General features: G+C 65.9%; 231 protein-coding genes, 2 tRNA genes and 2 pseudogenes (2 of these 235 cut by a window edge). 154 read left to right on the top strand and 81 right to left on the bottom strand.

Annotated elements, in window-relative coordinates:
* Positions 1-196, top strand: the 3' portion of a protein-coding gene (locus G6N36_RS09410; protein ID WP_163690569.1) for a cupin domain-containing protein. The gene continues 149 nt to the left of window position 1, outside the view; 196 of the gene's 345 nt are visible here — the last part of the coding sequence; its start codon lies beyond the left edge, outside the window; it ends in the stop codon at positions 194-196.
* Here G6N36_RS09410 and G6N36_RS09405 read toward each other — a convergent pair.
* A complete protein-coding gene (locus G6N36_RS09405; RefSeq protein ID WP_163686276.1) occupies positions 186-1373 on the bottom strand; it encodes an NAD(P)/FAD-dependent oxidoreductase in 1188 nt (395 codons plus the stop codon). The genes G6N36_RS09410 and G6N36_RS09405 overlap by 11 nt on opposite strands.
* A gap of 151 nt (positions 1374-1524) precedes the next feature.
* Here G6N36_RS09405 and G6N36_RS09400 point away from each other — a divergent pair, with 151 nt between their 5' ends.
* The 4 genes from G6N36_RS09400 to nrdF all read left to right on the top strand — a co-directional run bounded on the left by G6N36_RS09400 (position 1525) and on the right by nrdF (position 5764).
* Positions 1525-2265 (top strand): TetR/AcrR family transcriptional regulator, encoded by a 741-nt coding sequence (locus tag G6N36_RS09400; protein ID WP_163686275.1) that lies wholly within the window; start codon positions 1525-1527, stop codon positions 2263-2265.
* A 53-nt stretch (positions 2266-2318) separates the two neighbouring features.
* Positions 2319-3065 carry a hypothetical protein gene (locus G6N36_RS09395; protein ID WP_163686274.1) on the top strand — a complete coding sequence of 249 codons (747 nt, stop codon included), beginning with the start codon at positions 2319-2321 and terminating at the stop codon, positions 3063-3065.
* Between the two features lie 80 nt (positions 3066-3145).
* Entirely contained in the window at positions 3146-4666 is a 1521-nt protein-coding gene (locus G6N36_RS09390; RefSeq protein ID WP_163686273.1) for a flavin-containing monooxygenase, read from the top strand.
* A 135-nt stretch (positions 4667-4801) separates the two neighbouring features.
* Positions 4802-5764: a class 1b ribonucleoside-diphosphate reductase subunit beta gene (gene nrdF, locus G6N36_RS09385; RefSeq protein ID WP_163690568.1), complete on the top strand. Its 963-nt coding sequence runs from the start codon at positions 4802-4804 to the stop codon at positions 5762-5764.
* Here the strand turns inward: nrdF and G6N36_RS09380 are convergent.
* The 4 genes from G6N36_RS09380 to G6N36_RS09365 all read right to left on the bottom strand — a co-directional run bounded on the left by G6N36_RS09380 (position 5761) and on the right by G6N36_RS09365 (position 9083).
* Entirely contained in the window at positions 5761-6396 is a 636-nt protein-coding gene (locus G6N36_RS09380; protein ID WP_163686272.1) for a cutinase family protein, read from the bottom strand. The two genes, nrdF and G6N36_RS09380, sit on opposite strands and share 4 nt — an antisense overlap.
* A gap of 129 nt (positions 6397-6525) precedes the next feature.
* Positions 6526-7575, bottom strand: coding sequence for an NAD(P)-dependent alcohol dehydrogenase (locus G6N36_RS09375; RefSeq protein ID WP_163686271.1), 1050 nt, complete (start codon positions 7573-7575; stop codon positions 6526-6528).
* Between the two features lie 118 nt (positions 7576-7693).
* Positions 7694-7969, bottom strand: coding sequence for a YciI family protein (locus G6N36_RS09370; protein WP_163686270.1), 276 nt, complete (start codon positions 7967-7969; stop codon positions 7694-7696).
* Between the two features lie 10 nt (positions 7970-7979).
* A complete protein-coding gene (locus tag G6N36_RS09365; protein ID WP_163686269.1) occupies positions 7980-9083 on the bottom strand; it encodes an iron-siderophore ABC transporter substrate-binding protein in 1104 nt (367 codons plus the stop codon).
* 160 nt (positions 9084-9243) lie between these two features.
* On the opposite strand from G6N36_RS09365, the gene ctaD reads away from it, so the two are divergent.
* Both ctaD and serB read left to right on the top strand, forming a co-directional pair.
* Positions 9244-10989, top strand: a complete 1746-nt coding sequence (gene ctaD / locus G6N36_RS09360; RefSeq protein WP_163690567.1) for an aa3-type cytochrome oxidase subunit I — start codon at positions 9244-9246, stop codon at positions 10987-10989.
* A 37-nt stretch (positions 10990-11026) separates the two neighbouring features.
* A complete protein-coding gene (serB, locus tag G6N36_RS09355) occupies positions 11027-12277 on the top strand; it encodes a phosphoserine phosphatase SerB (RefSeq protein ID WP_179964751.1) in 1251 nt (416 codons plus the stop codon).
* 78 nt (positions 12278-12355) lie between these two features.
* Here the strand turns inward: serB and yczR are convergent, their stop codons facing one another.
* A complete protein-coding gene (gene yczR / locus G6N36_RS09350; RefSeq protein ID WP_163686268.1) occupies positions 12356-13798 on the bottom strand; it encodes a MocR-like transcription factor YczR in 1443 nt (480 codons plus the stop codon).
* Positions 13799-13829: 31 nt separating this feature from the next.
* Here yczR and G6N36_RS09345 point away from each other — a divergent pair, with 31 nt between their 5' ends.
* The 8 genes from G6N36_RS09345 (at position 13830) to G6N36_RS09310 (ending at position 20013) form a co-directional block, all read left to right on the top strand.
* Positions 13830-14018 (top strand): hypothetical protein, encoded by a 189-nt coding sequence (locus G6N36_RS09345; RefSeq protein ID WP_235689995.1) that lies wholly within the window; start codon positions 13830-13832, stop codon positions 14016-14018.
* Between the two features lie 71 nt (positions 14019-14089).
* Positions 14090-14758 (top strand): membrane protein YczE, encoded by a 669-nt coding sequence (gene yczE / locus G6N36_RS09340; protein WP_276068200.1) that lies wholly within the window; start codon positions 14090-14092, stop codon positions 14756-14758.
* On the top strand, positions 14716-15558 hold the full coding sequence (locus G6N36_RS09335) for an ABC transporter ATP-binding protein (protein WP_163686266.1): 843 nt from the start codon (positions 14716-14718) through the stop codon (positions 15556-15558). The genes yczE and G6N36_RS09335 overlap by 43 nt, the downstream gene beginning before the upstream one ends.
* Positions 15555-16400 (top strand): NUDIX hydrolase, encoded by an 846-nt coding sequence (locus G6N36_RS09330; protein ID WP_163686265.1) that lies wholly within the window; start codon positions 15555-15557, stop codon positions 16398-16400. Before G6N36_RS09335 ends, G6N36_RS09330 begins: the two co-directional genes overlap by 4 nt.
* Entirely contained in the window at positions 16397-17044 is a 648-nt protein-coding gene (locus G6N36_RS09325) for an enoyl-CoA hydratase (RefSeq protein ID WP_163686264.1), read from the top strand. Before G6N36_RS09330 ends, G6N36_RS09325 begins: the two co-directional genes overlap by 4 nt.
* A gap of 11 nt (positions 17045-17055) precedes the next feature.
* A complete protein-coding gene (locus G6N36_RS09320) occupies positions 17056-18060 on the top strand; it encodes a class I SAM-dependent methyltransferase (RefSeq protein WP_163686263.1) in 1005 nt (334 codons plus the stop codon).
* On the top strand, positions 18018-19220 hold the full coding sequence (locus G6N36_RS09315) for a THUMP-like domain-containing protein (RefSeq protein ID WP_276068202.1): 1203 nt from the start codon (positions 18018-18020) through the stop codon (positions 19218-19220). Before G6N36_RS09320 ends, G6N36_RS09315 begins: the two co-directional genes overlap by 43 nt.
* Before the next feature lie 94 nt (positions 19221-19314).
* Positions 19315-20013: an esterase gene (locus G6N36_RS09310; RefSeq protein WP_163686261.1), complete on the top strand. Its 699-nt coding sequence runs from the start codon at positions 19315-19317 to the stop codon at positions 20011-20013.
* Positions 20014-20020: 7 nt separating this feature from the next.
* On the opposite strand, the gene G6N36_RS09305 is transcribed toward G6N36_RS09310, so the two are convergent.
* On the bottom strand, positions 20021-21568 hold the full coding sequence (locus G6N36_RS09305; RefSeq protein WP_163686260.1) for an alanine/glycine:cation symporter family protein: 1548 nt from the start codon (positions 21566-21568) through the stop codon (positions 20021-20023).
* A gap of 135 nt (positions 21569-21703) precedes the next feature.
* Positions 21704-23002, bottom strand: coding sequence for a BamB-related PQQ repeat family beta-propellar protein (locus G6N36_RS09300; RefSeq protein WP_163686259.1), 1299 nt, complete (start codon positions 23000-23002; stop codon positions 21704-21706).
* Positions 23003-23092: 90 nt separating this feature from the next.
* Between G6N36_RS09300 and G6N36_RS09295 the strand changes: the two genes are divergently transcribed.
* From G6N36_RS09295 to G6N36_RS09285, 3 genes are read left to right on the top strand one after another with little or no spacing between them, the layout of a single operon-like run.
* Positions 23093-23830: an acyltransferase gene (locus G6N36_RS09295; protein ID WP_083125997.1), complete on the top strand. Its 738-nt coding sequence runs from the start codon at positions 23093-23095 to the stop codon at positions 23828-23830.
* 17 nt (positions 23831-23847) lie between these two features.
* Positions 23848-25155 carry a carboxylesterase family protein gene (locus G6N36_RS09290; protein WP_407938920.1) on the top strand — a complete coding sequence of 436 codons (1308 nt, stop codon included), beginning with the start codon at positions 23848-23850 and terminating at the stop codon, positions 25153-25155.
* A gap of 45 nt (positions 25156-25200) precedes the next feature.
* Positions 25201-28398, top strand: a complete 3198-nt coding sequence (locus tag G6N36_RS09285; protein ID WP_328822792.1) for an ATP-binding protein — start codon at positions 25201-25203, stop codon at positions 28396-28398.
* On the opposite strand, the gene G6N36_RS09280 is transcribed toward G6N36_RS09285, so the two are convergent.
* The 3 genes from G6N36_RS09280 to G6N36_RS09270 are packed head-to-tail and all read right to left on the bottom strand — an operon-like array spanning position 28395 to position 31929.
* The gene (locus G6N36_RS09280; protein WP_163686257.1) at positions 28395-29636 is read right to left on the bottom strand and encodes a glycosyltransferase family 4 protein; all 1242 of its coding nucleotides are present in this window, start codon (positions 29634-29636) and stop codon (positions 28395-28397) included. The two genes, G6N36_RS09285 and G6N36_RS09280, sit on opposite strands and share 4 nt — an antisense overlap.
* Complete coding sequence (locus G6N36_RS09275) at positions 29633-31156, bottom strand: 1,4-alpha-glucan branching protein domain-containing protein (protein ID WP_163686256.1); 1524 nt, start codon at positions 31154-31156, stop codon at positions 29633-29635. The genes G6N36_RS09280 and G6N36_RS09275 overlap by 4 nt, the downstream gene beginning before the upstream one ends.
* On the bottom strand, positions 31153-31929 hold the full coding sequence (locus G6N36_RS09270; protein ID WP_163686255.1) for a class I SAM-dependent methyltransferase: 777 nt from the start codon (positions 31927-31929) through the stop codon (positions 31153-31155). The genes G6N36_RS09275 and G6N36_RS09270 overlap by 4 nt, the downstream gene beginning before the upstream one ends.
* A gap of 195 nt (positions 31930-32124) precedes the next feature.
* On the opposite strand from G6N36_RS09270, the gene G6N36_RS09265 reads away from it, so the two are divergent.
* The 7 genes from G6N36_RS09265 (at position 32125) to mnmA (ending at position 38869) form a co-directional block, all read left to right on the top strand.
* Positions 32125-32919 (top strand): electron transfer flavoprotein subunit beta/FixA family protein, encoded by a 795-nt coding sequence (locus G6N36_RS09265; RefSeq protein ID WP_163686254.1) that lies wholly within the window; start codon positions 32125-32127, stop codon positions 32917-32919.
* A 53-nt stretch (positions 32920-32972) separates the two neighbouring features.
* Positions 32973-33929, top strand: coding sequence for an electron transfer flavoprotein subunit alpha/FixB family protein (locus G6N36_RS09260; protein ID WP_163686253.1), 957 nt, complete (start codon positions 32973-32975; stop codon positions 33927-33929).
* A 116-nt stretch (positions 33930-34045) separates the two neighbouring features.
* Positions 34046-34711, top strand: coding sequence for a nitroreductase (locus G6N36_RS09255; RefSeq protein ID WP_264001868.1), 666 nt, complete (start codon positions 34046-34048; stop codon positions 34709-34711).
* A gap of 126 nt (positions 34712-34837) precedes the next feature.
* Positions 34838-35698, top strand: a complete 861-nt coding sequence (locus G6N36_RS09250; protein ID WP_163686252.1) for a GNAT family N-acetyltransferase — start codon at positions 34838-34840, stop codon at positions 35696-35698.
* A complete protein-coding gene (locus G6N36_RS09245; RefSeq protein ID WP_163686251.1) occupies positions 35695-36534 on the top strand; it encodes a lysophospholipid acyltransferase family protein in 840 nt (279 codons plus the stop codon). The genes G6N36_RS09250 and G6N36_RS09245 overlap by 4 nt, the downstream gene beginning before the upstream one ends.
* A gap of 47 nt (positions 36535-36581) precedes the next feature.
* Positions 36582-37802 carry a cysteine desulfurase family protein gene (locus G6N36_RS09240; RefSeq protein ID WP_163686250.1) on the top strand — a complete coding sequence of 407 codons (1221 nt, stop codon included), beginning with the start codon at positions 36582-36584 and terminating at the stop codon, positions 37800-37802.
* A complete protein-coding gene (gene mnmA / locus G6N36_RS09235) occupies positions 37802-38869 on the top strand; it encodes a tRNA 2-thiouridine(34) synthase MnmA (RefSeq protein ID WP_163686249.1) in 1068 nt (355 codons plus the stop codon). Before G6N36_RS09240 ends, mnmA begins: the two co-directional genes overlap by 1 nt.
* 6 nt (positions 38870-38875) lie before the next feature.
* Here the strand turns inward: mnmA and G6N36_RS09230 are convergent, their stop codons facing one another.
* Complete coding sequence (locus tag G6N36_RS09230; RefSeq protein ID WP_163686248.1) at positions 38876-39517, bottom strand: sensor domain-containing protein; 642 nt, start codon at positions 39515-39517, stop codon at positions 38876-38878.
* Between the two features lie 53 nt (positions 39518-39570).
* Between G6N36_RS09230 and G6N36_RS09225 the strand changes: the two genes are divergently transcribed.
* The 4 genes from G6N36_RS09225 to G6N36_RS09210 all read left to right on the top strand — a co-directional run bounded on the left by G6N36_RS09225 (position 39571) and on the right by G6N36_RS09210 (position 42364).
* Complete coding sequence (locus G6N36_RS09225) at positions 39571-40581, top strand: uroporphyrinogen decarboxylase/cobalamine-independent methonine synthase family protein (protein ID WP_163686247.1); 1011 nt, start codon at positions 39571-39573, stop codon at positions 40579-40581.
* 69 nt (positions 40582-40650) lie between these two features.
* Entirely contained in the window at positions 40651-41145 is a 495-nt protein-coding gene (locus G6N36_RS09220; protein WP_163686246.1) for an SRPBCC family protein, read from the top strand.
* A complete protein-coding gene (locus G6N36_RS09215; RefSeq protein WP_083125985.1) occupies positions 41142-41468 on the top strand; it encodes an ArsR/SmtB family transcription factor in 327 nt (108 codons plus the stop codon). The genes G6N36_RS09220 and G6N36_RS09215 overlap by 4 nt, the downstream gene beginning before the upstream one ends.
* Positions 41469-41662: 194 nt before the next feature.
* Entirely contained in the window at positions 41663-42364 is a 702-nt protein-coding gene (locus tag G6N36_RS09210; protein ID WP_163686245.1) for a hypothetical protein, read from the top strand.
* Here the strand turns inward: G6N36_RS09210 and G6N36_RS09205 are convergent.
* Positions 42350-43957 carry a 4-coumarate--CoA ligase family protein gene (locus tag G6N36_RS09205; protein ID WP_163686244.1) on the bottom strand — a complete coding sequence of 536 codons (1608 nt, stop codon included), beginning with the start codon at positions 43955-43957 and terminating at the stop codon, positions 42350-42352. The genes G6N36_RS09210 and G6N36_RS09205 overlap by 15 nt on opposite strands.
* Before the next feature lie 34 nt (positions 43958-43991).
* Entirely contained in the window at positions 43992-44399 is a 408-nt protein-coding gene (locus G6N36_RS09200) for an MmcQ/YjbR family DNA-binding protein (RefSeq protein WP_163686243.1), read from the bottom strand.
* Between the two features lie 67 nt (positions 44400-44466).
* Here G6N36_RS09200 and ligA point away from each other — a divergent pair, with 67 nt between their 5' ends.
* A complete protein-coding gene (ligA, locus tag G6N36_RS09195; RefSeq protein ID WP_163686242.1) occupies positions 44467-46575 on the top strand; it encodes an NAD-dependent DNA ligase LigA in 2109 nt (702 codons plus the stop codon).
* A gap of 62 nt (positions 46576-46637) precedes the next feature.
* Positions 46638-46892 carry a metallothionein gene (locus G6N36_RS09190; RefSeq protein WP_163686241.1) on the top strand — a complete coding sequence of 85 codons (255 nt, stop codon included), beginning with the start codon at positions 46638-46640 and terminating at the stop codon, positions 46890-46892.
* Position 46893: 1 nt separating this feature from the next.
* Here G6N36_RS09190 and G6N36_RS09185 read toward each other — a convergent pair whose 3' ends face one another.
* On the bottom strand, positions 46894-47559 hold the full coding sequence (locus G6N36_RS09185) for an ACT domain-containing protein (RefSeq protein ID WP_197746605.1): 666 nt from the start codon (positions 47557-47559) through the stop codon (positions 46894-46896).
* Positions 47560-47630: 71 nt separating this feature from the next.
* Here G6N36_RS09185 and gatC point away from each other — a divergent pair, with 71 nt between their 5' ends.
* From gatC to gatB, 4 genes are read left to right on the top strand one after another with little or no spacing between them, the layout of a single operon-like run.
* A complete protein-coding gene (gatC, locus tag G6N36_RS09180) occupies positions 47631-47930 on the top strand; it encodes an Asp-tRNA(Asn)/Glu-tRNA(Gln) amidotransferase subunit GatC (protein ID WP_163686239.1) in 300 nt (99 codons plus the stop codon).
* The gene (gatA, locus tag G6N36_RS09175; RefSeq protein ID WP_163686238.1) at positions 47927-49420 is read left to right on the top strand and encodes an Asp-tRNA(Asn)/Glu-tRNA(Gln) amidotransferase subunit GatA; all 1494 of its coding nucleotides are present in this window, start codon (positions 47927-47929) and stop codon (positions 49418-49420) included. The genes gatC and gatA overlap by 4 nt, the downstream gene beginning before the upstream one ends.
* Positions 49421-49437: 17 nt before the next feature.
* Positions 49438-50469 carry an ATP-dependent 6-phosphofructokinase gene (locus G6N36_RS09170; RefSeq protein WP_163686237.1) on the top strand — a complete coding sequence of 344 codons (1032 nt, stop codon included), beginning with the start codon at positions 49438-49440 and terminating at the stop codon, positions 50467-50469.
* Between the two features lie 23 nt (positions 50470-50492).
* The gene (gene gatB, locus G6N36_RS09165; RefSeq protein ID WP_163686236.1) at positions 50493-51995 is read left to right on the top strand and encodes an Asp-tRNA(Asn)/Glu-tRNA(Gln) amidotransferase subunit GatB; all 1503 of its coding nucleotides are present in this window, start codon (positions 50493-50495) and stop codon (positions 51993-51995) included.
* Here gatB and G6N36_RS09160 read toward each other — a convergent pair.
* Entirely contained in the window at positions 51992-52603 is a 612-nt protein-coding gene (locus tag G6N36_RS09160) for a TetR/AcrR family transcriptional regulator (RefSeq protein WP_163686235.1), read from the bottom strand. The genes gatB and G6N36_RS09160 overlap by 4 nt on opposite strands.
* A gap of 100 nt (positions 52604-52703) precedes the next feature.
* Between G6N36_RS09160 and G6N36_RS09155 the strand changes: the two genes are divergently transcribed.
* Together G6N36_RS09155 and G6N36_RS09150 are read left to right on the top strand one after the other, a co-directional pair.
* The gene (locus G6N36_RS09155) at positions 52704-53438 is read left to right on the top strand and encodes a 3-oxoacyl-ACP reductase family protein (RefSeq protein WP_163686234.1); all 735 of its coding nucleotides are present in this window, start codon (positions 52704-52706) and stop codon (positions 53436-53438) included.
* Positions 53439-53440: 2 nt separating this feature from the next.
* A complete protein-coding gene (locus G6N36_RS09150; protein WP_163686233.1) occupies positions 53441-53758 on the top strand; it encodes a DMT family transporter in 318 nt (105 codons plus the stop codon).
* Between the two features lie 55 nt (positions 53759-53813).
* Here G6N36_RS09150 and G6N36_RS09145 read toward each other — a convergent pair whose 3' ends face one another.
* Positions 53814-54935, bottom strand: a complete 1122-nt coding sequence (locus G6N36_RS09145; RefSeq protein ID WP_163686232.1) for a PQQ-dependent sugar dehydrogenase — start codon at positions 54933-54935, stop codon at positions 53814-53816.
* A 140-nt stretch (positions 54936-55075) separates the two neighbouring features.
* Between G6N36_RS09145 and G6N36_RS09140 the strand changes: the two genes are divergently transcribed.
* Positions 55076-55915: a DoxX family protein gene (locus tag G6N36_RS09140; RefSeq protein WP_170311111.1), complete on the top strand. Its 840-nt coding sequence runs from the start codon at positions 55076-55078 to the stop codon at positions 55913-55915.
* A 4-nt stretch (positions 55916-55919) separates the two neighbouring features.
* Here G6N36_RS09140 and G6N36_RS09135 read toward each other — a convergent pair whose 3' ends face one another.
* Positions 55920-56261, bottom strand: coding sequence for a PH domain-containing protein (locus G6N36_RS09135; protein ID WP_163690562.1), 342 nt, complete (start codon positions 56259-56261; stop codon positions 55920-55922).
* Between the two features lie 333 nt (positions 56262-56594).
* On the opposite strand from G6N36_RS09135, the gene G6N36_RS09130 reads away from it, so the two are divergent.
* From G6N36_RS09130 to ilvC, 3 genes are read left to right on the top strand one after another with little or no spacing between them, the layout of a single operon-like run.
* A complete protein-coding gene (locus G6N36_RS09130) occupies positions 56595-58448 on the top strand; it encodes an acetolactate synthase large subunit (RefSeq protein ID WP_163686231.1) in 1854 nt (617 codons plus the stop codon).
* A complete protein-coding gene (gene ilvN / locus G6N36_RS09125) occupies positions 58448-58954 on the top strand; it encodes an acetolactate synthase small subunit (protein WP_083125968.1) in 507 nt (168 codons plus the stop codon). Before G6N36_RS09130 ends, ilvN begins: the two co-directional genes overlap by 1 nt.
* Positions 58955-58993: 39 nt before the next feature.
* A complete protein-coding gene (gene ilvC / locus G6N36_RS09120; RefSeq protein ID WP_163686230.1) occupies positions 58994-60007 on the top strand; it encodes a ketol-acid reductoisomerase in 1014 nt (337 codons plus the stop codon).
* A 103-nt stretch (positions 60008-60110) separates the two neighbouring features.
* Here the strand turns inward: ilvC and G6N36_RS09115 are convergent, their stop codons facing one another.
* The 4 genes from G6N36_RS09115 to G6N36_RS09100 all read right to left on the bottom strand — a co-directional run bounded on the left by G6N36_RS09115 (position 60111) and on the right by G6N36_RS09100 (position 62708).
* A complete protein-coding gene (locus G6N36_RS09115) occupies positions 60111-60911 on the bottom strand; it encodes a transposase (RefSeq protein WP_163686229.1) in 801 nt (266 codons plus the stop codon).
* Positions 60866-61672, bottom strand: coding sequence for a transposase (locus G6N36_RS09110; protein ID WP_163686228.1), 807 nt, complete (start codon positions 61670-61672; stop codon positions 60866-60868). Before G6N36_RS09110 ends, G6N36_RS09115 begins: the two co-directional genes overlap by 46 nt.
* Positions 61673-61788: 116 nt before the next feature.
* A complete protein-coding gene (locus G6N36_RS09105; RefSeq protein WP_163686227.1) occupies positions 61789-62241 on the bottom strand; it encodes a phosphoribosyltransferase in 453 nt (150 codons plus the stop codon).
* Between the two features lie 44 nt (positions 62242-62285).
* Positions 62286-62708 (bottom strand): hypothetical protein, encoded by a 423-nt coding sequence (locus G6N36_RS09100; protein ID WP_163686226.1) that lies wholly within the window; start codon positions 62706-62708, stop codon positions 62286-62288.
* 110 nt (positions 62709-62818) lie between these two features.
* Here G6N36_RS09100 and G6N36_RS09095 point away from each other — a divergent pair, with 110 nt between their 5' ends.
* On the top strand, positions 62819-63679 hold the full coding sequence (locus G6N36_RS09095) for a MerR family transcriptional regulator (protein WP_235689993.1): 861 nt from the start codon (positions 62819-62821) through the stop codon (positions 63677-63679).
* 71 nt (positions 63680-63750) lie between these two features.
* On the opposite strand, the gene G6N36_RS09090 is transcribed toward G6N36_RS09095, so the two are convergent.
* Entirely contained in the window at positions 63751-63963 is a 213-nt protein-coding gene (locus G6N36_RS09090) for a hypervirulence associated TUDOR domain-containing protein (protein ID WP_163686224.1), read from the bottom strand.
* Positions 63964-64000: 37 nt separating this feature from the next.
* Complete coding sequence (locus G6N36_RS09085) at positions 64001-65431, bottom strand: phytoene desaturase family protein (RefSeq protein ID WP_179964749.1); 1431 nt, start codon at positions 65429-65431, stop codon at positions 64001-64003.
* A 30-nt stretch (positions 65432-65461) separates the two neighbouring features.
* Between G6N36_RS09085 and serA the strand changes: the two genes are divergently transcribed.
* From serA to G6N36_RS09070, 3 genes and pseudogenes are all read left to right on the top strand, one after another.
* A complete protein-coding gene (gene serA, locus G6N36_RS09080; protein ID WP_163686222.1) occupies positions 65462-67048 on the top strand; it encodes a phosphoglycerate dehydrogenase in 1587 nt (528 codons plus the stop codon).
* The gene (locus tag G6N36_RS09075; protein WP_163686221.1) at positions 67045-68055 is read left to right on the top strand and encodes a 3-isopropylmalate dehydrogenase; all 1011 of its coding nucleotides are present in this window, start codon (positions 67045-67047) and stop codon (positions 68053-68055) included. The genes serA and G6N36_RS09075 overlap by 4 nt, the downstream gene beginning before the upstream one ends.
* Positions 68048-68639 (top strand): annotated as a pseudogene (locus G6N36_RS09070) (hypothetical protein). The gene G6N36_RS09075 and the pseudogene G6N36_RS09070 overlap by 8 nt, the downstream one beginning before the upstream one ends.
* Positions 68640-68641: 2 nt before the next feature.
* Here the strand turns inward: G6N36_RS09070 and G6N36_RS09065 are convergent.
* Entirely contained in the window at positions 68642-69826 is a 1185-nt protein-coding gene (locus tag G6N36_RS09065) for an MFS transporter (RefSeq protein WP_163686220.1), read from the bottom strand.
* A 114-nt stretch (positions 69827-69940) separates the two neighbouring features.
* On the opposite strand from G6N36_RS09065, the gene G6N36_RS09060 reads away from it, so the two are divergent.
* The 4 genes from G6N36_RS09060 to G6N36_RS09045 all read left to right on the top strand — a co-directional run bounded on the left by G6N36_RS09060 (position 69941) and on the right by G6N36_RS09045 (position 72566).
* The gene (locus tag G6N36_RS09060; RefSeq protein WP_163686219.1) at positions 69941-70729 is read left to right on the top strand and encodes a fumarylacetoacetate hydrolase family protein; all 789 of its coding nucleotides are present in this window, start codon (positions 69941-69943) and stop codon (positions 70727-70729) included.
* Complete coding sequence (gltX, locus tag G6N36_RS09055) at positions 70726-72204, top strand: glutamate--tRNA ligase (RefSeq protein ID WP_163686218.1); 1479 nt, start codon at positions 70726-70728, stop codon at positions 72202-72204. The genes G6N36_RS09060 and gltX overlap by 4 nt, the downstream gene beginning before the upstream one ends.
* A gap of 117 nt (positions 72205-72321) precedes the next feature.
* A tRNA-Gln gene (locus G6N36_RS09050) sits at positions 72322-72396 on the top strand.
* A 94-nt stretch (positions 72397-72490) separates the two neighbouring features.
* A tRNA-Glu gene (locus tag G6N36_RS09045) sits at positions 72491-72566 on the top strand.
* A 71-nt stretch (positions 72567-72637) separates the two neighbouring features.
* Here G6N36_RS09045 and G6N36_RS09040 read toward each other — a convergent pair.
* Positions 72638-73339, bottom strand: a complete 702-nt coding sequence (locus G6N36_RS09040) for an IclR family transcriptional regulator (protein ID WP_163686217.1) — start codon at positions 73337-73339, stop codon at positions 72638-72640.
* Positions 73340-73377: 38 nt separating this feature from the next.
* On the opposite strand from G6N36_RS09040, the gene leuC reads away from it, so the two are divergent.
* The 3 genes from leuC to G6N36_RS09025 all read left to right on the top strand — a co-directional run bounded on the left by leuC (position 73378) and on the right by G6N36_RS09025 (position 76249).
* Positions 73378-74814: a 3-isopropylmalate dehydratase large subunit gene (leuC, locus tag G6N36_RS09035; RefSeq protein ID WP_163686216.1), complete on the top strand. Its 1437-nt coding sequence runs from the start codon at positions 73378-73380 to the stop codon at positions 74812-74814.
* Positions 74815-74824: 10 nt separating this feature from the next.
* Complete coding sequence (gene leuD / locus G6N36_RS09030) at positions 74825-75418, top strand: 3-isopropylmalate dehydratase small subunit (protein WP_163690561.1); 594 nt, start codon at positions 74825-74827, stop codon at positions 75416-75418.
* Positions 75419-75610: 192 nt separating this feature from the next.
* Entirely contained in the window at positions 75611-76249 is a 639-nt protein-coding gene (locus G6N36_RS09025; RefSeq protein WP_163686215.1) for an HU family DNA-binding protein, read from the top strand.
* A 105-nt stretch (positions 76250-76354) separates the two neighbouring features.
* Here G6N36_RS09025 and mutT1 read toward each other — a convergent pair whose 3' ends face one another.
* The 3 genes from mutT1 to cofC are packed head-to-tail and all read right to left on the bottom strand — an operon-like array spanning position 76355 to position 80250.
* A complete protein-coding gene (gene mutT1 / locus G6N36_RS09020; RefSeq protein ID WP_163686214.1) occupies positions 76355-77284 on the bottom strand; it encodes an 8-oxo-(d)GTP phosphatase MutT1 in 930 nt (309 codons plus the stop codon).
* 51 nt (positions 77285-77335) lie between these two features.
* Complete coding sequence (locus G6N36_RS09015; RefSeq protein ID WP_163686213.1) at positions 77336-79543, bottom strand: RNA degradosome polyphosphate kinase; 2208 nt, start codon at positions 79541-79543, stop codon at positions 77336-77338.
* 53 nt (positions 79544-79596) lie between these two features.
* A complete protein-coding gene (cofC, locus tag G6N36_RS09010; RefSeq protein ID WP_179964748.1) occupies positions 79597-80250 on the bottom strand; it encodes a 2-phospho-L-lactate guanylyltransferase in 654 nt (217 codons plus the stop codon).
* A 35-nt stretch (positions 80251-80285) separates the two neighbouring features.
* On the opposite strand from cofC, the gene G6N36_RS09005 reads away from it, so the two are divergent.
* From G6N36_RS09005 to G6N36_RS08995, 3 genes are all read left to right on the top strand, one after another.
* Entirely contained in the window at positions 80286-81284 is a 999-nt protein-coding gene (locus tag G6N36_RS09005; protein WP_163686211.1) for an NAD(P)H-dependent glycerol-3-phosphate dehydrogenase, read from the top strand.
* Between the two features lie 3 nt (positions 81285-81287).
* Positions 81288-82391 (top strand): cystathionine gamma-lyase, encoded by a 1104-nt coding sequence (locus tag G6N36_RS09000; RefSeq protein ID WP_163686210.1) that lies wholly within the window; start codon positions 81288-81290, stop codon positions 82389-82391.
* Positions 82392-82500: 109 nt separating this feature from the next.
* Entirely contained in the window at positions 82501-83610 is a 1110-nt protein-coding gene (locus tag G6N36_RS08995; protein WP_163690560.1) for a D-alanine--D-alanine ligase family protein, read from the top strand.
* Here the strand turns inward: G6N36_RS08995 and G6N36_RS08990 are convergent.
* A complete protein-coding gene (locus tag G6N36_RS08990) occupies positions 83607-84137 on the bottom strand; it encodes a DUF3515 domain-containing protein (RefSeq protein ID WP_163690559.1) in 531 nt (176 codons plus the stop codon). The genes G6N36_RS08995 and G6N36_RS08990 overlap by 4 nt on opposite strands.
* A 52-nt stretch (positions 84138-84189) precedes the next feature.
* Positions 84190-84432: an Lrp/AsnC ligand binding domain-containing protein gene (locus G6N36_RS08985; protein WP_163686209.1), complete on the bottom strand. Its 243-nt coding sequence runs from the start codon at positions 84430-84432 to the stop codon at positions 84190-84192.
* Between the two features lie 77 nt (positions 84433-84509).
* Between G6N36_RS08985 and G6N36_RS08980 the strand changes: the two genes are divergently transcribed.
* Both G6N36_RS08980 and G6N36_RS08975 read left to right on the top strand, forming a co-directional pair.
* On the top strand, positions 84510-85463 hold the full coding sequence (locus tag G6N36_RS08980; RefSeq protein ID WP_179964920.1) for a thiamine-phosphate kinase: 954 nt from the start codon (positions 84510-84512) through the stop codon (positions 85461-85463).
* A gap of 38 nt (positions 85464-85501) precedes the next feature.
* Positions 85502-86182: a uracil-DNA glycosylase gene (locus G6N36_RS08975; protein WP_163686207.1), complete on the top strand. Its 681-nt coding sequence runs from the start codon at positions 85502-85504 to the stop codon at positions 86180-86182.
* 56 nt (positions 86183-86238) lie between these two features.
* Here the strand turns inward: G6N36_RS08975 and rpmB are convergent, their stop codons facing one another.
* Positions 86239-86433, bottom strand: coding sequence for a 50S ribosomal protein L28 (gene rpmB / locus G6N36_RS08970; protein ID WP_083125945.1), 195 nt, complete (start codon positions 86431-86433; stop codon positions 86239-86241).
* Between the two features lie 225 nt (positions 86434-86658).
* Between rpmB and G6N36_RS08965 the strand changes: the two genes are divergently transcribed.
* Genes G6N36_RS08965 through G6N36_RS08955 form a run of 3 tightly spaced genes read left to right on the top strand, consistent with a single transcriptional unit; the run spans position 86659 to position 91264 of the window.
* Positions 86659-88293, top strand: a complete 1635-nt coding sequence (locus G6N36_RS08965) for a fatty acid kinase ATP-binding subunit FakA (protein WP_163686206.1) — start codon at positions 86659-86661, stop codon at positions 88291-88293.
* A 2-nt stretch (positions 88294-88295) separates the two neighbouring features.
* Positions 88296-90560, top strand: a complete 2265-nt coding sequence (gene recG, locus G6N36_RS08960; protein ID WP_163686205.1) for an ATP-dependent DNA helicase RecG — start codon at positions 88296-88298, stop codon at positions 90558-90560.
* Complete coding sequence (locus tag G6N36_RS08955; RefSeq protein WP_163686204.1) at positions 90557-91264, top strand: HNH endonuclease family protein; 708 nt, start codon at positions 90557-90559, stop codon at positions 91262-91264. Before recG ends, G6N36_RS08955 begins: the two co-directional genes overlap by 4 nt.
* On the opposite strand, the gene G6N36_RS08950 is transcribed toward G6N36_RS08955, so the two are convergent.
* Positions 91261-92103, bottom strand: a complete 843-nt coding sequence (locus tag G6N36_RS08950) for an aldo/keto reductase (protein ID WP_163686203.1) — start codon at positions 92101-92103, stop codon at positions 91261-91263. The two genes, G6N36_RS08955 and G6N36_RS08950, sit on opposite strands and share 4 nt — an antisense overlap.
* A gap of 5 nt (positions 92104-92108) precedes the next feature.
* Complete coding sequence (locus tag G6N36_RS08945; protein ID WP_163686202.1) at positions 92109-92939, bottom strand: aldo/keto reductase; 831 nt, start codon at positions 92937-92939, stop codon at positions 92109-92111.
* Between G6N36_RS08945 and G6N36_RS08940 the strand changes: the two genes are divergently transcribed.
* The 14 genes from G6N36_RS08940 to smc all read left to right on the top strand — a co-directional run bounded on the left by G6N36_RS08940 (position 92938) and on the right by smc (position 108139).
* Entirely contained in the window at positions 92938-94035 is a 1098-nt protein-coding gene (locus G6N36_RS08940; protein ID WP_163686201.1) for an alpha/beta hydrolase, read from the top strand. The two genes, G6N36_RS08945 and G6N36_RS08940, sit on opposite strands and share 2 nt — an antisense overlap.
* Positions 94036-94069: 34 nt before the next feature.
* Complete coding sequence (locus tag G6N36_RS08935; protein ID WP_163686200.1) at positions 94070-94864, top strand: DsbA family protein; 795 nt, start codon at positions 94070-94072, stop codon at positions 94862-94864.
* Complete coding sequence (locus G6N36_RS08930) at positions 94861-95493, top strand: vitamin K epoxide reductase family protein (protein ID WP_163686199.1); 633 nt, start codon at positions 94861-94863, stop codon at positions 95491-95493. Before G6N36_RS08935 ends, G6N36_RS08930 begins: the two co-directional genes overlap by 4 nt.
* Before the next feature lie 23 nt (positions 95494-95516).
* Positions 95517-98912, top strand: coding sequence for a pyruvate carboxylase (locus G6N36_RS08925; protein ID WP_163686198.1), 3396 nt, complete (start codon positions 95517-95519; stop codon positions 98910-98912).
* Positions 98909-99463, top strand: a complete 555-nt coding sequence (rsmD, locus tag G6N36_RS08920; RefSeq protein ID WP_163690558.1) for a 16S rRNA (guanine(966)-N(2))-methyltransferase RsmD — start codon at positions 98909-98911, stop codon at positions 99461-99463. Before G6N36_RS08925 ends, rsmD begins: the two co-directional genes overlap by 4 nt.
* Before the next feature lie 23 nt (positions 99464-99486).
* Positions 99487-99963, top strand: a complete 477-nt coding sequence (coaD, locus tag G6N36_RS08915) for a pantetheine-phosphate adenylyltransferase (RefSeq protein WP_163686197.1) — start codon at positions 99487-99489, stop codon at positions 99961-99963.
* An 82-nt stretch (positions 99964-100045) separates the two neighbouring features.
* Positions 100046-100612 carry a hemerythrin domain-containing protein gene (locus tag G6N36_RS08910; RefSeq protein WP_163686196.1) on the top strand — a complete coding sequence of 189 codons (567 nt, stop codon included), beginning with the start codon at positions 100046-100048 and terminating at the stop codon, positions 100610-100612.
* Between the two features lie 204 nt (positions 100613-100816).
* A complete protein-coding gene (gene sepIVA / locus G6N36_RS08905; protein ID WP_083125932.1) occupies positions 100817-101554 on the top strand; it encodes a cell division protein SepIVA in 738 nt (245 codons plus the stop codon).
* Positions 101555-101586: 32 nt separating this feature from the next.
* The gene (locus G6N36_RS08900) at positions 101587-102189 is read left to right on the top strand and encodes a YceD family protein (RefSeq protein WP_163686195.1); all 603 of its coding nucleotides are present in this window, start codon (positions 101587-101589) and stop codon (positions 102187-102189) included.
* A complete protein-coding gene (rnc, locus tag G6N36_RS08895; RefSeq protein ID WP_163686194.1) occupies positions 102182-102886 on the top strand; it encodes a ribonuclease III in 705 nt (234 codons plus the stop codon). Before G6N36_RS08900 ends, rnc begins: the two co-directional genes overlap by 8 nt.
* Positions 102879-103736: a DNA-formamidopyrimidine glycosylase gene (gene mutM / locus G6N36_RS08890; RefSeq protein WP_163686193.1), complete on the top strand. Its 858-nt coding sequence runs from the start codon at positions 102879-102881 to the stop codon at positions 103734-103736. The genes rnc and mutM overlap by 8 nt, the downstream gene beginning before the upstream one ends.
* A gap of 104 nt (positions 103737-103840) precedes the next feature.
* Positions 103841-104257, top strand: coding sequence for an OsmC family protein (locus G6N36_RS08885; protein ID WP_163686192.1), 417 nt, complete (start codon positions 103841-103843; stop codon positions 104255-104257).
* Entirely contained in the window at positions 104241-104525 is a 285-nt protein-coding gene (locus G6N36_RS08880) for an acylphosphatase (protein ID WP_083126154.1), read from the top strand. Before G6N36_RS08885 ends, G6N36_RS08880 begins: the two co-directional genes overlap by 17 nt.
* A 26-nt stretch (positions 104526-104551) precedes the next feature.
* Positions 104552-108139 carry a chromosome segregation protein SMC gene (gene smc / locus G6N36_RS08875; protein ID WP_170311110.1) on the top strand — a complete coding sequence of 1196 codons (3588 nt, stop codon included), beginning with the start codon at positions 104552-104554 and terminating at the stop codon, positions 108137-108139.
* 51 nt (positions 108140-108190) lie between these two features.
* On the opposite strand, the gene fni is transcribed toward smc, so the two are convergent.
* Positions 108191-109192, bottom strand: coding sequence for a type 2 isopentenyl-diphosphate Delta-isomerase (fni, locus tag G6N36_RS08870; protein WP_163690557.1), 1002 nt, complete (start codon positions 109190-109192; stop codon positions 108191-108193).
* A gap of 61 nt (positions 109193-109253) precedes the next feature.
* Here fni and ftsY point away from each other — a divergent pair, with 61 nt between their 5' ends.
* From ftsY to G6N36_RS08840, 6 genes are all read left to right on the top strand, one after another.
* Positions 109254-110609 (top strand): signal recognition particle-docking protein FtsY, encoded by a 1356-nt coding sequence (gene ftsY / locus G6N36_RS08865; protein ID WP_163686190.1) that lies wholly within the window; start codon positions 109254-109256, stop codon positions 110607-110609.
* Positions 110610-110792: 183 nt separating this feature from the next.
* Positions 110793-112157 carry an ammonium transporter gene (locus G6N36_RS08860; protein WP_163686189.1) on the top strand — a complete coding sequence of 455 codons (1365 nt, stop codon included), beginning with the start codon at positions 110793-110795 and terminating at the stop codon, positions 112155-112157.
* A 33-nt stretch (positions 112158-112190) separates the two neighbouring features.
* On the top strand, positions 112191-112529 hold the full coding sequence (locus tag G6N36_RS08855) for a P-II family nitrogen regulator (protein WP_006242172.1): 339 nt from the start codon (positions 112191-112193) through the stop codon (positions 112527-112529).
* Between the two features lie 79 nt (positions 112530-112608).
* Positions 112609-115086, top strand: a complete 2478-nt coding sequence (locus G6N36_RS08850; RefSeq protein ID WP_163686188.1) for a [protein-PII] uridylyltransferase — start codon at positions 112609-112611, stop codon at positions 115084-115086.
* A 125-nt stretch (positions 115087-115211) separates the two neighbouring features.
* Positions 115212-116771 (top strand): signal recognition particle protein, encoded by a 1560-nt coding sequence (gene ffh / locus G6N36_RS08845; protein WP_163686187.1) that lies wholly within the window; start codon positions 115212-115214, stop codon positions 116769-116771.
* A 2-nt stretch (positions 116772-116773) separates the two neighbouring features.
* Positions 116774-117868, top strand: a complete 1095-nt coding sequence (locus G6N36_RS08840; RefSeq protein WP_163686186.1) for a metal-dependent hydrolase family protein — start codon at positions 116774-116776, stop codon at positions 117866-117868.
* On the opposite strand, the gene G6N36_RS08835 is transcribed toward G6N36_RS08840, so the two are convergent.
* From G6N36_RS08835 to G6N36_RS08825, 3 genes are all read right to left on the bottom strand, one after another.
* Complete coding sequence (locus tag G6N36_RS08835) at positions 117865-119490, bottom strand: diflavin oxidoreductase (protein ID WP_163690556.1); 1626 nt, start codon at positions 119488-119490, stop codon at positions 117865-117867. The two genes, G6N36_RS08840 and G6N36_RS08835, sit on opposite strands and share 4 nt — an antisense overlap.
* 93 nt (positions 119491-119583) lie before the next feature.
* Positions 119584-120408: a D-alanyl-D-alanine carboxypeptidase family protein gene (locus G6N36_RS08830; protein ID WP_163686185.1), complete on the bottom strand. Its 825-nt coding sequence runs from the start codon at positions 120406-120408 to the stop codon at positions 119584-119586.
* A 72-nt stretch (positions 120409-120480) separates the two neighbouring features.
* The gene (locus tag G6N36_RS08825) at positions 120481-121359 is read right to left on the bottom strand and encodes a D-alanyl-D-alanine carboxypeptidase family protein (protein WP_163686184.1); all 879 of its coding nucleotides are present in this window, start codon (positions 121357-121359) and stop codon (positions 120481-120483) included.
* A 57-nt stretch (positions 121360-121416) separates the two neighbouring features.
* Between G6N36_RS08825 and G6N36_RS08820 the strand changes: the two genes are divergently transcribed.
* The gene (locus G6N36_RS08820) at positions 121417-121836 is read left to right on the top strand and encodes a nuclear transport factor 2 family protein (protein WP_163690555.1); all 420 of its coding nucleotides are present in this window, start codon (positions 121417-121419) and stop codon (positions 121834-121836) included.
* Between the two features lie 3 nt (positions 121837-121839).
* On the opposite strand, the gene G6N36_RS08815 is transcribed toward G6N36_RS08820, so the two are convergent.
* Positions 121840-122322, bottom strand: coding sequence for a nuclear transport factor 2 family protein (locus tag G6N36_RS08815; protein ID WP_163686183.1), 483 nt, complete (start codon positions 122320-122322; stop codon positions 121840-121842).
* 178 nt (positions 122323-122500) lie between these two features.
* On the opposite strand from G6N36_RS08815, the gene rpsP reads away from it, so the two are divergent.
* The 4 genes from rpsP to trmD are packed head-to-tail and all read left to right on the top strand — an operon-like array spanning position 122501 to position 124469.
* Positions 122501-123004 (top strand): 30S ribosomal protein S16, encoded by a 504-nt coding sequence (gene rpsP, locus G6N36_RS08810; protein ID WP_163686182.1) that lies wholly within the window; start codon positions 122501-122503, stop codon positions 123002-123004.
* An 8-nt stretch (positions 123005-123012) separates the two neighbouring features.
* Positions 123013-123255, top strand: coding sequence for an RNA-binding protein (locus G6N36_RS08805; protein ID WP_003881089.1), 243 nt, complete (start codon positions 123013-123015; stop codon positions 123253-123255).
* Positions 123256-123261: 6 nt separating this feature from the next.
* Positions 123262-123777 (top strand): ribosome maturation factor RimM, encoded by a 516-nt coding sequence (rimM, locus tag G6N36_RS08800; protein WP_163686181.1) that lies wholly within the window; start codon positions 123262-123264, stop codon positions 123775-123777.
* 14 nt (positions 123778-123791) lie between these two features.
* On the top strand, positions 123792-124469 hold the full coding sequence (gene trmD / locus G6N36_RS08795; RefSeq protein ID WP_179964919.1) for a tRNA (guanosine(37)-N1)-methyltransferase TrmD: 678 nt from the start codon (positions 123792-123794) through the stop codon (positions 124467-124469).
* A gap of 50 nt (positions 124470-124519) precedes the next feature.
* On the opposite strand, the gene G6N36_RS08790 is transcribed toward trmD, so the two are convergent.
* Positions 124520-125437 carry a serine hydrolase gene (locus tag G6N36_RS08790; protein WP_163686179.1) on the bottom strand — a complete coding sequence of 306 codons (918 nt, stop codon included), beginning with the start codon at positions 125435-125437 and terminating at the stop codon, positions 124520-124522.
* 306 nt (positions 125438-125743) lie between these two features.
* Between G6N36_RS08790 and rplS the strand changes: the two genes are divergently transcribed.
* The 4 genes from rplS (at position 125744) to G6N36_RS08770 (ending at position 128099) form a co-directional block, all read left to right on the top strand.
* Positions 125744-126085, top strand: coding sequence for a 50S ribosomal protein L19 (gene rplS / locus G6N36_RS08785; RefSeq protein WP_006242158.1), 342 nt, complete (start codon positions 125744-125746; stop codon positions 126083-126085).
* An 86-nt stretch (positions 126086-126171) separates the two neighbouring features.
* The gene (lepB, locus tag G6N36_RS08780; RefSeq protein ID WP_163686178.1) at positions 126172-126993 is read left to right on the top strand and encodes a signal peptidase I; all 822 of its coding nucleotides are present in this window, start codon (positions 126172-126174) and stop codon (positions 126991-126993) included.
* Positions 126994-127002: 9 nt separating this feature from the next.
* A complete protein-coding gene (locus G6N36_RS08775; protein ID WP_163686177.1) occupies positions 127003-127746 on the top strand; it encodes a ribonuclease HII in 744 nt (247 codons plus the stop codon).
* Positions 127747-127793: 47 nt separating this feature from the next.
* The gene (locus G6N36_RS08770; protein ID WP_083125914.1) at positions 127794-128099 is read left to right on the top strand and encodes a DUF2469 domain-containing protein; all 306 of its coding nucleotides are present in this window, start codon (positions 127794-127796) and stop codon (positions 128097-128099) included.
* Positions 128100-128105: 6 nt separating this feature from the next.
* Here the strand turns inward: G6N36_RS08770 and G6N36_RS08765 are convergent, their stop codons facing one another.
* Complete coding sequence (locus tag G6N36_RS08765; protein ID WP_163686176.1) at positions 128106-129212, bottom strand: NAD(P)H-dependent amine dehydrogenase family protein; 1107 nt, start codon at positions 129210-129212, stop codon at positions 128106-128108.
* Positions 129213-129502: 290 nt separating this feature from the next.
* On the opposite strand from G6N36_RS08765, the gene G6N36_RS08760 reads away from it, so the two are divergent.
* The 4 genes from G6N36_RS08760 to G6N36_RS08745 are packed head-to-tail and all read left to right on the top strand — an operon-like array spanning position 129503 to position 133842.
* Positions 129503-130570, top strand: a complete 1068-nt coding sequence (locus tag G6N36_RS08760) for an NAD(P)H-dependent amine dehydrogenase family protein (RefSeq protein ID WP_163686175.1) — start codon at positions 129503-129505, stop codon at positions 130568-130570.
* A gap of 43 nt (positions 130571-130613) precedes the next feature.
* The gene (locus tag G6N36_RS08755; RefSeq protein WP_163686174.1) at positions 130614-131810 is read left to right on the top strand and encodes a cytochrome P450; all 1197 of its coding nucleotides are present in this window, start codon (positions 130614-130616) and stop codon (positions 131808-131810) included.
* Positions 131811-131838: 28 nt separating this feature from the next.
* Positions 131839-132951 carry an ABC transporter substrate-binding protein gene (locus G6N36_RS08750; RefSeq protein WP_163686173.1) on the top strand — a complete coding sequence of 371 codons (1113 nt, stop codon included), beginning with the start codon at positions 131839-131841 and terminating at the stop codon, positions 132949-132951.
* A gap of 3 nt (positions 132952-132954) precedes the next feature.
* Positions 132955-133842 (top strand): SDR family oxidoreductase, encoded by an 888-nt coding sequence (locus G6N36_RS08745; RefSeq protein ID WP_163686172.1) that lies wholly within the window; start codon positions 132955-132957, stop codon positions 133840-133842.
* Positions 133843-133845: 3 nt separating this feature from the next.
* Here G6N36_RS08745 and G6N36_RS08740 read toward each other — a convergent pair whose 3' ends face one another.
* From G6N36_RS08740 to G6N36_RS08730, 3 genes are all read right to left on the bottom strand, one after another.
* Positions 133846-135189 carry a TetR/AcrR family transcriptional regulator gene (locus tag G6N36_RS08740; protein ID WP_163686171.1) on the bottom strand — a complete coding sequence of 448 codons (1344 nt, stop codon included), beginning with the start codon at positions 135187-135189 and terminating at the stop codon, positions 133846-133848.
* Between the two features lie 103 nt (positions 135190-135292).
* Positions 135293-135847, bottom strand: coding sequence for a nuclear transport factor 2 family protein (locus G6N36_RS08735; RefSeq protein WP_163686170.1), 555 nt, complete (start codon positions 135845-135847; stop codon positions 135293-135295).
* Between the two features lie 181 nt (positions 135848-136028).
* On the bottom strand, positions 136029-137003 hold the full coding sequence (locus G6N36_RS08730) for an SDR family NAD(P)-dependent oxidoreductase (protein WP_163686169.1): 975 nt from the start codon (positions 137001-137003) through the stop codon (positions 136029-136031).
* Between the two features lie 129 nt (positions 137004-137132).
* Between G6N36_RS08730 and G6N36_RS08725 the strand changes: the two genes are divergently transcribed.
* The 9 genes from G6N36_RS08725 (at position 137133) to G6N36_RS08685 (ending at position 147938) form a co-directional block, all read left to right on the top strand.
* Positions 137133-138773: a nitric oxide reductase activation protein NorD gene (locus G6N36_RS08725; protein ID WP_179964918.1), complete on the top strand. Its 1641-nt coding sequence runs from the start codon at positions 137133-137135 to the stop codon at positions 138771-138773.
* Positions 138774-138841: 68 nt separating this feature from the next.
* Positions 138842-139687, top strand: coding sequence for a CbbQ/NirQ/NorQ/GpvN family protein (locus G6N36_RS08720; RefSeq protein ID WP_163686167.1), 846 nt, complete (start codon positions 138842-138844; stop codon positions 139685-139687).
* Between the two features lie 61 nt (positions 139688-139748).
* Entirely contained in the window at positions 139749-140864 is a 1116-nt protein-coding gene (locus G6N36_RS08715) for an ABC transporter substrate-binding protein (RefSeq protein WP_163686166.1), read from the top strand.
* Between the two features lies 1 nt (position 140865).
* Positions 140866-141999 (top strand): spirocyclase AveC family protein, encoded by a 1134-nt coding sequence (locus G6N36_RS08710; protein ID WP_163686165.1) that lies wholly within the window; start codon positions 140866-140868, stop codon positions 141997-141999.
* Positions 142000-142023: 24 nt separating this feature from the next.
* Complete coding sequence (locus G6N36_RS08705; protein WP_163686164.1) at positions 142024-143034, top strand: SDR family oxidoreductase; 1011 nt, start codon at positions 142024-142026, stop codon at positions 143032-143034.
* Positions 143027-144511: an aldehyde dehydrogenase family protein gene (locus G6N36_RS08700; RefSeq protein ID WP_163686163.1), complete on the top strand. Its 1485-nt coding sequence runs from the start codon at positions 143027-143029 to the stop codon at positions 144509-144511. The genes G6N36_RS08705 and G6N36_RS08700 overlap by 8 nt, the downstream gene beginning before the upstream one ends.
* Positions 144512-144523: 12 nt before the next feature.
* Positions 144524-145765 carry a cytochrome P450 gene (locus tag G6N36_RS08695; RefSeq protein ID WP_163686162.1) on the top strand — a complete coding sequence of 414 codons (1242 nt, stop codon included), beginning with the start codon at positions 144524-144526 and terminating at the stop codon, positions 145763-145765.
* A complete protein-coding gene (locus G6N36_RS08690; RefSeq protein ID WP_163686161.1) occupies positions 145762-147033 on the top strand; it encodes a cytochrome P450 in 1272 nt (423 codons plus the stop codon). The genes G6N36_RS08695 and G6N36_RS08690 overlap by 4 nt, the downstream gene beginning before the upstream one ends.
* A 26-nt stretch (positions 147034-147059) precedes the next feature.
* Positions 147060-147938 carry a mycofactocin-coupled SDR family oxidoreductase gene (locus G6N36_RS08685; RefSeq protein ID WP_163686160.1) on the top strand — a complete coding sequence of 293 codons (879 nt, stop codon included), beginning with the start codon at positions 147060-147062 and terminating at the stop codon, positions 147936-147938.
* Between the two features lie 12 nt (positions 147939-147950).
* Here G6N36_RS08685 and G6N36_RS08680 read toward each other — a convergent pair whose 3' ends face one another.
* The gene (locus G6N36_RS08680) at positions 147951-148598 is read right to left on the bottom strand and encodes a TetR/AcrR family transcriptional regulator (RefSeq protein ID WP_163686159.1); all 648 of its coding nucleotides are present in this window, start codon (positions 148596-148598) and stop codon (positions 147951-147953) included.
* A gap of 119 nt (positions 148599-148717) precedes the next feature.
* Here G6N36_RS08680 and G6N36_RS30105 point away from each other — a divergent pair, with 119 nt between their 5' ends.
* The 3 genes from G6N36_RS30105 to G6N36_RS08670 are packed head-to-tail and all read left to right on the top strand — an operon-like array spanning position 148718 to position 150279.
* Positions 148718-148846: a hypothetical protein gene (locus tag G6N36_RS30105; protein WP_264001209.1), complete on the top strand. Its 129-nt coding sequence runs from the start codon at positions 148718-148720 to the stop codon at positions 148844-148846.
* Positions 148843-149628, top strand: a complete 786-nt coding sequence (locus G6N36_RS08675; protein ID WP_163686158.1) for a spirocyclase AveC family protein — start codon at positions 148843-148845, stop codon at positions 149626-149628. The genes G6N36_RS30105 and G6N36_RS08675 overlap by 4 nt, the downstream gene beginning before the upstream one ends.
* A gap of 27 nt (positions 149629-149655) precedes the next feature.
* The gene (locus tag G6N36_RS08670) at positions 149656-150279 is read left to right on the top strand and encodes a TetR/AcrR family transcriptional regulator (protein ID WP_163686157.1); all 624 of its coding nucleotides are present in this window, start codon (positions 149656-149658) and stop codon (positions 150277-150279) included.
* Between the two features lie 17 nt (positions 150280-150296).
* Here G6N36_RS08670 and G6N36_RS08665 read toward each other — a convergent pair whose 3' ends face one another.
* Positions 150297-151001, bottom strand: coding sequence for an SDR family NAD(P)-dependent oxidoreductase (locus tag G6N36_RS08665; protein WP_163686156.1), 705 nt, complete (start codon positions 150999-151001; stop codon positions 150297-150299).
* A 36-nt stretch (positions 151002-151037) separates the two neighbouring features.
* Between G6N36_RS08665 and G6N36_RS08660 the strand changes: the two genes are divergently transcribed.
* From G6N36_RS08660 to G6N36_RS08635, 6 genes are read left to right on the top strand one after another with little or no spacing between them, the layout of a single operon-like run.
* On the top strand, positions 151038-152051 hold the full coding sequence (locus G6N36_RS08660) for a TIGR03621 family F420-dependent LLM class oxidoreductase (RefSeq protein WP_235689992.1): 1014 nt from the start codon (positions 151038-151040) through the stop codon (positions 152049-152051).
* A gap of 10 nt (positions 152052-152061) precedes the next feature.
* Positions 152062-152949, top strand: coding sequence for an enoyl-CoA hydratase/isomerase family protein (locus G6N36_RS08655; protein WP_163686155.1), 888 nt, complete (start codon positions 152062-152064; stop codon positions 152947-152949).
* Positions 152946-154247, top strand: coding sequence for an aromatic ring-hydroxylating oxygenase subunit alpha (locus tag G6N36_RS08650; RefSeq protein ID WP_163686154.1), 1302 nt, complete (start codon positions 152946-152948; stop codon positions 154245-154247). The genes G6N36_RS08655 and G6N36_RS08650 overlap by 4 nt, the downstream gene beginning before the upstream one ends.
* Positions 154244-154579 (top strand): hypothetical protein, encoded by a 336-nt coding sequence (locus G6N36_RS08645; protein WP_163686153.1) that lies wholly within the window; start codon positions 154244-154246, stop codon positions 154577-154579. Before G6N36_RS08650 ends, G6N36_RS08645 begins: the two co-directional genes overlap by 4 nt.
* On the top strand, positions 154576-155784 hold the full coding sequence (locus G6N36_RS08640) for a CaiB/BaiF CoA transferase family protein (RefSeq protein ID WP_163686152.1): 1209 nt from the start codon (positions 154576-154578) through the stop codon (positions 155782-155784). The genes G6N36_RS08645 and G6N36_RS08640 overlap by 4 nt, the downstream gene beginning before the upstream one ends.
* Positions 155784-156677, top strand: a complete 894-nt coding sequence (locus tag G6N36_RS08635; RefSeq protein ID WP_163686151.1) for an HpcH/HpaI aldolase/citrate lyase family protein — start codon at positions 155784-155786, stop codon at positions 156675-156677. The genes G6N36_RS08640 and G6N36_RS08635 overlap by 1 nt, the downstream gene beginning before the upstream one ends.
* A gap of 16 nt (positions 156678-156693) precedes the next feature.
* On the opposite strand, the gene G6N36_RS08630 is transcribed toward G6N36_RS08635, so the two are convergent.
* The 3 genes from G6N36_RS08630 to G6N36_RS08620 are packed head-to-tail and all read right to left on the bottom strand — an operon-like array spanning position 156694 to position 159584.
* Positions 156694-157695, bottom strand: coding sequence for a hypothetical protein (locus G6N36_RS08630; RefSeq protein ID WP_163686150.1), 1002 nt, complete (start codon positions 157693-157695; stop codon positions 156694-156696).
* Between the two features lie 10 nt (positions 157696-157705).
* A complete protein-coding gene (locus tag G6N36_RS08625) occupies positions 157706-159025 on the bottom strand; it encodes a Dyp-type peroxidase (protein WP_163686149.1) in 1320 nt (439 codons plus the stop codon).
* Position 159026: 1 nt separating this feature from the next.
* Positions 159027-159584 (bottom strand): hypothetical protein, encoded by a 558-nt coding sequence (locus G6N36_RS08620; RefSeq protein ID WP_163686148.1) that lies wholly within the window; start codon positions 159582-159584, stop codon positions 159027-159029.
* 301 nt (positions 159585-159885) lie between these two features.
* Between G6N36_RS08620 and G6N36_RS30335 the strand changes: the two genes are divergently transcribed.
* The 7 genes from G6N36_RS30335 (at position 159886) to G6N36_RS08590 (ending at position 166657) form a co-directional block, all read left to right on the top strand.
* Positions 159886-160200 (top strand): hypothetical protein, encoded by a 315-nt coding sequence (locus tag G6N36_RS30335; protein WP_372512247.1) that lies wholly within the window; start codon positions 159886-159888, stop codon positions 160198-160200.
* A gap of 47 nt (positions 160201-160247) precedes the next feature.
* On the top strand, positions 160248-160592 hold the full coding sequence (locus G6N36_RS08615; RefSeq protein WP_163686147.1) for a heme-binding protein: 345 nt from the start codon (positions 160248-160250) through the stop codon (positions 160590-160592).
* A 44-nt stretch (positions 160593-160636) separates the two neighbouring features.
* On the top strand, positions 160637-161410 hold the full coding sequence (locus tag G6N36_RS08610) for an HAD-IIA family hydrolase (RefSeq protein ID WP_163686146.1): 774 nt from the start codon (positions 160637-160639) through the stop codon (positions 161408-161410).
* Positions 161411-161517: 107 nt separating this feature from the next.
* Positions 161518-162435, top strand: coding sequence for an arginase family protein (locus G6N36_RS08605; RefSeq protein ID WP_163686145.1), 918 nt, complete (start codon positions 161518-161520; stop codon positions 162433-162435).
* Between the two features lie 12 nt (positions 162436-162447).
* Positions 162448-164625 (top strand): thiamine pyrophosphate-dependent enzyme, encoded by a 2178-nt coding sequence (locus G6N36_RS08600; RefSeq protein ID WP_179964746.1) that lies wholly within the window; start codon positions 162448-162450, stop codon positions 164623-164625.
* Between the two features lie 32 nt (positions 164626-164657).
* Positions 164658-165857, top strand: a complete 1200-nt coding sequence (locus tag G6N36_RS08595; RefSeq protein ID WP_163686144.1) for a CoA transferase — start codon at positions 164658-164660, stop codon at positions 165855-165857.
* Positions 165854-166657 (top strand): acyl-CoA thioesterase, encoded by an 804-nt coding sequence (locus G6N36_RS08590; protein ID WP_163686143.1) that lies wholly within the window; start codon positions 165854-165856, stop codon positions 166655-166657. The genes G6N36_RS08595 and G6N36_RS08590 overlap by 4 nt, the downstream gene beginning before the upstream one ends.
* 3 nt (positions 166658-166660) lie before the next feature.
* Here G6N36_RS08590 and G6N36_RS08585 read toward each other — a convergent pair whose 3' ends face one another.
* The 5 genes from G6N36_RS08585 to G6N36_RS08565 are packed head-to-tail and all read right to left on the bottom strand — an operon-like array spanning position 166661 to position 174242.
* Entirely contained in the window at positions 166661-168067 is a 1407-nt protein-coding gene (locus G6N36_RS08585; RefSeq protein ID WP_163686142.1) for a 13E12 repeat family protein, read from the bottom strand.
* Positions 168068-168127: 60 nt separating this feature from the next.
* Positions 168128-170611, bottom strand: coding sequence for an AMP-binding protein (locus G6N36_RS08580; protein ID WP_163686141.1), 2484 nt, complete (start codon positions 170609-170611; stop codon positions 168128-168130).
* On the bottom strand, positions 170608-171639 hold the full coding sequence (locus G6N36_RS08575; protein ID WP_179964917.1) for an ABC transporter ATP-binding protein: 1032 nt from the start codon (positions 171637-171639) through the stop codon (positions 170608-170610). Before G6N36_RS08575 ends, G6N36_RS08580 begins: the two co-directional genes overlap by 4 nt.
* Before the next feature lie 8 nt (positions 171640-171647).
* On the bottom strand, positions 171648-173225 hold the full coding sequence (locus G6N36_RS08570; RefSeq protein WP_163686139.1) for an ABC transporter permease: 1578 nt from the start codon (positions 173223-173225) through the stop codon (positions 171648-171650).
* The gene (locus G6N36_RS08565; protein ID WP_163686138.1) at positions 173226-174242 is read right to left on the bottom strand and encodes an iron ABC transporter substrate-binding protein; all 1017 of its coding nucleotides are present in this window, start codon (positions 174240-174242) and stop codon (positions 173226-173228) included. It lies immediately after the preceding gene.
* A 187-nt stretch (positions 174243-174429) separates the two neighbouring features.
* Here G6N36_RS08565 and G6N36_RS08560 point away from each other — a divergent pair, with 187 nt between their 5' ends.
* Both G6N36_RS08560 and G6N36_RS08555 read left to right on the top strand, forming a co-directional pair.
* Positions 174430-174819, top strand: a complete 390-nt coding sequence (locus G6N36_RS08560; RefSeq protein WP_163686137.1) for a heme-binding protein — start codon at positions 174430-174432, stop codon at positions 174817-174819.
* A gap of 71 nt (positions 174820-174890) precedes the next feature.
* A complete protein-coding gene (locus G6N36_RS08555; RefSeq protein ID WP_163686136.1) occupies positions 174891-175592 on the top strand; it encodes a DUF899 domain-containing protein in 702 nt (233 codons plus the stop codon).
* A 4-nt stretch (positions 175593-175596) separates the two neighbouring features.
* Here G6N36_RS08555 and G6N36_RS08550 read toward each other — a convergent pair whose 3' ends face one another.
* Entirely contained in the window at positions 175597-176415 is an 819-nt protein-coding gene (locus G6N36_RS08550) for a DUF1206 domain-containing protein (protein WP_163686135.1), read from the bottom strand.
* Positions 176416-176537: 122 nt separating this feature from the next.
* On the opposite strand from G6N36_RS08550, the gene G6N36_RS08545 reads away from it, so the two are divergent.
* The 6 genes from G6N36_RS08545 to G6N36_RS08520 all read left to right on the top strand — a co-directional run bounded on the left by G6N36_RS08545 (position 176538) and on the right by G6N36_RS08520 (position 182597).
* The gene (locus G6N36_RS08545; RefSeq protein WP_163686134.1) at positions 176538-176918 is read left to right on the top strand and encodes a YraN family protein; all 381 of its coding nucleotides are present in this window, start codon (positions 176538-176540) and stop codon (positions 176916-176918) included.
* Entirely contained in the window at positions 176918-178429 is a 1512-nt protein-coding gene (locus tag G6N36_RS08540) for a YifB family Mg chelatase-like AAA ATPase (RefSeq protein WP_163686133.1), read from the top strand. Before G6N36_RS08545 ends, G6N36_RS08540 begins: the two co-directional genes overlap by 1 nt.
* Complete coding sequence (gene dprA, locus G6N36_RS08535) at positions 178426-179559, top strand: DNA-processing protein DprA (protein ID WP_163686132.1); 1134 nt, start codon at positions 178426-178428, stop codon at positions 179557-179559. Before G6N36_RS08540 ends, dprA begins: the two co-directional genes overlap by 4 nt.
* Positions 179560-179625: 66 nt before the next feature.
* Positions 179626-180477, top strand: coding sequence for a siderophore-interacting protein (locus G6N36_RS08530; protein ID WP_163686131.1), 852 nt, complete (start codon positions 179626-179628; stop codon positions 180475-180477).
* 24 nt (positions 180478-180501) lie between these two features.
* A complete protein-coding gene (locus G6N36_RS08525) occupies positions 180502-181662 on the top strand; it encodes a lactate 2-monooxygenase (protein WP_163686130.1) in 1161 nt (386 codons plus the stop codon).
* 32 nt (positions 181663-181694) lie between these two features.
* Positions 181695-182597, top strand: a complete 903-nt coding sequence (locus G6N36_RS08520; RefSeq protein WP_163686129.1) for a tyrosine recombinase XerC — start codon at positions 181695-181697, stop codon at positions 182595-182597.
* Positions 182598-182652: 55 nt separating this feature from the next.
* Here the strand turns inward: G6N36_RS08520 and G6N36_RS08515 are convergent, their stop codons facing one another.
* Entirely contained in the window at positions 182653-183138 is a 486-nt protein-coding gene (locus G6N36_RS08515; protein WP_163686128.1) for a M23 family metallopeptidase, read from the bottom strand.
* Positions 183139-183421: 283 nt separating this feature from the next.
* Here G6N36_RS08515 and rpsB point away from each other — a divergent pair, with 283 nt between their 5' ends.
* The 3 genes from rpsB (at position 183422) to G6N36_RS08500 (ending at position 186617) form a co-directional block, all read left to right on the top strand.
* Positions 183422-184258 (top strand): 30S ribosomal protein S2, encoded by an 837-nt coding sequence (rpsB, locus tag G6N36_RS08510; RefSeq protein ID WP_163686127.1) that lies wholly within the window; start codon positions 183422-183424, stop codon positions 184256-184258.
* A gap of 12 nt (positions 184259-184270) precedes the next feature.
* Positions 184271-185086 carry a translation elongation factor Ts gene (tsf, locus tag G6N36_RS08505; protein ID WP_163686126.1) on the top strand — a complete coding sequence of 272 codons (816 nt, stop codon included), beginning with the start codon at positions 184271-184273 and terminating at the stop codon, positions 185084-185086.
* 88 nt (positions 185087-185174) lie between these two features.
* Positions 185175-186617 (top strand): amidase, encoded by a 1443-nt coding sequence (locus G6N36_RS08500; protein ID WP_163686125.1) that lies wholly within the window; start codon positions 185175-185177, stop codon positions 186615-186617.
* Here G6N36_RS08500 and G6N36_RS08495 read toward each other — a convergent pair.
* Together G6N36_RS08495 and G6N36_RS08490 are read right to left on the bottom strand one after the other, a co-directional pair.
* Entirely contained in the window at positions 186612-187742 is a 1131-nt protein-coding gene (locus G6N36_RS08495) for a glycerate kinase (RefSeq protein ID WP_163686124.1), read from the bottom strand. The two genes, G6N36_RS08500 and G6N36_RS08495, sit on opposite strands and share 6 nt — an antisense overlap.
* Before the next feature lie 20 nt (positions 187743-187762).
* On the bottom strand, positions 187763-188197 hold the full coding sequence (locus G6N36_RS08490) for a MarR family winged helix-turn-helix transcriptional regulator (RefSeq protein WP_179964745.1): 435 nt from the start codon (positions 188195-188197) through the stop codon (positions 187763-187765).
* A gap of 37 nt (positions 188198-188234) precedes the next feature.
* On the opposite strand from G6N36_RS08490, the gene G6N36_RS08485 reads away from it, so the two are divergent.
* The 4 genes from G6N36_RS08485 to G6N36_RS08470 all read left to right on the top strand — a co-directional run bounded on the left by G6N36_RS08485 (position 188235) and on the right by G6N36_RS08470 (position 191258).
* Positions 188235-188912 carry a class I SAM-dependent methyltransferase gene (locus G6N36_RS08485; protein WP_163686123.1) on the top strand — a complete coding sequence of 226 codons (678 nt, stop codon included), beginning with the start codon at positions 188235-188237 and terminating at the stop codon, positions 188910-188912.
* 86 nt (positions 188913-188998) lie between these two features.
* Positions 188999-189778 (top strand): UMP kinase, encoded by a 780-nt coding sequence (pyrH, locus tag G6N36_RS08480; RefSeq protein WP_163686122.1) that lies wholly within the window; start codon positions 188999-189001, stop codon positions 189776-189778.
* Between the two features lie 44 nt (positions 189779-189822).
* Entirely contained in the window at positions 189823-190380 is a 558-nt protein-coding gene (frr, locus tag G6N36_RS08475; RefSeq protein WP_163686121.1) for a ribosome recycling factor, read from the top strand.
* A complete protein-coding gene (locus G6N36_RS08470; RefSeq protein WP_163686120.1) occupies positions 190380-191258 on the top strand; it encodes a phosphatidate cytidylyltransferase in 879 nt (292 codons plus the stop codon). The genes frr and G6N36_RS08470 overlap by 1 nt, the downstream gene beginning before the upstream one ends.
* Here the strand turns inward: G6N36_RS08470 and G6N36_RS08465 are convergent.
* Complete coding sequence (locus G6N36_RS08465; RefSeq protein WP_163690551.1) at positions 191166-192101, bottom strand: DMT family transporter; 936 nt, start codon at positions 192099-192101, stop codon at positions 191166-191168. The two genes, G6N36_RS08470 and G6N36_RS08465, sit on opposite strands and share 93 nt — an antisense overlap.
* Positions 192102-192194: 93 nt before the next feature.
* Here G6N36_RS08465 and rlmN point away from each other — a divergent pair, with 93 nt between their 5' ends.
* Positions 192195-193319 carry a dual-specificity RNA methyltransferase RlmN gene (gene rlmN, locus G6N36_RS08460; RefSeq protein ID WP_163690550.1) on the top strand — a complete coding sequence of 375 codons (1125 nt, stop codon included), beginning with the start codon at positions 192195-192197 and terminating at the stop codon, positions 193317-193319.
* 76 nt (positions 193320-193395) lie between these two features.
* Here the strand turns inward: rlmN and G6N36_RS08455 are convergent, their stop codons facing one another.
* Genes G6N36_RS08455 through G6N36_RS08440 form a run of 4 tightly spaced genes read right to left on the bottom strand, consistent with a single transcriptional unit; the run spans position 193396 to position 197056 of the window.
* Positions 193396-193821 carry a nuclear transport factor 2 family protein gene (locus G6N36_RS08455; protein WP_163686119.1) on the bottom strand — a complete coding sequence of 142 codons (426 nt, stop codon included), beginning with the start codon at positions 193819-193821 and terminating at the stop codon, positions 193396-193398.
* Positions 193818-195302 carry an aldehyde dehydrogenase family protein gene (locus tag G6N36_RS08450; protein WP_163686118.1) on the bottom strand — a complete coding sequence of 495 codons (1485 nt, stop codon included), beginning with the start codon at positions 195300-195302 and terminating at the stop codon, positions 193818-193820. The genes G6N36_RS08455 and G6N36_RS08450 overlap by 4 nt, the downstream gene beginning before the upstream one ends.
* A gap of 56 nt (positions 195303-195358) precedes the next feature.
* Positions 195359-195907: a TetR/AcrR family transcriptional regulator gene (locus G6N36_RS08445; RefSeq protein WP_163686117.1), complete on the bottom strand. Its 549-nt coding sequence runs from the start codon at positions 195905-195907 to the stop codon at positions 195359-195361.
* A 33-nt stretch (positions 195908-195940) separates the two neighbouring features.
* Positions 195941-197056, bottom strand: coding sequence for a phosphotransferase (locus tag G6N36_RS08440; protein WP_163686116.1), 1116 nt, complete (start codon positions 197054-197056; stop codon positions 195941-195943).
* A gap of 55 nt (positions 197057-197111) precedes the next feature.
* Between G6N36_RS08440 and G6N36_RS08435 the strand changes: the two genes are divergently transcribed.
* The gene (locus G6N36_RS08435) at positions 197112-198278 is read left to right on the top strand and encodes a CaiB/BaiF CoA transferase family protein (protein ID WP_163686115.1); all 1167 of its coding nucleotides are present in this window, start codon (positions 197112-197114) and stop codon (positions 198276-198278) included.
* Positions 198279-198290: 12 nt separating this feature from the next.
* Here G6N36_RS08435 and G6N36_RS08430 read toward each other — a convergent pair whose 3' ends face one another.
* Positions 198291-198836 (bottom strand): TetR/AcrR family transcriptional regulator, encoded by a 546-nt coding sequence (locus tag G6N36_RS08430; RefSeq protein WP_163686114.1) that lies wholly within the window; start codon positions 198834-198836, stop codon positions 198291-198293.
* 44 nt (positions 198837-198880) lie between these two features.
* On the opposite strand from G6N36_RS08430, the gene G6N36_RS08425 reads away from it, so the two are divergent.
* From G6N36_RS08425 to G6N36_RS08415, 3 genes are read left to right on the top strand one after another with little or no spacing between them, the layout of a single operon-like run.
* Entirely contained in the window at positions 198881-200137 is a 1257-nt protein-coding gene (locus G6N36_RS08425) for a cytochrome P450 (RefSeq protein WP_163686113.1), read from the top strand.
* An 8-nt stretch (positions 200138-200145) separates the two neighbouring features.
* Positions 200146-200337: a ferredoxin gene (locus tag G6N36_RS08420; RefSeq protein WP_163686112.1), complete on the top strand. Its 192-nt coding sequence runs from the start codon at positions 200146-200148 to the stop codon at positions 200335-200337.
* A gap of 35 nt (positions 200338-200372) precedes the next feature.
* Positions 200373-201143: a MarP family serine protease gene (locus G6N36_RS08415; protein WP_264001227.1), complete on the top strand. Its 771-nt coding sequence runs from the start codon at positions 200373-200375 to the stop codon at positions 201141-201143.
* On the opposite strand, the gene G6N36_RS08410 is transcribed toward G6N36_RS08415, so the two are convergent.
* Together G6N36_RS08410 and G6N36_RS08405 are read right to left on the bottom strand one after the other, a co-directional pair.
* The gene (locus G6N36_RS08410) at positions 201140-201955 is read right to left on the bottom strand and encodes a thioesterase family protein (RefSeq protein ID WP_163686110.1); all 816 of its coding nucleotides are present in this window, start codon (positions 201953-201955) and stop codon (positions 201140-201142) included. The genes G6N36_RS08415 and G6N36_RS08410 overlap by 4 nt on opposite strands.
* Complete coding sequence (locus tag G6N36_RS08405; protein ID WP_179964744.1) at positions 201952-202788, bottom strand: SMP-30/gluconolactonase/LRE family protein; 837 nt, start codon at positions 202786-202788, stop codon at positions 201952-201954. Before G6N36_RS08405 ends, G6N36_RS08410 begins: the two co-directional genes overlap by 4 nt.
* Before the next feature lie 49 nt (positions 202789-202837).
* Between G6N36_RS08405 and G6N36_RS08400 the strand changes: the two genes are divergently transcribed.
* Genes G6N36_RS08400 through G6N36_RS08370 form a run of 7 tightly spaced genes read left to right on the top strand, consistent with a single transcriptional unit; the run spans position 202838 to position 209663 of the window.
* The gene (locus G6N36_RS08400) at positions 202838-203542 is read left to right on the top strand and encodes an NIPSNAP family protein (protein WP_163686109.1); all 705 of its coding nucleotides are present in this window, start codon (positions 202838-202840) and stop codon (positions 203540-203542) included.
* Positions 203543-203553: 11 nt separating this feature from the next.
* On the top strand, positions 203554-204789 hold the full coding sequence (locus tag G6N36_RS08395) for a cytochrome P450 (RefSeq protein ID WP_163686108.1): 1236 nt from the start codon (positions 203554-203556) through the stop codon (positions 204787-204789).
* A gap of 1 nt (position 204790) precedes the next feature.
* Positions 204791-205756 (top strand): zinc-binding dehydrogenase, encoded by a 966-nt coding sequence (locus G6N36_RS08390; RefSeq protein WP_163686107.1) that lies wholly within the window; start codon positions 204791-204793, stop codon positions 205754-205756.
* Positions 205753-206496 (top strand): HpcH/HpaI aldolase family protein, encoded by a 744-nt coding sequence (locus G6N36_RS08385; RefSeq protein ID WP_163686106.1) that lies wholly within the window; start codon positions 205753-205755, stop codon positions 206494-206496. The genes G6N36_RS08390 and G6N36_RS08385 overlap by 4 nt, the downstream gene beginning before the upstream one ends.
* Positions 206493-207215: an SDR family NAD(P)-dependent oxidoreductase gene (locus tag G6N36_RS08380; RefSeq protein ID WP_163686105.1), complete on the top strand. Its 723-nt coding sequence runs from the start codon at positions 206493-206495 to the stop codon at positions 207213-207215. Before G6N36_RS08385 ends, G6N36_RS08380 begins: the two co-directional genes overlap by 4 nt.
* 4 nt (positions 207216-207219) lie before the next feature.
* Complete coding sequence (locus G6N36_RS08375) at positions 207220-208743, top strand: flavin-containing monooxygenase (RefSeq protein ID WP_163686104.1); 1524 nt, start codon at positions 207220-207222, stop codon at positions 208741-208743.
* Positions 208743-209663 (top strand): alpha/beta hydrolase, encoded by a 921-nt coding sequence (locus G6N36_RS08370; RefSeq protein WP_163686103.1) that lies wholly within the window; start codon positions 208743-208745, stop codon positions 209661-209663. Before G6N36_RS08375 ends, G6N36_RS08370 begins: the two co-directional genes overlap by 1 nt.
* A 1-nt stretch (position 209664) precedes the next feature.
* Here G6N36_RS08370 and G6N36_RS08365 read toward each other — a convergent pair whose 3' ends face one another.
* Together G6N36_RS08365 and G6N36_RS08360 are read right to left on the bottom strand one after the other, a co-directional pair.
* Entirely contained in the window at positions 209665-210132 is a 468-nt protein-coding gene (locus tag G6N36_RS08365) for an SRPBCC family protein (protein WP_163686102.1), read from the bottom strand.
* A 3-nt stretch (positions 210133-210135) separates the two neighbouring features.
* On the bottom strand, positions 210136-210804 hold the full coding sequence (locus G6N36_RS08360) for a GAP family protein (protein WP_179964742.1): 669 nt from the start codon (positions 210802-210804) through the stop codon (positions 210136-210138).
* Positions 210805-210860: 56 nt separating this feature from the next.
* On the opposite strand from G6N36_RS08360, the gene G6N36_RS08355 reads away from it, so the two are divergent.
* On the top strand, positions 210861-212018 hold the full coding sequence (locus G6N36_RS08355) for an acyl-CoA dehydrogenase family protein (protein WP_163686101.1): 1158 nt from the start codon (positions 210861-210863) through the stop codon (positions 212016-212018).
* A gap of 81 nt (positions 212019-212099) precedes the next feature.
* On the opposite strand, the gene G6N36_RS08350 is transcribed toward G6N36_RS08355, so the two are convergent.
* Together G6N36_RS08350 and G6N36_RS08345 are read right to left on the bottom strand one after the other, a co-directional pair.
* On the bottom strand, positions 212100-213032 hold the full coding sequence (locus G6N36_RS08350; protein WP_163686100.1) for an LLM class flavin-dependent oxidoreductase: 933 nt from the start codon (positions 213030-213032) through the stop codon (positions 212100-212102).
* Positions 213029-213178 carry a hypothetical protein gene (locus G6N36_RS08345; protein ID WP_163686099.1) on the bottom strand — a complete coding sequence of 50 codons (150 nt, stop codon included), beginning with the start codon at positions 213176-213178 and terminating at the stop codon, positions 213029-213031. The genes G6N36_RS08350 and G6N36_RS08345 overlap by 4 nt, the downstream gene beginning before the upstream one ends.
* Positions 213179-213304: 126 nt before the next feature.
* On the opposite strand from G6N36_RS08345, the gene G6N36_RS08340 reads away from it, so the two are divergent.
* Complete coding sequence (locus tag G6N36_RS08340; protein ID WP_163690547.1) at positions 213305-214225, top strand: LLM class F420-dependent oxidoreductase; 921 nt, start codon at positions 213305-213307, stop codon at positions 214223-214225.
* 17 nt (positions 214226-214242) lie between these two features.
* On the opposite strand, the gene G6N36_RS08335 is transcribed toward G6N36_RS08340, so the two are convergent.
* Genes G6N36_RS08335 through G6N36_RS08320 form a run of 4 tightly spaced genes read right to left on the bottom strand, consistent with a single transcriptional unit; the run spans position 214243 to position 219029 of the window.
* On the bottom strand, positions 214243-215433 hold the full coding sequence (locus G6N36_RS08335) for a cytochrome P450 (RefSeq protein ID WP_163686098.1): 1191 nt from the start codon (positions 215431-215433) through the stop codon (positions 214243-214245).
* Complete coding sequence (gene mhpA, locus G6N36_RS08330) at positions 215426-216967, bottom strand: bifunctional 3-(3-hydroxy-phenyl)propionate/3-hydroxycinnamic acid hydroxylase MhpA (protein WP_163686097.1); 1542 nt, start codon at positions 216965-216967, stop codon at positions 215426-215428. Before mhpA ends, G6N36_RS08335 begins: the two co-directional genes overlap by 8 nt.
* Positions 216964-217902 (bottom strand): fumarylacetoacetate hydrolase family protein, encoded by a 939-nt coding sequence (locus G6N36_RS08325; RefSeq protein WP_163686096.1) that lies wholly within the window; start codon positions 217900-217902, stop codon positions 216964-216966. The genes mhpA and G6N36_RS08325 overlap by 4 nt, the downstream gene beginning before the upstream one ends.
* Positions 217899-219029, bottom strand: a complete 1131-nt coding sequence (locus G6N36_RS08320; protein ID WP_163686095.1) for a VOC family protein — start codon at positions 219027-219029, stop codon at positions 217899-217901. Before G6N36_RS08320 ends, G6N36_RS08325 begins: the two co-directional genes overlap by 4 nt.
* 94 nt (positions 219030-219123) lie before the next feature.
* Between G6N36_RS08320 and G6N36_RS08315 the strand changes: the two genes are divergently transcribed.
* On the top strand, positions 219124-219810 hold the full coding sequence (locus G6N36_RS08315; RefSeq protein WP_163686094.1) for a TetR/AcrR family transcriptional regulator: 687 nt from the start codon (positions 219124-219126) through the stop codon (positions 219808-219810).
* On the opposite strand, the gene G6N36_RS08310 is transcribed toward G6N36_RS08315, so the two are convergent.
* On the bottom strand, positions 219807-221639 hold the full coding sequence (locus G6N36_RS08310; RefSeq protein ID WP_163686093.1) for an acyl-CoA dehydrogenase: 1833 nt from the start codon (positions 221637-221639) through the stop codon (positions 219807-219809). The genes G6N36_RS08315 and G6N36_RS08310 overlap by 4 nt on opposite strands.
* 142 nt (positions 221640-221781) lie before the next feature.
* Complete coding sequence (locus G6N36_RS08305) at positions 221782-222459, bottom strand: DUF427 domain-containing protein (RefSeq protein ID WP_163686092.1); 678 nt, start codon at positions 222457-222459, stop codon at positions 221782-221784.
* A gap of 124 nt (positions 222460-222583) precedes the next feature.
* On the opposite strand from G6N36_RS08305, the gene G6N36_RS08300 reads away from it, so the two are divergent.
* Positions 222584-224014, top strand: coding sequence for a WS/DGAT/MGAT family O-acyltransferase (locus tag G6N36_RS08300; protein WP_163686091.1), 1431 nt, complete (start codon positions 222584-222586; stop codon positions 224012-224014).
* 113 nt (positions 224015-224127) lie between these two features.
* Positions 224128-224661 carry a hypothetical protein gene (locus G6N36_RS08295; protein ID WP_163686090.1) on the top strand — a complete coding sequence of 178 codons (534 nt, stop codon included), beginning with the start codon at positions 224128-224130 and terminating at the stop codon, positions 224659-224661.
* Here G6N36_RS08295 and G6N36_RS08290 read toward each other — a convergent pair.
* Positions 224658-224918, bottom strand: a complete 261-nt coding sequence (locus G6N36_RS08290; RefSeq protein WP_163686089.1) for a DUF2631 domain-containing protein — start codon at positions 224916-224918, stop codon at positions 224658-224660. The two genes, G6N36_RS08295 and G6N36_RS08290, sit on opposite strands and share 4 nt — an antisense overlap.
* An 89-nt stretch (positions 224919-225007) precedes the next feature.
* On the opposite strand from G6N36_RS08290, the gene G6N36_RS08285 reads away from it, so the two are divergent.
* Positions 225008-225841 (top strand): mycofactocin-coupled SDR family oxidoreductase, encoded by an 834-nt coding sequence (locus G6N36_RS08285; RefSeq protein ID WP_163686088.1) that lies wholly within the window; start codon positions 225008-225010, stop codon positions 225839-225841.
* Here the strand turns inward: G6N36_RS08285 and G6N36_RS08280 are convergent.
* A complete protein-coding gene (locus tag G6N36_RS08280; RefSeq protein WP_163686087.1) occupies positions 225834-227123 on the bottom strand; it encodes a cryptochrome/photolyase family protein in 1290 nt (429 codons plus the stop codon). The genes G6N36_RS08285 and G6N36_RS08280 overlap by 8 nt on opposite strands.
* Positions 227124-227162: 39 nt before the next feature.
* Between G6N36_RS08280 and G6N36_RS08275 the strand changes: the two genes are divergently transcribed.
* Complete coding sequence (locus G6N36_RS08275) at positions 227163-228032, top strand: TIGR03619 family F420-dependent LLM class oxidoreductase (protein WP_163686086.1); 870 nt, start codon at positions 227163-227165, stop codon at positions 228030-228032.
* Positions 228033-228069: 37 nt separating this feature from the next.
* Positions 228070-228480 (top strand): ester cyclase, encoded by a 411-nt coding sequence (locus tag G6N36_RS08270; RefSeq protein ID WP_163686085.1) that lies wholly within the window; start codon positions 228070-228072, stop codon positions 228478-228480.
* A gap of 10 nt (positions 228481-228490) precedes the next feature.
* On the opposite strand, the gene G6N36_RS08265 is transcribed toward G6N36_RS08270, so the two are convergent.
* The gene (locus G6N36_RS08265) at positions 228491-228934 is read right to left on the bottom strand and encodes a nitroreductase/quinone reductase family protein (protein WP_163686084.1); all 444 of its coding nucleotides are present in this window, start codon (positions 228932-228934) and stop codon (positions 228491-228493) included.
* 82 nt (positions 228935-229016) lie between these two features.
* A pseudogene (locus G6N36_RS08260) lies at positions 229017-229361 on the bottom strand (SDR family oxidoreductase); the annotation flags it as partial.
* A 90-nt stretch (positions 229362-229451) separates the two neighbouring features.
* Here G6N36_RS08260 and sigI point away from each other — a divergent pair.
* Complete coding sequence (gene sigI / locus G6N36_RS08255; protein WP_163686083.1) at positions 229452-230309, top strand: RNA polymerase sigma factor SigI; 858 nt, start codon at positions 229452-229454, stop codon at positions 230307-230309.
* 63 nt (positions 230310-230372) lie between these two features.
* Here the strand turns inward: sigI and G6N36_RS08250 are convergent, their stop codons facing one another.
* On the bottom strand, positions 230373-230686 hold the 3' portion of the coding sequence (locus tag G6N36_RS08250) for a fasciclin domain-containing protein (RefSeq protein WP_163686082.1). Its footprint extends 265 nt past the window's final position; 314 of the gene's 579 nt are visible here — the last part of the coding sequence; its start codon lies beyond the right edge, outside the window; the stop codon is at positions 230373-230375.

Genomic DNA, 230686 nt, shown 5'->3' with positions numbered 1-230686 from the left:
CAACGAGCACGAAAGTCCGGGCGAGGCAACGCTGTTGGTGCTGCGCGGCCGGATTCGACTCGGCACCTCAGCCGCCACGGTCGAGGGCGTCGCGGGCGACTATCTCTCGATACCGCAGGAAAGGCACAACGTCGTCGCGCTGGAGGACTCGGTATTGCTGCTCACGGTCGTGGCCCGCTCGGCGACTACTGCTTGATGGTGTGCTGTGGCCCTTGGGCTTTCTTGTACAGCGCTTTGAGCATCCGGTCGCGGAACGCGGCGTTGTCGATGAGCTTCACCCCGGCATTGGCAAGCCGCGGTTGGCCCAGCAGCTTGTGGAAGTAACGGCCACGCCGGTACTCGCGACCCCACGCCGCTTCCATCCGCTGCGCGTAGTTGGTGAAATCGTCGGGGCCGCCGTTCTGCAATGCCGCGATCGCGCATTCGCCTGCGGCGAGCCCGGATTCGAGCGCCTTGGAGATGCCCGCGCCGGACGCCGGTTTACCCGCACCCAGCGAGTCGCCGGCGAACAGCACACCCGGGCGCCACGGCGGCCACGCGGTGAAGCCCATCGGCAGTCGCCACGCCCGCACACTCTTGTTCTTCTTCAGCTCCTCGATCGGCGGCAGCTCCCAATCGGCGGGCAGCGTGCGCAGGAACTCGCCGAGGAACTGGGTGGCGTTGATCGACTGCCAGTTCTTGTAGCTGTTGACGTAACCGAGGCCGATGTTGAACACACCGTTGCCCATCGGGAACACCCAGCCGTAGCCGGGAAGCTGGTCCCCCTGGAACGCCAGCTTCAAATAGATGTCGAGGCTGTCGGAGTCGGGCCGATTGGCGTGCATCTCCGATCGGATGGCGATGGCCTGGTAGCCGTTGTACTCCGAGTCGATCTTCAGGGCGCGCTTGATGGGAGAGTAGGCGCCATCGGCCGCAATGACTGCGTCGCCGTACACCTTCTCGCCGCTCTTGAGCGTCACACCCACCACGCGGCCGCTGGGATCGAGTTCAGGGCCGGCCACCTCGGCGCCCTGGCGGACCTCGGCGCCGGCGGACTCGGCGTGCTTGAGCAGCGTGGTGTCGAGGTGCTCGCGGCTGACGGTGTGCCCGTGGTCGGGCATGCCGGGACGCTTGGGGAACGACAGCTCCCACTCGCTTGGGCTGAACACCGTCACGCGGTTGACCCGGTGGTAGGTGGCGACCTCGTCGGCCAGACCCATCTTTTGCAGGTAGCTCACGGCACGGGCGGTGAGCCCGTCACCGCAGGGCTTGGCGCGCGGGAATTCGGCCTTGTCCAGGACCACTACCTTGGCGCCGGTCTGCGCGGCCTGCCATGCGGCTGCTGAGCCAGAAGGCCCACCACCTGCGATGACCAGGTCGTATCGCTGCGTCATGAATCTCGTCTCGTCGATCGGCTATCGCAGAGATAGTACCCAAGCTGACGCGGTGCATCTCATCGAGAAAAATGCCCTAATACATCGGTAATTTTCGCTGCCGCGGGATGGTCCGAGCAGGTCAGCGCTGTCCGGGCGGTACAGTGGCTGGGTGCGACGAGGGTCCAGATCACGTTCCAGCGCTGAGCCGGGTGTCAAAGTGGACGCCCGTAGCGAGCGCTGGCGCGAGCACCGGAAGAAGGTGCGGGCGGAAATCGTCGACGCCGCGTTCCGCGCGATCGACCGCCTCGGACCCAACGTCAGCGTGCGCGAGATCGCCGAAGAGGCGGGCACCGCGAAGCCCAAGATCTACCGCCACTTCGCGGACAAAGCCGACATGTTCTCCGAGATCGGTCAGCGGATGCGCGACATGTTGTGGGCGGCGATCATCCCGTCGGTCAACGTGCAGACCGACTCAGCCCGCCAGATCGTCGGCCGTGGCGTCGAGCACTATGTGGAGCTGGTCGATCAGCATCCGAATGTGGTGCGGTTCCTGCTGCAGGGACGGTTCGCCGACCAATCGGCTACGGCGATGACGACGGTCAACAAGGGCAGCGAGATCACCCTCGCCATCGCCGGCATGATCAGCACCCAGCTCGAGGATCTTGCGCCCGAACCGGAGGCGTTCGAGCTGGCGGCGTTCGCGATCTTCGGTACCGCGGCGTCGGCGACCGACTGGTGGCTTGGCGTAGATGACGACAAGCCACGGCGGATGCCGGCCGACAAGTTCATCGCGCACATGACCACGATCATGGTCGGCGCCATCAACGGCACTGCCGAGCTACTCGGCATCGAGATCGACGCCGACCAGCCGATTCACACCGCTGTCCGTCGACAGCAACCCGTCGCCTGATTTGAGGCAGACGCCTCATGTCGTGAGGCCATGTCGCCGAACATCATTGGCGCATGCCGAAACAACTGACACCCCGAGATGCCGTGGCAGCCGTGCTGGCCGACCCGGTCCTGCCCCCTGGAGACGACGAGCGCTTCGTCGGATTCGGGATCATGGGCCTGCCCTTCGCCAACGGGCACTACCTGGCCATGCGACAGATCCCGGCGACGACGTTCGCACCGCCGTATGTGTCGGTGTGGCATCGTGATCCGTCCTGCAACTGGACGTTCTACGCCACCACACCCGGACAACAAAGCTGCGCACGGTATTTCAGCTCGGCCACGCCAAATGAGGCCGTGCAGTGCGATATCGACGTCACCTGGACGGGCCCGCAATCGGTGCGCTTCGAGATCCCGGGAAGTTTGCAGTGGGCCGTCGATCTGCAGTCGACTCGCGCGACACGGTTGATGAGCAAGGTCAGCGATCGGTTGTCCGAATCGGGGTGGACCAACCCGGTGATGCTGCGCCGACTAGGCCGGGTGGCGAGGCGAACCCTCGACGTCGGCGAAGTGTCGCTGACCGGCCGCGCACCCAACGGTCAGTGTTACTCGATGGCCCCCAAGCAAGTGTGGCTCGTCACAGAATGGCGCGCGGTGTTGCACGGCCGCGACCTCGGCCCCAGCGGACCGTTGATGCGCCAGGCCCGCCTCGGCGACTTCCGGATGCCGCAGCGCGGCATCGGCATGGTCGGATCAGGTCACTTCGAGACATTCGACCCTGATCGCCATCTCGGCAGCCAGCGAGCCCTTTCCTTCGCCTGACCAGCGCTCGGCACTGTCATCAACGATGTACCCTGGGCCTGGAAAGTATGCAGTACCGGCGTTCCCAGGAAAGGTCAGACATGACGGTTGCCGAGCACACGCCAGAGGCGACGGCGGCAAAGCCGGTGCACACCCGCGCACTCATCATCGGCTCGGGGTTCTCCGGTCTGGGGATGGGCATCGCATTGCAGCAGCAGAACGTGGACTTCGTGATCCTGGAGAAGGCCGACGATATCGGCGGCACGTGGCGCGACAACACCTATCCCGGCTGTGCCTGTGACATTCCGTCGCACATGTACTCGTTCTCGTTCGAGCCCAAGCCCGACTGGTCGCACATGTGGTCGTTTCAGCCGGAAATCCAGGAGTACCTGCAAGGTGTGACGAACAAGTACGGGCTGCGGCGCTACATCCAGTTCAACTCCCACGTAGACCGGGCGCACTGGGACGACGAGGAGATGCGCTGGCACGCCTTCACGAAGGACGGCCGCGAGTTCGTTGCACAGTTCCTCATCTCCGGCGCTGGGGGATTGCACATCCCGCTCATCCCGGAGTTCGAGGGGCTCAGCGAGTTCGAGGGTGCGGTCTTCCACTCCGCGCAATGGGACCACAGCGTCGATCTGACCGGTAAGCGCGTCGCGGTGATCGGGACGGGTGCCAGCGCCATCCAGATCGTGCCTGAGATCGTGAAGGACGTTGCGGAGCTTCAGCTTTACCAGCGCACTCCGGCGTGGGTGATGCCCCGACCGAACAATCCGATCCCGCGGTGGATGCGGCAGGTGTTCACCTACGTGCCGGGCACGCGTGCGGCGATGCGCGCCGGGATCTACTGGATTCACGAGGGTGTCGGCTTCGCGATGACCAAGCAACCGCGGCTTCTCAAACTCGGTGAACTGATGGGGAAGGCCAACATTCGGCGCTCCATCAAAGACCCCGTGCTGCGCAAGAAGTTGACACCGAACTACCGCGCCGGCTGCAAGCGCATTCTCAATTCCGACACCTACTACAAGGGCATCGCCAACCCGAAGACCGAAGTCATCACCGACGGCATCGCGCGGTTCACCAAGACCGGCATCGTCGCGAGCGACGGCACCGAACGTGAGGTCGATGTCGTGGTGTCCGCCACCGGCTTTCACGTCACCGACTCTTACACCTACGTCGATATCAAGGGTCCCCGCGGCGAAGACCTCGTGGACCGGTGGAATCGCGAGGGCATGGCCGCGCTACGCGGCATCACGATCGCCGACATGCCGAATCTGTTCTTCCTGCTCGGGCCGAATACCGCGCTCGGGCACAACTCGGTGGTGTTCATGATCGAGTCGCAGATCCGGTATGCGGCGCATGCGATCGCGGCCGTTGACAAGAAGGGCGCGCAGGCGCTGGCGCCGACGCGGGCCGCCCAGGACGCGTACAACGACGAGTTGCAGCGCGACCTGGCGGGCACGGTCTGGAACACCGGCGGGTGCCGCAGCTGGTACATGGACGAACACGGCGTCAACCGCACGCTGTGGAGCGGGATGACATGGCAGTACTGGCTGGCCACTCGTCGTTTCGACAGGTCGGAGTACAAATTCCTCGACGCGAGCAGCCGCGTGGCCGTGTAGCTGCGCGACACGCCAAAACAAGATGTTGTGTTGCGGTCGAAAGTCGGACCCCAGTTGTAGTGTTGAGGGTGCTATAGCAGCTCTATAGCCAAGTCCTAGAAGACCAGGTGAAACGGGGTTCTTGTGAGCGATGGCGTGAAACTGATCGACCGTGTCTCGGCCATCAACTGGAACCGCGTGCAAGACGAGAAGGACGCCGAGGTCTGGGACCGGCTGACCGGAAACTTCTGGTTGCCGGAGAAGGTGCCGGTGTCCAACGACATCCCCTCTTGGGGAACGTTGAACGCCCACGAGAAACAGCTCACGATGCGCGTGTTCACGGGGTTGACGTTGCTGGACACCATCCAGGGCACGGTCGGCGCCGTAAGCCTGATCCCCGATGCGCTGACCCCGCACGAGGAAGCGGTCTACACGAATATCGCGTTCATGGAGTCGGTGCACGCGCGCAGCTACTCCAACATCTTCTCGACGTTGTGCTCGACCTCCGAGATCGACGACGCGTTCCGCTGGTCGGAGGAGAACCCCAACCTGCAGCGCAAGGCCGAGATCGTCATGCAGTACTACAAGGGCGACGAGCCGCTGAAGCGCAAGGTGGCCTCCACGCTGCTGGAGAGCTTCCTGTTCTACTCGGGCTTCTACCTGCCCATGTACTGGTCGAGCCGGGCCAAGCTGACCAACACCGCCGACATGATCCGGCTGATCATTCGCGACGAGGCCGTGCACGGCTACTACATCGGCTACAAGTACCAGCGCGGGCTGGCCAACACCGACGCCGCCACGCAGGCCGAACTCAAGGACTACACCTACGAGTTGCTCTTCGAGCTCTATGACAACGAGGTCGAATACACGCAGGATCTCTACGACGAGGTCGGCCTGACCGAGGACGTCAAGAAGTTCTTGCGCTATAACGCGAACAAGGCGCTGATGAACCTCGGCTACGAAGCTCTGTTCCCGCGCGACGAGACCGACGTCAACCCGGCGATTCTGTCGGCGTTGAGTCCCAACGCCGACGAGAACCACGACTTCTTCTCGGGTTCAGGCTCGAGCTACGTGATCGGCAAGGCCGTCAACACCGAAGACGAGGACTGGGACTTCTAAAGCCTGCCCGCGACGTAGCTTGCGGCTTGCTCCACCAGCCCGGAACCGAGGTACGACGGCTGTAGGTGCGAATCCCAATTGAAACCGCGCCCGCAGATGGGGTCCCCGTCCGCGCACTGGTCGATCGTCCTATCGGCATAGGCCGGGGCCGGACCGAGCCGCTTGCCGCCGTTGCCGAACATCACGACCGCTGCGACGTGCTGCCTTTCGCTTGACGACAGTCTGTTCGCCCGCGTCATGAGATCGGCCGCCGTGGCACCGAGGGAGTAGCCACCGAGCACCATGCGGGTATTCGGGCAGGTTTTCGCCATCGATTGAACGCGCATGCGCATATCTGTGGCGCCGGCCGCGGCGTCGGTGTCCGCGACGTAGTTGACCCCATACACCCCGATTGACATTGGTGTCCTGGAGCGCAGCGCATTGACGAAGACGTCACCGACCGCTCCGACACCGGGTGGCTCCTGGCGGCCGCGAGCGAAGACCACCTCCACATCAGGGCATTGCGCGGATGCCGACGGGATGAGCGGCGACGTCGGGACGGGCATGGTTGCCGGGGCAGCCACGAGTGTTATGGCGAGCGCAGCAGCGGCCGCGAGGTTGAGAACGCGTGCAGTTATAGGCCTGGACTTCATGAATAATTTTCGCGCGACCGGCGGCGTACGTTACGTCGTCCTCGGAACGAAACTGCGGACAGATCGCAAGTGCAACAAATCGCGATCTGTCTGGGGCCCTGCGAAGCCGGGGACAGTTTCGGCAGGTATCTAGCCGCGCAGCGTCTCGGTATCGATCACGAACCGGTAGCGCACATCGCTGGCGAGCACCCGCTGGTACGCCTCGTTGATGTAATCCGGTGTGATGACCTCGATTTCGGGTCGCACGTCGTGTTCGGCGCAGAAATCCAGCATTTCCTGTGTCTCGGCGATGCCGCCGATCAACGATCCGGCCAGGCTGCGCCGACCGAAGACCAGCGACGGGGCAGTCACCGTCATGGGACGCTCGGGCATTCCGAGCTCGACCAGGGTCCCGTCGAGCTTCAACAGCTTCAGATAGGCATCCAGATCGAGGTTCGCCGAGACCGTGTTGAGTATCAGGTCGAACGAGCCGGCCAATGTTTCGAACGTCGCCGGGTCGGAGGTCGCGTAGTACTCGCCAGCACCCAACCGCAGACCGTCCTCCATCTTCTTCAGCGACTGGCTCAGCACCGTCACGTTCGCGCCCATCGCATGCGCGAGCTTGACGCCCATATGGCCGAGGCCGCCAAGGCCGACGACGGCCACGCTGGTATCCGGGCCCGCATTCCAGTGTCGCAACGGCGAATACAGCGTGATGCCCGCGCACAGCAGAGGCGCGGCGGCGTCCAGCGGCAAGCTGTCGGGAATGTGCAGTACGTAGTTCTCGTCGACGACGATCGCACCGCTGTACCCGCCCTGCGTCGGCTCACCGTCACGCCCGATCGCGTTGTAGGTACCCACCATCCCGGGGTTGGTGCAGTACTGCTCCTCGCCCGCTCGACAGCTGGCGCACTCCCGGCAGGAATCGACAAAGCACCCGACGCCGACCCGATCGCCCACCTTGAACGCCGTCACTTCCGGACCGACCTCGGTCACGACGCCGGCGATCTCGTGGCCTGGGACGACCGGATAGTTCGGGGTACCCCACTCGGATTTCACGGTGTGGATGTCTGAGTGACAGATGCCGGCGAAATGGATGTCGAATGCCACGTCGTGCGGTCCGACCTCGCGACGCGTAATGGTGGTCTTGGTCAGCGGCTCGGTGGCCGACGTGGCGGCGTATGCGGAAACTGTGGTCATGAAAACGGCCTTCCACCTTGGGTAATCACAAGAGAAATTCGCCGCGACAATGCGGCCTACGCTCACCCAAACGACCGGACCGGAGTGGTTCTTCCCCGCCGGAACTGTGAGTTAGTTCCTAAAGTCCTGGCGCCCGGAAGGCCCCGTTGAACGACAGCCGCTCGTAAGTGGCCACCTCGGCGGCCGTATAGGGGTCGTGGTCGACGACGGACTGCGCCTCCTCGGCGCTGAGGTCGCCCGTGATCAAGATTGCCCCGGACTCGTCCTCCAGGCGCCCCGCCAGCACGATGCGGCCGGCGGCGACCTCGCCCTTCAGCCATTCCAGATGGGCGGGCCTGGTCTCGTTGACGACGTCGGGCGGCTGCAGATAAGTGGACTTCAAGACGTGGAACATCTGCGCCACGCTAATTGATCGGAGCGTTTATCCACGGAAGGTCCGCGAGGATTCCGCGGGCGGCGACAATGCCTTCGCCGGTCTGCCACACCTCGTTGTTGACCGCGAAGATCCGGTTGTCGCGGTTGGCCGACAGCTTCCGCCACGCATCGCTTTCCATCACGCGCGGCGCCCGCTCTTTGGCCGCAGGGGAGTCGAACGAGAGGTAGACGATGTCGCCGTCGGCCGCGGAGAAGTCGGGCGAGTTGTCCAAGTCGGTGTCGGTGATACCGATCTCGATGAACGGTTTGTCTTTGAACCGTTGTGCCGCAGGACGATCGACGCCGACGGCTCCCAGCACACTGCCCGGGAAGTTGTCCGTGCCATACACCCGCGCCGTCGTCTCGGTGAACTGGACGACCGACGCTTGGAAATGGGTGGCGTCGTTCTCGGCACCGGTCTTGTCGGCAGCCCGTTCGAAGCCGTCGATCATCCCGTTCACCGAGTCCAGGCGACCGGTGGCTTCGCCGACGGTCCGCATATTGTCCTGCCACGCGCCGCCGGGCGGGCCGCTGAACACCGTAGGGGCGATCGCCGACAGCTCACCGAAATCGTCGGGCGTCAGCGCCTGCGAGCCGAGGATCAGGTCGGGGTTCGCGGCCTTGATCGCATCGATGTCAGGTGCGCTGCGGGTTCCCGCCCCGGGCACGTCGTGGATGACCTTGCCCAGATACGACGGTTGGCTGCTGGAGCCGTCGGGAAGCGCGGCGGCCACGATGCGCGTCTGCAGACCGAGCGCGCACAACGTGTCGAGCTGGTCGCCGGAGAGCACCACGATGCGCTGCGGATCCGCCCGCACCTCGGTTTCACCCGCCGCATGGCGGACCCGGCGGTCCGGTGGTCCGGGGTCGACGGGTGTGGGCTCGGGTGCACAAGATTCGTCTGGCCTGCGCTGATTGCCGAGTACGCCCGCGCCGGCGATCCTCGTGGTGCTCGTGACGACGGATTGCTGACCGGCGGTGGGGGCGGCGTCTCCGCCCAGCGATCCGCAGCCGCTGACAACGGTGATGGTGAGCGCGGTCGCAATCGCCGCCGAGGACGCCACCAGGCCGGCGCGGGGTCCGCTGATCAGCACGCCGCCGACGGTAACATCCGGGCAGCTCGTGGCAGGTCAGCCCGCGTCGTGATTCATTTACGACAGTTTGTAGGACCACCACGACTTCCGGGTACACCGGGAGCTAGGATTCATCAGTGAAGACCGCCGGGATTTCCCGACTGGATGTTTGGAGGATCTGTTGGTAGCCGAAGCGCCCCCAATAGGAGAACTCGAGGCTCGCCGTCCGTTCCCGGCCCGGATGGGCCCCAAGGGCAACCTGGTCTACAAGCTGATCACCACCACCGATCACAAGCTGATCGGCATCATGTACTGCGTCGCCTGCTTCATCTTCTTCTTCATCGGCGGGCTGATGGCGCTGTTCATGCGCACCGAGCTGGCGATGCCCGGACTGCAGTTCCTGTCCAATGAGCAGTACAACCAGCTGTTCACCATGCACGGCACGGTGATGCTGCTGTTCTACGCCACCCCGATCGTGTTCGGGTTCGCCAACCTCGTGCTGCCGCTGCAGATCGGCGCACCCGACGTGGCGTTCCCGCGCCTGAACGCCTTCTCGTTCTGGCTGTTCCTGTTCGGCGCGCTGATCGCGATCGCCGGCTTCATCACCCCCGGCGGCGCCGCCGACTTCGGCTGGACCGCCTACTCGCCGCTGACCGACGCGATCCACTCGCCCGGCGCGGGCGGTGACCTGTGGATCATGGGCCTGGCCGTCGGTGGTCTCGGCACCATCCTCGGTGGCGTCAACATGATCACCACCGTCGTCTGCATGCGCGCACCGGGCATGACCATGTTCCGGATGCCGATCTTCACCTGGAACATCCTGGTGACGTCGATCCTGGTGCTGATCGCGTTCCCGATCCTGACCGCCGCGCTGTTCGGCCTCGCCGCCGACCGCCATCTCGGCGCCCACATTTACGACCCAGCCAACGGCGGAGTGTTGTTGTGGCAGCACCTGTTCTGGTTCTTCGGGCATCCCGAGGTGTACATCATCGCGCTACCGTTCTTCGGCATCGTGACCGAGATCTTCCCGGTCTTCAGCCGCAAACCGGTGTTCGGTTACACCACCCTGATCTACGCGACGTTGTCGATCGCGGCGCTGTCCGTGGCGGTGTGGGCGCACCACATGTACGCGACCGGCGCCGTGCTGCTGCCGTTCTTCAGCTTCATGACGTTCCTCATCGCCGTGCCGACCGGTATCAAATTCTTCAACTGGATAGGCACGATGTGGAAGGGGCAGTTGACCTTCGAAACACCGATGCTCTTCTCGGTGGGCTTCCTCGTCACCTTCCTCCTCGGTGGTCTGTCGGGCGTGCTGCTGGCCAGCCCGCCGCTGGACTTCCACGTCACCGACTCCTACTTCGTCGTCGCACACTTCCACTACGTGCTCTTCGGCACGATCGTGTTCGCGACCTACGCGGGCATCTACTTCTGGTTCCCGAAGATGACGGGTCGACTTCTCGACGAGCGGTTGGGCAAGCTGCACTTCTGGTTGACCTTCATCGGGTTCCACGTGACGTTCCTGGTCCAGCACTGGCTGGGTGACGAGGGCATGCCGCGCCGGTACGCCGACTTCCTGCCGTCGGACGGCTTCACCGCGCTCAACGTCGTCTCCACGATCGGTGCGTTCATCCTCGGGATCTCGACGATTCCGTTCGTGTGGAACGTGTTCAAGAGCTGGCGTTACGGCGAGCCGGTCACGGTCGATGATCCGTGGGGTTACGGCAACTCATTGGAGTGGGCCACCAGCTGCCCGCCGCCGCGCCACAACTTCACCGAGCTTCCCCGGATCCGTTCGGAGCGGCCGGCTTTCGAGCTGCACTATCCCCACATGGTGGATCGGATGCGCGCCGAGGCGCATGTGGGTCGCGCACACGGGCCGGAGGACGGTGACGTGACGCGACTGGACGACGAGAACGTTCGCACCTGACGGGATTGCAGGTCTACCGGGGGTGAATGGGCGAAAGGTGGCTCCACCCATCGGATCTTCGCGCAAGCGCTCATCGGTGTTGATCACCGTCACCGGTCCGGATCAACCAGGTGTGACGTCGGCGCTTTTCGAGGTGCTGTCACGGCACAACGTCGAGCTTCTCAACGTCGAGCAGGTTGTCATTCGCTCTCGACTGACCCTGGGCGTACTGGTCGCTGGTCCTGACGAGGTCGCCGGTGGCGCCGCGCTGCACGACGAGGTGCGCCTAGCGGTCCAGGGATTCGGGTTGGATGTCACGATCGAGCCCAGCGATGGCCTACCCGTGCTGCGGGAACCGTCCACCCACACCATCGTCGTGCTCGGGCGTCCGATCAGCGCCGAGGCCTTCGGCGTCGTAGCTCGTGAAGTCGCGGCGTTGGGCGTCAACATCGACTTCATCCGAGGGGTCTCCGACTACCCGGTCACCGGCTTGGAGCTGCGGGTATCGGTGCCCGCCGGCAATGCATACGCGCAACTTCAGGCCGCGATGGCGCGGGTGGCGGTCAAAGAGGGTGTGGACATCGCACTCGAGGACTACAGCCTTTCGCGACGGGCCAAGCGGCTCATCGTCTTTGATGTCGACTCGACGCTGATCCAGGGAGAGGTCATCGAGATGCTCGCCCACCGGGTCGGCGCCCACGCGGCGGTCGCCGAGATCACCGAGGCGGCCATGCGAGGCGAGTTGGACTTCACCGAGTCGTTGAACCGTCGGGTCGCCACGTTGGCCGGGCTACCCGCCAAGGTGCTGGAGGAGGTCGGCGAGCAGATCGAGCTGACACCTGGTGCGCGGACGACGCTACGGACATTGCGGCGCTTGGGCTTTCACTGCGGAATCGTGTCCGGCGGCTTCCGCCAGGTCATCGAACCGCTGGCGCATGAGCTCGAGATGGATTTCGTCGCGGCCAACGAGCTCGAGATCGTCGACGGAAAACTGACCGGTCGGGTGGTGGGGCAGATCATCGACCGGCCAGGGAAAGCCAAGGCGCTGCGCGACTTCGCCCACCAGGCCGGGGTGCCGATGGAGCAGACGGTGGCCGTCGGTGACGGCGCCAATGACATCGACATGCTCACCGCCGCCGGCCTGGGGGTGGCATTCAACGCGAAACCGGCGTTGCGCGAAGTCGCCGACGCGTCGATCAGCCACCCGTACCTTGACACTGTGCTGTTCATCCTGGGCATCACCCGCGGGGAGATCGAGGCCGCCGACGCACGCGACGGTCTCATGCGGCGCGTCGACATCCCCGACTGACTCGTTGGCGAGCGCGAGCGACCGCAAAATGCCGACATTTGGCGGCGTGTCGTGTACCAACACGGTCACTCGGGCGATCTAGACGACGACGGTCGTCGGCTCCGGCGCTGCCGAACCGGTGATGCTGTGCCACGCACGGGCCAGCAATTCGATGGCCTCGGCGAGCTGCTCCTCGGGCAGCGCGTACGGGATGCGCACGAATCGTTCCAGCGTTCCGTCGACCCCGAAGCGCGGCCCCGCGGGCAGCTCGAGGCCCAACCGCGAGGCGGCCGCCGACAGCGCGGTGCTCATCGGCGCGGGCAGGCGCACCCAGAGCGACATGCCGCCGACGCCTGTGCCGGGTTCCCAGTCGGGTAGGTGACGACTCAGCAGCGACTGCAGCAGGGCGCGACGGGTCCGCAGGATCTCGCGGCGCTCAGGCAGGATCTCCTCGCGGGAGCCGAGCAGCCTTGCCGCGGCGAACTGTTCGAGCACCGGGGTCCCCATGTCGATCGACGGCCGCAGCGCGGCGATCGTCGCGATGGTGGCGCGCTCGGCGCGGATCCAGCCGACGCGCAATCCACCCCAGAACGACTTCGACATCGAGCCGACGGTAATGACCAGGTCACGTCGCGTCGTCATGAACGCCGCCAGGGGGGTCGGCATCGGCTCGTCCAGCCACATGTCGAGGATCGTCTCGTCGATGACGGTGCGGGTACGTGTCTCGGCGATGATGCGGGCCAAGCGTTTCCGGTCCTCCACCGGCATCGTGAGCCCAGTGGGGTTCTGGTTGTCCGGGATGAAGTACGCAAGGTTCGGTGCGAGCTGGTGGACCGCCGCCTGCACGGCGTCGAGCTCCCAGCCGGACTCGGTCATCGCGACCGGGACCGGTCGCGCCCCTGCGGTGGTGATGGCGGACAGTGAGCCGTGATAGGTGGGCTGCTCGACCAGCACGCGGTCGCCCGGCTGCACGTACGTCGTCAGGATCAACGAGATCGCGTGCAGCGCGCCGGTCGTCACCAACACCTCTTCGGGATCGGTGGGAAGGCCACGCTCGCAATATCTTTCAGCGATCGCCTGACGCAGCGTGCTTACCCCGACGAGTTCGTGTCCCGGTTCGTGCAGGTACGGCGTGACGTCGCGGGTGGCGTCGACGAACGCCTCCATGACGGCGGCCGCGGGAGCGGACAGGGCTGCCGCGGCCAGACTCAGTGCGGTCGGCATGGCGTCGTTCCTGACCGTGGGCGCGACCGGCAGTGCCGTCGTGCTTCTGGCCCCTCGACGAGCGTTGAGATAGCCGTCCTCGCGAAGTTGGGTGAAGGCGGCGGTGACCGTCGTGCGCGAGACCCGCAGCGCGTCGGCGAGCGTGCGCTCGCTGGGCAGTCGTGCGCCGACCGGTACCCGGCCGTCGATGATCAGCAACCGGATCGCGTCGGCCAATCCCTGGTAGGCAGGTCCACTTTGACTGGACGTGCGCCAATTGCCCAGTTCGCGGGCCAAGAGGTCCACATCCAGCGCTCTGGCGGCCATTTCCACTGTCATTTGCAAGCCAGTATGCGCTAACTGGCTATTGATGGGCAAGCCAGTCGGCCGGATTATCGAATATGTGAGAACGAATTGGATATCAAAACTGGGCCGCGAATTGGCGAGGATGTTCAGCTGGCAGGCGCCGGCCGGATGCGTTGACTTCCTCGACCGCGATGCCGAGCGCATGGCGCGCGAAGTGGAGCTCATCCGCATGCGCTTCCCGCATCACTCGTGACGGGCGCGTTGACGCGAGGGTCGCTGCGCGGTACGGCGCTACTGGTCGGCCTTGCCGGTTACGGCTTGTCGATGGCGATGATGGTGCGCTCCGAGCTGGGACTCGACCCCTGGGATGTGTTCCATCAGGGGTTGGCCGTGCACACGGGCATGACGATCGGCATCGCGTCCGGGGTGGTCGGCGTCGTCGTGCTGCTGGCGTGGATACCGCTGCGGAACCGGCCCGGCATCGGCACCATCGCCAACGTCATCGTCATCGCGGTCACCGTCGACCTCGGTCTGCTGCTGATGCAGGCGCCGACGTCGATGCCGGCGCGCATCGCGATGATGGTCGGCGCCGTCGTGCTCAACGCGTTCAGCACCGTGCTCTACGTCGGTGCCGGGCTTGGTCCGGGTCCCCGCGATGGCCTGATGACTGGACTGGTCGTACGAACCGGCTTGTCGGTGCGATTGGTCCGTACGTCGATCGAGGCGACCGTGCTGGCGATCGGATGGCTGCTCGGCGGCACGGTCGGCGTCGGCACCGTGCTCTACGCGTTCGGCATCGGTCCGCTTGTCCAGTTCTTCGTGCGCATCACGCCGAAGCGTGTTCTTGCCGTCAGCGGGTGGGCCAACGTCGTACAAGCTGGCGACTTGTGCACGAATAGGAGCGCTGGGCGCAACAAATCGTGCACAAATCGCCCCACTACGATGGGCAGGTGCCAGTCGTCGAAGGAGATACAGCCGACCCCGACCTGCTGATCGACTTCGCCAAGGTGTCGCTGCGCCGAGGCGGCCGGGTTCTGGTGGGGCCCATCACCTGGTCGGTCGAACTCGACGAACGCTGGGTGGTCATCGGCCCCAACGGCGCGGGCAAGACGTCACTACTGCGAATCGCCGCCGCGATGGAGCATCCGTCCACGGGTACAGCGCTGGTCCTCGGTGAGCGCCTCGGCAGGACCGACATGGCAGAGTTGCGGTCCCGCGTCGGATTGAGCAGTTCCGCGCTTTCGCAGCGGGTGCCCGACGATGAGGTGGTCCGCGACCTGGTCGTGTCGGCCGGATATTCGGTGATGGGCCGGTGGCGGGAGCGTTACGACGACATCGACTACGAGCAGGCGATAGACATGCTCGAAAGCGTCGGCGCCGAGCATCTCGCCGAACGCGCCTACGGCACCCTTTCCGAGGGGGAGCGCAAGCGCGTGCTGATCGCGCGGTCGATGATGACCGATCCCGAATTGCTTCTGCTCGACGAGCCCGCGGCGGGCCTCGACCTCGGCGGTCGCGAAGACCTCCTTGCGCGACTGGAGGACCTGGCTCTCGACCCGGATTCGCCGGCGCTGGTGCTCGTCACCCACCACGTCGAGGAGATCCCGCGCGGCTTCTCCCACGGCCTGATCCTGTCGGAGGGCAAGGTCGTCGACTCCGGCCTGCTTCCCGACGTCCTGACCGCCGAGAATCTGTCCACCGCGTTCGGCCAGTCGATCCTTCTCGAGAACGCCGACGGACGCTACTTCGCGCGTCGGGCCAGAAGCCGTGCGGCGCACAGGAGGCGAGCATGACCGAAGATCCACTGGTCCCCAGACCGGCCGCGACGGTCATGCTCGTCCGCGATAAACGCCCCGGCATGGCCGGGGAAATTGAAGTTTTTCTGATGCGGCGGCACTCGGCGATGGACTTCGTCGCCGGAGTGATGGTGTTCCCCGGCGGTGGCGTCGACGACCGCGACCGCAACGCCGACATCGCTTGGTACGGGCCCGAACCCGTCTGGTGGGCGGAACGACTCGGCGTCGCGCCCGATCTGGCCGAGGCGCTGGTGTGCGCCGCGGCGCGGGAGACCTTCGAAGAGTCCGGTGTGTTGTTCGCCGGGCCTGCCGACGATCCCGACGGAATCGTCAGTGACGCGTCGATCTACGGCGACGCCCGGACGGCGCTGGCGAATCACTCGCTGTCCTTCGCCGATTTCCTGCGTAGCGAGAAGTTGGTGCTGCGCGCGGATCTGCTTCGCCCGTGGGCGAATTGGGTGACGCCCAAGGAGGAGCGCACCCGCCGCTACGACACCTACTTCTTCGTGGGTGCGCTACCGGAGGGCCAGCGCGCTGACGGTGAGAACACTGAAACCGATAAAGCGTTCTGGAGCACCCCGCAGGCCGGTCTCGACGAGTTCGCCGAGGGCAAATCGTTCCTGCTTCCGCCCACGTGGACGCAGCTCGATTCACTCAACGGGCGCACAGTCGCCGAAGTGCTTGCCGTGGAACGCAAGATCGTGCCGGTCGAGCCGCATCTTGCGGCCGATGCGGACACCGGCAACTGGGAGATCGAGTTCTTCAACAGCGACCGGTACAACGCCGCACGCAACCGTCGCGCGCCCGACGGCTACACGAAAGACGCGCCGCTGGCATGAACGAGTTCGTATCCGTCCACACCAGCGATGAGTACCCGGGCATCGCGACGCTGCTGCTGTCCCGGCCGCCGACCAACGCGCTCACCCGGCAGGTGTACCGCGAGCTCGAAGCGGCCGCGGCGGATATCGGCCGTCGGGAGGACGTCCGCGCCGTCATCGTCTTCGGTGGCCACGAGATCTTCTCCGCCGGCGACGATGTACCCGAGCGGTCGCTGCTCAACAGCGCCGAATCCGTAGAAGCGGCCCGGGTGTGCCGGAGCGCGGTCGACGCGCTCGCTGCGATCCCCAGGCCGACGGTCGCCGCGATCACGGGGTACGCGCTGGGCGGGGGACTGAACCTGTCGCTGGCTGCGGACTGGCGGGTGGCCGGCGACAACGTCAGGTTCGGGGTGACCGAGATTCTGGCCGGACTGGTGCCCGCGGGTGGCACGTCGCGGCTGGTCAGCACGGTCGGCCTGTCCAAGGCGAAGGACATGGTGTTCAGCGGGCGGTTCATGGACGCCAAGGAGGCGCTGGCACTGGGCCTGATCGACGAGATGGTCGCGCCCGACGGCGTATACGACGCGGCCCTGGCGTGGGCGCAACGGTTCGTCGAACGCCCAGCTCAGGTACTGGCTGCCGCCAAGGCGACGTTCGACCTTTAGGCTGCCCTGTTATGAGCTTTGAGGAATCCCATACTGCCTCCGACGTCGCCGCCGAGGCGGCTCCGGTCCCCAATCCGCACGCCACCGCGGAGCAGGTCGAGGCGGCCCGCCACGACTCCAAGCTCGCCCAGGTGCTGTACCACGACTGGGAAGCCGAGTCGTACGACGACAAATGGTCCATCTCCTACGACAAGCGCTGCGTCGACTACGCCCGCGATCTGTTCGACGCCACCGTGCCCGAGGAAGAGCTGCGCAACTTGCCCTACGACCGTGCCCTCGAGCTCGGCTGCGGTAGCGGCTTTTTCCTCCTCAACCTGATCCAGGCCGGGGTGGCGCGCCGCGGTTCGGTCACCGACCTGTCGCCGGGCATGGTGAAGGTGGCCCTGCGCAACGGCGAGAACCTCGGCCTCGAGATTGACGGCCGGGTCGCCGACGCGGAAGGCATTCCGTACGACGACGACACCTTCGATCTCGTCGTCGGCCACGCCGTGTTGCATCACATCCCGGATGTCGAGTTGTCGCTGCGTGAGGTCGTGCGGGTGCTCAAGCCCGGCGGCCGGTTCATCTTCGCGGGCGAGCCGAGCAACGCCGGTGAGAACTACGCGCGGCCGTTGTCGACGTTGACGTGGCGCGCGGTGACGAACCTGACGAAACTGCCGGGCTTGTCTAGCTGGCGCCGCCCGCAGGAGGAGCTCGACGAGTCCTCACGAGCGGCCGCGCTGGAAGCGATCGTCGACTTGCACACCTTTTCGCCCGGCGACTTGGAGCGCATGGCACGCAGCGCGGGTGCCGTCGAGGTAGACACTGCCACAACGGAATTCACCGCTGCGATGCTCGGCTGGCCGTTGCGCACGCTCGAGGCCGCGGTACCGCCCGGCCGGCTGGGTTGGGGCTACGCGAAGTTCGCCTTCAACAGCTGGATCGCATTGAGTTGGGTTGACAACAACCTGTGGCGGCAGGTGGTCCCCAAGGGCTGGTTCTACAACGTGATGGTCACCGGGGTCAAGCCGTCGTAGATTTTTCGCTCGACGACGTCGAGTATCTGTGCAGCGCCGTCGGGAAGCAGGCGCTGCGCAACGTCGCTGACCTGCGGCTCACCGATGCCACATTGGTCGCCGATATCGCCACGGCGCGTAGGCGTTTCGGTGAAAGGTCCGCTGTTCTGGTGGAAACAACGCTCTTGCGGCGCAGGGCCGCGGCGAAGTTCGACGATCCCGGAGACTGGCTGTTCACCGATGAGGCGCTGCAGCAGGCGACGGCGCAACGCGTCGCCGTTCACCGGGCCCGGCGCTTGTCGGGCGCAGTGGTGCACGACGCGACGTGTTCCGTCGGCACCGAACTTGCCGCGCTGCGGAACTGCGCGGCCGCTCTCATCGGCAGTGATCTCGACCCGGTCCGGTTGGCGATGGCGCGCAACAACGTGGTGGGCGTGGATGTGTGCCGGGCCGACGCGCTGCGGCCGATCACCGCTTCGGGCGTCGTCCTGCTCGACCCGGCGCGCCGCAGCGGCGGACGGCGCCGGTTCGATCCGCGGGATTACACCCCGGGACTCGATGCGCTGCTCGACGTGTACGGCGGCCGGGATATCGCCGTAAAGTGCGCGCCGGGAATCGATTTCGACGGGATCAAGCAGCTGGGTTTCACCGGTGAAATCGAGGTGACGTCGGCCAGCGGCGGTGTGCGTGAAGCGTGTCTGTGGTCGATGGGACTGGCGGCGCCCGGCGTGACCCGCCGAGCCAGCATGCTCGACACAGGGGAGGAGATCACCGACGCCGACCCCGACGACTGCACAGTCGCGCCGGCCGGTCGATGGATTGTCGATCCCGACGGCGCGGTTGTCCGCGCGGGCCTGGTGCGCCACTACGGCGCCAGACATGATCTGTGGCAACTCGACGCCGAAATCGCCTACCTGTCCGGTGACCGGTTACCGACCGGGGTTCGTGGTTTCGAGGTGCTCGAGGAACTCGGCTACAGCGAACGCCGCCTGCGTCAGGCGCTTTCGGGCCGCGACGTGGGTGCAGCCGAAATCCTGGTCCGTGGTGTCGATGTCGATCCCGACGCGCTGCGGCAGCGCCTCAGACTGCGGGGTACGCAGGCGGTCTCGGTGGTGATCACCCGCCTCGGCGCTGGGGCCGCAAGCAGGGCAACGGCATTCATCTGCCGCCCCTCTCGCTGAATTTCTGCGGTTTCGACCGTTCGCGCAAAGTCCACGTACCCTGACAGTGATGCACCGGCGATCGAGCCGGAGCCGGCTGCGAGGACGTCCAACGATGCGCATTCTCAGAATGGCGGCCGCCGTCATGGCGGCGTGCGCCGTTGCCGGCACCGTCGGCACTCCGACAGCGATGGCTCAGTCGGCGTGCGCCGAGTTGGGCGGTACCGTTGCCCCGGACCAAACCTGTCGGGTGCACGCCGAAAACGACACCTACCTCCTGGATTTCACCTTCCCGGCGCAGTACCCGGATCAGCGGGCGGTGGCCGACTACCTGACGCAGGCGCGCGTCGGCTTCGTCAACGTCTCGGAGATGCCCGGCTCCCGCGGTCTGCCTTATGTACTCGACGCCAAGGGCACCGGCTACCGTTCGGGGTTGCCCCCGCTCGGCACTGAGAGCTTGGTGTTCGAGGTGTACCAGAACGTCGGTGGCGCGCGTCCGCAGACCTACTACGAGTCGTTCAACTGGAACCTCGCCACCAAGGCGCCCATCATGTTCGACTCGCTGTTCAAACCGGGCGCCAAACCTCTTGACGTCATCTACCCCGCGGTGAACGACGACCTGTTCAAAACGCAAGGGGTGCTGAACGCGATACCGCAGAGCGTGGGACTCGATCCGGCCAATTACCAGAACTTCGCGCTGACCGATGACAAGGTGCTCTTCTTCTTCGGCCAGGGCCAGATGCTCGCGGAATCGGCGGGGCCGGTCCAGGCGTCGGTGCCGCGCGCGACTCTCGCGCCGATGCTGGCGCTCTAGGCTGCGGTCATGTTCGCGCGGTCTCGCGGTCCTTGCCGGTGACGGGGTCGTAGTTCTCCCAGAACGTGGCGTTCTTGATGTCCAGCGCTTGCGGGTCGAACACCGGATCCAGCCCCGCCCGCTTCTGCTTCTCGTAATCCCAGAGTGCGCGGTAGGCAGGTTGCTGCAGGACGATGATGCCGATGATGTTCAGCCACGCCATCAGGCCGACGCCGATGTCACCCAGCGTCCACGCATCCGATGCGGTGGACACCGCGCCGATGGTCACCGAGACCAGGATCAGTGCCTGCAGCAACATCGTCGTGTTCGACCCGACCGTGCCCCGGATGTACGGGACGTCGACGGTGTTGGCCTTGCCCAGCAGGAATCGAAGGTTGGTCTCGGCCATGTAGTAGTAGGCGATGATCGTGGTGATGCAGAAGAACGCCAGCGATATCGCGATGAAACTCGATCCTGCGCCGTTCCAGAGGGTGTCGAAACCAACTTGCGCGAACGTCGGGCCCACCTCGGCGTCGGCGGGCAGGATCGAACCGCCTTCGCGAATGACCGCACCGTCGGCACTCTCGCCCTCGAACACCCGGTAGGCCCCGGTGGACAGGATCAGGAAGCCGGTGGCCGTGCAGATGAACAGCGTGTCGATGTACACGGCGAATGCCTGCACCAGGCCCTGCTTGGCTGGATGCGAGACCTCGGCGGCGGCCGCGGCGTGCGGACCGGTGCCCTGGCCCGCCTCGTTGGAGTAGATGCCGCGCTTGACGCCCCACATCACCGCGGAGCCGATGATCGCGCCGAAAGCCGAGTCGAGCCCGAACGCGCTGGAGAAGATCAGCGAGATCAGGCCGGGGATCTCGCCGGCGTTGAGCAGCACGATGATCATTGCGAGGACGATGTAGACAACGGCCATGAACGGCACCACCACCGACGCGAAAGTCGCGATCCGCTTGACCCCGCCGATGATGACGAACGCCAGCACGATCACGGTGCCGACGGCCACCCACCACTTGGACCAGCCCCAGGCGGAGTTCATCGCCGAGGCCATCGAGTTGGACTGGACGCTGGGCAGCAGCAGGCCCATCGCCAAGATGGTGACCGCGGCGAAGACATAGCCGTACACCTTCATCGCGGGCGCCGCGGCGGTGTTCGCGAAGGCTCGACTGAGGTAGTAGGCGGGCCCACCGCGATACTCGCCGGTGAGCGGATCGCGGGTCTTGTAGATCTGGCCCAGCGTGCATTCGACGAACGAGGTCGACGCGCCGAGGAAGGCGACGGTCCACATCCAGAACAGCGCGCCGGGACCGCCGAATGCGATCGCCGTCGCGACACCGGCGATGTTGCCGGTGCCGACCCGCCCGGCCAGCGACATCGTCAAAGCCTGGAACGAGGACACCCCCGACGGTGACTTCTCACCCTTGAGCATCAGCCGAATCATCTCGGGGACCTGACGGACTTGAACGAAGCGGGACCGCACGGAGAAGTACAGGCCCGCAGCGAGACACAGGTAGACCAGCGCATTGCTCCAGACGTAACCGTTCACCGTCGTGAGGAATTCGGACAAGGTTGCCTCCCTGGCGCTGTTGGAAGATGCGACGTCCGGGATGGTGGCATGCCTGTGGCCGCGGGCTGTTACGAAGCGGTGACATTGTTGTTAGGCCGCGACCGACGGTCGGTTTCACGCGACGAACGGTCAGCGCTACGCGGGCGCGAATCCGTACACGCGGCCTTCGCTCGTCGCGGTGACGACGCGGCGGTCATGTCCGATGGAGACACCAACGGGCCAGCCGCCCGCGTTGGGCAGGGGATAGCGGTTGAGGGTGCGGCCGTCTGCCGGGTCGAACACGAGCAACGCCTGACCGCTTTCCCCGTCGCCTGCGACCGCGTACGCCGTATGTGCGCCGGACTGACTCGATGTCGTCAGCGGTGCGACGTCGTCGCGGGTCCACACCACCTCGCCCCGGTCACCGGAATCCCTGATGCCCATCAGCTTCGCGCCTGGTCCACCGCCGGCCACGATCAGCCCGTCGGGTGACACCGACGGCGGCGTCTGCGCCAGATAGTCCAGTGGCACCGACCATTTCGGCTCACCGTTGTCGGTGTTGATCGCCCACAGGTGTTCGTCGCGTCCGTTGACGTACACGGTCGATCCGTCCGCGGACAGCACCGGGCTGGCGAGCGGACCGCCACCGACAGCGTCGCTGGTCCACTCGCGCGTGAGCAGCGGGTTCTGCCCCGGGCGGTAGCGCAACCCGACGAGAACGGGAGCGTCGGTTTCCGGCTCCCACAGGCTGAGCACGACGCTGCCGGTCTGTTCCGCGAAGGCCGGTGCGGCCGCCACCGGGCAGCGCGAACGGGCAGGTCGACAGTCGGCGAGTCCGCGCTCGGGGTCCTTGGGGTCGACACCGGCGACGAGATCCAGGGGAGACCCGTCGACCACACCCTTTTGGGCGTCGAACACGAGCACCTGGCCCAGGTGCGTCACCACCAGCAGATGGCCCGGAGCCAAGATTCGCGGCGTGGTCGGCATCCCGATGACGGGTTGACGCCAGCGGATCCACTGCGTCGGCGGGAACGAGAGCATTGCACCGGGCTGGCCGACGTAGAGGTTGTCGAAGCCATCAAAGAGAGGACCGGACAGCGGGCCTTCGGTACCCGGCCCCTGCGCCAACCGGGTGCACCAGCGCTGCCGGGCACGATTGTCGGTCTCCCACACCATCAGCGAGCAGCCCGCCGGGGTCTGCGCGTTCACGGCCAGGTAGCTGCCTGATCCCAGCGCGACCGAGGCGGCGAGTTCACCCTTGACCGAGCGCGTCCACTCCAGCCGTAACCCGTCGGCGCCCGCGGTCGATTCGTAGCTGCTGTTGCGGGCGTCGCCGTACTGGGCGGGCCAGCCCGACGCAGGATGGGCATCGACCCAGCTGTCGGTGTTCCCGCACCCCGCCAATGCGGCCGTGATCAGCACTGTTGACGCCAGCACGATCGATCGCCGGAACACTGCGCCCTTTCGGTTTCGTTCAAGAAGGCCTTGGAAGTCCCAGTGAGGGTAACCGTTCGGCGCCGGGCGGCTCGCGTAGGCTTTCCGGCCATGACGACGATGTGGGGCGCGCCGCTACACAAGCGGTGGCGGGGTTCGCGGCTGCGCGACCCGCGCCAGGCCAAGTTCCTCACCATGGCCTCGCTGAAATGGGTCATCGCCAATCGGGCCTACACGCCGTGGTACCTCGTGCGTTACTGGCGGCTGCTGAAGTTCAAGCTCGCCAACCCGCACATCATCACCCGCGGCATGGTCTTCCTCGGCAAGGGCGTGGAGATCCAGGCGACGCCGGAGCTGTCGACGATGGAGATCGGTCGCTGGGTGCACATCGGCGACAAGAACACGATCCGCTGCCACGAAGGCTCGCTGCGATTCGGCGACAAGGTCGTCCTCGGCAGAGACAACGTGATCAACACTTATCTCGACATCGAACTCGGTGACTCCGTGCTGATGGCGGACTGGGTCTATGTGTGCGACTTCGACCACCGGATGGACAGTGTCGAGCTGCCGATCAAGGACCAGGGCATCATCAAGGGACCGGTGCGCATCGGGCCCGACACCTGGGTCGCGACCAAGGTGACGATCCTGCGCAACACGATGATCGGCCGCGGCTGCGTACTGGGATCGCACGCGGTGGTCAAGGGTGAGATCCCGGACTTCTCGATCGCCGTCGGCGCACCCGCGAAAGTCGTCAAGAACCGGAAGCTTTCCTGGGAGACCTCGGCGGCCCAGCGCGCCGAGCTTGCCGCCGCTCTGGCCGATATCGAACGCAAGAAAGCGGCGCGCTGACCAACTCGCAGTTGTCGTTGCGGCGCGTCGATCTGTCGACGGGCCCTGCTCTCATCGAAGACGACGGCGTGCTTGTGCGGGCGCGGGGTGTGCCTTACGCCAGCGCAAGCCGGTTCGTGTCGCCGACGTCGCCCACCAACTGGGACGAGCCCCGCGAGCTGACCGTGCGCGGGCCCGTGTGTCCGCAACTGCCGTCGCGGCTGTTGTTCGTGACAGGTCCGGTCACCGAGGGGCTGCAATACAGCGAGGACTGCCAAGTTCTCAGTGTCACCGCCCCCAGCGATGCCGACGGTCTGCCGGTGATGGTGTGGTTTCACGGCGGCGCCTATGTCTCAGGAGGCGGTGAGTCCTCGAACTACGACCCCGACAACCTCGTCGGCGAGGGCCGCGTCGTGGTGGTCACCGTCAGCTACCGGCTCGGCATCCTCGGCTACTGCACCCCACTTGGCGTGGACGAAGACAACCTCGGTCTCCGTGACCAGCTGCTGGCGCTGCGGTGGATCCACGACAACATCGCCGCATTCGGCGGTGACCCGGCGCGCGTCACATTGTTCGGACAGTCCGCAGGCGGTGACTCGGTGTACTCGCTGATGCTGTCGGAGGCCGCCGACGGCCTGTACTCGCGTGCGATCATCCAGAGCGCGCCGCTGGATATGCGTGAGGGCCGAGACGAGATGACGGCGGCGATGAGGGCCGCCGCAGCGGAATCGCTCGGCGACACAGACCCTTTCGCGGCCGGCGTCGAAGATCTGCATCGTGCCCAGGTCGCGGCTTTGGTGGCGGCGCAACCGTTCGGCCTCGTCAGCGGAATGGCGTTCGGGCCGATGCTGGGCGTCGATCCCCTTCCGCCGGCAGGTGAAGTGAGCGCCCGGATCGCGCACGTGGCGCGAAAGGTGGACCTGCTCGTCGGCTGCACCAGGCTCGACGCGGCCCCGTTCGTCGAAATCAATCCACGAGCGTCGCGGTTGCGCGCATTGGGACCGTTCGCGAAACCCGCCGCACGCGTGGCCTCGGCAACGATGACCCGTCAGATCTTCAGCGGGCCTGCCGGCCGGTTCGCCGGTCGGTGGCGAAGCGAGGGGGGCCGCGCGGCGGTGTACCGGCTCGACTGGTCGCCTCGACGCGCGCCGCTGGGTGCCTGCCACTGTATGGATCTGCCCCTGCTGCTGGGTACGGTTTCTGCGTGGGCGGGCGCGCCGATGCTTGGCCCACACCCAAACTCGGTGGATCACGAACTGGCCGTGCGGATGCGCGCGCTGTGGAGTCGCTTCGCCTACCACGGTGTCGACGCCCTGGGCACCGAGCGGCTGCGCCTAGGTGCTTGACCGGCAGCGTACTAAGAGCATTTGCGCCGCACCGCCAACCTCGCAGTGCCACCATATTGTTGTGAAGGGCGCTCTCCGGTGACGACGAGGGCGTCCTGCGCCGCGTGTGGAGCGGAACCTCGGACGGGCGCTCGGTTCTGTGATTCCTGCGGGGCTGCGCTGGTCGGGGACCAACGGGCTGAGTACAAGCAGGTGACGGTGCTGTTCGCGGACGTCGTCCATTCGATGGACATTGCCGCCGCTGTGGGCGCGGAGAGACTGCGCGAAATCATGACGGACCTGATCCGCGAAGCGTCCGCGGTCGTGCAGCGGTATGGCGGCACCGTGAGTCAGTTCACCGGTGACGGACTGATGGCGGTGTTCGGCGCGCCGATCGCCTTGGAGGACCACGCATTTCGCGCTTGCCTTGCAGCACTTGACATTCAGCGGGAGGTGCATGATCTCGCTGTGATCGTGGAACATCGCGACGGCGTCGGGCTGAAGCTTCGCATCGGGCTGAACTCCGGCGAGGTGATCGCCGGCGAAATGGGCTCCGGCCCAAACAGTTACACGACCATCGGCGAACAGGTCGGTATGGCACAGCGGATGGAATCGGTGGCACCCGCAGGTGGAGTGATGCTCAGCGAGTCGACGGCGAGACTGGTCGGCGACGTTGTGACGCTCGGTGACCCACAGCACGTGCGGATCAAGGGTGCCGACGCGCCGGTCGTGGCGCGCCGCCTGCTAGCGACCGGGCCGACCACGCAACGCCCCGCGCGTCAACTGTCGACACTCGTCGGTCGCGGCTGGGAATTAGCCAGTGTCAACGCGATGCTCGACCAGTCGATGAAGGGCAAAGGCCGCATCGTCGGCCTGGTGGGACCGCCGGGCATCGGTAAGAGTCGGATGGCGGGGGAGATCGCGTCGGTTGCGGAGGGCCGCTCTTGTCGCGTGTTTACGACTCGCTGCGAATCACACGCAAAGGAGATCCCGTTTTACGCGGCCGCCGGCTTGCTGCGCGATGTCTTCGCGATAGGCGGCCTAGACGCGGCCGCAGCGCGCGCCGTCGTGCGTGGGCGCATGCCGGCGGCGGACTCTGAAGATCTCGTCCTGCTCGACGACCTGCTCGGAATTCACGACGACGAAACCCCCTTGCCCGCTATCGAGGCGGATGCACGCGGTCGACGTCTCGCGGCTCTGCTGAATGCCGCGGCGGTCGATGGGAGCACGCCGGCCGTCTACGTCGTCGAGGACGCCCACTGGATCGACTCCGTCAGCGAGGCGATGATCGCGCAGTTCGCCGCCGTCGTCCCACAGACGCGTGCGATGCTGCTCCTCACCTATCGCCCCGAGTACGTCGGCGTGCTCAACCAGTTGCCGGGTGCGCACCGCATAGCTCTTGCGCCACTCGATGATTCCGAGTCGGCGCAGCTGGCTGCCGAACTGTGCGGTTCAGACAGCACCGTGAGCTCGTTGATCACGCAGGTCGCTGCACGCGCCGCCGGCAACCCGTTCTTCGCGGAGGAAATGGTCCGCGATCTCGCCGAAAGAGGTGTGCTGAACGGCGAACTCGGAGACTATGTCCTTCACGGCGACATCGGCGAAGTTTCGGTTCCTGCGTCGCTGCAAGCCACCATCGCCGCACGCATCGATCGTTTGCGGCCAGCCGCGAAACGCACCTTGGCCGCTGCATCGGTCATCGGTTCGCAGTTCGACACCGTCCTGCTCGAACACCTGGTGGACTACATCGACGTGGCCGAGCTGACTGCGGCAGAACTCATCGACCAGGTGACATTCACGGCCGACAGTGAGTACATGTTTCGGCACCCGTTGATACGCACAGTTGCCTACGAATCACAGTTGAAGGCCGATCGAGCCGAATTGCACAGGCAGGTGGCAGCGGTCATCGAAGCGCGCGATCCGGAGGCACCCGGCCCGAGCGCAGCGCTCATCGCGCAACATCTCGAGGCGGCGGGTGACCTGCGGGCGGCGTTCGACTGGCATATGCGGGCGGCGGCATGGGCGCAGTTTCGTGACTTCCGCGCGGCCCGCACCGCCTGGCAGCAGGCGCGCGAGGTTGCCGACCGGTTGCGTCCCGACGATCCCGAGAAACCATTCCTGCAGATCGGCCCGCGAACGGCACTATGCGCCAGTACTTTCCGGTTCAGCGGCAGTGTCGAGGACACCGGGTTCGAGGAACTGCGTGCCCTCTGCGCGTCGGTCGGCGACAACCTGTCGTTGGCGCTCGGTATGGGGGGATTGCTGACGGCCCTGGTATTCCACAACCGATTGCGTGATGCCGCGCAGGTCGCGTCGGATTGCAGCGCCATGCTGGACTCGATCAGTGAGCCGGCGTTGACGCTCACACTGTGCGTCGCGGCGAGCAACGCAAAATGGCAGGCCGGTGAGGTGGTCGAAGCGCTCGGATTGGCGCAGCGCGCCATCGACCTCGCCGAAGGCGATCCTACGAGGGACAGTGTGGTAATCGGCTCCCCGTTGACGATGGCGCTGGCGTTGCGCGGAGGGAACCGGCTTGCCCTCGGAATCGACGGCTGGCGCGACGATCTTCACCGTGCAGCGCAGATGGCGATTTCGATCGAGGTGACAACCCACGTCTCTGGCATTTTGCTCAAGTACGGCTACCCCGTGGTCAACGCGGCGTCTCTGCCAGGCGCGACGGCGGCGGCGGAGACCGCCGAAGCGCTGATGCTCGCCGAGCGATGTGGTGATGACTCTGCGCTCGATATGGCGCGACTGGCTCGTGGCATCGCCCTGGTACACGGTGATGCGGCTCAGCGATCGGTTGGGCTGGAACTGCTGACCCTGTATCGAGAGGCTTCCCTCCGGCATGGTTATGCGACGGACGCGGTTCGGTTCGCGAGCACCGAGTTCGCCAAGGAGAGGGCCCGTATCGGCGACATCGACGGCGCGGTGCAGATGGCGCGCAGCGCGGTCGACTTCTGCTTCGATTCGGGAGACATGACCTCGAGGGGTCCGGCCGTCGCGACTCTCGTCGAGTTGCTGCTGCGCCGCGGAGGACAAGGTGATCTCGGGGAGTCGGGCAAGGTGGTCGAACGCCTAGCCGCCGTCCCCGTCGACCCTGGTTTCGTCCTGCACGAATTGCCGTTGCTACGCATGCGTGCGTTGTTGGCGCGAGCGCACGGCGATGAAGACGGCTACCGAGGGTTTGCCGACAGGTACCGGAATATGGCGAATGCCCTCGGCTTCGAAGGGCACATCGCTATTGCAGCGACGATGACCTAGCGATCGGGCAGGGCGTGCTCGACGATGGGGCGGCGCCGATGAGGTTGGCGCTCACCACGTTTGGCGGCCACGTAGACCTGGGCGGTCTCGTCTGCAACGGTGTGCCAGGCGAAGGCCGACGTGAGGCGTTCCCGTGCCGCGGTCGCCATGCACTGAGCGTGATCGGGGTCGTCGAGCACGCTGCGCACCGCCGCAGCCAGGCCGGCGATATCGCGTGGGGCGAACGACGTTCCGGTCTGACCGTCGATCACCGCTTCACCCAGGCCGCCGACGTTGGACGTCACCAAGGGAATGCCCGTCGCGGCCGCCTCGAGAGCAACGATGCCGAACGGTTCGTAGTGGCTGGGAAGCACGGCGGCGTCGGCGGTTTGCAACAGTCGCACGAGCCGCTCGTGATCGAGATGGCCGACGAACGTTGTGGCTTTGAGCACCTTGTTTTTTCGTGCCTGGTCGACGAGCCACGTCTGCTGCGTGCCGGTGCCCGCGACCGTCAACGTCGTGCCGGGGTGGGTGCGCCGGATGCGGGGCATCGCCGCGATCAGGTCGTGGATACCCTTCTCGTATTCGAGGCGGCCCACGAACACCAGGTGCGGCGGCCCAATCATGGGACGCCGTTTCGCGAACGGCCAACGCGCGGCGTCGATTCCGTTCCGGATGACCCGGGTCTCGGCGAGACCCGGTCCGAACAATTCGGTAATCTCGTCGCTCATCGATGCCGAACACGTGATCAGCAAGTCAGATTCATGTACCAGCCACGATTCGACGGCGTGCACCTGTCGGCTGATCGCTCCCGAGACCCACCCCGAATGCCTACCCGCCTCGGTGGCGTGGATGGTGGAAACGAGGGGGACGTCGAAGTATTCGGCCAGCGCGATCGCGGGATGGGCGACGAGCCAGTCGTGGGCGTGCACCACGTCGGGTCGCCACGGCTTGGCGCGGGGACCCTTGATGGCCAATCCAGCCCGAACCATCGCATGGCCCATCGCGAGCGTCCAGGCCATCATGTCGGTGCCGAAGTCGAACTCGTGCGGATCCTGCGCCGCGGCGACAACCCTTACGCCCTCGGCGATCTCGTCGGTCGACGGGTGCGTGCTGGGGTCTGTGCCAGATTGCCGGCGGCTGAGCACCACGACCTCGTGGCCGGCCTCGGCGAGCGCCGTTGCGAGGTGGTGCACGTGCCGGCCGAGTCCGCCGATCACCACCGGCGGATACTCCCACGACAGCATCAGGATCTTCACGGTCGCGGCAGTCTTCGTGCGTCGAGTGCACCGAACAGGCCGTCCGCGCGGTTCCATCCGCTGGCGAGTCGTTGAGCGTGCTCCTCGCGGCCCGACGCCATTGCGACGGCGATCTCGCGGGTGGCGTGGGCGTGCAGGTGCGCCCGATATCGCGCATAATCCGCCGCCGAGTCCTTGCTGACCATGAACGGCCAGTCGCTGGAGACCGTCAGCAGCGTCTCTCGCAGGATCTGGTCGGCGACGAAGTTTCGGGCCGGCGGGGTGTCTGTGTCACCGAGCGCCTTATCCACTGTCGTCAGTGCGGTGTCGACGACTTCGCTGTTCAACTGGACGATATCGGCCACCTGTTCGCCGGCCCACACCTGCCAGTCCTTGCCCGAACCCCAAGAGCTTGGCGGTAATTCGACCGGGGAACCCACGAAACCGCCGGCGATGGCGTCAGACAGGGTGCCGACCCGAACCCCGGCCTCGGGCAGCGCGCGCAACACCCGTTCCAGCCAGACGGGCCCCTCATACCACCAATGCCCGAACAACTCGGTGTCGAAAGCCGCGATCACATGTGCGGGCCTGCCGATCCGCTCGCTCTCGTTGACGAGGCGCTGACGCACATGCGAGACGAAGTCGGCGACATGACCGTCGACAGTGCTGTCCGCGCGGTCCGGGTCATACGGCGCCTTCGCATCGGAGTCGACGTTGCGGCCGGTGACGCGTGCCGGTTTCAGGCCCGTCGTGTGGTCGTAGGTATGAAAGTCGCGGTACGCCGCGTGGCCGGGATAGCCGGACTTCGGTGACCACACCCGATAGCTGACCTGCAGGTCTCGGCCGAACGCCACCACATTCGACGAACCGACCGGGCGACCCAATGCGGTGTCTCCGTGCATCGACGGCCCGTCGACCATGAAATGGCCGATACCCGCTGCGGCGTAGTCGATTTCCATTCCCGGCGCATAGGCGCATTCCGGCGCCCAAATTCCGGCGGGCGTATGGGCGAACCGCTGCTGGGCGTCGGCGATTCCCTCCCTCAGGGCGAACTCGCGCAGTCGCGGATTCAACAGCGGCTGGAACGGATGCGACAGCGGTCCGCCGAGCAGTTCGATGGCCTCGGCATCGATGAGCTCGCGCAACAGCGGGCTGCCGCCGTGCGCCCACAGTGTCGAGAAGTCTTCGAGTGCGCGCTCGGCCTCGGCTCGCTCGCGAACACCGAACTGCCGCAGCGGATCACCGAGCGTCGTCGCCTCGAGGGCGCGCAAGCCCCAGTTCGCCAGCCAGTGGTTCATCCCGGTCAGGCAGTAGGGGTCGTCGAGCTGTGCGGTGACGACCGGCGTCATGCCGAGCGTCACCAGGTGGCGGCGGTCCTCGGCGGCCAGCGTGCGCAGGACACGCATCAGCGGGATGTAGGCCGCCGCCCACGATTGATAGAGCCACTCTTCGCCGACGGGCCAGCGCCCGTGATGGGCGAGCCAGGGTAGGTGGGTGTGGAGGACGAGCGTGAACTGCCCCGGAACTGTGGGGGTCGTCACGGCCGCACCGCAATCGCGACCAGATCGAGGCTGTCGTCGATATCGCGGTCGCCGTCCTCGGCGTCGACGAGGTCGAAGTCCGCCGTCGTCACGGATGCCACGTCATCGAGCAGATCGGTGGGCCACCGTGCGTCCGCGAGCGCACGCGCGATCTGGGCGTCGATGATCGATCCGCCGTGGCGGCCGTCGAGCTCGAGCAGTGTCGGTCCGTGGAACACGCCCAGCATCGACTCCACCGAAAAGCCCTCGCCGGAGAGCAGTTCGGACAACTCGGCGGCATTGAGTTCCCGGGTGTGGAACGGGTTGATCGGGGTGTCGCGGCCGGGGGAGAAGGTGATCCGGTTCGGTGTCGAGATCAACAGCACTCCGCCGGGGCGCAGCACGCGCAGGCATTCCGCAACGAATTGTCCTTGATCCCAGAGATGTTCGATCACCTGGAAGTTGACCACCACGTCCACCGCTGAGTCGGCAAGCGGGAGCTCAGCCAGGTTTCCCTGGCGCATGTCGATTCGCGGATACCGGGCGCGGACGTGCGCGACAGCGGAGTCGTCGTAGTCGAGGCCGATGACGGTGTTCGCGACATCGGCGATCAGATCGGCGCCGTAGCCCTCGCCGCAGCCGGCTTCGAGGACGTCGCGATCCGCGCAGAGACTGGCCAGCCGCTCGTAGACGACCTCATGGCGGCGGAACCAGTAGTTCTCCTCCGCGAGGCCCGGAACCGTGCGTTCGCCGGTCAAGGGCAGGTTCGGACCATCGGTGACGAATGCGCTCATTGGAAGGGAGGCTAACGTGAAACGGCTCACTGGCGAACTGTTCACCGCCTACGTGCTGCTAGAACACAAACTTCGACCAGCTATGGTGTTCCTGCGAACCACCAAAAGTTACCCGCGAGTAACATGATGGTGGTTGCTTGAAACGTGGTATTGCGGGCCGGTCATCGGCCCCTTCGAGGAGGACGAACCAGACTCATGACGAACATCGTGGTCCTGATCAAACAGGTCCCTGACACCTGGTCGGAGCGCAAGCTGTCCGACGGCGATTTCACCCTTGACCGTGAAGCGGCCGACGCCGTGCTCGACGAGATCAACGAGCGCGCCGTCGAGGAGGCGCTGCTGATCAAGGAGCGAGAAGGTGACGCTGGCGGAACTGTGACAGTGCTCACAGCCGGACCGGAGCGGGCGACCGAGGCAATTCGCAAAGCGCTGTCGATGGGCGCCGACAAGGCGGTGCACCTCGTCGACGAGGGCATGCACGGATCCGACATGGTCCAGACCGGGTGGGCCCTTGCCCGCGCGCTGGGCACGATCGAAGGCACGGAACTGGTCATCGCCGGTAATGAGGCGACGGACGGCGTCGGCGGCGCGGTGCCCGCGATCGTGGCCGAGTACCTGGGCCTGCCGCAGCTCACCCACCTGCGCAAGGTGGCCGTCGAGGGCGGCAAGGTCACCGGCGAGCGCGAAACCGACGACGGTGTCTTCACCGTCGAGGCGCCGCTGCCCGCCGTAGTCAGCGTCAACGAGAAGATCAACGAGCCGCGCTTCCCGTCCTTCAAGGGCATCATGGCCGCGAAGAAGAAGGAAGTCACGACGCTGACGTTGGCTGAGATCGGTGTCGAGGCCGATGAGGTGGGCGTTGCCAACGCCGGTACGAAGGTGAATTCGTCGACCCCGAAACCGCCGAAGACCGCGGGTGAGAAGGTCACCGACGAAGGTGAAGGCGGCGCGAAGGTTGCCGAGTACCTCGTCGCCCAGAAGATCATCTGAGCAGATCACTCCGAATTCCTCGCCGAATAGACCTAGAAAGACATTGAAGACCCATGGCTGAAGTACTTGTGCTCGTCGAGCACGCTGAAGGTGCCCCGAAGAAGGTCACCGCCGAACTGATCACCGCCGCACGTAAATTGGGCGAGCCCGCCGCTGTCGTAGTGGGCAAACCGGGCACGGCCGAAGGACTGACCGACGCCCTCAAGGCCGCCGGTGCGGCCAAGATCTATGTCGCCGAATCCGACGACGCCGAGAACTACCTCATCACCCCGTACGTGGATGTGCTGGCCTCGCTCGTCGAGTCCGCCAGCCCGGCCGGTGTGGTGCTGGCCGCGTCCGCGGACGGCAAGGAGATCGGGGGCCGGCTGGCCGCGCGCATCGGCGCGGGTGTGCTGACCGACGTCGTGGAGGTCCAGGAGGGCGGCAAGGCCATCCACTCCATCTTCGGTGGCGCGTACACCGTCGAGGCCGAGTCCACCGGCGAACTGGCCGTCATCACCGTGCGCCCCGGTGCCATTGACGCCGAGCCTGCCGACGGTGCGGGCGAGGTCGTCAGCGTGGAGGTCCCGGCGCAGGCCGAGAATGCCACAAAGATCACCAAGCGCGAACCGGCCGTGGCCGGCGATCGCCCAGAGCTCACCGAGGCCACCGTGGTGGTGTCGGGCGGCCGTGGTGTCGGTAGCGCCGAGAACTTCAATGTGGTCGAGGAGTTGGCCGACTCGCTCGGCGCCGCGGTCGGCGCGTCTCGTGCCGCGGTCGATTCCGGCTACTACCCGGGACAGTTCCAGGTGGGCCAGACCGGCAAGACCGTCTCCCCGCAGCTGTACATCGCGTTGGGCATCTCGGGAGCGATTCAGCACCGCGCGGGGATGCAGACGTCGAAGACGATCATCGCGGTGAACAAGGACGAAGAGGCCCCGATCTTCGAGATCGCCGACCTCGGCATCGTCGGCGACCTGTTCAAGGTCGCGCCGCAGCTAACCGAGAAGGTCAAGGCTCGCAAGGGCTGATTCGATAAAGCTCCGCAAAACCCCCGACATGCTCTGCGTTCGGGGGTTTTTGCGTTCGCGTTCGACTACGGATTTTCAAGGGTTCGCCTCACAGCCGGCGGTGCCAGGCTGGTCTTGTGACCGAATCCTTCAGCGAGTTCGCCAAAATCGTGCAGGAACGTCATTCGATCCGGATGTTCCTGCGCGACAAGCCGGTCCCGCGCGAACTGCTCGATGAGGCGCTCGCGCTCGCGGTGCGGGCACCGTCGAACTCCAACATTCAGCCCTGGCGTCTCTTCCTGGCGACGGGCCCGCGCCGAGACCGGCTCGTCGAAGCTCTGCTGGCGCAGGCGTCGACCGGATATCCCGCGACGGTGGGTCTGCCGGAGAGCTTCGCCCGCCTGCGCCGGGAGATCGGTGCCCTGGTGTACGGATCCATGGGCATCGAGCGAAACGACGGCGAGGGTCGTCGCATTGCGCAGCTGCGCAACTGGGAGTTCTTCCGCGCCCCAGTGGCGGGCGTGGTCTGCATGCACCGCGATCTGGGGCACGCCGACAGCCTCGCCGTCGGGATGTTCCTGCAGACACTTCTGCTCGCCCTCACCGAACGCGGCCTGGGAACGTGCCTCCAGGTGTCGGTCGCCCATTTTCCCGACGTACTGCGAGAGCAACTGGACATCCCGGACGATCTGCAGATCCTGTGTGGCCTCGCGGTGGGTTACGCCGACCCGGACTTTCCGGCGAACCGGCTGCAGACGCCGCGCAACCCCGTCGGAGAGAACGTCGTGTTTCTCGACAGCTGAACCATCCCGGGCCGCCTAGAAAATGTGTGTTTTCGCACACAGATACGCCCAACTCGTCACCTAGCGCTCATGGACACGTCACGCGCCCGATGCCGTCCGGAGATGCAACCACGCGACCGTTCAGGCATGAGCAGAGCGTCTGTACTCATCGCCCCCGACGACATCGACACCCGCGCGGCATCCGCGTCCGCACTGCCGCGCTACACCTTGTTGCTGTCCACCGACCCCGCGCTCATCGAATCCGCGCAGCGCCTCCGTCACGATGTGTTCACGTCCGAGCCCGGATTTGCGCTCGTCGGCGCCAGCCCGGAATTTCATGCCGGCCTGGACGCCGATGGCTTCGACGAGCACTGCGACCATCTGCTGGTTCGCGAGGACAACTCCGGCGAAATCGTCGGCTGTTACCGGATGCTGCCGCCGCCCGGCGCCATCGCCGCCGGAGGCCTGTACACCGCAACTGAATTCGACGTCCAGGGCCTCGACAGACTGCGGCCCTCACTGGTCGAGATGGGCCGCGCCGTGGTTCGCGAGGATCACCGCAACGGCGGCGTCGTGCTGCTGATGTGGGCAGGAATCTTGGCCTACCTGGACCGCTGTGGCTACGACTATGTGGCCGGCTGCGTGTCGGTGGCGGTCGCCGGTGCTGAGGACAGCGCGCCCGGCAGCCAGATCCGCGGGGTGCGCGATTTCGTCCGCCACCGCCATGCCGCTCCCGCCGAATACACGGTGTATCCCTACCGGCCGGTGACGGTCGATGGTAAGGGCCTGGACGACATCGATCCGCCCGCGCGGGTGTCCATACCGCCGTTGATGCGCGGTTATCTGCGGCTCGGCGCGCAAGTCTGCGGCGATCCGGCCCACGACCCGGAATTCGGCGTCGGCGACTTCCCGGCGCTGCTGGACAAACGCCGGGCCGACATCCGATATCTCAAGCGCCTGAGATCGGTGGGTGCGGCGAGCGCGATGGCCGAGGGGATGACGTCATGAGCGCCGACAGCCCCTGGCTGCCGCGCGCCACGTGCGACGCCAGTTGCGTAGCTGCGACAGTGGCGCCCGCCGGCCAGCGTGTGATCGTCGCGTGGCGCGTCGCGATACGCGCCACGTTCGCGTTCCTGCTTCTGGCCGCCGTTCCGCTGCTCGCCATTCCGGTGCCGGGTCGCTCTCATGTGCAGCGAAACTATTGCCGGCTAATGCTGCGCTGTCTGGGTGTGCGAATCGCGGTGTCCGGCGGGCCGATTCGAAACCTGCAGGCGGTGCTGGTGGTCAGCGGCCATGTGTCGTGGGTCGACATCTTCGCGATCGGCTCGGTGTTACCGGGCCGGTTCGTCGCCAAGTCCGAGATGATCAACTGGCCTGGGCTCGGGTTCCTGGCTCGGCTGATGAAAGTGATCCCGATCGACCGGGATAACCTGCGGCGCCTGCCCGACGTCGTTTCCACGATTGCCGCCCGGTTGCAGGCCGGACAGACGGTCGTCGCGTTTCCCGAGGGCACGACGTGGTGCGGCGTGGCGTACGGCCAGTTCCGGCCTGCGATGTTCCAAGCCGCCGTCGATGCGGGCAGGCCGGTTCAACCGCTGCGGCTGAGCTACCACGGTCGTGATGGCCAGCCGTCGACCATCGCCGCTTATGTCGGTGAAGACACGCTGCTGGCATCCATCAAACGGCTCATCACCGCGCAGCGCACCATCGTGTGGGTGCAGGTCGAATCCCTGCAGTTGCCGGGCACCGATCGCCGGGACCTGGCCAACCGCTGCGAATCGGCCGTGCGTGGGGACGCACCGCGTTCGGCACGCCGCGGACACGGTCACGCATTGGTGGCCTGACCACGGGATCTGGCCGGCCGGTCAGAGGCCGCTACCATGGAACGGCTATGACCTCGCCAGATGATCTTCGCCCCAGCGGCGCGCTGCCGGTCTATCTGGATCACGCTGCCACCACCCCGATGCACCCCGGGGCCATCGAGGCGATGACGTCAGTCCTGGCGACCGTCGGTAACGCGTCGTCACTGCACGGCGCCGGGCGGACCGCCCGCCGCCGCATGGAGGAGGCCCGCGAGACGCTCGCCAAGCTACTGGGCGCTCGGCCGTCCGAGGTGATCTTCACCGCGGGTGGAACCGAGAGTGACAACCTGGCGGTCAAGGGCATCTACTGGGCACGGCGAGACGGCGACCCGCGCCGCCGACGCATCATCACCACTGGCGTTGAGCACCACGCCGTGCTCGATACCGTCGAGTGGCTCGTCGAACACGAAGGCGCGGAGGTGACCTGGCTGCCCGTCGACACCGACGGATCGATATCACCGTCGGCGCTTCGGGATGCGTTGCGGGACCACGACGACGTGGCGCTGGTGACGGTCATGTGGGCAAACAACGAAGTCGGCACGATCATGCCGATCGCGAAACTGGCTGCGATCGCTGCCGAATTCGACATCCCGATGCATAGCGACGCCGTCCAGGCGGTGGGTCAGATACCGGTCGACTTCGCCGATAGCGGACTGTCGGCGATGAGCATCGCCGGGCACAAATTCGGCGGGCCCACCGGGGTGGGGGCATTGCTGTTGCGCCGCGACACGGCATGTGTGCCGTTGTTGCACGGTGGTGGACAAGAACGCGATGTGCGTTCGGGTACACCGGATGTCGCCGGTGCAGTCGCCATGGCCGTCGCAGCACGGATCGCAGTAGAAGGCCTGGAAGCCAGCAGCGTACGCGTCACCGAACTGCGCGACCGCCTGATCGACGGCGTGCTGTCGAGCATTGACGATGTGCACCTCAATGGCGCGACGGGCAGCGACCGGCTTCCCGGCAACACCCACTTCACGTTCCGCGGCTGCGAGGGCGACTCGCTGCTGATGCTGCTGGACGCCAAAGGGGTTGAGTGCTCGACAGGTTCGGCGTGCACCGCCGGAGTCGCGCAGCCCTCACATGTGCTGATCGCGATGGGCGCCGATCCCGCCAGCGCCCGCGGCTCGTTGCGATTGTCGTTGGGCCACACCACCACCGAATCAGATGTCGAGGCCGCGTTGGCCGTCCTGCCCGCCGCGGTCGAGCGCGCGCGGCACGCGGCATTGGCCAGTCTGGGAGTCGTCGACTAATGCGGGTGCTCGTAGCGATGAGCGGCGGCGTGGACTCCTCGGTCGCAGCCGCCCGGATGGTCGACGCCGGACACGACGTGGTGGGCGTGCACCTGGCGTTGTCGTCGGCGCCCGGCACGCTGCGCACCGGATCACGGGGCTGCTGCTCCAAAGAGGACGCCGGCGACGCCCGACGGGTCGCCGACGTGCTCGACATACCGTTTTACGTCTGGGATTTCGCAGACCGATTCAAAGAAGACGTGGTCGACGACTTTGTGTCGTCCTACGCGCGTGGTGAGACGCCGAATCCGTGCGTGCGGTGCAACGAGCGAATCAAGTTCTCCGCGTTGGCCGCTCGTGCGCTCGCGCTGGGGTTCGACGCCGTGGCAACGGGTCATTACGCGCGGCTGTCGGGCGGACGGCTGCGTCGCGCCGTCGATGCCGACAAGGACCAGTCCTACGTTCTCGCGGTGCTGACGGCCGAGCAGTTGCGCCACGCGGTGTTTCCCGTTGGTGACACCCCCAAGCCGCGAATTCGTGAGGAGGCGGCGAGCCGGGGACTCGCCGTTGCCGAAAAGCCGGACAGCCACGACATCTGTTTCATTCCCTCAGGAGACACGCGCGCATTCCTCGGCGCCCGAATCGGGGTCCGTCGCGGCACCGTTGTCGACTCAGGTGGAACCGTGCTCGCCGAGCACGACGGCGTGCACGGGTTCACCGTCGGCCAGCGCAAGGGTCTTGGCATCGCCGGACCCGGATCCGACGGGAAACCGCGATACGTCACCGGCATCGACGCCGAAACCGGCACGGTGCATGTCGGCAACGCCGCGGATCTGGATGTTTGGTCGCTGACCGGCGAACGGCCGGTGTTCACATCCGGCGATGCGCCGACCGGCCCGACGGAATGCCAGGTGCAGGTGCGTGCGCACGGCGGGATCGGTGACGGTGTCGCCGAACTTCGCGACGGCCGCCTGGCCGTCGACCTGCGCGCGCCGATTCGAGGCGTGGCCGCGGGGCAGACGATGGTCCTCTACCGCCCCGATCCCGACGGCGACGAAGTGCTGGGGAGCGCGACCATCACGCGTTGACGGCGATCACTCCGGCACATTCGCGAGGATGTTCGTCATCACGATGTCGGGCACCGAGCCGGGGAAGTGACAGAAGGTGACCTCCACCATCACCACCGATTTGACGCGGTAGTCCCGGCCGCAGGCGCCCGGCCGCATCGTCAGGGCCTGGCTGCCGCTTGTCCAATCGCCGACCAGTGCCGATCCCAAAGCGGTTGAGCCGCAATCGTCGACTCGGCTGACGAGGCTGTCGAACGCCGCCCGGGCGGTTTCGGCGTCGCGATAGGCCGCCACGCCTTCGGAGATGAGGGCGCCGGCGGGTGGATTTTGGAACGTGGTCTTGTGGAACTCCTCCACGTCGGGACCGAACGTCTGGGATTCTGCAAATAGCCATTCACATTGTGGCGGCGCACCTTTGACGAGTGATTCGACGTCGACAGGGATCTTGCCGTCCATGCTCGGGATGATCGAGAGGTCTTCGCCGGCTCCGGTGATCGCCCGCATCTGCGACTGGTCGAGGACTACCGTCTCGACGTCGACCGGCGACCGCGAATCGTCGTCGAGGCCGGGGACTGCCCGCACCGCGGTTCCGGCGACCGACTGCGTGCAGCCCGCGGCAAGGAGTGCCGCCACCCCCCAGGCCAGAAATGACCTGGTCGCCACGGGCATGACCTACCTCCCCTTTCCGATCGAGACTAGCCCCATCGAATACTGTTCAGCGAGTGAGTGTTTTCGCCGCCGCTACCGGCATCGGATCGTGGCCGGGCACCTCGCCCCGTCAGGCCGCAGAAATCGTCGTCGGCGAATTGCACACCCTGCCGCATCTCGTTGAGCTTCCAGGCCGGGGCGTCGGTGCGGACATGATCGGCCGGGCCGGTGCGCTGCTCGTCGATATCGGGATCGACACCGTGCCGCGCGGTTACCGGATCGCCCCTGGCCGCAGCGCGGTGGTTCGCCGTGCCGTCAGCCTGCTCAACGAGGACCTCGACGCCCTGGAGGAGGCGTGGGAGAACGCCGGCCTGCGGGGCGGCAACCGCACCGTCAAAGTTCAATCCCCGGGCCCCATTACATTGGCGGCGCAGCTGGAGCTGTCCGGAGGGCATCGGGCCATCACCGATGCGGGCGCGGTGCGCGACCTGGCCGCCTCGCTGGGGGAGGGTGTGGCGCGGCATCGGGCCGAGGTCGCCAGGCGGCTGGACACGGCGGTGGTGGTGCAGTTCGACGAGCCGCAGTTGCCCGCGGCGCTGCTCGGCCGGCTCACCGGGGTGACCAGTCTGTCGCCCGTGCATCCGGTCGACGAACCCATCGCGATCGGGTTGATCGACGACTGCATCGCCACCACAGGCGCCGAGGTTGCGTTACACAGTTGCAACGCGGAACTGCCATGGAAGATGTTGCAGCGCAGCTCTATTCAAGCGCTATCGGTTGACGTCTCCACGCTCACCGCAGCCGATCTCGACGGCATCGGCGAGTTCGTCGAAAGCGGGCGCACCGTCCTGCTCGGGGTTGTTCCGGCGACCGCGCCCGTGGCGCGTCCGTCGTCCCAGGAGGTCGCCGAGGCGGCGGTCACCGTCACCGACCGACTCGGCTTCCCACGGTCGGTGCTGGGTGAGCGGATCGGTGTCACCCCTGCGTGCGGGCTCGCGGGAGCCTCTCCGGAATGGGCTCGTATCGCGATCGAACTCGCGCAGAAGGCGGCCGATGTGTTCGCCGAGGATCCGGACGCGGTCTAGCACAAGCAACTGAGAGGTTGCATGTCTGCGCCTTCGTCGCTAGCGTGACAAGCAACCAGGAGGTTGCATATGAATCCAGATCGGATCGAGAAGGAAGTCCTGTTGAAAGCCCCGCTGGACCGAGTCTGGCGCGCAATCAGCGACGCCGACGAGTTCGGCAGCTGGTTCGGTGTGCGCTTCGACGGACCGTTCGTGCCGGGCACCTCGGTGATGGGGACGATCACCCCGACGACGGTCGACGAGGACGTCGCCAAGGCGCAGCAGCCGCACGCCGGAAAGGCCGACGCCTGGCACATCGTCGCGGTGGAGCCCCAACGCCGGCTCGTGTTCCGTTGGCATCCGTTCGGGGTCGACGACGGCGCCGACTACGCGGACGAACCGACGACTCTGGTCGAGTTCACGCTCGAAGACACCCCCGACGGAGTGCTACTGCGCATTGTCGAATCCGGTTTCGACGCCATCCCTGCCGAGCGCAGGCAGTCGGCGTTCGAGGGCAACAGCGAAGGCTGGGCGGCGCAGACCGAATTGGTCCGCAAGTACCTGGCCCTCAGCGAGAAGGTATGAGTACGTCGGTCGTCGCCAGGGCGCCGCTGTTCGACGCCTTGGGCGACCCGAACCGCCTGCGCATCATCACCCGCCTGTGCGACGGCGGGCCGTGCTCGACGACCGAGGTCACCACGGTGGTATCTGTTAGCCGACAGGCGGCGACCAAGCATCTGTTGCTCCTGGAGACCGTGGGCCTGGTGAGCAGTCGGCGTCACGGCAGGGAACGTATCTGGCGGATGGAGCCGAAGCCCTTGGCCGATGCCAGCGAATACCTGAATGCGTTGTCGCAAAGATGGGACAAAGCAATTGACCGCTTGCGAACTTTTGTCGAGGATAAATAGCGGCCTGCGTCACGTACTTCGCGCGTTGGCCGAACAGATCCGCATAGCACGCCCGCCGCGTGCAACAATGCACCGACGACAACGTCGATTCATATTTGCCACTCGCAGGAGAAACTGTGGCCCGACTCAGCCCACGTCTCACCGCATGTGCCGGTGTACTCGCGGCGTTTCTCCTGTTAGGCGGGACCGCGACGGTGGCTGTCGCGGACCCGGGCGGCTCGCAATCCGATCGCGACCACAGTCTTGACCGTGGCAACGGCTACGGCAACGGACGCGGTGGGTCGGACGGCGGCGATGACGACCGCGACCGCAAGGGCGACGACGGCGACGGCGACGCCGACAAGGGTAGTGTCGAGAGCCCGGAGGCCCGGTTCGGCTCAGGCCGTACAGACGCTGCGGACGTCGCCCAGTTGGCGCCGAGTCTGGCCGCGGGCTCAGGCAGCGACGGCGCACAATCGCGATCAGCCCAAGGCGGCGCGAGCGTGTTCGGCGGTGTCGGCGCGGGCCGCACACCCGGTGGGTCCGGTATGGATCGCGCCGGCGGACCAAGCGCGCGGTTCGATCCTCCCCGCGTGACGTTCGGCAATGGCCGCACGCCCGGCACTCAGCAGCGTGATTCGGAACCGCGATGGCGGGCCCCCGTGTCCGAACCGGCACCTGCGGCGCCGCCGCCACCTCCGCCGCCGGCCCCCGCGCCGGCACCCGTGCCGTCATGGGTGGGCCGGACTCCGGCCGCGCCGGTGCTGACACAACAAATGGGTGAACCGCGACCCGTCGACTGGTCGGACCCGCTGTGGGGGGTCGCTGGACTCCTGCTGATCCCGGCCGCGGGTGCCGTCCTCGGCTACCGGCAGGCACGCGCCGCGCACGCGGCGGAGAGACTACGCCGTTCGTAGATCCTTACGGAGGATCTTGCCCGACGCGGATTTCGGTATCGCCTCGATGAACTCCACCTGACGGACCTTCTTGTACGGCGCCACCTGACCGGCGACGAACTCCATCACCTCGTCCGCGCTCAACTCCTGCTCGGCCTGTTTGACCACGAAAGCCTTTGGCACCTCTTCGCCTTCGGCGTCGACAACTCCGATGACCGCCGCGTCGGCGATCCCGGGATGGCTGAGCAGCACTGCCTCGAGTTCGGCGGGGGGCACCTGGTAGCCCTTGTACTTGATCAGTTCCTTGAGCCGGTCGACGATGTACACGCAGCCGTTGGCGTCGACCTGGGCGAGGTCGCCGGTGTGCAGCCAGCCGTTGTCATCGATCGTCTCCTTGGTGGCCGAGTCGTTGTTCAGGTAGCCCGCCATCACGTTCGGCCCCTTGAACCAGAGTTCGCCCGTCTCACTGAGACCTGCTGTGGGGACACCGATTTCGTCGCCGGTCTCGGGGTTGATGATTTTGGACGCGGCGTTGGACACCGTCCACCCGACCGAGCTCAGCGGCGCGGCGCCCTTGACGTCATGCGCGCCCGCGTCGAACGGGGTGATGTGGCTGACGGGGCTCAGCTCGCTCATCCCGTAGCCCTGAACGACGCGGCATCCCAACCGGTCGGCGACGGCCTGACCGAGATCGGCGTCCAGCGGGGCGGCGCCCGACATGACGACTTTCAGCGAGCCGAGGTCGTAATCGTCGATCAGCGGATGCTTGGCCAGCGCGACGGCGACCGGCGGCGCGATGAACGCGATCGTGCACTTGTGGTTCGCGATGTTCGCCAGAAATTCGGTCAGATCGAAGCTCGGCATGATGACCAGGCGTGCGCGGGCGTGCAGGGCGGCGTTGAGCAGCACCGTCATTCCGTAGATGTGGAAGAAGGGGAGCACGGCGATCACGACATCGTCGGCGACCATGCCGTGCAGCGGTCGGATCTGCGCGACGTTGGCCACCAGGTTGCGGTGAGTCAGCATCACCCCCTTGGGGTTTCCGGTCGTGCCGGAGCTGTACGGCAGCACCGCAAGATGCGAGGACGGGGCGAAGCTGACGTCGGGTGCCGGCAGACCCGGCTTCATCAGGTCGGCGGCGTTGGGATGGCCGGCGATCTCATGGCCCTCACCGTCCAGCACGACGAGATCGCTGTTGGCCAGCCCGACCGCCGCGGCCGCTTCCTTCGCCTGGGCCAGCAGCGGTGTGACCGTCACCAGCATCTTGGCGTTCGAATCGGTCAGCTGCTTGGCGATGTCCTTGGCGGTGAACAACGCGTTGATGGTCGTGGCGGTGGCACCCGAGCGCAGGATGCCGTGGAACGCGACTGCGAATGCCGAACTGTTCGGAGACAGCAGCCCGACGACATCCCCGACGCCGATACCGCGCCCGGTCAGCGCCCCGGCGAACGCGTCGACACGCGCGATCATCTCGCGGTAGGTGGTTTCCCGGCCCGTCTTCGCGTCGACGAGGGCGATCTGGTCGAGGTCTTCCTCGGCGATGCGGTCGAACAGGAAGTCGTAGACGCTGGAGGACGGGATATCGACTTCGGGGAATGGGCTCGCGAAGCTCATGACCCTGATCGAACCATGACCGGCCGGTCGCGGGTCAAGCTTCGTCGAGTCGGGCGGCGAGCTTCTTGGGTGCGGTCAACCGATACGACGCGTCGATCAGCTCGGTGACCTCGCGCCAATCGGGCTTCTTCGTCGCCGCGAGATTCAGGCCCAACCAGCCTGCCGGGCCCAGGTAAGCGGGGAAGAAGAACCGATGATCGGCCTCGAGCGCGCGACGGTCGCTCTCGTCGACCTTGACCATGATCGACTGCGGGTACTGGACATAGCCGGCGCCCTTGGTCGCCGGTTTGACGCTGCCGCCGTACATCAAGAACATCTTCGTGACGAAGAACGACGGCCGGCCGTGCGACACTTTTTCGTACGCCTCGGGGAATTCCAGCGCGATCGTGCGCACCTTCGCCAGCGCCGGGTCGTCGTCTCGGAACATCACCGGATGTGGCATGCGGTCAGGGTAGCCGCCCGTACGACGTGTCTGGGGTCATGTCTGTGCCCTCAGCTAGCCTGCGAGAGTGAGTCCAAAGGCGACCCCTGACCCGAAGACCGCGCTGGCCGAACAGTCAGAAGACGCCCCGGAAGCTGATCTGAGACGCCGCTGGCAGGAGCTGGCCGACGAGGTGCGGGACCATCAATTCCGCTATTACGTCCGCGACGCCCCGATCGTCTCCGACGCCCGGTTCGACGAGTTGCTGCGTGAACTGCAGACGCTTGAGGATGAGCACCCCGAGCTGCGGGCCCCTGACTCGCCGACGCAGTTGGTCGGCGGCGCCGGCTTCGCCACCGACTTCACCTCCGCCGATCATCTGGAACGGATGCTGTCGCTGGACAATGTGTTCACCCCCGACGAGCTCGCGGCGTGGGCAGCACGCACCAAGGGCGAAATCGGTGACGCCGCGCATTATCTCTGCGAGCTCAAGATCGACGGCGTTGCCCTGGCGCTGGTGTATCGCGACGGACGCCTGGACCGGGCGGCCACCCGCGGCGATGGCCGCACCGGTGAAGACGTCACTCTCAATGCGCGAACCATCGATGATATCCCCGAAAAGCTCACCGGCACCGAGGAATTCCCGGTGCCAAAGGTGCTCGAAGTGCGCGGCGAGGTGTTCTTCCGCATCACCGATTTCGAAGACCTCAACGCCGGGCTCGTCGCCGAGGGCAAGCCTCCGTTCGCCAATCCCCGCAACAGCGCCGCCGGCTCGCTGCGCCAGAAGAATCCGGCCGTCACCGCGCGCCGCAGGCTGCGGATGATCTGCCACGGCCTCGGTCATGCCGAGGGCTTCAAACCCGAGACCCTGCACGACGCGTATCGCGCGCTCGGGGATTGGGGGCTGCCGGTGTCCACCCACACCGCGAAGGTCAAGGGCATCGACGCCGTCACCGAGCACATCGCCCACTGGGGCGAGCACCGGCACGACGTCGAGCACGAGATCGACGGTGTGGTGGTCAAAGTCGACGAAATCGCGCTGCAGCGGCGGCTCGGTTCCACCTCCCGCGCCCCGCGGTGGGCGATTGCCTACAAGTACCCGCCGGAGGAGGCGACCACCAAGCTGCTCGACATCAAGGTCAACGTGGGCCGCACCGGCCGCGTCACTCCGTTCGCCTTCATGGAGCCCGTCAAGGTTGCGGGTTCCACCGTCAGCCAAGCCACGTTGCACAACGCGTCGGAAGTTGTCCGCAAGGGTGTACTGATCGGCGACACCGTGGTGATCCGCAAGGCCGGCGACGTGATTCCGGAAGTGCTGGGACCGGTCGTCGATCTGCGTGACGGCTCCGAGCGCGAATTCGTCATGCCAACAGAGTGTCCCGAATGCGGCACCACCCTGGCGCCCGCCAAGGAAGGCGACGCCGACATCCGTTGCCCCAACACGCGATCGTGTCCTGCGCAGCTGCGGGAACGCGTGTTCCACGTCGCGGGACGCGGCGCATTCGACATCGAGGGCCTGGGCTATGAGGCGGCCGTCGCACTGCTGCAGGCCGGTGTCATCACCGACGAGGGCGACCTGTTCACCATCGACAGTTCAGATCTGTTGCGGACGGACCTATTCAAGACCAAGGACGGGAATCTGTCGGCCAACGGCAAACGATTACTGGTGAATCTGCATGAGGCGAAAGCGAAACCGCTGTGGCGGGTCCTGGTCGCCCTGTCGATTCGGCACGTCGGTCCGACCGCTGCGCGGGCGCTGGCCACCGAATACGGCACCCTGGACGCGATCATGGCTGCGTCGGAGGAGGAGCTGTCGGTCGTCGAGGGGGTGGGCCCGACGATCGCCGCCGCGGTCACCGAATGGTTCACCGTCGGCTGGCACCGCGCGATAGTCGACAAATGGCGCGCGGCCGGTGTTCGAATGGCCGACGAACGCGACGCCAGCATCGAGCGCACCCTCGAAGGGCTGTCGATCGTCGTCACCGGCTCGCTGACGGGATACTCCCGCGACGACGCGAAGGAGGCCATCGTCGTGCGCGGCGGAAAGGCCGCCAGCTCGGTGTCGAAGAAGACCGCGTACGTCGTCGCCGGCGATTCACCCGGCTCGAAATTCGACAAGGCCGTCGAACTCGGTGTCCCGGTTCTCGACGAAGACGGCTTCACCCGGCTGCTGGAGAACGGACCGGACGGCGTCTAGGTGTACGCGTTTGTTGCCGCGCGGCACCGGGCACCCGATTGGTGACTGCGAAGGAGTTAGTGATGGCGATCTGCGACACCTGCGGCAACGACTACGACAAAGCGTTCACCGTGACCTGGGGCGACGACAAGAGCGCGACATTCGACAGCATCGAGTGCGCTGCGGCGCAATTGGCGCCGGAATGCGCTCACTGCGGGTGCCGGATTCTGGGCCACGGGATTGAGACGCCCGACGGCATCTTCTGCTGCGCCCACTGCGCGCGCAAGGACAGCAACGCTGACGTCAACGACCGTTACCCGGTGCCTGCGGGAGCTTGACTCAGCGCAGAATCGTCGCGACGATGCCGGCCAGATAACCGAGGCGCGCGACCTCTGACGGGCGGAACTGCGGGCCGCCGGGTCGGCCGAGCACGACGGCGGTCGTGGGGTTGCCCAGCGGGGCCGCCGCCAGCGTCGTGTCCATGTCGCGCCACAGCTGCGGCACCCACGCGGCACCGCCATCCAGCGCCTCGGGGCGATCGATTGGCAGCCAGGGTATTTCGGCGGCCTGTGTCTCGGGGGCGCCGTGGCTGCCGACGACGCGCTTGGGTCCGGACTCGGTCGACCGGACCACGGTGCACCACCCGACGCGCAGGACGCGGGGCGCCTCATCGGCGAGCACCTGCAGTTTCTTGTTGTTGGGCGCAGCGGCGATGTGGTCGATGAGCTCGAGTTCGCGGTGCGCCTCCAGCAATCCCAAGTGTGGCCGGATCGTGTCGACGTAGACGCCCTTGATCTGCTCGGCGGCGGTGATCAGCATGTCGGGCATCGCCCCGGGGGGCAGATCGACCACCAAATCGTCGACGGCGTAGCCGGTCCCGCGTTCGACGACGTCGAGCGACAGGATGTCGGCGCCCACGGAGCCGAGCGCGACGGCTAACGAGCCGAGGCTGCCCGGACGGTCCTCCAGCTGGACCCGCAGCAGATACGAAGGCACGCGCAACACTGTTGCACAGCGCCTGCCAGTCAGCATTCCGGCGTACTGGGCGTCGGAGACGGTGACTAGGCTTCGGAGTCGTGTCGCAGATCTCTCGAGACGAGGTAGCCCACCTGGCGCGCCTGGCCCGCCTCGCGCTGGCCGAGGACGAGCTGGACAGCTTCGCCGGACAGCTGGAAGCCATCCTCAGCCACGTCAGCCAGATCCAGGCCGTCGATGTCGCCGGCGTCGACCCGACCGGCAATCCGCTCAAGGACGTCAATGTGTTCCGCCCCGACGAGGTCGAACCGTGCCTGACCCAGGACGAAGCGCTGGCCGAGGCGCCCAAGGCGGTCGACGGCCGGTTCGCCGTCCCGCGGATCCTGGGGGAGGCGGAATGACCGGCACGAGTTCGGACATCGTTCGGCTCGACGCCGCCACGCTCGGCGCCAAGATCGCGGCCAAGGAGGTTTCGTCCACCGAGGCGACGCGCGCCTGTCTGGATCAGATCGCCGCCACCGACGGCGACTTCCACGCTTTCCTGCATGTGGCCGAGGAGAAGGCGCTGGCCGAGGCATCGCGGATCGACGATCTGGTCGCGGCCGGCGAGACGCTGCCGTCACCGCTGGCCGGTGTGCCGCTGGCGCTCAAGGACGTCTTCACCACCACCGATATGCCTACGACCTGCGGGTCGAAGATCCTCGAAGGCTGGACATCGCCGTACGACGCGACGGTCACCGCGCGGCTGCGCGCGGCGGGCATCCCGATTCTGGGCAAGACGAACATGGACGAGTTCGCGATGGGCAGTTCCACCGAGAACTCCGCGTACGGTCCGACCCGCAACCCCTGGAACACCGACCGGGTGCCCGGCGGTTCGGGCGGCGGCAGCGCCGCAGCCCTTGCGGCGTTCCAGGCGCCGCTGGCCATCGGGTCGGACACCGGCGGATCGATCCGTCAGCCTGCGGCGCTGACCGCGACGGTCGGGGTGAAGCCGACTTACGGCACGGTGTCGCGCTACGGACTCATCGCCTGCGCGTCGTCGCTGGACCAGGGCGGACCGTGCGCGCGGACGGTGCTGGACACCGCGCTGCTGCACGAGGTGATCGCCGGACACGACCCGAAAGACTCGACGTCGGTGGACGCCGCGGTGCCCGATGTCGTTGCGGCGGCAAAGGCCGGTGCGGCCGGCGACCTCAAGGGCGTCCGGATCGGTGTGGTGAAGCAGTTGCGCGGCGATGGGTACCAGGAGGGCGTGCTGGCGTCGTTCGACGCCGCCGTCGAACAGCTGACCGCGCTGGGCGCCGAGATCAGCGAGGTCGACTGCCCGCACTTCGACTATTCACTGCCCGCCTACTACCTGATTTTGCCGTCGGAGGTGTCGTCGAATCTGGCGCGGTTCGATGCAATGCGGTACGGACTGCGGATCGGCGACGACGGTACACACAGCGCCGAGGAAGTGATGGCGATGACGCGGGCGGCCGGGTTCGGCCCAGAAGTCAAGCGCCGCATCATGATTGGCACCTATGCACTGTCGGCGGGCTATTACGACGCCTATTACAACCAGGCGCAGAAGGTGCGCACGCTGATCGCGCGTGACCTTGATGAGGCCTACCAGAAGGTCGACGTGTTGGTGACCCCGGCCACTCCTTCCACGGCGTTTCGGATTGGGGAGAAAGTCGACGATCCGCTGGCGATGTATTTGTTCGACCTGTGCACGCTGCCGCTGAACCTGGCGGGTCACTGCGGAATGTCGGTGCCTTCGGGCCTGTCGGCCGACGACAACCTGCCGGTCGGGCTGCAGATCATGGCGCCCGCGCTCGCCGATGACAGGTTGTATCGGGTCGGAGCGGCCTATGAAGTTGCGCGAGGTCCGCTGCCAACGGCGCTCTGACGGGGCAGGATGGACAGATGCGCATCGGAGTACTCACCGGCGGAGGAGACTGTCCCGGCCTGAACGCGGTGATCCGCGCCGTGGTTCGCACCTGTGACGTGCGTTACGGCTCCAAGGTCGTCGGCTTTCTGGACGGCTGGCGTGGCCTCCTGGAGGACCGCCGCATTCAACTGGCCAACGACGATCGCAATGACCGGCTGCTGGCCAAAGGCGGCACCATGCTGGGGACCGCCCGGGTGCATCCCGACAAGCTGCGCGCCGGGCTCGATCAGATCAAGCAGACGCTCGACGACAACGGGATCGATGTGCTCATCCCGATCGGTGGGGAGGGCACGCTGACCGCCGCGCACTGGCTGTCGGAGGAGAACGTCCCCGTGGTCGGGGTGCCCAAGACCATCGACAACGACATCGATTGCACCGACGTGACGTTCGGTCACGACACCGCACTCGGTGTGGCCAGTGAGGCCATCGACCGGCTGCACAGCACGGCGGAGTCGCATCAGCGGGTGATGCTTGTCGAGGTGATGGGCCGCCACGCCGGCTGGATTGCGTTGAACGCGGGTCTGGCGTCCGGGGCGCACATGACACTGATCCCCGAGCAGCCTTTCGACGTCGACGAGGTGTGCCGGCTGATCAAGCAGCGGTTCGTCCGCGGCGATGCGCACTTCATCTGTGTGGTGGCCGAAGGGGCCAAACCGGCTGAGGGCACAATGCGGTTGCGCGAGGGCGGAATCGACGAGTTCGGCCATGAGAAGTTCACCGGTATCGCCCAGCAGCTCGCCGTCGAGGTCGAGAAGCGGATCAACAAGGAAGTGCGGGTCACCGTGCTCGGCCACGTCCAGCGCGGCGGCACCCCGACCCCGTACGACCGAATCTTGGCGACCCGTTTCGGGGTCAACGCCGCCGACGCCGCGCACGCGGGCGAGTACGGGATGATGGTGTCGCTGCGCGGACAGGAGATCGGCCGGGTGCCGCTCGCCGACGCGGTGCGTCAGCTCAAGCTGGTGCCGCAGAGCCGCTACGACGACGCCGCCGAGTTCTTCGGCTGAGACCTCTCACTAGGATCGGGGTCATGACTGTCGCCGCCGCTGAGCTTCTCGACTACGACGAGGTCATTGCCCGCTACGACCCGGTGATGGGCATGGAAGTCCACGTCGAGCTCTCCACCGCCACCAAGATGTTCTGCGGGTGCACCAACGAATTCGGCGGCGAACCCAACACGCAGGTGTGCCCCGTGTGCCTGGGCCTGCCCGGATCGTTGCCGGTGCTCAACCAGTCCGCGGTCGAATCGGCCATCCGGATCGGATTGGCACTGAACTGCGATATCGCCCCCTGGGGCCGGTTCGCCAGGAAGAACTACTTCTACCCGGACCAGCCGAAGAACTACCAGATCAGCCAGTACGACGAGCCGATCGCCGTCAACGGCTACCTCGACGTGCCGCTCGAGGACGGGACCACCTGGCGGGTGGAGATCGAACGCGCGCACATGGAGGAAGACACCGGCAAGCTGACACACCTCGGCAGCGACACCGGCCGCATCGAGGGTGCGACCACGTCGCTGCTCGACTACAACCGCGCCGGCGTGCCGCTGATCGAGATCGTCACCAAGCCCATCGAGGGCACCGGCGAACGCGCACCGGAGATCGCCAAGGCATATGTAACCGCGCTGCGAGATCTGTTGCGCGCCTTGGGAGTTTCGGACGTGCGGATGGACCAGGGCTCGATGCGCTGCGACTCCAATGTGTCGCTGAAGCCCAAGGGTGCCACCGAGTTCGGCACACGCACCGAGACCAAGAACGTGAACTCACTCAAGAGCGTCGAGGTCGCCGTTCGGTACGAAATGCGGCGTCAGGCAGCGGTTCTCGAGGCGGGCGGCAAGATCACCCAGGAGACTCGCCACTTCCACGAAGACGGTTATACGACCGCCGGTCGAAGCAAGGAAACCGCACAGGACTACCGGTATTTCCCCGAGCCCGACCTCGAACCGGTCGCGCCGAGCGCAGAACTCGTGGAACGGCTGCGGGGCACCATTCCCGAGCTACCGTGGTTGACCCGCAATCGGATTCAGCAGGACTGGGGCATCTCCGACGAGGTGATGCGCGATCTGGTCAACATCGGAGCTCTCGACCTCATCGCCGCGACCGTCGAACACGGGGCTACCAGTGACGCCGCCCGCGCTTGGTGGGGAAACTTCCTGGTGCAGAAGGCCAATGAAGGCGGAGTGGAACTCGAGGCGCTCCCGATCACGCCGGCGCAGGTCGCCGCGGTGGTGAAGCTCGTCGACGAGGGCAAGCTATCGAACAAGCTGGCGCGTCAGGTCGTCGAGGGCGTCTTGGCCGGCGAAGGTGAGCCCGAACAGGTGATGACCGATCGGGGACTCGCCGTCGTGCGCGACGACTCGCTGATCCAAGCCGCCGTCGACGAGGCCCTGGCTGCCAATCCCGATGTCGCGGAGAAGATTCGCGGCGGCAAGGTGCAGGCCGCCGGCGCCATCGTCGGCGCGGTGATGAAGGCTACCAAGGGCCAAGCCGACGCGGCCCGCGTACGCGAACTGGTGCTGGCCGCCTGCGGTTAGGCCGCCTGGCCGACCAGTCCGTCCCACGCCGCGATCGCGCCCTCGGCTATCGACGACAACTTCTTTTCATCGGCGCCGTCACGAGCCTGAATCGCCATCCCGTGGTTCACCGTGTTGTAGAACGCGGCTATCGCTGCGGCGTCGGCGCCCGCCGGTACGTCGCCCTCGGCGATCCCGCGCTCGACGCGTTCGCGAAAGTCGGTCTCGAGCGCCATTCGCCACTGCGCGAGATACTCGTGCACTGACCGGGTGTCGTCGCCGGACGTCGTCGCCGCGAGCACGATCATGCACCCTCGGGGATTGTCGGGGTCGCAGAAGACGACCGCGTGGTGGCGCAGCACAGCCGAGATCGCCTCCCGCGCAGTCGGTCGCTCACGAAGCTCAGCGGCGGCCGTCGCGCCCAAGGTGTCGTTGTAATAGGCGACCGCCTCGCGGAAAAGCTCCTCCTTGCTGCCGAACGCCGCATAGAGGCTGGGGGAACTGATGCCCATCGCCGCGGTGAGGTCGCTCATCGAGGTGGCTTCGTAGCCGTGCTCCCAGAACGCCTCCATGGCGCGTCGCAGGGCCTCGTCGCGGTCGAAGGCGCGGGGTCTCCCACGCGTTGCCATGCGCCGTACCTCCTTTTATGTATCGAACGGCAAAGAATCCATTGACAAGTGTAGCCTCCGCGTTTAATTTTGTATCGAACGACACAAAAAGGAGGATGGGATGTCTGAATCGAGCGTTGCGCTGGTGACGGGCGGGAGCAGAGGGATTGGGGCGGCGATCGCCGAGCGACTGGCCGAACAGGGCTCAGACGTGGCCATCACCTATGCCCGGTCCAAGGAGCGAGCCGACGAGGTTGTCGACCGCATCCGCGCCCACGGGCGTCGAGGGTTCGCCGTCAAGGCCGACAGCGCCGCCGCCGACGAGGTGGTGACCGCGGTTCAGCAGACCGCCGACGAGCTGGGTGGGCTGGACATCCTCGTCAACAATGCGGGCATCTACCCGTTCGGAGTCATCGACGACGTGCCGGCCGAGGACGTCGACCGCACCCTCGCCATTCACGTCCGCGCGGTGTATCTGGCGAGCCAGGCCGCGGTGCGACACATGTCGGCCGGCGGCCGGATCATCAGCATCGGAAGCAATCTCGCCGAGCGTGTGCCGTATCCGGGCATCGCGCTCTACGCGATGAGCAAGTCCGCTCTTATTGGCTTCACCAAAGGACTGGCCCGTGATGTCGGCGAGCGGGGAATCACGGTGAATGTCGTCCAACCTGGCTCGACAGATACCGACATGAATCCCGTCGAGGGTGACACGGCCGATGAACAGCGGGCGGCGTCCGCCCTCGGCCGGTACGCCGATGCGCACGAGATCGCCGACGCTGTCGCGTTTTTGGCGAGTCCCGCCGCGTCATACATCACCGGAGCCGTGCTCACCGCCGACGGCGGCACGAACGCCTGACCATGGCATGGGTGATCCTCGTCTGCGCGGGCCTGCTCGAAATCGTTTGGGCCACCGCGCTCAAGCAATCCGACGGCCTCAGTCGGCTGTGGCCGAGTGTCATCGGTATCGGCGGAGCCGTGCTCAGCTTCGCCCTGCTCGCAGTGGCGCTTCGGCAGTTGCCTGCGGGGACCGGCTACGCCGTGTGGGTCGGAATCGGCGCAGTCGGTGTTGCCGTGGCAGGCATGGTCATGTTCTGTGAGACCGTCAGTCTGGCACGGGTGCTGTTTCTGTCGATCATCGTCGTGGGCATCGTTGGCCTGCGCCTCGTCGAGGCCTGAAGCGCAACGATACGCTATTCGGGCTGCAGCGAAAACCGAAGTGCCGCAGCGATGTTTACGTAGCATCCTCGTTCTTACGCGGGAAGCCGCCGCCCTGCGGGAAGAGCGGGAAGACGACGTCGTCGAGCTTCTCGGCATCACCGGCCGTTTTGTTGATGGTCGCGCCCCAGACGTTGCCGTCGGGTGAGACCGCCATCGCCCACGCGTGGCCGTGCTGGTCCTGACGCACCACCTCGGGATCGCCGGTCACCGCGCCCGTGTCCGGTGCCATGCGAACGGCGACGGACTGTTTGGTGTTGACGAGGTTCACCAGCACGGTGCCGTCCAGTGCCGCACAGCCGGCGACGCCCGGGCGGTCGGGCCACGTCCATACGGTCGATACCGTGGAGTCCTTGGCGATCTTCTGTAGGCGATCACCAGTCGGTGTGCGATCGGTGACGTACAGCGACTCGTCCGCTGGGTCGATGCACAGCCCGCCGCCGGCGCCCAAACCGGACAGCGCCGTGGTCGTCGGCGCCTGGTCGACCGTCGTCGGCTGCTCGATCCGCAACAACTTGCCGGCCAGTGAGCGAGGATCACTGGCCTGAGCGGGGTCACCGGCGTCGCCCGTCTGTACCAGCAGGGTGGTCGGGCTGGTGAAGATCAGCGACCCGGTGTTACCGGTCGGGCCTTTGGGGATGCCGGTCAGGATCGGCTTGGGTATGTCGCCGTCGGCGATGCGGATGACCCGATTGTCGGTCGGGGTGCTGACATAGGCGTACATCAGCCGGTCCTGGACGTACGTCGGTGACAAGACGATGTCCATCAGCCCGCCGTCACCGGACCCGTCGACGGGTACGACGACTTTGACCTTGGGTTCGGCGCGCACCGACACCTCTTTGACCGCGCCGGTCGTGCGTTCACCCACCAGCGCGGACTGGCTGTCGGGCAGCATGATCAGGCCGCTGGTGCTTTCCAGGCACCCCTGCATGACGCCGGGCGCCGGGCATTCCTTGGGGAACGGCTTGGGCGGCAGCGGCGGAGGTGGCGGCGGCTTCGAGGATGGCCCGGGCTTCAGTTCCGGCTCGGTCGTGAACGGTTGCGATTGCGCGTCGTCGAATCGCGCGCAGCCCGACGCCACCAGTAACGCCGCAACCACCACGGCGAACGCAGCCCGCATCGGCCGGCGCAGTCTCATGCGAGCCAGATTACGGATCGTTCGGTGGTGCGCGCCACGCGCGTGCTTGCGTCGCACATGGAAATGGCGGGCGAAATGGTGGCCAGAAAGCACCGCGCCAATCCTCGGGTCACAGGCGAATAGCCCTTACGCTGGGGGTCGTGACCAGTCAACCCCACGACCCAAGCGCGTGGCAGCGGCCCGAGGACGCGGCCGGACGCCCCATGTCGGCGAGCCTGGTCGACCCCGAGGACGATCTTCCGTCCGCGAATTACGCCGGCGACTTCGAAACGACGGCGATCCCGCCGTACGACTCCGGCCGGTCTTCTTCCGAAACCGGCGGCGGCTTCGGGCTGCTCAACGAGCCCGAACCGCTGCCGTACGTCCAGCCGGGCGGTCGGCATTCCCTGTCCCCGTACGGAGCAGAACCCGCCGAGTACGGGCCGGATATCGACGCTCACACCCGGGGCGACGACCGCCGCGGCACCCAGGATCTCGGTCTTCTCTTCTTGCGCCTCGGCATCGGCGCGATCCTGATCGCACACGGACTGCAGAAGGCCTTCGGTTTGTTCGACGGTCCGGGCCTGGACGGCTGGGGCGATTCACTGAGCACGATGGGCTTCAAATACGCCGACATCCTGACCTACGTCACGACCTTTGGTCAGATCGCCGCAGGCCTGCTGCTGGTGCTCGGTCTGTTCACCCCGGTGGCGGCGGCCGGCGCACTGGCATACCTGGTGACCGGCCTGCTCGCCGAGGCGATGGCGGCCCACGAAGAGGCCAGGCTCGCGTTGTTCCTCACCGATGGCCACGAATACAAGGTTTTCCTGGCGGGCGCAGTGGCGGCGCTCATCCTGACCGGTCCCGGCCGGTACGGTCTCGACGCCGGACGGGGCTGGGCCCGACGTCCGTTCGTCGGCTCGTTCATCGCGTTGCTGCTTGCGGTCGGCGTCGGTGTGGCGGCCTGGGTGCTGCTCAACGGCGGCAATCCGCTAGGTTAGCGCGTTACGCGTAGGGGTTGGGCACCCGGCCCGCGCTCACCTCGGTGAGCTGCGGCAACGTCGCGAAGGTCACCGCGGGGAGCCGGAGTTCGCCGCCGTCTTTGAGCTGCGCGGTCGCCCAGGACGACCTGCCGAACCGCAAGCCGTCGATGTCATCCCAGCCGACGGTCTGGCTGTCCAGCAGGGTCCGAGCGGTCACCGTTGTGGCGTCGGCGATCGTGCGGTACCTGACCACCGCGATCGACAGCAGGATCGGGATGACGAGCAGGAGCGCAACCCAGTGCGGCCCGGCGAGAATCACCGCCAGCAGGCCCAGTGTGAAGAATCCGACCGCAAAATGTGCCATCGGGGAAATCCGGATGACGACGGGCTGTTGATCGGTGTCGGCGCTCACATGGCCAGTTTGGCACTGTGGGCGAGGTGGCGGGAATTTGACCACCCCGGCGGGGCCGGGAATTTGACCGTTGACCTGTGCGGAGGCTACCGTCAGGTGTTATGCAGGCCCCGGGAATGCTCGTAGTAATTGGGAAGCGCGTTGATGCCGCGCTAGCCCTCGCCCGGGCATAGCCAACAGCATCGACGCGCGACCCTCGTACAGCAGCCCAGCTGACGGGGGTTTTTTCTTGCCCCACCACCGATTTGAGATCCTAGAAACAACCAGGAACAGAGAGAGAACATCGTGAGCGCACCCACCACGCGACCGCCCGAGCAGTCGGAGACCGCGCCGAACGGGACACATGCCGCGCCCAAACCCAGCTCGGCGCCGTCCAAACGCATTGCGCCGCATCAGCTCACCGGAGCGCAGGCAGTGATCCGGTCGCTGGAGGAACTCGACGTCGACACGATCTTCGGCATCCCCGGCGGTGCCGTGTTGCCGGTCTACGACCCGCTTTTCGACTCCCAGAAGCTGCGCCACATCCTGGTGCGTCACGAGCAGGGGGCGGGCCACGCCGCCAGCGGCTATGCGCATGCCACCGGCAAGGTCGGTGTGTGTATGGCGACGTCGGGTCCGGGTGCGACCAACCTGGTCACTCCGCTGGCCGACGCCTACATGGATTCCATCCCTGTCGTTGCGGTCACCGGGCAGGTCGGGCGCGCGCTGATCGGCACGGACGCGTTCCAGGAGGCCGACATCTCCGGTATCACGATGCCCATCACCAAGCACAACTTCCTGGTCCGCAACGGCGACGACATCGCACGGGTGATGGCCGAGGCGTTCCACATCGCGCGGTCAGGGCGCCCGGGTCCGGTGCTCGTCGACATCCCGAAGGACGTGCTGCAGGGTCAGTGCACGTTCAGCTGGCCGCCGCAGATCGATCTGCCTGGTTACAAGCCGAACACCAAGCCGCACAATCGCCAGGTTCGTGAGGCCGCCAAACTGATCGCGGCGGCCCGCAGGCCGGTGCTGTACGTGGGCGGCGGCGTGATCCGCGGCGAGGCCACCGACGAACTGCTGAATCTGGCCGAGCTGACCGGCATTCCGGTCGTGACGACCCTGATGGCCCGCGGCGCGTTTCCGGACAGCCATCCGCAGAACATGGGCATGCCCGGGATGCACGGCACGGTGGCCGCGGTGGCCGCTCTGCAGCGCAGCGATCTGCTGATCGCGTTGGGCACGCGCTTCGACGACCGGGTGACTGGCAAGCTGGATTCCTTTGCGCCGGAAGCCAAGGTGATCCACGCCGACATCGACCCGGCCGAGATCGGTAAGAACCGCCACGCCGACGTGCCGATCGTCGGTGACGTCAAAGCGGTGATCACCGACCTGATCGAGGTGCTGCGGCGCGACGGCAGCATCGGTTCGATCAAGACCGACAAATGGTGGGAGTATCTGCGCGGCGTGCAGTCGACCTACCCGCTGAGCTACGGCGCGCAGAGCGACGGCAGCCTCTCGCCCGAGTACGTCATCGAGACCCTGGGCAAGATCGCGGGCCCGGACGCGGTGTACGTCGCAGGCGTTGGGCAGCATCAGATGTGGGCCGCGCAGTTCATCAAGTACGAGAAGCCGAAAACTTGGCTGAACTCGGGCGGTCTCGGCACCATGGGCTTCGCGGTTCCGGCCGCGATGGGGGCCAAGTTCGGTCGCCCCGATGCTGAGGTGTGGGCCGTCGACGGCGACGGCTGCTTCCAGATGACCAATCAGGAACTGGCAACGTGCGCCGTCGAGGGCGCGCCCATCAAGGTCGCGATCATCAACAACGGCAATCTGGGCATGGTGCGACAGTGGCAGACGCTCTTCTACGAGGAGCGCTACAGCCAAACCGATCTCGCCACGCATTCACATCGCATCCCGGATTTCGTCAAACTGGCCGAGGCCCTCGGCTGTGTCGGATTGCGTTGTGAGCGTGCCGAAGACGTCGAGTCCGTCATCCAGCAGGCACGGGAGATCAACGACCGTCCCGTTGTCATCGACTTCATCGTCGGCGCCGACGCGCAGGTGTGGCCGATGGTGGCCGCTGGCACCAGCAATGACGAGATCCAGGCCGCGCGCGGTATCCGCCCGCTGTTCGACAACGAAGAGGGACACGCCTGATGGCCGTCAACACCCACACCCTGTCGGTGCTCGTCGAGGACAAGCCCGGCGTGCTGGCGCGCGTCGCATCGCTGTTCTCACGGCGTGGCTTCAACATTCAGTCACTCGCGGTCGGTGCGACCGAGCAGAAGGACATGTCCCGGATGACGATCGTGGTGAGTGTCGAGGACTCACCGCTCGAGCAGATCACCAAGCAGCTCAACAAGCTGGTCAACGTGATCAAGATCGTCGAACAAGACGAGGACAATGCGGTCGCTCGGGAGTTGGCGCTCATCAAGGTGCGCACCGACGCATCCACGCGCAGCCAGGTCATCGAGGCAGTGAATCTCTTCCGCGCCAAGGTCGTTGATGTCTCGACAGAGTCGCTGACCGTCGAGGCTACCGGCACCCCGGAGAAGCTCGAGGCACTGCTGCGGGTGTTGGAGCCGTATGGAATCCGCGAGCTCGTGCAGTCCGGTGTGGTGTCGCTGTCGCGCGGTCCGCGCGGCATCGGCACCGTCAAATGATCCCAATCAGTAGAAAAGCGAAGAGAAGGAAAGTCACGAATGCCAGTTGAGATGTTCTACGACGACGACGCGGACCTGTCGATCATCCAGGGACGCAAGGTCGGCGTCATCGGCTACGGCAGCCAGGGCCACGCACACTCGCTGTCTCTGCGCGACTCCGGCGTGCAGGTGAAGGTCGGCCTGAAGGAGGGATCGAAGTCCCGCGACAAGGTCACCGAGCAGGGCCTGGAAGTGGACACGCCCGCCGAGGTGGCCAAGTGGGCCGACGTGATCATGCTGCTGGCGCCCGACACCGCGCAGGCCGACATCTTCAAGAACGACATCGAGCCCAACCTGGAGGACGGCAACGCGCTGTTCTTCGGTCACGGACTGAACATCCACTTCGACCTGATCAAGCCGCCGGCCAACGTCACCATCGGCATGGTTGCCCCGAAGGGTCCCGGCCATCTGGTGCGTCGTCAGTTCGTCGACGGTAAGGGTGTGCCGTGTCTGATCGCGGTCGACCAGGATCCCAAGGGCGAGGGCGAGGCGCTCGCACTCTCGTACGCCAAGGCAATCGGTGGCACCCGCGCGGGCGTCATCAAGACCACGTTCAAGGACGAGACCGAGACCGACCTCTTCGGTGAGCAGGCCGTGTTGTGCGGTGGCACCGAGGAACTCGTCAAGACCGGCTTCGACGTCATGGTCGAGGCGGGCTACGAGCCCGAGTTGGCCTACTTCGAGGTGCTGCACGAACTCAAGCTCATCGTCGACCTGATGTACGAGGGCGGCATCGCGCGGATGAACTACTCGGTCTCCGACACCGCGGAGTTCGGTGGCTACCTGTCCGGGCCGCGAGTGATCGACGCCGACACCAAGAAGCGCATGAAGCAGATTCTGGCCGAGATCCAGGACGGCACCTTCGTGAAGCGGCTCGTCGCCAATGTCGAGGGCGGCAACAAGGAGCTCGAGGGGCTGCGCAAGGAGAACGCCGAGCATCCCATCGAGGTGACCGGCAAGAAGCTGCGCGACTTGATGAGCTGGGTCGACCGGCCCATCACAGAAACCGCCTGACCGTGTGATTTCGGTGCGCTGACGATCGCTGAGTGGCTGTTGCGAAATGCCGATGGCTGACGATGGCCGGCACTGGTGATAGTGGGTGGCGCCGTCCGGGGGGTTACCCGGCCGTGGCTGCGTACAAGCGGGTGAGGTTGAGCGCTGCGGCGGCCAGGTGGAGTTCGGCGGTGACAGCTGCCAGTCCGCGGCGGGCGTAGCGGCGTAGGCCGATGCGGTCTTTGAGATGTCCGATGACCGGTTCTACGGTCGCTGATCGGCGTTTGTATCGTCGTGCCTGAGCAGGATCTTTGAGCGTGTGGCGCATCGCGTCTGCGGGTGAGAGGTTCGGCGGTGGGGGTCCCTGGGTGGGGTGGTGTTTGGCGTCGTGGTGGACGTCTTTCCCGGTGCCGGGTGCGATGAGCCGGTCGGGGCCGGGGCTGGTGAGGTTGTCTTCGGTGAAGTAGCCGTTGTCGGCCAGGACCAGTCCGATCGTCTTGTCCAATGCCTCGGTGTGGGTTATCGCCGCAGCCAAAGCCGGTGTCCAACAATGCAGATCGTTGGCATCTTGAGATACGTGCACTCCGATGATGAGGTGGTCATCGGAGCACACGATCTGGCTGTTGTAGCCCTGCACCGATCCGCTGCCTGAGCCTTGGACCATCAACCGGGCCTGCGGGTCGGTCAGATTGACCACCGGTCCGCCCTTGGGGCCGCGGCGGGTCTGAAAATAGGCACGTTGACGCGCCGCTGAACCACGCCGATCGACCAATCCCGTTGCCTGACGCCGTTGGGCGTCGGCCAGCCGCGCCTCGGCCTTGCGTATCAGCTTGCGAATGTCGCCGCGCTGCTGGGCTTCTCGAGTCCCACGCACCCCGATCAGCGGGGCCAGCCGCTGCTGTTGACGGGCCAGCCGGGCCGCCACAACCGGACCTCGTCGACGCCGGCCGGCGGCGGTCCGGCCACGACTTCGCCGGCCTCGACACGCTGCAGATACTTCTCTTGACGCTCGGCGTCGGCGGCGTCGGCCTCCTCATGGCGGGCGTCCTGTTCGGCGATCTCGGCCATCGCCTTCTTGATCGCCGCGGCCCGTCCAGCCCGAGTCGTCAACTCCGGTGCCGGTGTGGCCGGCGGCCCACCGACCGCGGCTTCAGCGGCGTCCTCGGCGGCGTCGGCGGCGGCGGCCTCACCGACCGCGGTCTCGGCGATCCGACGGGCCTGCTCACGCACCCATTTCTGAGAGCGGTTGGCCGACATCGACGCGTTGGCCGCGATCTTGGTGCCATCAATGGCGATCGATTCGACCCGCACCATCCCGGCCTGCGAACACATCCGCAGCACCTGAGCGAACACGTCGATCACGGCGTCGTCGTGGTCGGCGCGGAACCGGGCAATCGTGGTGTGATCCGGCGGATCTTGAGCACACAGCACCCGGTAGGCGACGTGATCGGCACACAATCGTTCGATGCGCCGCGAGGACCGCTGCCCCGAGGCATAGGCGTAGATCAGCAAGGCCAACAACATGTCCGGGTCATAGCCGGCGCGGCCGACGCCACCGGTGCGCCGATGCTGGTGAAACGCCGAGGTGTCCAACTGCTCGATCGAGTCGAGGATGAACCACACCAAATGATCATCGGCCAGCCAGTCGGCCATATTCGGCGGCAACAAGAACTGCTGATCACGCACTACCGGACGATACGAACGAGCCACACCTCAATCGTTTCGTGCCGACCTCAAAACACCAAACACCTCAACCGGCATTTCGCAACAGCCACTGAGCGACGGTTAGCGCACCGAAACCACTAGGACGACCACGGAAACTCGATCCACAGATCGGTCCGGCGCCAGACGTATTCGCAATCGATTTCCGACTGCGGCTTCTGGTAGACGACGGCGCAGCGGACCTCGGCGACGTGTTCGGCGCAGAAGTCGCGGACGAAACGCAGTGTCGCCCCGGTGTCCGCGACGTCGTCGGCGATCAGCATGCGTGCACCACCCAGATCGGCGACGTCGGGTAGGGGAGGCAGCAGTACCGGCGCATCCAGGCGCTCATCCACGCCGGTGTAATACTCGACGTTCATCATGTGCACCTTTTTGACATCCAGCGCGTAGCCGAGCGCGCCTGCGACGAACAACCCACCGCGCGCCACGGCGAGTATGAGATCGGGTGCGAAACCGTCGTCGACGACGGCGGAGGCGAGTTGCCGTGTCGCGGCACCGAACTGGTCCCACGACAATTCTTCCCGATCGATCATTGGCAAAACCGTAATCGCTTGCGGGCAATTCCGCGGGAACGCCGCTACGGGCGGCGTTCGTGGCCGGCCTTGCCGTGTGTGCGGCGTCGCTCCTTCATGTCCGCCTCGAACACGTGGCGCGCGCCCTGTTGCAGCTCCGCACGCACGCGTTGTTCATGGTCACGGAACATCGACCAGTAGTTGTCGTCGAACTCCTCGACGATCTGGAACGTCCAGCGTCCGTAGAGCACGTTGTGGCCCACGACTTCGTCCTCGAGTCGGTCGGCCACTGCGCCGTGCCCGGCCTCACGCAGTTGGTCGCACGCTTTGCCGAGCAGAAGATCGGCATGGCCCATCAGCTGATGGAACGAATACAGATGGCCGCGGGCGCGCTCCACGAATTCGAGCGCCTCGGAAACCGTGCCGAAGGCTTCGACCGTCGCATCGTCGAGGCCGGCCGGTCGCCGGGGATTCTCGGGCTGTGTCACGGCGAAACGGATACCCGTTATGGGCGGTGAGACACGGTTCGGCGCAAAATTCTGCATCGATTGTGCATTGAATGCCCATATGCCCAGATCGAAGCTCTATTCTGGCGGGGTTGACCACGTCGAATAAGCCCGAGAACGTCACCGCGGACGAGCCCTTGTACACCGTCCGCGTCGTCGCTGAGCGTCTAGGCGTGCCCACCGCGACGCTGCGCAGCTGGAACCAGCGGTACGGCGTGGGTCCGTCCGAACACAGCCCGGGTCGGCATCGCCTCTACAGCCAGACCGACATTGCGGTTGCGCAGCGGATGTACGAACTCATCGTCGAGGGTGCGAGCCCGCGCAGCGCGGCCCGAACCGCGATCGACTCGATACGACCGGCTCGCGGCGATTCCGCGGCGCTGCTCGACTCCGCCTTCGATTTCGATGTGTTCACCGCAGGCCTGCTGCTCGATCGTCATCTGCGCCACTTCGGGGTGCTCGACACGTGGGATCAACTGATACGTCCGGCGTTCGACGATATCGCCCGACGGCAGGCCCTGGGAGAGGGCTGTATCGACGTCGAGCACGCGCTGTCGTGGACCGTGACACGGTCGTTGCAGCGTTACCCCATTGCTGCGCCTGAGGAATCGGCGTCCATCATTCTTGCCTGCACGCCGCGCGAAACGCACTTTCTCGCACTGGAAGCGCTGCGCGCGGCCCTTGCAGAACATGGACGCGGCGCGTTGATGCTCGGCGCGGACGTCCCGCGGGCGGCGCTTCTGGATGCGGTTCAGCGCAAAGGACGACCGGTCGCGACATTGTTGTGGTCCCAGACCGAGGACACCGCTGACTTCCAGACGGTCAACGATCTTGCCGAGCACGCCTCGGTCAGTGTTGGCGGTCCGGGCTGGGATGCGGTGATCGAGCGGATTCACGCGTCGCGGCTGAACAGCCTTCGTGAAGCCGTCGACCACTTCGCCGCTGCCAACTAGAACCGGCCATGGGGGCGGGACTCAGCGTCCGCCCGGATTCCGCTGTGTCGAGCCACTTTTCGACATTGCAGCTACTTCGACCGCTGCAAAGCGTCCGGTTTGTGCACGGCGTCGCGTCCGCTCTTGTCGCTGCGCACCCGGTACTGCGGTTCTTCCGGTGACGCACGCACCGTCCGCCCCGCCGTCTCGCGGTCGCTGGTGATCTTCTCCTCGACAGTCCCGGTGACGGTCGTTCCGTGGCTACTCCATTGGACCTTGTCGCCCTTGTGAAACTCCGAACTCATGTCGCGGGGATACCCGGGTGAAGTCCGGCAAAACCGGCTACGGCGAGAGTCTGGGGAGCGTCTTGATTCCGAATTCGCGGCGCAGCATGGTGCGTGCTGCGTAGAAGCCCGCCATACCGTGCACACCACCGCCGGGGGGAGTCGCCGACGAGCAGAGATAGACCTTCGGAATCGGAGTGGCCCACGGGTTGAGCCGCGGTGTCGGCCCCGCGAGCGCGTGCAGGAGCGTGTTGCCGCCGACGCCGATGTCACCGCCGACGAGGTTCGCGTTGTGCTCGGCCAACCGGGAGGCCGGTACCGACCGCACCGCGACGACGACATCGCGGAAGCCAGGTGCGAAACGCTCGAAGATCTGGGTGATCGTCTCGGCTTGGTCGACAGGTGAGCCGTGGGGCACGTGCGCATAGGTCCATAGGGGCCGCCGCCCCTGCGCATCGATGCGGTTCGGGTCAGCCAGGTGCGGCAGCGAGGCGAGCACCATCGGCCATTCGGGATGCCTGCCCGCCGCGATCTCCTTTTCGGCATGCGCCATCTGCTCTCGGCTGCCACCCATGTGCAGTGTCGGAGCGTCGGCCGCGCGTGGGTCCGCCCACGGAATCTCGTCGGACAACACGAAATCCACCTTCGCTACGCCCGGGCCGAACCGGTAGTGCTGCAAAGCTTTTGCGTATCGCGCGGGGACTGCATTCCGGTAGATGGACAACAGCGCCGTCGGCGCGGTGTCGAAAAGCACTACACCGCTCGGTGGTTCGGTGACCTCGTCGCACACCGTGATGACGCCGCCGTGGGCGCGCAGGTCGGCGATGAGGGCGTCGGGAATGGCCTGGCTGCCGCCTACCGGGATGGGCCAGCCCACGGTGTGCGCGAGTGTGGCCAGCATCAGTCCGGCACCGGTGGTGACGAACGACGGCATCCGGTTGATGGCATGTGCGGCAACGCCCGTGAACAACGCGCGGGCGTCGGCACCGGCGAGCCTGCCCCACAGCGGCGTGCCCTGCTCGAGCATGTTTCGCGCAAGGTACGCCGCGGCGATCAGATCGCGCGGGATCGAGCGCTTGTCTCCAAGGAGGAAGTCGACGACGCCCTCGTCGCGCTTGGTGAGAGGGCCGAGCAGCCGCCGCCACGAGTCCCCGTGTACCAGCTCCGCGCAGGTGCGGTCCAGGTCGTGATAGCCGACCGCCGTGGGTTTACCGGGAAGCGGATTGGCATACGAGACGGCGGGCACCTTCAAGTCCACGCCGCGGGCGGGCAGATCGAATTCCGCCAGGAACGGTGAGGCCAACGCGAGCGGGTGCACGGCCGAGCAGACGTCGTGGGAGACCTCGCCGAACTCGGGGTCGGCGAGGGTCCGTGCGCCGCCACCCAGTGATGGCTGTGCCTCGAACACCTGCACTGACAGACCGGCGCGCGCGCAGATGACGGCGGCGGCCAAGCCGTTGGGTCCGCTGCCGACCACGGTGACGTCCACCGCCCAATTACATCCCATTAGGCTGACCGCGTGAGCCTGCCCGTTGTATTGATCGCAGACAAGCTGGCGGAGTCGACCGTCGCCGCACTGGGTGACCAGGTGGAAGTGCGTTGGGTCGATGGTCCGGACCGAGAGAAGCTACTGGCCGCGGTGCCCGAGGCCGACGCACTGCTGGTGCGCTCGGCAACCACCGTGGATGCCGAGGTGCTCGCCGCCGCCACGAAACTCAAGATCGTCGCCCGCGCCGGCGTCGGCCTGGACAACGTCGACGTAGACGCGGCAACCGCGCGCGGCGTCCTCGTGGTCAACGCGCCGACCTCCAATATTCACAGCGCGGCCGAGCACGCGCTGGCGCTCATGCTGTCGGCCGCTCGGCAGATCCCCGCCGCCGACGCGACGCTGCGTGAGCACACGTGGAAGCGCTCGTCGTTCTCCGGCACCGAGATCTTCGGCAAGACCGTCGGCGTCGTCGGCCTCGGGCGAATCGGACAGTTGGTCGCTCAGCGACTGGCCGCCTTCGGCACGCATGTCGTGGCGTACGACCCGTACGTGTCGGCCGCTCGCGCCGCCCAATTGGGTATCGAGCTGCTCACCCTCGACGAGCTGTTGGGCCGCGCCGACTTCATCTCGGTGCACCTGCCCAAGACCAAGGAGACGGCCGGCCTGATCGGAAAGGACGCGCTGGCCAAGACCAAGCCCGGCGTCATCATCGTCAACGCGGCACGCGGTGGGCTGATCGACGAAGCGGCGCTCGCGGATGCGATCACCAGCGGCCACGTGCGCGGCGCCGGCCTCGACGTATTCGCCACCGAACCGTGCACGGACAGCCCGCTCTTCGAACTACCCCAGGTCGTGGTGACACCCCACCTCGGCGCGTCGACGGCAGAGGCGCAGGACCGGGCGGGCACCGACGTCGCCGAGAGCGTGAAGCTTGCGCTGGCAGGTGAGTTCGTCCCCGACGCGGTGAACGTCGGCGGAGGCGTCGTCGGCGAGGAAGTCGCGCCGTGGCTGGACCTGGTCCGCAAACTGGGCCTGTTGGTCGGCGTGTTGTGCAGCGAACTTCCGGTGTCCCTGTCGATTCAGGTCCGCGGCGAGCTGGCATCCGAAGATGTTGACGTACTGCGCCTTTCAGCGCTACGCGGATTGTTCAGCGCTGTCATCGAGGACCCGGTGACGTTCGTCAACGCGCCGGCGCTGGCGGCCGAACGCGGTGTCGAGGCCGACATCAGTACCGCCACCGAGAGCCCGAACCACCGCAGTGTGGTCGACGTGCGCGCGGTGTACTCCGACGGTTCGGTCGCCAATGTTTCCGGCACGCTGTCGGGTCCGCAGCTGGTCGAGAAGATCGTCCAGATCAACGGCCGCAACTTCGATCTGCGCGCCGAGGGCGTCTACCTGATCATCAACTACATCGACCAGCCGGGCACATTGGGCAAGATCGGCACCCTCCTCGGCACCGCCGACATCAACATTCACGCCGCCCAGCTCAGCGAGGATGCGGAGGGTCCGGGCGCGACGATCCTGCTGCGCATCGACCGAGACGTACCTGAAGACGTCCGGGCGGCGATCACCGCGGCCGTCGGCGCCAAGCTGCTGGAAGTGGTGGACCTGACGTGAAACTGGCGGTCATCGCGGGCGACGGCATCGGCCCGGAGGTCATCGACGAAGCGGTCAAGGTACTCGACGCCGTCGTGCCGGGTGTCGACAAGACCAGCTACGACCTCGGGGCGCGGCGGTACCACGCCACCGGAGACGTCCTGCCCGAATCGGTGCTCGACGAGCTGCGCGCGCACGATGCGATCCTGCTCGGCGCCATCGGCGATCCGTCGGTTCCCAGCGGTCTGCTGGAACGCGGCCTGCTGCTGCGAATCCGGTTCGCACTCGACCACCACATCAATCTGCGTCCCGCCCGGCTCTACCCGGGGGTGAGCAGTCCGTTGGCCGGGAACCCGGACATCGACTTCGTCGTGGTCCGTGAGGGCACCGAGGGCCCCTACACCGGGACCGGTGGAGCAATCCGCGTCGGGACGCCCCATGAAATCGCCACCGAGGTCAGCGTCAACACCGCGTTCGGCGTGCGACGGGTCGTGCACGATGCGTTCGGCCGCGCGGCGAAGCGACGCAAACACCTGACCCTGGTGCACAAGAACAACGTCCTGACCTACGCGGGCGCACTGTGGTGGCGCACCGTGCAGGAGGTCAGCGCCGAGTACCCCGACGTCGAGATCGCCTATCAGCACGTCGACTCCGCCACCATCCACCTCGTCACCGACCCCGGCCGCTTCGACGTCATTGTCACCGACAACCTGTTCGGCGACATCGTCACCGACCTCGCGGCCGCGGTGTGCGGTGGCATCGGCCTGGCGGCCAGCGGCAACATCGACGCGACCCGAACCAACCCGTCGATGTTCGAGCCGGTGCACGGCAGCGCACCCGACATCGCGGGACAGGGCATCGCCGATCCCACCGCAGCGATCATGTCGGTGGCGCTGTTGCTTGCGCACGCGGGCGAACTCGAAGCGGCCGCTCGCGTCGACAAGGCCGTCGAGCATCATCTGGCCACGCGCGGTGACGAGACGCGGTCCACCACCGAGATCGGCGATCGGATCGCGTCAAATCTCTAGTCGCGTGGCGACACTGAGCCGGCAGTGCTGGCTGTTCGCGATCGGTTCGACACTGTTCGCGATCGCCACGACCCCGGGGTTGTCCGCAACGGCAGGTGCAGGGATCGCCAACCTGTTGTGCTTCATCGGATCCTGGTTCTTCACCACCGCGGGCTGGATGCAGCTCGTCCTGGCCCCTCCCGCGCAGCGCATCGGATGGCTCTCCGCGGCAACCCAGTTCGTCGGGACGATCCTTTTCAACATCAGTACCGGCTCTGCCCTATGGGCACATGCGGTCAAACCGGAGCGCCGACTCGTCTGGGCGCCGGACGCTCTGGGGTCGCTGGCGTTTCTGATCAGCGGTGTCCTCGGCGTGATCGACGGCGGTCGTCGGCATCATCGAGCTGAAATCACGTGACTGGCAGGGCGAGTGGATCAACATGATCGGCTGCGTCGCTTTCGCGGTGTCCGCGCTCGGCGCCTTCGTCAGCGAATCCGGTGTCACCGCCGATGCGTGGATGGCGAACCTGGGTACGTTCATCGGCGCCCTCTGCTTCCTGGTCGCCGCACTGGTCATGCTTCCGCGCCGCGCGCAGCGCGAGTGAGTTCAGTCCGGCTTTGGTTCGACCGGGACCACGGGTATGGCCAGCAGCGGCAGGAGCGCGGAAACCGCGAACGCCACCGGGTAGCCGAGGGCGCCGATCAAGGCGCCGAACGCGGGGGCCGACACGGCGGAGGCGAAGAGTTGACTGGTGTTCTGCGTGCCCAATGCCCGTCCGCTCCAGAACGGTCCGGCGATCTCGGCGATGGCGGTGAATGCCAGCCCGTTGTCCGAGACGGTGATCACCGACGCGATCACCATGATCGCTACGCTGATCGGCGAACTGAGCCAGTCGGTCACCGCCAGCAGACCCATCGCGGCGGCGGCCGCCAGGGCAATGGTGCGGATCGGCCTCAGTCGCGAACCCGTCACATCCGACCAACGGCCTGCGGCGATTCGACCACCTGCACCCAACACCTGCGCCACCGTGACGAGAGCGCCTGCCGACGCTGCCGACCATCCTCGGTCGGTCATCAACCACACCAATGCGAACGTCCACAGCACCGCTTGAGGCACCACCAGTAGTACAGAGACAGCGTGTATCCGGGTCAAGACCGACGATGCGCGATAGGGATTCGCCAGGTGCTCGGGTGGGGCCTCCGAGCGTGGTGGACGTGGCGGATCGATCACGAACACCGCGCATACGACCGCGGAAAGCGCGCACACGATCGCCGGAAAACACAGTGCCGCAGAGATGCTGTACGCGTCGGCCACGCGCGGAATCACCAAGGCGCCCAGGCCGACCCCGAGCGGTGTCGCGGTTTGGCGGATACCCATGACCAAGCCGCGTCGATCCGGTGGGAACCAGCCGACCACCAGTCGGCCGCTGGCCGAATTGCTACTTGCGGCGGCCATTCCGCCGAGCATCAGGAACGCACCCATGGCGAACAGCGAGTCGACGGAAGCGGCTGCGAACGCCGCCGCGGCGATGAGCACCGAACCGAGGCTCAACACGATGCGCTCGCCGAACCGGTCGACGAGGTAGCCCCACGCGATGAGCGTGAGGACCAAGCCGAAACCGGGTAGCGCTGACAGCAGGCCGGCAGCCCCGAGATCGAGTCCGCGCTCGCGCTGCAAGCTTGGAATGAGAAAGGCCACACCGTTGATGAATACGTTGGCGCTTGTCGTCGCGGCCAGCGCAATGACAAGCAGCGACCAGCGTCGCGCGGTGCCTATCGTGTCCGCGGACATCGCTCCATAGTCGCACGGCCATCTCATATATCTGAACTTCTATCTCAATATCTGAGACACTGTCGGGGCGGGAGCGGCCGCAGCACCGAGGATCGGGGCCACTAGGCTGACGGCATGCGCCTTGGACGTATCGCCAGCCCAGACAGCGTCTGCTTCGTCAGCATCGAGGGTCCTCTCGACGACTCGGCCCGGGCAGTCGCCAAAGAAATCGCCGAGCATCCCTTCGGCACTCCGACCTTCACCGGACGGGAGTGGCCGCTGGCCGACGTGCGGATACTCTCGCCGATTCTGGCCAGCAAGGTCGTATGCATCGGGAAGAACTATGCGGCGCACGTCGCGGAAATGGGCGGGGGAGATTTCCCTGATCCGGTCATGTTCATGAAGCCCAACACCGCGATCGTCGGTCCGAACGTGCCGATTCAGTTGCCGGCCGACGCCAACCCGGTGCACTTCGAGGGTGAACTCGCCGTCGTCATCGGCCGAGTCTGCAAGGACGTTCCCGCCGCGCGCGCCGCGGAGAACATCCTGGGCTACACGATCGCCAACGACGTGTCGGCGCGTGATCAGCAGAAGAAGGACGGCCAGTGGACTCGGGCGAAAGGTCACGACACGTTCTGTCCGCTCGGACCGTGGATCGTCACCGATCTGGATCCGTCCGATCTGGCGTTGCGCACCGAGGTCAACGGCGAGACCAAACAGGACAGCCGGACATCGCTGATGATTCACGATGTCGGGGCCATCGTTGAGTGGATTTCGGCGGTGATGACACTGCTGCCCGGCGATGTCATCCTGACCGGGACGCCGGACGGTGTGGGCCCCATTGAAGGCGGCGACACCGTCACCGTCACCATCGAAGGTATCGGGAGCCTTTCCAATCCGGTTGTGCGCAAGGGAAAGTCATGACAGCTGATATGCGGGTGCGGTTCTGCCCGTCGCCAACCGGCACTCCGCACGTCGGCCTGATCCGTACCGCGCTGTTCAATTGGGCCTACGCGCGACATTGCGGCGGGGCCTTCGTATTCCGCCTGGAGGACACCGACGCCGAACGAGACAGTGAGGAAAGCTATCTGGCGCTGTTGGACGCCCTGAGCTGGCTGGGGCTCAACTACGACGAAGGTCCCGACATCGGTGGACCGTACGCTCCGTACCGGCAGTCGGAACGCGGCGAGATATATCGGGACGTGCTGACACGGCTACAGGAATCCGGTGACGCCTATGAGGCGTTTTCGACGGCCGAGGAAGTCGAAGCCCGGCACGTCGCCGCGGGCCGAAACCCCAAACTCGGCTACGACAACTACGACCGCGAACTCACCGAAGCCCAGCGCTCCGCGTTCCTCGACGAGGGTCGCAGGCCAGTGCTCCGGCTACGGATGCCCGCCGAAGACATCACCTGGAATGACCTCGTCCGCGGGGAAACAACATTCGCGGCGGGTGTGGTTCCCGATTTCGCGCTGACCCGCGCCAGCGGTGATCCGTTGTACACCTTGGTCAATCCGGTCGACGACGCGCTGATGAAGATCACGCACGTCCTCCGTGGCGAGGACCTGCTCCCGTCCACACCGCGCCAGATCGCGCTGTACCAGGCATTGATTCGTATCGGCGTCGCCGACCGGGTGCCCGAGTTCGCTCACTTGCCAAGCGTTCTGGGAGACGGCAACAAGAAGCTGTCGAAGCGCGATCCGCAGTCGAACCTGTTCATTCACCGCGAACGCGGCTTCATTCCGGAGGGGCTGCTGAACTATCTGGCGCTGCTGGGCTGGGGTATCGCCGAAGACCACGACGTGTTCAGCCTCGATGAGATGGTGGCTGCCTTCGACGTCGTCAACGTCAACTCCAACCCCGCCCGGTTCGATCAGAAGAAGGCGGACGCTCTCAACGCCGAGCACATCCGCATGGTGAGTGAGGACGATTTCACCGCGCGGCTCGCGGCGTATTTCGCTGCCCACGGCTACGACACGGGACTCGACGAAGCTCAATTCGCGGAGGCCGCGCGGCTCGTGCAGACCCGAATCGTGGTGCTCGGCGATGCATGGGACCTGTTGAAGTTCCTCAACGACGCCGAGTTCTCGCTCGATGAGAAGTCGGCTGCCAAGGAGCTCAAGCCCGAAGCCGTCGCGGTGCTGGAGGCCGCGCTCGCCGCGCTCGAAACAGTCGGCGAGTGGAGTACGGGGGAGATCGAGAACGCTCTGAAGGTGTCGTTGTTGGAGAATCTGGAGCTCAAGCCGCGCAAGGCGTTCGGCCCGCTGCGTGTTGCGGCCACGGGTGCGTCGGTCAGCCCGCCGCTCTTCGAATCGCTCGAGCTTCTAGGTCGGGACCGCAGCCTGCAGCGGCTACGCGCGGGACGCGATCGTGCCGCCACCGTCGCAGACCCGGCGTGAGAAGGTGGCTGCAAATCTTTGGTAGTCTGCACGTCGGCCCGAAACAATGCGCGGCGGCGCCGCCGATTGCTTGGTCGGGTCGAAAAGGGCCTGTGACCTGCGGTTACAGGTAGCCAATGGGGTATGGTGTAATTGGCAACACAGCTGATTCTGGTTCAGCCATTCTAGGTTCGAGTCCTGGTACCCCAGCCATTCGCGATGAGCGCTCGCGCGAAGTGCACGGGCCTCGAGCTGATTAGGTCCGCATAACCCGCTGGGCTATGCTGGCTGTCCGGAAATAGTTCTGGCCCCCGTCGTCTAGCGGCCTAGGACGCCGCCCTCTCACGGCGGTAGCGTGGGTTCGAATCCCATCGGGGGTACCAAGCGAGTGAGCCGAGAGCAGAGAGCTTGCTCTCGTGCCGAGGCGATTGAGCCTTGCAGTACAAATAGTCATTCACAGCCTGCGGGTGAGCGCATCGGCGGCGGCCAAAAGGTCGGCGGCCCATCGTGCTCCAGGGCGACGGCCCATTCGGTCGATCGGCCCGGACACCGATACAGCGGCGATCACCGCACCGGTGGCATCGCGCACCGGCGCCGACACACTCGCAACCCCCGGCTCGCGTTCCGCGGCGCTCTGCGCCCAGCCACGTTTGCGGACCTCGGCGAGGGTCCGGTCGGTGAACTTCGCGCTGGGCAACACCGCCTGCTGCGTGGCGGCGTCGGCATAAGCCAGCAGTACCTTGGCGCCTGAGCCGGCCGTCATCGGCAATCGCGCGCCGACCGGGACGGTATCCCGAAGCCCGGCAGGTGGTTCCAAGGCGGCGATACATGTGCGCGCGTGTCCTTCACGACGATAGATCTGCACGCTCTCTCCGGTGATCTCACGCAGGCGCGGCAACACCACGGCGCCGGCGGCCAGCAAGGGGTCGTTGACCTGTCCCGCCAACTCGGTGAGCGCAGGCCCGAGCCGCCATTGGCCGTCTCCGTTGCGGATCAACAGCCGATGCACTTCCAGACCCGCGGCCAAGCGGTGCGCGGTCGCACGCGGGAGGCCGGTGCGCTCGCACAGCTCTGCCAATCCGCACGGCGAATCCGCGATCGCGTGCAGCACCCCCATGGCTTTGTCCAGCACCCCGATACCGCTATCCTGTCTCACAGGGAGATACTAGCTTCCCAGAATGTGAGAAAGTCAAGATGGCAGCCCAGGACAAGCCACGCACGCTCGCCGAAAAGGTGTGGGACGACCACGTCGTCGCGAAGGGGTCGGGTGACGGCGCGGCCCGCGAACCCGACCTCATTTACATCGACCTACACCTTGTGCATGAGGTCACCAGCCCGCAGGCGTTCGACGGCCTTAGGCTCAAGGGTCGGCCGGTCCGCAGACCGGATCTGACGATTGCCACCGAAGACCACAACGTGCCGACGATCGACATCGACAAGCCGATCGCCGATCCGGTCTCCCGCATTCAGGTCGAGACGCTGCGTCGCAACTGTGAAGAGTTCGGCATCCGGTTGCACCCGATGGGTGACGTCGAACAAGGCATCGTTCACATCATCGGGCCGCAGTTGGGCTTGACTCAGCCGGGGATGACGGTGGTGTGTGGCGACAGCCATACCTCCACCCACGGTGCGTTCGGTGCGCTCGCGATGGGCATCGGCACATCCGAGGTCGAGCATGTCCTCGCGACGCAGACGCTTCCGCTGCGGCCTTTCAAGACGATGGCGGTCAATGTCGACGGGCAGCTGCCTGCGGGCGTGAGCGCAAAGGACATCATCCTCGCGGTGATCGCAAAGATCGGCACCGGCGGGGGACAGGGATACGTCATCGAATACCGCGGCAGCGCCATCGAATCGCTGTCGATGGAAGGACGCATGACGGTCTGCAACATGAGCATCGAGGCCGGGGCGCGCGCCGGAATGGTCGCACCCGACGAGACAACTTTCGAGTTCTTGCACGGTCGCCCGCACGCGCCGAAGGGGGCGGACTGGGATGCCGCAGTAGCGGCGTGGAGTCAGTTGCGCACCGACGAAGGCGCGGAATTCGACACCGAGGTCTACATCGATGCCGCGACGCTGAGCCCATTCGTCACGTGGGGGACCAACCCTGGGCAAGGAGTTCCGCTGTCGGCGTCGGTACCGGACCCAGAGCTGATCTTTGACGACGGCGAGCGCCAAGCGGCCGAAAAAGCGTTGGCGTATATGGATCTTCGGGCCGGAACGTCGATGCGTGACATCACCGTGGACACCGTCTTCGTGGGCTCGTGCACGAACGGGCGCATCGAGGATCTGCGGGTGGTCGCCGACGTGCTCATGGGTCGCAAGGTCGCCGATGGCGTGCGGATGCTCATTGTGCCCGGCTCGATGCGGGTGCGAGCGCAGGCCGAATCAGAGGGCCTCGGTGAGATCTTCGCCGCCGCCGGCGCGGAGTGGCGGCAGGCCGGATGCTCGATGTGTCTTGGAATGAATCCAGATCAACTGTCCCCGGGGCAGCGCTGCGCATCGACGTCGAACCGAAATTTCGAGGGACGGCAGGGCAAAGGAGGGCGCACTCATTTGGTGTCGCCTGCTGTCGCCGCGGCCACCGCTGTGCGCGGCACGTTGTCCTCTCCCGCCGATCTGACTCACTCATAGGAGCTCTGTGATGGAACCATTCCGCACTCATACCGGCATCGGCGTTCCGCTTCGCCGGTCCAATGTCGACACCGACCAAATAATCCCCGCCGTGTATTTGAAGCGGGTAACCCGAACAGGTTTCGAGGATGGCTTGTTCGCGGCGTGGCGGTCCGACCCGTCTTTCGTCCTCAACATGTCCCCGTTCGACAAGGGATCGGTGTTGGTCGCGGGTCCCGATTTCGGCACCGGTTCGTCGCGAGAGCACGCCGTGTGGGCGCTCATGGACTATGGATTCAGAGTCGTCATCTCATCTCGCTTCGCCGACATTTTTCGCGGCAACGCGGGCAAGGCGGGCCTCTTGGCGGCCGAAGTCGCCCAAGATGATGTCGAACTTTTATGGAAGCTCATCGAGGAGCATCCCGGCATGGAAATTACTGTGAATCTTCAAGATCGGAACGTCGTCGCGGGAACAGTCATGGTGCCGTTCAACATTGACGATTACACCGCCTGGCGACTCTCCGAAGGACTCGACGATATAGGTCTTACGCTGCGGAAATGCGATGAAATCGATTCATACGAAGCACGCCGTCCGAGCTGGAAACCGCGCGCCTTGCCAGCGTGACGGATTGGCTTTCTGAGCCGAATCTTCACCCCTGAACCCGGTTATCGGGACCCCCGGCAGGAGCTCAAGGGGGGCAAGAAAGTTCGCTAGATTCTGCTGAAATTGCGCGTGGCTCTTGGAAATCAGTGGCCATTGGGTTTACCGTGTCCACTAGTCGGCCCAAAGTGGGCTACTGGTTTTCGGAGGTTTTGCATGAACAAAGCAGAGCTCATCGACGTACTCACGGAGAAAATGGGCTCGGATCGTCGGTCAGCAACCGCTGCGGTCGAGAATGTCGTCGACACAATCGTGCGTGCGGTTCACAAGGGTGACAGTGTCACCATTACCGGCTTCGGCGTTTTCGAACAACGTCGTCGTGCTGCTCGTGTTGCGCGTAACCCGCGCACCGGCGAGACCGTGAAAGTTAAGCCCACATCCGTGCCGGCATTCCGTCCCGGTGCACAGTTCAAAGCGGTTGTTTCTGGGGCACAGCGCCTCCCGTCGGAAGGACCAGCAGTGAAGCGTGGCGTGACTGCGGGCGGCGCCCGCAAGGCCGTTAAGAAGACGGCGGCCAAGAAGGCGGCCAAGAAGGCTCCCGCCAAGAAGGCAGCCAAGCGCACCGCCGCCAAGAAGGCTCCGGCCAAGAAGGCAGTGAAGCGCACCGCCGCCAAGAAGGCTCCGGCCAAGAAGGCTGCAGTCAAGAAGGCGGCCAAGAAGTCACCGGCCAAGAAGGCGGCGAAGAAGTCACCGGCCAAGAAGGCTGTGAAGCGCACTGCCGCCAAGAAGGCTGTGAAGCGTTCCCCGGCCAAGAAGGCTGTGAAGCGCGCCCCGGCCAAGAAGGGCCGCAGGTAAGTTCAACATCGAACACGCCGTGGGTCGCGCCGGCTGAGCCGGTAATTAAAGCGAAAGTGACCCACGGCGTGTTTGTGTCTGACGAGCTTCAGCCGGCCGCAGCGTTCATTTCTTGAGGGCGAGCGGACTGCCGATGTGATCGGCGGCGATCAGGCGTCCGTCGAAGAGCGACAGGACCCAGGTGCTGCCCTTGCGGTTGCGCGATTTGTCAGGGCGGACGCCGTCACGCTCGCACCACCATGAGATGAGATCCGGAATCACCTTGCCCTGAGTGCAGATCACCGGGGTGCCGTCGGCGGCGGCGATCTCCAAGAAACGGTTACGCGAGGCTTTGCGATTCTCCGCATACGCCTCTTCGGTCAGCAGTGGCTCGCTGCTGATGTCGGCACCGAGTTCCTCGGCCAGCGGCGCGATCGTCTGATGGCACCGAGTCCGGTCGGCGGCGTACAGCGTTTCGGCGCCGAAGGACAGCAACTGTCCGACGAGAGACTCGGCCTGCGCGCGGCCGTGCTTGTCCAAAGGTCGGTTGCGGTCGTCACCTTTGTATCGCGACTTGCTGCCCGCGGTGCCGTGCCGGACGATCAACACCGTCTTCGTATCGGCCGGCAGCTTCTTGAAGCGGCGTAGGACCTTTCGGTCGTGCGGGTAGCCGACCGCCTTGATGGCTTCGGATATGGGAAGCCATTTGAGTTCGTCGACTTCCGAGTTCGGGCTGAACTCGCCGCCGATGGCGCGGGCAGTCCAGTACCGCACCTTCTTGGTGCTTTGGTCGACGGGATAGGTCACCGCGGCCAACCGCCGGCCGAGATGTGCCGCGTAGCCGGTCTCCTCGGCGACCTCGCGGACGGCGGTCACGGGTTCGGTCTCGCCGGGGTCGACTTTGCCTTTGGGAAGTGACCAATCGTCGTACCGGGGACGGTGAATGACCGCGACTTCGGGTGAGGCGGCATCATCACCCGGTCGCCACAGCACCGCACCCGCGGCAAATACGGCCTTGCCCGCCGGAACCGCGCGGGGTGGGTTGTCCCTCGGCACGTCAACTCCTGCTGGTCATTCGGGGCCTCGAGAGCTCACAGCCGACGGATCTCAAGGGTGCCGATGGCGTTCCATCAACGACACCTGATGGTCGCGGACCGTCTCGCCCTCTCGCGGCGACGCTGTCCACTTACCATCCATGTCCAACTCCCAGCACCGGGTTGACGGATCTAGGGCGGAATCGAAGACGTCGTTCAGCTGTGAAGTCAGCCTCGGATCCTTAACTTGAGCCATCACCTCGACTCGCCGGTCGAGATTACGATGCATCATGTCCGCGCTCCCGATCCAGAACTCGTCGGTGGCGCGGAAATGAATAATTCGCGAGTGCTCGAGGAACCGCCCCAGAATCGAGCGCACCGTGATGTTTTCGGAGAATCCGGCCACGCCGGGACGCAGTGCACAGATGCCGCGGACCACCACCTCGACGCGGACCCCTGCCTGCGATGCTCGATAGAGCGCATCGATCACCTGCTCGTCGACCAGCGCGTTGGCCTTCAGCCGAATACCGGCATCCGCTCCCGATTGCTTGGCGGCGATCTCGCGTTCGATCCGCTCGATGATCCCCTTGCGGACACCGTAGGGCGCGACCAACAGATTGCGGTACGACTCTTTGCGTGAGTACCCGGTGAGCGAGTTGAACAGATCTGTGAGGTCGGCGCCGATGTCCGGCGCAGCCGTCAACAGGCCGACATCTTCATAGAGGCGTGCGGTCTTGCTGTTGTAGTTTCCGGTGCCGATATGGCAGTAACGCCGGATCGTGGATCCTTCGCGACGCACGACGAGGCAGGTCTTGCAGTGCGTCTTCAACCCGACCAGTCCGTAAACCACATGCACGCCCGCACGTTCAAGGGCGCGGGCCCATTTGATGTTGGCCTGTTCGTCGAAGCGCGCTTTGATCTCAACCAGCGCGACAACCTGTTTGCCTGCCGCCGCCGCGTCGATCAGCGCGTTGACGATGGGTGAATCGCCCGATGTCCGGTACAGCGTCTGCTTGATGGCCAACACGTTGGGATCGGCGGCGGCCTGCTCGATGAACCGCTGCACCGAAGTGGAAAACGAATCGTAGGGGTGGTGCACCAGCACGTCGCCGTCACGCAGCGTCGAGAAGATGCTCTTCGGTGTTTCCCGCTCACCGAATGCGGGCGGCGTCGCAGGTACGAACGGACGGTCTTTCAGCGCCGGGCGGTCCTGGTCATAGATCTGCCACAGCGACGACAGGTCGAGAAGCCCCGGTACCTCGATGACATCACCGGTGTCGACGTCGAGTTCGCGCAAGAGCAACTCGAGCATGCTCTCGGTCATATCGTCGGACACTTCGAGGCGCACCGGCGAACCGAAGCGCCGACGCGCCAATTCTCGCTCCAGCGCCTGCAACAGATCTTCGTCACGGTCCTCTTCGACCTCGAAGTCGGCGTTGCGGGTGATGCGGAAAGCATGATGCTCGACGATCTCCAGACCCGGGAACAGCACCGGCAGGAACGCGGCGATCAGTTCCTCCATCGGAAGGAACCGCACCGCATCCGAGGAACCTTCGCGGCGCGCCAACTCGACAAAGCGATCCACGTTGTCGGGCACTTTGATTCGAGCGAAGTGCTGTCCGCCGTCCTCGGGTTGCCGCACGGTGACGGCAAGGTTCAGGCTGAGCCCGCTCACAAACGGGAACGGATGTGCCGGATCGACGGCCAGCGGCGTCAGGACCGGGAACACCTGTTCATGAAAATAGGTCGACAGCCGGGAGCGCTCGTCCTCATCCACTTCGGCCCACGTCACGATCACGATGCCCTCGTCGGCGAGCGCGGGCCGCACCGCGTCGAGAAACACATGGGCGTGCCTGTTGGAGATCTGCTGAGTGCGCTCGTTGATCCGGCGTAGTTGCTCACGCGGCGACAGGCCATCCGCCGACCGCACCGACAACCCCATCTCGTCGCGTCGTTTCAGTCCCGCCACTCGAACCATGTAGAACTCGTCGAGGTTGGACGCGAAGATCGCGAGGAACTTCGCCCGCTCGAGGAGCGGCAGCGACGGGTCGGCGGCGAGCGCAAGGACGCGCGCGTTGAAGTCGAGCCAACTCAGTTCGCGGTTGAGGTAGCGGTCTTCCGGCAGGGCGTTGTCGACCGCTTGCGATGTCGCAGCCGGTGGTGCTTCAGGCGCAGAATCTCCCGACTGGGGTGCCCCGGGACGAGTCGACGTCGCCGGCTGCGCGGTGCCGGTCGTCGATCCGGTGTCGGTCTCGAGGATCTCGGTATCGGCTTCCGTCATCTCTCAAATGATTCCCTATCGAGTAGTCACGCGGCCACCGCGATGAAGAACTGTTACCTGACACCAGCGATGGCCTGCGCAGTTGTCGGGCCGATACCGAGTCGACGTGCTACCAACAGGTCATCCGGTGTGTCGATGTCACAGCGCAGCCCGGGCCACGCGCCGGTCAGCTCGATGGCGCCCGAATGGCGATGGCGGTCGGCTGAGTCCTGGCCGAACCGCGGATCCAGCGCGACGCCGAGGGCGATCAACGCCGAGGTGCCCGTACCGTGGCGGTCGCCGACGAAGCTGCGGGGGTAGGCGCGGCCGGCCGCGATCGCCTCGCCCAGCTCCTGCGGTTGCAATGCGGGCAGATCTCCCTGCAGCACAACGATGTTCGACGTCTCGGGCCGCACCCTTTCCTCCGCCGCGGCGATGGCGTTGTTCAGCGGGTTCTGATGGCCCTGCGGCGTCGGATCGGGGAGCACTCGTGCACCGAGCTGCCTGGCGGCGTCGCCGGCTACATCGTCGGGTGTCACCACGGTGACGGACTGCACCGCCGGCACGGCCGCGGCAGCGGTGATGGTGTCGATCAGCATTGCCAGCACGACGGCTTCGCGGGTGGTCGCGGAGAAGACCGGTGCCAGCCGCGTCTTCGCGGCGCCCAGGCGTTTGACCGCGATCACCAGCCCGATATCGGCTTCCGATTGCCCGCCCACGAGCGCCATCCTGCCAGCAGACCGTGCCGCGCTAGGGTGAAGGCGTGGTCGACGCGGCAGTGCTGGGGGCCGGAGCTTGGGGAACGGCACTCGCCAAGGTCCTGGCGGACGCCGGCAATGAGGTGCGGTTGTGGGCCCGTCGGCCCGAGTTGGCCGACGAGATCAACCGCACCCATCGCAACCCGTTCTATCTCGATGACGCGGAGCTGCCGGAGACGATCCGCGCGACCAGCGATCCCGCCGAAGCGCTCACCGGGGCGTGCACGGTGTTACTTGCCGTGCCCGCTCAGTCGTTGCGGGCCAACCTCGTGCAGTGGGCTCCTCTGATCGGCGGCGACGCCACACTGGTAAGCCTGGCCAAAGGCATCGAGCTCGACACGTTGATGCGGATGAGCCAGGTGATCATTCAGGTCACCGGGGCAGACCCGTCGCGCGTCGCGGTGATCTCCGGGCCCAACCTCGCCAGCGAAATCGCCGATGAGCAACCGGCGGCCACCGTCGTCGCGTGCAGCGACTCCGGACGGGCCGTGACGCTGCAGCGTGCGTTCTCGACCGGATACTTCCGTCCGTACACCAATGCCGATGTCATCGGCGCCGAGGTCGGCGGTGCATGCAAGAACGTCATCGCGCTGGCGTCCGGCATGGCTGCCGGAGTCGGGCTGGGGGAGAACACCGCAGCAGCGATCATCACTCGCGGGCTCGCCGAGATCATGCGACTCGGAATCGCGTTGGGCGCCAAGCCGGCAACGCTGGCCGGCCTGGCGGGCGTCGGCGATCTCGTCGCGACCTGCACGTCACGGCGCTCCCGCAACCGCTCGTTCGGCGAACGGCTGGGCAAAGGCGGCACCATGGAGTCTGCGACGCGCGCCGCGGATGGCCACGTCGCAGAGGGTGTGACGTCGTGCCAGTCGATACTCGCACTTGCGGCCAGCTACGACGTCGAGATGCCGCTCACCGATGCCGTGAATCGGGTCTGCCACAGAGGCGCATCGGTGTATGAGGCGGTGGCACTCCTGCTAGGGCGCAGTACGAAACCGGAGTAGGACGTGGACGGTCTATACGGCGATTCGACTCGCAGCGTCAAAGCAGTTGGCTCGGAACCGGTTTCGGGAAGCCCAGTCGTATCGCCTCCCGTGCTCGCGTCGACGTTTCATCTCTCCCCGGACGAGACGGAGCCGTCTGACAAGTACGGGCGGTATTCGAATCCCACGTGGCGACAACTGGAGTCGGCGCTCGCAGAACTCGAAGGAGCCGCCACCGCGTTGACGTTCGGTTCCGGGATGGCCGCCATCACCGCAGTGTTGCGTGTGCTGGCCAAGCCCGGCACCAAACTCGTGGTGCCTGCCGACGGCTACAACCAGGTTCGCAGCTATGCCAGGGAATACCTTGCACCACTTGGGGTCACGGTGGTGGAGGTGGCATGCGCTGCGATGTGTGCCGCAACCGCCGATGCGGACGTGGTGCTCGCGGAGACGCCGGTCAATCCCGGGCTCGATGTCGTCGATTTGCACCGGTTGGCGATGGACTGCCGGCGCCGGGGGGCGACGCTCGTGGTCGACAACACCACCGCGACGCCACTGGGCCAGCAGCCGCTGTCCCTCGGCGCCGACCTCGTCGTCGCCAGCGCGACGAAATCACTGTCGGGACACAGCGATCTGATTGCGGGATATGTCGCGGGCAGCCATCCGGAGTTGATGGCCGCCGTGGAGCAGGAGCGTCTGCTTGCCGGTCCAATTCTCGGTCCGTTCGAGGCGTGGCTGGTGTTGCGAAGTCTGGGCAGCGCGGGCCTGCGGTTCGAACGGCAGTGCCACAACGCACAAGCGCTCGCGGTGATGTTGCTCACTCATCCGGCGGTGCGCTCGGTCCGCTATCCCGGGTTGCCCGACGATCCGTCACACCAGATCGCGGCCCTGCAGATGAAGCGGTTCGGCGGGCTCGTCGCAATCGAACTGGACAGCGCGCAGGCCGTGCACTCCCTCGTGGAGCGCAGCGCGCTGCTGATCTCCTCGACGAGCTTCGGCGGCATCCACACCTCGCTGGACCGCCGCGCTCGCTGGAGCGATCCCGTCGCCGACGGATTCGCCCGGATCTCGCTGGGCATCGAGGACACCGACGACCTGATCAGCGATTTCGAACAGGCGTTATCCTGAAACCGCAGGTCAGGATATTGAAGCGACCCGCGGTGGGGCTGGACGGTAGCCTCTCTAGGTTGTGACTGCCAGCGATGAGCACGGGGCCGCGCCGGCGGCGACATCGGGCTTGGGCGCGGCCCGGCGTGTTCGCGTCGCCGTCGTCTACGGCGGCCGCAGCTCTGAGCACGCGATCTCCTGCGTTTCCGCAGGCAGCATCTTGCGCAACCTCGATCCGGAACGCTTCGAAGTGGTCGCCGTCGGCATCACCCCTGAGGGCGCGTGGATGCTCACCGACGCGGAGCCCGACGCCCTGGCCATCGCCGACGGCCGGTTGCCGCAGGTCACCGGCGAGTCGGGAAGGGAGCTGGCCCTCGCCGCCGACCCGGGACGACGTGGTGAACTGTTGTCGGTCGGCCGCGGTGCCCCCGAGGTGCTGGAGGCCGTCGACGTGGTCTTCCCGGTGCTGCACGGCCCGTACGGCGAGGACGGCACGATCCAGGGGCTGCTCGAGCTGGCCGGGGTGCCCTACGTCGGTGCGGGCGTGCTCGCCAGCGCGTCGGGGATGGACAAGGAGTTCACCAAGAAGCTGTTGGCCGCGGAGGGCCTGCCGATCGGCTATCAGGTCGTGCTCCGGTCGCGGCAGGAGACGCTGGACCTGGAGCAACGCGAACGGCTCGGACTGCCTGTGTTCGTGAAGCCCGCGCGCGGTGGATCGTCGATCGGCGTGAGCCGGGTGACGGCGTGGGATCAGCTGCCCGCGGCGATCGAGCTGGCGCGGCGCCACGACCCCAAAGTGATCGTCGAGGCGGCAGTCTTTGGACGTGAATTGGAGTGCGGCGTACTGGAATTCCCCGACGGCCGCGTAGAAGCCAGCACTGTGGGTGAGATCCGGGTGGCGGGTGTCCGCGGTCGCGAAGACTCGTTCTACGACTTCGCGACGAAGTATCTCGAAGACGCCGCTGAGCTCGACGTCCCCGCCAAGGTCGACGACAGCATTGCAGATGAGGTGCGACAGTTGGCGATTCGCGCGTTCCACGCCATCGACTGCCAGGGTCTGGCCCGTGTCGATTTCTTCCTGACCGACGACGGCCCGATCATCAACGAAATCAACACGATGCCGGGATTCACCACCATCTCGATGTTTCCGAGGATGTGGGCGGCCAGCGGTGTCGACTACCCGACGCTGTTGGCCACCATGGTCGAAACAGCACGCAAGCGCGGCACCGGGCTCCGCTAACCCACTGGTGCAGGGTCAACTGCCTTGGCGGGCAACGACTTCGTGATGACCCGCGAGATCTCCTGGATCGGCGTGGGCCCCGAGCCCGCAGGCAGCGTCAAGGCGACGTACACCGGACGATCCACGGCGAACCATGTGCTGCGCCCTTGGTCGGCGCCTGCGTCTTCGCCCGCCCCTGCTTCGCCCACCCGGAACCACGACACCTTGTCGACCACCTGTAGGGGGCTGCCGAGGACGAACTCCGCGGGCCGGTCCACACCACACCGCAGGATCACGGCCTCGCCGTCGGGAGCCGCACGCCACGCGGCGGCGGCCGGTGGCGCCGGGTCGGCAGCTGCGGCGCGCCGAAAGTCGCCGAGGCGTTCGGGCAGTGCGTCGACCAACGTCCGACAGTCCGCGCTGTCGGCGTACGGTGCCGGCACAGCGACGATCGCGACGGGCTTTTCAGTCGGGGGGGTCTGCCGAAGCGCCGCGAAGACGAGGATCGCGCCGATGGCGGCGACGGCCACGGCGATCGCCGCGATCATCAGGACCCTTGGCGGGCCGTCGCGGGTTTCGGTGTCGTCCACGGCCCAAACTCTATGGGCGCGCCCCGTCGGCGATCGGGCAGGTCAGGGTGCGGGTGATGCCGGGCACCTGCTGAACGCTGGGAACCACGCTGGCCTGCAGCTCGTCGTCACTCTGCGCGCCGATGCGGACCACCACGTCGTACGGACCGGTGACGTATTCGGCCGACACCACACCGGGCAGGGCGCAGAGCTGTTTGGCGACGACTTCAGCGCGGCCCACCTCGGTCTGAATCAGCATGAACGCCTCGGCCACCGGGCTGTCCTCCCTCTTGCTGCATAGACTCCACGCCGCAGGGACCAAACGTACCGCAGCTCAGGGGAGGCGACATGATGAGCGACGAGCCCCCTGAAACGCTGGCCGGGGTGGGCGAGTTCGCCGTCATCGACCGGTTGGTCGCGGACCGCGAGCAACCGGACTCGGTGGTGCTGGGGCCCGGTGACGACGCGGCGGTCGTATGGGCCGGCGGCGGGGCGACGGTCGTGTCGACGGACATGCTCGTCGAGGGGAGCCATTTTCGGCTGGACTGGTCGACGCCGCACGATGTCGGACGCAAGGCGATCGCGCAGAACGCGGCCGATATCGAGGCGATGGGTGCGACGCCCATCGCGTTCGTCGTCGCGTTCGGGGCGCCGGGCCGAACCGCCGCAGCACAAGCGGTGGAGTTGGCCGACGGCCTGTGGCACGAGGCGCGGCTCCTCGGCGCCGGCATCGTGGGTGGCGATCTGGTGACGGCGCCGCAGTGGGTGATCTCGGTGACGGCACTTGGCGATCTGGGCGGCCGCGACGCGGTTCGGCTCGACGGTGCACGAGCCGGTGAAACCATCGCGGTCGTCGGCGACAGCGGGTGGTCTGCCGCCGGTTATGCGTTGTGGCTCAACGATATTGACGGTTTTGAAGAATTGCGCCGCCGCCACTTGGTACCGGAGCCGCCGTACGGCCAGGGCCGCGTCGCCGCGGAAGCCGGTGCGACGTCGATGACCGACGTATCAGACGGTCTGATGGCCGATCTCGGACACATCGCGCGGGCGTCCGAGGTCGGCATCGATCTGTCGTCGGATTTGCTGAGCCCGGACCGCGATCCGCTTGCCGCAGCAGGCACCGCGCTGGGCGTCGATCCGTCGGACTGGGTGCTCGGCGGAGGCGAGGACCATTCGCTGGTCGCGACGTTTCCGGGACCACCGCCGCCCGACTGGCGGGTGATCGGACGGGTGCTCGACGGTCCGGCGAGGGTCCTGCTGGACGGGCAGCCGTGGCACGGGCAAGCGGGCTGGCAGTCGTTCTGATCGACTCCAATCGTTCGGGCACGCTAAGTTGACCCATCGTGACCGCACGACCGCTGAATGAAATCGTCGAAGAAGGATGGGCGAGTGCGCTCGAACCCGCGCGGGCACAGGTCGCCCAGATGGGGGAGTTTCTGCGCGCGGAGATCGCGGCCGGCCAACGATATCTGCCTGCTGGTCAGAATGTGTTGCGTGCCTTCACCTTCCCGTTCGAGCAGGTACGGGTTCTCATCGTCGGCCAGGATCCGTATCCGACGCCGGGCCACGCCGTCGGGCTGAGTTTCTCGGTGGCACCCGAGGTACGGCCGTTGCCGCGCAGCCTGGCCAACATCTTCACCGAGTACGTCGACGATCTTGGCTATCCGGCACCCGCGACGGGTGATCTGACGCCATGGGCCGAACGTGGCGTGATGCTGCTGAACAGGGTGCTCACCGTCCGGCCGGGGACACCGGCGTCGCATCGGGGTAAGGGTTGGGAAGCGGTGACCGAGTGTGCGATCCGGGCACTGGTCGCACGGCGGCAGCCCTTGGTCGCGGTGTTGTGGGGCCGCGACGCATCCACGTTGAAGCCGATGCTGGGCGCCGACTGCGTGGCCATCGAGTCGCCGCACCCGTCGCCGCTGTCGGCGTCGCGGGGTTTCTTCGGCTCGCGACCGTTCAGCCGTGCGAACGAACTACTCGAAAAGATGGGCGCCGACCCGATTGACTGGCGCCTTCCCTAGTCGCTCCGACGCGCGCCGGGGTAGTCGCCGGCAGCGAGCGCGCGGCGATGAGGGCGTCAGCCGCGCGAGACCTTCCCGGCCTTGATGCATGACGTGCACACGTTGACGCGCTTCTTGTTGCCACCGGGGTGGGTCACGGCGCGCACGGTCTGGATATTCGGATCCCACCGACGGCTGGTCCGGCGATGGGAGTGCGACACCGACTTGCCGAAGCCGGGGCCCTTCCCGCAGATATCGCACACGGCAGCCATATGTAGAACTCCTCGAATCAGTACTTGGGGGCCTGGGTTTCCGCCGCTAACGGCGGCGGGTCGACCCGACAACCTGACCAGGATACCGGCCACGCCAAGGATCACCAAAATGGTCTCCACAAGCGCGGACGTTCACCAAGGCGCTGTCAGGCCGAATGGCTAGGCTAGCGCCGACGGCGGCGCCTCGAGTCAGCGGCGCGTCGCCATAGCGGCGGGAGGTGGGGCATGTCGGATCGGCGGCTCGACGCCTCCGCATTGAGGGATTGGGCGTACACCGCCGTCGGCGACCTCATCACCCACACCGACGAGATCAACCGGCTCAACGTGTTCCCCGTCGCCGACGCCGACACCGGCACGAACATGCTGTTCACCATGCGTGGCGCGTGGGCGCAGGCCGACGCGCTGGCGGCATCCGACAACGTGGTGGATATCGCCGCCGCGCTGGCGCGTGGCGCTCTGCAGGGGGCACGTGGTAACTCCGGCGTGATCCTGTCCCAGATCTTGCGCGGGCTTGCCGATGTCACCGCCTCTGCGGCCGCCGATCGCGGCGGCGTCCTCGCCGACGTCGGCGGGGCGCTGTTCGGGGCGGCACTGCGGCATTCGGTAGCCCTGGTGGTCACCTCGATGGGTGAAGCGGTTCCCGGCACGATCGTCTCGGTGCTCCAGGATGCGGCGGGTGCCGCCGAGGATGCGGGTGCCGCCGATTCCGGGATCGCCGCGGTGGTCGCGGCGGCTGCCGACGCCGCGGCCCTTGCACTGGACGAGACCACGGGGCAACTCGACGTGCTGGCCGAGGCCGGCGTAGTGGATGCCGGCGGGCGGGGCCTGCTGGTACTGCTGGATGCGATGACCGCCACTTTGACCGGCCACGTCCGGCATCGCGAGGAGTACGTGCCGTCTCCGCCGCAGGCCCCCGTCGCCGCTGCCGCGACGGTCACGTCGCCCCAATTCGAGGTGATGTACCTGCTCAGCGGATGCGACGCAGCCGGGGTGGAGACCCTTCGCTGCAGCCTCGACCGGCTCGGGGAGTCAGTGGCGATCGCGACGACGGCCGACGCGGGCCAGTACTCCGTGCATGTGCACGCCGATGATGCCGGTGCCGCAGTTGAAGCGGGGCTGTCGCTGGGCACGCTGAGCCGTATCCAGATCACGTCGCTCACCGGTGCGGTGGGGCCGCGGCCGTCCGGCGGATGGGCCAGGGAACGGGCCGTGCTCGCCGTGGTCGACGGTGCCGGCGCCGAGGAACTGTTCGCGGGCGAGGGCGCACACGTGTTGCAACTCCAGGCCGGTGGACCCGTCAGCGCCAAACACCTGCTCCACGCCCTGGTCAATACAGGTGCGGCGCAGATCATGGTGTTGCCGAACGGATACGTCGCGGCCGAAGAACTGGTGGCGGGCTGCACCGCCGCGAGCGGGTGGGGTATCGACGTGGTGCCGGTGCCGACGGCGTCGATGGTGCAGGGGCTCGCCGCCCTGGCCATGCACGACGCCGATCGGCAAGCCGTCGACGACGGCTACACGATGGCGCGGGCCGCCGCGGGCGCCAGGCACGGATCAGTACGTGTCGCCACCGAGGAGGCGCTCACGTGGGCAGGCGCCTGCGAGCCCGGCGACGGCCTGGGCATTGCGGCCGACGAGGTGCTGATCGTGGGTAAGGACGTCGCGACGGCAGGCGCCGGACTGATCGATCTGCTGCTCGCCGCCGGTGGTGAACTCGTCACCGTGCTCACCGGTGCGGGTGTCGACGCAGGGGTCGGCGATGCATTGGCGGAGCACGTCCACCGCGAACACCTGGCCGCCGAGATCGTCACGTACCACACGGGCCATCGCGGCGACGCTCTGCTGATCGGCGTCGAGTAGCCGTGGCCAAGCTGACCGACCGGCTCGACTTCGTCATCGGTAAGAAGTCCGCCGACCTGCTGGAGGAGCACTTCGGCATCGTCACCGTCAATGATCTGCTGCGGCACTACCCGCGCAAGTACAGCGACGGATTGACTGTGCTCCAAGAAGGCGAAGAACTCGAAGAGGGCGAGCACGTCACGTTCGTCGACGAGATTTCGGCTACCCATGTCGGCGACATGAAGCCGCAGTTCGACAAAAAGACGAAGAAATACCGGTCGCGCAAGTGGCTTCGCGTGACGTTGGGGGACCGCAAGCCAGAGGTGACGGCTACCTTTTTCAATGCAGACTGGATGATCGAGAAGCTGAAAAAGGGCACCCGGTTGATGCTCTCCGGGGAAGTCGGCTACTTCCGGCGCACGCTTCAACTGACCCACCCCGCGTTTCTTGTTTTGAACGCACCGGGGGGCAAGCAGATCGGCACAAAATCGCTCACGACCATCGCTTCGGCGTCGGGCGCAACCGATGACGATTTGTTCAAGGCCTTTGAGCGGGAGTTCTTCCCGATCTACCCCGCCGACAGCAAGGTGCAGAGCTGGGACATCTACGCGTGTGTGCGCCAGGTGCTTGACGTTCTCGACCCGATCGACGAGCCGCTTCCGGAATCCTTTCTGCGGGAACACGATCTGATCGGCGAGGACGAAGCACTGAGGGCCGTTCACACCGCTGAAAAGGTTGTGGAACGCGATGCCGCGATCGCGCGTCTGACCTATGACGAGGCGTTAGGACTGCAATGGGCGCTGGCGCAGCGGCGCTTCGGCGAGCTGAGCGCGGCTGGGCCCGTCGCTCTCACGACGGACGACGGACTGGTCGCGGCGATGCGCCATCAGATGCCGTTCGAACTGACCGAAGGTCAAAAGGAAGTGCTGGAGGTGCTGACCGCCGAACTGGCGACGAGCCGACCGATGAACCGAATGCTGCAGGGCGAGGTCGGATCCGGCAAGACCATCGTGTCGGTGCTGGCAATGCTGCAGATGGTCGACGCGGGATATCAGTGTGCGCTGCTGGCTCCGACGGAAGTCCTCGCTGCCCAGCATGCCCGTTCGATACGCGACGTGCTCGGGCCGCTGGCAATGGCCGGCCAGCTCGGTGGCGCCGAGAAGGCGACGCGGATTGCGCTGTTGACGGGCTCGATGTCGCCGCAGCAGAAAAAGCAGGTGCGCGACGAAGTCGCCTCCGGCGAAGCGGGCATCGTGATCGGAACGCACGCGCTGCTGCAGGACACCGTCGAGTTTCATCGGCTCGGGATGGTCGTTGTCGACGAGCAGCACCGGTTCGGAGTCGAACAGCGAGACCGGCTGCGCGCCAAAGCGCCCGAAGGCGTTACGCCCCACCTGCTTGTGATGACCGCGACGCCGATACCGCGCACGGTCGCACTGACCCACTACGGCGACCTCGAGACGTCGATACTTCGTGAACTGCCGCGTGGTCGTCAACCGATCACCACCAACACGATCTTCCTCAAGGAGCATCCGCGCTGGCTCGACCGTGCCTGGCAACGGATCATCGAGGAGGTCGGTGCCGGCAGGCAGGCGTACGTCGTCGCGTCGCGCATCGACGAAGACGACAAGACACAGGCGAAAGGAAAAGGGAAGGGAGGCAACCAGGTCAAGGACGCGGGTCCACCGGCGACGACGGTCGTGGAACTGTTCGAGCGGCTGCGTAGCGGTCCTCTTTCGGGCCTGCGCTTGGGACTCATGCACGGTCGGTTGTCAGCCGATGAAAAGGACGCGGTGATGGGCGCGTTCCGCGCGGGTGACATCGACGTCCTGATCTGCACCACGGTGATCGAGGTCGGTGTCGACGTCCCCAACGCGACGGTGATGTTGGTGATGGATGGCGACCGGTTCGGTATCAGCCAGCTGCACCAGCTGCGCGGTCGCATCGGTCGAGGCCAACACCCGAGCTTGTGCCTGCTCGTCACCAAATTGCCGGAGAGCTCGAAGGCGGGGGAGCGCCTGCGGGCGGTCGCCTCGACGCTTGACGGGTTCAAGCTCGCCGATCTCGATCTCGTGGAGCGGCGCGAGGGGGATGTGTTGGGCTACAGCCAATCCGGGCGCCCGATCACGCTGCGGTTCCTGTCGCTCTTCGAGCATCTCGATCTGATTATCACCGCGCGCGACTTCTGCGATGCGCACTACTCGAGGAATCCGGACGACCCCGGGATGGCGGCCCTGGCCGCACCCTTCTCCGACACCGACCGCATCGAGTACTTGGAAAAGGCGTGAACCGAAAGCACCTGCTGTGGCTTCTTGCGATCGTCTCCATCGCGGTGTTCGTTGCCGTTCAGGTCACCAACTCTTCGATCAATCGGGCAGAGTTCATCGCCGGCGCCGACACGCCGACGGTGGCGCCCGGGGTCGATGTCCTCGCGGGTATCGCCCAGATACCGGTGCGCATCCGCGGGATGGATTATCGACGGGATGCGTTCGGCGACAGCTGGACCGACGAGAACCCGGCGCCCGGCGGCTACAACGGCTGCGACACCCGTAACGACATCCTCGACCGGGACCTCGTCGAAAAGACCTACGTGTCAATCAAGCGTTGTCCCGCCGCCGTGGCGACCGGCCTCCTGCACGATCCCTACACCAATGCGGAGATCGCCTTCACCCGCGGTGAAAAGACCGGCGCCGCAGTGCAGATCGACCACATCGTGCCGCTGGCGTTGGCGTGGGATCTCGGCGCCCGGCTCTGGACCGACGACCAGCGGCTGCGGTTCGCCAACGATCCGGCCAATCTCATCGCCGTCGCCGGAGCGGTGAATCAGGACAAAGGCGATCAGGAGCCGGCCACCTGGATGCCACCGAACACCGCGTTCCGTTGCCAGTACGCCATGCAGTTCATCGCCGTTATTCGTGGTTACGCGCTGCCGATCGACGCACCGTCGGCGGCGGCGTTGCGTGATGCTGCTGCGACCTGTCCGACGGGCTAGGCGCCGGTGTAGGTTTCGGGGTCCGGACGGAAACGCGTACCGTCGTTCAGCCCGTTGAGGGTGGCCATGTCGTCGTCGCTGAGCTCGAAGTCGAAGACCTCGATGTTCGACTTGATCCGCTCCGGTGACGATGAGCGCGGGATGACGATGTTGCCGAGCTGGATGCTCCACCGAATGAGCACCTGCGCCGGCGTCTTACCGTTCGCCTGCGCGACGGAACCGATCGTCGGGTTGTCCAACAGGTTTCCGACGCCCAAGGGGCCGTAGGCCTCGGTGACGATGCCGTGTTCGGCGTTGGTCGCGCGCAACTCAGCCTGGTTCAGCAGTGGATGCAACTCGATCTGGTTCACCGCGGGCGTGAAGAACGACAGATCGATGACGTTGGAGAGGTCCTCGGCGTGGAAGTTCGCCAAACCGATCGACTTGGTGTCGCCCTCTTCCTTCCTCTTCATCAGGCCGCCCCAGCTGTCCACGTACTTGCCGGGGTTACCGGCCGGCCAGTGGATCAGGTACAGGTCGACGTAGTCGAGGCCGAGCCGTTCCAGGCTGGCTTTGATCGCATCCTGCGACGCCTGGAAACCCTGGTCACGGGTGGCAAGCTTGGTGGTGACGAACACCTCCTCGCGCGGAATCCCCGACGAAGCGATCGCGCGGCCCACCGCGGCTTCGTTCCCGTAGGCAGATGCGGTGTCGATCAGCCGATAGCCCGCCTCGAGTGCGGCGGTCACCGACTGCTCGGTCTCGGCTTCCGACAGCTCGCCGACGCCGAGACCGATCACCGGAAGGGTGTTCCCGTCGTTGAGCGTGACGGTGGGGATCGCAGCGGCCGAGGGTGTCATGTCACCTAACCTGTGAAGTCGAAGGTCCTTGGATCGGGACCCAGCCGTGTTCCATCGCTCAACGAGGAAATGGACGCCATGTCCTCCTCGCTCAGTTCAAGATCGAACACGTCGAAATTACTCACTATTCGCTCGGGGGTCACCGATTTCGGGATGACTATATTGCCGAGTTGGATATGCCACCTAATCAGTACCTGCGCCGGCGTTTTCCCGTGCCGTTCAGCAACCTCGGTCACCTTCGGATTGTCGAGCAGTGCGCCTTGGCCCAACGGGGCCCACGCCTCGGTGGCGATGCCCAGTTGGGCGTGCACCTGACGCAACTCCTCCTGGGGAAAAAGCGGGTGCAGTTCCACCTGGTTGACGGCGGGGACGATGCCGGTGGCGTCGACCAGGATTCGCAGATGCTCCGGCTCGAAATTGCTGACGCCGATCGATTTGATGCGGCCTTCGTCGCGCAACCGGGAGAACGCCTTGAACGTGTCGACGAACGTGTTCCTGGCGGGCAACGGCCAATGGATCAAATACAGATCGAGGTAGGGAATACCCAATTTGTCCATGCTGCGGTCGAATGCCTTGAGCGTGGAGTCGTAGCCCTGGTCTGAGTTCCACAGCTTGGTGGTGATGTAGACGTCCTCGCGGGGCAAACCGGACTTTGCGATCGCCTGCCCGACACCGCGTTCGTTCCGGTACGCCGCTGCCGTGTCGACGTGCCGGTAGCCTGCCTCGAAGGCTGTGGTCACCGCGCGTTCGGTGTCCTCGGGGGGTGTCTGGAAAACTCCGAGTCCGACCTGAGGGATTGGATTACCGTCATTCAGCGTGATCGAAGGAGAGGCCATGACTTCGAGTCTGCCAGTCCAGGCTGTGCGAACGCCGACCGGTCGTAAAGCCCGCTTGGCGAAGATCGGCGGCACAACGCTGCGCGCGCTTCCCCATATTCCGCTCTCGGTCAAACGGCTTCTGCTCGGTGGTCGTTCGGTGGTCATCGACGGCAACACCCTGGACACCACGCTTCAGTTCATGCTCTTCGGCCAGAACGCGATGGGCCTCGGAAGTCTGATCCTGGATCCCGACGTCCCCACGGCTCGTGCGCTCTTGAGGAAGCTGACAGACGCCTTCAGGCAGGACCTTCCCGTCGCATCGGTGACGAATATGGTCATACCCGGTCCGGAAGGCGCGATCCCTGCGCGCCATTACCGACCGGTCGACGGCGACGACGCGCCGCTATTGGTCTTCTTTCACGGCGGCGCGATGGTGGTCGGCGATCTCGAGACGCATGACGACGTGTGCAGGCAAATCTGCCGGGATGGCGGCGTGCATGTGTTGTCGGTCGACTATCGGTTGGCGCCGGAGCACAAGGCGCCGGCGAGTGTCGACGACGCGTTCGCCGCCTTCACCTGGGCGCTCGATCACGCTGCAGAGTTGGGCGCCGACACCCGCCGGGTGGCGGTAGGAGGCGACAGCGCCGGAGCCAATCTCGCCGCCCTGGTCTCGCTGCGGGCCCGTGACCAGGATGTTCCGTTGCCGGCGGTGCAATTGTTGTACTACCCGGTCACCGCTTGGAACGCGCAGACGCGCTCGCGAACGCTGTTCGGCGAAGGCTTCTTCCTCACCGGGGGCGATCTGCGGTTCGGCGCCGAGAAGTACCTCGGTGGCTCGGATGTCGACGCTGACGACCCTCGGGTATCGCCCCTGCTGGCAGATGACCTGTCGGGACTACCGCCTGCGCTGGTGCTGACTGCCGGCTTCGACCCTCTGCGCGACGAAGGCAGGCAATATGCCGACGCCCTGAGGGCGGCGGGGGTCCCGGTCGACCACCGAGAGTTCGGGACGCTGATCCACGGCTTTGTCAATTTCTTCCCGGTTGGGGGCGACAGCGCGACGGCCGTCGCGGAATCGATCTCCGCGCTGCGGGCCCATCTGGCCCGCATCTGAGAAGCCTGGGAAAGGCCGCCGGTACTCTTAGCGCGTGGCTTCGAAACCGAAATACGACCTGAAGGCTTCCGACCGCAAGCGCAACCTGGCGGTCCAGATCGGCCTGACCGCGATCGTGGTGATCTTCGCCGTGGCGCTTGTGCTGTACATCGTGTTGTCGGCCGACGAAAAGCCGACCGCGGGCCAGGCGGATCCGATCCGGGTCACGTCGACGTCGGCTGAGTTGATCAAGAAGGACGGCACTGACGAGCCCAAGGTCGTGCTGGGGCTCTACGAGGACTTCCTGTGCCCGGCCTGCCGCAACTTCGAGCAGGAGTTCGGACCCACCATCAACAAGCTGATCGATTCGGGAGCGGTGGCCGCCGACTACTACATGGTTTCGATCCTGGATCGCCAGGGTGACGGGTACTCGACGCGGGCGGCCAACGCCGCGTACTGCGTCGCCGGTGATTCGATCGAGGCATTCCGGCGGTTCCATGCCGCGCTGTACGCCCAACAGCCCCAGGAGGGTGTCGGACCGTTCCCCGACAACGCCCGCCTTGCCGAAATCGCGCGTCAAGCCGGCGCTGCGGGCCAAGTTCCCGAGTGCATCAACAAAGAGACGAACGCCGACATGGTGTCGGGACTCGCCGCGGCCACCGACGTGAATTCGACACCGACGATTCGCATCAACGGTGAGGACTACCGTCCGACCACGCCAGAGGCGTTGGTCGCCAAGATCGAGGAGACAGTCGGCAAGCTGCCGGCCTTCGACGCCGGCGTACCGCCCCCGGCCGCCGAGCCCACACCGTTGGCACCTCCGCCTCCCGCGCCCGCGCCTGCACCATGACTGTCGCCACACCCAGCACTGTCGAGCCGAGCGAACCCGCGTCGGCGCAGTCGACGGGCGTCACGGTCGGCAGACCCAGCGCGATCTGGGTGCTGATCGCCGGTGTCCTCGGATTGGCCGCCGCGGCAACGCTCACCGTCGAGAAGATCGAGATCTTGATCAACCCCGACTATGTGCCGTCCTGCAGCATCAATCCGGTGCTGTCGTGCGGTTCGGTGATGATCACCCCGCAGGCGTCGGTCTTCGGGTTCCCCAATTCGCTCATCGGCATCGTAGGGTTCACCGTCGTGCTGGTGACCGGTGTGCTGGCGCTCGCCAAAGTCGATCTGCCGCGCTGGTATTGGACCGGCCTGGCGATCGGCTCCTTCCTGGGCGTCGTATTCGTGCACTGGTTGGCATGGGAGAGCCTGTACAGCATCGGCGCACTGTGCCCGTACTGCATGGTGGTGTGGGCCGTGACGATTCCGTTGTTCGTGGTGGCGACGTCGATCGCATCCCGTGCTGCGGCATCCAACGGCGTTGTGCGCGTCCTCCATACGTGGCGCTGGTCCCTGGTGGCGCTGTGGTTCACCGGGATTCTCCTGCTGATCCTGGTGCGCTTCTGGGACTACTGGTCGACCCTTCTCTAGACACCCGACGGGGGCGGTAGCGCGTGATATCCAAAGTTCTGGTGGCCAATCGCGGCGAGATCGCGATTCGTGCTTTCCGGGCGGCCTACGAAATGGGCATCACCACCATCGCGGTGTACGCGCACGAAGACCGCAACTCCCAGCACCGCCTCAAGGCCGACGAGTCGTATCAGATCGGTGAGACCGGGCATCCGGTACGCGCATACCTATCGGTCGACGAGATCATCCGTATCGCGCAGCAGGCGGGCGCCGATGCCGTCTATCCCGGGTATGGGTTCCTCTCGGAGAACCCGCAATTGGCCGCAGCGTGCGCGGATGCCGGGATCACGTTCATCGGTCCGGGCGCGGAAATCCTCGAGTTGACGGGGAACAAGGCGCGCGCGATCGCCGCGGCACGCGACGCCGGTCTGCCGGTGCTGAACTCGTCGGCGCCGTCGTCGTCGGTGGACGAACTGGTAGCTGCGTCGGAGAGCATGGAGTTCCCGCTGTTCGTCAAGGCGGTGTCCGGTGGCGGCGGACGCGGAATGCGGCGCGTCACAGAGCCTTCCGCGCTGCGCGAGGCGATCGAGGCGGCCAGCCGTGAGGCCGAGTCGGCATTCGGCGATCCGATGGTCTACCTCGAGCAGGCGGTGCTGAACCCGCGCCATATCGAGGTGCAGATCCTCGCCGATAAGCACGGCAGTGTGATGCATCTGTTCGAGCGTGACTGCAGCATGCAGCGTCGCCATCAGAAGGTCATCGAATTGGCTCCTGCGCCAAACCTTCCCGCGGAACTGCGGGACCAGATGTGTGCTGATGCCGTCGCCTTCGCCCGTTCTATCGACTACACGTATGCCGGCACGGTGGAGTTCCTGCTCGACGAGCGTGGGCATTACGTGTTCATCGAGATGAACCCGCGCATCCAGGTCGAGCACACGGTGACCGAGGAGATCACCGACGTCGATCTGGTCGCCAGCCAGTTGCGGATCGCCGACGGCGAGACGCTGGCGGACCTCGGACTGAGCCAGGACGGATTGACGGCGCCACGGGGCTTTGCCATGCAGTGCCGGATCACCACCGAGGATCCCGCCAACGGGTTCCGCCCCGACACCGGGCGCATCACGAGTTACCGGTCGCCGGGTGGTGCGGGGATCCGTCTCGACGGCGCCACACATTTGGGCGCGGAGATCGGGGCGCACTTCGACTCTCTGCTGGTCAAGCTGACCTGTCGCGGTCGCGACTACGCGGCGGCGCTCGCCCGGTCGCGGCGTGCGCTGGCGGAGTTCCGGGTGCGTGGGGTGTCGACGAACATCCCGTTCCTGCTGGCCGTCGTCAACGATCCGGATTTCCGCGCGGGACGCATTACCACATCGTTCATCGACGACCGTCCCTACCTGCTGACCGCACACACCCCGGCCGACCGCGGTACCAAGATCCTCAACTACCTGGCAGACGTGACGGTCAATCAACCGCACGGTCCGCGACCGTCGACGGTGTACCCGCGCGACAAGCTGCCCGACGTCGATCTGGCGTCGCCGCCGCCGTCGGGGTCCAAACAGCTGCTGACCGAACTGGGGCCCGATGGGTTCGCCCGCTGGATGCGCGAATCAAAGGCGGTCGGGGTCACCGACACCACGTTCCGGGACGCCCACCAGTCCCTGTTAGCGACCAGGCTGAGGACCACCGGCCTGCTCATGGTGGCGCCCTACATCGCGCGGATGACCCCGCAGCTGTTGTCGGTGGAGTGCTGGGGTGGCGCGACTTACGATGTCGCGCTTCGGTTCTTGAAGGAAGACCCGTGGGAGCGCTTGGCCGCGTTGCGTGAGGCGATGCCGAACATCTGCCTGCAGATGCTACTGCGCGGCCGAAACACCGTGGGGTACACGCCGTATCCGGAATCGGTCACCAAGGCGTTCGTGGCCGAGGCTACGGGCACCGGGATTGATATCTACCGCATCTTCGACGCGCTCAACAACGTCGAGTCGATGCGCCCGGCCATCGACGCGGTCCGTGAGACCGGCACGGCGATCGCCGAGGTCGCCATGAGCTACACCGGCGATCTCTCCGATCCGGGGGAGAACCTGTACACCCTGGACTACTACCTCAAGCTGGCCGAGCAGATCGTCGACGCCGGTGCGCATGTGCTGGCGATCAAGGACATGGCCGGGTTGCTACGGCCGCAGGCAGCTACCGCCTTGGTGTCGGCGCTGCGCGGCCGGTTCGACCTGCCGGTGCACGTGCACACCCATGACACTCCCGGTGGGCAGCTGGCGACGTACGTGGCGGCATGGCAGGCCGGCGCCAACGCCGTCGATGGCGCCTCGGCGCCGTTGGCGGGAACGACGAGTCAGCCCGCGTTGTCCTCGATCGTCGCGGCAGCCGCGCACACCCAATACGACACCGGGTTGTCCTTGCCGGCGGTGTGCGATCTCGAGCCGTACTTCGAGGCGTTGCGAAAGGTGTACGCGCCCTTCGATGTTGCAGCGTCGGGCCCTCCATCCCCGACGGGACGGGTGTATCACCACGAGATCCCGGGTGGTCAGCTGTCGAACCTGCGCCAGCAGGCCATCGCGTTGGGCTTCGGGGATCGCTTCGAGGAGATCGAAGAGAATTATGCGGCGGCCGACCGCATCCTGGGACGACTGGTGAAGGTGACTCCGTCGTCCAAAGTGGTCGGAGACCTGGCGCTGGCACTGGTGGGCGCCGGGATCAGCGCCGACGAATTCGCCGCGGACCCAGCGCGGTTCGACATCCCGGACTCGGTGATCGGGTTCCTGCGTGGGGAACTCGGCGACCCGCCGGGCGGCTGGCCCGAACCGTTGCGCACCAAAGCACTTGCCGGACGGGCGCCGGCACCGCCCACCGAGGAGCTCTCCGACGAGGACGAGGCGGCGCTGGCGCAACCCGGCACAGCTCGACAAGCCACCTTGAATCGGCTGCTGTTCCCCGGCCCGACAAAGGAATTCGAGGCGCATCGAGAGCTGTACGGAGACACCTCTGGCCTGTCGGCGAACCAGTTCTTCTACGGGCTGCGCCACGGCGACGAACATCGGGTCAGGCTCGAACGCGGAGTCGAGCTGTTGATCGGCCTGGAAGCGATCTCTGATCCCGACGAACGCGGCATGCGCACGGTGATGTGCATCTTCAACGGTCAGCTGCGTCCGGTCGTGGTGCGTGACAACAGCATCGCCACCGATGTGCCCACCGCCGAGAAGGCCGACCGGTCCAACCCGGACCATGTCGCGGCGCCCTTCGCAGGCGTCGTCACCGTGGGCGTGTCCGCGGGGGACAAGGTCGACGCCGGACAGACCATCGCGACGATCGAGGCCATGAAGATGGAAGCGGCGATCACCGCGCCCAAGGCCGGCCAGGTCGACCGCGTCGCCGTATCCGCAACCGCACAGGTCGAGGGTGGCGATCTGCTCGTGGTGGTCAGCTGACCCGCATCATCGCCGGCACCCTGGGTGGACGGCGAATCACGGTGCCGCGCACTGGAACCCGCCCCACCACCGACCGGGTCCGGGAATCGCTGTTCAATCTGCTGGCGGCGCGGCTGGATCTTTCCGGTCGCTCCGTTCTCGATCTGTACGCCGGCTCGGGAGCGCTCGGCCTCGAGGCGCTGTCCCGCGGAGCCGAATCGGCGGTATTCGTCGAATCAGACCAGCGGGCCGCGAGCATCATCGACAAGAACATCGCCGCTCTTGGCGTGACCCGTGCGACGGTGCGGCGCGGCGCGGTCGCATCAGTGCTGGCTTCGGGCGCCGCACAGCCCGCCGACCTGGTGCTGGCCGATCCGCCCTACACAGTGGACGCGGGTGATGTGGAAAGAGTGTTGTCTGCCTTGACGCACGGCGGCTGGACCACGACGGGGACGGTGGTCGTCGTCGAACGTCCGGCGTCGGGGCCGGCACTGACGTGGCCCGACGGATGGGAGGTGTGGCCGTCGCGCACGTACGGCGACACCCGGTTGGAACTCGCGGAGCGGGTTTGAAGCGCCCTGTACCGTCGTTCCCCATGAGCGGCGCCGTATGCCCGGGGTCCTTCGACCCGATAACTCTCGGCCACGTCGACATCTTCGAGCGCGCAGCGGCCCAGTTCGACGAGGTCGTGGTGGCCGTACTGGTCAACCCGAACAAGAAGGGGATGTTCACACTCGACGAGCGCATTGCGATGATCGAGGAATCGACGCCCCATCTGCCGAATTTGCGGGCGGAGTCCGGAGAGGGTCTGGTGGTCGACTTCGTCAAGAATCGCGGGCTGACCGCGATCGTCAAGGGTCTGCGCACGGGGACGGATTTCGAATACGAGCTGCAGATGGCGCAGATGAACAAGCACATCGCCGGCGTCGACACCTTCTTCGTCGCCACGACGCCGAAGTATTCGTTCGTGTCGTCCTCGCTCGCGAAAGAGGTCGCGTCGCTCGGCGGCGACGTCTCCGCATTGTTGCCCGACGCCGTTTACGTCCGGCTGCAGGCCAAGCTCAAGGGTTGATCTGGACTCACAGGGGTAACCGAAAAGGTGGCGCACAGCCCATAGCGCCCCAACCCGATTTTGAGAAAGTGTGGTTACCCCCATGGTCGAAACATTCGTCCAGTCGACCGATGACGTCGTCAGATTCCTGAAAGACCAGCACAATTTGATCAAGGACATGTTCGAAGAAGTGTTCTCGGCGTCCTCCGATGACGCGCGCCGCAAGGCCTTCACCGAATTGCGGCAACTGCTGGCGGTGCACGAGACCGCCGAGGAAATGGTGGTCCATCCGCGAGTGCGCCACGAGGTCGAGGGCGGCGACATCATCGTCGACGCTCGGCTCGTGGAGGAACACGACTCCAAGGAAGCTCTATCCGCGCTCGAAGCGATGGACGTCGGCTCCCAAGAGTTTCTCGACGAGTTGTCGCTGTTCCGCGGCGCGGTACTCGATCATGCCGAGCGCGAAGAACTCGAGGAGTTCAATCGATTGGAGCGTGAACTCGACGCCGATGACCTCGGTCGCATGGCGAAGGCCGTATTGGCGGCAGAGGCCATCGCGCCCACTCGTCCGCACGCGGGCGTCGAGTCGGCCAAGGCCAACTTCGCCGTCGGCCCGTTCGCCTCGATGCTCGACCGCGCGCGCGACGCGATCTCCGCTGCCCTTCGCTAGCCACGCCGCTGCTGACCGCTCGGGGCGCGCGCCCACTCTGCGTGTTGACATAATGTTGCACGAAGCAGAGCAGACGGGCCTGCGGCCTGGGAGCGGTGACGCAGTGAAACCGGTCGAGACGCGACACACCGGGGCCGGTAGCTGAGTCACAGACGTAACACCAGGCACACTGGTAACTGTCAACTACGCCTGGAGGGTGTTGCCGTGTACCGAGTATTTGAAGCGCTCGACGAGTTGGGCGCGATTGTGGAAGAAGCGCGCGGCGTGCCCATGACGGCAGGCTGCGTCGTGCCCCGCGGCGATGTCCTGGAGTTGATCGACGACATCAAGGACGCGATCCCGGGCGAACTCGACGACGCCCAGGATGTACTCGATGCTCGTGACTCTTTGTTGCGCGAGGCCAAGGAGCACTCCGGGTCCATGGTGTCGTCGGCCACGGCGGAGGCGGATTCCCTGGTCAACCATGCCCGCGCCGAGGCCGACCGACTGCTCGCCGACGCGAAGTCGCAGGCTGACCGCATGGTCGGCGAAGCCCGTCAGCACAGCGAGCGCATGGTCGCAGAGGCGCGCGAAGAGGCCTCACGTCTGGCCGCCACCGCCAAGCGGGAGTACGAGGCGAGCACCGGACGCGCCAAGAACGAGGCCGACCGGCTCATCGAGAACGGCAACCTCGCCTACGAGAAGGCCGTGCAGGAAGGCATCAAGGAACAGCAGCGGCTCGTCGCCCAGACCGAGATCGTCCAGACCGCCACGCTGGAAGCCACCCGCCTCATCGACTCGGCACACGCCGAGGCCGACCGACTGCGCGGCGAATGCGACATCTACGTCGACAGCAAGCTGGCCGAGTTCGAGGACTTCCTCAACGGCACGCTGAGGTCGGTAGGCCGCGGCCGCCATCAGCTGCGGACCGCGGCGGGGACGCACGACTACGCAGCTCGCTAGGCCCTGGGACGGCCGCCGTAAGATCGATCCCTATGGCGACGCATGCGAAGTCGGGGGCGCGGCGGGCCTCGCGATCGCCGCTCGTGCTAAACATCTCCAGGCTCGGCCGCAGGCCGGGGTCGATGATGACCGTTGCCGAGACCGTGCCCAGCCCCATGCGTATCGGACTGGACCTGATTGCGATCGACGAGGGCGCCCCGCTGGCTCTGGATCTGCGGATCGAAGCCGTCTCGGAGGGAGTCCTGATCACCGGCACGGTATCCGCCCCTACGGTCGGTGAGTGTGCGCGCTGTCTGACGCCGATCACCGGGCACGTCGACATCGACATCACCGAACTGTTCGCCTATCCCGACAGCGCCACCGATGAGACCACCGAGGCCGACGAGCTCGGCCGCGTGGTGGACGACACCGTCGACCTGGAGCAGCCGATCATCGACGCCGTCGGCCTGGCGTTGCCGTTCGTCCCGCTGTGCGGCCCCGACTGCATCGGGCTCTGCCCCGACTGTGGTGTGCCGCTGGCGACGGCCGAACCGGGACATCAGCACGAAAAGATCGACCCGCGATGGGCCAAGCTGTCGGGCATGTTCGACGCTGTCGGCGGAGCCGACGATCCCACTGAGGACACCCGTGACTGACCGCACGCCGCTTCTCAAGGCGCTGGGCGTGGACCTGCCAGACGAACTGCTCACCATTTCACTCACCCATCGCAGTTACTCGTACGAGAACGGCGGATTGCCCACCAACGAGCGGTTGGAGTTCCTCGGCGACGCTGTTCTCGGGCTGACCATCACCGAGGAGCTGTATCACCGCCACCCCGATCGCAGCGAGGGCGATTTGGCCAAGCTGCGGGCAAGCATCGTCAACACCCATGCGCTGGCCGACGTCGGACGCGAACTGTCCGACGACGGGCTCGGCGCCTATCTGCTGCTGGGTAAGGGTGAGGAAAACTCCGGCGGCGCCGGCAAGGCCAGCATCCTTGCCGACGGTGTCGAATCCCTGCTCGGTGCAATCTATTTGGAGCACGGCATCGTCACGGCGCGGGAGGTGATCCTGCGCCTGTTCGCTTCGCTGCTGGACACCGCGCCAACGCTGGGTGCGGGGCTGGACTGGAAGAGCAGTCTGCAGGAGCTCACCGCATCCCGCGGCATGGGTGCGCCCTCGTACACGGTGACATCAACCGGGCCGGACCACGACAAGGAATTCACCGCGATGGTGATCATCGCCGACGATGAGTACGGCAGGGGGCTCGGCCGCACCAAGAAAGAGGCCGAGCTCAAGGCGGCCGCTGCGGCGTGGAACGCGCTGACGTCCGCTGCAGACGAAGATGCCTGAACTTCCCGAAGTCGAGGTCGTTCGCCGGGGTTTGGACGCACACGTCGTCGACAAAACCATTACCGCTGTGCGGGTTCATCATCCACGCGCTGTGCGTCGTCACGAGGCTGGGCCCGCCGATCTGACGGCGCGCCTGCTCGATTCGAGGATTGTCGGCACGGGGCGGCGCGGGAAGTACTTGTGGCTGACGCTCGATGACGGATCGGCTCTGGTGGTCCACCTGGGGATGAGTGGGCAGATGCTGCTCGGACCGCTGCCGCGGGAGGACCACCTGCGCATCGCGGCACTGCTCGACGATGGCACAGCGCTGAGTTTCGTGGACCAGCGCACGTTCGGCGGATGGATGTTGGCCGACCTCGTCACCGTCGAGGGCACCGATGTTCCCTTTCCCGTGGCGCACGTCGCCCGCGATCCACTGGACCCGGGATTCAATCGCGATGGCGTCGTTACGGTGTTGCGGCGCAAACATTCCGAGATCAAGCGGCAGCTGCTCGATCAGACGGTCGTTTCGGGGATCGGCAACATCTACGCCGACGAGGCGCTGTGGCGGGCACGCGTCAACGGTGCGCGACTGGCGTCGTCGCTGACCCGGTCGAAGCTGGCCGAGGTGCTCGACGCCGCCGCCGAGGTGATGACCGAGGCGCTCGGGCAGGGAGGCACGTCCTTCGACTCGCTGTATGTGAATGTCAACGGCGAGTCCGGCTATTTCGACCGCTCGCTGGACGCCTACGGCCGCGAGGGTGAGCCGTGCCGGCGGTGCGGCGCGGTGATGCGGCGGGAAAAGTTCATGAACCGCTCGTCGTTCTATTGCCCAAAATGCCAACCACGCCCGCGGGTACGGCGTGGCTGAGCGCGCCCAAATCCGAGTTTTGTAGGGGGTTACTCGCACTTTCGCTACAAAAGTCGGATTTCGGCGTGGGAATGGCGGTTGGACTGGCGTTGTAGAAATACTGCATGACTGAACTATGGGTTGAGCGCACCGGCGCCCGCCGCTACACCGGACGCAGCGCGCGCGGTGCCGAGGTACTCGTCGGCAGCGAGGATGTCGAGGGCGTGTTCACCCCGGGCGAGCTGATGAAGATCGCGCTTGCGGCCTGCAGCGGGATGGCCAGCGACGCCCCCTTGCAGCGCCGTCTCGGCGAGGATTACTCCACCACGATCAGGGTGTCGGGCCCCGCCGATCGCGAACAGGAGCGCTACCCGCTGCTGGAGGAGCGCATGGAACTCGACCTGTCGGGGCTGCCGGAGGAGGAGCGGGCGCGGGTACTCACCGTCGTGGAGCGGGCGATCGATCAGGTCTGCACGGTGGGCCGCACCCTCAAGTCCGGTACCAAAGTGACGTTTGAGGTAAATGATGCAGGAGTTAGCTGAGGTACGTCTCACGGCATGGGTGCACGGCCACGTGCAGGGAGTCGGCTTCCGGTGGTGGACCCGGTCGCGCGCGCTGGAACTCGGGTTGACCGGATACGCCTCGAACAGGCCCGACGGCCGCGTTCAAGTGGTCGCCCAGGGTCCGCGAGAGGCCTGCGAAAAGTTACTTGACCTGCTGCAAGGCGGCCATACGCCGGGACATGTCGACAAAGTGATCGCCGATTGGTCAGAAGTCGGCGAAACGCTATCGGGGTTCACCGAGCGATAGCCTGCGCGACGGTAGTGTGGCACGTCGTGCACCTCAAGAGTCTGACCCTGAAGGGCTTCAAGTCGTTTGCTTCGCCGACGACTCTGCGCTTCGAGCCAGGCATCACGTGTGTCGTCGGCCCGAACGGGTCCGGCAAGTCGAACGTCGTCGACGCGCTCACGTGGGTGATGGGCGAACAGGGTGCCAAGACTCTGCGCGGCGGCAAGATGGAAGACGTCATCTTCGCAGGCACGTCGTCACGCCCGCCGCTCGGCCGCGCCGAGGTGACGGTCACGATCGACAATTCCGACAACTCGCTGCCGATCGAATACTCCGAAGTGTCGATCACCCGCCGGATGTTCCGTGACGGCGGCAGCGAGTACGAGATCAACGGCGCCAGTTGCCGTTTGATGGACGTGCAGGAGCTGCTGTCCGACTCCGGCATCGGCCGCGAAATGCACGTGATCGTCGGGCAGGGCAAGCTCTCCGAGATCCTCGAATCCCGACCCGAGGACAGGCGCGCGTTCATCGAAGAGGCCGCGGGCGTCCTCAAGCACCGCAAGCGCAAGGAAAAGGCCGTCCGCAAGCTCGACTCGATGTCGGCCAACCTGGCGCGGCTGACGGACCTGACGACCGAGCTGCGCCGCCAGCTCAAGCCGCTGGGCAGGCAGGCGGAGATGGCTCGCCGCGCCCAGACCATCCAGGCCGACCTGCGTGACGCCCGGTTGCGGCTGGCGGCCGACGACCTCGTCGTCCGCAGGGCGGAGTTCGAGAACACCAACCAGACCGAGACGACGCTGCGTCGTGAACATGACGATCTGGTGGCGCGGCTCGAGGCGCGTACCGTCGAGCTGAACGGGCACGAGTCGGCGGTCGGCAGCCTCAGCGAGCGCGCGGAATCCGCTCAGCAGACCTGGTTTTCGCTGTCGGCGTTGGCCGAACGGGTCAGCGCCACGGTGCGCATCGCCAGCGAGCGGGCCCAGCACCTGGACACCGAGCCTGAAGCGTCGACCGGACCCGACCCCGACGAGCTGGAGGCCAAGGCCGAAGAGGTCGCCGCCCAGGAGCGCCGACTACTTGCGGAGCTGGACGAATCGCGCACCCGCCTGGAAGCCGCCCGCGCCGAACTCAGTGCGCGCGAAGGTGTCGCCGCAGAAGCCGAACGCGCCCATCTGGCCGCCGTCCGCGCCGAGGCCGACCGCCGTGAGGGTCTGGCCCGGCTGGCCGGCCAGGTCGACACGATGCGCACCCGCGTCGAGTCGATCGACGAGACCGTCGCACGGCTGACCGTCGGGATCGACGAGGCAGCAGCCAAAGCCCAGCAAACCCAGGCCGAGTTCGAGACCGTGCAGGGTCGAGTCGGCCAACTCGATGCGGGTGAGGTCGGCCTCGACGAGCACCACGATCGCACGGTGACCGCGCTGCGGCTCGCCGACGAACGGGTCGCCGAACTGCAGGGTGCCGAGCGTGGCGCCGAACGTCAGGTGGCGTCACTGCGGGCCCGTATCGAGGCGTTGTCCGTCGGCCTCGAACGCAAAGACGGAGCGGCTTGGCTGCAGAAAAACCACGGCGGGTCAGGCCTTTTCGGCTCGATCGCCAATCTGGTCAAGGTGCGCCCGGGCTACGAGGTGGCGATCGCCGCGGTGCTGGGCGCCGCCGCCGATGCCGTCGCCGCCGAGAATTCGGGTGCCGCGCGGTCGGCCGTCGCGGCGCTGAAGCAGTCCGACGGGGGCCGCGCGGCCATCGTCCTCGGCGACTGGCCTCACCACGCCGCGCCCGACGAAGGCCCCGCACCCGAGGGCGCGCTGTGGGCGTTGGATCTCGTCGATGCGCCCCATCGGCTGCAGGGCGCGATGACCGCGATGCTGTCGGGAGTTGTGGTGGTTCGCGACCTGTCCGCCGCGCTGGATGTGGTCGTCGCGCGCCCGCAGCTCAAGGCGGTCACCGCGGACGGGGATCTCGTGGGGGCGGGATCGGTCACCGGCGGTTCAGATCGCAAGCCCAGCACGCTGGAGATCGCGTCCGAGGTCGAAAAGGCCCGCCAAGAGCTCGCAGCCGCCGAGAAGCAGACCGCAGAACTGTCCGCCGCGCTGGCCGGTGCGTTGGCCGAGCAGGCTACCCGCCAAGACGCCGCCGAACAGGCGCTGGCCGCGCTCAACGAGTCCGACGCGGCGATCTCGGCGGTCTACGAACAGCTTGGGCGGCTCGGCCAGGACGCCCGCGCGACCGATGACGAGTGGCAGCGGCTGATCCGGCAGCGCGACGAACTCGAGGCCGGCCGCAATCGGACCGTCCAGGAGCTCGCCGAGCTAGAGCAGCGACTACACAACGCGCAAGAGGAGCCGACGCTCGAATCCGAACCGGTCGATCGCCAGGAGTCGACGGCGGCCGCCGAGGCTGCCCGCGGCGCCGAGGTGGAGGCGCGGCTGGCCGTCCGGACGGCCGAAGAGCGAGCGAATGCCGTTCGCGGCCGGGCCGATTCGATGCGCAGGGCGGCTACCGCCGAACGTGATGCCCGCTTGCGCGCGCAGCGTGCCCGGGAGGCACGCGTGCACGCCGCGGCGGTCGCAGCCGCCGTGGCGGAGTCGGGACGCCTGGTCGCGCAGCGGCTCAGCGCGGCAGTGGCCGTCGCGTCGCAAGCACGTGACGACGTCGCCGCCGAACGTCAGCACCGCGCAACCGCATTGGCGAAGGCGCGCGAGGAAGTCAACGAGTTAAGCGCCAAGATCAACGCTCTCACCGACGCCCTGCACCGCGACGAGATCGCCAAAGCGCAAGCGGCACTTCGTATCGAACAGCTCGAGGAGCATGTCCTCGAGACGTTCGGAATGGCGGCGGCCGATCTGGTCGCCGAGTACGGCCCCGATGTCGCGCTCCCTCCGTCGGAGCTGGAGATGGCTGAGTACGAGCAGGCGCGCGAGCGCGGCGAGCAGGTGATGGCGCCGGCGCCCATGCCGTTCGACAGGCCCACCCAGGAGCGTCGCGCCAAGAAGGCCGAGCGCGAACTCAACGAGCTGGGCCGGGTGAATCCACTGGCGCTGGAGGAGTTCGCGGCACTGGAGGAGCGCTACAACTTCCTGTCCACGCAATTGGAGGACGTCAAGGCGGCCCGCAAGGATCTGCTCGACGTCATCGACGATGTCGACGCCCGTATCCTCCAGGTGTTCTCCGAGGCGTACGTCGACGTGGAACGTGAGTTCCAGCAAGTGTTCTCGGCGTTGTTCCCCGGCGGCGAGGGCAGGCTGCTGCTGACGAACCCCGACGACATGCTCACCACCGGCATCGAGGTCGAGGCCCGCCCGCCTGGCAAGAAGATCAAGCGCCTGTCACTGCTGTCGGGTGGTGAGAAGTCGCTGACCGCCGTCGCGATGCTGGTGGCCATCTTCCGCGCGAGGCCGTCGCCGTTCTACGTGATGGACGAGGTGGAGGCCGCACTCGACGACGTGAACCTGCGCCGCCTGTTGGGGCTGTTCGAGCAATTGCGCAGCCAGTCGCAGCTGCTCATCATCACGCACCAGAAGCCGACGATGGAGATCGCCGACGCGCTGTACGGCGTGACGATGCGCGACGACGGCATCACGGCGGTGATCAGTCAGCGCATGCGCGGCCAGGAACTGGTCGGCGCCGCCAACTGACAGCGGTTTCGGTGCGCTGAAGCTCGCCCAGCGGCTGTTCGCGCACCGAAATCACAGGGTGGTGACGCCGCCCTCGCGAAGTTCGGCAAGGTTGGCCGCGCCGCTGCCGTGCAGACAGATCATCAGTTCGTCGATGAAGCGCTGCAGCCAATCCACAACGGCGGCAGACGATTCGATCGCAGGCGCCAGCAACGGTCGCGCCACCGACACCACGTCGGCGCCCAATGCGATCGCCTTGGCCGCGTCCATCCCGGTGCGAATGCCGCCGGAGGCGACCAGCGGAACTCCGGGCAGTGTGCGCCTCACTTCCACGAGTGCCTGTGCGGTCGGGATGCCCCACTCGGCCAGCGCCGGGTACCGGATCTCGCCGTAGCGGACGAACTGCTCGACGCGCGCCCACGACGTACCGCCCGCGCCTGCGACGTCGACAGCGGCGATGGGGCAGTCCGAAAGTTCGGCCGCGGCCCTGGCCCCGATACCGTGGCCGACCTCCTTGACCATCACCGGGTATCCGATGGCCGCCGCGATGTCGCGAAGGCGTCCTATCGAACCCGAGAAGTCGGTGTCACCCTTGTGCTGCATGGCTTCCTGCAACGGATTGGTATGCACCGCAAGGGCGTTGGCGCCGATCTGATCCAAGGCCTCGACCAGGGCCCCCACCGTCTGCGCGGTCAGTTGGCTCAGTCCGATGTTGCCGATCAGCAATACGTCCGGCGCGATGTCGCGGACCCGGAACGTCGCGGAGGCCGGACCGTTGTCGAGCATGATGCGCTGCGAGCCCAGCATCATCCCCACACCGAGCTGCTGGGCCGCACCGGCGAGGTTGCGATTGATGGTGCCGGACAACTCCGCGCCCCCGGTCATCGCGCCGATGAGCACGGGAGCGCGCAAGTGGATGCCCAGGAATTCGGTCGCCAACTCGATGGACCCCAGGTCGGTCTGGGTGAGCGCGTTGTACGGCAACCGATAGCGCTCCAACCCCGTCGTCACCGTCTGAAAGTCGACCGCGTCGCCGAGGCACGCGTCGATGTGACGTCGTTTGCGGGTTTCCATGATGCCGCCGGAGTTCCCGGGCGCGGAAGTCACCGGCTACCCCTCCTGAGACAATGACGTGGTGACTGTCGAGCTGTGGATCGCGATCGCGGTCATCGCCGTTTTACTCGTGACCGCGCTAATCGTGGGCCTGGTGCGGTACCGGCGCCGACGGGTCAGTTTGTCGTCCAAGGACACCGCCACTCCTCTCGACCGCTCGGGCGGCTACACCGCCTCGTCCACCATCACGTTCTCGCAATCAGCGCCCGCTGAGCCGGTCGAACGGATCGATACCGACGGGCTACCCGCCGTCGGCGATGATGCCACCATTCCGCGGGACGCCCCGAAGCGGGTGATCGCCGACGTACTGCTGCCGGAACCCCCGGTCGTCGAACAGCCGCCGACGGCCCCAGCCGAACCGGCAGCCCCCGCAGAGCCTGAAGCGCCCGCCGAGCCGGCAGCGCCTGCCGAGCCTGCAGCCCCCGCCGAGCCTGAAGCGCCCGCGCTCGACGAGATCGCCCCGGCCGAGGGCCGCCTGGAGAGGCTGCGGGGCCGCCTCGCCAAGTCGCAGAGCACGCTGGGCCGCAGCATGCTCGGCCTGCTCGGCGGTGGCGACCTCGATGAAGACTCCTGGCAGGACGTCGAGGACACCCTCCTGATCGCCGACCTGGGCCCGGCGGCGACGGATTCGGTCGTCGCGGCGTTGCGTGCGCGGATGGCCAGCAGCCAGGTGCGTAACGAGGCGGACGCCCGCGCCGTGCTGCGCCACGTCTTGATCGACGAGTTGCAGCCCGACCTGGATCGGTCCATCAGGGCGCTTCCGCACGCCGACAAGCCGTCCGTGCTGCTGGTCGTGGGCGTCAACGGCACCGGCAAGACGACGACCGTCGGAAAGCTGGCTCGGGTGCTGGTGGCCGACGGACGCCGCGTCGTCCTGGGTGCCGCCGACACCTTCCGCGCGGCCGCAGCGGACCAGTTACAGAGCTGGGCGTCTCGCGTCGGCGCGCAGGTAGTGCGCGGCGCCGAGGGCGCCGACCCCGCGTCGGTGGCGTTCGACGCCGTCGACGTCGGCGTCGAGACCGGTGCCGACGTGGTGGTCATCGACACCGCGGGACGCCTGCACACCAAGACCGGCCTGATGGACGAACTGGGCAAGGTCAAGCGTGTGGTGAGCCGTCGCGCCGAGGTCGACGAGGTGCTGCTGGTGCTCGATGCCACGATCGGCCAGAACGGTCTGCCACAGGCCCGCGTGTTTGCCGAAGTCGTCGACATCACCGGCGTTGTGCTCACCAAACTCGACGGCACCGCGAAAGGCGGGATCGTGTTCCGCGTGCAGCAGGAGTTGGGTGTGCCCGTGAAACTCGTCGGTCTGGGCGAGGGCCCGGACGATCTCGCTCCGTTCGAGCCGGCGGCGTTCGTGGACGCGTTGCTCGGTTAGTCAGCGGCTGCAGCTTTCGTCGGTGCATTATCCCGCGAGTTCGTCGGTGAAACATGAGCGTAACCGTGTTGGCGGTTGCGTTCACATTTTCGAAACGTGAGCGCATCACCAGTGAAACGCGCACCAAAGAGTCTCTTCGGGAGGCCGATCTCTCGGCGCATTTCGCAAGGAGGTTCACACAAAGTGGTTTCAGCCGTACCTCTAGTACTACCTGACGATGCATTCGCACCGTTCGGCCCGGACGGGCTGAGCGCGGGCGACACCGCCTGGGTGCTGACCGCCGCGGCTCTGGTGTTGTTCATGACACCTGGCCTGGCGTTCTTCTACGGTGGACTATCCCGGCAAAAGTCGGTGCTCAACATGATGATGATGTCGTTCGGCTCAATAGGAGTCGTCAGCGTCATCTACATCCTCTGGGGCTATTCGATGTCGTTCGCTTCGGCGCACACCGGCGCCGACCCGGGCCTCATCTTCGACAATCCGATATCCCTATTCGGGGTGAGTCAGCTTCTGGAAACCAAGGAAGTCGGCGAGGACACGCTGTATGTCCTCGGTGGCTTCGGTTCGGTGCCCGCGATTGTCTGGGTGGGTTTTCAGCTCACCTTCGCCGTGATCACCGTCGCGCTGATCAGTGGCGCGGTCGCCGAGCGGATGAAGTTCGGAACGTGGCTGCTGTTCGGTGGTATCTGGGCCACGCTGGTGTATTTTCCGCTCTCGCATATGGTGTGGGGTGGCGGCATGCTTTCGGGTGCCGAGAACGGCATTGCGTCTTGGCTTTTCGGTTATGACGCGGAAGCCGAGTTGGCGAATGTGGCGCCGATCGACTTCGCCGGCGGCACCGTCGTTCACATCAACGCCGGTATGGCCGCGTTGGTGCTGGCGCTGCTGCTGGGCAAGCGGGCCGGGTTCGGCAAGACGCCGTATCGTCCGCACAACATCCCATTCGTGATGCTGGGTGCCGCGATCCTGTGGTTCGGGTGGTTCGGATTCAACGTGGGCTCCGAGGGTGCGGCAGACATGATCGCCGGCCAGGTCTGGGTCAACACCACGGCGGCCACCGCCGCTGCGATGCTGTCCTGGCTCTTGGTGGAGCGCATCCGCGACGGACACGCGACCAGCGTCGGCGCCGCATCGGGCATCGTCGCCGGTCTCGTCGCAATCACGCCGGCCTGCGGGGCTCTCACCCCGGTCTGGTCGCTGGTTCTCGGCGCGATCGCGGGCATCTTGTCTGCCCTGGCGATCGGACTGAAGTACAAGTTCGGATACGACGACTCGCTCGACGTCGTCGGTGTCCATCTCGTCGCGGGTCTCTGGGGCACTGTCGCGATCGGTTTCTTCGCGACCGATACGGGTCTGTTCCTCGGCGGCGGTGTCCAGCAGCTGGTGGTGCAAACGGTAATCGCCTTGGTGGCAGTCATCTTCACCGGCATCATGACCGTAATCATCGCGTTCATCGTGAAGCCGTTGGGCTGGCGAGTTTCCACTGAGGACGAAGAAACTGGTATCGATGAAACCGAACACGCTGAAACGGCTTATGAGCTCGCCTGATCGGCAACAATTTCATCGGAAGGGATTGACTACATGAAGCTGATTACTGCGATCATCAAGCCGTTCACACTCGAAGACGTCAAAACCGGACTCGAGCAGACCGGAATTCTCGGAATGACCGTCAGCGAGGTCCAGGGCTACGGTCGCCAGAAGGGCCACACCGAGGTGTATCGCGGCGCGGAGTACTCCGTCGACTTCGTTCCCAAGGTTCGGGTCGAGGTCGTGGTCGACGATTCCGCCGTGGACAAGGTCGTGGACGTGATCGTCCAGGCCGCGCGCACCGGAAAGATCGGCGACGGCAAGGTGTGGGTCAGTCCCGTTGACACGGTCGTGCGGGTGCGCACCGGCGAACGTGGAACGGACGCCCTTTGACCAGCCTGATGAAATAAGAGGTCATCGCCCGGCCGTTGCACCGTGAATGTTTGAGGGTAAGGGCCGGGGAGGACACGGAATGACTGAGCAGAAACCAGATTCCGCCGCCGGGGCCCCTCGATGGGAACCCCCGGCGGCGGGTTCGTTACGACCCGCGACCGACCTTTCCGCCGCCGCCGAACAGCTATTGACCAACGGTCCCCGGCAGCTGGATTCGGCTGCGTTACGCGACGCGCTGCTCGATTTGCACGAATTCTGGCTCACCACAAAGGCCGCCGAGATCGGCATCACCCCCACCAGCGGCTTCGCCCTTGTCGCGACCGGTGGGTTGGGCCGTGGCGAGCTGGTGCCCTATTCGGACCTGGACCTGACACTGCTGCACGACAACATGCCGCATGATGTCGTCGGCCAGGTCGCCGAGCTGATGTGGTATCCGTTGTGGGACGCGAATATTCGTATCGACCACAGTGTGCGCACCGTACCCGAGGCGTTGACGGTTGCCAGCGAAGACATCTCCGCGGGGCTGGCCATGCTCGAAGCGCGGCACATCGCGGGCGATGCGGATCTGTCGGCCCTGTTGATCGGGGGAGCGCGGCGGCAGTGGCGTACCGGCGTCGCTTCGCGTTTCGACGAACTCGTCGAGCACACCCGGGCGCGGTGGCAGCGCAGCGGCGAGATCGCCCACCGCGCGGAGCCCGACCTCAAGTGCGGACGCGGCGGCCTGCGCGATGTTCAACTGCTCAACGCGTTGGCGATCGCCCAGCTCGCCGATGTCTATCCCAGCCGATCCCTGGCGTCGCCCACCGAAACTCTCGGTGAGGCGCACATGACGCTGCTGAACGTACGTACCGAATTGCATCGGGTGGCTGGGCGCGGCCGGGAGTTGTTGCTCGCCCAGCACGCCGACGAGATCGGCGCCGCGCTGCAGATCGGTGACCGGTTCGAGTTGGCGCGCATGCTTTCCGACGCCGCCCGCACCATCAGCTTCTACGTCGACGCCGGAATTCGCACCGCAGGCAACGCACTTCCCAGACGCGGACTCTCGGCGTTCCGCAGGCCTGCGCGCCGACCCCTCGACGAAGGTGTGATCGAGTTCGCGGGTGAAGTCATCCTTGCCCGCGACGCCCGTCCCGAACGTGATCCGGGTCTGATCCTGCGCGTGGCGGCCGCCTCGGCCAACACCGGCCTGCCCATGGCGGCTTCCACGCTGGCCCGCCTCGCCGAAACCGCACCCGAGCTGCGTACCCCGTGGCCTCGCCAGGCGCTCAAAGACCTGCTCGTCATGCTGGGCGCGGGCCCCGCGGCTGTGGCCACCATCGAGGCGCTTGATCGAACAGGTCTGTGGGGCAGGCTGTTTCCGGAATGGGGCGCCGTGCGCGACCTCCCGCCGCGCGACGTCGTTCACATCTGGACGGTTGACCGTCATCTCGTCGAAACCGTCTCGCGAGCAAGCGCCCTAACCACTAGGGTGTCGCGGCCGGATCTGCTGGTTCTCGGTGCGCTGTGCCATGACATCGGAAAGGGCCGCGGCGGCGACCACAGCATCATCGGTGCCGAGCTGGCGGTTCAGATCGGCACCCGACTCGGCCTGTGGCCGTCGGATGTGGAGATTCTGTCCAAGGTGGTGCGGCACCACCTGCTGTTGCCGCACACCGCCACGAGGCGCGATCTGCAGGACCCCAACACCATTGCGGCGGTGGTCAACGCGCTCGACGGCGACCACGTCGTGCTCGAACTACTGCATGCGCTTGCCGAGGCGGACTCACTGGCCACCGGACCCGGAGTGTGGGGCGATTGGAAGGCCTCGCTCATCGGCGATCTCGTGCACCGCTGCCGGCTGGTGATGGCCGGTGACCCACTGCCGCGGCCTGATCCCATTGACCCCCGGTATCTTTCGCTGGCCGCCGAGGTCGGCGTGCACGTTGAGATCACGCCTGCCGACAGCCCCCACATCTACAACATCACGATGATCGCGCCGGACCGTCGTGGACTGTTGTCCAAGGCCGCGGGTGTGCTGGCGCTCAACTCGCTGCGTGTGCATTCGGCATCGGTCAACGGACACGCGGGTTCGGCGATCAACACCTTCGTCGTGTCGCCGCATTTCGGTGCTCCGCCGGCGGCCGAACTGTTGCGGCAGCAGTGGATCCTGGCCCTCGACGGCGACCTCGATGCGCTCGCATCGTTGGACAAGCGTGATCGCGAGGCCGCGCAATACGGAACGGCGCGTGCGGGAGAAGTACCGGACGCGGTCCCGATCAATCATGTGGTCGCCCCGCCGCGGATCCTGTGGTCCGAAGGTGCTGCCCCGGGCGAGCTGGTGGTACAGATCCGCAGCGCCGACCGCACCGGCCTGTTGGCGAGGCTGACTGCGGTGTTCGAACGGGACGGCGTCGACATCGCCTGGGCGAAGGTCACCACCCTCGGATCGTCGGTGGTCGACCTGTTCGGAATCGTCGCCGTCGGAGACGGCAATGCCGTTCGGGCCGACCTCGAGCGCGACCTGTACGCGGTCCTGCCCACCCCGCCGCCCGCGAAACCGGTTTCGGAGGCCAGTTAGTTGTACTGACCTGAGAGGTTGGATACCCCGGGCGTGGTGACATGAAGAAGACCTTCGAGCAGATGAACGACGTGGGCGTACCCGGCTGACCCTGGTGCCGCCTGGGAGAAGTTAGGCTGGACCGCGTGTTTGAATCGCTTTCCGACCGATTGACCGGCGCGCTGGCGGGGCTGCGCGGCAAGGGGCGGTTGTCCGACGCCGACATCGACGCGACGACCCGCGAGATTCGGTTGGCCCTGCTCGAAGCGGACGTGTCGCTGCCGGTGGTGCGCGACTTCGTCGCACGCATCAAGGAGCGCGCCAAGGGCGCCGAGGTGTCGGGCGCCCTGAACCCCGCCCAGCAGGTCGTCAAGATCGTCAACGAGGAACTCATCGCCATCCTCGGCGGGGAGACGCGCCGGCTGGCGTTCTCGAAGACCCCGCCGACAGTGATCATGCTGGCGGGTCTGCAGGGTTCCGGTAAGACCACGCTGGCCGGCAAGCTTGCCAAATGGCTTAAAGACCAAGGGAATACTCCGCTGCTCGTGGCGTGTGACCTGCAGCGGCCCGGCGCAGTCAACCAGCTCCAGATCGTCGGCCAGCGAGCGGGCGTCGACGTCTTCGCGCCGCACCCCGGCACCGCCGAGGGATCCGACGATTCGGCGCCCGGCGATCCGGTCGCGGTGGCATCGGCAGGTATCGCCGAGGCCAAGGCCAGGCACCACGACGTCGTCATCGTCGACACCGCGGGCCGCCTCGGCATCGACGAGGAGCTCATGCGGCAGGCCGGCGCCATTCGCGACGCCGTCAACCCCGACGAAGTGATCTTCGTGCTCGACGCGATGATCGGTCAGGACGCCGTCAACACCGCCGAGGCGTTCCGCGAAGGCGTCGGCTTCACCGGCGTGGTGCTGACCAAGCTCGATGGCGACGCGCGCGGCGGTGCCGCGCTGTCGGTGCGTGAGATCACCGGTGTGCCGATCCTCTTCGCGTCCGCGGGCGAGAAGCTCGAGGATTTCGACATCTTCCACCCCGACCGGATGGCCAGCCGGATTCTCGGCATGGGCGACGTGCTCACCCTCATCGAGCAGGCCGAACAGGTCTTCGACGCGCAACAGGCAGAGGAAGCCGCCGCCAAGATCGGCAGCGGCGAGCTCACGCTGGAGGACTTCCTCGAGCAGATGCTGGCGATCCGCAAAATGGGCCCGATCGGCAACCTGCTGGGCATGCTGCCCGGTGCGGGCCAGATGAAGGACGCGCTGGCAGCCGTCGACGACAAGTCGCTCGACCGGTTGCAGGCGATCATCCGTGGCATGACGCCCGCCGAGCGTGCAGACCCCAAGATCATCAACGGTTCGCGTCGGCTGCGCATCGCCAACGGGTCCGGGGTCACAGTCGGTGAGGTCAACCAGCTGGTCGACCGGTTCTTCGAGGCGCGCAAGATGATGTCGTCGATGGCCGGTCAGATGGGTATGCCCTTCGGGCGCAAGGGATCATCTCGTAAGGCGGCGAAGAACAAGAAGAAGGGGCAGAAGGGTAGGAAAAAGGGAAGCGGTCCGACGCCACCCAAGGTGCGCAATCCGCTGGGTCAGGGAATGCCCGCCGGATTCCCGGACCTTTCCGACATGCCCAAGGGACTGGACGAACTTCCTCCCGGCCTCGCCAACATCGATCTGTCGAAGTTCAAGTTCCCGGGCCAGAACTAGGCATGTCTGCACCACCACTGCACATACGGGGTCGCGGGCTGCCCGATGAGCAACCTGTCGAGTGGTGGATCGTCGACGGCACGCTCAGTGCCGAACCGGTGCCGGACGCCGAGACCGTCTTCGGTGCTGACGGAGCTGACGGCTGGATCCTTCCCGGGCTCGTCGATGCGCACTGCCACGTCGGATTGGGTGAGCACGGCCCTGTCGACACCATCGACGAGTGCATCACCCAGGCCGAGACGGAGCGCGACGCGGGCGCTTTGCTCCTGCGTGACGCCGGGTCGCCCATCGACACCCGCAGCCTCGACGACCACGACGACCTACCGAGGATCATCCGGGCCGGCCGCCACCTCGCCAGGCCCAAGCGCTACCAGCGCGGGTTCGCCATCGAATTGGACGATCAGTCCCAGCTGCCGGTCGCCGTCGCCGAACAGGCGCGGTTCGGCGACGGCTGGGTCAAGCTTGTCGGCGACTGGATCGACCGCGAGGTCGGCGATCTGGCTCCACTGTGGTCCGACGACGTGCTGAAGGCGGCGATCGATGCGGCCCACGACAACGGCGCCCGCGTCACGGCGCACGTCTTCAGCGAGGACGCGCTGCCCGGTCTCATCAAGGCAGGCATCGACTGCATCGAGCACGGTACCGGCCTGACCGACGACACCATCGAGCTGATGGTCGAACACGGCACGGCGCTGGTGCCGACGTTGATCAATATCGAGAACTTTCCCGGAATCGCGGACAACGCAACGAAATTCCCGACGTATGGCCGGCACATGCGAGATCTTTACGAGAAGTGCCCGTCGCGTATCGCCGCCGCGCGGGAGGCGGGCGTGCCGATCTATGCGGGCACCGACGCGGGCAGCATGGTGGCTCACGGCCGCATCTCGGACGAGATCGACGCGCTCAAGGGCATCGGGATGAGCGCGACCGAGGCGCTGGGCGCGGCCTGTTGGACCGCCCGCGAATGGCTGGGCCGCCCTGGCATCGAGCACGGTGCCTCGGCCGATCTCGTCTGCTACCAGAACGATCCGCGGCAGGGCGCCGCCGTCGTCAATGCGCCCGACGTGGTGATCCTGCGGGGCAGGGTCTACCGCTAGTAGACGTCGCGCAGATATCGGTGCGACTTGATGAGGTCGTTGACATATTGGTGCGCCGCATTCGCATCCATTCCGCCACTGCGGGCGACGATGTCGTGCAACGTCGCGTCGACGTCCTTGGCCATCCGGCCCGCATCACCGCAGACGTAGACGTACGCGCCGGCCTGCAGCCACTCGAAGAACTCCGCGGCGTGTTTCAGCATGCGTTGCTGCACATAGGTTTTCGGGGCGCCCCCGGTGCCGTCGCGGGAGAATGCGACGTCGAGTCGCGTAAGCGTGCCCGAGTCGACGAAGCCCTGCAACTCGTCACCGTACAGAAAGTCGGTGGCCCTGCGGCGGTCGCCGAAGAACAACCACGACTGTCCCCGCGCCCGGCTCGCCTGGCGCTCCTGGAGGAACGCCCGGAACGGCGCGATGCCGGTGCCGGGGCCGATCATGATGATCGGTACGTCGTCGGCGGGCAGTCGGAAGTGGTTGTTCGGACGCAGGTGCACGCGCACGGTGTCGCCGCGCTCGGCCAAGAACGTCGACGCGACACCGCCATGCGTGCGGTCGTCGGCGCTGTAGCGCACGGTCGCGACGGTGAGGTGCACACGATCGGAATGCGTGAGCGGGCTCGACGCAATCGAGTAGTCGCGGAACTGTAGGGGACGCAGCGTGTCGACCACTTCGTCGGCGCTCAGGCGGCCCAGCCTGATCAGGTCGAGGACGTCCTTGCCGTAGAGCCACGACCCGCGCGTGGCTGCCGTGTCACTGCTGAGGGCGGCTGTGGCCTGTTCGTCGGTGGTTCGGGTTGCCACCAATGCCTTCAGCGCGCGCGACGGCATCCGAATTTCGAAACTGTCCGTCAGCAGAACGCCGAGCGGCTCGTCGTGACCGGCGACGATGTAGTCGGGTCCGACGCCTAGCTGCGTCAGTATCGCCTCGACCAGGACGGGATCGTTGTTCGCGTGCACGGCGATCGAATCGCCTGCCTGGTAAGCGATTCCGGTCTCTGCGAGATCCAGCTCGTAGTGGCGGACCTCCTTGTCGGATTCCGGGGCGGTCAGCAGTCGGTTGACCACCAGCCGGACGTCGACGGCGTGATTGCTCTCCCGGCTCGGCGGTCGTTCGACCGTGGTCGTCTCGGGTGCGGCCGCGACGGCGGCCGGAGCGGGGCCGGTCCGCTCGGCGGCCAGGATTTTGACGACGTCGGTCGACCAGGCCCTGGCCGGCTGTTCGTAGAAACCGTCGATGTCGACGCGATCGGCAATCCGGGTGCCACCGAGTGCCTCTAGTCGCTCGTCCAGCAGCTTGCCCGCGTGGCAGAACAGGTCGTAGGAGGTGTCACCGAGTGCCAGCACCGCGAAATTGAGTTGCTCGAGTCGCTCGGTCTCACCGCTGATCGCCTCCCAGAACAGGGTGGCGTTGTCGGGGAACTCGCCGTCGCCGAAGGTCGACGTGACGGCGATGAAGTGTGTGGCCGTCTGCAATTCGTCGACATCGATCTGGTTGAGCTCGATGGCCTCGGCTTCGATGCCGACGGTTTCGAGCATCTCGGTGAACGTCATCGCCGCATCCTCGGCGTTGCCCATATCGGTGCCATAGCCGACGATCAGTGAGAACTGGCGGCCAGCCACGATCGCATCCCCTCGGTCGCAAATTTAGGGTGACCTTACTTGAAAGGTCCGCGATGCAGTGGCCTCCCTAGCGCGGGGTGGGGGAGCGGTGAATCGTCAGCGAGGCTGGCCGAAACCCCAGTCGAACAAGCGCATCGCCTGGCCGTACAGATCGCCGGTGCCGTACATCTCCACCACCACAAGACGGCGGTTGCCACGCTGGGCGGCGGCCACATAGGTGTGGCGCGCGAGATTGGTGAACCCGGTCTTGCCCGCGAACGTGCCGGGGTAGCGGCTCAGGAGTTCGTTCTGGTTGGTGAGGGCCTTCCCGGGGAACTGCGCCGACGGCGATCGCATGATCTGTGCGATCAGCGGATAGCGCAGCGCCGCGCGATAGATCAACGCGAGGTCGAGGGGTGTGGTGGTGGATTCCCACCCCGGCCCGTCCAGCCCCGACGGCGACGACGCCTTGGTGGACCGGGCGCCGAGGGAGGCGGCCTTGCGATTCATCGCCGGGACCGCGACACCCTGTCCGCCGAGCATGTCTGCCAGCATGTTCGCCGCGTCGTTACCCGACACCATCAGCAGCGCCGCCAACAGCTGCTGAACGGTGTAGGGCTGCCCCGGCTTCAAACCCACGCACGAGCACTCGACCTCGGTATGTGACGAGTTGGCACGAGCGAAGTTGTCCGGCCGCAGATTGTCCAGCACCACCATCGCCAGCAGCGGTTTGATGGTGCTCGCGGGCGCGTGTGGCTCATTTGGGTTGCGGGAGGCCAGAATTGCTCCGGTGTCCAGATCGGCGAGCAGCCACGCCTGCGCCGGCCCTTCCGGCAACGCGACAGCCCCCGACGGCTCCATGGCGGGCTGCGCCGCGGCGGGAGCCGCTACCGCATTGGCCGAGCACAGGGTGATCGCCAAGGCGGCCAACAACTTTCGCACGGACGCCGAGCGTAACCGGCGCGTTCGGATTCGCGGTCTCGAACGTGTTGCGATTCAGCAACTTTGCATCGGCTAAAGACTGCCGATCGTCGCATTCCGATCAAGTGCAAAGCCCCAGTCCAGCAGGCTGGCGGCCTGATCCCAGTAGGTCGGCTGCCCGGGCTTGTCCATACCGAACATCATCGCGATGACCAGGCGTCGGCCGTTGCGGCCCGCTGCGCCGACGAACGTCTTCTGCGCGAGGTCGGTGAAGCCCGTCTTGCCGCCAAGGGTGCCCGGATAGCGCTTGAGCAGCTCGTCCTGGTTGACCAGCACCTTGTCACCGGTCTTGGTGGGGAAGACGGCGGTCGGCTGGGCGGTGATCTGCGCGAACACCGGGTTGGCCATGGCGGCACGGAAGATCACCGCAAGGTCGTGCGGCGAGGACCACATGTCGATGCCCGGACCGTCGAGACCCGACGGTGAGCCCGCATTGGTGCCGTACGCGCCGAGCAGCGCCGCCTTGCCGTTCATCTTCATCACAGCGACGTCTTGGCCGCCGAGCATGCTCGCCAGGGTGTTGGCGGCGTCGTTGCCCGACACCAGCAGCAGCGCCTCGAGCAGCTGGCGTGTGGTGTAGACCATGCCGGGGGTCACGCCTGCGCAGTTGCATTCCACCTTGGTGTCGGCCTCGCTGGCCACGATCGTCGCGTCGAGCGGGAGTTCGTCGAGCACCGTCAGCGCAAGCAGCACCTTGATGGTGCTTGCGGGTGCGAACTGGCCGTACTCGTCACGGGCCGCCAGCACGGCGCCGCTGTCCATGTCGGCGACGATCCATGCCTGGGCGGGGCCTTCGGGGACGGGAACCGAACCGGATGGCTGGACGACGGCGGCCGGCACGGCTGAGGCCACCGCGGTCCCCCCGGCGAATAGGCACAGCGTGGTCGCGATGCAGACAAGAATCCTCCGCATGACGGCTGAGCCTATCGCCAGCCGAGACAATGCGGAGCGATCGTGTTCAATCGACTCATGTTGAGCCTGGAAGAGATATCGGATCGTTTCGAGATACAGCAGTTGATGATCGACTACTCGAACGCGATCGATCAGAAGCAATTCGACAACCTTGATCGCGTCTTCACCCCGGACGCCTACATCGACTACCGCGTCACCGGCGGGATTGACGGGCGTTTTCCGCAGGTCAAGGCGTGGCTCGAGGACGTGCTTCCGAACTTCCCGGCCTACTACCACATGCTGGGCAATTTCGATGTCCGCATAGACGGCGACACCGCGTCCTCGCGCACGATCTGCTTCAACCCGATGGTTTTCAACGCCGAGGAGAAGCAGATCCTGTTCGTCGGCATCTGGTACGTCGACGAGTTCGTCCGCACCGCGGAGGGCTGGCGAATGAGCAAGCGCGTCGAGGAGAAGTGCTTCGACAAGCTTCTGTAGCGTTCAGCGGCGTGCCAGCTTGGCCGCCGCCCGGGTCAGCCGGTCCGAAATGCGCACGGAGAACAGCGGATTGAAGAAGTCGGTACGCAGGCGGGTCAACGTCGAGCTTTTGATGCGCCATTGGCCGTCGATCTTCTCGTAGGTCTCGTGGTAGTGGCCGTAGCCGTCGAGGTTCAGACCCGGTGCCAGCCGGACGACATCGTTGAGCGCCCACACCCCTCGCGCGGTGGTGGCCGAGGTCAGCTCGATCTCGGGAGCATGCACTTGATGCACGGTCGGCTGCTTCTCCAGCGTCTTGCGCACGAATGCGACGAACTCGTCGGCACCGTCGATCACCTTGCCGCCCGAGGGCGACGTGTCGCTGTGAAAGTCGTCGGCGAACACCCCGCGCCACCCCTGCCAGTCCTTCGTGTCCAGAAAGCGGCAGTAGCGTGCCTTCAATTGCTTGATGGCTTCGATCTCGAGCAGGGTGTCGGCGGCGTCCACATCCGAGAGGGTAGCGACCGGATTTCCACCGGTAGGGGCTGTTCTGGCAGAATAGGCCGCTGTCTGCCGCGCGACTACGGCTGCGCGGCGGTCACACACGTAAAGCAAAACCGGGTGCTGGCAATCGGCCGGCACCGCTGAATTGCAGCGTGGCAATCACAGGAGAAGTCGTTCAACCATGGCTGTCAAGATCAAGCTGACTCGGCTTGGCAAGATCCGCAATCCCCAGTACCGCATCGCCGTCGCTGACGCGCGCACCCGCCGTGACGGCCGGTCGATCGAGGTCATCGGCCGGTATCACCCGAAGGAAGATCCGAGCCTCATCGAGATCGACTCCGAGCGGGCCCAGTACTGGCTGGGCGTGGGCGCCCAGCCCACCGAGCCCGTCCTGCAGCTGCTGAAGATCACCGGCGACTGGCAGAAGTTCAAGGGTCTGCCCGGTGCCGAGGGCACACTGAAGGTCAAGGAACCCAAGCCCAGCAAGCTGGACCTCTTCAACGCGGCCCTGGCCGAAGCCGAGGGCGCACCGTCGGGCGAGGCGACGCAGCCCAAGAAGAAGAAGGCGCCTGCCAAGAAGGCCGCCGAGAAGGCCGAGACGGCTGATGAGGCGCCCGCCGAGGCCGCCGCCGAGGGTGCCGAGGCCACGCCGGCCGCGGCCGCACCCGAGTCCTCCGAAAGCTGAGCCCGGCTGTGAGCTCAGTCGTCGTCGACGCCGTCGAGCACCTGGTTCGCGGAATCGTGGACAACCCCGACGATGTCCGGGTCGACATGGTCACGAGTCGCCGCGGGCGCACCGTCGAGGTACACGTCCATCCGGACGACCTCGGCAAGGTCATCGGCCGCGGCGGACGCACCGCGACCGCGCTGCGCACGCTGGTGGCGGGCATTGGCGGCCGCGGGATCCGCGTCGACGTGGTGGACACCGACCAGTAGGTCGAGATGGACCTGGTTGTCGGGCGGGTCGTCAAGGCGCACGGGGTCACCGGAGAGCTCGTCGTCGATGTTCGTACCGACGACCCCGAAACCCGCTTCGCGCCGGGGACCAGCCTGCGCGCTCGCGCCAAAGGCGGAACCGACCGCCGCTTCGTCGTCGATACTTCGCGTCCGCACAGTGGCCGGCTGCTGGTCCGGCTCGAAGGAATTTCCGACCGCGACAGCGCTGACGCGTTGCGCGGCACGCTGTTCCTCGTCGATTCCGCGGACCTGCCTCCGATCGACGATCCCGACGAGTTCTACGACCATCAACTGGAGGGGCTGCGGGTCCGGACCACCGCCGGAGCCGACGTCGGCGCGGTCGCGGAGGTGCTGCATACCGCTGCGGGAGAGTTGCTTTCGATACGAACCGGCGAGCGTGAGGTGCTCGTGCCGTTCGTCGGCGCGATCGTGACGTCAGTGTCGCTGGCGGATCAGGTGATCGAGATAGACCCGCCCGAGGGTCTGCTGGAACTGGAATGACGATGAGCAGCGGTCTGAAAATCGATGTGGTGACCGTGTTCCCGGCGTATCTCGATCCGCTGCGACAGTCGTTGCCGGGCAGGGCGATCGAGGCCGGAATCTTCTCGGTGGCGGTGCATGATCTGCGCCGCTGGACCCATGATGTGCACCGCTCGGTCGACGACTCGCCCTACGGCGGTGGGCCGGGGATGGTCATGAAGGCCCCAGTGTGGGGTGAGGCGCTCGACGAAATATGTTCCGAGGAAACCCTTTTGGTGGTTCCGACGCCCGCGGGCAGGCTGTTCACCCAGGCCGACGCCCAGCGGTGGAGCACCGAAAAGCATCTGGTGTTCGCGTGTGGACGGTACGAAGGCATCGACCAGCGGGTCGCCGACGATGCGGCCCGCCGGATGCGCGTCGAAGAAGTGTCGATCGGCGACTACGTGCTGCCCGGGGGTGAGTCCGCGACGTTGGTCATGATCGAAGCGGTCGCGCGCCTGCTGCCGGACGTGCTTGGCAATCCCGCTTCATACCAAGATGATTCGCATTCTGACGGGATTCTGGAAGGACCGAGCTACACTCGGCCGCCGAGCTGGCGCGGGCTCGACGTGCCCGAGATTCTGCTGTCCGGCGACCACGCCAAGATCGCCGCGTGGCGACAGGAACAGGGCCTGCAACGCACCCGTGAGCGCCGGCCCGACCTGCTGGACTGACCGACCGTCCTCTGCTGCACGCATGCTGGTGTGGCCCGACTCGGCCAGAGCTAGATCCGGCCGCCGGGGAACATCGTCTTGACGAGTTGGGTGACGTGATCGCGTGCGGCCGCGTCACCGGTGGGATCCAGCGATCCGATGGCCATGACGTAGCGTCGCTCTGGGCCGATGACGCCGGTGGACACGTGTAATTGGTTGGCGCCGCTCCAACAGCAGAACCACCCCTGTTTGACGGCGACAGGCTCGGCATAGAGCCCGTCGGGAATGCCGAACCGTTGCGGATAGCCGTCGATTCCCCTCGGCGTCGACTGCGCGAGATTGGCCAGGATGACGTTGGCCTGTTCCTGTGGCAATCCGCCGGTGCCCGCCAGCAATTTGTCGTAGTACCGGACCAGATCGCCCGCGGTGCTTGTCGTGAGGTCCCATTTGCCGTTGTACGGCTGCTTGGTGTTGGCCAGGCCGTACCGTGCCACCACGCGGTTGACGATGTCGCTTCCGCCGCTGCGGTTCCAGAAGTTCTCGGCCGCACTGTCGTCTGACGATCTGAGCATGACGTCGAGCGCGCTGCGATCGGCTGGTGACAGCTCGGTCTCACCCTTGGATTCCTGTAGCAATAGGTCGTCGGCGATGAACAGCTTCACCACGGATGCGATGGGGAACGCCGCACCGTCCCCGCCCGACACCTGTTGGTCGGTGTTGCGATCCAGTACCGCGACGGAGATCCGGGCACCGGTCTTGGCGGCGTTGGCGATGGCTTGGCGGGTACGGTCACCCAGTCCGTTGAAGGTGGCGGCGGGTTCGTCGGGTGGAGCTTCGGGCAGCGGCGCCATCCTGCCCTGCGGTACGACGACCGTCAGCGCGGATTCCGGGGTAGTTCCGTACACCCGGGCTTCGCACCCGCCGGCGGACAACACCGCAACGCCGGCGATGGCGAGTGACGTGACGAGCTTCGACGGCCCGCGTCGCATGACCCTCCTTGACGCTGTCCTGGAATCGGTGTCGGGCAACAACTCCGCCGTACCCTGTTAACCAGCCTAACCGTCTCCGGCAGCTGACGCTTGGTCAGACCGCGGGCGCGTTTGGGAGCGGTTCATCACTGGATTTCTCCTGACGGGGGCCCTTCTGGCACAATTGAGCAGTTGTCTGTGCCGGTCGGGGACCTTGAGCCTCTCCGTCCGCTGCGAGATACACCCCGAAACCCGAAAGATCGGCTCGGCGACGCGATTGATTTCGCGACCACGCCCGCGGCCGCCGACAGCAAGGATGTGTCACCGATGAACACGCTGGACTTCGTCGATCAGGCGTCGCTGCGCGACGACATCCCGGACTTCAGCCCCGGCGACACCGTGAACGTGCACGTCAAGGTCATCGAGGGCTCCAAGGAACGTATCCAGGTCTTCAAGGGCGTCGTCCTGCGCCGGCAGGGTGGCGGTATCCGCGAAACCTTCACCGTGCGCAAGGAAAGCTACGGCGTGGGTGTCGAGCGGACTTTCCCGGTGCATTCGCCCAACATCGACCACATCGACGTCGTCACACGTGGCGATGTGCGCCGCGCCAAGCTTTACTACCTGCGCGAACTGCGTGGCAAGAAGGCGAAGATCAAGGAGAAGCGCTGACCGGCGTAGTCGGCCGACACGCCCGGTTCTGACGCGTGGCAGCCGATGATCGCGGCGACGAGCGCCGCGGTGGCTACCCTGATGCGGTGAGCGGATCCACCGACCCCGATGAGCCCACCGACCTCGTGTCCGAGGACTCCGAGTCCGAGAACGACGCCGAAGAGCCCAAGAAGAAGCACGGTGCGCTGCGCGAATTCGCGATTCTGATCTCGATCGCGCTGGTTCTCTACTACGTCATGCTGACGTTCGTCGCGCGCCCGTACCTCATTCCTTCGGAGTCGATGGAGCCCACCCTGCACGGCTGCGCCGGCTGCACAGGTGACCGCATTATGGTCGACAAGCTGTCGTACCGGTTCGGCTCGCCGGAGCCCGGCGATGTCATCGTCTTCAAGGGGCCGCCGAACTGGAACATCGGCTACAAGTCGATTCGTTCCGACAACACCGCGGTGCGCTGGGTACAGAACGCGCTGTCCTTCATCGGCTTCGTCCCGCCCGACGAGAACGACCTGGTGAAGCGCGTGATCGCGGTGGGAGGGCAGACCGTCGAGTGCCGAGCGGACACGGGGCTGACGGTGGACGGCAAGCGCCTCGACGAGCCGTATCTCGACTACACCACGATGAATGTCGCGCCCTCCAACCCCTACGCCGCGTGCCTCGGCAATGAGTTCGGACCGGTGACGGTTCCCGAGGACAAGGTGTGGGTGATGGGTGACAACCGCACGCATTCCGCCGATTCGCGCGCACACTGCACCAACACCCCCGAGGACGCACAACGCGGCCTGCTGTGTACGGGTGACCCGGAGGCGGGCACCGTGCCGGTCGACAATGTGATTGGAAAAGCACAGTTCATCGCCTGGCCGCCCTCGCGATGGGGTGGCGTGGGAAGTGTGAACCCGCAGACCCAATAGGAGTTTCAGTTGCCGGCGACATGGCCTCCACGGACGGTGATCCGGAAATCCGCTGGCCTGCGTACGTTGGAGTCCGCGCTGTACCGGACCGGGCTGGGACCGGTGGCGGGTGTCGACGAGGTGGGCCGCGGGGCCTGCGCGGGCCCGCTCGTGGTGGCGGCATGTGTGCTCGGGCCGAACCGGCTCGAGAGCCTGGCGGCGCTCGACGACTCGAAGAAGCTCAATGCCAGGGAGCGTGAGCGGCTGTTTCCGCTGATCCGCAGGTACGCGTTGGCCTACCACGTGGTCTTCATCCCGACGGCCGAGGTCGATCGTCGCGGGGTCCATGTGGCGAACATCGAGGGCATGCGACGTGCCGTGGCGGGCCTGTCGGTGCGCCCGGGGTACGTGCTGTCCGACGGCTTCCGGGTGCCGGGTCTGTCGGTCCCGTCGCTGCCAGTGGTCGGCGGTGACGCGGCCGCGGCGTGTATCGCGGCGGCCAGTGTGCTGGCGAAGGTGAGTCGTGACAGGCTGATGGTCAAGATGGAGGCCGAGCATCCGGGCTATGGCTTCGCCGAGCACAAGGGTTACAGCACGCCGGCGCACAGCGCAGCGCTTGCCGAGCTGGGCCCGTGCAGCGAGCATCGGTATTCGTTCATCAACGTGCGACGGCTGGTGACGGTCCAGAGTGAGATGGGCCCGGTGTTGGTACCCGACATCGGGCTCGACACAGAATTCGACGCCGAACCCGAACAGCAGAGCCGATTCGGGTAGGGGAGGATTGGAGTCGCGATGAACGCGTCTATGAAGGAACTGAGCAGATGAGTGCCGAGGATCTCGAAAAGTACGAAACCGAGATGGAGCTCTCGCTCTACCGCGAATACAAGGACATCGTCGGGCAGTTCAGCTACGTCGTGGAGACCGAGCGGCGCTTCTACCTGGCCAACAGCGTCGAGCTGGTGCCCCGCAACACGGAGGGCGAGGTGTATTTCGAGCTCCGTCTCGGCGACGCCTGGGTGTGGGACATGTACCGTCCGGCGCGCTTCGTCAAACAGGTTCGGGTCATCACCTTCAAGGACGTCAACATCGAAGAGGTGGAAAAGCCCGAGCTGCGGTTGCCTGAGTGAGCGCCGTCAGCCCTGGGTCCTGAACGCTCCCTTGGGAATGGTGAGAGGGAGGTCGACGGAGCTCATCAGGCCCGGCGGTGCATCGACCACGTACGGCACGGCGTTGACCACGCGCATCGCCGTGGCCACCATCGCACCCGCTCCGGACGTCATGCTTTCGATCCCGGCTTTCTTGCGATCGCGAAGTGTCACGTCGAATGTGCAGTCGATGTCCGGCGTGCCGGTGATGACCACGCGATAGCCGAGGGCGTTCGGCAGTGTCGGCCAGTCCGGCGCGACGTCAGGAGCCAGCCGGGTGACGTGTTCGATGACGATGGCCTCGCGTCCATCGACGACACCGATGGCCTGCATCCGCAATGCGCCGCACGTGCCCGCCTCGACCGTGCCCATCGCGACTTCGAGCGTCCGTTCCGTCACCGCGCGGTCGAATGTCGAACGCATCTCCTGGACCTCCACGCCAAGTGCATCGGCGACCATCCGAATCTGCCCTTGCCATTCGCCTTCGATGGCGCCTGGAATGGCGATCCACGGCTCGTAGTCGAGTGGACGGCCGAATCCCATTGCGTCACTCATGATGTCGGGTACACCGTAGTCGTCGTAGAGACCGATCTCGTAGGCATGGATCTTCTCGATCTGGGACGACTGCGTACTCAGTACCAGCGAGAGGTAGTCGGCGGCGAAGCCGGGTTCGATGCCCGATGCATACAGCGACACCTGGCCCGCCTTCGCGGCGCTGGCGAGCTGATCACGCCACTCGGCCGGCTCGTAGGCATGTGGGTTGACCAGCCTCGTGGTGCTCGTCGTCACGACGTTGATTCCGGCGCTGAGCAGTTTCACGTAGTCGGGGATCGCCAGCGCATCGCGTTCGGGCCCACTCGCGGCGTAGATGACGCAGTCGGGCTTGAGCGCGATGAGCGCGTCCGCGTCGGTGGTGACCGCCAGCCCGATCGGTTCGCCGTTGGCGAGCTCGCCCGCATCCATTCCGTCCTTTTCAGGGGAGTGGACCCACACCCCGACGAGATCGAGGTTCGGACGTTCGTTGATGGCGCGGATCGCGATCGATCCAATGCCACCCGTCGACCAGACGACGACGCGGTGCTTGCCTGCTGTCATTCTTTTCCTCCTCGTGGAGATCGCCCGGACCCGTTTTAGAATAGTAACCACTATTACAGCGGAACAGAACAAATCTTAGGTTATAGTCGGTCGGCGTGGCCACCCCGTCCCCGATCCGGCGCTGAATGTTCACCCTTCGGTTCGACATGCGCGCGCCCGCCTCTGGTGCCGGTCATCATCCGGCTCCGCGAATCCCGACGGCCGCGATTGCGAGGCCGCCGGGTACATCATGGCCCGACCTGCAACGCGCCGTCATGGCGTCCGAACGTGCGTGATCGAAAGGGACAACCATGACACTGAAAACCGTGGTCTGGTCGACTGGAGGCGTCGGATCAATTGCGATAGACGCGATTCAGGGCAGACCGGATCTCGATCTCGTCGGCGTGTGGGTGCATTCGCCCGATAAGGTCGGCCAGGACGCCGGAGTGCTCGCCGGCATCGACCCGATCGGTATCGCTGCGACCAACGACGCCGACGCGCTCATCGCGCTGCGACCCGACTGCGTGGTGTATGCCGCCAGCGGACCGGACCGCGACGCGGGTGCGGTGCCCGACTACGTCAAGCTGCTCGACTCGGGAATCAACGTCGTCTCGACGTCGTCAACCAGCCTGGTGTATCCACCCGCCTATTACTCGCCGGAGTGGCGCGAGCAGATGGAAACCGCGGCCAAGGCGGGAAATGCGTCGTTCTACGCATCTGGCATCTTTCCCGGATTCGGCTCAGATCAGCTGGCCCTGATGCTGGCCACGCAATCGAAGAAGATCCGCTGTCTCAAGGTGACCGAGGTCGCACTCAACGACCACTACCCGGTGGCCGACGTGATGATGAATGGCATGGGTTTCGGCCATCCGCTGGACTTCGAACCCCTTCTGAAGACACCTGGCTTCATCGAAATGGCCTGGCGAGCACCGATATATCTGATAGCTGCCGGCCTGGGCGTCGAAGTCGAGGAGGTGCGCGGGACGCTCGACCGCCGTCTGACCGACAGAGACATCGAGGTGGCGTTCGGCACCATCAAGGCGGGCACGTGCGGCGCGGTGAGCACGAGGGCGGCCGGCGTGGTCAACGGCCGGGAAGCGATCGTCGTCGAACACATCATCCGGATGGCGCGCGACGTGGCACCCGATTGGCTCGCCTCGGAGTTCGACGCGACGTATCGCGTCGACATCGAGGGCGATCCCGACATTCACTGCGCGATGAACGTCGGCGCCGCTGAGGGTCACGGCGCGGGCCGCGCGGCGATGGCCGCCACGGCGATGCGGGTGGTCAATGCGATTCCCTATGTTGTCCGCGCACCCGCAGGCCTACTGAGCTCGCTGGATCTGCCGAACACATTGCCACATAGCGCATTCGACTGATTTGGGGGAAAACAGATCTGATGATCAACAAGAGGAGCAGCCCATGACCGAAGTGAACACCACCGATCTGTACTACGACCCGTTCGATTTCGACATCGATGACAATCCGTATCCGATCTGGAGACGACTGAGGGATGAGGCACCGCTCTATCGCAACGAGAAGTACAACTTCTACGCACTCAGCCGCTACGAGGACGTCGCGCGAGAACTGCACAATTGGGATACCTACCGGTCAGGCAGGGGTTCGACGATCGACATCATCATGAGCGGCGTCGAGGTGCCCCCCGGGGTGATCCTTTTCGAGGACCCGCCGATTCACGACATCCATCGGCGAGTGTTGTCAAAGGTGTTCACGCCGCGGCGGATGGAGGCCATCGAAGATCTGGTTCGCCAGTATTGTGTCCGCGCGCTCGACGCCTTGGCTGGCGCCTCGACGTTCGACTTGATCACGGATTTCGGGGCGCTGATTCCCATGCGGACCATCGGCTATCTGCTCGGCATTCCAGAACAGGGTCAGCAGCAGATCCGGGACAACACCGACGCGTCAATCGGACTGAAAGACGGCAACTTTCAGTCAGTCTCGGCCGAGGCCTTCGAGAATGCATATCAGCTCTTCGCCGAGTACATCGAGTGGAGGGCCGAACACCCCTCCGACGACTTGATGACGCAGCTGCTCAACGCGGAGGTCGAAGAGAACGGCGAGCTCCGGCCGCTGACGCGCATCGAGGTACTGACCTATACGAGCATGATCGCCGGTGCGGGCAACGAAACAACCACCCGGCTGATCGGCTTCATCGGCCAACTGCTGGCCCAACATCCCGACCAGCGGCGCGAGCTCGTCGAGGACTTCTCGCTCATCCCGCGCGCGATCGAGGAAGTGCTGCGTTACGAGGCGCCGTCACCGGTACAGGCACGCTACGTCGCAACGGACACCGAGGTACACGGTCAGACAATCGTCGAGGGCTCGATCATGCTGCTGCTCAACGGCTCAGCCAACCGGGACGAGCGACAGTTTCCGAACGGCGAGAGTTTCGACATCCACCGCACAGGATCCCATCTCTCGTTCGGCCAGGGCCTGCACTTCTGCCTGGGTTCGTCGTTGGCGCGAATGCAGGCGCGGGTGGCACTTGAAGAGATGCTGAAACGGTGGCCCGAGTGGGACGTCGACTTGGACAATGCGGCGATGGCGCACACCACAAGCGTCCGTGGGTGGGGTCGCCTGCCCATCATCACGGCTTAGCTCATTCGGAATCAACGACAGGGGCGTCATGTCTTACGAGAGCTCAGCTGAGCCGATCAAGATCGGCTACTTGATGGACTTCAAGTTGTCGGAGGACTTTCCGCAGCACTACCGTGACGACCTCACCATCCCCTTCGACATGGTCTTCGAGGACGCGATGGCCAAGGGCGTCATCGACCGGCCCGTCGAGATCGTCTATCGCGAGGTCGAGGGGCTGCCCAAGGGCAGCGTGAAAGCGGTCATCGACGCCTATCGGGAGCTGGTCGACGAGGGCTGCCTCGTGATCTTCGGTCCGCATATCGGTGACAACGCGGTCGCGATCAAGGATGCGTTGAACGAGCAGTTCCGGGTTCCCGCGATCAGCGTGACGGGATCGGATGAGGCGTTGGGAGAGTGGTTCTTCGCCCTTCCGATGGGATCCCACTTCGACGAGCCGATCTTCTGGACCGATCTGCTGGTCAAAGGCGGTCACACCGACGTGGGGGTGCTCATGGAGCAGTCGCTGGTGGGGGAGGCTTACATCGCGAACTTCCGAAAAGCCTGTCAGCAGCGCGGCATCAGGATCGTCGCCGAGGTCACGATCGCTCAGACCGCCCAGGATGTGACCAAGGCCGTGCGCACGCTGTACGACGCAAAGGCGCAGGCGATCGTGCACGCTGGCTTCGGCTTCGGAATCGTGTTCGTCAATCCCGCACTGGCAGAACTGGACTGGGATCCGCCGCGCTTCGCGGGAACCGCGTTCGAGAATGCGTGGATCAACCCGGTGATGTGGAATGCGTTCATGGGCTGGACCGGTCTCGACCAGTACGACGAAGGTAACCAGGTGGGTCAGCGCTTCCTCGACGAATTCCGGGACAGAACCGGTAGACGCCCAGAATGGTGCGTGCCGGTGGTGAATCGCGATGTCGCCGTGGCGATTCTGCACGCGGTCGCCGACGCGCACCCGCTGAGCCCGCGCGGCGTCAAGGAGGCGCTCGAGCGGGTCAAATCAGTGCCGGCCGCCTCCGGCGCACCAGGTACCAGGATTTCGTTCGGGAACTGGACCCGTCGCGGTTGGATGGGCTCCGGCTACCTGGTCGCTCGGGAGCTGGAACCCGACGGTGTCAACTCCCGTCTCGTGGCCCGGTTCGGCGAGGCGTGACCGATGGCTGAACCGCGAAGCGTTGTCATCACCGGCGCATCACGCGGGCTCGGTTTGGCGTCTGCGTCGCACCTCTATCGCCACGGCTGGACGGTGGTGGCCGCCATGCGATCGGTGGACGAGGGTCTGGGCAACCTTCGACGCGCGACCGGCGCTGCGCACGACGACGACCGCCTCATCGGTGTCCGCCTGGACCTGATGGACCCGGCGTCGGTCGAGGACGCCGCTGCCGCGATTCTGGCCGCCGTCGGGGCGCCGTACGGGCTGGTCCACAACGCCGGGATATCGGCCGCGGGCATGGTCGAGGAGACGCCAATCGACCTGTGGCAGAGGATGTTCGCCACCAACATTTTCGGACCGGTAGCGCTGACGCGGGCGTTGCTGCCGTCGATGCGGGCAGCGGGTCGCGGCCGGATTGTGCTGGTATCGAGTGAAAGCGGGGTCCGGGGCATGCCTGCCACCGCACCCTATTCGGCGGTCAAGGGAGCGCTGGAGCGATGGGGTGAGTCCATGGCCGGCGAGGTGTCGCCCTTCGGCATCGGCGTGACGATCCTGGTGGCGGGCACCTACGACACCGCGATCATCACCGATGAGGGCACCACCGACTCCCGTGACCTCGCCGGCCCCTACGCACCGCACCACAAGACGATGGACAAACGAGGCCGCTTTGCGATGAAGGTGGCGGCCCGCGCTCCCGAGAAGTTCGCCGCGGGTCTGGCCAAGGCGCTCGACAGCCGCGCACCCTTCGTCCATCGGCCGGTCGGTCCCGATGCTCGAATGTTGATGATGGGCAACAAGATTATGCCCACGGTGGCGATGCATCACATGATTCGGGTGATGATGGGCATCCCACGCTTCGGCGCCCTGAGGGAAGACCGGACCCGGCCCTAGACCTCATGCCTCGCGGACGCTGATGCCCCGCAAAGTGGTGTCTCGGGCCAAGATCAACGCGTTTCGCGTGCCGATCTGCTGGAGAATGTTCTCAGGAATCCACTGCTCACCGATGATGCATCGGGCCAGCAGATCGGCAGCGGGACTCTCTTTGCGTATCTCGCCGGCGCGGATGCCCTCGGAGAGCAGGGCTTTCATCTGGCGAATCCGAGTCGTGAACGACCACGCGGGATTGGATGTATCCGGCGGGGTATGACGCAGCCAGGCCAGTTGGATTCGGAACTCGTCCGGGAACTGGTCGAGTGCGTTGATGTTCAGCCAACTCAAGGCGTCAAGCTTTTCGATCGTCGTGGCCTCTGTGTGCACGATGTCCGTCCACGCGCCGCCGACCTTGTGCCCGAACTCCAGCATGATCGACATCAACAGCTCGTCTTTCGAGCCGATGACGCGGTAGACCGTGCCGGTGCCCAGCCCGGCGGCGGACGCGATGTCGCGGATGGTCGTCATCTCGTACCCGCGGCGGCCGAATTCGGCGCGCGCCACTGCCCGGACGTGAGCCGCCTTGAGGTCGCTGTCGTCCTCGGTGTCGACCCAACTCTGGATCACGTCTTCAGCGGCGGCGAATGCTTTCGACTTGTCCAGATCCGCATCTGCGGGAAGGTCGACTGCGAGACCTTCAAGCGCGATATGGCTTTTCAGCGTGGCCAGTTCGTCGGTCGACGCCTTGTGCCTGATCACGTCGAGACCGACGTGCAGCATGCTCTGACACACGCGGTCGGCCAGGGTGGGGAGATCCAGGTCGGATCGGATGTATCCGCCCCAGCGGCCGGCTCGAAGTGTCTGCAACATCGCGGCTTGGATGGTCGAAGGGGGGCGCTGCGTGAGTTCCATCAGCTCGGGGTCTGAGCTCGGGCCTTCGTAGAACGACATTTGCAGCGCGGCCCGGTGCTCTACCGCGCAGCGGGCGATCTCACAGCCGAGCTCGGTGATCTGCTCGGCCACCGGACGTGGATCCGGTTCGTCGAGGCGCTTCAGCGCTAACTCGCCGACGCGGTCCAGGTCTGCGTGATAGCGCCTGATCAGCTCGACCAGTATCGCTTCCTTGGAGTCGAAGTGGTGGTAGAGGCTGCCCGCGAGGATGCCCGCCGCATCGGCGATCTGCTGCAACGAGGTACGCAGCCCCGACGCGGCGATGACGGAGTTCGCCGTCTTGAGGATTTCCGTGCGCCGCGTCGCATCGACTGCCGTTTCATCGGTGACGGCGCTGAGTTTCGCGGCGCGCTGACCCTTCTTGCCCGCAGGCCGGCTGCTTCTCGAACTCCGCCTCACGGCGTCGGCATCGGCCATCGCTACTTGCGTACCCTTCCTGGCGTCGTCGGCTTCGACAACTGCAAGCAGATCCTACCGATCGGCGTTCGAACTGCCGGGACGCCGCAATCGGGGGTTCCGTTCACGAGGGTGCGTCCGCTCGCGATGCGATCAACGGGCGGTCATAGGAGGGATCCGCCGTGTCGTGCGTGGCCACCTTCATGGAGCCCGCCATCATCGCGATCACCTCGTCGGTGATGAACGACGTCGACTCCGCGTTCCACTCGACGACGCATACCCGGTCGACGATCGCCCAGCGTCCGCCGCGTCGTTCCAGGCGATCCACGTAGCGCCCGCCCGACAGAGTCATGTGGTTCGCGGGTTCGCGGTCGGTCCCGACGAAGAGGTAGTAGGTCTCGGCGTGCGCTTCCTCGCCGTTGATTTCCACCGTGTGGTTGAGCAGGTAGTGCTGGTAGCGGGTCTGTGTGGAGTGGTAGGCGAAGGCCCAGTCGATGAAGTCGTCGACCTCGCCGATGAATCCGACGTGATCGTCGACGGCCCCATCGTGATAGGCGGACCGCAGTAGGGCGCGATCGCGACGGTCCATGCCTCGCGCGTAGCGCATCATGCAATCGCGGATCTGCTCGCGATCCTCAAGGCGGGCAAGCCTTTCGTGTAGTTCTGAATCGCCGGTCATCTACCTTCCCATTCATTGATGCCGACGACCTCGTCGATGGCTCGGCGGGGGGCGGCGGTGAACCTGAAATCGCTACATGAGGCCGGCGATCAACTGTCCTCCCACCTTCTCCAGGTAGGCCGCGCGGTAAAGGTCCGCGATCGCGTTTTGGTGAGCAGTTCCTCGATTTGCACGGCCTTTCCTACGATTTCGTGGGCTCGGGAAAAGCGACTTCGGCGTTGTCAGGCATCGCGTTGATGCCGAGGCGGTCACACACTTCGAGCACTTCGTCGACGATCGAGTCGGGAACGATGAATTTGTCGGTGGCCGACACCTCGTCGAGGTGTGTCAGGATGTCCTCGGCGGTCGGCTCGGTTTCGGTGTCGGCCAGCCAGCCCTGACCGAGCCCGGTGAATACGCGTGCGTAGCGCCCCGCGCATGCCGAGTAGTTGCGGTGGGTGGAATCGCATGCGCGGCTGGCCAGGAACGACACGAGTGGCACGACCGGCTCGGCGCGGATGGCCCGCATGAAGCCCGATTCCCTCAGGAACTTCTCGTCGCCGACCGTCTCGGTGACCATCCGCGAAAAGCCGGTGGGCAGCAAGGTATTCGAGAGGATTCCGTGCGCAGCTCCCTCGATCGCAATCACATTGGACAGTCCGACGAGGCCGGTCTTGGCTGCCGCGTAGTGCGCTTCCATCGGTTGGCCGAAGTTGCCCGCTGACGACGAAATGAAGACGAACCGACCGTACTTCTGTTTCGCCATCACCTTGTATGCGGGCTGGCTCAGGTAGAAGCCGCCGTCGAGGTGCACAGCCAACATCTGCCGCCAGTCGTCGGGGGAGAGCGCCTCGAACGGGATGCTGTTGAAGATGCCGGCATTGCTGACGACGGCGTCCAGCCGCCCGAAGGTGTCGAGAGCGGTGTCGACGATGGCCTGGCCACCCTCGGGGCTGTCGACGGACTGATGCGACGCGACTGCTCGTCCGCCCGCTTTCGTGATCTCGTCGACCACCTGATCCGCAACGCTTGCGTCCGCGCCGTCGCCACGCATCGTGCCGCCGACGTCATTCACCACCACCGCCGCGCCCCGTCGCGCCAGATCGAGGGCGTACAGCCTGCCCAGACCACGGCCGGCGCCGGTTACGACGGTGACTTGGCCCTCGAAGTCGATCACGCTGTACTCCTTGCTGTTTGACTGCAGCAGGACCGGACTTTACGGTGGAACAGATATTTGGTCAACGGGAGGGCGGCGGGAGGTGTCCGGGTGAACGACGCCGACGGCGACCGGTTGCAGGCGCTGGGCATGTTGGCCTCCGCGCTCGCCGGGCGGCCCCTCGCGGTGGCGGCAGTCGATCCGGATGAGCCTTCGTGGACCGACGGACAGACTGTTTTCGTCGATCCTTCTGCACGTCCCCGCGAGAATCTGGAATCGGTGGCCGTGCACGCGTCACTGATCGCGGCCGACAGCCTGGCCCCCGACATCATGGGTGCACTGGTCCGGCATCCCAGAGTGGCCAAGCGATACCTGACCATCGAGGGGCATCGTGCACTGGCTGCCAACCGGGACGTGCTGCCCGGCGTGCTGTGCGCGTTGGCCGATCCTGAAACCGCGAGCCGTAGCGACTCGCCCGAATCGTCGCTGGCCCTGGCTTCGGGTAAAGATCCGTTCGATGAACCGCCGGCGCGGTGGGGTGTTGTGCGTGCCAAGAGGTTGTTGGCGGCCGGCAATCGGGCCGCCGAACAGGTGGACCACGCAGCTCATGTTCCACGGCGCGACAGCAAGGAGGCGCTCGAAGAACTCGATGACGGCGAGGTCGACGACAGCGACGATCCCGACCTGTTCAGCAATCCCGTCGGCGGGGGCGGGTTCATCGGCAAGTGGCTGAAGAAGATGTTGTCGTCGGCACGCAAGACCGGAGGCAGCGGCGGTGGTCCGCCGGGTGCCGACTCGCCGACCCACCGCACCGACTCGGCCAATCGCGGAGCCTTCGCGGTGTCGTCGACGGCGAACGCTGCAGGGGAGGACGTCGCCGACATCGCGGCGAGCGGGTACACGTACCCGGAGTGGGACGCCGACCGCAAGAGCTATCGGCCGGAGTGGTGCACCGTGCGCGAGATCGAGCCACGGATCAAGTCATCGGCGGCCGATGCGATCGACGGTGCCATCGGTGTGCGGCGTCCGCTGGCTCGACTCGGCATGGGCCTGCATCGTCGCCATCGGCAGCCCCAAGGCGACGACATCGATATCGACGCGGCAGTCGAGATGCGCGTCGAAGTGAAAGCCGGGTCGGTCCCCGACGAGAACGTCTACCTCGACAGCCTGCGGCGCCAGCGTGACCTGTCCGTGCTACTGCTACTCGACGTCTCCGGATCGACCGCGGAACCGGGAACCGTGGGGCGAACGGTCCATCAGCAGCAGCGGGCGGTGATCACCGACCTCACAGTCGCCCTGCACGACCTGGGCGATCGTGTCGCGCTGTACGCCTACAACTCACAGGGGCGTGGTGCGGTGAACATGTTGCCCGTCAAGAGATTCGACGACCATCTCGATGCCGGGGTGATTCGACGATTGAACAGCCTCGAGCCGGGAGCGTATTCACGCCTCGGCGCGGCCATCCGGCACGGTTCGGCCGTTCTCGAGACGCGGGGCGGGACATCACGGCGGCTGCTGGTCGTGGTCTCCGATGGTCTGGCTTACGACCATGGTTACGAGCGCGCCTACGGTGCGGCAGATGCACGACGCGCGTTGACGGAAGCTCGCCGACGGGGGACTGGTTGCGTGTGCCTGACCGTGGGCGCAGGTACCGATGTCGAAGTGTTGAAGAAGGTCTTCGGAAGCACCGCGCACGCCACGATCGCCCGACCGGAACAACTGACGGGCATCGTCGGCCCGCTCTTCCGGTCGGCCGTCCGCTCCGCAGAGGTACGGCGCCGGGTCTCGTGATTGAAACAAACATCTGTTCCGGCTACTCTCTGATCCACCGCAAGGACGCGGGTGACGAAAGGGGCGCTATGGGCACCGAGCCCGGGATTGCGTACCAGAATGGCGCCATGCAACCGGCCGACGCGTCGCGCCCCTACTACCGGCAGGTGGGTAACGAGGAGGCCGTGTTCAAAGCGGCGTATCGCCAGGGACTTTCGCTGGTCCTCAAAGGGCCCACCGGGTGCGGCAAGACCCGCTTCGTCGAAGCGATGGCGCACGACCTCGGTCGACCGTTGATCACCGTGGCCTGCCACGACGACCTCACCACCGCCGATCTGGTCGGCAGATACCTGCTTCGCGGCGATGAGACGGTCTGGGTTGACGGGCCGTTGACCCACGCGGTGCGGGAGGGAGCGATCTGTTACCTCGACGAGGTCGTCGAAGCCCGTCAGGACACCACTGTGGTCCTGCACCCGCTCGCCGACTACCGGCGACAACTGCCGATCGAGCGCCTAGGCATCACCCTCGACGCAGCGCCGGGGTTCGGCCTGGTCGTGTCGTACAACCCCGGCTACCAGAGCGTCCTGAAGGACCTCAAGGACTCTACGCGGCAGCGGATGGTCGCCATCGAGTTCGGATTTCCTGAGCCGGACGTCGAAGAGGGCATCGTCGCGCACGAATCGGGTGTGGATCATGCGACCGCCGTCGAACTCGTGAAATTCGGTCAGGCGATTCGGCGGCTGGAGACCGGCGGGCTGCGCGAGGTCGCGTCGACGCGGGTGCTCATTGCCGCGGGCCGGCTCATCGTCGAAGGTCTGACCATGCGTGATGCAGCCAGGGCTGCGATCGCGGGACCCCTGACCGACGACGCGTCGGTCAGCCGCGGTCTCAACGAAATGATCGACGTCTACCTGGGCGCGTCCGCCGTTGATTGACGGCTCTGTGCGCCCCGGCTAGGGTCTGAACAAATATTAGGTCGACCCCGAGGGAGGTCAGATGTCCTACGAGAGCACGGCTGAGCCGATCAAGGTCGGCTACCTGATGGACTTCACGTTGCCGCCGGGCTTCCCGGAGGAACTGCTGGCCTCGTTCACGCAGTGCTTCGACCTGATCTTCGAGGAAGCCGTCGAGCAGGGCCTGATGGATCGGCCGGTGCAGATGATCTACCGCGAGGTCGAGGGTCTGCCAAAAGGTTCGGTGAAGGCGGTCATCGACGCATACGCCGAGCTCGTCGACGAGGGCTGCCTCGTCGTTTTCGGTCCCAACATCACCGACAACTGCGTGCCGATGCGTGAGGCGATCGAAGAGCGCTTCAAGGTTCCCGCCATCAGCGTCACCGGCACCGACGACTGGCTCGGCGAGTGGACGTTCGCCTTCCCCCAGGGGTCGATGACCGACGAACCGATCTTCATCGCGGACCTCGTCGCCAAACGCGGCCTCAACGAGATCGGCGTCCTGGTCGAGCAGAGCCTCATCGGAGAGAGTTATCTGAAGAACCTGCGGACTGCGTGTCGTCGCAAGGGCATTCGGATCGTCGCCGAGGCGGCGATTGCCCAGACTGCGCAGGACATCAACGACGCAGTGCGCACCCTGCATGAGGCGAAAGCCGAAGCGATCGTGCACCTCGGCTTCGGATTCGGCATCGTCTTCGTCAATCCGGCGCTCGAGGCGGTGGGCTGGGATCCGCCAAGGTTCACCACCACCGCGTTCCAGAACGCATGGGTGAACCCGATCATGTGGAACGCGTTCATGGGCTGGGTCGGGGTCGACCAATACGACGAGGAAAACCCCATCGGTCAAGACTTCCTGAACCGCTACGCCGAGAAATACAACGGTAGTCGTCCCGAATTCTGTGTCACAGTGGTGAACCGCGACGTCGCCGCAACGCTGGTGCGCGCCTTCACCGATGCCCACCCGCTGAGCCCGCGCGGCGTGAAGGAGGCCCTGGAGCGGGTCAAGATGATGCCCGCCGCCTCCGGAGCACCGGGAACGCGGGTGTCCCTTGGCAAGTGGACGCGACGCGCATGGATGGGCTCGGGATACCTCGTCGCCCGGACCTTGGACGCCGACGGCGTCAACTCGCATCTGGTCGACCGATTCGGGGAGGAATGACATGACCACTGAGTCGAAACCGCTTGAAACCGAGTCGAAATCACCGGATCCGGCAGGCACGGGCCCGAATTGGGGACGCGTCATCGCCCTGTTCGCATGGCTCGGCTTCCTCGGATTGTTCCTCGTCGTCGGGCGTACAGCAGTCGACCCGCGGGTGGCGAATCCGAACGTCGAGGGACGGCCCCGGCCGGTCGAGTTCCTGACAGGATTCGATCACTGGCAGATCATCCCGCAGGTCGGCGCATTGATCATGGTCGTGGTGCTGACCATCGTCTTCATCATCGGCTGGCGCAGAAATCCGGGCAGTCCGGTGTTGCTGATGGTCCTGGTCACGACGTTGATCGTGTGGCAGGACCCGATCATGAACTGGTCACCGTACGCGGTGTACAACCCGGCGCTGATGCACTGGCCGGAGAACTGGTATCTGATCATGATGTCGCCGACCGTCGAGCCGTTCATCGTGTTCGGATACGTCACGTTCTACTTCGGGCCGTACTTCCCGGCGATCTGGATTCTTCGCAAGATGCAGGCCAAGCGCGGACCGGAATCGTTCGTCAGCCGGCACCCGCTGCTCAGCCTGGGCGGGCTCGTGCTGGTGATCGGTTTCATCTTCGACGCGATGCTGGAGATCAGCCTGGTGCGCACGGGGCTGTACATCTATTCGCAGGCGATCCCGTTCGGAACCTTGTTCCCGGGAAGCACCTTCCAGTTCCCCCTGCTCTGGGAGTCGCTGTCGGTGACGTTCGTGATGATCCCGGCAGCCATCCTGGTGTACCGCGACGACACGGGAAAGTCGGTAGCGGAGAAGCTCGCGGCGAAGGCCAGGCTCTTCCCGAAAAAGCCGGTGCTCGGCACATTCCTGGTGATGTTCGCAATCATCAACGTGTCGTACTTCGCCTACGGCGGCTGGTTCTGGGCGATCAAGGCCAGCGGGCTCGCCACCTCCGTCGCTTGCCCGTGGCCGTACCCGGAGGCAAAGGTGTACGACCCGCAAGGGTATTACCGGGCGAACGGAGCCGAAGGACCGTACTCGGTCGGCAAGTGGTCCACCTGGCAGCAGGGGCCGTCCCGCAACACCGACGTGGAGCTGGGATCGAAGAGTATGAGATGCGCGACCGAATCGGCCGACGGGTGATGGCGCTTGCGCGACGAACAGCCGATGACTGAGCCTCGCAGCGTCGTCATCACCGGAGCGTCACGTGGTCTCGGCTTCGCATCGACCGTGCGCCTCTATCGCGAGGGGTGGCGCGTGGTCGCGGCGATGCGGACTCCTGATCGAGGAATGCCGCTGCTGCGTGCGACGACTGGTGCTGGCGCCGACGACGACAGGTTGATCGGCGTGCAGCTCGACGTGACCGACAGCGCGTCGGTCGCGGCGGCCGCCAAGTCGATATTGGAAGCGGTCGGCGCGCCCTATGCGGTGGTGCACAACGCCGGCATCTCGGCTGCGGGCATGGTCGAAGAGGCCGGCATGGAGCTGTGGCAGAACATGTTGTCCACGCATGTGTTGGGCCCGGTCGAGCTGACCAAGGCGCTCCTGCCCGCCATGCGCGCCGCGGGCACAGGCCGAATCGTGCTGGTATCCAGTGCCGGTGGCGTCAGGGGTCAGCCGGGAATCGCCCCGTACTCAGCGGCCAAGGGCGCGCTCGAGCGATGGGGTGAGTCGATGGCCGGTGAGATCGCACCGTTCGGGCTCGGTGTCACGATCCTGGTCAGCGGGACCTACGACACCGACATCATCACCGACGCCGGCACGACTGACGACCGGAACTTCGGCGGACCGTACGCGCGTATCCACAACACCGTGAACACCCGCGGTCGGTTTGCGATGAAGCTTGCGCGGCCACCGGAAAAGTTCGCTGACGGATTGCTCAAGGCTCTCAGCGACACGGCTTCGTTCCGGCGCCACGGTGTCGGGCCGGATGCCTCGATGCTGTTGGTGTCCAACAGGATTCTGCCCGCGGCGGGTATGCATCACATGTCCCGCCTGGTGATGGGAATCCCGCGGCAGGGCACGATGCGCGACGGGGCCTGGCCATTGACGGGCACGCAACGGGCAATGGTCCTGGCTACCAAGATCATTCCGCAACCACTGATGCAGCGTTTGGCTGATCGCGCGGCGCGACGAGCGGCCGCCGTCTCCGACCAAGGGAGTGAGAGCAATGACTGAAGCCACTGCGGTTCGATTCGAGTCGAGGATGCTGATCGACGGCGAGCTCGTCGAAGGTGAAGCCGGTACCTTCACCAACATCAACCCTGCCAACGAAGACGTTCTCGGCGAGGTCGCGGACGCGTCGAAGGCCGATATGAACCGCGCGATCGACGCTGCGAGAAGGTCTTTCGACGAGACCGATTGGTCGACCAATCGGGAGCTTCGCAAGCGTTGCCTGCTGCAGTTGCACGAGGCGATCGAAAGCGAGCTCGAGGAATTGCGCGAGGAGCTCATTCTCGAGGTCGGGGCACCGCGAGCGGTCACGCACGGTCCGCACCTGGATGCACCGCTGGAGGACGGCCTGAAGTATCCCGCCAGGCTGATCGACAGCTTCGAGTGGGAAACCGATCTCGGCGACAAGGTTGTATCGGTGACCGGCGTCAACACCAGGCGGAAGGTGTGGCACGAGCCCGTCGGCGTGGTGGGTGCGATTGTGCCGTGGAACTTTCCGTTCGAGGTCACGATCAACAAGCTCGGTCAGGCCTTGGCGACGGGTAACACCGTGGTACTCAAACCCGCGCCGAACACACCGTTCAACGCCACCCGGCTCGGTCGGCTCATCGCCGAGAAGACAGATATCCCAGCGGGTGTGGTCAGTGTGGTGACCGCCTCGGATCATTTCGTCGGTGAGGAACTCACCCTGTCACCGAAGGTCGACATGATCTCGTTCACCGGGTCCACCGTGGTGGGCAAGCGAATCATGGAGAAGGGCGCGGCGACGATGAAACGCCTGTTCCTCGAACTCGGTGGCAAGTCGGCGACCATCGTGCTCGAGGACGCGGACTTCAACACCGCCTGCCTGATCGGCATCGGTCCTCTCATGCACGCGGGCCAGGGCTGCGCGGCCCCGACGCGGATGCTGCTGCCGCGGTCCCGCTACGACGAAGGGGTCGCGATTCTTCGCGGCATCTACGAGAACATCAAGGCGGGTGATCCGCAGGATCCGGGCACGATCTGTGGTCCGGTGATTTCTGCCAAGCAGCAGCAGCGCATCCTGGGCTACATCCGCAAGGGTGTCGACGAGGGTGCGAACATGCTGGTTGGCAGCACCGAGCCGCCAGAGCAATTCGACAAGGGATTTTGGGTCAACCCAACGCTTTTCACCGATGTCGACAACTCGATGACCATCGCCCAGGAGGAGATCTTCGGCCCCGTCCTCGTCGTCATTCCCTACGAGGATGAAGAAGATGCCATCCGGATCGCCAACGACAGCGTGTACGGACTCGCCGGAAACGTGATGTCGAGTTCGCTTGACCGATCCCTCTCCGTCGCGCGCCGTCTGCGAGCCGGCTTCATCGGACTCAACGGAACCGCCGGATACGGCGCGGACACCCCGTTCGGCGGATACAAGGACAGCGGCGTCGGCCGTCAGAACGGCATCGCCGGATTCAGCCAGTACACCGAAGTGAAATCGGTGGCCTTCCCAGCCCAGTAGGAGGAGCAACACTTGTCCGATCTATTCGACGACCTCGAGGACTTCGGGGCATTTGACGACGCCATCTCCGGCGACGTCCGCGACCCGTACACGGAGTTGGCGCGGATCCGCCGCGAAGAGCCGGTGCAGCGCCTCGAAACGTCCGGTGCGCTGCCGCACGAAGAATCGCTGCCGATGTTCATCGTGTATCGCCACGAGGACGTTCAGCAGATGCTGCGCGACAACGAGACGTTCTCGTCGTCCGCCGTCATCGCGGCCTTCGGTCCGGTGCTGGGCGAAGGTGTGATGCTCGGCATGGATGAGCCGATCCACGGTCGGCTTCGCGGCCTCGTCTCGAAAGCGTTCGCGCAGAAGTCGTTGGCACGGTGGGAGGACGAGCTGGTCGGTCGCGTCGCCAACGGCCTGATCGACAAGTTCGCGCCCAACGGCAAAGCAGATCTGGTCAAGGAGTTCACCTTCGACTACCCGAGCCAGATCATCGCCGGTCTGCTCGGACTGCCCGAGGAGGACTATCCCCAGTTCCAACGGTGGTCGATCTCGCTGTTGAGCTGGCTCATGAATCCCGAACGGGGACTTGCAGCCTCGGCTGCGCTGTGTGAATACTTCGCGCCGATCCTCGAAGCCCGCCGGGCTCACCCACGTGAGGATCTGATCAGCGCGCTCGCCGCCGCCGAGATCGACGGGGAGAAGCTCAATGACGAGGAGATCTTCTCGTTCCTCCGGCTCCTGCTGCCCGCCGGCGTCGAGACGACCTACCGCTCGCTGGGCAGCCTGCTTCTCGCGCTGCTGTCGAACCCTGACCAGCTCGAGGCAATTCGCGCCGACCGCTCGTTGCTTCCGCAGGCGATCGAGGAGGGCGTGCGGTGGGAACCGCCGTTGCTGACGATCACCCGTGTGGCGACCAAAGACACGGTGCTCGGTGGGGTGTCGATTCCCGCAGGCGCGACGGTGATGCCGATGCTCGGGTCGGCGACCCACCAGGATGACCGCTTCCCGGACCCCAACAAGTTCGACATCTTCCGTCAGCAGAAGAGCAACCTGGCGTGGGGCCACGGTGTCCACGTATGTCTCGGTATGCACCTTGCTCGCCTCGAGATGCGAACGGCCATCAATCTTCTGCTGGACCGGCTGCCGAATTTACGGCTCGATCCCGACGGTGATGACCCGCACGTCAGGGGGCAGGTGTTCCGGTCACCAACGTCGGTACCGGTGCTGTTCGATCCGCAGCCGGCAGGAAGAGAGCACGCGCGATGAGCGATCTCGAGTCGATCGACTACTTCACCGACATGTCGCTGATCCCCGACCCTTACACGTATTACGACCAGCTGCGTTCGAAGTGTCCTGTGCAGCGGGCGACACCGTACGGCGTAGTGGCGGTGACGGGGCATCAAGAAGCGCTCGCCGCGTACAAGGATCCCGCGATGTCATCGTGTGTCGCGGTGGCAGGTCCGTTTCCGCCGTTGCCTTTCACCCCGGAAGGGGACGACATCAGCGCCCTCATCGAAGAACACCGCGACGCGATTCCGATGGCGGAGCACGTGGTCACCATGGATGCCGCCGAACATCAGAAGACACGTGGGTTGCTGAGCAGGCTGATCACGCCGAAGCGGCTCAGCGAGAACGAAGAGTTCATGTGGCGTCTGGTCGACCAGCAGCTCGAGAAGATCATCGACCGCGGTTCATGCGAGTTCATGGAGGACTTCGCGAAACCGTTGGCGCTGTTGGTGATCGCCGATCTGCTCGGCGTCCCGGCCGAAGACCATCAGGAGTTCAAGCAGATGATGGGCGCCGAGCCCCTCGGCGAGGTCGACGGCAACCAAGGTGAGACCGTCGCGCACAACCCGCTGATGTGGCTGGATGAGAAGTTCACGGAGTACATCACCGACCGGCGTCGGGAGCCTCGACAGGACGTGCTGACCGAACTCGCCGCCGCGACGTACCCGGATGGGTCGGTGCCGCCGGTAGACGAGGTCGTCAAGCTCGCGACTTTCCTGTTCGCAGCCGGTACCGATACGACGACGAAACTGGTGAGCACGGCGATGCGGGTGCTCGGCGAGAGGCAGGACTTTCAGAAGTCCCTTCGCGACGACCGCTCGCAGATCCCGGCGTTCCTCGAGGAGTGCCTGCGGATGGAAAGCCCCGTCAAGAGCCACTTCCGGCTGGCCCGGACGTCGACGACCATCGGGGACTACGACGTGCCCGCCGGGACGATCCTGATGATGCTGCCCGGCGCGAGCAACCGCGATCCACGCAAGTTCGAGGACCCGAATGAGTTCAAGCACGACCGGCCCAACGTGCGCGAGCATGTTGCTTTTGGACGCGGTCCCCATTCCTGCCCCGGCTCGCCGTTGGCGCGGTCGGAGGCGCGCATCGCGGTCAATCGGATCCTCGACCGGATGGCCGACATCCGCATCTCCGAGGAGATGCACGGTCCGGCCGACGATCGAAAGTACGGATACGAACCGACATTCATCATGCGCGGCCTGACGGCGCTGCATGTGGAATACACTCCGAAACCATAGCTTCGCCAGCATTCAAGGAGTACGAGATGACCGGAAAGCTTGACGGCAAGGTCGCTTTCATCACCGGTGCGGCCCGCGGTCAGGGTCGGGCACACGCGATCGAGATGGCCAAGGAGGGCGCCGACATCATCGCGGTCGACATCTGCCGCGACATCCCGTCCAACCCCTACCCGTTGGCGACTCCCGACGATCTCGCGGAAACCGAGCGGTCGGTCAAGGAGATCGGACGCCGCGTCGTCGCCCGCATCGCCGATGTCCGGGAGCGTCACGAGTTGCGCGACGCCGTCGAGGCGGGGGTCGCCGACCTCGGCAAGATCGACATCGTCGTCGCGAACGCCGGCATCCTGCCGATGGCCATGGGTAGAGCCTTCGACGCGATGTCGTTCGTCGATGCCAGCGACGTCGACCTGCTCGGTGTGATGAACACCGTCGCGGTCACCGTCCCGCATCTGCCCAACGGTGCCTCGGTGATCATCACCGGGTCGACCGCCGGAATGATCCGTGGCACCACCGACAACCCGAACATGGGTCCCGGCGGCAGAGGCTACGGCTGGAGCAAGCGCGTGTTGATCGAGTACGTCGAGGAGATGTCGATGGCGCTCGCGGACAGGATGATCCGAGTCAATTGCATCCATCCGACCAACTGCAACACTCACCTGCTGCAGAACGACGGCATGTACAGCATGTTCCGGCCCGACCTCACCCAAGAGGGCAAGCAGGCCACCCGCGAAGACGCCGAGCCGTTGTTCACCATCTTCCAGGCCATGCCGATCCCGTACATCGAACCCGAGGACATCGCAAAACTGGGGGTGTTCCTGGCCAGCAATGACAGCCGCTACATCACCGGCCAGCAGATCCGGGTCGACGCCGGCTCATTGCTCAAATGGCCCAACGGACCTGGGTGATAAGCAGTACATCTACGGGCGATGCAGGAACCCATGCAGGATCGCCTGGACGAGTTCGTCGACGATCGCCTCACGAGACGGCGGGCGGTTTCCGAAGAAGGTCGACCGTAGCGCGACCATGCCGACGATCATCGCGACCGTCGAATGCGCGGGCAGATCAGGGTGACCCGAATGCAGTCCGCGCAGGCGCATGCCCTCGCCGCTGATCTCGCCGAGCAGGGTCAGCGCTCGGCGGATATCGGTGATGCCGGCACCCTCTATCTCCTCCTCGCTGAGGCCGTCGGAGGCGACGAGGGTCAGCAGAAGGCCCTTGTGCTCGACGAGGACGTCGTAGAGACGTCCGACGAACTGCCGGGACAATTCCTCTTCGTCGGTCTCTTCGGGCACGACGGCCTGCCAGGTCTTGCCGAAGTCGTCGACGAAGTTCGTGAACGGCAGGACCAGTGCTTCGCGGAACAACCCGGCTTTCGAACCGAAGTGGCGGAACAACAAGTACTCGGTGACCCCGGCGGCTTCGGCGATCTCACGCGTGGTCGTGGCGCGGTAGTCCTGGCGTGCGAACAGATCGCGCGCGGCGTCGAGCAGCAGCCTGCGTGCCTCTCCGCGCGGGCGGCGCGTCGTCGAGGTGGTCTGCTTTCCCGGTGACCCACGCTGCGGCACGGCTTCTCACTCTCCCCGCGCTGCGCGGCTAGTGGCACTCCACGATAGCTGTCCTTGACCTGAACCCTAGTAATAGTGTCCACTATTACCGATCGCTTGATCGCTGAAGGGACGCGCTTGTGGGCCAACTCATCATGCTGGGCACTCTGTTCGGGCTGATTGCCGTGATATTCGGTGCGGTGATCTACTTCGACCCCGAGGCGCGCGGCCCGCGCGAAGAGCAGACAGCAGACGGGGCGGACCGATGAACACCGAGATGACGCCGCTGCTGATCGCATCCAACGCGTTCGGCTGGGGTAGCGGCATCCTGTTCGTGATCGCCGGCATCTACCTGAGTGTCCGGCGGGGTCGGTTGCACCCACTGCTTCTGCTGTGCATTTCGGCGATCTCGTTCTCGTGGATCGAAGCGCCCTATGACTGGGCGATGTACGCGCAGTTCCCGCCCGCGCTGCCCCGGATGCCCTCGTGGTGGCCTTTGAACATGACCTGGGGTGGGCTGCCGTCCTCGGTGCCGCTGGGGTACATCGGGTATTTCTGCATACCTGCGGTCACGGGCGCGGCGATCGGGCGGCGGCTGTCCGCACGGTTCAACTGGCGGCAGCCGCAGACCTTGTTGATCGTCGGCCTCGTGGTTGGCTTCTGCTGGGCCCTGATCTTCAACGCCGGCCTCGGCGCGCGGCTCGGAGTCTTTTACTACGCCTATGTGATTCCGGGTCTCGGACTGTTCGAGGGCACGCTGCATCAGTACCCGATCTACGACGCCATCGCGATGGGCATCCAGATGATGGTCTTCACGTACCTGCTCGGCCGGCGGGATGCGGAGGGGCGCAATGTCATCGAGATGTGGTCGGACAAGCTGTCGAAGACGCGAGTCCAGTCGGCGATCGTGTCCGTCATTGCCGTCATCGTCCTCGGCAACGTGCTCTACGGCGCCGTTTTCGCGCCCCATCTGGTGACCAAGCAGATGGGTCTGGTGACTTCTGGTCCGGATGTGCAGCTCTTCCCCGGCGTGCCCAACCAACCGAGATAGTGCCGTTGAAGCAGTACAATTCGCCTGGTGGCGATTCGGCGTGGACGGCCTACCCAGGCGGAGACGAAAAAGCTCGACCTCGCGGTTCGTGAGGCCGCGGTCGCTACTTTTCTCGAATTCGGTTATGCCGGAGCCAGTATGGAGGCCATCGCCAAGGCCGCAGGCATCACGAAACGCTCCCTGTACGCCCGCTATGCGGACAAGCGGGCGGTGTTCGCTGACGTCATCCCGTGGGCGCTGGCTCGCTACAGCGACGACGGGTCCATCGACGAGATCGGCGAAGACGATTTGGAGACCGCGCTTCTGGCGACCGGACGCAAAGCGCTGACGCGCGCCACACATCCTGAGAACGTGCGACTCAAGCGGATCGCCTTCAACGAGGCCGCACAGTTCCCGGAGTTCAACGTCTCTGCGGAGTCGATGATGTGGGCCGGCCGCCAGCGCGCCGTCACCGAATTGCTGCGCCGCCACGAGGAACTCGGCACCATCAAGGTCGAGGACCTGGAACTGGCGGCCGAGACGTTTCTGGCGATGGTCGAGGCCGTGCCCGCGCGTATGGCCGACTTCGGCGTGTTCCGGTCGTCAGAACAGCAGGAGCGACATCTTCGGTACGCGGTGCGGCTGTTCCTGCGCGGTGTCATGCCCCGCTGACTGCGGCTTGCTGCGAGCTAGGTGCAGCGCCCACCGTTCACGCCGACGATCTGCCCGGTGATGTAACCGGCCTCCTCGGAGACCAGGAATGCGCAGGTTGCAGCGATGTCCGCTGGTGTGCCGATTCGCCGCACCGGGATCCGCGCGGCGATGTCCTCGACTGATCCGCCGAGCAGGCCTTTCTCCTCGGCATCGCGCAGCATCGGGGTGTCAATCGACCCCGGTGGCACCACATTGGCGGTGATTCCCTTTGGGCCATATTCCAGCGCAAGGGTTTTCGTGAGACCGTTGACGGCGGACTTTGCCGCCACATACGCCGACTGGTACGGCGATCCGGAGTGAGTGCTCGATGAGGAGATGTTGACGATTCGGCCCCAGCCGGCGTCCAGCATGTCCGGCAGCACCGCCTGGGTCACATGAAAGACCCCGTTGAGGTTGACGTCGATGACCTTCGACCACTCCTCGGAGGTGAGGTTGGTGAATCGCCGGAACGAGGTCATTCCCGCGGAATTCACCAGGATTGTGATCGGCCCGAGCGCGGCGCGGATGGCGTCGAGTGCCGCGTCGACCTGTTCGCGATCCGTGACATCGGCGACATAACCGAAGTCGGTGTCGCCCGGCGCCAGGTCGATGGTGGCGACGTGATTGCCGTCGGTGCGCAGCCGGTCGGCGATGGCCCGGCCGATCCCGGATGCCCCGCCCGTAACCAATGCTGTCTTCACGAGGTAAAATATACAAAACCGTATACTTATTGCGCAATGGCGAGTATTCTGAGCGTCGTGGCGCAAGGCGAATCTGCTCCTCCCATGCGCGGAAAGCCGTTCCGCTTCGCCGTCCAGGCGAACAATGCAGCCGATGCGCGCGAGTGGCGCCAATTCGTCTGCAAGGTCGAGCAATTGGGCTACTCCACGCTGACGCTCGCCGACCATTACCTTGGACCCGGCCCGGCACAACGTGCCGCGCGGACGCCGCGCCAGGATCTTGCGCCGATCGCCGCGATCGCCACCGCGGCCGCCCACACGACGACGCTGCGCGTCGGCTGCCGTGTCTTCTGCATCGACTACCACGTGCCCGCGGTGCTCGCGAAGGAGATCGCGACGCTCGACCTGCTCTCGGACGGTCGACTCGAACTCGGCATCGGGGCGGGTTGGAGCGCAATCGAATACGAGGCGATGGGGTTGACATTCGGGACCCCTGGGCACCGTATCGCGAAACTCAAAGAGGTCATCGAACTGATCAAGGCGCACTGCGCAGGCGAAGAACTCGACGTCACCGGCGAACACGTCAGCGTCACCGGATATGCGGGTACTCCGCGCCCTGTTCAGCGACCCCACCCGCCGATCATGATCGGCGGTGGCGGCAAGCGGGTGCTGTCCTACGCCGGTCGGGAGGCCGACATCGTCAGCATCAACACGGTGGCGTTCACCGCGCGCAATGACGACGGACTCAGTCCCGACGAGGAAGCCGTGCGCCGCTTCGAATACGTCAGTGCCGCAGCAGGTCCCCGCGTCGGTGACCTCGACATCGAGAGCTCACCCTTCTTCGTCTCGATTGGTGACGACGCCGACGAGACCTACCGGCACATCGCGGAGAAGTCGCAGATATCGCCCGACGTCCTGCGCGACCATCCCAACGTTCTGATCGGCGCCGCCGACGCCGTCGTCGAAACCTTGCTGCGGCGCCGAGAATTCCACGGCGTCAATTACGTCACCGTCCGACAGTCCCACGCCGAGTCATTCGCCCCCGTCGTCGCACAGCTAGCGGGGTCGTGAAAGGAGCACGATGACCAAGAGATCGAGATTCAGCGAGTACCAGAACAGCTACGCCAACTACAAGTTCGAACTGACCGACGACGGCATCCTGTTCATGCAGTGCCACACCGACGGCGACAGCCTGGTATGGAGCTGGAAAGCCCACGACGAAATGTCGGATGCCTTCGCCGACATCGCCGGCGACCGCGAGATCAAGGTGCTCATTCACACCGGAACCGGCGACAACTACAACGCCAACTGGGGCCGACTGCCCAACGGTGAACCACCCGACGAGCCCGTGTACCAGGCGATGCCCGGCGACCGGGGCACGCACAAGCTCGACGAGAAGGCGTGGTATGCCAGGCATCTCATCTTCAACGTGCTCGACGTAGACGTCCCGATGATCAGCGCCGTCAACGGCCCCTGCAACATGCACTCCGAAGTGCCGATCATGGGTGACATCGTGCTGGCCTCCGAGGACACCTACTTCCAGGATGCGTCGCACTTCCCGCGCGGCCAGGTGCCCGGGGACGGCCAGCACGTGATCTGGAGCGTCCTCGCCGGGCACAACCGCGCACGCTATTTCTTGCTGACGGGGCAGAAGCTCAGCGCGCAGGAGGCCAAGGAGTGGGGTGTGGTCAACGAGGTGCTCCCGAAGGACAAGGTGCTCGACCGCGCCTGGGAGCACGCCCGGGAACTCATCAAGCGGCCGCCGCTGACGCTGCGGTACACACGTCAGCTCTTCACCAATCCGCTCAAGCGCGCGTTCGTCAACGAGCTCGGCCACGGCCTGGGCCGCGAAACCTATGCCCAGCGGGTGTTTTTCCCATTCGGAGGAGAGATGGAACCGCTCGACCGACCGTGGGACCAGCAGCCCTGGTCCAACGGAAAACAGCTCAGCCAAGGAGTCACCTCATGACCGGCATCCAACAGAAGCTCGCCACCGGACGCGGAAAGTTCACCCCGGAGTACCCCGAACTGGGCACCGGCCCGGTGAACTACGAGGACTCCATTTCCGAGGAGTTCTTCGCCGCCGAGCGCAAGGCCGTGTTCGAGCGCAGCTGGTTGTGCGTCGGACGCGTGGAACGCCTACCGCGCAAGGGTTCCTATTTCACTCGCGAGCTGCCCGGCCGACTGGCATCGATCGTCATCACCCGCGATCTCGACGACAACGTCTACGCCTTCCACAACGTCTGCGCGCACCGGGGCAACAAGGTGGTCTGGCAGGAACATCCGGCCGAGGAGTCATCGGGCACTTGCCGCGCCTTCGCCTGCAAGTATCACGGCTGGCGGTACGGGCTCAACGGCGTCGTCAACCACATCACCAACGAAGAAGAGTTTTTCGACCTCGACAAGTCGAAACTCCGCATGCCGCCCGTGCATTGCGAAGTGTGGGCCGGTTTCATCTTCGTCAACCTCGCCGACGATCCGGTGCCGCTGCGCACCTTCCTCGGTGACGGTCTGCTGGGAATGGAGACGTATCCGTTTCACCTCATGACGCAGCACTACGGGTTCTCCACGCAGATCAAGGGCAACTGGAAACTGGCCGTCGACTCCGTATGCGAGTGGTACCACCCGCCGTACGTGCACGGCCGGTTCATCGACCCGGACGTGTCGAAGGCCGAGAAGATGGTACCGCCGGTCGACTCCTACCATTACGACCTGTTTCGGCCGCACATGCTCACTTCCGTGCCAGGCCCGCCGATCCTTCCGCCGCGCGCACCGGGAAGTGCCGGTGAGCCGCGCCAGGATCAGCGATGGGTGTACAAGCTCTTCCGCGCAGGGCTTTTCGGGCCCGACGACGTGCCCGATATCGGGCCGTTGCCCGGCTTCCTCAACCGCGGTGAGATCGCGTCGTGGGGCAATGACCAGTTCTGGGTGTTCCCGAACATCTCGATCCAGATCTGGGCGCGCAACTACTACATCACTTACACGTACTGGCCCGAGACAGTCGACACCCACATCTACGAGATCGACATGTATTTCGTGCCGCCCGCCAACGCCCACGAGCGCCTGGCGCAGGAAGTGGTGGTCGACAGCACCATCGAGTTCGCGATGCAGGACGTCAACACCATCGAGGCCACCCATTCTGCGCTGAAGACCCGTGCGCAGACCACCTTCCACCTCTCCGACCAGGAGCTGCTGATCCGGCAGTTCCACAGGGTCATCCGCGACACCGTCGCGGCCTATCAGTCCGGTGAGGAGCAAAGGTCATGACGGAACATCAACTGCCCGAGGGGTTTTCGGAGCTGGAGCAATGGGTCGACGCGTGGTCGCTGCCCACCCGGGCCGAGCGCTATGCGGCACGGCTGGACCGGCCCTACGACGAGTTGGTGGCGTTCTACGACGGGATTGCCCCGCATGCCGAGCGGGCCATCGCCTACCTCGACGGGCTCGACGTCAACAACCTCGACTCTGCGGCCAAGCGCCTGATGAACATGCTGTTCTCGATGATCCTGGTGTCGTATGCGGTGAACATCTTCAAGCAGAACCGCATCCCCGACTCCGGTGCGGCCTTCTTCGAGATGGTCACCGAACCGGCGCTATGAGAACCCCGGCGAGCGCACTGCCGCTGTCGGGTTTGCGGGTGGTCGACGCCGCGACACTCGCGGCGGGCCCGCTGGTAGCGACCGCACTCGGCGAATTCGGCGCCGACGTCATCAAGGTCGAACAGCCCGGAGTCGGTGATCCGCTACGCACCTGGGGCGTGCGGCGCGACGACATCGGGCTGGTCTGGAAAAGCGTGAGCCGCAACAAGAAATGCGTCACTCTCGACCTTCGCACCGAGGACGGCCGAGAGCTATTGCACGGGCTGCTGGCACAAAGCGACGTCTTCGTCGTCAACACCCGGCCCAGCACTCTGGCCCGCTGGGGGCTGGACTACGAGGCGCTGCACGAACGGCACCCGAACCTGGTGGTCCTCCACGTGACGGGTTACGGCCTCGGCGGTCCCGCCAGCGACCGCCCCGGCTTCGGCACCCTCGCCGAGGCGATGAGCGGATTCGCCCATGTCTGCGGGCAGGCCGACGGTCCGCCGACCCTGCCGCCCTTCATGCTCGCCGACGGCGTCGCAGCGCAGTCGGCCACCTACGCCGTGCTGGCGGCGCTGTATCACCGCGACGTCCACGGTGGCGGTGGTCAACTGGTCGACGTCAGCCTCGTCGAACCGTTGGCCCGCCTCGTCGAACAGGCCACGCTGGCCTACGACCAGCTCGGCCAGATCCAGGGCCGCACGGGCAACCGCGCTGATGCGAGCGCGCCCCGCAACGCGTATCGGACGTCGGACGACAAGTGGATCGCGATTTCGAGTGCGTCGTCCAGCATCGCCGCCCGTCTCTACCGCGCCATCGACCGCCCCGATCTCGCGAACCGGCCCGAGTACGTCGACCCGATCCCACGCCAGGCCAGGGCCGACGAGATCGACGCCCTTGTCGCCGCCTGGATATGCGAACGCACACTCGCCGACGCGATGAAGGTGTTTCTCGCCGAAGACGTTGCGGCGGCGCCGGTCTACGATGCGGCGCAACTACTGGCCGACGAACATCTACGGGCAAGGGGAGTTTTTGTGTCGGTTGACGATCCGGATCTGGGGGAGATGACCGTACAGGCGCCAGTCGCCAGGTTGAGCGAAACGCCGGGCCGCATCGACCATCTCGGCCGGGCGCTGGGTGCCGACAACGACGCGGTCTACCGAGACCTACTCGGGCTCGACGGCGACCGGCTTGCGGACCTGCGCTCCGCGGGGACGATCTGATGCCCCGCCGAAGCGAGTTGGCGACGCCGGCGAGCGATGCGCACATGTGCGAGAAGGCCGCGCGCAGCGGTGCCGATCTGGTGTTTCTCGACCTCGAGGACGCGTGCGCACCGTCCGTGAAGGAATCGGCCCGCGCGACGGCCGTCGCGGCGCTGACCGGTCTGGACTGGGGCACCACCGTCCGGGCGGTGCGGATCAACGGTCTGGACACTCAGTGGTGCCACGACGACATCATCGAGGTCGTCACCGGGGCCCGGGACGCGCTCGACGTCATCATCCTCCCGAAAGCGCTGACTGCACGAGATGTTTGGTGGGTCGACGTCCTGCTCACCCAATTGGAGGCAAAGCTTGGCCTGTCGCGTCCGATCGCGGTGGAGGTGCTCATCGAGGAGGCCGAAGGGCTGCTGAATGCGGCGGAGATCGCGCGTGCCAGCCCTCGGGTGGAAGCGGTGATCTTCGGGGCGGGGGATCTGTCGGCGTCATTGCGGGCACGAGTCGACGGCAACTTCGGACCGGCCGGTGACTATCCGGGCGACTACTGGCATGCCGTACGGGTACAGGTGCTCGCGGCGGCGCGCGCGGCAGGCGTCTACGCGATCGACGCGCCCTATCCGGGCTATCGGGACGAGGACGGCTACCGGCGCGAAGCGCAGCGGGCGAGCCTGCTCGGATACGACGGCAAGTGGGCGATCCACCCGGCACAGGTGGTCCTCGCGAACGAGATCTTCACCCCGACAGTCGAGGAACTCGCGGCAGCCCGCGCCATTGTGGCCGACTACCGGCGTGCCGAAGCCGGCGGTATCGGCGCGATAGGTCGCGACGGACGACTCGTCGACGCGGCGCTGATGCGGCATGCGGAGAACGTCTTGCGTCGAACCGAGGCCCGAGAATGAGCCTGGGGCATGCGAGCTATTTCATGGTGGCCAAGTTGTGCCAGAGATTGCGCAGGCTGTCGGTGCCGCCGAACAGCGTGGTGAAGTGCGTGGAGTCGATGAGCACGATGTCGCCGGATCGTGTGCCCGTGGGCGGCATCCAGATCAACGCGTTGAAATCGGTGTTGCCCTCCGCCGTAAAGGGATGCGGCCGGTCGGGGTCGACGCGCTGGCGTCCCAGGACGCGCAAGTTGTCTCCCTCCGGCGCGGTGAGCTCGTAGTGCGGCAGATGGGGGTGGAAATTGAACGTGGTGACATTGTCGAGCAGTCGCGCCGCGTCGAGATCGAGATTTCCCGTCAACGGCGCGATCTCCTTCGTGCCTTCGACAACCGCGGGCCGCAGTCCCCACTTGTTGTGCACGGGCACGTCGAGCGCCGTCATCAATGAGCGCGTGTACTGGCCGAACCGTTGCTGTCGCGGCACGAGGCGGTCGCCGTGGTGTTCGTACTCGACCTGTCGCTGGACGTAATCGTCGGTGAAGCCCACGTCGTGATGGGGTGCCAGCAACAGGCAGGTGCCTTCGCGCTTGAGCCACTCGGAGATCGCGGCGATCTCCTCCGGGGCGGCCTCCTGTTCGGAGAGCAGATGGTCGAGGCCGAACACCATCAACGTGTCGGTGTCGTCCAGGATCCGCTCGTCGATCGGCAGTTTGTATCCCGCCTGATCGATGCGCTGGAACACGGCAACGGGATGGCCGGTCGCCTCCTCGGCCAGCGCCTGGAAATCCAGTGTGGAACGGTGGAACAGCTCGAGGGTTCCGGCGATGCCCTGTAAGAAGTTCGTTGCGTCGTACTCCGGCGTCTCATAGGCGGGCCACGCGACGTTGCGCACTTCGGTAATGGTGGAGAAGCGGTTCTCGATGACGGCCGGATCCCGCTGCGATTCCCAGGGGTAGCTCCACGTCCAGTAGATGCTGACGCGGCGCCCGCCGGAATGCGGTCGCGGAATGTGACTCTGGTTGTAGGTGCGAGCGCGCACGGTGTTCCTCCTAATCGCCGAGCGAGGCCAGGTAGCGCATCGCGTTCATCCCGGGCAGGAAGAAGTACGCGCCGCCGCGAAGCGTGGTGAAGGCTGGGATGCCCTTGTGCACCTTGCGGATCGGGCGCTTTGGGACGGTGAAGTCCAGGGTGCCGTCCTGGGTGCCGCAGATGGGATCGTGCTCGTTGCCGAGCTCGTGGAATGTCTTGTCGTTGATCCAGACGTTCTGTGCGAACTCGAATTGCCGGACAAGGTCGGCGCAGATGATGAAGGCCGCGATGCCGCGGTCGATGCCGTCGTCGGGCACACCCTCCGGTAGCGCCGGCCCATAGGTGGCACCGCGACGGATCATGCGCCGACGGTTCATGTAGTGGGCCGTGTCGCGCGGATTCAGCCGCCTGGCGTGAGATCCCAACGGGCACGCATAGCCGAACGGATCCATCTCTTTGAAGTTGAAGTCGTTGTTGCGCATCGGATCTGCCCCGAGCTCTGGATCATCCCTGTCAGGCGCCAAGACCAATGGTGCGCCACTGCGCCAGCGGCCCATGAACTTCGCCGCGAGTAGTTCCTGCTCGTCAGGCGTCTCGGCGTTCTCACGCAGGTAGTCGCGGAACTGCGCGACGTGTTCCTGTAGCCGGCGGTAAGCCATGTAGCTGCCGTTACGTGACAATTCCTGCGGCTCAGGGAGGTTCGCCACCGGTCCGTTCTCGTCGGGATACCCGAGAATGAACTCGCCCGGTTCGAGTGCAGCACCGGATCCGGGGGTCGGTTCTTCGCCGGACCCCTTCATCACCGGCTGGGATAAGCGGTCCCGGAAACCGAAGTGATCGTGGGCGTAGTTGAACGGCGGTGTCGCATTGAGGTCCAGATACGACAGTGACCTCACACCGTCGGTGCGGGCGAGCAACTTGTCGTGTTCGGCGATGGAACGGTGGTACTGCTCGTCGTTGCGGGAGAACAGAATTGCAATCGCGTGCAGGTCGTCGCCCGCCAAACCGCCGAGCCAGTGCTCGGGCGCCGCGGTTCCGGTGTCGCCGAGGATGTCGGCGCGCGCAGCCATCCCTTCGCGAAACTCTTCGGGGAAGGTCGCCAGCGATTCTTCGGACACCCCCAGCGCACGAAGACCGTTGCAGGTGAAGGCCAACGTTACCCAACGATCCGACTCGTCCATCGTGGCGACGGCGTCGGTGGCCGACTGGGTCGTGGGTAGAAGCTCCGAAAGCCACGTCCTTCCGCCCGTGGGCGTATCGAATGTCAGGAACTCGTACCGCCCGGTGATGGCCGGCGTTCTGGTGAGCAGGATGTGCTGGATGTCGTCGAGCTCGAGCATCTCATTGCATCTGGTCGAGCATGGTCGAGAAGGCGGCCTTCAGTCTCAGCGCCTTCTTGATCTCGTCGGCGGTGACGTATGGGTACTCGCCGTACTCCAGGAAGCTGGGGCATTGGTGCTCGCGGACGAACTTCACAAACGCTTCCGGGTTTTCCTTCCAGTCCTCTGGGAAGCCTTCGAGATTCGTGAATACGGTCGTGATACCGGTCGCACTGAACAGCGCGACGGCGTCCTCGGTGTACTTGTCGAAATCGGTGTCGAAGATGCCCTGGTATTGAAAGTGCAGCCCGGACCCGACGTCGAACAGTACCCAGCGGAGGTAGTGCAGACGCAGCGGCGCCAAGGCGTCCGGGCTGGCCGCGATCGTCTCCTCGATTGTCTTGCCGTAGGCCCGCACCGTCTCTTCGCGGCCTTCTTTCACCTTCGCGATGATCGAGAAGCCGTAACAGGCCGGGGTGCGGGGGTAGGTGGGGCCGTAGCGGCCTCGCTCCAACTCGAAGTAGCCCTCTTTGGGGATCGCCATCGCGGCGGGTTTCGACCACACTTCATCTCGCGACATTTCGGCCCCCAAGCCTTGACCCGGATAGGCGGACACTAGCACTCAGGGCTTGGTCCACAGCGCTTTTCGCAGTACCAGGCAACCGGTTCAGGTACTAGCCGCGGGGTGTCTCGAATGGTACTGGCGTGCTCAAAGTTAGCTGGGCCCAGGGGCTTTGTCGTATGGCGGCGGAAACCAGCGAAGCCCGACTTCTGGATTGGCCATTGCGGTTGGGTCAATTTTTGCAAATCTCGTGGTGAGACGTGCTCGTGACCGTAGTCTGCGGGCATACGGATCCTTTCACTCGTGGAAAGGGGGAGCCGTGAATCTGTTTCACCGATATCTGGTTCTGGGGTTGGCTTTGGCGTCAATCCCCGTCACCCTCGCCGGCGCACCCGAGGTTTTGGCAGATTGCACAAATGCGGGCTCCGCCACCGTGTGCGCTCAGGGCACGGTGCGCGGCGGGGGCCCGACTGCCCCCCAAGCGGGTCCGGCTTATCCGGGCTACTGCGCCGACCCCTGGTATTGCAGCGATGACTGGGGCGTCGACATCATCTGGGATCCCGGCCGTCCGAACCGCCCCGGAGGTCCCGGAGGCGGTGGTGGTGGCGGGCGCCCAGGCATAGGCCCACGGTGACCGAGCAGCACCAAGATCCGATTGTCCATTCGAGTAAGGAGCTTCATATGTTCTCTCGCAGCGTTTTAGGCGCCGGCATGATCGCCGGTGCAATGGTTTTCGGCAGCGTGGCAACGGCCGCCGCCGATCCGCCGAACTGCACCGCCGCCGACCTTGCGGGTGTGATGGCGGGCGTATCCGCGGGGACGTCGTCCTACCTGTTCACGCACCCGGAGGTGAACGCCTTCTTCACAAGCCTCAAGGGCAAGCCCCGCGATCAGATGACGGCCGACATCCAGGCGTACTTCGATGCCAACCCTCAGGTGAGCAACGAGTTGCGAGCCGTCAGGCAGGCCGCGGCCGACTTCCGGGATCGGTGCAACGCGCCGATGCCCGACATGCCGATGGGCTAGTCCGGAATCCCAACGGACGGCGCGCGGCCTGACACACTGGACCCGTGCGCTCAGAACCGCAGTGCTGGCTCACCGACATGGACGGCGTGCTCGTTCGCGAGGAACACGCGCTGCCGGGCGCCGCCGAGTTTCTCCAGCGGTTGGTCGACAAGCAGCGCCCGTTCCTGGTCCTGACCAACAACTCGATCTTCACGCCACGGGATCTGTCCGCCCGGCTCCTGCGCTCGGGCCTGACCGTCCCCGAGACGTCCATATGGACGTCGGCGCTGGCCACCGCGACGTTTCTGGCCGACCAGCTGCCCGGCGGATCGGCGTACACCATCGGCGAGGCCGGTCTGACCACGGCGCTGCACGCCGTGGGCTACACACTCACCGACGTGGACCCCGACTTCGTCGTGCTGGGCGAGACCCGGACGTATTCGTTCGAGGCGATCACCAAGGCCGTCCGACTGATTCTCGGCGGCGCCCGCTTCATCGCGACGAATCCTGACGTGACCGGGCCGTCGGCCGAGGGTCCGCTTCCTGCCACGGGTTCGGTGGCGGCGATGATCACCAAGGCCACCGGCCGTGAACCGTACTTCGTCGGCAAGCCCAACCCGATGATGTTCCGCAGCGCCCTCAACCGGATTGAGGCGCACTCGGAGAACACCGTGATGGTCGGCGACCGGATGGATACCGACGTCGTGGCAGGAATCGAGGCCGGGCTGGAGACCATCCTGGTGCTGACGGGCTCGACCTCGGTCGAGGACATCGAGCGGTATCCGTTTCGCCCGAGCCGCATCTTGCCGTCCATCGCCGAGGCCATCGAACTGGTGTGATCTCCGTAGAACTCACCGTATCTTCGGGGTGTGATCATCGACGGTGACGGCGGCCTGCTGCTGAGCGGTCGCGATGACAGCGCGCTGATCACCGAGGGGTGACAGCGATGGCCGACATCGAATTGATCGGGGTGCCCTTCGATGGCTATGGCCGTCCCGGGAACCAGGCGAGGGCCGCCGAGGTGCTGCGCAACGCCGGGCTGGCCGATGCCTTCGACCATCACCACGTCACGACCCATGATCTTGAGTTGCCCGAGCCGGATCGAGGACGCGGTGCGTCGACCGGATTGATCAACGAAACCGCGCTGCTCGCCATGACCGACGCGCTGAACATCCGTGTCGGTGAGGCGGTCGCGGCCGGTCGTTTCCCTGTCGTCTACGGCGGCGATTGTTCATCACTGTTCGGCATCGTGACCGGTCTGCGTGATCATGTCGGCGAAGTCGGACTGGTATTCGTCGACGGGCACGAGGACACCATGCCGCTCGACGTATCGGAGGACGGGGAGGCGGCCAATGCCGAGATCGGCCTGTTGCTCGGTTTGACCGGACGGCTGCTCGCCGGCGATCTGGGCGATCGACTGCCGGCACTGCGGCCCGAACACCTGATCGTGCTCGGCCCCCGTGACGATGCGTGGAGGCGGCGATTCAATGTCGGCACCCTCGCGGACAGCGGCGTGTGGCTTGCCCCGCTCGCGGAGGTGGCTGATGATCCGGCGGGTGTGGGACGTGCCGCGATGACCGAACTCGCCGCCCACGTCGACAGATGGTGGCTGCACATCGATCTGGACGTGCTCGATCCCGTCGACTTTCCCGCGCAGGGTTTACCCGATGTCGCGGACGAACCCGGCGGCCTCACCTGGGATCAGCTCACCGATCTGGTCGTTTCGCTCTTCGGGTCGCGGGCGCACTGCGTGGGCGCCAGTTTGGCGATCTACGATCCGGATCAGGACCACGACCGAACCGACGCGGCGAAGATCGTTCAGTTCGTTCGAAAGGCATTGGCTCGCACGACATTGAGTCCCTAGCGCAGGAGCTTCGTGGCAGAACCCATCGATGACTACTTCACCGCGACGATCTCGGCGATGGCCTCGACCGAGCGGCGACTCGCGGATGACGAACCCGTCCGGGCCGATTCGGCGCTGTCGGCGCGCGTCTGTTTGACGCTGTTCGACGTCGCGTTGGGCAGCCGCCATCTTGACTTGGCCGCGCGCTATTTGAGGTCGCGGGGCAAGGGTTACTACACCATCGGTTCATCCGGCCATGAGAGCAACTGCGCGGTGGCGGCCGCGCTTCGGCCAACCGATCCTGCACTGCTGCACTATCGGTCCGGCGCTTTCTATCTGGCTCGCGCCGCTCTGGTCGAGGGCCGTGAGGCGCTGCGCGATGTGCTGCTCGGATGTGTCGCGGCCACCGATGAGCCGATCGCGGGTGGGCGGCACAAGGTGTTCGGCCGCTACGACCTGCACATCATTCCGCAGACGTCGACCATTGCATCGCACCTACCGCGGGCGGTGGGCGTGGCGTTCTCGATCGCGCGGGCCAAGAAGCTGGGAGTGTCGTGCGCGTGGCCCGACGACGCGGTTGCGGTGTGCAGCTTCGGCGACGCGTCGGTGAACCACTCGACCGCGGTCGGGGCGATCAACACGGCACTGCACTCCGCGTATCAAGGTGTGCCGATGCCGTTGCTGTTCGTCTGCGAGGACAACGGAATCGGCATCAGCGTGCAGACGCCGCGCGGCTGGATCGAGCGGTCGTACGGCGGGCGTGACGACTTGGCGTACTTCGCCGCGGACGGCTCGGATCTCGCGGCGACCTTCGATGCGGCGACCGCGGCCGCAGACTGGGTACGGACCCGGCGGCGACCGGCATTCCTGCACCTGCGCACGGTGCGGTTGATGGGTCACGCCGGCTCGGATTACGAGCCGGCATATCGGCGTCCCGATGAGATCGCCTCGGAGTATGCCCGGGATCCGGTGCTGTGCATCGCGAAACTGTTGATCGCTTCCGGCGTGCTGACACCTGCGGAGGCGCTCGACCGTTACGAAGCCAAGCGTGCCAACGTCATCGAACTCGCCGACCAGATCAGCGAGCTTGCGCAGCTCGACAGTGCGCAGGCGGTGATGGAGCCGTTGCACACCGCGAGCGAGGCCATCCGCGACGCCGTCCCCGCATCGCTGGTCGCCTCGGTGAAATCCGGCGAGACGGATGCGCCGATAACGGTGGCGACGGCGATCAACCGTGCGCTGCACGACATTCTGGACCGCTACCCGGAGGCGATGATCTTCGGCGAGGACGTCGCCCGGAAGGGTGGGGTGTACGGCGTCACACGCGGACTGCAGGCCGCGACCAGTTCGGCCCGCGTATTCGACACGCTGCTCGACGAGCAGGCCATCCTTGGTCTCGCGCTCGGGGCCGGCGTCTCGGGCCTGCTGCCGATTCCCGAAATCCAGTACCTCGCATACTTTCACAACGCTGCCGATCAAATTCGCGGCGAGGCGGCGACTTTGCAGTTCTTCTCGAACCGCCAGTACCGCAATCCGATGGTCGTGCGGATCGCTGCCTACGGCTACCAGAAGGGTTTCGGCGGGCACTTTCACAACGACAACTCGATCGCCGCGATGCGTGATATCCCGGGTGTCGTCATCGCGTCGCCCGCGCGTCCGGATGACGCCGCGGCGATGTTGCACACATGTGCTGCGGCGGCGGCCCAAGCAGGCGCTGTGTGCCTGTTCCTCGAGCCCATCGCGCTGTACCACACGCGAGATCTCCACGAGGACAATGACGACGGCTGGCTCGCGCGCTACCCGGAGTCCGGCGTGGCAGTCGGTCGGGCACGGACGTACGGCGAGGGTAGGGATCTGACGATGCTCACCTTCGGCAACGGACTGCGAATGAGCCTGCGGGTTGCGCGTAGGCTCGCGTCGGTCGGTATCGACGCTCGCGTCGTCGACCTGAGATGGTTGGCGCCGCTGCCTGTGGATGACATGTTGCGCGAGGCCGACGCCACCGGGCGAGTCTTGATCGTGGACGAAACCCGCGAGACCGGAGGGGTCGGCGAGGGCGTGCTGGCCACGTTGGTGAAGCACGGTTTCGCGGGCCGGCTCGATCGCGTCGCCAGCAACGACAGTTTCATCCCGCTCGGCGACGCGGCGCTGCACGTCCTGCTGTCGGAGGACACCATCGAGGCAGCCGCGATCAAACTCGCGCGCTCCTGAGGCTGTGTTTGGATGCTTGATAGCTTGACCGAGTGAGTTCGGACCCCATTCGGCCGCTGGCCGGCGTGCGCATTGTCGAGATCTCCAGCTTCGTCGCGGTGCCGTTGGCCGGGATGACGCTGGCCCAACTGGGCGCCGAGGTGATCCGCGTCGATCCGATCGGGGGAGCGGCGGACTACCGGCGCTGGCCGCTCACCGACGACGGCGAGAGCATCTACTGGGCGGGGCTCAACAAGGGCAAGCGTTCGGTGGCCGCCGATATGCGTTCGGCCGACGGGCAGGAGCTGGTGCAACGGCTGATTGCGGACAGCGGCGTGCTGATCACCAATGTCGCTGGGCGGCAGTGGCATTCCTATGAGACCCTGACGGGGCTGCGGCCTGACCTGATCCATGTCGAGGTGTCAGGGCGCGCCGACGGTGGCACGGGCGTCGATTACACCGTCAATGCCGCGATCGGATTCCCGATGGTGACCGGCCCCGCCGACCTCGCCACTCCGGTCAACCACGTCCTGCCGGCGTGGGACGTCACCTGCGGGATTTACACCGCACTGGCCGTCGTCACCGCGCTGCGTCACCGCGACGCGACCGGTCAGGGTCAGCGGATCAGCATTCCGCTGGAGAACGTCGCGCTGGCGACGGCGGGCAACCTGGGGTTTTTCACCGAAGTCATGATCAACGGCACCGCGCGCCAGCGGATCGGGAATTCGGTGTACGGCCAGTACGGTCAGGACTTCACGAGCGCCGACGGCGCGTCGTTCATGATCGTCGCCCTGACCGGCAGGCACTTCCGGGATCTGACCGAGCTGACCGGGACGACGAAAGCCGTTGCCGCGCTGGCAGAATCACTGGGAGCGGACTTCAGCGACGAGGGACAGCGGTACGAACACCGCGGCGCGCTGTTCGGGCTCTTCAACGAATGGTTTTCTCAGCACAGCACGCAGGAGGTCGCCGACACCCTGTCGGCGACGTCCGTGTTGTGGGACCGGTACCAAACATTTGACGAAGCGGCGCGCGGCGAGCGGGTGACCGCGAATCCGATGTTCACCCCGCTCGACCAGCCTCGCGTCGGCGAATACCTGGCGCCGGGGTTGCCGATGGCGATCGGCGGTGTCTACCCGGCCGCGGCCGCCGCTCCGGCGCTCGGTGACGACACCGCGGCGGTGCTCGGGGAGTGGTTGGGAATGAACGCGGACGACATCACGCGCCTGACGGATGCGGGGACGGTGGAGTGAGCGTGCTGCTGGGGTTGTTCGATCTGAAGCAGGGCGACAGCGACGACACCTGGGTCGGCCCGGCCAGCGGTCCGGAGGGAAAGCGGTCCTACGGCGGCCAGTTCATGGCACAGAGCCTCGCCGCGGCCTGGCGGACCGTCGACACGGACCGGTCGCCGACCAACATGCATTTGCAATTCCTGCGCGGCGGCGAAGCCGGCGATCCCGTCGACTACACCGTGACAAGGGTTTTCGACGGGCGGACCGCAGCGGCGCGTCGTGTCGATGCCCGACAGAACGGTCGGTTGCTGACGACGGCCACGGTGTCTTTCGCCGTCGAGTTGCCCGGTCCTGAACACGGCACACGGTCGTCGATGCCGCACGACCCCGGCTCTCTCGCACAGAGCGGTCCAGCGGGGCCAGCACCGTCGATGCCGTTGGATGAACTCGACATCAGGATCTCGGACGAGGGCACTGGTGAAGATTTCGTGCGCCGATTCTGGTGGCGCACAACGGCGGCGCTGCCCGACGACCCAGCGGTGCATACCTTGGTCGGGGTGTTCGTCACTGACGTGTACATGATCGATCCGGCACTGCAGGTGCACGGACATTCGATGAAGGCCCGTACGCATCGCAGCGGTACCACCGACTCGTCGATCTGGTTTCACCGACCGGTGCGCGCCGACGAGTGGAACCTGTTGGAGACACGCTCGCCAGCCGCCGCGCGGGGACGCGGCGTCGTGACCGGCAGCCTGATCCGCGCCGATGGGGTCATCGCGGCGACGCTGGCACAGGAAGGTCTCATCGCCGAACGAGATTGACCCCTATGGCCCGCGTTCGCTGTTTCCGCTCGGTTCGTCTGGTGGTCGGAGTAGGAGTTCGGGGCGGTGGTGGTAGTTGGTGCGGGTTTGGCCGGTGTCGAGTCCGGGTGGTGGGTGCCATTCGACGTCACCGCGCTCGTTGATGGTGGTGGTCCAGCCGTTGGTTTTGTGGACCAGGCGGTTGTCGGGTCCGCAGGCCAGGGCGAGTTCGTTGATGTTGGTGTTGCCGTCATCGGCCCAGTCGCGCAGGGCGTGATGGGCTTGGCTGCCGTAGGCGCCCACCGTGCAGCAGGGTTTGGTGCAGCCGCCGTCGCGGGCGATGAGCATGATCCGCTGGGCCGGGGACGCGGTGCGGCGGGCCCGGAACAGGTCCAACGCTTGTCCGGTGGCCTTGTCGAAGACGGCCAGCCAGTGGTGGGCGTGGGCGGCCATGCGGATCACGTCGTGGATCGGCAACAGGGTGCCGCCGCCGGTGACACCCACCCCGGCGCGGGATTCGAGGTCTTGCAGGGTAGTGCGGATGATGATCGAGGTCGGCAACCCGTTGTGCTGGCCGAGTTCGCCCGATTCCAAGGCGTTGCGCCCGATCGCGACCAACGCGTCGTGCTGGCGTTGGGCCAGGCTGCGCTGATCGGTGTCGATATGTTCCTGTGAGGGGGTACCGCTCACGCACGGGTTGTCGTCGTCGGGGTTACACATTCCTGGTGCCGCCCATTTGGCGAAGATCGGTTCCAAGACCGCCCACGCTTCAGGGGTGAGGTCGCCCTTGATGGAGACCATCCCGTCGCGGCCCTGCGGGCCGGCGACCACCCCGCGCTTGCGCTGCCGTTCGGTGTCATCAGGTTCGGGGCCGTCCTGATCGAGCAGAAACAGGGCGATGTCGGCGGCCTTCTTCAACTCGGTGGGCCCTACCCCTGCTGCGATGCGCACCAGGTCGGTTTCGAGCTGCTCACGGGTGGCCGCGTCGACCCAGCCGGGAATTCGTCCCATCGCGTCGCGGATCTTGTCCACATGCTCGGCGTTGATCAACCCAGCGCCTTGGGCGGCCGCGGTCACCGCCAGCACCGGCGCGAGCGGTTCGCCGGTCAACGCCCGCCGTGGCCCCAGGTCGGCCGCTTCGGTCAAGCGCCGGTTGGCCTCCGTCGCTGAGATGCGCCACCGGATCGTCAGAACGTCTTTCCAGTTTTTGGCGCCCAGCTCCTTGGGGGTGGTCTCGGCCTGCAACCGCGCCAACCCCCGATGCCACTGCGCGGGCAGCTGACACGACAACTCCTCCAACCCGTCCAGCACATCGAGCAGTTCACGGTGGGTCAATAACTCCAGATCGCAGGCTGCCAGCGACTCGTGCGCGGACCGCAGCGCGGCCATCGCCACCTGAACCGGAGTCGCTAACATTATTCGAACATACATTCGAAGACCGACAAATCCGGCCGCCATGTGACAACTGAAACTAAAGTGACAGAAGAGATTTCAGGTCTGGCTGACCGTGCTGCTTCGGGTCGACACATCCGAGCGGTGCGAACCGAACCACCTGCGCAGCACCGTGACGACAAACGTCAGCAGCACACCGACGGCCAGCGAGGCGGTGACGCCGAGCGCAGGGTGGCCGTCGAACATCGCGTACACCTGGTAGTGCACCAGATAGGTATACAGCGACGCCTCCGCAATGACCCCGATCCCCACCGTCAGCGCGGACGGACACCGGATCGTCGGCACCCAGATGAGCAGGGCGAGACCGGCCATCACCATGACCTCACGCAGGGTACTGTCGAAATATCCGTGCAGTGCGACGATCAGCGCGACGGTCACGGCAACGCGCTGCAGCGTCGTCGTAGCCTTCGCGGTCGCCCAGCCGATCGCGAAGAACCAGAACGCCAGCATCGTGAACCACGCATCGCGCCCGAGGTTCATTCCGAGGATGTCGTATCGCAGTGCCAAGCCGATGACTAAGAATGCGACGGCGATCGTGAAGGGTCGACGCCGTTCGAGCCGATCCATCAGCGGCAACCAGAACAGCAATGCCAACCCGACGAGAATCCACACCAGCACTTCGACGAACCACAGTCGGCCCGCGGTCATGCTGTCGTGCGGCCCGAGAAACTTGTTGGCCAGCAACAGGTTTGTCCACGTGTAATGGTCGGTCAACAGCAGCGCGACCGCCACCCACAACACCGACGGCACCGCGATCCAGGCGATCGTGTTGCCGAGATGCCGCACCCGGTCGTTACGTGGCACCGGGGTGAGGCAGAAGCGGCCGAAGTTGTACCCGGCGACGGCGAGCAGAATGTGCGCGCCGCCCCACAACTCGAACAGCTCGGCGTGCGACCCGACGATCAGCACGATCGCCGCGGCGCGCAACGCGACGCTGGTCTCCAGGGTCGCCAGCCAGCTGCGTCGCGCCGGCTTCGCGATACTTTCGAGCTGCCGGATCGACATGCTCTGCCAATTCGACGGAAGCTGGCCGATCGTTCGCTCGAGTTGCACCGTCATCGTGACGTAAGACAGCGAGTTGCCGCCCAGGTCGACAAAGCTGGCGTCCGGGTCGAGCGTGGCGGCCTCGACCTGTAGCACATCGGCGAACAGTTCACGCAGATCAGTGGACTGCGGCTGATCGGTCGTGCGCGCCATTCCGCGCACGGTCTCGTAGTCGGGCTTGCCCGACGGCAACAGGGGCAGTTCTTCGACGGTGACGGCGCGTACGGCACCCGGGGGCACACCGGCCGCCTCGGCCGCCGCTCGCTGGACCTCGCGCTCGTCGTGCTTGCCGGCGACGGCGACCACAAGGGTGTTGTCATCGCTGGCGCAGAACGACTGCATTCCCTGTGCGCGCAGCGCGGCCTCGACCTGTCCCAGATCGATACGCAGGCCGTACATTTTCACGAATCGGCTGTTGCGGCCGACGACCTCGTACAGCCCGTCGGCGCAGAGTCGGGCGATATCGCCGGTGCGCAGCGTCTCGACCGTCTTGCCGAGCTCCAGATCGGTGGGTCCGTGCGCGTAACCCATCATCACATTCGGGCCGCGGTAGATCAGCTCGCCAACGTCGCCGCCGGTCCAGCCGTCCAGTGGTTCGATGGAGAACGATCCACCGCGGATCGGGCGGCCGATCGTATTCGGCCGGGACAACGCGAGTTCCGATGGTAGATAGGACATCCGGGCCGTTGCCTCGGTGGCTCCGTACATCACGAACAGCTCGAAGCCTGCATCCTGCGCGAGTTCCGCGAATTGGCGGACCCGCTCGGGTGGCATTCGTCCGCCGGCCTGGGTGATGTAACGCAGATCGGGTAGCTCCTTGGCGTCGAAGCCGATGCTGTCGAGCAGCTCGAACGTGTAAGGCACACCCGCAAGTGACGTTCCGCGATACCGGCGGAAAAGCCGCCAGAACTCCTCGTCGACCACGGAGCGGTCGGTGAGTATCAGGCCGGCGCCCATGAGCAGATGGCTGTGGATCACCGACAGTCCATAGCAATATGACATCGGTAGTGTGGTTGCGGACCTGTCGGTTTCGCGGATCCCCAGGTACTCGGCGATGACCGAGGCGTTGGCGACGAGATTCGTGTGCGAGAGTCGCACGAGTTTCGGGGAACCGGTGCTGCCCGACGTCGACATCAGCAGCGCGAGGTCATCGTGCATCTGGCGTTCGTCGTGGTGATAGACGCGGATTCCGCTGCCGTCGATGACGATGTCGGGCTCGTAGGTCTCTTCGATCGCGGTGTGGTCGCGTCGTTCAGCGACGGGTAGTACGACGTGGCTTGCCGCCAGGGCGCCGAGATAGTGGACCAGCGTCGAGATGTCGTTGCGCGTTTCGATAAGTACAAGCCGGCGCGGACCGTGGAGTGCCTGGGCGGCCTCGGCGACCCGGTCCGCGAGTTCGAGGTAGCTCAGTTGTGCGGCATCGGTGAGAACCGCGACACGCTCGCCGTGGCCCTGCAGATGCTCGATGAGCGACCTCACGTGAACACGACTCCGTTGCCCACCACCTCGATACGCACCTTCGCGTCGATCGATGGGGGCTCGAGGCTGTTCTGGCGCACAATGATCGGCTCTACGTCGCCCGCGGGATCGATGGTCAGCAGGACGTCGTGGCCGAGGAACTCGACGGCCAGCACCCTGCCGACGCCGTCCAGCTCACCGCTGTCCGAAACAACCTTGGCCACAAGCTGTTCGGGCCGCAGCAACAGCGTGCCCGGCCCGTCGTCCGCGCGCACGGCGACCCGTCCGATGGCGCAGTCGGCGAACCCGGACGCGACGACGCACGGCAGCGTGATGCTGTCACCGAGGAACTCGGCCGTGAAGCGATCACCGGGTTGCCGGTAAACCGACTGCGGCGAGCCGACTTGAGTGAACCGGCCGTCGCGCATCACCGCGACCTGGTCGGCGATCGACAGCGCCTCCTCCTGGTCGTGGGTCACCAGCAGTGACGTGATGCCCGCATCGGCGAGCAGGCCCGCGACCACCTTCCTGGTGGACGCGCGCAGGCCGGTGTCCAGTGCGCTGAAGGGCTCGTCGAGCAGCATCAACACCGGCTGTCGCGCCAGTGCCCGGGCCAATGCGACGCGCTGCTGCTGTCCGCCGGAGAGCTGGTCCGGTCGGCGGTCGGCGAATGACTGGTCGAGCGAAACGGTTTCGAGAAGTTCGCTGATACGGTTACGCACCTTGTCGCGGGTCGCGCCGCGGATCCCGTATGCGATGTTCTGGCCTACGGTCAGGTGGGGGAAAAGCGCCCCGTCTTGTGCGACATATCCGATACGGCGCCGGTGCGGTGCCACCGCGCGTTTGGCGCTCGCGACCTGGCGGCCGTCGATCGTTATCGTTCCCTCGCCGGGAGTCTCGAAGCCGGCGATGAGCCGCAGCAGCGTCGTCTTCCCGCAGCCCGAAGCGCCGACAACCGCAGTGGTGCTGCCCTTCTCGAGCTGGAGGTCGATGTGGTCGAGCACGACATGGCCGTTGAAGGACTTCGCGAGTCCCCGGATATCGACCATCGCCTCGCTCACAGTGTGGCCACTTTCATCGACTGACGGAAGAGCAGGACGGTCACGGGTATGGCCAACAGCACCAGCACCATTGCATACGGCGCGGCTGCTGCGTAGTCGAGTTCGCTACTCCACGACCAGAACATCATCGACAACGTTCTGGTGCCAGTCGGCGCCAGCAGCAATGTCGCGGTCAATTCGGTTGCCACGGCGACGAATACCATGCATGCACCGGCGGCGGCGGCGGGTGCGGTGAGACGCAGGGTCACCCGGACGAACGTTTCCGACGCCGACGCGCCAAGCGACCGGGACGCTTCCTCCAGGCTCGGCGGAACCTGGGCGAGACCGGCCCGCACGTTGACCAGTGCCCGTGGCATGAACAGCAGGACGTAGGCGCACACGATCAGCGGGACGCTTTGATAAAGCGGTCGCACGTAGTGGATCGCGACGGTGACTAGTGCGAGCGCGGTGACAATACCCGGCAGAGCGCTGGTGACGTAGTTGGCGCCCTCGACTGTGCGCGCGAGCACTCCGCTCGACCGCACCGCGACCCATGCCACGGGAAAGGCCAGAACTGTGGTGACGATCGACGCGGTGCCCGCCAGCCCGATGGTCTGGCCGAGCGAATTGCCGAGTTCGGTGAAGTCCCACACGTCGGCGCCGCCGATCCGTAGCCACCGCGACAGCGTCCAGATCGGAACGCCCAGCGACAACGTTGCCACAGCGGTCGCGGCAAATAGAGCAGGGATTGTGCTGTGGCCCAGATGGTTTGGGGTAGCGGCGCGCGGCGCGCCAGATCCGATTCTGGCGAATCGGACTTTGCCGCGCGCAACGGCTTCCACGGTGAGGAGTACCAGGCACAGGACGACGAGAACTCCGGCGAGCATGCTGCCCGCGGCACCGTCGAAAGTGGCCTGGAACTGCTGGAAGATCGCGACGGTGAACGTGTCGAACCGGATCATTGCGAACGCGCCGAATTCCGAGAGCAGATGCAGGCCCACGAGCAGTCCGCCGCCCAGGATCGCCAACCGCAATTGTGGAAAAACGACGCGGAAGAACACACCCGTCGAGCCCGATCCGAGTGCGCGTGCGGACTCCTCGATAGCAGGGTCGAGCCGGCGCAGGGTCGCCGCGACGGGCAGGTACATGAACGGGAAGTACGACAGCGTGGTGATGAGGACTCCCGCCCACAACCCGTGGATCGACGGGACGACACCGACCCATGCGTAGCTGTTGACGAAGGCCGGAACAGCCAGTGGTGCAACGAACAACGGGCGCCAAACCTCCCGGCCGGGAAGGTCGGTCCGCTCCGTCAGCCACGCGAGGCCGACGCCTATCAGCACGCAGAGCGGCACCGTGACGATCACCAGCGCGACGGTGTTGAACAGCAGTTCACCGACCCGAGGCCGGACCACCAACTCGTAAGCGCGCGTCCACCCGACCGACACCGTTCCCCACACCACATAGCCCAGCGGAATGCAGGTGGCGGCAACCAGGACCGCGACGGTTACCGAAATCAGCGGACCCGGCCTCGCGGTCGCCTCGGACCGCGGGGGGCCCGCTGCGGGCGCCGGAATGGGGGGAGCAGCACTCACCTACAGCAAGCCCGCCTTCGTCATCAGATCCGTCACCAGCGCCGAGTTCAGCGTCGACGGATCCACAGCGGGTGCCTGCAGCGTGTCCAACGGGGGCAGCGCGGCGTTGGCGGGCACCCCGCTGGCGACGGGATACTCGAACGACGTGCCCTTCTCCAACACCTCCTGGCCCGTCTTGCCGGTGATGAACCGGATGAACTGCTGGGCCTCGTCCTTCTTCTTGCTCGACTCGAGCACGCCGCCGCCGGACAGGCTCACGAATGCGCCGGGATCCTCGTTCTTGAAGTAGTGCAGTGCCGTATTCGCACTCATCTCTTTGGTTTTCGACTGATCGCGGTACCAGTAGTAGTGGTAGATCACGCCACCGTCGACCTCGCCCGCGTTGACCGCCCTCAGCGTGGCGATGTTGTCGCTGTACAACGTCGCGCCGGACTTCATCGCCGCGAGCCACTTTGCGGTTTCGGCCTCACCCTTGAGCTGTAGCAGCGCGGCGACGATGGCCTGGAAGTCGGCCTTTGTCGGGGGAGCACCCCATCGGCCTTTCCATTCGGGATTCTGCAGGTCTACCAGCGACTTCGGCAGCTGATCCGGGGTGAGCTTGGAGGTGTTGTAGACAAACACGGTGCTGCGCGCCGCGACACCCGTCCACTTGCCGGTGGCCGGGCGGTACCGCGCGGGAACCTGATCGAGGGTCGCTTGATCGAGATCGGCGAACAGACCCGCCTTTTCGACCGCCGCCATCGCGGGCGAGTTCTCCGTCAGGAACACGTCGGCGGAAGAGGCGTTGCCTTCGGCCACCAGCTGGTTGCCCAGCTCGGTGTCGCCGCCCTGGCGATATGTGACCTTGATGCCCGTCTCTTTCGTGAACGCGTCGATCCACTCTTTGGTCAGCGACTCGTGCTGAGCGTTGTAGATCAGTAACTCGTCACCCTCGTCCGAACTCGAGCACGACGTCGCTCCCAGCACGACAGCAACGGTCGACACGAGTGCGGCGATCCGGCTCCAACGGTGGCGCATTCAGGCGGTCCTTCCCGCGCCAACCCGGCGCTTTTAGCTGAGGTTTACCTAAATGAACATACTCTGCCCCGCTGGGCTGTGGGGCCGTGTGCCCACCGTTGTTCATGCTCAGAGCGAGTTTCACGGCGTGGAGCCGGGTAGGTTAGCCCTGAAATTGATCCGTCGGCACCGACCTTGAGGACACCGCATGTACAAGTCAGCCCAATTCACCCGCTCGCGAGTCGTCGGAGTCGCCACCGCATGTGTGCTCGGGGTCTCGGCGGCGGTCGTCGCCGCGCCGATGGCCAATGCCGCAGACTGCACCGCCAGCGGCCTCGCCGTGACCGCCGGTGGTGTGCTCGCCGAGGCCGGCGGCTACCTCGCCGGCCATTCCGGCGCCAACGACGTCCTCACCGCGGCCGCCACGCAGCCACCTGACGTGGCGCGCAACAACGTCCGGGGTTACTTCATGGGCAACCCCGGAGAATTCCTGGACCTGTCGCGCATCGCGAGCCCACTGAAGGACCTGCGCAATCAGTGCGGCATCGCCATCACGCCCGCCCAGTTCGCGACACTGTTCGAGGCGATGGAGGTCTGATCGGCCGATGACTTTCGGTGTCGCCGGAAGTCGTTCTATTGACCGTTTCCGGAACATCGAAGGGAGAGCCGATGAGTACTGAGGCAACGACGACAGCGGGCAAGCCCCCGGTGGTCGACGATCAGACGTGGCGCGCCGCACTGGACGACCTGCGGCGACGCGAGAAAGCAGCGACGCACGAGCTCGATGCGATCGCCGCTGCGCGCAGACGGCTGCCGATGGTGAAGATGGACGATTACACGCTGGCAGGTGCCGACGGTCCCGTCCGGCTCGTCGACATCTTCGACGGGCGGACGCAGCTCATCACCTACCACCACATGTGGGAAGACGGCGCCGAGTGGCAGTGCGGCGGCTGCACCGGTTTCACCTCGCAATTCACCCGGCTGGAGTTCCTCGACAACTACGACGCCCGGTTCGTGATCGTCACGAACGGGCCGATCGACGAGGCGCTGGCCTACCGCGAGAAGGTCGGAAACCGGATGGAGTGGTACTCCGCGGCGGGTTCATCGTTCGGCGCCGACGTCGACGCCGCGCCGGGCGAGGGGTTCGGAGTCAACGTCTTCCTTCGCGACGGCGACACCGTCTACCGCACCTGGCACACCAACGGGCGTGGCACCGAGCAGCTGAGTCACTCTTTCGCGCTGATCGATCTCCTGCCATACGGCCGGCAGGAGGAATGGCAGGACTCGCCCGACGGCTGGCCGTCGCGGCCGACGTACTCGGGCTGGCTGGACAGCCCGGACATCGCGCGGGCTTACGGCAGCGGCGGCTGACCCGTCACATCCGGCCGTAGCGACCACGCACGAAGTTGTACACGCCGAACGCGGCGATGCCGATCGCGGCGAGGATGAGCAGGAACTTGCCGAACGGGGCCTGGCCGAGGGTCTTGACCGCGGCGTCGAGGCCGGCCGCCTTCGAGGGGTCGGCCTGCAACGTCGCGACGATCACCAGTAGGCCCGCGCCGGCCAAAACCAGCCCTTTGGCGACGTAGCCGCTGATCCCGACGGCTTTGATCCAGGTGCCGTCCGAGACGCGCAGGTCCTTGAAGAACTTCTGGACCACGCCCTTGTAGACGTGGTAGCCGCCCACGCCGACGAGTCCGAGCCCGACCGCGATGAGAAGCGTCTTGCCCCAGCCGGATTGCATCAGTTGCGCACTCATCCCGCTGTTCTGCTGACTACTCTGCTGACCGCTGCCCATGGCGAAGCGGGCCGCCGAGAGCGCGATGGCGAAGTTCACGATCGCCAGTCCTGCGGACTTCGCCCGCTTCCAGGCAGGCGTGTCGTCCCGGTTGGCTCCGGACCCTTCACCCGGTTTGGATCCGACGATTGCCTCGGCGACACGCCACAGACCAAGTGCGACAAGGCCGATCGCGGCCACCCAGAGGATCAACTTGCCGCCGGTCTGGGCGGCCAGGGTCGCAAGGGCACCGGACTGATCCGCATTACCGCCTGACCCGAAGGCGATCTGAAGGACGATGTAGCCGACGAGAAGGTGCAGCACACCACTGACGACGAAGCCCGCGCGGGCGGTGTATTCGAACGCGTCGCTGTCGGTCGCGCGATCAGCCGCGCCGTGGAGGGACTTGTTGGCCATGTCGTCCTGTACCCGCCTTTTGACGATGGCGAAACTTATTCAGGCTGTGGATGAGGTGGCGGTTGGGGACAAGTGCCGTTCGGCGGCCGCAGCTTGTCGGGGTCGCGTCGCACCGTGTGGCCATGACTCATCCGAAGACGTCGTGGACTCGCGCCGAGATCGGCGCACTCGGGGAACGTTTGGCCGTCGAGCATCTGCAGTCGGTGGGATTGCGAGTCCTCGCCCGTAACTGGCGCTGCCGTTATGGCGAACTCGATGTGATCGCGGCTGATGACGCCACACGCGTCGTCGTGTTCGTCGAGGTCAAGACCCGCACCAGCGACCGGTACGGGGGAATCGAACAGGCCGTCACGCCGCAGAAGGTGCGCAGGCTGCGCCGCCTTGCCGGGCTGTGGCTGGCCGGGCAGGACGTTCGGTGGTCCGGGCTGCGGATCGACGTCATCGGCGTGCGCATCGGTCGCCGCCCGATCCCGGAGATCACCCATCTGCGGGGAGTGGGCTGATGGCGCTGGGGCGAGCATTCTCGGTCGCCGTGCGCGGCCTCGACGGGCACATTGTGGAGATCGAGGCCGACATCGCGTCAGGGCTGCCCGGTGTGCACCTGGTCGGGCTGCCCGACGCCGCGCTGCAGGAATCGCGGGACCGGGTCCGCGCGGCGATCACCAACTGCGGCAACGAGTGGCCGCAGACGCGGCTGACGCTGGCGCTCTCGCCCGCGACGCTGCCGAAGATGGGCTCTGTCTACGACATCGCGCTCGCGTTGGCGGTGATGTCTGCGCACAGCAAGGCGGAGTGGACGCGGTTGGAGAAGACGGTGCTGCTCGGCGAATTGGCGCTCGACGGCCGGGTGCGTCCCGTCAAGGGAGTGCTACCCGCGGTACTCGCGGCGAAGAAGGAGGGATGGCCCCTCGTGGTGGTGCCGGTCGAGAATCTGCCGGAAGCGGCGCTGGTGCAAGGCATCGACGTCAAAGGGGTGCGGACACTCGGCCAGCTGAAGTCCTGGGTCGAAGGCAAGGCGCACCTCGAGGACAACGGCGGCACGCCGTACCCGGCGCCGGTGTCCGTCGCCGACCTTTCCGACGTGGTCGGTCAGACACAGGCCCGTTACGCCGTCGAGGTTGCCGCCGCCGGTGCGCATCACCTGATGTTGACCGGGCCGCCGGGTGTCGGAAAAACGATGCTGGCACAGCGACTTCCGGGTTTGTTGCCCGAACTCAGCGAAAGTGAGGCCCTCGAGGTGACGGCGATTCATTCGGTGGCCGGCCTGTTGTCGGGCAGTACGCCGTTGATCACGCGGCCGCCATTCGTCGCGCCGCATCACACCTCGAGCGTGGCCGCGATGGTCGGCGGCGGCAGCGGATTGGCCCGGCCCGGCGCGGTGAGTCGCGCGCACCGCGGAGTGCTGTTCCTCGACGAATGCGCGGAGATCGGTGTCAGTGTGATGGAAGCGTTGCGAACTCCGCTGGAGGACGGGGAGATTCGGCTGGCTCGCCGCGACGGCGTCGCACGTTATCCGGCCCGGTTCCAGTTGGTGCTGGCCGCCAACCCGTGTCCGTGCGCACCCGCGGATCCGCGTGACTGCATCTGTCCGGGGCAGATCAAGCGACGCTATCTGGGCAAGCTGTCCGGCCCCCTGCTCGACCGTGTGGACCTGGTCGTCGAGATGCATTCGGAGCGCGCCGGTGCCTTTGCCCAGCAGGAGGGTGAGTCGACCGCCGAAGTGCGCGAGCGGGTCGCAAAAGCACGTGAGGCCGCGGTGGAGCGGTGGCGGCCCCACGGCATCCGCACCAATGCCGAGGTGAGTGGATCCCTGCTGCGCAAGAAGTTCCGGCTTGCCAAGACCGTTACCGAGCCGCTTCGTTTCGCACTCGACCGCGGACTGCTCAGCCAGCGCGGAGCAGACCGCGTTCAGCGGGTCGCCTGGACACTCGCCGACCTGGCGGGACGAACGTCGCCGGCGTTGGAGGACGTGACCACCGCGTTGAGCTTTCGACAGGACGGGGGAGCGCGATGATCGATCAGATCGCACGTGCATGGGCTTATTTGTCGCGAGTCGCGGAACCGCCGTGTCCGGAACTGCGCGCGTTGGCCCGACGAGTCGGCCCGGTGGAGGCTGCTGACCGTGTGCGTAGCGGAGCAGCCGACGGCACCGTCGGGCGGGTCGTCGAGGCCAGACGCGAGATCGACTGTGCAGCAGAAGATCTTGAAGTCTTGAACCGTATGGGCGGACGGCTGATCACCGCTGACGATGCCGAGTGGCCACTGTTGGCATTCAACGCGTTTCGCGGTGTCAACGACCGGCCGCAGGCACATGAGCCGATGGTGCTGTGGGCCGTCGGTCCGATGTGCCTCGACGAGGTTTCCGATCGTGCCGCGGCAATTGTCGGAACACGGGCGGCCACGGCGTACGGCGAGTTCGTCGCCGCCGACCTAGCGGCGGGTTTGGCGGCCCGAGACGCGACGGTGATCTCGGGCGGGGCATTCGGAATCGACGGCGCCGCACACCGCGCCGCGTTGGCGGCGGACGGGGCCACCGTCGCGGTGCTCGCAGGCGGCATCGACGTGCCCTACCCCTCGGCACACGCGGCGATGCTGCGGCAGATCCGCGACCACGGTCTCGTGATCAGCGAGTATCCACCTGGCGAACGGCCCGCGCGGCACCGCTTTCTGACGCGCAACAGACTGGTCGCGGGTCTCGCGGGTGCGACCGTCGTCGTCGAGGCGGGCGCGCGCAGCGGCGCGGCGAACACCGCGGCGTGGGCCCGTGCTCTGGGGCGCTCGGTCTGCGCGGTGCCCGGCCCGGTCACGTCGTCTGCGTCGGTCGGCAGTCATGCGCTGCTGAAGGCGGGCGCCAACGTGGTGACCCGCGCCGAGGACGTCATCGAATTGATCGGCCGCATGGGCGAACTCGCCCCGGATGAGCACCGACCGGCATCTGTATTGGACGGGCTGAGCGACGCCGACAAGAGGGTGTACGACGCGCTGCCGGCCCGCGCCGCCCGCACCGCCGACGAGATCGCGGTCGCCGCCGGTCTGCCGCCGACGCAGGTGCTCGGTCCGTTGGCGGTGCTGGAGCTGTCCGGTTTGGTGGTGCGCCGAGAGGGGAGGTGGCAGCTGGCAAGGACGACACCTCGCACGACATGAGGTAACCGACCGGCACCCGGCCGGCGCTCGTATCCTCGACGTGGCAAGCGATCAACAGGAGGATCAGTGGCAGGACGTCCGGTGCACACATTCGAAGTGGTGCGTACCGAGCAGCTGACCCCGCATCTCAAGCGGGTCGTGCTCGGCGGCGGAGGCTTCGACACCTTCACGCCCAACGACTCCACCGACGCCTACGTCAAGATCGTGTTCGTTCACCCCGGTATCGACGTCGCCGCGTTGGAACAGCCGCTGACGCTGGACAGCTTCAAGTCCCTGCCCGCCGCGCAACAACCGTCCGTGCGCACGTACACGGTCCGGAAGGTGGACGCCGAGCGACGCGAGATCGCCATCGACTTCGTGGTGCACGGCGAGCACGGTGTCGCCGGTCCGTGGGCCGTCGCGGCGCAACCCGGTCAACCGGCCTACCTGATGGGGCCCAGCGGCGGCTACGCGCCCGATCCCGCGGCGGACTGGCACCTACTGGCCGGCGATGAGGCCGCTGTGCCGGCGATCGGCGCGGCGTTGGAAGCATTGCCGGACAACGCAATCGGTCAGGTCTTCATCGAGGTGGGCGGGCCCGACGACGAGGTCGAGATGCAGGCGCCGCCGGGTGTGGACATCACGTGGATCTACCGGGGCGGCCGCGCCGACCTGGTGGCCGAGGACCAGGCCGGTGACCACGCGCCACTCATCGACGCCGTGAAGGGCGCGCGGTGGTTACCCGGTCAAGTGCAGGTCTTCATCCACGGCGAGGCGCAGACCGTCATGCACAACCTGCGTGCCTACATCCGCAAGGAGCGTGGCGTGGACGCCAAGTGGGCCTCGTCGATCTCGGGATACTGGCGCCGCGGCCGCACCGAGGAGACGTTCAGACAGTGGAAGGCGGAACTCGCGAAGGCAGAACAGGCCGACGCGTGACCGAGCGCCTGGCACGCTAGCGGCATGGCATACGGCGATTACCAGCTCGAGATCTACTTCCAGGGTCTGTCCGGCGTCCTGCCGAAGCTCCCGATGTCTTTCGCGGAGTTGGAGGCCAAGGCGCAGGCCGCGATGTCACCGTCGATGTGGTCCTACGTCGCGGGCGGCGCAGGCGACGAACGCACCCAGCGCGTCAACGCCTCCGCCTTCGAGAACTGGGGCCTCATGCCGCGGATGTTCGTCGGCGCCGCCGAACGCGATCTGACGGTCGATTTCCTCGGGCTTTCGCTGCCGTCGCCGGTGATGATGGCGCCCGTCGGCGTCATCGGATTGTGCGCGCAGGACGGACATGGCGACCTCGCCACAGCGCGCGCGGCGGCCCGTACCGGTGTGCCGATGATCGCCTCGACCATGACTGCCGATCCGATGGAGGCCGTCGCCGCCGAATTGGGTGACACGCCAGGCTTCTTCCAGCTCTACACCCCGAAGGACCGAGACGTGGCCGCGAGCTTCGTGCACCGCGCCGAGGCCGCCGGTTTCAAGGGCATCGTCGTGACGCTGGACACCTGGATCCCCGGCTGGCGACCACGCGACCTGTCGACTTCGAACTTCCCGTTCCTGCGCGGTCACTGTCTGGCGAACTACACCACCGATCCGGTGTTCCTCGACAGCCTGGCGCAGCCGCCGGAAGAGAACATGCAGGCCGCGATCATGCAGTGGATCTCGATCTTCGGGAATCCGCTGACATGGGACGACCTGCCGTGGCTGCGCTCGCTCACCTCGCTGCCGCTGCTCCTCAAGGGCATCTGCCATCCCGACGACGTGCGCCGCGCGAAAGACGGTGGCGTCGACGCCATCTATTGCTCCAACCACGGCGGCCGCCAGGCCAATGGCGGAATACCGGCCATCGACTGCCTGCCCGGAGTGGTGGAGGCCGCCGACGGAATGCCGGTGTTGTTCGATTCGGGCATCCGCAGCGGCGCCGACATCGTCAAGGCGATCGCGCTCGGCGCCTCGACGGTCGCGATCGGCAGGCCTTACACCTATGGCCTCGCGCTTGGCGGAGAGGACGGCATCGTGCACGTGCTGCGGTCGCTGCTCGCCGAAGCCGACCTGACGATGGCCGTCGACGGCTATCGCTCGCTGAAGGAACTGACTCCCGACGCGTTGCGGCGCGTCATCTGAGCCGAGCAGTCGTCGTCTGCGACGGTTGAGGCGTGGACGCGATACTCGAGGAGTTCGACGAGTACCTCGCGCTGGAGCGCGGTCGCTCTGAACACACGCGTCGCGCCTATCTCGGTGATCTGCGGTCGCTGTTCGACTTTGTCGCCCAACGCGCACCCGACGCGGGGATCTCCGGGTTGACACTGCCGATGCTGCGTTCGTGGCTCGCGGCGCTGGCCGCCACGGGTTCAGCCAGGACGACGCTGGCCCGTCGCACGTCGGCCGTCAAGACCTTCACGGCGTGGGCGGTGCGACGCGGTCTGATGGCAAGCGACCCCGCCGCGCGCCTGCAGATGCCCAAGGCCCGCCGCACACTGCCGGCCGTGCTGCGTCAGGACCAGGCGCTTGACGCCATGGCTGCGGCGAAATCCGGTGCGCAACAGGGAGATCCGCTAGCGTTGCGCGACCGTTTGATCGTCGAGCTGCTGTATGCCAGCGGGATCCGGGTCAGTGAGTTATGCGGCCTGGACATCGACGACGTCGACACTTCCCGACGCCTGCTGCGCGTACTGGGCAAGGGCAACAAGCAGCGAACGGTGCCGTTCGGCGCGCCCGCAGTGTCGGCGCTCACGGCATGGCTGTCCGACGGTCGCCCGGCATTGACCACCAAAGACTCCGGTCCCGCGCTGCTTCTGGGTGCGCGTGGACGGCGGCTCGACCCGCGGCAGGCCCGCACGGTCGTGCACCAGACGATGGCTGCGGTCGACGGCGCGCCTGACATCGGGCCGCACGGGCTGCGGCACAGCGCCGCCACCCATCTGCTCGAAGGTGGCGCGGATCTGCGGGTCGTGCAGGAACTGCTTGGCCATTCCAGCCTGGCCACCACGCAGCTCTACACCCACGTCACGGTCGCGCGCCTGCGTGCCGTTCACGACCAAGCCCACCCTCGCGCCTAGTAGCGATTTCGGTGCGCAAACGATCGCTGAAGCGACTATTAGCGCACCGAAATCGCTAACGAACGGGCTTGAGGCGGAGCGGCGTGGTGACGACGAGGCCGAGCGGATCGACGTAGTCGGCCCGCGACGCCGGACCCCACATCGCACCCCAGTGCAGGCAGGCCGCTGCGGGGCACCCGGCATGGCCGGCCTGCAATTCGCCGAGCATCGTCCCGGCGTCGACCCGCCGGCCGGTCCGCACCGACGCCGTGACGGGTTCGTAGGTGGTGCGTAGGCCGCCGGGGTGCGCGATCGACACGACCGGCCTGCCCGCGAGCTCACCGGCGAACACCACCGTTCCGCCGGCTGCGGCGAATACAGGCTGACCAGGGGCTCCGGCGAGATCGACACCGCGATGGCCTGGCTTCCAGTTGGGTGACGGTGCGTCGAAGACGCGCACCACAACCGGCCGTGGCCTCAGCGGCCATTCCAGTCGCTCGCCATTGGCGGAGGCCGGCGCGGCCAGGGCAATCGCAGCCGCGAATAGCACGATCCATCGCATATACCCAGCTCAGCGCGATGGACCACGGTCACGCCAGCCGCCCCCCATGATCTGTGGAGCAGCGCGTCTCTGTGGAAAAAGCACCCCTGGGCAGCGTGTAAACTCCTATCCGCAGCTCGCTTGCACGGGCTGACTTCGCGTGTCTGCACATGACCCGGTTTCAGCAAGGTCAATCAGGATGCCGTCGGTCCCGTTCTCGGACGGGTTCGGCACTCCTGCGGGCACCAGGGCACAGCGTCACCCGACGCTGCGCGACAACCGACATATTGAGTGAGGCACACCCATGGCCGTCGTGACCATGAAACAGCTGCTGGACAGCGGCACCCACTTCGGGCATCAGACCCGTCGCTGGAATCCCAAGATGAAGCGGTTCATCTTCACCGACCGCAACGGCATCTACATCATCGATCTGCAGCAGACGCTGAAGTACATCGACAAGGCCTACGAGTTCGTCAAAGAGACTGTCGCCCATGGCGGCAGCATCATGTTCGTCGGCACCAAGAAGCAGGCGCAGGAGTCGATCGCCGAAGAGGCGACCCGCGTCGGCATGCCCTACGTGAACCAGCGCTGGCTGGGCGGCATGCTCACCAACTTCTCGACCGTGCACAAGCGTCTGCAGCGCCTCAAGGAACTCGAGGCCATGGAGCAGACCGGTGGCTTCGAGGGTCGCACCAAGAAGGAAATCCTGATGCTGACCCGCGAGAAGAACAAGCTCGAGCGCAGCCTCGGCGGCATCCGCGACATGCAGAAGGTGCCGTCGGCGATCTGGGTCGTCGACACCAACAAGGAGCACCTCGCAGTCGCGGAGGCTCGCAAGCTGAACATCCCGATCATCGCGATCCTCGACACCAACTGCGATCCGGACCTCGTCGACTACCCGATCCCGGGCAACGACGACGCGATCCGCTCGGCCGCGCTGCTGACCAAGGTCGTGGCCTCTGCGGTCGCCGAGGGTCTGCAGGCCCGCGCCGGTGCAGGCCGCGATGGCGACAAGGCCGAGGCCGAGGGTGCCGAGCCGCTCGCCGAGTGGGAGCAAGAACTGCTCGCCGGCGCCACGGCGTCCACCGATGCCGGTGGGGCCGACGCCGCCCCCACCACTGAAACCCCTCAAGAGTCATAGGGAAAGGCTGATATGGCGAACTACACCGCTGCCGATGTGAAGCGACTTCGCGACCTCACCGGCGCCGGCATGCTCGACTCCAAGAACGCGCTGGTCGAGTCGGAGGGCGATTTCGAAAAGGCCGTCGAACTGCTTCGCATCAAGGGCGCCAAGGACGTCGGCAAGCGCGCTGAGCGCGCGACCGCCGAAGGTCTGGTAGCCGCGAAGGACGGCGCGCTGATCGAGCTGAACTCCGAAACCGACTTCGTGGCCAAGAACGCCGAGTTCCAGTCGGTTGCCGACCAGATCGTGGCGGCCGCGGCCGCGGCGAAGGCGGCCGACGTGGATGCGCTCAAAGCCGCCAAGGTCGGCGACACCACGGTCGAGCAGACCATCGCCGACCTGTCGGCGAAGATCGGCGAGAAGCTCGAACTACGTCGCGTCGCCTATTTCGACGGCACCGTTGAGACGTACCTTCACAAGCGTGCGGCCGACCTGCCGCCCGCGGTCGGTGTGCTGGTCGAGTACACGGGTTCGAACAAGGAGGCGGCGCACGCCGCGGCGTTGCAGATCGCTGCGCTGAAGGCCAAGTACCTCACCCGTGAGGACGTGCCCGAGGACATCGTCGCCAACGAGCGACGTATCGCCGAGGAGACGGCCAAGGAGGAGGGCAAGCCCGAACAGGCCCTGCCCAAGATCGTCGAAGGCCGCGTGACCGGCTTCTACAAGGACGTCGTGCTGCTGGATCAGCCGTCGGTGTCCGATAGCAAGAAGACCGTGAAGGCGCTGCTCGATGAGGCGGGCGTGACCGTCACCCGGTTCGTGCGCTTCGAGGTCGGCCAGACCTGACAACGCTCTACCGCGAAGGCCCCCAGGTTTCTGGGGGCCTTTTGCATTGGCGGACCGGTCACGCGGTACGACTTGGTACCGTCGCTGTATGAAACGTGGTGATGAGGCCCTCGGCCGACGAACGGACGGCCGGTGCCATGCCTTCGGCGACGACGCCCTCGGCGACCTTGACGCCGTCGGCCTCGTCGAGGCCCTGCGGGCGGGCACCGTGTCCGCGGGTGAACTCGTGGACGCGGCGATCGCCCGGACCGAGGCCGTCAACCCGGCGCTCAACGGCCTCGCTTTCGAGGCGTTCGACCGTGCCCGGGCCCGTGCGGCGGCGCCACGTCCATTCGGTGGTTACTTCGACGGTGTGCCGTCGTTCATCAAAGACAACGTCGCGGTCGGGGGTTGGCCCACGATGCAGGGCACCGATGCGTGGGATCCGCAGCCGATGCCCGCTGACGGCGCGTTCGCGCGGGTTTTTCTCGCGACGGGACTGGTGCCGTTGGGCAAGACGCAGATGTCGGAGTTCGGCTTCAGCGGCGCCGCCGAGCATCCGCGCATCGGCCCGGTCCGCAACCCGTGGAACTCCGAGCACACCGCAGGCGCGTCGTCGTCCGGCTCCGCCGCGTTCGTCGCCGCCGGTGTCGTCCCGATTGCGCACGCCAACGACGGCGGCGGCTCGATCCGAATTCCGGCTTCCTGCAACGGTTTGGTCGGGTTGAAGCCGACGCGTGGCCGCATCCCGCTGGATAGGGAGACCGCGCAGATGCCGCTGCATCTGGTCGCCAACGGCGTGGTGTCACGCTCGGTGCGCGATACCGCCGCGTTCCTGCGCGAAGCCGAGCGCGTCTACCGCAATCCGAAGCTGGCGCCCATCGGGGACGTGACGCAACCCAGCGCGCAGCGCCTGCGCATCGCCGTGTGCACACAGTCCATTTCGCGCGACGCCAGTCCCGAGATTCGCGAGCTGACCCTGAAGACTGCGGCAATGCTGGAGGAACTGGGCCATCGCGTCACCGAGATCGACAACCCCGTCCCCGCCCGCTTCAAGGACGACTTCCTGGTCTACTGGGCGTTTTTGGCGATGGCCGTGGTCCGGGGCGGACGCCGGATGTTCGGGCCCAGCTTCGACCGCTCGCGTCTGGACAACATAACGCTCGGACTCGACCGCAGGGCCGCCCGCAACCTGCACAAGGTGCCGATGGCCATTCGACGGCTGTCCGCGTCACACCGCATTACCGCGAAGCTGGGGGAGCGGTACGACGCCGTGCTCATGCCGACGCTGGCTGAGGTCACGCCGCCGATCGGTCACCTGGACCCAATGCAGGACTTCGACACCGTGATGAACCGCCTCGTTGACTGGGCGGCGTTCACCCCGCTGCAGAATGCGACCGGTGATCCCGCAATCTCATTGCCGCTCGCAAAATCTGCCACGGGTCTGCCGGTCGGCATGATGCTGTCCAGCCCGCGCGGCCGCGAAGCCCGGCTGCTGGAGTTGGCATACGAGCTCGAAGAGGCCCACCCGTGGACGAAAATCCATTCATGAGCCAGTGAGCTGACGGCAAACCTCTGCCGTTGCGCGAGTGAGTGATTCGGCACCTTCGCGCAGTGCCTGCTCGATGGGCGTGCCCTCCGCGGTGATCGCGACGAGCCGCTCCACTCCGTGCTCCAGCAACACGGAAGCATCCGGCGCCACCCGTCCGGCGAAGATGACCACCCTCGCACCGTTCCGTGTCGCGGCCTGTGCGACGCCGAAAGGTGTTTTCCCCATGACAGTTTGGGCGTCGACGCTGCCCTCGCCGGTGAAGACCCAATCTGCGCCGCGCACAGCCTGTTCGAGGCCGACGGTAGCGGCGATCTCGTCGACGCCCGGCTTGCTTTCCGCACCGAGGAACTCGACGAGCGCGAAACCCAGGCCACCCGCCGCGCCGTTGCCCGGCCGCTGTGGGTTCGCCGTCCCGAGCGCCGCGGACGTGACGGTCGCCAGTTGCGTCAAAGCCGATTCGAGCGTCTGGACATCGGCCGGCGTCGCTCCCTTCTGAGGTCCGAAAACGGCGGACGCGCCAGTGGGGCCCAGCAGCGGAGCGGTGACGTCGGTCGCGACCTTGATGCGGACGTCGCGCAGCCGCGGGTCCAGACCGGACACGTCGATGCGATCGAGGTGACGCAGCGCGGCGCCGCCGGGTTCTAGCGCGGCACCGTCAGCGTCGACGAACGAGGCGCCCAGCGCGGTGAGCATGCCGGCGCCGCCGTCGTTGGTGGCCGATCCGCCAAGTCCGATCAAGATCTCCTCGGCCCCGCGGTCCAGTGCGGAGGAGATGAGTTGTCCGACGCCGAAGGTGCTGGCGCGCAGCACGTCTCGCTCATCGGGCGGGACGAGCTCCAGGCCCGAGGCGGCCGCCATCTCGATGACCGCCAGCTGACGCAGCGGGATGTAGCCGTAACGCGCCGTTATCGTCGCGCCGAGCGGACCGGACACCTGCGCCTCTATGTGCTGGCCGTGCAGCGCATCGACGACAGCGTCGACGGTGCCCTCGCCGCCGTCGGCCATGGGAACCGCGATGCATTCGGCGTCGGGTAGCACCTGCCGTACGCCGGCACTCATGGCCGCTACCGCTTCGGTCGCGGTCATCGACTCTTTGAACGAGTCCGGGGCGAGAACGATCTTCATCGGCCCCAGTCTCGCAGAACCTAGTCGGAACCGAGCGCCACCAGGACCCGCTTGAACTCCTGACGCTGTTCGGCGGTCAGGCCCGACATCAGCTTGCGCTCCGCGGCACGAACTCCGGCGTCGGTGCGCTTGAGCACTTCCTCGCCCTCGCGCGTCAACCGGGCGGGCAGCGACCGTCCCGATGTCACGCTCGCCGGCCGGGCGACCAGTCCGCGCTCCTCGAGGCGGCGCAACACCATGTTCATCGCCTGCGGGGTGACGTTCGTGTAGCGGGCGAGATCGGCATTGGTCCGGTCCGGGTACTTCGACAGGATCCGCAGGCAGATGTATTGCGGGAAGGCCAGTCCCATCGGATCCAGCACCGCCGCGGTGACTTCCGCGCGCAGCGCGTTGGCCACCCGGGACAGCAGATATCCCAGTGGCTGATCCTCGAGCATCTCCTCCATATCAAGCATCTTGACACATATCAACCAGGTTGATATACCGGTTTTCATGACTCAACCCACCAATGAGATGTTCGAATCCGCATACCGGGGCGAGGCGCCCGAGATGGCCGGAGCGAAGCCGCCGTGGAGCATCGGTGAGCCGCAGCCCGAGCTCGCGACATTGATCGAGCAGGGCAAAATTCGCGGCGAGGTACTCGATGCCGGTTGCGGTGAGGCCGCCATCTCGCTCTATCTGGCCGAGCGCGGCTTCACCACCGTCGGGCTGGACCAATCGCCGACCGCCATCGAAATGGCCAAGGCGGAGGCCGCCGAGCGCGGACTGACCAACGCCAGCTTCGAGGTCGCCGACATCAGCGATTTCGGCGGATACGACGGTCGCTTCGACACGATCGTCGACTCGACGCTCTTCCACTCGATGCCGGTCGAACTTCGCGAGGGATACCAGCAGTCGATCGTGCGGGCCGCGGCGGCGGGCGCGTCGTACTTCGTGCTGGTGTTCGACCGGGCCGGAATGCCCGACGGCCCGGCCAACCCCGTGACCGAAGACGAACTGCGCGAGGTCGTGTCGAAGTACTGGACTATTGACGAGGTCAAGCCGGCGCGGATCCACGGCGTCTTCCCCGAGGGCTTCGAGACGTTCTTTCCCGCAACCGACGTGCGGAAAGAGCCCAAGGGCCGCCATTCGGTGCGTGCCTTCCTCCTCAGTGCGCATTTGCCGGGCTGACGGCGACGCGCGACCCCGCTTCTGGGTCCGGGAGCCGCCATGAGGCAGGATTAGGGGAATCTCAGCAAGGACCCCGAAGGAGTCGGATGGCAGAGCCAGCCAGCCAGCCAACCAGCCCCAACGGTGCCGACCCTGTTTCCTCCGGCGATAAGTCGCTGCGGCCGGGGTACTCCCGCGTGCTGCTCAAGCTCGGCGGCGAGATGTTCGGTGGCGGTCAAGTGGGCCTGGACCCCGACGTCGTCCAGCAGGTGGCTCAACAGATAGCCGAAGTCGTCCGCAGCGGTGTGCAGGTCGCCGTCGTCATCGGTGGCGGCAACTTCTTCCGTGGTGCGCAGCTACAGCAGCGCGGCATGGAGCGAACCCGTAGCGACTACATGGGCATGCTCGGCACCGTGATGAACAGCCTCGCGCTGCAGGACTTCCTGGAGAAGCAGGGCATCCAGACCCGCGTTCAGACCGCGATCACGATGGGTCAGGTCGCCGAGCCGTACATTCCGCTGCGCGCCCGCAGGCACCTGGAGAAGGGCCGCGTGGTCATCTTCGGGGCCGGCATGGGGCTGCCGTACTTCTCGACGGACACGACCGCCGCGCAACGAGCGTTGGAGATCGGCGCCGAGGTGGTGCTGATGGCCAAGGCGGTCGACGGGGTCTTCACCGCCGACCCGAGATTGCACCCCGACGCCGAGTTGCTGACCGCGATCAGCCACCGCGAAGTCATCGACCGCGGTCTGGCGGTCGCCGACGCGACCGCGTTCAGCCTGTGCATGGACAATGGCATGCCGATCCTGGTGTTCAACCTGCTCACCGACGGCAATATCGCGCGTGCCGTCGCAGGTGAGAAGATCGGAACACTGGTCACCACCTAAATGATGGACGCGCACCGCCAGGAGCGCGTCATGAGGAGAGCAACGTGATCGAGGAAACCCTCTTCGACGCCGAAGAGAAGATGGAGAAGGCGGTGGCGGTGGCGCGCGACGACCTGTCGTCGATCCGGACCGGGCGCGCCAATCCCGGCATGTTTTCCCGCGTCAACATGGACTACTACGGCTCACAGACGCCGATCACGCAGCTGTCGAGCATCAACGTCCCCGAGCCGCGTCTCGTCGTGATCAAGCCGTACGAGTCCAACCAGCTGCGCAACATCGAGGACGCGATTCGCAACTCGGATCTGGGTGTGAATCCGACCAACGACGGCAATGTCATTCGGGTGTCCATTCCGCAGCTCACCGAGGAGCGTCGTCGTGACCTCGTCAAGCAGGCCAAGGCCAAGGGGGAGGACGCCCGGGTTTCGGTGCGCAACATCCGTCGCAAGGCCATGGAGGAGCTGCACCGCATCAAGAAGGACGGCGAGGCGGGCGAGGACGAGGTGAGCCGGGCCGAGAAGGACCTCGACAAGGTCACCCACACCTACACGAACCAGATCGACGGACTGGTCAAGCACAAAGAAGGCGAGTTGCTGGAGGTCTAGTGACCGACCAGCACATGACTCCCGTGGCAGAAACGCCGGTCGAAGGGCCACCCAAGAAGAAGTCCCGGGCCGGCCGCGACCTGCCTGCCGCCATCGCGGTCGGTGTGCTTCTCGGCGCGATCGCGATCGGCGTCTTGTTGTTCGCGCCCATCGGGTGGCTGCCGGTGCTGTCGGTGGCGATCCCGATCGGCATGCACGAGGTCATCCGCCGGCTCGGGGAGGCGGGCTATTCGCTGCCCGCGATCCCGCTGCTCGTCGGTGGCCTGGCGATGATCTGGCTGACGTGGCCGTTAGGGACCGCCGGGCTGCTGGGTGCGTACGCCGGAACGATCGTGGTGTGCATGGTGTGGCGGCTGGTCGGGCGTGGGCTCAACGAGCAGCCGGAGAACTACCTGCGCGACATGTCGGCGACGATCCTGCTGGCGACGTGGGTGCCACTGTTCGCCGGCTTCAGTGCGTTGCTGATCTTCCAGGAAGACGGCGGCATCAGGACGTTCGTGGTGATCCTGACCGTCGTGTTCGCCGACATCGGCGGCTACACCGCGGGCGTGTTGTTCGGCAAGCATCTGATGGCGCCCGCGATCAGCCCGAAGAAGTCCTGGGAGGGGCTGGGCGGCTCGTTGGTGTTCGGCATCACCGCATCCGTCCTGGCGGTGGTGTTCCTGCTCGACAAAGCGTGGTGGGTCGGGATTCCGCTGGGTCTGCTGCTGGTCATCACTGGCGTGCTCGGCGACCTGGTCGAGTCGCAGGTCAAGCGCGATCTCGGCATCAAGGACATGGGCAAGCTATTGCCCGGCCACGGGGGAATCATGGACAGGATCGACGCGATGCTGCCCTCGGCGGTCGCCGGATGGATCGTCCTGACGCTGCTGGCGTAGAGCCCTGGCGTTGAGGGAACAGGCGACCGCACCGACGACAAGGCCGACGGCGATCCCGATGTCGGGACGCTGACCGAGCATCACCCACGACAGAACACCGGCCACCGCGGGAATCACGGCGAACAGCATCGCCACCGCGGCCGCGCCGTATTCGTTGATGCCTCGGACGTAGAGCGTCATGGACAGCACCGCGTTCAGCAGCACCACGGCCGCGACGGCGCCTGCCGCCTTCCACGGATCGGTCGCCGTCCACGGCATCACCGCGGCCAGGGCGACGACGGGCAGGACGCAGGCGGCGTTCTGCAGCGCCGCTGTCGCCCGGAAGTCCACGTCGGAACAGAATTTCTGCTGGTAGACGCCGCCGGCTGCCACGCTGAACAGCGAGACGAGGATCAGCAGGACCGCAGGATCGACCCCGCCGACCGCGATCAGCCGCCCCGCGCAGGACGCGAGCACGGCCGCAACCCCCAGCGCCAACGCCACTGTCCGCGTCCGGGTGAGCGCCTCGCCGAGGAACATCGCGGCCAGTACCGCCGTCACCACCGGGTTCATCGAGATGATCACTGCGCCGAGCACTGCGGGTGCACCGTGCATCAGCGCCACGTACAGGCAGGTGAACAGGAGGCCCTGGGCGAGCAGACCACTGATCAGGACGTGTATCAGCGTCCGTCCTGTGGGCCAATTCACCCGGGCAAATCTGGCCCAGGTGGCGAGGATCGCCGCGGCCAGACTGAACCGGAACACCAGCACAGCCATCGGCGACATCACCGAAACGGCAAGCGCACCAACCGGATAGCCCAATGCGTAAAAGAACGTCAGAGCCGACGCCGGGCCAAGCGGCATGGTCCTGGTGGGCATATGACCCATAGTTGCGGCCAACGCAGAAGTTCGCGAATTAATTTCGGGTGCTCGGCAATGAGATACTGGCAGGAGCTCATGGCCATTTCCCTACCTCTCGTTTTCGACCCCCCGCGACGCGCGATGCCGCCGCGTCACCTCGCCGACCTCGACGACGACGGCCGCGCGGCCGCCGTCGCCGACCTGGGGCTGCCCGCATTCCGGGGTAAACAGCTGGCCAATCACTACTACGGACGGCTCACCGCCGACCCGCACCAGATGACCGATCTGCCCGCGGCGCTTCGTGAACAGATCGCGGACGCGCTGTTCCCGAAGCTGCTCGATGCCGTGCGCGAGATCGAATGCGACGCGGGTGAGACCCGCAAGATGCTGTGGCGTGCGGTCGACGGCTCGACCTTCGAGTCGGTGTTGATGCGCTATCCGCAGCGCAACACGGTCTGCATCTCGTCGCAGGCCGGGTGCGGCATGGCGTGCCCGTTCTGCGCGACGGGCCAAGGCGGGTTGCAGCGCAACCTGTCGACCGCGGAGATCCTGGAGCAGGTGCGGGCGGCGGCGGTCGAACTACGTGACCGCGACGGCGAGGGGATTGCGCCTGCTGCGCGCGGGGGCCGCCTGTCCAACATCGTGTTCATGGGGATGGGCGAGCCGCTGGCCAACTACAACCGCGTCCTCGCCGCCGTACGTCGCATCACCGCGGCGCCGCCCAATGGTTTCGGCATCTCGGCTCGCTCGGTCACGGTGTCGACGGTCGGGCTCGCGCCGGCGATCCGCAAACTGGCCGACGAGCACCTCGGCGTGACGCTGGCGCTGTCGCTGCACGCGCCCGACGACGAGCTGCGCGACACGCTGGTACCGGTGAACAATCGCTGGAAGGTCGCCGAAGTGCTCGATGCGGCAAGGTATTACGCGAACACGACGGGTCGGCGGGTGTCGATCGAGTACGCGCTCATCCGCGACGTCAACGACCAGCCATGGCGGGCGGATCTCTTGGGCAAGCTGCTGCACGGTGCGCTGGGACCGTTGGCGCACGTCAACCTCATTCCGCTGAATCCGACGCCGGGCAGCGAGTGGGACGCAAGCCCCAAACCTGCCGAACGCGAGTTCGTCAAGCGCGTGCGGGCGCGCGGAGTGTCATGCACCGTGCGCGACACCCGCGGCCGCGAAATCGCCGCCGCCTGCGGTCAATTGGCCGCCGAAGGCTGATCCGGCTGACCTTGTCTCACGCCGAGGTCCGAGTTTTGTAGACGCTCACTCGAACTTCTTCTGCAAAACTCGGGTCTCACGAACCGGGTGCGCCTGGAGCATTGGCGAACCAGACGTTCTCCTCGCGGAGCTGACGACTGCGCCAGCCGTCGGACGTCCGCACCAGCTCGTGATGGTAATAGCCGCCGCACGAACTCATCTCCGCCATGCCGGGTAGCTGCATGGGGTTGTAGAACATCGCCCGCACTGTCGCGGTATCGCCGTCGATGTCACTTTCGATGTTCGTGATGTAGTGCATGCTCCACGCGATCACGCCGAAGTTCGCCGCGAACCAGTCCACCACGTCATCGCGGCTGCCCACGATCGCACCCGCCGACGAGTAGTCGATATGCGCGTCGTCGGTGAAGACGGACCGATACAGCTCCCAGTCCTTGGTGTCGACGGCGCGGGCGTAACGGTAGAGCAGCCGGGCGATTTCGGCCGTGTCGCCCTCAACGCTCATTCGGGCATACCGATCGTCTTGGCCTCCAGATACTCCTTGTATCCCTCTTCGCCGTTGCGGTAGCCAAGACCGCTTTGTTTGGTCCCGCCGAACGGACTGTTGATGCCGAAGTGGCTCTTGCCGTTGATGGTGACGTTGCCGGTCCGCATCCGCTTGGCCACCTCGAGTGCGCGGTCCAGATCGCCGCCGCTGACCTCACCGGAGAGTCCGTAGATCGAGTTGTTGGCGATCGCGATGGCCTCCGCGTCACCCTCATAGGGAATGACCGACAACACCGGCCCGAAGATCTCCTCCTGCGCCACTTGGGAATCCGGGTCGACGTCGGCCAGCAGTGTCGGCTGGACGTAATAGCCGGTCGGCAGATTCTCTGGGATGCCGCCGCCGGTGACCAGCCGGGCGCCCGAGTCGATACCGGACTTGATCAACCCGAGTACCTTCTGGCGCTGCCCCTCGCTGATCTGCGGGCCCTGCATGTTGTTCGGATCCCACGGGTCGCCGACCGGAAAATTCTCCATCATGTTCTTCATGATCTCGATGCCTTCGTCATAGCGACTGCGCGGCAACAGGATCCGACTGGGCAGGATGCAGCTCTGCCCGGACATCACGCACGCCATCAGCGCCGCCATCGGCAGCGCCATGTTGAAGTCGGCGTCGTCGAGCACGATATGGGCAGACTTGCCGCCGAGTTCCAGCAGCGTCTTCTTGACCGTCGGCGCACCCGCGGCCAGGATGGCCCGCCCCGTCGCGGTGGAGCCGGTGAACGTGATCATGTCCACCCTTGGATCGGCGGAGAGCGCGGCGCCCACCTCGTTGGCGTTGGAGACGACGACGTTGAACACACCCGCGGGGATGTCGGTCTCCTCGGCCACGATGCGGCCGTACTCGCTACCCGACCACGGTGTCAGCTGAGCGGGTTTGAGGACGACCGTGTTGCCTGCCATCAGGGCGGGGATGGTTTCGGCGACGTTGAGGTAGAACGGAACGTTCCACGGGGTGATCGCTCCGACCACTCCGACGGGTTCGTAATGGATCTTGCGTCGCGCAGGACCCATCGGGGTTTCGTGCACGCCGTTGTCGGCCAGGTACTCGAAGTTCTTGCCGTGCTCGGCCCAGTGCTTGACCTCCTCGATCGGACTCTCGATCTGAGATCCGGTCACCTTCACCGGACAGCCGACCTCGGTGATCAGAACCCGCCGCAGATGTTCCTTGTTTCGCTCGAATGCCTCGTGCAGCTGGGTGAGGCAGTGATAGCGGAAGTCCAGATCGCGCGACCAGTCGGTCTGGTCGAAGGCCCGCCGCGCCGCCCCGACCGCGCGTTCCATGTCGGCGACGGTCCCGTCGGTTGCCTGGCCGGCGACCTCTTCGCTGGCCGGATGGATGACGTCGAATGTCGCGCCGCTGCTGGTGTGTTGCAGTTCGCCGTCGATGAGCATCCGCTCGTCGCCGGCCAGTACTCCCGTTTCGTCCTGCACGCTGGTCATACGCTCAGCATTACAAACTTCTGCGGAAGTGTCACCCCCGGATTGGCGCCGACGAGTCAGGCGGGCTGCTTGATCCCCGCCGCGTGCCGAAGCTGCGCCAAAAACTGGTCGTCGTCGTCGCTGCGCACGATGTAATGCGAGATCGCGACACGAATTGCGGTGGCCGCCTTGACCGCTCCGTTCGGGCCGCTCAGCAGCTTCTCAAGGCGCGTACGCATGATCGGAAGAATCCGGCCCAGCTGTCCGATCACGACTTCGGGTTCGATGTCGACCAGGCGCACACCCGAGTAGGAGTGCTGGTACTCGACGATGAATCGCAGCGCCGCATCGAGTTTCTCGGTGCCTCGCAGGCCCGCCGTCGCCTTGCTGATCCCGTTGTCGAACATCTCGCGTTCGAAAATGCCGAACGCATCGAGCAGTTCCTGCTTGGAGGCGAACCAGCGATACAGAGTCGGCCGGGAGACGCCGGCCTGGAGGGCGACTTCGGAGAGGCTGAGCTTGGTTTGTCCACTGCGGGCGAGTACTTCAGCGGTCGCGACGAGGATTCGGTGTCGGGTCGAGGAGTCCTCGGCTGCTACGGATGCATCGCGCAGTGGATCGTTCACCTTCGGTGCCTCAATCGTTTGGGTTCCATGAGTTTAGTTCGTCACGTGTAGCGACTTCTCGAGGACCGCGACCGTGTCGAGATCGTCGAGTGCCGTGACCGCGCGCCGCAAACCCTCCAACGCGATGTTCTCGTCCTGCATGCCACCCATCCCGGCGGTGATGAGGGCGGCGGTGTACGCGTACAGCGCACCCTCCCGATAGCGCTGCCACAGTTCGTCGCTGTCGAGTTCCGGTCCGCCTGCGGCGGCCAGCGCATGGCGGTACCCGTCGAGGATGTCGTGCTGGCTGGCCTGCCGGTCGGCACTGGTCATGCTCGTGATCAGCGTGTAGGACAGTTCGCGGCCCGGGTGGCCGCGACGCACGGCCTGCCAGTCCAGCAGGCCCGCCTCGCCGTTGCGGAAGTAGACGTTGCCCGGGTGGGCGTCGCCGTGCATGACCGTGTTCGGCGTGGCGTCCAGGAGGGTCGCGACGGCGCGGTAATTCTCGTCGATGAACCGGCCCCGAGCGACGTCGATATCGGTGCGCTCGGCGATTCGGCGGGCGGACCGCTTCAGCAGCGCGCCGACCATCAGCGACGAGCTGTCGTTCGACGCCGAGTACACCCAGTCGGGGATCCGGTCCCAGAACGTCGCGTGCAGCCGGGCGAGCAGGTCGACGATTTTGACTGCACGATCGGTGCTGACCGGCTCGAGCGTGGTCGGGAACTCGCATTCGTCCGCGGGGAGGTCTTCCAGCACAAGCACGTAACGTCCGGTGAGGGCGTCGAACGCGGATCCGTATGACTTCGGCAGCCCGCTCAGTTCCGGTGACAGCTCCCGATAGAACCGGGTCTCGGTCTCGCCGAGTCGGCCCACCTCCCCCATGAGGCGGGTCGCGGCCGTTTCGGCGGCCATCTTGACGAACACCGAAGCCGGGACGTCGTCACCGGTGAGTGCGATGCGAACGCGCGACGACGTCCCCGCGTCGCCCCCGACCACCGACACCGACGTCACCTTGCGCCCCATCACAAATGACAGGTAAGCCGCGTCGAGATCGTCTACCGTGCGGGGGAGCGACCGAACACGGCCGATGGCGGCGTCGGTGACGATACGTTGTACACCGCGCCCGAGATGCGACGCGAGGCCGACGACCGGCGCAACTGACTTCACCTCGCTAGTTTACAAATTTGCCAAGATTTGTAAAGTTGTGCCGGAAAGGAATCCGATGGCCGGACCGTTGGCGGGCGTCAGAGTCGTCGAACTCGGTGTGTGGGTCGCGGGACCAGCAGCCGGGGGGATCCTGGCGGATTGGGGCGCCGACGTCGTCAAGATCGAGCCGCCGGACGGCGACCCGGCGCGGATGTTCGGCCGAATGCTGGGCGTCGAGGACGGCTCGAGTCCGCCCTTCGAAATGGACAACCGCGGCAAGCGCAGCATCGTGCTCGATGTCACGACCGAGGACGGAGGTGCGACCGCACGTGAGTTGTTAAGCGGCGCAGATGTTTTCCTGACCAACGTCCGACCGGCCGCGCTGGCGCGGGTGGGGCTGGACTTCGAGGCGGTGGCTACGGCCAACCCAGCGCTGGTGTACGGCCTGATCACCGGCTACGGCGAACGCGGCCCAGACGCCGACCGTGCCGCCTTCGACGTCGCCGCGTTCTGGGCACGCTCGGGCCTGGCGCATCTGCTGACGCGGCCCGGTGACACGCCGCCGTTTCAGCGCGGCGGCATGGGGGACCACACCGCGGGGATGACCTTGGCGGCAGCGGTGTGTGCGGCGCTCGTGGCCCGCGGCCGCACCGGCAGGGGGCAGCTGGTCAGCACGTCGTTGTATCGGCAGGGCGCGTACACCGTCAGCTTCGACCTCAACACGTTCTTGATGACGGGCAATCCCATCGCGATCGGCCAGCGTGAGTCGATGGGCAATCCCTGCATGAACAACTACGCCGCCGGTGACGGACGACGCTTCTGGATCGTGGGCCTGCAGGCGGGTCGGCACTGGCCGCCGCTGTGCCGGGCCGTCGGCCGGGGCGACTGGCTGACCGACCCTCGCTATGACACGCCGTTGAACCGCGCCGTCAACTCGCGGCAGCTGATCGCCGAGCTCGATGAGATCTTCGCAACCAAGCCGCTCGAGGATTGGGCGAAAATCTTTGCGGGCGAACCGGACTTCTTCTGGGCGCCGATCAACTCGCTCGAGGACGTCATGGCCGACGAGCAGTTCCACGCCTCGGGCGGCATCGTGAACGTGCCTGACGGCGAGGGCGGCATATCGATGGTGGCCTCGCCCGCCGATTTCCACGGCACACCGTGGGAACCGCGCTCGCCCGCACCGCAACTGGGGCAGCACACCGACGAGATCCTCGCCGAACTAGCGGACCGCCGGCCTTGACCGCAGAGTCATTCACCCGGTCTCGGGGGCATGGTGCTTGACGCGGGCGGCATGCCGAAGCTGGTTCAGGAAGTCGGCGTCGTCGTCGCTGTGTACGACGTAGTGCGAAATCGCCACGCGCACAGCCGTCGACACGGCCAGGCCGGGATCGGGGCCCGACGCGAGCCGCTCGAGCCGCTGCCGCATCAGCGGTATCACCCGCGACAGCCGTTTGATGACCTGTGCCGGTTCGATGTCGATCATGCGCAGGCCCGGGTAGGACTGCTGGTAGTCGACGATCACCTGCAGTGCCGCGTCGAGCTTCTCGCACGCGGGCAGATCAGCGGTCGCCTCGGCCACCGCGGTTTCGTAGAATTGGCGTTCCCACACCACAAACGCCTCGAGTAGGTCCTTCTTGGAGGCGAACCATCGGTAGAGCGTGGGCCGCGACACCCCGGCCTGCGAGGCGACCTCTGACAGGCTGAGCTTGGTCATCCCGTTACGACCCAGCACCTCCGCAGTGGCGGCGAGAATTCGTTGGCGCGTCGAGCTGTCGACCTCGACCCACGATTCCTGCATCGCCATAGCTTTACAAATTTTTGGCGAAGTGTCACGCTAAATCTGTGACAGCCCCACCTGTGCAGGCTCGTGAGTACAGCCGGTTCGACATCACCTCGCACGACTTCTGGAGTCGGCCCTTCGACGCTCGCGACGAAGTTTTCGCCGAGCTTCGTGCTGGCGACGGCCTCACCTGGCACCGGCCCTTCGATTCGTTGTTTCCCATGGAGGAGGAGGCCGGTTTCTGGGCGTTGACACGTCGCGCCGATATCGCCTTCGTCAGTCAGCATCCCGAGCTGTTCACGTCGGCACAGGGGGTGGCGCTGAATCCGATGCCCGCCGAGATCCAGCGCTTTGCCTCGTTCTTCCTGAGCATGGATCCGCCGCAGCACACCGTGTACCGCAGGCTCATCAGCTCGGCGTTCACGCCGCGCAACGTCCGACAGATCGAGGAGCAGATCCACCGCAACGCCGTCGCGATCGTCGACGAACTGGTCGGCGCCGGGAACGTCGACTTCGTGGCCGCCTGTTCTGCGCGGCTGCCGATGCTGACGATCATGGACATGCTCGGTGTGCCGACCGCCGACCAGCCGGAGGTGGCCTACGCCGCCGAGAAGCTGTTCGGCATGAGCGACGACGAGTACGCGACGGCCGAGGAGCGGGCGGAAGACCCGATAGCGCAGATCACTCTGCTGTCGAACACGGGTGTCGAGCTGGCGCAGTTCCGGCGCAAGAATCCCGGCGACGACCTGATGACCGGAATCGTCAACGCCGAGGTCGACGGCCACCGGCTGACCGACGAAGAGATCGGCGCCTTCCTGATCCTGTTGGCGTCGGCAGGCAACGACACCACCAAACAGGCCACGACGCACGCGATGCTGGCCCTGACCGAGAACCCCGCCCAACGGGACTGGCTGATGGCGGACTTCGACGGCCGGATCGGTCCGGCTGTCGAAGAATTCGTCCGGTGGTCCTCACCGGTGCTGCAGTTCGCCCGTTTCGTGACCGAGGACACCGAGATCAACGGAGCGCCGGTACAGGCGGGCGACAAGGTCGGACTGTTCTACTGCTCGGCAAACCGGGACGGAGCGGCCTTCGTCGATCCTGGAGTTTTCGATCTATCGCGTTCACCCAACCCGCATCTCGGCTTCGGCGGCGGCGGGCCACACTTCTGCCTCGGCAGCCAGCTGGCGAAGGCTGAGCTGCGAAACCTGTTCCGGGAGTTGCTGACCCGGTTGACCACCGTCGAGTTCGGTGAGCCCGACCTGCTCTACAGCAATTTCGTCCACGGCGTCAAACGCCTGCCTGCGTTCGTTCGTTAGGAGTCACCATGCGGGTGGAAGTCGATCTGGACAAGTGCACCGGCCACGGCATCTGCGAATCCATCGCCGAGGACGTGTTCGAGGTGGCCGATGACGGCGTCGTCGTGATCCACGACAACGATCGCCCCGAATCCGACCGGGACCGGATGCAGCAGGCCGTGACCCAATGCCCCGTCGCGGCGCTGCGCCTGACCGACTGAGGACACCGCGCGCGCATACGTCTATCGTTTCGTCGGTGAGGCCGATACGCGCCGTGGTCGCGCTGGTCGCCGTGGCGATCGGGGTGAGCGGATGCGGTCCGTTCACCGAGACGATCGACAGGATCAGCCGGGCGGTGGAATCACCGCCGATGCCCGTGCCCAGCGTCTCGCCACCGGACGGGTCGCTGGCGAGCAACCCTGCCGTCGCGCACGCGGCGCACAGCGTCGTCAAGGTCGAGAGCACCTCGCATGCGTGCCAGAAGGTCATGGCGGGAAGCGGCTTCGTCATCTCGCCCAACCGCGTGATGAGCAATGCGCACGTGGTGGCCGGCGCGGACGAGTTCGTCGTCTCCATCGACGGTCAAGAACACGATGCCAGCGTCGTGGCCTTCGATCCCAACGCCGACATCTCGATCCTGGATGTGCCGGGCCTGTCCGCGCCGCCGCTGGACTTCGCCCACGGCATTGCGATGACGGGCGCAGACGCCGTGGTGCTGGGATATCCCGACGGGGGACCGTTTGTCGCCTACCCCGCAAGGATCCGCGAGGTCGTCGAGCTCAGCGGCCCGGACATCTATAACTCGACCACCGTTCGGCGTGAGGTCTACACGATCAGAGGCAAAGTGGGGCAGGGAGATTCCGGCGGACCACTGATCGATCACGACGGCCGCGTGCTCGGCATGAACTTCGGCGCCGCCGTCGACGACCCGGAAACCGGATTCGTGCTCACCACCAAGCAGGTCTACCCGCACGCCGTCAACGCGGTGTCGCCCGAACCCATCCCGACCGGTGCCTGCATGACCTAGCGACCCGGCATCGGCCGGACCAGCACCGACTCCTGAATCGCGCCGACGGGCCCGGACTCGTCGAACAGCGTGCCGATCGTCGTGCCGATGCCGTCGGGGCCATAGTTGGTGTCGGCGCGGATTCCGATCCACTCGCCCTCTGGAATCCGGTGTATATGCACGACCAGGTCGGTGTTCATGAACGTCCACTTCCGGATGTCGAGCTTGGTGCCGATGCCATTGGCGTCGTCGGCGACGGCGAACAGGCGCTCCAGCGCAGTCATGGACTCACCCTTGACGAGGTCGACCTCCGGGCGGATCCAGGACTCGCCGGGCCCGTCGCTCATCGGCCGGGTCAACCACCGCCAATCGAGGCTGTGCACATAGTTGCGGTCCCAGTCCTTCTTCATGTCGCGGCTGCGTGCCTCCGAGAGCGGCCGCAACGGTGGCGCAGACGTGCGAACGACGTCCGCGGTGTCGATCGTCTTCAGCCGCCACCCGCTGGCGCGTGCGACCGCGCGAGGCTCGCCGTCACGTCCGGGGGCCAGCATCTCGGCACTGACCAGCTCGATCTGCTTGCCGGAGCGCTCGATTCGGGATCGCACCCACAGATCCCCTTCGGCAGGTACAGCACCCAGCAGGTCGATCATCACACGGCTCAGCCGGGTGTCGTCGCGGGCCGCGCATCTCTCCAAAGCGCGGGCCAACAGCGCTGAAACCGGTGCGCCGTGCTGTATCTCGGCCGTCCACGTGCTGCGGACCAGATCGGTCGCCGCAAACTTCTCACCGACTGGGTCGGCGACATCGACCAACTCGTAGTAGCAATCGCTCACGGCAGCCCGGCTCCCGGGATGTCCACGGTCACCGCGTCGACGCGTGACTCCTTGGTCCCGACCAGCCGCTGCGGATAGGCATCCGTACTGGACAACAGGAACAGTGTGCGCCGTTCCGGCCCCCCGAGTGTGCAGGCGATCGCGATGCGTTCGTCCATCTCAATCCGGTCGGTGATGGCGCCGCCCTCCTCGATCCGCTCGAAGGCGTGGGCCAATGTCATCGCCACCCACACCCCGCCCTCGGCATCGAGACAGATACCGTCCGGCGGGCCGTCGAGTCCTTCGGCGAATATCCTTCGGGCGCGCAGTGATCCGTCGGCTGCGATCGTGAACGCGGTCAGCCGCCGCCCGGTCGACTCGGCCACGATCAGCGTCGTGCGGTCTTCCGTGATCGCCATCCCGTTGGGGAAGTCGAGATTCTCGGCGACAACGGCGATCGAGCCGTCGGGATCGACCCGGACGATCACCCCACCTTCCCGCGCCTGGGATCCGACGTACGCGCGACCCGCGTCGTCGATCACCATGTCGCCGAGGGCCGCGGGAACGAGGTCGGCCAGTTCGGCGACCGGCTCGACGGTGTACCCGTCGTAGCGCAGCAGCTGGCGCTGCTCACCCGACACGATCAGCAGCGTGCCGTCGGGCCGAAAACCCAATCCGGATGGGTGATGGCCGGGCAGCGGGAGGGTGGTCAGGTCGCCACGCAGGTTGACGGTGTGCACCGCCTCGCCCAGCATGTCGGAGAACCACAGCAATCCCTCGAACCACCGGGGACCCTCGCCGAAACAGAAACCTTTGGTCAGTGTCGTCAGCGTTTCGGCACCTTTACAAATCACGCCACAAGTGTCACGCTCGCAGGGTGCGACTGTCAACTAGGTGGCGGGTGTGAAGAAGTTCTACGGCCACACGCTTCTTTATCTGCACGAGACGATTGCGCTGGGTGAAGGCCGAAGCGAGCATTTCACCGAGGTCTTCAGCGAGGTCTACCACCCCATGATGGAGGCGCTCGGCGCGCGCCTCTTCGCGATGTGGGAGACCACGCCGTACAACGGTCATTGGCCCGAGGCGACCATCATCTGGGAGATCGACGCGTTCGCCGACTACGCCCGCATCGGTAAAGCGCAGGCGCCCGGCGGCAGCCATGCGGATGCGGCGGCGGCCTGGCGGACGTTCCTGTCCGAGATCCGAGCGTCCGGTGAGGGCCGCATCATGTACGCCGGGAAGTTCAACAGGCCACTCGCTGCGCTGACGGAGTCGAAATTCTCGGCTGGTCTGGTGATCCAGGAGATCATGCAGACCAAGCCGGGACGGCAGGACGACTACATCCGCGAACTCGAGCGCCTCTACGTGCCGTGGTCGGAAGCCACCGGAAAGCGATGGCTCGGATCGTTCATCACAACGTTCAGATTCAACGAGGTCATCCACTACTGGGCGTTGGACGGCGACTGGGACTGCTTCGAGAACCATTACCCGTCGTGGAAGGACAGCCCGCCCGCCGAGATCGTCACGTGGATGAGCGTCGCGCCCGCGCTGCGCGACGGTTGGGAGGACTCGATTCTGCAGGCGCTGCCCCCGTCGCCGCTGCAATGAATTTCCAAGTGATGCAGCCGATGAAAAACTTCTTCTACGATCCGTTCGACCCCGCGGTGATGGCCGACCCGCTGCCGTACTACCGCGTCCTGCGCGACGAGTATCCCGTGTACTACGTCGACAAGTGGGACACCTACGCGCTGTCGCGCTTCGACGACATCTGGCAGGTGCTGGCGATCGACGACGGGACGTTCGTCGCCTCGGAGGGAACGTTGCCCGCGGCAACGGTTCTGGCGACGCGCAACGACGGCCCGGTGCCCGATCCGCCGCTACATCCGCTGCCGTTCCACGCGAACTTCGACGCGCCGATCTACGATTCCGTCCGCCGCTGCACATCGGGTCCGTTCCGGCCAAAATCCGTTGCAGCACTGGCAGACCGAATCCGCGTCCTGGCCAACGAGCGGCTCGACGAATTGCTGCCGCGCGGCACCTTCGACCTGACCCAGGACTACGGCGGCATCGTCGCGGCATCGGTGGTCTGCGAATTGGTCGGCCTCCCCACCGATCTGGCAGCCGATGTGTTGGGGACCGTCAACGCCGGAAGCCTGGCCCAGCCGGGCAGCGGGGTGGAGGTGGCCAACGCGCGGCCCGGCTACCTGGAGTACCTGGTGCCGATCATCGAGCGCAGGCGTGCCGGCGACGGTCCCGAGTTGCCGATCGCCGACAATCTCATCGGCTACCGCCTGCCGGACGGTTCGGCGCTGTCTGACACGGAGGCCGCCGTGCAGATGCTCGGCGTCTTCATCGGCGGCACGGAGACCGTACCGAAGATCGTCGCGCACGGCCTCTGGGAACTGGGGCGCCGCCCAGACCAGTTGACCGCCGTACGTGCGGATCTCGACGCAAACGTCCCCGTCGCGCGAGAGGAGATGATCCGCTACTGCGCGCCCGCACAATGGTTCGCCCGGACCCTGCGCAAGCCGTTCACCATGCACGGGACGACGATGATTCCGGGCCAGCGGGTCGTCACGCTGCTCGCATCGGCCGGTCGCGACGAGCGCGAGTACCCCGAGCCCGACGAGTTCATCTGGGATCGCCGGATCGAGCGCCTGCTGGCGTTCGGCCGCGGACAGCACTTCTGCCTCGGTGTGCACCTCGCCCGTCTCGAAATCGCGATCATGGTGACTGAATGGCTGAAACGGGTGCCGGACTGGCGCATCATCAGTGAGGGCGCTACGCGCCCGCCGTCCAGCTTCCAGTGGGGCTGGAACAGTGTTCCTGTCGAGGTCCGTGTGGAGGTTGTGTGAGGTGTGGGCATACCGACTCGTTGCGCCGTACAGCTTTGAGCGACTTGATGTTCCGCCCAAGACCGCCGATGACGTGAGCGACGGTCACGTGTTGCTGCGCTTCATGGCGGCGGGGATCTGCGGCAGCGACCTGCCGCCGTTCCGCGGTGTGCGCGGCAAGATCGCAGGTGACCTTGGGCTGAACGCGGCCGAGATGGTGGGCTTCCCGGTCCACGAGGTCGTCGACGAAGTGGTGGCGAGCAAGCACAAGGACCACCGGGTGGGTGACCGGGTGGTGGGCTGGGCGTCCGGATTCGACGGGCTGATGGGGTTCGTGGTCGCCGACGGCGACGGCCTGGCACCCTACGATCCCGGCTTGAGCGCCTCACACGCCGTTGCGTTGCAGCCGTTGGCCTGCGTCTTGTACGCGCTCGAGCAGCTGGAGCTCGCGGGCCGACATGTCGCGGTCATCGGGCAGGGGTCGATCGGGCTGCTGTTCTCCTATGCGGCAAAGGCTCTGGGCGCGCGTCATGTGACCGGTATCGACCCCGTCGACCGCGACGGTGTCGGCAAAGAGTTCGGTGTCGACACCATTGTCCGCGCCACCAGCGACAGATGGGTGAGCCATCTGGAGCCCAGCGATCAGCCCGACGTCGTCATCGAGGCGGTCGGCCACCAGGTTGCCACGCTCGGCCATGCGATAGACGCCGCGGCGCCGGGCGGCACCGTGCTGTACTTCGGCGTGCCCGACGACGACAGCTATCCGATCAGCATGCGCGCGATGCTGCGGAAGAACCTCACCCTCAAGTCCGGTGTGACGCTCGACCGGCGGCGAGTCCTCGACGCGGCCAACGAGTTCGCCAAGAACCATCCGGAGCTGCTGGCCGCCTACGTCACGCACACGTTCGGTGTCGACGACGTGCAGTCGGCGTTCGACCTTGCCTGCCGGCCGGTGCCGGATCGGGTGAAGATCGCGATCGCCGCATGAGCAGCCGTTTTCAGGAGGCGCTCGCCGCGAAGCCGTGTGTGTGGGGCGGATGGGTGGTGGCGCCGACCATCATCGGGCCCGAAGAGTTCGCCAGGGCGGGATATGACTACGTCGGATTCGACGTCCAGCACGGCTATCTCGACGATGCCGATGTCGCACTGCTGCTGCGGCGGCTCGAGCACGTGCCGATTGCGACGGCAGTGCGGTTGCCGTCGGCGGATCCCGCGCCGATCGGTCGAGTTCTCGATGCCGGGGCCGACGCGGTGATCGTCGCGATGGTCGAATCGCCCGAAACAGCCTCCGCCGCAGTAGCCGCCACCCGGTACCCGCCGGCGGGGGTGCGCAGCTTCGGCCCGCTGCGTGCCGACATCGGGATCGACCCCGTTGCACACGAAGACCGCACGAGTGTCTTCGCAATGATCGAGACCTCCCGAGGACTGTCGGCGCTCGACGAGATTTGCGCCGTGCCGGGTCTATCCGGTGTCTACGTCGGCCCGGCCGATCTGGCGATCTCGCTGGGGGAGAACCCGATCACCGCGCTCAATTCTCCGGTGGTGCTCGACGCGATCTCTCGGATCCATTCCGGCGCCTCCGGTGCGGGGCTGGTCCCCGGCATCCACGCCAACGCGGGTAAGCCTGGGAAGGCCATGGCCGAGCTGGGGTTTCGGATGATAACGCTGGCATCGGAGTCTCAGGCGCTTCGGCGCGGCGCGGCGGCGCACCTCGAGGAGGCGCAGTGAGGTCGACCGAGCGGGTTGCGCTGGTCACCGGTGCGGCCCGTGGGCAAGGGGCGGCGATCGTCAGGCGACTGCACGCGGACGGCTTTCGGGTAGCCGCGTGCGATCTGCTGACGGATGAGCTCAAGGCCGGCACGAAGACGTTGGGCGTCGGTGTGCTCAGCGTCGAACTCGACGTGACGTCCGAGCAGCAGTGGGACAGTGCGGTGCGGCGGACCGTCGAGGAGTTCGGCGCACTGACCACCCTGGTCAACAACGCGGGTGTCCTGCACCGCGCCTCGTTCGCCGAGGAGACACCCGCAGGCTTCGAGGGGAGCTGGCGCGTCAACTGCCTCGGGCCCTTCCTGGGAATCCGGGCCGCGCTCGAACACCTGCGCCGCGCCGACGGCGCCGCGATCGTCAACACGTGCAGCACCGGAGCTATTCGAGCGTTTCCCAACCACGCGGCCTACGGCTCGTCGAAGTGGGCGCTGCGCGGCCTCACCCAGATCGCCGCCGCTGAACTCGCCGACTCGGGCATTCGTGTCAACGCGGTCCTACCCGGACCGGTCGAGACGTCGATGCTCGACCCCGTGACGCAGGCCCGGCTCGCGGAGAAGGGGCGGCTCGGCACCCCGATGGAGATCGCCGACGCCGTCGCTTTCCTGGTATCCGAGCAAGCATCCTTCATCACCGGTTCCGAACTCGTCGTCGACGGCGGACAGACCCTGCAGATCGGATGACCCCATGACCAAAGCTGTCTCGGTCGGCATCATCGGGGCTGGCCCGGGCGGGCTGGCGCTCGCGATCTTCCTGAAAAAGAACGGTTTTCGCGACTTCACGATCTTCGATCGCGAGGACGGCGTCGGCGGTACCTGGCGGATCAACACCTACCCCGGACTCGCCTGCGACGTGAAGTCACACCTTTACTCGTATTCGTTCGACCTCAACGCCCGCTGGTCACGGCTCTGGTCCGGCCAGCCCGAGATCGTCGAATACTTCGAACGCTGCGCGCAGCGCTACCACCTCGCGCCGCACTTGAAACTGCACACCGAGATCACCTCGGCCCGGTGGCATTCCGACACCCAGACCTGGCAGTTGAGCACCGCGAACGGCGAGGAGCACACGTTCGACGTGGTGGTATCGGCGATCGGACTGTTCACCCAGCCGGTGCTGCCCGACCTCGTCGAGGAAGAGCCGTTCACCGGAACGCTGATGCACACCGGGCGCTGGGACCACTCCGTTGACCTGACAGACAAGAGTGTCGCGGTTCTTGGTACGGGATCGACAGCGGCGCAACTTATTCCCGAGGTGGCGAAGGTGGCCAAGCAGGTCTACTCGGTGCAGCGGTCGCCGACGTGGATTCTCCCGAAGCCCGACCGCGCCTACACCCATCGCGAAAAGTGGCTGTTCGCCCATGTTCCGTTTGCCAAGAAGATCTACCGGACGCGGTTGTGGCTGCGCAGTGAGTCGAACATCAGCGTGATCGAAAACGGCAGTGACAAGACGCACGAGTTCAAGGACATCGCGCTGCGCACCCTCGATGCCGTGGTGCACGACGAAGAGTTACGCCGCAGGCTGACTCCGCAACACCCGTTCGGATGCAAACGGCTGGTCTTCGCGACGGACTATCTGCAGACCTTGACCGAACCCCATGTCGAGGTGGTTTCGAGTCCGGCTCGGGCTTTGCGCGCACGCTCGTTGGTGACCGCCGACCACCGCCGGCTCGACGTGGACGTGGTGTTGTGCGCGACCGGCTATGCCGCCGCGGACTACCTGGGCCAGATCGACGTCGTCGGCGAGGACCAGATCACGCTGCGGGAAACGTGGCGCGACGGGGCGTTCGCGTACCTCGGCATGTCGGTCCCCGGATTTCCGAACTTCTTCATGCTCTACGGCCCGAACACCAACGTCGGCTCCAACAGCGTCATCTTCATGCTGGAGGCGCAGGCCCACTACATCGTGCGCGCACTGAAGTACATGCGGCGCAAGCGGAAGACCTACGTCGCGGTGCGCAGCACGACGGTGTCGGACTTCATCGCCAGGATCGACGACTGGATGCAGGGCACGGTGTGGCTCACCCGGTGCAGCAACTACTTTCGCGCCCCCAACGGTCGTGTCGTCACTCAGTGGCCGCGTAGCGCACGCGTCTTCTGGAAGATGACGCGGCGGTTCCGTCCGGCCGAGTACACCTTCGAACCGCCGACCTGCCGGCCCGCTGTCGAGGTGCGATCACACACGACGGTCGCGGGATCGCCGGCGGCGACCTGATGAACGCCGACGCGGACCCCGCACACCGGCTGGACCCCGCATTGAGCCATCTGGCGGCGGCCCGCACCGATCTGTCACCGAGCGTCCTCGGCGTGGTCCGCGACTCGTTGAACCAGCGCCGCGCCGAGACCGCGAGAGCGGTCAACACTGCTGGGGTGGAGATCGAGCAGCGCGAGGTCGGCTCGATTCCAGTACGCATATATCGCGGAGCGGGCATCGCGTCGCCCGCGGTGATCTACTGCCACTCAGGAGCTTTCGTGCTCGGAAATCTGGACACCGACCACTGGCAGTGTGTCCAGTTCGCGAGACAGGGCAGCTGCACCGTGTTCTCCGTCGACTACCGACTGGCTCCCGAACATCCGCACCCCGCCGCGCTGGAGGACGCAATGGCGGTGCTGACCTGGGTGGCCGAGAACGCTTCCGAGCTAGGTGTGAACGTCGACCGGCTTGCGGTCGCGGGCAGCAGCGCAGGCGCGGCACTGGCCGCTCGGCTAGCGCAGTGCGCCGCCGACGGGGCAGCACCACCGGTCGTATTCCAGCTTCTGCACCAACCTGTGCTCGACGATCGGCCGACGCCGTCCAAGGACGAGTTCGCTGCCACGCCGGGGTTCGACGGACCTGCCGTCGAACAGATGTGGCGCCATTATGTCGGTGACGGTGCGGTCCCCGTCGACGCCGCTCCCGGGCGCATCCGTGAGTTATCAGGTGTCGCAGACGCATTGATCACCTGCTCGGAACTGGACCCGTTGCGCGACGAAGCGCTCGACTACGCGCAGCGTCTCATGTGGGCGGGCGTCGCCACCGAACTGCACGTCTTTCCCGGCACCTGTCACGGGTTCGACTCGCTGCTTCCGGAGTGGGAGACCAGCCAGCGCCTGTTCGAGCTACAGGGAGCTGCGCTACGTAAAGCGCTGTGGTGACCTACTCGCCTAGCTCCCGCGCGACCGCGGCGTGGTAGGCGTCGATGTTCGCGGGGTTGACCGTGCGGAAGAAGCCGTCCGGCAGCGGGGCGTGCTTGTATGCCTCGATGGTCATGGTTCGAGCGAACAGCGTGACACCGTCTAAACGAGTGAAGTGGTACTGCACCGTGATCCGGCCCTCCATGCCCCCGTTGCCGTCGCGGTCGTGGCCGAGCCGGCCTACCGAATTGAACATCCACAGCGTGGGGCGCATGGCGATGGCCAGGTGCCACGTGAAGATCCGGTCACCGTCGGGCCCGGCCTCCGCCCACGTGTCGCCGACCTTGAGTGGGAGGGTTTGCGGCAACCCTTCGATATGTGCGCTGCCCGGATACGTCTTGGGCCAGTTGGCGGGATCGGTGACGAAGTCGTAGATCGCCTCGGGTGGTTGGCTGAAAGCCGTCTCCGAACTTGTGGTGACGATGCCCACGGGTCATGCTCCTTCGGTTTGCAGGTCGCTGAATCCCACGATCAGCAGGGTGATTCCGACCGCCAAGAGGATGACGGCCGTGACGAGTCCGCTGCGTCGGTGCAGCCACTCCTTGAATCGGGTGAGTTGGTCGTCGGCCCGCGTACCCACCGCCATGTACGCGAGCACCGGGACCGCGACCGTCGAACTGGCGATCGCAGAGTAATAGACGGTGGCGCCGGTTGCCACGGAGATGCTGACGCCTGCGGCGCCGATCAACAGCCCGGCCGCGGCGGTGGCGGCCAACATCTTCGGATTTGTCAGGACGAGCAATGCCCCGATCGCGGCGGCCCCGACGGGGGTGAGCCGACTGAACTTGACGAGCCATGGCGGTTCCTCCGTCATCCCGTCGCGCCGAAACCACACCCATACCCCGATCACGATGACGATGCCGCCGACCACGATGAGCACCCGCGGAGAGACGGGCCGATTCAGGCCGCCGATCAGTCGAGGCGCCTGCAGGAACAGGGCGGTCACCGCGGCAAGGGCGAGTAGCCTGCCCGCCAGGAACGCCCAGCCGTTCGCGCGGGGGCGATCGGTGTGGAGCACCAGAAAGATGGCGATGATGATCGAGAACGGCGATATCGCAACCACCATCGCCGGTGCCAGGACCTGGCTCAGAACTGTCGACATCAGACGCGACTCTACAGCGGCTTTACAGATCGATCAGAAAGTGTCACGCTCGGAACGTGGACTTCTCCCGCGTCGAATTGTCTGCCGACGACCAGGCCTTCCAGGACGAGCTCCGGGCGCTGCTGAAGACTCTCGTGACCGATGACGTGATCCGGCGGGACCGCGAGACAGGGGAGAACTTCGACGAAGGCGTTCATCTCGCGCTCGGTGAGGCTGGCTACCTGGCCGCCGAGTTCAACGATGAAGCCGACGGTGGCTTCAGCCGACTGCGACGCCGGCTTTGGAACCTCGAGATCGGCCGCGCACACACGCCGTGGTTCCACTGGGGCACGACGGCGATGGTCGCGCGTGCGGTGCGGGAGTTCGGCTCCGACGAGCTCAAGGCGGAAGTGCTGGAGCGTGCCCTGTCGGGCCGGATCCGCCTGTGCCTGGGCTACACCGAACCCGAAGGCGGTTCCGACGTCGCCACCTGCAAGACGCGCGCAGTTCGCGACAATGACGGCTGGATCATCAACGGTTCGAAGATGTTCACCTCCAATGCGCAGAACGCCGCATACGTCTTCCTGATCACGAACACCAATCCGTCTGCGCCGAAACATCAGAGCCTCACCATGTTCCTGGTCCCATTGGACTCCCCGGGTGTAGAGATCCAGCCGCTGCGCACCGTGGATGGCGACCGCACGAACATCACGTACTACAGCGATGTGCGCGTCGACGACCGGTACCGCGTCGGTGAGGTCAACGGCGGCTGGACCGTGCTGCGGGATGCGCTCAACGACGAGCACGGCACCGTCGAACGCCGAGCAGACGGTCTGCAGAAGATCGCGGCCATGGCCGAGCACCTGGTCTTGCTCGCCGAGGCCATTGACAAGGTCGCGCCGTTGGTCGGTGATGACGATGCGGTGAAGTACCGGCTGGGACGCGGCATCGCGCGCATGGAGGCGGCGATGAGCACACCCGACATGTTCGGCCGGGTCGCCAACGCGCAAACCATGCGTGACGTGTCGCTGGACCTGATGGACATCCAGGGCACGGTGTCGACGCTGCCTGTCGACGCGCACGGCGCTCAGGCCGCCGGGGGAGCCGAGTACGTCTTCCGACTGGCGGGGCCGACCGGTATCTACGCCGGAACGCTCGAGGTGTTCCGCAACATGATCGCCCAACATGCGCTGGGCCTAGGTCGTCCCGCGTACGCGCCGCCGGCGAAGCGCTAGTTTTCGTGCGTTGAGTGTGGGCTGGTCGCACCCATGGGGGCGCAAAAAGCGTGCGGGTAACGCACGTTCGGCGAGATGAGGTCAGAGGTTTGCGACCACCTCGGCGGCGAGCAGGTCGAGTGTCTCGTCGGATCCGCGGTCGTGGGTGAACAACACGATCTGGCCGAAACCCATTTCCTGAAGGTCGTGTAACCGGTCGACGATCGCCGGCGGCGTGCCGACGAGACCACCTTCCTCGAGCCCGAACGCCGGTATACCGAAACGCTTCTCGGCGAGCCCGCGCACACCCGGCAGAGATGTGTCGTCGGCGGCCAAAGCCATCACCGCCTCGATCGACATCACGATCGTCGACGGGTCCCGACCGATCGCGTCGCACAGCGCCCGCAACACGGAGATCTTGTGCTCGAGTTCGCCCAACGCATACGTCGGGACGTTCCAGACATCGGCGTAGCGTGCGACCAACGGCAGCGTGTACTTTTCGCCGACACCGCCGACGACGATCGGCGGTCCGGGCTGTTGCGCCGGGCCGGGTTTGATCGGCATGTCCTTGACGACGAAATGCTCTCCGCTGAAATCGATCACCTCGTCGGCGAAGGCCTGATGCAGGATCTGCAGCGTCTCGCCGAGGCGTTCGGACCGTTCGGCGAAGGTGCCCCACGGCAACCCAAGGCGGGAATGCTCATCCTCGATGGATCCGCTGCCGATGCCGAGCGCGAGCCTGCCCACCGAGATCTGATCCAGCGTGGTCGCCATCTTGGCCAGCACCGCGGGATGGCGAAACTGGTTGCATAACACCATGTGTCCGACCCTGATCCGTTCGGTGCGGCTGAGCAGCGCGGTGGCCAGCGTCCACGCCTCCATCGACGGGTACTCCGGCATGCCGGGTGCGTAGAGGTGGTCGTAGAGCCAGATCGAGTCGATTCCGAGTTGTTCGCACCGCAGCGTCCGATGCAGCACCTGCTCGTAGGTGAAGCCCATTTGAGGCAGGTACACCCCGATCTCCGGCTTGTTCATGCCCGCAACTCCAATCGTCGGTGGCTGATGGTCGTCGTGCCGTCCGCCCGTGCGTCGAACCAGGCCCGGATCGGCGACCACGTCTGCAGCCGCTCGCCGAGTAGCAGCGGCTGGCGGACGGGGAAACCGTCGTCTCGCTCATGCACGATGACCCTTCTGCGGCCGTGAACGCTGTACTTTCCGTGATTCGCATGGTAACGACATTCTCGGAAATCGAGAAGATTGTTCTGGTATTGAATGCGCGGCTCGGCCGCGCGGAAGCGGAGCACTATATGCGGTTCACGTTCACCCACCCGATGCACAGCCATCCGTACAACCCGGAGCTGGTGACCGGGTCGGGCATCGCCACCGTCGCGGCGGCGGCCGAGGCGGCCGGGTTCCACGGTTTCGGGTTCACCGATCACCCGGCGCCGTCGCACCGATGGCTGGAGTCCGGCGGGCACGATGCGGTGGACCCGTTCGTGGCGATGGGCTATGCCGCGGCGCGGACGACGACGCTGCGGCTGATCCCGAACATCGTCGTGCTGCCGTACCGAAATCCGTTCGTGGTGGCCAAGGCAGGCGCCACGCTCGATCTGCTGTCCGACGGCCGGTTCACCCTTGGAGTCGGTGTCGGCTACCTCAAGCGGGAGTTCACCGCGCTGGGCGTTGACTTCGACGAACGCGCGGCCTTGTTCGAAGAGGCTCTCGAGGTGATCCGAGGCATCTGGACCACCGACGACTTCTCTTATGAGGGGCGACATTTCAGTGCCAAGGGCATCACCGCGCACCCGAGGCCGGTGAGCACCCCGCACCCGCCCATCTGGATCGGTGGCAACACCGCTGCCGCGCGCAAGCGCGTCGTCCTGCACGGTGACGGCTGGTGCCCGTTCCCGGCGCCTGCGATGCTCGCACAGACCGCGCGCACCGCCGTGATGGATGCCGAAGTTCTGGCCGAGGGTGTCGAGGATCTGCGCCGCCGGTTCGACGCCGCGGGCCGGGACTTCACCGGCATCGACATCACCTTCACCAACGCCGACGGCGGCAGCCCCGGCGGCGACGACTTCAACGCCGACGCGTATCTCACCGGTCTGGAAAAGCTCGCGGCGGTGGGTGTCACGTGGGTGCAGGTCGGCCTGCCGGGCGACAACCTGGCGCACGTGTTGGACACCATCGAACGTTTCGGCAGCTCGGTCATCAAGGCCGCGGGTTGAGTGGGGCCGAGCGGCGATCAGGCGCCGATCAGCCTGAGGGGAAGCCGTTCGTGTCGGCGGATGATGTTGTTGAGCGCCCACGTCGGCGGTCCCGCCAACTCGATCCGTTCGACACGGTCGGCCAGTGCTCGCAGCATCGCCTGGGTCTCCAACCGCGCCAACCCTTGTCCCGCGCAGGCGTGGGTGCCGTGACCGAACCCGAGGTGGCGAGTGGCGTCGCGCCGGATGTCGAACGTGTCGGGGGTATCCCATTCGAGTTCGTCGCGATTGGCCGAGGAGTACAGGACCAGGACCTGTGCACCCGCGGGTATCCGGTGTCCGGCGATGTCGGTGTCGACGGTGACGCGGCGGCCGAACGCCCGCAGCGGCGACTCGAAGCGGACGATCTCGTTGACCGCGTTGGGGATGATCCCGGGGTCCTCCCTGACCAGCTGCCACTGGTCGGGGTGCGAGGCGAACAGGTGCAGCGCATTGGAGATCGCGCTGATCGTGGTATCGAGCGACGGGGCGATGTAGTCGATCATCAGCGGGGCGCACTCGGCGCGGGACACCTTGCCGGCGTCGGCCGCGAGCAGCAGCTCATGGCCGACGCTGCCCTCGATCAGGCTGCGGTCATGCACCACGCGTCGGGCATAGCCGAGCATTCGAAGGCTTGCCGGTATGGACCGCAGCGCTCGCCTGTTCATCGGGCCGAGGACGTCGAAAGTGGCTGCACCCCAAGATAGTAGGTGGGTGCGCTGTTCGCGCGGCCAGCCGATCAGATCGGGTACCACCGCCATGGGCAATGCGAACGCGAGGTCCTCGACACCGTCCACCTCGGCGCGTGTCAGCGCGACGTCGACCACCTTGGCGGCCTGCGCCTGAACGTCTTCGTCGATGCCGCGCAGGGCACGGGGCAGGAGGCGGTGCGCGACCAGCTTGCGTCGCTGGTCGTGTTCGGCGCCGTCACTCACCAGCGTCGTGCCGCGGGAGAGACGATTGGTCAGCGCGTTGAGCGCCACGCCCTTTTCGGAGGCGAAGGTCGTATCGTCGCGCAGCACCGCCTTGCATTCGGCGAACGTCGGCAACGCGTACACGCGGTGTCTGGACAGCCAGACGACGGGTCCGAGCTTGCGCAGGGCAGCGTAGTGCGGGTACGGGTCGACAATCGCGTCGGTGGTGTAGATGTTCGATCCGTAGGTGGGGACGCCGCTGCGCGTTCTAGGCATGGGATCGGATCCTTTTGCCGCATGTGAAGGTCGGGAGCACGCGATAGATCTTGCGCGCGTCGCGTGCGGCATACATGACCGTGCGGTCCGGCCGCAAGATCGCCGCTGCGGCGTGACCGCGGCGAAGCCACTGGCCGAGTTCCGATCCGGGCGAAGCGATGTGGACCGCGACGCCACGGGCGTCGAGCGTCGAGTGCTGCGCGGCGGTCGGCGTCACCGACGTGATGACCGAGAACCCGTCGCCGAGCACATCGTCGAGTCGATGGCCGTCGCTGCACACCGAATTCGGGCACAGTGTGCCCGCCAGGTTTCCCGGCACGCGCCTCGATCGTACGTAGGCCGAACGATGTAGTGCGGGGGTGCGGCTATCCAGGATCTTGCCGCGCATACCGGGAACGAACCGCAGACGGGTCACCAGCACTCGCCGGGCGAGGTTGCCCCATTCCCCGCCCGCCGTCATGGCCCAGCCGACGGTCAACGCGAGCCGAATCATGTGCCGCGCGTGTGGTTGGCGTTCCTGCTCGTAACTGTCGAGAGTGGCAGGCGGAAGCTCGCCGGTGATGACGCCGGCGAGTTTCCACGCCAGGTTCATCGCGTCGCGCAAGCCCGCACCGAGGCCCTGGCCGACGAACGGCGGGGTGAGATGTGCGGCGTCGCCCAACAGGAAGATGTTGCCGCGTCGCCACCGGTCGGCGATCCGGGCACGAAAGGTGTATTCGGTGACGCGAATCAACTCGATGTCGTCGTCGGTGACGTTCGACGTCCATGGGGCGATCAGCGGGCGCAGTGCTTGGATGCTCCGGAACTCGTCGGCCGATTCGCCGGGCAGGAGCCGGAATTCCCAGCGATACCGTGAGGGTCCGATCCGCATGTACGTACCGGCCCGCATCGGATCGCACACCTGATGCACGCCGTCCCACTGGTCTAGATCGGCGTCGGTGGCCGCATCGACGACGAGCCAGCGCTGGTCGAACTTCATGTCGTGCATGCAGCTGCCGATCTGGTTGCGCACGACGCTGTTTGCGCCGTCGCAACCCAGCAGATAGCCGGTGTCGACGACATGCGTGGAGTCATCGGTTCGGTCGATGTAGGTGACCCGGACGCGGCCGTCGTGTTGTTCGGCGACGTCAACGACCTCGACGTCGCCTCGCAGTTCGACGCAGGGGTAGCTTTTCAGGTTGGCGCGCAGCAGCGCCTCGAGGTCGGGCTGGTCGAACATGTTGGCCTGCGGAAAACCGTTGACCGACAACGCGGTCTCGCGGCGGAACTCGGCGAGCACCCGCATCGAGGGGTCGAGCAGACGAAGACCTTGGGCCGGCCGTGAGATCGCGGAGAACTCATCGGCGATTCCGAGACGCGCGACAATGCGGCAGATCTCGTCGTCGAGATGCACCGCACGCGGCTGTGGATAGACCGCACCCCACCTTTCGAGGATCAGACAGCGAATACCATACTGCGCCAACAGAGTAGCGGCCGTCGCGCCGGTGGGCCCCGCTCCCACGACGACAACGGCAGGCGAATCCTCCGGCGTCACACATGCCTCACGATGGTGCGCTGCACACCGAGGTCGATGGCACCGTCGTCGGTCGCGACGCTGAGTTCCACCGTGTCGCCGTCCTTGAGGTACTTCGTGTTCTTGGCCTGCCGCTTGAAGAACACCTTCCACTTGACCGCGGGCGGAAGCAGCGATCCGATCACCTCGATCGGCTTCGGCGGGGCGCTCAACGCGGTCCCGACGGGCGTACCGGTCATCACCAGGTCACCCGCGGCCAGGTCCTGGAATCGGGCCAGCGACTTCAGCGCCTGCGCGGGCGGGTAGATCATGTCGCCCCCGACGACCGTGTCCTGGCGGATCTCGCCGTTGACCCTCAGCTGCAGACGCAGATCGGTGAAACGCTTGAGTTCGTCGGCGTCGAGCAGCACCAGCGCGGGCCCGACCGGTGTGAACGTCGGATAGGACTTGCCCTCATAGAACTGGGTCTGGGGGAGTTGGATGTCGCGGGCCGAAACATCGTTGGTGACAACGAGTCCGGCGATGTAGTCGGACAGCTGAGATTCGGCGATCTCGGTGCCTACGGGGATGTCCCGTCCGATCACCAGACCGATTTCGACCTCGTAGTCGAGGAGCTTCACGTGTTCGGGTTTGACGATGTCGTCGAATGGACCGCTGATCGACGCCGAGGACTTGCGGAAGAAGGTGAGCGGGATCGAGGCGGGGTCCATGCCCGCGTCTTTGACGTGCGATGCGAAGTTCGTCATCTGCGCCACGACGCGGCAGGGCCGAGTCACGGGGGAGATCAGCGTCAGGGAATCCACCGGCACGGTCTCGGTGCTGTGGCTTGCCCACTCGATCGCCGCTCGGTCCTGGAGCAGGTCACCGGTCGTGGTCGCGGTGGTGGAGATCTTCGCGGCACCGGTCGGGGTGTGGACCCACCAGGCGTCGGCGGTGCGCAATATGGACGTGGTCATGAGCTGGCTACTTTCATCAGGCCGCGCAGGCGGGTGAGGGTGAATTCGTTCTGGTCGCGCAGGGCGTTGAGGATCGAACGTGCTTCGTGAGGAAGCGCTTTGGGGTTGATGCCGAGGAAGTCCTTGGTGACGGCGGGACCCCACTGAGACAGGCCTGACGCCGTGAACGGAGCCCAGCCCGGCTCCAGGGTGTTGTCGAACATGTCGCCGTCGGCGAAGTGCTCCACGAGGAATCCGTCTGGGTCGCGCCAGTAGTCGAAGAGCTGGCTGCCCTGGATGTGGCGCCCGATGCCCCATGAGCGGAAATAGCCACGCTCGCGCAGATATTCGCCGCCGGCGGCGAGCGCGTCCAGGTCGCACACCTGGTAGGCCGAGTGCACGTACCGGTTGACCGGTCCCAGCGTCATCGCCAGGGTGTGATGGTCGGCGGGGGCCGTGCCCCGGTCGCAGCGCATGAAGCTCATCACCGGGCCGCGATCACGTTGGCCTGGGTAGTAGAGGAAGTCGCTGACGATCATCCCGAGGTTGTCGAGATACCAGTTCAACGCCTCGGTGTACCGGGTGGAAGAAATGACGACATGCCCGAGTCGCTGAACCCTGGCCGGCGCGCGGGTGGGGCGTTGGGTGGCGTTGGCGCGCGCGACCCGGTCGCCGAAGTTGAAGACGTGCGCTTGCTGGCGCGGCAGGGCGGGCAGCGGGTGCATGCCCGCGACCACCTTGACCGGAACTCCGCTCGGATCGACGAGATCGACCGACACGCCTCCGATGGATTCGGGGAGTGCGCGGACGCCGATGCCGTTCGCATCGGCGAGGCGCAATACATCGACCTCGTCCTGAGCCGCGAACGCGGTGCCGACGAACCGCGAGCGGGCGCCTCTGCGCAGAATCACGCACGGTGCGCCCGGGTCGGTGCCGCGCAGTTGCACCTCGTTGTGGGTGCGCATCGCAGTGGTGAACCCGAAGGCCTGCGCGAACGCCTCGGCGCGCGCGAGGTCCGGTTTCTCGAACTCCAGCCACGCGATATCGCCGACCTTGATGACCGGATTTCGCGACCTCCCCGGATGCTCGCCGGACCGCGCCCCGTGCTCGCTGTGCAGGTCGCTGTGGGTGCCGGCGGTGTCGCCCATGCTGCACCTCCCTCGTGTATCGACACTGACTGACGAAATCGTCACATACGACGCGACGCTCAGTCAAGTAATCCTGACGAAATCATCAAAAGTGATGGACTCTGCTACCGTGAGGAGGGTGAGCGATCAATCGGACGCGTCGGTCAATAGGCTTGAACGGCGCAAACAGCGCACGCGCGCCGCGTTGATCAAGGCGGCGCAGAGCTTCATCGCCGCGGGCAAGGTCAACGTCCCAGTCCTGGAGATCACCCAGGCGGCCGATGTGGGAATGGGCTCCTTCTACAACCACTTCGAGAGCAAAGAGCAGCTTTTCGAGGCGGCGATCACCGATGTGCTCGACACCCATGGCGCCCTGCTCGACGAACTCACCTCGTCGATCGAGGACCCCGCCGAAACATTCGCTCGCAGTTACCGGCTGACCGGCCGGTTGTTCCGGCGTCGTCCGCAGGAGAGCCAGATTCTGCTGGCACACGGTATGCGGCTGCTCGCGTCGGAGAAGGGGTTGGCGCCACGCGCCCTGCGTGACATCCGGGAGGCCAACCGGGTCGGGCGATTCACCGTCAGCGACCCCGAACTCGCCTTGGCCATGGCCGGTGGCGCACTGCTGGGGTTGGGCAATCTGTTGCGCAATCAACCCGATCGTGACGACGCCGCGGCCACCGACGCTGTCACAGAGGACATTCTGCGACTGTTCGGTCTGCCCGCCGACGAGGCACGGGAAATCTGCAGCCGTCCGCTGTCGGAACTGGACGCGCTCACCGGACCGGACTCGGCGGCCTAGAACGCTGCCTCGGGCAGTCGCATGATCTCGTCGTCCATGGTGCCGACGATTCCGCGCACCGAGCTGACGATCGGCAGCCGCTGCGAGGCGAAGAACGTCGCAGTCGCGACCTTGCCCTGATAGAAGGCCTCATCACCGCGCGCGGGTCCAGCCGTCAGCGCCGCTTGTGCGACGTCCGCGGCTACCAGCAGCCGCCACCCGATGAGCAGATCGCCGACCGCCATCAGGTAGGGCACCGAGGACAGACCGATCTTGTAGATCTCCGAAGGCTCTTCCGATGCCGCCATCAGGTATCCGGTCAGGCTCGCCGTCATCGCCTGCACATCCTCCAGCGCGACCCGCAACTGATCGGCCTGTGACTTCAGCGCTTCGTCACAGCCGTCGATCGTCTTGCTGATCTGCGTAGCCACATGGGCCAACGCCGCGCCGTTGTCGCGGAAGATCTTGCGGAAGATGAAATCCAGCGCCTGGATCGCCGTCGTGCCCTCATACAGCGAGTCGATTTTCGCGTCGCGGATGTACTGCTCGATCGGATAGTCCTGCAAGAACCCCGACCCGCCGAGCGTCTGCAGCGATTCGGTCAAATTCTCGTAGGCACGTTCGGAGCCGACGCCCTTGACGACCGGCAGCAGCAGGTCGTCGACCCGGTGGGCCATATCGGGATCCGCACCCGAGACATGTTGGGCGACATCATTGTTCTGATGCGCCGCGGCGTACAGGTAGAGCGCGCGCAGACCCTCGGCGTATGCCTTCTGCGTCATCAGGCTGCGCCGGACATCGGGATGGGAGATGATCGCCACGCGCGGTGCCGTCTTGTCGGTCATCTGAGTCATGTCGGCGCCCTGCAGGCGCTCCTTGGCGTAGGCCAGCGCGTTCAGGTACCCCGCCGACAGCGCGCCCGCGGACTTGACGCCGATGGTCATGCGCGCGTTCTCGATCACGGTGAACATCTGCGCGATGCCGTTGTGGATGTCGCCGACCAGATAGCCGACCGCCGGTATTCCGTCCGCGCCGAATGTCAGTTCGCATGTCGGCGAGGACTTGAGTCCCATCTTGTGCTCTAGGCCAGTCGCGAAAACCCCGTTGCGAGGGCCGAGTTCGAACGTCTCGGGATCGAAGAGGAACTTCGGCACGTAGAACAGGCTCAACCCCTTGGTTCCCGGGCCGGCGCCCTCGGGTCTGGCCAGCACGAGGTGAACGATGTTCTCCGCGGTGTCGCCGACGTCTCCGCCGGAAATGAAGCGCTTGACGCCTTCGATGTGCCAGGTGCCGTCGGGCTGCGCGATGGCTTTGGTGCGGCCGGCTCCGACATCGGAACCGGCATCGGGCTCGGTGAGCACCATGGTCGACGCCCAGCCGCGCGCCACACCCTCTGCGGCCCATCGCTTCTGCTCGTCGGTGCCCTCGATGAACAGCGCGTTGGCCATGGTGGGACCCAGCGCCCACCAAAAGCCGGCGGACGGGTTGGCGGCCACCAGCATTTCGTTGACCGCCCACACCAATGGGGAGGGTGCCGGTACGCCGCCGATCTCCTCGGCGATGCCGATACGCCACCAGTCCGAATCCTTGATGGCCTGCACCGACTTGGCTAATTCTGTTGGCACGCTGACTGAGTGTGTCGCGGGGTCGAATACCGGCGGGTGGCGGTCGGCGGCGGCGAACGATTCCGCGACGGGCCCTTCGGCGAGCCGGGCCACTTCGTCGAGCATGGTGCGTGCGGTGTCTTCGTCGAGGTCGCCGTAGGCGCCGGAGTCCAGAACGGTGCCCAGCCCGAGCACCTCGAAGAGGTTGAACTCGAAATCGCGCACGTTTGCTATGTAGTGCCCCACCGCTGTTTCCCTTCGCGTCGCGAAACTCATAGAAGTGTGGCTGACCAGGGAAAACGTACGCAACCGTAACCTACGCCACCGTAGGGGAACGACGTCCGGACACGGCGGGACGTGGGCACCAGCCGGTCGGCCGGCTGTCTGATCAGGGTTGGGGCAGGTCGGCTGCTACGTCCAACTTGCCGGGATCGAAGCTGAAAAACCCTTTGATGGAAAGAGATTCGGGTGGCGGATCCGCGTAACTCCACGCGACGTCGTCAAGGACTTCGCCGCTGCGAACCGCCGACCAGTAGGTCGCGTAGCCCTTGTAGTTGCAGTAGCTGCTCGTCTCCGAGCGCCGCAACAGTTCGGTGCGCACGAGCGAAGGGGCGACATAGAGACGGGGCTCGAGCGCGGTTTCGAAGACGATGACGGTGTCGGTGGTGTCCACCAGGATGTCGCCATCGAGGGCGACCCGCAGCCTGCGGTCGGTGGGCCGGCAGTCGACGCGGTGATAGGGATTCGGCGGGTAATGGACGAGGCGGCGGCCTTCCTCCAGCCACGCGTCGACCGCGTCCCACGGCACCCGGACGTAGCCTGGCGCCTCGGGCACCGCTTCGCTTGGAAGATCGCCGATCTCGTCGGCCGGGAACGCGTAGCTCGAGGGCCGGTCGGGCCGGTGCACCAACAGCGCCCGCTCGGTGTCGATCACCGCGCGACCGTCGCGCAATGCCCGGATTCGACGTGGGTGCGGTTCGACGAAAACGGTGCCGGCCGCCAAGGACGGTGTGAACCATCCGGCGGGATTCGTGCTCAACGGTCCATGCCCGGTGACCAGACTCATGGACCCAGCCTTACAAAGCTGCGACGAAGTGTCATTTCTTTGGCGAAGTCCTGTGACTTCGCCGATGAAGGAGTGTGATTGGGGCACGCGGGGAACACGACGGTGACCGCGACGGAGGGGGAATGTGAAGCGACTGAACGGCGTCGACGCCTTGATGTTGTACACCGAGACACCCGAGATCCACATGCACACGCTGAAGATCGGCGTGCTCGACGTGTCGGGTGTCGACGGTTTCAGCTTCGATCTGTTTCGCCAGGTGGCGTATCCGCGATTGATGGCCCTGAGCCCGCTGCGCTATCAGCTCGTCGACATCCCGATGAAGTTGCATCACCCGATGTGGGTGGAGAACGACGACATCGACCTCGACTATCACCTGCATCAGGTACGCGTGTCCGCACCGGGCGGCCGCCGTGAACTCGACGCGCTGATCGGTGAGATCGCCAGTACGCCATTGGATCGCAGCCGTCCGCTCTGGGAGATGTACCTCGCCGAGGGACTGACCGGGAACCGCATCGCGATCATTCACAAGGTCCACCACGTCCTCGCCGACGGCGTCGCATCGGCCAACCAGATGGCCAAGGTGATGGAGCCGCTCCTTTCCGCAACCCAAGCGGTACCGCCCCTTGACGACATGCCTCGCACCAGGGGGCACCTGTTGGCCGAGGCAGGCCGCGACCACGTCAGCCTGATCCGGAAGCTGCCCCGACTGGTGAGCGAGACCGCCACCGGCATTTCAAAGGTTCGGCGGCGGTCCAAGGAACGCGGCGATCATCCGGATCTGGCCCGCAACTTCGCGCCACCGCCGAGCTTTGTCAACCACCTCGTGACACCCACGCGACGGTTCGCCACGGCGCCGCTCGCGCTGTCGGACGTCAAGGAAACCGGTAAGCACCTGGGTGTCACCCTCAACGACGTCGTGCTGGCGACGGTCGCGGGGGCCCTACGCCGTCTGCAGCTGCGCTACGACGGGCACGCCGAACTGCCTCTGATTGCGGGGGTTCCGGTGAGCACCAACCCGTCGCGGGAGCGATTGACCGGCAATGAATTCACCTACATCACCCCGTCGTTACCGGTCCACATCGACGATCCGCTCGAGCGGGTGCGGCTTACCGCGCTGTCCACGGGCATCGCCAAGGAGAATCACCAACTGCTAGGGCCGGCGCTGCTGCCCGCGTGGATGTCCTATCTTCCGCCGGCCATGGCACCTGCGATATTCCGCCGCCAGGCCCGGCGCGTCGAGTCGGCGAGTGTGTTCAATCTGACGGTCTCGAACGTGCCCGGTCCGCGAGAACGCGGCGTGATCGAAGGCGGCATTGTCACCGAGATCTACTCCGTCGGGCCGGTGGTCGCCGGCAGCGGCATGAACATCACGGTGTGGAGTTATGTCGACCAGCTCGCGATCTCGGTGCTCACCGACGATGTCACCCTGACCGACCCGCACGAGGCCACCGACGCGATGATCGACGCGTTCGTCGAGATACGCGAGGCGGCGGGCCTGACCGGCGCGCTGACGGAGGTGGGCGCCGCGATGCCGATGGCCGCCGCAGCGTGTTGAGCAGGGGTTACGTGCGAGGGCCCGTCGTCCTGGGTTTACAGATTCGCTGAAATCGTCATGCGGACCCGAAAATGGTCCTTTACAGATCCTCGGGAAAGTGTCACGCTTCGTAGGTGCCTTTGCCCCTCGACGATTCGAACGCCATCGGGAGCCGTCGCTATCAGCTGACCGTGGTGACCGCGAGCACTGCCGACCTGGTCGGCTCGGCCGGCGGATGGCTGTGTGACAAGGCCAGAGCCGGGTGGGACGTGCGGGTGGTGCTCACCGACGACAGCGACACGCGGCCGCTCGCGATCCTGGGTGCGTCACCGCTGGGCGGTGACGCCGCGCTGTCCGACGTGATGAAGATGGCCTCGCTCGGCGGAGCGCTGGCACTGTCCGCGGGTGTGCTCGCCGACGAGCGGATACGAGCCGGTGTGCTCGGGATTTTGAAGCGCGGGTTGACGCAGGTGACGGTGTGGGGTCAGGACTGGCCCGCCGAGTTCAGTCGTATGCCTGACCCGGTCGAGCACAAGCTCAGTTCGGCCGCCCGGGCGTTCAAGGCTCACGCGCTGGGTGCGGCGACGATGTCGAAAAGTCAGATCGCAGGAACCGAGACGCTGTACAGCCTCAGCGCGAACGCACTGCGCCCGCTGCACTCGGTCTAGCGGATCCAGCCGCGGCGGCGCAGCCACCAGTCGCGGCCGACCAGGGCGAGGATCAGCAGCGCGAAGCCGATGAGGAATGCGTCCTCGACGCGACCGACGTGGTTGCCGCGCATCATCGCCAGCAGGAAGAGTGCTGCGACGATGCCGCCGAGGTGGATGGCCTTGTGGTTCTCCTTCGACCAGCCCCACTCAGCGGATGGCACTTCCTCGACATCGATATTGCGGCCGGTGTGTCGCTCGACCTCAGTGGTGGTCACGGCGGCTCCTCGCGATGGGCGGACAACTGCCGACATTCTGGCATACGCGGTTGTCGGGGGTGTTTCGCGCGCCCGTAGGGTCATGCGTCATGGCAGACCAGTTCGACGGACGAGTCGCTTTCATCACCGGCGCGGCTCGGGGTCAGGGCCGTGCGCACGCTGTGCGGTTCGCCGAGGAGGGTGCCGACATCATCGCGCTGGATCTGTGCGATCAGATCGACAGCGTCGCCTATCCGATGGCGACCCCCGAGGACCTCGACGAGACGGTCCAGCTGGTCGAGAAGACCGGACGCCGGATTGTGGCCGAGCGCGCGGACGTCCGCGATCTCGAAGCGCTGAAGGCTGTCGTGGCCAACGGGGTCGCCGAGTTCGGTCGCATCGACTTCGTGCTCGCCAATGCGGGGATCCTGCCGGCCGCCGGTGACCCGGGTAGCGAGATCGGGGCGTTCGTCGACGCGGTGAACGTCATGCTCAACGGCGTCTACTTCACGATCGTCGCCGCGCTGCCCGCGATGCTCGAGCACGGCGACGGCGGCGCCATCGTGATCACCAGCTCAGCGGCGGGATTCCGGCCGGTCACGGTCGACTTCGGCACCGCCAGCCACGGCGCGGCGGGTTACACCGCCGCGAAGCACGGTGTGATCGGATTGATGCGACACTTCGCAATAGCGCTGGCCGAGAAGAATATTCGCGTCAATACGGTCCATCCCGGTGGGGTGGCGACGCCGATGATCTACAACGAGGCGATGGCACAGTGGTCCGTGGAGCACCCGAATTTCAGCCCGTCGCAGCAACCGCTGCTGGACCACCCGCCCGTAGAGCCGGAGGTCATCAGCGACACCATGGTCTACCTGTGCGGGGAGTCCGGGCGATACCTCACCGGGGTGGCGCTGCCGGTCGACGGCGGACAGATCATCAAGTGATCTCGCCGTAGCGGCGCAGCGCCTCGGCCCGTTCCTCCTTGTGATCGACGATCGGATCGGGGTAGTCCTCGTCGATATCGGGAACCCACCGCCGCACGTATTCGCCGTCGGGATCGAACTTCTCGCCCTGCGTCGTCGGGTTGAACACCCGGAAATAGGGTGCCGCGTCGGTGCCGCAGCCCGCGGCCCACTGCCAGCCGTGCTGGTTGTTCGCCATGTCCCCGTCGACCAGTTGGTCGAGGAACCAGCGGGCTCCCCACTGCCACGGCAGGTGCAGGTCCTTCACCAGAAACGACGCCACGATCATCCGCACGCGGTTGTGCATGAAGCCGGTTTCGGCGAGCTGTCGCATACCGGCGTCGACGATGGGATAGCCCGTCCTGCCTTCTTTCCAGGCGTCGAACAGCTTGCGTGCGTTCTTGTCGTCGTCGACCTGAATCTTGTCGAACGCCTTGTTCCAGTTCCACCATGCGCTGTCCGGCCATTCGTTGAGCACCGCGGCGTAGAAGTCGCGGAACGCCAGCTCACGCAGATACGCCTGCGCGCCTGCGCCATCGCCGAGGTCGGCTGCCATGGTGCGCGGGTGGATGGCGCCGAACTTCAGATGCGCCGACATCCGGCTGGTAGCGGGTAGGTCCGGCCGGTTGCGATCTTTGTCGTATCGCTCAAGGTGCTTGCGCACGAACGACTTCCACTGACGCCGGGCCGCGCCCTCTCCCGCGGGCAGCTCCAATTCGACCCCGCCCTCGGGGATCTGAACCCTGCCGGGCACATCGCCGGGATCAATCCACTGCGCGGATTTGGGTCCGGACGACGCGGGTGACCGCCAACCGTGCTTGCGCCACGCCGCGTAGAACGGGGTGAACACCTTGTAAGGCGTGCCGTCGTCCTTCGTGACGCGTCCCGGCGATACCAGGTAGGGCGACCCCGACTCTTCGAGCGAAACATCACCAAGGGCGTCGCGCACCGCATCGTCGCGTCGCCGCCCGAACGGCGTGTAGTCCCCGGACACGTGAACGGAGGAGGCGCCGATCGCTTTCGCCAAGGCCGGAATGCGCTTCTCCGGGCGGCCGCGGCTTACGTGCAGGCGCCCGTCGAGGCTGTCGTGCAGATCGCGAAGCGCGTCATACAGGTACTGCAGCCGTCGCTGCCCGGCCGATGCCTTCAGCCGCGGGTCCAGCACGTAGCAGGCGAGCACGTCGCCGTCGGCGGTCGCGGCGTCCAGCAGAGCCGGGTGGTCGTGCAGCCTCAGATCGCGCCTGAACCACAACAGTGTGGGCATGGCATTGATGCTGCCCGAAATTCCCGGTAGAGAAACAGGATGCAGTTTTGGTCGGGCACTCCGTTCATGAAAACGTCAGAAATCCTGCCGCTGGCACGCATGCTCGACGAGGCGGGCTACGACGGCATTGTGACCGCCGACCACCTCATCTATCCCCGTGACCTCTCCTCGCCCTACCCGGACCATCCCAGCGGAAAGCCCCCGTGGGAACCCGAGACGGCGTGGCCGGACTGTTGGGTGCAGATCGGCGCGATGGCGGCGGTGACAAGCCGGCTGCGCTTCTCCAACGCGGTGTACGTCGCGCCCGCGCGACCGCTGCTGGAAGTGGCCAAACAGGTCGCCACGGCCGCCGTGCTCTCACAGGGGCGGGTGTCGCTGGCCGTGGGTGTCGGGTGGATGCGCGAGGAGTACGAGGTGCTGGGCCAGGATTTCACGACCCGCGGTAAACGGCTCAACGAGATGATCCCGGCATTGCGCGCACTGTGGGGTGGCGGATGGGTGTCCTGGAGTGGGGAGTACTACCAGGTGCCCGAGATGATGATCGAGCCTCATCCGGAGACATCCGTCCCCATTCACTGCGGCGGCGAATCCGAAGCGGCGCTGCGGCGTGCGGCCCGACTGTGTGACGGCTGGGTGGGCTACGCCTACGGATGGGCCGAAGCGGTGTCCTATGCGAACAAGATCACCAAGCTGCGCCATGAATATGGCAGGGCCAGTGAGCCTTTCGACATCATGCTGGCGTTGATGGAACCACCGTCGCCGGATCTCTACAAACGGGCCCAGGATGCAGGCATCACTGCCGTGATGTGCGCCCCGTGGATGGGCGCGGACCTGCCTGGTGACGGCGTCGAGCGCTACCGCGAGCCCATCGAGCGGTTCGCGGAGGAGATCATCGGAAAGGTGCGGTGAGCATGAGGGCCAGCGAGAAGACGGAGGCGGATCGCGCATGAGTTTTGAAGGCAACGAGATCCGCGATCTCGTGCACTGCCTCTATGCGGCCATCGACCGAAATGACCGGGCGACGCTCGAGGCCGTGGTGTCGCAGCGGGTGGTCGTGGAGGTCGGCGGGGGTGGACCGGTCGGATGGCACGAATGGATCGGCCGCCTCGACGAATTCTTCACGGCCTTTCCCGACGGGCGCCACGAACTCGACGAGGTACTCGTGGACGGTTCTCACGGCGTCTCCCGCTGCCGGTTCGTGGGCACTCATACCGGCCCGTTTCGTGGCATCGCGCCGACCGGGAAACCGGTGTCGGTGGCCGGCATCCACATCGACCGGTTTCAGGGCGACATGCTCGTCACCCACCGCGGACAACTCGACATGCACGGGCTGTATCAGCAGCTGCAGGGCGAATAGGCGCGGTAGGTCAGTCCAGCGGATCGAACCGGAAGACCGCCAGTTTCCCCGCAAGAGCTTCGAATTCGTCCGGCGTGCCCTCGCGCACCAGTCCCGACCGCTTCGCGAATCCGACTCCGACCGGAACTTCGACGGCGAAGCTGCGCAGCACAGGAGCCGCATCGGCGGCGTTCAGTTCGACGATCTTGACCCGTCGGGATCGACGGCCCCGGGCGAGCGTTCCCGCCCCAGCCACGCGCGCGTTGGCCGCCCAGTCGGCGCCGGGATAGCCTGCGACGGTGTAGAGACCACCGTTGTGGGCGAACGGTGTCATCGGCGTGCTGCGCAACTTGCCCGACTTCCGGCCCGGCACCGTCAGGATCTGCGACGGCCCTGCCGGTACGCCCAGCTTCTGAATCGCCTTGACGAACCGGTTCATCGGTTTGAGGTACCACGGTGGGCGAAATTCAGACATGTTCTTTCCCTTTATGATTCGTGAACAAATCTTGATTCGCCGAAACGGTATCGGCGAACGATTCGGCGGGACGGCCCAGGATCTTCTCGACCTCCCTGTTGCGGTCGCCGCGAAAGCGCGAGGGCTGCCGCGAGAAATCGTCGTCGGCGTTGATCGCCGACAGTGCCACGAGACGGGTGACGCCTGCCCGTCGGGTGGCCTGCACGACGGAAGCGAGTTCGTCGCCAAGCGCGCGCGAGTTGAGAAACACCGCGAACGCCCCGTCGATACCCGCGGTGGCAGAGGACACCACCTGGACGCCGTCCGGAAAGTGTGCGGCGTTCGGATCGCGGGTGACCGCGCGGACCACGGCTCCAGCGCTGACGAGTTGTGTGACAAGGGGGCGACCGACGTTGCCGGTTGCGCCCGTGACCAGAATTGGGTTCATGGCAGCTAGGACGGGGCGGCCACCGAAAAAGTTACGCCGTGTGGTGTCGGCGGCCCGTAACTTTCCGTCGTCGTGTCTCGTCCTTGAATCATGAGCGGTTCAGCGTCGATCGACGCCGCGTGGCGAGAACACCGTCCCTATCTGGTGAACCTCGCCTATCAGATGCTCAGCGACGTCGGCGGGGCCGAGGACGTCGCGCAGGAGGCGTTTCTGCGGCTCGCGCGTGCCGATACCGCACAGATCGACGACCTCCGCGCCTGGCTGACCGTTGTTGCCGGACGACTCTGCCTCGACCAGATCCGCTCGGCGCGCGCCCGCCGCGAATACCCCGATGCCTCCGGTGCGCTCGACACCGCGACGTCACCCGACCTCGATCCGGCCGACCGGGTCACCCTCGACGATGACATTCGTGCGGCGCTGCTGGAAGTGCTGCGGCGGCTCAGCCCAGGGGAGCGCGTCGCATTCGTACTCCACGACGTCTTCCAACTGCCGTTCGAGGAGATCGCCGAGACCGTCGGCAGGCCCGTCGGTACCTGCAGGCAATTGGCCCGACGAGCTCGGGCGAAGTTCTCCGATGCATCGCCGCGGCCGGCCGAGGTCGGCGGTGTCGAACATCAGCTCGTCACCGAGAAGTTCATCACCGCGTGCGCCAACGGAGACCTGCAGGGGCTCACGGCGATCCTGGATCCGTCGGTGTGGGGGGTGGGCACGATAATCGGCAAGGGGGCCCCGCCACCTCAGATCAACCACGGTCCGGAGGAGGTCGCGGTCAATCTCCTGCGCTATGTCGGACGGGGAGCCACGCTGGTCAGCGGACCGGTTGGGCAGGAGGCGGTTCTCGCATTTATGGAGCGACGTCTGTTCGCCGTGCTGGTTTTCACGTTGCGGGACAGCAGAATTCTCAAGATCGAGGCTGCTGTGGATCCTTCGGCCGCGCAACCCCGCTGAACGTACGGAAAGCAGCCCGGCCGGGGGTGCCGGGCTGCTCTCCTGATTAATCTGTGCCGCAACTCAATTCATCGGCGGCATCAGGACGGTGTCGATCATGTAGACGGTGGCGTTGGCCGTCTGCACCCCACCGCAGACCACGGATGCGTCGTTGACCTGCAGATCGTTACCCATGCCGGTGACGGTCAGGTCGGCGCCCTGCACCGTCTTGTGGGTCCCGGCGACCTGCGCGGGACCAGCCTGACCGGGAACCACGTGGTAGGTCAGGATGCTGGTGAGCAGGGGAGCGTCGGTCTTGAGCTTCTCGATGGTCGCCGGATCGATCTTCGCGAACGCATCATCGGTGGGAGCAAACACCGTGAACTGGCCACCGTTGA

Origin of the sequence: Mycolicibacterium gadium (assembly GCF_010728925.1) — a bacterium.
Classification (GTDB): domain Bacteria; phylum Actinomycetota; class Actinomycetes; order Mycobacteriales; family Mycobacteriaceae; genus Mycobacterium; species Mycobacterium gadium.
This window is presented reverse-complemented; position numbering and strand designations above follow the sequence as displayed.

Coding starts and splice junctions, on each gene's coding strand:
- G6N36_RS09405 (WP_163686276.1), bottom strand. CDS start 1,373: ATGACGCAGCGATACGACCTGGTCATCGCAGGTGGTGGGCCTTCTGGC.
- G6N36_RS09395 (WP_163686274.1), top strand. CDS start 2,319: ATGCCGAAACAACTGACACCCCGAGATGCCGTGGCAGCCGTGCTGGCC.
- G6N36_RS09390 (WP_163686273.1), top strand. CDS start 3,146: ATGACGGTTGCCGAGCACACGCCAGAGGCGACGGCGGCAAAGCCGGTG.
- G6N36_RS09380 (WP_163686272.1), bottom strand. CDS start 6,396: ATGAAGTCCAGGCCTATAACTGCACGCGTTCTCAACCTCGCGGCCGCT.
- G6N36_RS09375 (WP_163686271.1), bottom strand. CDS start 7,575: ATGACCACAGTTTCCGCATACGCCGCCACGTCGGCCACCGAGCCGCTG.
- G6N36_RS09370 (WP_163686270.1), bottom strand. CDS start 7,969: ATGTTCCACGTCTTGAAGTCCACTTATCTGCAGCCGCCCGACGTCGTC.
- yczR (WP_163686268.1), bottom strand. CDS start 13,798: ATGACAGTGGAAATGGCCGCCAGAGCGCTGGATGTGGACCTCTTGGCC.
- G6N36_RS09345 (WP_235689995.1), top strand. CDS start 13,830: ATGGGCAAGCCAGTCGGCCGGATTATCGAATATGTGAGAACGAATTGG.
- yczE (WP_276068200.1), top strand. CDS start 14,090: ATGGCGATGATGGTGCGCTCCGAGCTGGGACTCGACCCCTGGGATGTG.
- G6N36_RS09330 (WP_163686265.1), top strand. CDS start 15,555: ATGACCGAAGATCCACTGGTCCCCAGACCGGCCGCGACGGTCATGCTC.
- G6N36_RS09325 (WP_163686264.1), top strand. CDS start 16,397: ATGAACGAGTTCGTATCCGTCCACACCAGCGATGAGTACCCGGGCATC.
- G6N36_RS09320 (WP_163686263.1), top strand. CDS start 17,056: ATGAGCTTTGAGGAATCCCATACTGCCTCCGACGTCGCCGCCGAGGCG.
- G6N36_RS09310 (WP_163686261.1), top strand. CDS start 19,315: ATGCGCATTCTCAGAATGGCGGCCGCCGTCATGGCGGCGTGCGCCGTT.
- G6N36_RS09295 (WP_083125997.1), top strand. CDS start 23,093: ATGACGACGATGTGGGGCGCGCCGCTACACAAGCGGTGGCGGGGTTCG.
- G6N36_RS09270 (WP_163686255.1), bottom strand. CDS start 31,929: ATGAGCGCATTCGTCACCGATGGTCCGAACCTGCCCTTGACCGGCGAA.
- G6N36_RS09265 (WP_163686254.1), top strand. CDS start 32,125: ATGACGAACATCGTGGTCCTGATCAAACAGGTCCCTGACACCTGGTCG.
- G6N36_RS09260 (WP_163686253.1), top strand. CDS start 32,973: ATGGCTGAAGTACTTGTGCTCGTCGAGCACGCTGAAGGTGCCCCGAAG.
- G6N36_RS09250 (WP_163686252.1), top strand. CDS start 34,838: ATGAGCAGAGCGTCTGTACTCATCGCCCCCGACGACATCGACACCCGC.
- G6N36_RS09245 (WP_163686251.1), top strand. CDS start 35,695: ATGAGCGCCGACAGCCCCTGGCTGCCGCGCGCCACGTGCGACGCCAGT.
- G6N36_RS09240 (WP_163686250.1), top strand. CDS start 36,582: ATGACCTCGCCAGATGATCTTCGCCCCAGCGGCGCGCTGCCGGTCTAT.
- mnmA (WP_163686249.1), top strand. CDS start 37,802: ATGCGGGTGCTCGTAGCGATGAGCGGCGGCGTGGACTCCTCGGTCGCA.
- G6N36_RS09230 (WP_163686248.1), bottom strand. CDS start 39,517: ATGCCCGTGGCGACCAGGTCATTTCTGGCCTGGGGGGTGGCGGCACTC.
- G6N36_RS09220 (WP_163686246.1), top strand. CDS start 40,651: ATGAATCCAGATCGGATCGAGAAGGAAGTCCTGTTGAAAGCCCCGCTG.
- G6N36_RS09215 (WP_083125985.1), top strand. CDS start 41,142: ATGAGTACGTCGGTCGTCGCCAGGGCGCCGCTGTTCGACGCCTTGGGC.
- G6N36_RS09205 (WP_163686244.1), bottom strand. CDS start 43,957: ATGAGCTTCGCGAGCCCATTCCCCGAAGTCGATATCCCGTCCTCCAGC.
- G6N36_RS09200 (WP_163686243.1), bottom strand. CDS start 44,399: ATGCCACATCCGGTGATGTTCCGAGACGACGACCCGGCGCTGGCGAAG.
- G6N36_RS09190 (WP_163686241.1), top strand. CDS start 46,638: ATGGCGATCTGCGACACCTGCGGCAACGACTACGACAAAGCGTTCACC.
- gatA (WP_163686238.1), top strand. CDS start 47,927: ATGACCGGCACGAGTTCGGACATCGTTCGGCTCGACGCCGCCACGCTC.
- G6N36_RS09170 (WP_163686237.1), top strand. CDS start 49,438: ATGCGCATCGGAGTACTCACCGGCGGAGGAGACTGTCCCGGCCTGAAC.
- gatB (WP_163686236.1), top strand. CDS start 50,493: ATGACTGTCGCCGCCGCTGAGCTTCTCGACTACGACGAGGTCATTGCC.
- G6N36_RS09160 (WP_163686235.1), bottom strand. CDS start 52,603: ATGGCAACGCGTGGGAGACCCCGCGCCTTCGACCGCGACGAGGCCCTG.
- G6N36_RS09155 (WP_163686234.1), top strand. CDS start 52,704: ATGTCTGAATCGAGCGTTGCGCTGGTGACGGGCGGGAGCAGAGGGATT.
- G6N36_RS09150 (WP_163686233.1), top strand. CDS start 53,441: ATGGCATGGGTGATCCTCGTCTGCGCGGGCCTGCTCGAAATCGTTTGG.
- G6N36_RS09145 (WP_163686232.1), bottom strand. CDS start 54,935: ATGAGACTGCGCCGGCCGATGCGGGCTGCGTTCGCCGTGGTGGTTGCG.
- G6N36_RS09135 (WP_163690562.1), bottom strand. CDS start 56,261: ATGGCACATTTTGCGGTCGGATTCTTCACACTGGGCCTGCTGGCGGTG.
- ilvN (WP_083125968.1), top strand. CDS start 58,448: ATGGCCGTCAACACCCACACCCTGTCGGTGCTCGTCGAGGACAAGCCC.
- ilvC (WP_163686230.1), top strand. CDS start 58,994: ATGCCAGTTGAGATGTTCTACGACGACGACGCGGACCTGTCGATCATC.
- G6N36_RS09105 (WP_163686227.1), bottom strand. CDS start 62,241: ATGATCGATCGGGAAGAATTGTCGTGGGACCAGTTCGGTGCCGCGACA.
- G6N36_RS09090 (WP_163686224.1), bottom strand. CDS start 63,963: ATGAGTTCGGAGTTTCACAAGGGCGACAAGGTCCAATGGAGTAGCCAC.
- G6N36_RS09065 (WP_163686220.1), bottom strand. CDS start 69,826: ATGTCCGCGGACACGATAGGCACCGCGCGACGCTGGTCGCTGCTTGTC.
- G6N36_RS09060 (WP_163686219.1), top strand. CDS start 69,941: ATGCGCCTTGGACGTATCGCCAGCCCAGACAGCGTCTGCTTCGTCAGC.
- gltX (WP_163686218.1), top strand. CDS start 70,726: ATGACAGCTGATATGCGGGTGCGGTTCTGCCCGTCGCCAACCGGCACT.
- leuC (WP_163686216.1), top strand. CDS start 73,378: ATGGCAGCCCAGGACAAGCCACGCACGCTCGCCGAAAAGGTGTGGGAC.
- leuD (WP_163690561.1), top strand. CDS start 74,825: ATGGAACCATTCCGCACTCATACCGGCATCGGCGTTCCGCTTCGCCGG.
- G6N36_RS09025 (WP_163686215.1), top strand. CDS start 75,611: ATGAACAAAGCAGAGCTCATCGACGTACTCACGGAGAAAATGGGCTCG.
- G6N36_RS09015 (WP_163686213.1), bottom strand. CDS start 79,543: ATGACGGAAGCCGATACCGAGATCCTCGAGACCGACACCGGATCGACG.
- cofC (WP_179964748.1), bottom strand. CDS start 80,250: ATGGCGCTCGTGGGCGGGCAATCGGAAGCCGATATCGGGCTGGTGATC.
- G6N36_RS08990 (WP_163690559.1), bottom strand. CDS start 84,137: ATGATCGCGGCGATCGCCGTGGCCGTCGCCGCCATCGGCGCGATCCTC.
- G6N36_RS08980 (WP_179964920.1), top strand. CDS start 84,510: ATGAGCGACGAGCCCCCTGAAACGCTGGCCGGGGTGGGCGAGTTCGCC.
- rpmB (WP_083125945.1), bottom strand. CDS start 86,433: ATGGCTGCCGTGTGCGATATCTGCGGGAAGGGCCCCGGCTTCGGCAAG.
- G6N36_RS08965 (WP_163686206.1), top strand. CDS start 86,659: ATGTCGGATCGGCGGCTCGACGCCTCCGCATTGAGGGATTGGGCGTAC.
- G6N36_RS08950 (WP_163686203.1), bottom strand. CDS start 92,103: ATGACACCCTCGGCCGCTGCGATCCCCACCGTCACGCTCAACGACGGG.
- G6N36_RS08940 (WP_163686201.1), top strand. CDS start 92,938: ATGACTTCGAGTCTGCCAGTCCAGGCTGTGCGAACGCCGACCGGTCGT.
- G6N36_RS08945 (WP_163686202.1), bottom strand. CDS start 92,939: ATGGCCTCTCCTTCGATCACGCTGAATGACGGTAATCCAATCCCTCAG.
- G6N36_RS08930 (WP_163686199.1), top strand. CDS start 94,861: ATGACTGTCGCCACACCCAGCACTGTCGAGCCGAGCGAACCCGCGTCG.
- coaD (WP_163686197.1), top strand. CDS start 99,487: ATGAGCGGCGCCGTATGCCCGGGGTCCTTCGACCCGATAACTCTCGGC.
- G6N36_RS08910 (WP_163686196.1), top strand. CDS start 100,046: ATGGTCGAAACATTCGTCCAGTCGACCGATGACGTCGTCAGATTCCTG.
- G6N36_RS08900 (WP_163686195.1), top strand. CDS start 101,587: ATGGCGACGCATGCGAAGTCGGGGGCGCGGCGGGCCTCGCGATCGCCG.
- mutM (WP_163686193.1), top strand. CDS start 102,879: ATGCCTGAACTTCCCGAAGTCGAGGTCGTTCGCCGGGGTTTGGACGCA.
- G6N36_RS08885 (WP_163686192.1), top strand. CDS start 103,841: ATGACTGAACTATGGGTTGAGCGCACCGGCGCCCGCCGCTACACCGGA.
- G6N36_RS08880 (WP_083126154.1), top strand. CDS start 104,241: ATGCAGGAGTTAGCTGAGGTACGTCTCACGGCATGGGTGCACGGCCAC.
- fni (WP_163690557.1), bottom strand. CDS start 109,192: ATGGAAACCCGCAAACGACGTCACATCGACGCGTGCCTCGGCGACGCG.
- G6N36_RS08855 (WP_006242172.1), top strand. CDS start 112,191: ATGAAGCTGATTACTGCGATCATCAAGCCGTTCACACTCGAAGACGTC.
- G6N36_RS08850 (WP_163686188.1), top strand. CDS start 112,609: ATGACTGAGCAGAAACCAGATTCCGCCGCCGGGGCCCCTCGATGGGAA.
- G6N36_RS08840 (WP_163686186.1), top strand. CDS start 116,774: ATGTCTGCACCACCACTGCACATACGGGGTCGCGGGCTGCCCGATGAG.
- G6N36_RS08825 (WP_163686184.1), bottom strand. CDS start 121,359: ATGCGGAGGATTCTTGTCTGCATCGCGACCACGCTGTGCCTATTCGCC.
- G6N36_RS08820 (WP_163690555.1), top strand. CDS start 121,417: ATGTTGAGCCTGGAAGAGATATCGGATCGTTTCGAGATACAGCAGTTG.
- rpsP (WP_163686182.1), top strand. CDS start 122,501: ATGGCTGTCAAGATCAAGCTGACTCGGCTTGGCAAGATCCGCAATCCC.
- rimM (WP_163686181.1), top strand. CDS start 123,262: ATGGACCTGGTTGTCGGGCGGGTCGTCAAGGCGCACGGGGTCACCGGA.
- G6N36_RS08790 (WP_163686179.1), bottom strand. CDS start 125,437: ATGCGACGCGGGCCGTCGAAGCTCGTCACGTCACTCGCCATCGCCGGC.
- rplS (WP_006242158.1), top strand. CDS start 125,744: ATGAACACGCTGGACTTCGTCGATCAGGCGTCGCTGCGCGACGACATC.
- G6N36_RS08770 (WP_083125914.1), top strand. CDS start 127,794: ATGAGTGCCGAGGATCTCGAAAAGTACGAAACCGAGATGGAGCTCTCG.
- G6N36_RS08765 (WP_163686176.1), bottom strand. CDS start 129,212: ATGACAGCAGGCAAGCACCGCGTCGTCGTCTGGTCGACGGGTGGCATT.
- G6N36_RS08760 (WP_163686175.1), top strand. CDS start 129,503: ATGACACTGAAAACCGTGGTCTGGTCGACTGGAGGCGTCGGATCAATT.
- G6N36_RS08755 (WP_163686174.1), top strand. CDS start 130,614: ATGACCGAAGTGAACACCACCGATCTGTACTACGACCCGTTCGATTTC.
- G6N36_RS08750 (WP_163686173.1), top strand. CDS start 131,839: ATGTCTTACGAGAGCTCAGCTGAGCCGATCAAGATCGGCTACTTGATG.
- G6N36_RS08745 (WP_163686172.1), top strand. CDS start 132,955: ATGGCTGAACCGCGAAGCGTTGTCATCACCGGCGCATCACGCGGGCTC.
- G6N36_RS08740 (WP_163686171.1), bottom strand. CDS start 135,189: ATGGCCGATGCCGACGCCGTGAGGCGGAGTTCGAGAAGCAGCCGGCCT.
- G6N36_RS08735 (WP_163686170.1), bottom strand. CDS start 135,847: ATGACCGGCGATTCAGAACTACACGAAAGGCTTGCCCGCCTTGAGGAT.
- G6N36_RS08725 (WP_179964918.1), top strand. CDS start 137,133: ATGTTGGCCTCCGCGCTCGCCGGGCGGCCCCTCGCGGTGGCGGCAGTC.
- G6N36_RS08720 (WP_163686167.1), top strand. CDS start 138,842: ATGGGCACCGAGCCCGGGATTGCGTACCAGAATGGCGCCATGCAACCG.
- G6N36_RS08715 (WP_163686166.1), top strand. CDS start 139,749: ATGTCCTACGAGAGCACGGCTGAGCCGATCAAGGTCGGCTACCTGATG.
- G6N36_RS08710 (WP_163686165.1), top strand. CDS start 140,866: ATGACCACTGAGTCGAAACCGCTTGAAACCGAGTCGAAATCACCGGAT.
- G6N36_RS08705 (WP_163686164.1), top strand. CDS start 142,024: ATGACTGAGCCTCGCAGCGTCGTCATCACCGGAGCGTCACGTGGTCTC.
- G6N36_RS08700 (WP_163686163.1), top strand. CDS start 143,027: ATGACTGAAGCCACTGCGGTTCGATTCGAGTCGAGGATGCTGATCGAC.
- G6N36_RS08690 (WP_163686161.1), top strand. CDS start 145,762: ATGAGCGATCTCGAGTCGATCGACTACTTCACCGACATGTCGCTGATC.
- G6N36_RS08685 (WP_163686160.1), top strand. CDS start 147,060: ATGACCGGAAAGCTTGACGGCAAGGTCGCTTTCATCACCGGTGCGGCC.
- G6N36_RS08675 (WP_163686158.1), top strand. CDS start 148,843: ATGAACACCGAGATGACGCCGCTGCTGATCGCATCCAACGCGTTCGGC.
- G6N36_RS08660 (WP_235689992.1), top strand. CDS start 151,038: ATGGCGAGTATTCTGAGCGTCGTGGCGCAAGGCGAATCTGCTCCTCCC.
- G6N36_RS08655 (WP_163686155.1), top strand. CDS start 152,062: ATGACCAAGAGATCGAGATTCAGCGAGTACCAGAACAGCTACGCCAAC.
- G6N36_RS08650 (WP_163686154.1), top strand. CDS start 152,946: ATGACCGGCATCCAACAGAAGCTCGCCACCGGACGCGGAAAGTTCACC.
- G6N36_RS08645 (WP_163686153.1), top strand. CDS start 154,244: ATGACGGAACATCAACTGCCCGAGGGGTTTTCGGAGCTGGAGCAATGG.
- G6N36_RS08640 (WP_163686152.1), top strand. CDS start 154,576: ATGAGAACCCCGGCGAGCGCACTGCCGCTGTCGGGTTTGCGGGTGGTC.
- G6N36_RS08635 (WP_163686151.1), top strand. CDS start 155,784: ATGCCCCGCCGAAGCGAGTTGGCGACGCCGGCGAGCGATGCGCACATG.
- G6N36_RS08625 (WP_163686149.1), bottom strand. CDS start 159,025: ATGCTCGAGCTCGACGACATCCAGCACATCCTGCTCACCAGAACGCCG.
- G6N36_RS08620 (WP_163686148.1), bottom strand. CDS start 159,584: ATGTCGCGAGATGAAGTGTGGTCGAAACCCGCCGCGATGGCGATCCCC.
- G6N36_RS08615 (WP_163686147.1), top strand. CDS start 160,248: ATGTTCTCTCGCAGCGTTTTAGGCGCCGGCATGATCGCCGGTGCAATG.
- G6N36_RS08605 (WP_163686145.1), top strand. CDS start 161,518: ATGGCCGACATCGAATTGATCGGGGTGCCCTTCGATGGCTATGGCCGT.
- G6N36_RS08585 (WP_163686142.1), bottom strand. CDS start 168,067: ATGTATGTTCGAATAATGTTAGCGACTCCGGTTCAGGTGGCGATGGCC.
- G6N36_RS08575 (WP_179964917.1), bottom strand. CDS start 171,639: ATGGTCGATATCCGGGGACTCGCGAAGTCCTTCAACGGCCATGTCGTG.
- G6N36_RS08565 (WP_163686138.1), bottom strand. CDS start 174,242: ATGCGCCACCGTTGGAGCCGGATCGCCGCACTCGTGTCGACCGTTGCT.
- G6N36_RS08560 (WP_163686137.1), top strand. CDS start 174,430: ATGTACAAGTCAGCCCAATTCACCCGCTCGCGAGTCGTCGGAGTCGCC.
- G6N36_RS08555 (WP_163686136.1), top strand. CDS start 174,891: ATGAGTACTGAGGCAACGACGACAGCGGGCAAGCCCCCGGTGGTCGAC.
- G6N36_RS08550 (WP_163686135.1), bottom strand. CDS start 176,415: ATGGCCAACAAGTCCCTCCACGGCGCGGCTGATCGCGCGACCGACAGC.
- G6N36_RS08545 (WP_163686134.1), top strand. CDS start 176,538: ATGACTCATCCGAAGACGTCGTGGACTCGCGCCGAGATCGGCGCACTC.
- G6N36_RS08540 (WP_163686133.1), top strand. CDS start 176,918: ATGGCGCTGGGGCGAGCATTCTCGGTCGCCGTGCGCGGCCTCGACGGG.
- dprA (WP_163686132.1), top strand. CDS start 178,426: ATGATCGATCAGATCGCACGTGCATGGGCTTATTTGTCGCGAGTCGCG.
- G6N36_RS08525 (WP_163686130.1), top strand. CDS start 180,502: ATGGCATACGGCGATTACCAGCTCGAGATCTACTTCCAGGGTCTGTCC.
- G6N36_RS08515 (WP_163686128.1), bottom strand. CDS start 183,138: ATGCGATGGATCGTGCTATTCGCGGCTGCGATTGCCCTGGCCGCGCCG.
- rpsB (WP_163686127.1), top strand. CDS start 183,422: ATGGCCGTCGTGACCATGAAACAGCTGCTGGACAGCGGCACCCACTTC.
- tsf (WP_163686126.1), top strand. CDS start 184,271: ATGGCGAACTACACCGCTGCCGATGTGAAGCGACTTCGCGACCTCACC.
- G6N36_RS08500 (WP_163686125.1), top strand. CDS start 185,175: ATGAAACGTGGTGATGAGGCCCTCGGCCGACGAACGGACGGCCGGTGC.
- G6N36_RS08495 (WP_163686124.1), bottom strand. CDS start 187,742: ATGAAGATCGTTCTCGCCCCGGACTCGTTCAAAGAGTCGATGACCGCG.
- G6N36_RS08490 (WP_179964745.1), bottom strand. CDS start 188,197: ATGCTTGATATGGAGGAGATGCTCGAGGATCAGCCACTGGGATATCTG.
- G6N36_RS08485 (WP_163686123.1), top strand. CDS start 188,235: ATGACTCAACCCACCAATGAGATGTTCGAATCCGCATACCGGGGCGAG.
- pyrH (WP_163686122.1), top strand. CDS start 188,999: ATGGCAGAGCCAGCCAGCCAGCCAACCAGCCCCAACGGTGCCGACCCT.
- G6N36_RS08465 (WP_163690551.1), bottom strand. CDS start 192,101: ATGCCGCTTGGCCCGGCGTCGGCTCTGACGTTCTTTTACGCATTGGGC.
- rlmN (WP_163690550.1), top strand. CDS start 192,195: ATGGCCATTTCCCTACCTCTCGTTTTCGACCCCCCGCGACGCGCGATG.
- G6N36_RS08455 (WP_163686119.1), bottom strand. CDS start 193,821: ATGAGCGTTGAGGGCGACACGGCCGAAATCGCCCGGCTGCTCTACCGT.
- G6N36_RS08450 (WP_163686118.1), bottom strand. CDS start 195,302: ATGACCAGCGTGCAGGACGAAACGGGAGTACTGGCCGGCGACGAGCGG.
- G6N36_RS08435 (WP_163686115.1), top strand. CDS start 197,112: ATGGCCGGACCGTTGGCGGGCGTCAGAGTCGTCGAACTCGGTGTGTGG.
- G6N36_RS08430 (WP_163686114.1), bottom strand. CDS start 198,836: ATGCAGGAATCGTGGGTCGAGGTCGACAGCTCGACGCGCCAACGAATT.
- G6N36_RS08420 (WP_163686112.1), top strand. CDS start 200,146: ATGCGGGTGGAAGTCGATCTGGACAAGTGCACCGGCCACGGCATCTGC.
- G6N36_RS08395 (WP_163686108.1), top strand. CDS start 203,554: ATGCAGCCGATGAAAAACTTCTTCTACGATCCGTTCGACCCCGCGGTG.
- G6N36_RS08385 (WP_163686106.1), top strand. CDS start 205,753: ATGAGCAGCCGTTTTCAGGAGGCGCTCGCCGCGAAGCCGTGTGTGTGG.
- G6N36_RS08375 (WP_163686104.1), top strand. CDS start 207,220: ATGACCAAAGCTGTCTCGGTCGGCATCATCGGGGCTGGCCCGGGCGGG.
- G6N36_RS08370 (WP_163686103.1), top strand. CDS start 208,743: ATGAACGCCGACGCGGACCCCGCACACCGGCTGGACCCCGCATTGAGC.
- G6N36_RS08360 (WP_179964742.1), bottom strand. CDS start 210,804: ATGTCGACAGTTCTGAGCCAGGTCCTGGCACCGGCGATGGTGGTTGCG.
- G6N36_RS08350 (WP_163686100.1), bottom strand. CDS start 213,032: ATGAACAAGCCGGAGATCGGGGTGTACCTGCCTCAAATGGGCTTCACC.
- G6N36_RS08340 (WP_163690547.1), top strand. CDS start 213,305: ATGCGGTTCACGTTCACCCACCCGATGCACAGCCATCCGTACAACCCG.
- G6N36_RS08335 (WP_163686098.1), bottom strand. CDS start 215,433: ATGCCTAGAACGCGCAGCGGCGTCCCCACCTACGGATCGAACATCTAC.
- G6N36_RS08325 (WP_163686096.1), bottom strand. CDS start 217,902: ATGACCACGTCCATATTGCGCACCGCCGACGCCTGGTGGGTCCACACC.
- G6N36_RS08320 (WP_163686095.1), bottom strand. CDS start 219,029: ATGGGCGACACCGCCGGCACCCACAGCGACCTGCACAGCGAGCACGGG.
- G6N36_RS08315 (WP_163686094.1), top strand. CDS start 219,124: ATGGACTCTGCTACCGTGAGGAGGGTGAGCGATCAATCGGACGCGTCG.
- G6N36_RS08305 (WP_163686092.1), bottom strand. CDS start 222,459: ATGAGTCTGGTCACCGGGCATGGACCGTTGAGCACGAATCCCGCCGGA.
- G6N36_RS08285 (WP_163686088.1), top strand. CDS start 225,008: ATGGCAGACCAGTTCGACGGACGAGTCGCTTTCATCACCGGCGCGGCT.
- G6N36_RS08280 (WP_163686087.1), bottom strand. CDS start 227,123: ATGCCCACACTGTTGTGGTTCAGGCGCGATCTGAGGCTGCACGACCAC.
- G6N36_RS08275 (WP_163686086.1), top strand. CDS start 227,163: ATGCAGTTTTGGTCGGGCACTCCGTTCATGAAAACGTCAGAAATCCTG.
- G6N36_RS08270 (WP_163686085.1), top strand. CDS start 228,070: ATGAGTTTTGAAGGCAACGAGATCCGCGATCTCGTGCACTGCCTCTAT.
- G6N36_RS08265 (WP_163686084.1), bottom strand. CDS start 228,934: ATGTCTGAATTTCGCCCACCGTGGTACCTCAAACCGATGAACCGGTTC.
- sigI (WP_163686083.1), top strand. CDS start 229,452: ATGAGCGGTTCAGCGTCGATCGACGCCGCGTGGCGAGAACACCGTCCC.